The organism is Mucilaginibacter galii, assembly GCF_014635825.1.
GTDB lineage: Bacteria > Bacteroidota > Bacteroidia > Sphingobacteriales > Sphingobacteriaceae > Mucilaginibacter > Mucilaginibacter galii.
In genome coordinates this window covers 691,800-922,485 of the sequence record NZ_BMDO01000001.1, presented here as the reverse complement: position 1 = coordinate 922,485, position 230,686 = coordinate 691,800, and the positions used below count along the sequence as shown (strand labels likewise).

Sequence of the window (230,686 nt, the reverse complement as noted above, 5' to 3'; positions counted from 1 at the left end):
GCCGTTAATTGCTGTTAAACTTGCGACATGAATTTGGCCGGTACAACTCTGCAAGCCCAATGCGCCGGTCGGTTTATTTCACTTAAGCATTACATCAATTCATGAAAATCGGAATAGTATGTTATCCAACCTTTGGAGGTAGCGGCGTAGTGGCCACCGAACTGGGTAAAGCCCTGGCTGATCGCGGTCATCAGGTTCATTTTGTTACTTATAATCAGCCCGTGAGGCTCGATTTCTTTTCCGAAAACCTTTTTTACCACGAGGTAGCCGTTAGCAAATACCCATTGTTTGAATACCCGCCTTATGAACTAGCCTTGGCCAGCCGTTTGGTAGATGTGGTACGCTTTGAAAAACTGGATATACTGCACGTACATTATGCAATTCCACACGCTTCGGCCGCTTTTATGGCCAAGCAAATACTGGCTACTTATGGCATCCATATCCCGGTGATCACTACCCTGCACGGTACCGATATAACCCTGGTGGGTAACGATCGTACTTATAAACCGGTAGTTACTTTCTCTATCAATAAAAGTGATGGTGTAACTTCAGTATCCGAACATTTACGTAACGATACTTACCGACTGTTCGAGATTGAAAAGGACATTAAGGTAATTACCAACTTTATTGACCTTCGCCGCTTTAACCATACTCCTAAAGGACATTTTAAAAAAGCCATAGCGCCCGAGGGCGAAAAGATCTTAGTGCATACCTCTAACTTCCGTAAGGTGAAATGTACACCCGATGTAGTGCGCATATTTGCTAAGGTAAACGCCGTGTTACCTTCAAAGCTCCTGATGGTAGGCGATGGTGAAGACCGCCCCGAGTGCGAGCAATTGGCGCGCGATTTAGGCGTAAGTCAAAATGTGCGTTTCCTGGGTAAGCAGGATGCGGTGGAAGAGATTATGTCGGTATCCGATTTGTTTTTGATGCCTTCCAAATCAGAAAGTTTTGGTTTGGCAGCGCTGGAAGCTATGGCCTGCCGTGTGCCTGTCATCAGCAGTAATGCCGGTGGTTTGCCCGAATTAAATGTAGAAGGACTAACCGGTTACCTGCGCGATGTAGGCGATGTTGACGGTATGGCACAAGCTGCTTTAACTATTTTGCAGGATGAAGAACGCCTGAACCAGTTCAAAGAAAACGCACTTACCCACGCCCGCAAATTTGACCTGGCTAATATATTACCTGAGTACGAGAACTTTTACCTGGAAGTAATTAAGAATAGCATACCAGTTTAGCGTGTTGTTGTACTAAATACCTGCCGTAACAAACAGTATGGCAAGATTTATGTATTATAATTTCAACACACTCAAATACCTTATGAAAAAGATTCTTGAAATTATTTTAATGGCCGTGGTTATCGGTCTTTCCGTTACAGCGTGTTCAACTCAAAATGCAGCTACAGGCGTTCAAAATGTAGGTCGTGGTAAATTTACCGGCACCTGGACAGTAAGTAACGTAAGCTATGAGGGCCTGATAGAAAGTGCCGTATCCAATGTATTTGACGAAGCCCGCCCGTCGGCTTTTGTGGGCAGTACCTGGAAACTGACTAACAGTGGTAACGGTATGTATACTTTAAGCAGCGGCGTATCGCAAACCATTTTCTGGTCGGTAAATAACACCGGTGCTCAAGGGCAAATGTTCCAGTTCAAAAAGATATTTGAAGGCGATAAAGCTAAAAACGTACAGCAAGGCTACCAGTTACTGGTAAGCAACAACGATGGTAACAGCATGGTGTTAAAAACCCCGGTAGCTATTGGCAGCAGTACCGGTTACGTGGTTTATACCTTCAACAAACAATAAAAAAATTCAACATTTTATAGAAAGCGCCGGTAATTGTGATCAATACCAGCGCTTTTTTATGTAATTAAGTTTTTTATGATGTCTCCACTGCGCATTGTGGCCCTGATACTAATTGCTTTAACAGCTGTATATTTTGCTTATCGGCGTATAGAGTCCCGTCAAAAGCTCATACCCGTATCTGCTACGGTAAGTAATAGTGCAAAGGCGGTGGATGATCACCATACCTTAAGCATCAGAATACAGACCAATGAATACCGCCGCCCAATAAGACTCTCTTATGTGCTTTTCTCCTCAAAAATTGAGGAACGCATGCAAGTGAAAGAAGGGGAGCGTATCACCTTTTATATATCGCCAAAGGGTACTGTTGACCTTAACAACCATAACTTGCCCGATTATAAACACAGCATCCTCCGTATACCCGATATTAGAATTCAGGCTATTCGAGGTGGTGCAACTTGGAGAAGTTTTGACCCTGATTATGAGCTAAAAATAGACCTGGTTACTATATTGCTATATACGTTCTTTGCAGCGCTTCTTCCGTTAATGAAAAAAGACAACACTTCCGCAAACCGGCCCTTCACCATATGTTTCATTGCTTTTTTCGGGCTCATGATAGTTGTTTATCTTATGGAGCGGCTCTATTAGCGCTATAAAATATTAATTCAAACTTGGCTTAATAAGTTTCAATGCTGAAAGCCTCATGTAACCACTGGTTTCGTTTCCTGCCAAATTTCGGTAGTTTATATAAACCCATTCTTTGTTGTGTATATTCTCAAGGGTTATAATCACCTTGTCGCCTTTTACAAGATAGGTTTTTAGCTTGTTTCTTAAGGATGCACTCTTGTAGAAATAGGAGTGGTCACCTTTTACTTTGTAAACGCCGGGCAATGCTGTGGTAAGCAAAGCATAGGTGCCAGAAAAATCTTCGGGTAGGTTGCTCGTCATGCAATCATTAAATATAGCCCTAATTTTTATATTTATTAAGGTAATAGTTAAACCGCAACCGGCATCATCCGCAGATTTAACAGTACATACCTGGCCTGTTAAAGTTCCGGCACCGCTGAAATTTCCATTAGTGCCGGAGGTTGTACCCCACCAAGCAAATGCGGCAGCCTCAAGTTTGTTGCCTGTTTTGATAACAGCAATAGTACACGATGAACCGTTTTTATCAATTTTTTGATAAGTACCGCTTTGTGCAAAAGTGACACCAGCACACATCAGCAGGTATAAAATGCTAAAAAAGCACCTAATTGGGCTCATTCTTACTTTGCCGCTGTAAACTTCAAACAACTTGGACTGTCAAGTTCAATACGGTGATTAGTTTGGTTCAGCTTTCCGGTGGTGCGGTTAATTTTGTAAACAATAACGTTGTTACTCTTCATATTGGCCACCAGCAGAAAGTTGCCGGTAGGATCTATCGCAAAGTTACGCGGATGGTTACCGCCTGTGCCTTGCCTATCTACAAAGGTGAGTAAGCCTGTTTCCTGGTTAATGGCATAAATCACAATTTCGTTTGCAGTACCGCGGTTGGTAGCATACAAGAACAAGCCATCGGGCGATACGTGAATATCGGCGCCGCCGGGTTGCTGGGTAGAACCATCGGCCATCATGCTTACTTTTTGCAGCATCTTGGGCTTACCGCCGTTATATTCATAGGTATTAATGTTGGCCCCCATTTCGGTGATCACGTAAAGGTACTTATGATCGGCGCTAAAGTCGATGTGGCGCGGACCATCGCCCGGTGTAATGCTGACGAACGGCGGGGTAGAGGCTGTTAGCGGTTGTTCTTGCGACGATTTGTAACGATAGATGTTTAGCTTGTCGGTACCCAGGTCGGTATACAACAGATGCTTTTCATCGGGCGATAACACAGCGGTATGTACATGCGCCTTATCTTGGCGGGTTTTATCGGGACCTGTACCCTGATCCTGTATAATTTGTGATGCTTGTTTCAGGGAGCCATCGGCATTAAGCGGAAAAACATACAAACTGCCGCCCGCATAATTAGCTGCAAATACATGCTTTTGATCTTTATCTACCGAAATATAGCACGGCCCTGCGCCCGATGGTTGTTTATTGATCAATTGAATAGTGCCCACTACCGGCTCAAAGGAAAAAGCACTAACGCTGCCCTTACGGTCGTCGCCCACCTCGTTAACAGAATATACAAATTTGCCGTTCTTAGCTACACACAGGTATGACGGATTATCGACACCCGTGGTTCGGTTTAAGTAAGCCAGGCGGCCGCTTTCGGTATAAAAACGGTAAACGTATATACCATCGCTGCCATTGGTAGTATAAGTACCAATAAGCAAATCGTATGATTTAGGCACTTTAGTTTGCGCCAATAACAGCGTAGGAAGTATGGTTAACAGATACAGAAACTTTTTCATAGGTTATATGATATTTGAAGTTGGCAAGGTAGCAAAAAGGGTTTTAAATTTTGAATGGGAGTGTTTTTTGGGTAAGGATATTACTGTGAAACTTTGGTTTACTTAATTTTTAGTTGGGGCGGGGTGGGTTTGATATATATGGTTGGTGAACGCTTCATTAAGTCCCTCCCTACCTCACCAAGGGGGGAATTAGAAAGACGCATTAAAAGGTTCCCTCCTTGGGGAGGGGTGCGGTGGGACTGTGCGGTGGAAGGGAGGGGTTTGACGCGAATGGTTGGTGAACAGCTTCATTAAACCCCTCCCTGCCCTCCCGAGGGAGGGAATTGAAAGAATGTCTCAACACAGCGATGCTGCTATTCTTCAGCACAAACCGAAGTTCAAATTGTACTTACAAAATTAAACAGCATCAATCGAACAGGATTTCTCAATACTGTTCGAAATGACAACGTTTTTATAAAGAGCTAATCCTCTTACAATCATTTAGAATTGACAACCCTATGTGTAATGTTAATATTCAATTTTCCAACAAAATCCATACTTTTGCGGCTGATTTAAAAAGGATTAGACGATGAGTACTACCAAAGGACCTATATCTCAGTTTATTGAGAAAAACTATTTGCACTTCAACGCTGCCGCTTTAATGGATGCAGCTAAAGGATATGAAACCCACTTACTTGAGGGTGGTAAAATGATGGTAACACTGGCCGGTGCTATGAGTACTGCCGAACTGGGTATTTCGCTGGCCGAAATGATCCGCCAAGATAAAATTGCCATTATCAGTTGTACCGGTGCTAACCTTGAGGAAGATATCATGAACCTGGTGGCACACTCGCACTACAAGCGCGTGCCTAACTACCGCGATCTGAGTCCGCAGGACGAATGGGACTTGTTAGAGAACCATTACAACCGTGTTACCGATACTTGCATTCCTGAGGAAGAAGCTTTCCGCAGGTTGCAAAAACATATTCACCAGGTTTGGAAAGATGCCGAAGATGCTGGCGAGCGTTATTTTCCGCATGAGTATATGTACAAAATGCTGTTAAGCGGCGATTTGGAGCAGTACTATGAAATTGACCCTAAAAACTCCTGGATGCTGGCCGCGGCCGAAAAAAATCTGCCTATTGTAGTTCCGGGCTGGGAAGACAGCACCATGGGTAACATTTTTGCATCGTACGTAATCAAAGGACAGCTAAAAGCCAGTACCATGAAAAGCGGTATCGAATATATGACCTGGCTGGCTGGATGGTATCCTGAAAATTCTGGTGGTAAAGGCTTAGGCTTTTTCCAGATAGGTGGCGGTATTGCCGGCGATTTCCCTATTTGCGTAGTGCCTATGTTGTACCAGGATATGGAGATGGAAAACATACCGTTCTGGAGCTATTTCTGCCAGATCAGTGATTCTACCACTTCTTACGGTTCTTACTCCGGTGCGGTACCTAACGAAAAAATTACCTGGGGTAAACTGGATATTCACACGCCTAAGTTTATTGTAGAGAGCGATGCTACCATTGTAGTACCGTTAATATTTGCTTGGATATTAGGGCAATAACAACGCTGGTTTACAATCATAAATTCTATTTATAAAATAGAATTTAATTTTCAAAGCCTTACCAAATTCTTTATCATCAGGAGGGTTTAGGTAGGGCTTTTTAAGTTCAAAGAAAATGGCTTTCCGTACAGCAAAAGGCATACTTTTTAAATTTGTTTAGAACGATTATAAATTAGAAACAACTGTCACTAATTTGTCAGCCATAGCCTATAAAATTTTACTTTTGTGGACTGAAAATACGGGGATACCCACGTGTTTTTGGTTGAAAGAATATTACCAACACAAAATTTATTCAGCATAAATACGCTTTATGAGAAATATCTCATTACTTCTTAAACAGTTTTCAAGGTCGGTTTTACTGGTAGCGGGCATCACTGCTATGGGCTTTACGGCCCGTGCTCAGGGCGATGCGGCCAAGGGTGAAGCCTTGTATAAAGCCAAATGTACCTCGTGTCACAAATTAGATGTGCGCATGACGGGCCCGGCTTTGGGTCCTACCATTACTTCTGAAACTGATGATAAATGGTTAACCAAATGGATTCAGAACAACCAGGCCTTAATTGCCGCTAAAGATCCTAAGGCATTAAAAATATACAACGAGTACAACCAGGCGGGCATGAACGTGTTCACCGAGTTGAGCGATGGCGATGTAGCTAACATCATTACTTATGTTCGTGATGAATATAAGAAAATGCAAGCTGCTCCTGCTGCCGGCGCGGGTGTTGCCGGTGCCGCTGCTGCCGATAACAGCCCAAGCGAGAGCATGATTTTTGGTTTGTTAGGTGTTATTGTTGTAGCGATCATTGTTATATTGGTTTTAAGCCGCGCCATTGGTACATTGGAGCGTGTGTTGCTTAAACGTAAAGAACTGCCTGCTGATGAGCAGGAAGCTTTAGCTGCTGAAGAGGCAGATGCTGCACCTGTTGACCGTTTAGCAACAGTTAAAAAGTTAGCTAAAAACAAGAAACTGGTATTCTTCTTCATCCTGGCCGGTACTATTGCTTTTGCAAGCTGGAGCTGGGTAGGTATGTGGAACACAAATGTTCACCAGGGTTACCAGCCGGTACAGCCTATTAAATACTCGCATGAGTTGCACGCAGGTGTTATGAAAATTAACTGCCAGTATTGTCACTCAAGTGCTTACAAAGGAAAAAACGCAACCATACCATCATTAAACGTGTGTATGAACTGCCACAAGGTGGTTAAAACCGAATCTCCTGAGATCCACAAGATCTATGATGCATTGGGTTACGATCCGGGTACACAGAAATACGATACCACCAAGGCTCGTCCTATCCAGTGGGTTCGTATTCACAACCTGCCAGATTTTGCTTACTTCAACCACTCACAGCACGTTAAAATTGCGGGTATTGAGTGCCAAAAATGTCACGGTCCTATCCAAACCATGAAAGAGGTTTACCAATATTCACCACTTACCATGAAATGGTGTATCCAGTGCCACAAACGTACCGAAACCGGTTTCAAAGGCAATGCATACTACGATAAGATGACAGAAGTGCACGAGGCGTTGAAACGCGGAGAGAAAGTTACTGCAGCTGCCTTAGGTGGTTTAGAGTGCGGTAAATGTCACTATTAATAATTAAGAAACTTAGCAATTTACAGTTTATATAGCTTAAATGGAAAGCAATAAAAAATACTGGAAAGGTTTAGAAGAGCTGAACAAGACGCCAGAGTTTGTTGAATTAAACAAGCATGAGTTTGCTGAGCCTATTCCAATTGAGGAAGTGCTGAGCGGCACCGGCTTAATGGGTAAAACGCCACGTCGTAACTTCCTGAAAACAGTTGGTTTTGGTATTGGTGCGGTTACACTGGCAGCTTGTCAAAAAACGCCTGTTCACAAATCTATCCCCTACTTAATTAAACCCGAAGAAGTAACTCCTGGTGTAGCTAACTATTACGTGTCGAGCTACGACGGCCAGGCCATATTGGTTAAAACACGCGAAGGTCGTCCTATCAAAATTGAAGGTAACCCGGGCGATGTTTTAGGTCAGGGTGGTGTGAGCGCACAAGTACAGGCTTCGGTACTGGATTTATACGATACTAACCGCCTTAAAGGCCCTATGCAAGATGGTGGCGACACCGCATGGAGCTCTTTAGACAGCTTTGTGAAAGCAGAGTTAGCTGCCATTAAAGCAAGCGGTAAACAAATACGTTTGGTAACCGCCAGCATTAACAGCCCATCTACTTTAGGTGTGATTGCTGCTTTTGCTGCACAATACCCAACCGCTAAGCATATCAACTACGATGCGGTATCTTATACCGGTATCATTCAGGCTAATCAAAACAGCTTTGGTAAGGCAGTAGTGCCTCACTACCGTTTCGACCGTGCCGATCTGATCGTTGGCTTTGGTTGTGATTTCCTGGGTTCTTGGTTGTCAAGCGCTGAGTACACCCGCCAATACGCTTCAAAACGTAACGAGGAAGCTATTGAAAGCAAAAAAATGTCGCGCCACGTGCATTTTGAAAGCGGTATGAGCTTAACCGGTAGTAATGCCGACGTTCGTATCCCTGTCAAAATATCGCAGCAAGGTTTAGCCCTGGTTAACCTGTACAACGAAATTTCGGGTACTACTTTACCGGGTTCTAAAAAGTTAGGTAACAACGTTGCCGATAACGCCATTACTTTAGTTGCTAAAGAACTGTTAGCTGCCAAAGGCCGTGCCCTGGTAGTTTGCGGAAGCAACGATGTGGCTACACAAGTATTGGTAAATGCCATCAACTCTTTATTAGGCAGCTACGGTACTACTATTGATCTTGATAATCCATCAAACAAATACAAAGGTAACGATGCCGACATCATTGCCCTAGTAGAAGAAATGAAACGCGGCGATGTAGGTGCAGTAATGTTCCTGGATGCTAACCCGGTTTACGATTTCTATCAAAGCAGTGCCTTTGCCGATGCCTTGAAGAAAGTACGTTTAAAAGTATCTTTCAACCAGTATAATGATGAAACAGCTGCACAATGTAACATTGTAGCACCAAACCATAACTACCTCGAATCTTGGGGTGATGAAAATGTGCTGGAAGGTTATTACACCATTATTCAGCCAACCATTAACCCGGTTTACGATACCCGTAAAGCCGAGCAAAGCTTACTTATCTGGAGCGACAACGCTGTTAAAGATTACTACACCTTTGTACGCAATACCTGGAATACCAGCCTGCTTCCTAAAGGTGGTTTGGCCGGACAAGGCGGATGGGAAACTTTACTACAAAACGGGTTTATTAAAGTTGCCGATAAGCCAGCTACACCGGTTGCCTTTAACCGCGATATTAACGGTGTTGCTCAAACTATACTAAGCCAGGGTGCTAAACTTGCAGCCGGCGAAGGTAAATTAGAGTTACAGGTTTACGAAAATAATACTATTGGTAACGGTAAATATGCTAACAACCCTTGGTTACAGGAGTTACCGGAAGCTATTTCTAAAGTTACCTGGGATAACTTCGTAGCCATTTCTCCTAAAACAGCCGAAGATTTGAAGCTGGAAGAAGGTGATTTGATCAAGATTACGGCCAACAACTACAGCACTGAGTTACCTGTGTTATTACAACCAGGCCAGGCGCAAGGTACTATCTCTATTGCCGTAGGTTACGGCCGTACTAAAGCCGGTAAGGTAGGCGATATGGTAGGTAAAAATGCTTATCCTTTTGTTAGCTTAACCAATGGCTCTTTCCAGGGCAATGCAGTTGCATCTATTGAGAAATTAGGCGGCGACAAAATTATCCTGGCTCAAACACAAACACACCACTCTTACGAAGGCCGCGATGTTATACGCGAAACTACCTTGCAAGAATACCTGAAAAGGGGAGAAGATAAAGAATCAGAAAAGAAGGAAACTTACGATCTGTGGAACGATTACGACCGCCCTCAGTATGACTGGGTAATGGCAATCGACTTGAACGCTTGTACCGGTTGCGGTGCTTGTGTGGTGGCTTGTAACGCCGAAAACAATATCCCGGTAGTAGGTCGTGATGAGGTTCGCCGTCGCCGCGAGATGCACTGGATACGTATTGACCGTTATTACAGCTTTGACGAAAAAGGCAAAACAGTTACTGAAGAGAAAGAGATCAACAAGTTAGAAGATCTTGATCACGTATCGGTTACTTATCAGCCAATGCTTTGTCAGCATTGCGATCACGCACCTTGCGAAACTGTTTGTCCGGTATTGGCCACCACGCACTCAAGCGAAGGCTTAAACCAAATGACTTACAACCGTTGCGTAGGTACACGTTATTGCGCTAACAACTGCCCTTATAAAGTACGTCGTTTCAACTGGTTCAACTACTGGAACGATTCACGCTTTGAGAACTACATCCAAAACGATTACACTGAGCTGGTATTAAACCCAGATGTTACTACACGTTTCCGTGGGGTAATGGAAAAATGCTCAATGTGCGTACAACGTATACAAGCTGGTAAGTTAAACGCCAAATTGCAAAAACGTCCGTTGGTAGATGGTGATATTAAAGTTGCCTGTCAGCAAACCTGCCCTGCAAATGCTATCATCTTCGGTAACAAACTTGATCCTAACTCACAAGTTTCAAAAGCTTTGAAAAGCGAAAGAACATATTATGTGTTAGAAGAGTTGAACGTTAAACCAGGTATTGGTTACCAAACAAAAGTTAGAAACAGACTACCAACAGAGGCTTAAACATTATTACAGGAGATATTAATATACTATGGCATCTCACAGTGAATCAATAATCAGGGAACCGTTAATTACGGGCAAAGACATCACGTATGCAAAAATTACGAATGATGTTTTATTCCCTGTAGAAAATAAACCCAACATGGCTTGGTGGGTCGGCTTTACGCTGGCTTCGTTAGGCGCTGCACTTTGGGTATTCTCTATCAGCTGGACCTTTTGGTTTGGCGTAGGAGAGTGGGGATTAAACAAGACCGTAGGCTGGGCCTGGGACATCACCGGTTTCGTGTGGTGGGTAGGTATCGGTCACGCAGGAACACTGATTTCGGCGGTATTGCTGATCTTCCGTCAAAACTGGCGTAACTCCATTAACCGTTCGGCAGAGGCCATGACCATCTTTGCGGTTATCTGTGCGGCTACCTACATTTTCGGTCACATGGGCCGTCCTTGGTTAGCATACTGGACTTTACCTCTTCCTAACCAATATGGTTCGTTATGGGTAAACTGGAACTCGGCTCTGATGATGGACGTGTTTGCGATTTCTACTTACTTCTCGGTATCGTTAATATTCTGGTACACCGGTTTACTACCCGATATTGCAAGTATCCGCGACCGTGCTACAGGTTTACGTCGCCGTATTTACTCTGTACTATCTTTCGGATGGACAGGTTCGGTAAAAACATGGCAGCGTTTTGAGACCGTGTCATTAATCTTGGCTGGTATCTCAACTCCACTGGTACTTTCGGTACACACCATTGTATCTTTTGACTTTGCAACTTCATTGGAACCGGGATGGCACACCACCATCTTCCCTCCATACTTCGTTGCGGGTGCAATCTTCTCTGGTTTTGCCATGGTACAAACGTTATTATTGATTGCCCGTAAAGTTTTAGGATTAGAGAACTACATCACCATGTTCCACATCGAATCCATGAACAAGATTATCTTGTTAACAGGTTCTATCGTGGGTGTGGCTTATATTACTGAGTTCTTCATCGCCTGGTATTCAGGAGTAGAATATGAGCAATACGCATTCATTAACCGTGCAACCGGTCCGTACTGGTGGGCATACTGGAGCATGATGACTTGTAACGTTATTACGCCGCAGTTATTCTGGTTCAAAAAGATCCGTATCAATATTCCTTTCGCCTGGGTATTATCCATCATTGTGAACATTGGTATGTGGTTCGAGCGTTTCGTAATTATCGTTACTTCATTGCACCGCGATTATATCCCTTCAAGCTGGGTAATGTTTTATCCAACCTGGACAGATGTGGGCATCTTCGTAGGATCGATTGGCTTATTCTTTACCATGTTCCTGTTGTTTATCCGTGTGCTACCATCTGTGGCTATGGCCGAGGTAAAACTGCTGCTGAAAACATCGAGCGAGCAGGCTAAGAAGAAACTGATAGACGAAGGCCATTTAGACCCTACGCACGTTGACGACTATACAACAGCATTAGAAAAGTACGACAGTGTTGATTTAACTCAATACCAAAAAGCATAATCATGAGCAGCACTAAATTTATATTAGGATGTTTCGATGATCCGGATAACATGATGCACGGTATCGAAAACTTACAAAAAAACAGCATCCCTATTTACGATGTATACACGCCAATGCCTATCCATGGTATTGAGGCTAAATTAGGCGTTAAAGAATCTCGTTTAGGCTATGCAGCATTTTGTTTTGGCTGCCTGGGTGGTTCTGTAATCTTCAGTATATTATACTATACTTTAGTGCATGACTGGCCTATGAACGTTGGTGGTAAACCCCACTTTGCCATGCCAAACTTTGTACCGTTTACCTTTGAGTGGACTATCTTGTTTGCAGCTTTTGGTATGGTGTTCACATTTTACGCTGCTACGCACCTTTTTCCGGGCCGCGCACCACGCGTAATGGATTTAAGAGCAACCGACGACCGCTTTGTTATTGCGGTTGATGCTAAAGGCAACGTACCGCACGATGATATAACCCGTTTACTGCAAGAAGCCGGTGCTGTAGAAGTTAAGCACAACGAGAGAAAATATGTTAGCTATGAATAAGATTAAAATATTCGGTGCAACCATGATTGCGATAGCTGCTACAGTGGTAGTTTCGTCGTGCCATGATAAGAGAAGCACCGGCTGGCAATATGCTCCTAACATGTATGAGCACATTGCACCTGAGTACGATCAAAAGAATAATAACTTTAAAGATGGTAAAACGGCTCAATTGCCCCCTCCGGGTACTATACCGGTAGGTTTTACCCGCTTTGATTACCCTAACACCCGTGCCGGTTACGATCAGGCTGCGGTAGAGGTTAAAAATATGATTGCGCAAACCCAGCAAAACTATGCTGAGGGTAAAAAGCTTTATGAATCTTTTTGCTCGCCATGCCACGGTTTTACCGGGCAAGGAGATGGTACCGTTGTTCAACACGGTTACCCGGCACCGCCATCATACTCTAAGGGACAATCATCACGCGGTGGTGCCATGAAAGATCTAACTGACGGTAAAATATATCATACTATTACTTACGGCGTAAACTCTATGGGTTCGTATGCGTCGCAGCTGGCTCCTGAAGAGCGCTGGAAAGTAATTATGTACGTTCACCATTTGCAAACTTTATAATACATAGCTTAATGAGCACTCATCAACATAGTTTTAACGAACGTTTTGAATTTGCCGGAAAAGCTAAAACCTTAAGCCTTGTCGGTATTGTGATAGGCATCGTAGGTGTTTTAGCAGGATTTTTCGGTGGAGAAGAAGGCATTCAAAACACTTTTTCAAATCTGCTGCTATCAAGCTACTATTTCGTAGGCGTTTGCGTGGCAGGCGTATTTTTCCTGGCTTATCAGTACATGGCACAGTCGGGCTGGTCGGTAGCGTTTTTACGTATACCACAAGCTTTTGCTAAAACGCTGGTATTTGCAGCCATCACTTTATTAATAGTTGTTGCTGCCGGTTTACTGGTACATCATGAAGAAGTATTGGAAGGCCATAAAGTAAGTGCACCTTATTTATATGCGCACTGGGCAACTAAAGGCTTAACAGATCCTAAAAGTGAAATATACGACAAGATCATTACCGGTAAGTCTGCCTTCTTAAATTTACCATTTTTCTATGGTACGCTTATCGTATTGCTTGGTTTATATTCCTTGTTCGGTCGCTTACTGGTAAAATACTCAAACAGCGAGGATGTATTAGGCGGAATGTTAAATTACAACAAGAGCTTTAAAATATCTGCTATATTCCTGGTTATATTTGGTTTTACATTCCCTATATATTCATTTGGTGCAGTAATGTCATTAGAGGCACACTGGTTCTCTACCATGTTTGGCTGGTATAATTTAGCTGCGGTACACGTAAGTGGTTTAGCAGTTATAGCTTTAACTTTAATTATCCTTAAACAAAACGGATACTTTGAATGGGTTAATGAAAGCCATATGCAAGATTTGGGTAAACTGATCTTCGGTTTCTCTATCTTTTGGACCTATGTTTGGTTCGCTCAATTCTTCCTTACCTGGTATGCCAACATGCCTGAGGAGAGTGTGTACTTCTACAAACGCTGGGAGCCTGAGTATAAATGGTGGTTTTGGTTAAACATTATCCTGAACTTCCTGGCACCTTTATTACTGTTAATGAAGAACAACGACAAGCGTTCACTAAACAGAATGAAGTTTGCAGCTATCATCATCATCATTGGTCACTGGTTAGATTATTACCTGATGATTATGCCGGGTACTATCAAAAAAGAACACATGTTCAACCTGGTAGAGTTTGCACAAGATATGGCAATATTTGCGGGTTTTGCAGGTTTGTTCAGCTTCCTGATGCTAAGCACGTTAAGCAAGTTTGAGTCGCTGGTACCCAAAAAGCACCCATTATTGGAAGAAAGCCTTCATCATCACATATATTAATTGCTAACTTTGTAACTCATTATAGAATTCCAAACCATCTATACAAATGGCATTCAAGCACCTGATAAATTATAAAAAAATATTCTCGCTGATTGCGATGTTCCTGCTGCTGGGTACAAACCTGCTAATGGCACAAAGCACCAGCTCTAACACTACAGCTACAGATAGTGGCGACACTTCGGCTCAAACGGCTGGTATGTGGACTACTGTTGGTTACTATGTATTACTGTTTTTAGTAGTATGCTTTATTGTTGCTATTGTAGGCAAAATATTTAAAGTATACGACCTTACTTTACAGATGCAGGGTAAAAAAGGCATTAACTGGAATAATGCGATGGCTGTCGGCTTTATCATATTCCTTGTAGTTGGTGCGGTAGGTGTTTACTACTCATTTACGGTGCATGGCGCCATGACACTGGTGGGTGATGCTCAATCTGTGCACGGCAAAACGCTGGATACGATGTTTTGGGTAACCACAGTTATTACTTTTATCGTATTCGTTCTTACACAGGTGCTCTTATTTGGTTTTGCATTCAAATACAAAGGTTCTGATAAACGTAAGGCCTATTATTACCCACACAATAATACTATTGAGAAAATATGGACAGTGGCTCCGGCTATTGTTTTGACTATCCTGGTAGTGTTCGGTTTCTTAACCTGGAGAAAAATAACCAACACCGTAGATGCGAAAGGCGAGCCTGCATCGTTACAAGTAGATGTAACCGGCCACCAGTTTGCCTGGGAAATACGTTACCCTGGTAAAGATGGTAGGTTGGGTATGAAAAATTACAAGTTAATTAACGGTACCAATAAATTAGGTGTAAGCTACGATGATAAAAACAGCTTTGATGATTTACAAGCTGATACCCTGATGTTACCGGTAAACAAATCGGTACGTTTAAACATCATTGCACAAGACGTTATTCATAGTGTATATATGCCAAACTTCCGCGTTCAAATAAACGCAGTGCCCGGTTTGCCAACTTACTTTAAATTTACGCCTACTAAAACTACTGCCGAAATGCGCAGAGATTTAGACCAGGCCGATTTCAATTACCATTTGTATTGTAACAAAATATGCGGAGGAAGCCATTACAACATGCAGAAACTGGTTGTAGTTGTTACTGAAGCCGAATACCAGAAATGGTTATCACAGCAAAAACCTTACTTGACCGAGCAGTTAAAGAAAGAGCTTAAATTGGCCGATAACCCGCTTTACAAGCAAACCTTATTACAAAACAGATTAGCTTCAAATAATTTATAAGATAGCGATTATGTCAACATTAACAGTTCAAGATCATGCCGTAGTGCAGCATGGTCACGATCACGAACATCACCATACCGAAAACTTCTGGACTAAATACATATTTAGCCAGGATCATAAAATGATAGCTCGCCAGTTTTTAATAACTGGTATTATCATGGCAGTAATAGCCATGATGTTGTCTATCCTTTTCCGTATCCAGCTTGCCTATCCAGAAAAAGCTTTCCCTTTATTGGAAACTTTATTAGGCCGTTTTGCACCAGGCGGACGCTTAGACACTAACTTTTACCTGTCGTTAGTTACCATACATGGTACCATCATGGTATTCTTTGTGTTAACAGCCGGTTTGAGCGGTACTTTTAGTAATTTATTAATTCCGTATCAATTAGGTGCGCGTGATATGGCTTCGCCGTTCATGAATATGTTATCATATTGGTTGTTCTTTATTGCCAGTGTGATCATGATGGCCTCATTTTTTACCGAAAAAGGCCCTGCCGGACCAGGTTGGACTATTTATCCGCCATTATCTGCCTTGCCTAAAGCAATGCCGGGTTCGGGTTTGGGTATGACGTATTGGTTAATCAGCATGGTGTTGTTCGTAGCTTCTCAGTTAATGGGCGGTATCAACTACATCAGTACTATCTTAAACATGCGTACCAAGGGTATGGATCTTTGGAAAATGCCTTTAACCATATGGGCGTTCTTCTTAACTGCTATATTAGGTGTACTGGCATTCCCGGTTTTAGTTGCCGGTGTGGTGTTATTGATATTTGACCGCAGCTTTGGCACCAGTTTCTATCTTTCGGAAATTGTGGTTCAAGGTCAGCAAATGCCTTTTGAAGGCGGTAGTCCTATTTTGTTCCAGCATTTATTCTGGTTCTTGGGTCACCCTGAGGTGTACATTGTAATTATGCCAGCCTTGGGTATATCATCTGAGGTTATTGCTACTAACTCACGTAAGCCTATCTTCGGTTACCATGCCATGGTTTACTCGTTAATTGGTATCACTGTATTGTCGTTCATTGTATGGGGTCACCACATGTTTGTTACGGGTATGAACCCGTTCCTGGGCGGTGTGTTCATGATCACTACACTGATCATCGCAGTTCCATCAGCGGTAAAAACGTTTAACTACCTGGCTACGCTTTGGCGCGGTAATATCAGGTTCACGCCTGCTATGTTGTTCGCTATCGGTTTGGTATCGTTCTTCATCTCTGGTGGTTTAACCGGTATCTTTTTGGGTAACGCGGCATTAGATATCAACTTACACGATACTTACTTTGTTGTAGCTCACTTTCACCTGGTTATGGGTTCGGCAGCAATATTTGGTATGCTGGCCGGTGTTTATCATTGGTTCCCTAAAATGTTTGGCCGTATGATGGATGAGAAATTAGGTTACCTGCACTTTTGGTTAACTTTCATCGGTGCTTACCTCGTATTCTTCCCAATGCACTTTATGGGTTTAGGTGGTGTGCCACGTCGTTACTATTCGTTCACCGAGATCGAATCGTTTAAAGAGTGGTTAACCTTAAACACATTTATCACCTGGGCAGCCATTATGTCGGCCTTGGCGCAAGTAGCTTTCTTGTTCAACTTCTTCTACTCTATATTCTTTGGGAAAAAAGCTACGCAAAATCCATGGAACTCTACCACACTGGAGTGGACTACACCGGTTGAGCATATTCACGGTAACTGGCCGGGAGAGATCCCAACCGTATACCGTTGGCCATATGATTATAGCAAGCCAGGTCACGATGAGGATTTTATCCCTCAAACTGTGCCTTTCTCACAAACATTAAGTTCTAACTTACCACACGATTTTGAAGACAATCCGGTAAACTTAGAAAGTCATAAAGACTGGGTAAATATCCAGAGATCAAATGAGGAAGAAGTAAAGTAATACACCTTTCTGATCTGATTAATTTAGGGTATCTGTACCGGAAAGTATTTCCTAAACAGATACCCTTATTTTTTAAACTAATAAATGAATAACACGAACAAAGCAAGATTCAGGAAAACCAACCTTATTACTATTGTTTTGCTTTTTGTTTTAATACTGGCCGGTGGTGTAGTGCGTAGCTCGGGTTCGGGCATGGGTTGCCCCGATTGGCCTAAATGCTTCGGACGTTATATACCGCCTACCGATGCCAGTGAATTACCTGCCGATTATAAGCAGAGTTATGTAGCTAAGCGCGCTGCCAAGAACCAAAAATTTGCCAAAACCCTTGATGTGTTCGGCTACACAGATTTAGCCAGGCGCATCAGGCAAGACAAATCTATACTTACGCCCGAGGAGTTCAACGTAGCACGTACCTGGACCGAATATATCAACCGTTTGGTAGGTGTGGTAGCCGGTTTTGGATTACTGCTTTCAGCTTGGTTCTCCTTCAGCTATTGGGCCGAGAGTAAAGCGATTACTTTATTGAGCGTTTTTAACTTGTTATTAGTGGGCTTTCAGGGATGGCTGGGTTCTATTGTAGTTTCCACCAACCTGGTAGACTGGATAGTAACAGTGCACATGTTGTTAGCGTTGGTTATACTGGCTATTTGCATATATACCTATCACCTGGCTAAGGTTCAGAATAAACCGCTCATTGATACTAAACCCTTAATTAGGATCATAGCGATTGCAGCGGTTGCCTTAAGTGTGGTACAAATTACATTCGGTACCGAAGTACGCGAAAAAGTTGACGAGGTGGCCGATTACTTTCAGGGTGGTTACCGCGACCAGTGGGTAAAGAAAGCTGGCGAAGTATTTACCAATCACCGCGACACTGCAGTTATAGTAGTGGTGATTAATGTTATGCTGTATGCCTTATTGAGGCGCAATTTTAACCGGCACTCCTTGCAGCAGCAGTTAATGAGCTTTATCTTTTTAATGATCATGATGCAAATGGGGGTAGGGGTGGCCTTATCTTATTGGGCGTTGCCACCTGTGGCGCAGGCGGCACATATAGTGCTGGCGAGTTTAATTTTTGGTGCACAATTTTATTTACTGCTGAATTTCAGACGTTCGGCAAAGTACACGGAGGTGCGCAAATGAGTTTTGGAAAAGATTTAGTAAAACTGGTAAAGCTCAGGCTCACTTTTTTGGTGGTGTTCTCGGCGTCAATATCGTTCTTAATAGGCAGCCAAATTGTTACTGCTACCAATGTTAATGGTGTAATAAACTGGGTTAATTGGGCTAAGCTGATTGTTGGAGGTTTTCTCATTACAGGTGCTGCCAACGGTTTCAACGAGATCATCGAAAAAGATCTTGATCGTTTAATGACCCGTACTGCAGACAGGCCATTGCCGGCAGGCAGAATGACCAATGGGCAAGCCTTGGTGCTAAGCTTATTAATGGGCATGGGGGGTACTTACCTGTTAGGTAGTTTAAACCTGCTTACCGGCTTTTTATCGGTATTTGCCATTTTGCTGTATGCGTTCGTATACACGCCGTTGAAGCAAAAGTCGCCTATCTCGGTGTTTGTGGGTGCTATACCTGGAGCCTTACCACCACTTATTGGCTACGTGGCTGCTAACCCTACAATCGATCAGATCGCATTGATCTTGTTCGGGATCCAGTTTATCTGGCAGTTCCCGCATTTTTGGGCTATTGCCTGGGTGTTGGATGATGATTACAAGCTGGCAGGCTTCAGGCTGCTGCCTACAGGTAAACGCGATAGGGTAAGCGCTGTAATAACCTTTGTATTTACATTGGTACTGGTGCCTGTAAGTTTACTGCCCACTTTTTACAAGTTTGGCGGATACTACGTAGGTGGGGTATCATTGGTAATGAGTTTAATATTTTTGTATCAGGCTTTCGTACTGATGCGCACACTGGAAATTAAATCGGCCCGAAAATTAATGTTTGGCTCATTTTTATATTTACCGGTGGTACAGTTAATGTTTTTGTTTGATTTTTTAGGGAAGAAATGATGATGGCACGATTTGAACAAGATAAAAATAAATTAGACCTAACGCCCAAACGCTTTAACATGTGGATATTCCTGTTCACATCGTTCATGTTTTTTGCGGCACTTACCAGCGGCTTTATCGTATATATTGGCGGTAAAGGCCATGCTTTAAAAATGAACCTTCCTGTAGCCTTTATGTACAGCACGGGTATTATCATTGTAAGTAGCTTAACTATGTTTTTGGCCAGCAATGCAGCCAAGAAATTACAGTTTGCTAAGCAGCGCACGTTTTTGTGGGCAACCTTTATACTTGGATTAGGGTTTTTGGGTATGCAGGTGTATGCGTGGTACGTGCTGGCGTTCGAAATGAAGGCTTACTTTATTAACCCTAATGCCTCCATATCCTTTGTTTATGTATTTTCTTTGATGCACTTGCTGCACATTTTGGCCGGTTTGGTGTTATTGATAGTAAGCCTGGTGAGCACCTACCGGAAAACGCCACAGGTTATAAATTTGTTCCGGATGGAGATGACTTCTATTTTTTGGCATTTTGTCGATATTATATGGATTTATCTCTATGTTTTTTTACTTTTGAACCAGAATTAATCATCCTATACAATAAGTACAAATGAGTACAACAGCGGTTACATCACCTATAGATGAAGTAAAAACAACGCCATGGGCTGGCGGACGGTCGCCGTTTTCGGTGGAATACGGCAAAATGATGATGTGGTTTTTCCTGTTATCAGATGCGTTTACTTTTTCTTCATTATTAATTGCATATGGCGCATTGCGTTTCAGCGCTACAGCATGGCCAGCAGCCGATCATATTTTCCAATCAGTACCCTTAACTTCTATTGAGCACGGCGCTCCGTTGGTGTTCGTGGGTATCATGACGTTTATCCTCATTATGAGTTCGGTAACCATGGTACTGGGCGTTGAGGCCGGTCACCGTGGTGCTCGTAAAGAAGTAGCCTGGTGGATGATTGCCACAGTAATTGGTGGTTTTATGTTTTTAGGTTGCCAGGCGCTGGAGTGGAGCCACTTATTTCATGAAGGATTTGGCTGGGGTAAAATGCCTAAGGAAATTGGCGAATTTTTCCCAGACGGTACTAAGCCATCTGCCGTATACACACAGCAATTTGCTAACCTGTTCTTTACCATTACCGGTTTCCATGGTTTTCACGTATTTACAGGGGTTATTATTAATATCATCATCCTCGTTAATGTGTTATTAGGTACTTACGATCGCCGTGGTACTTATGGCATGGTTGAAAAAGTAGGCCTTTACTGGCACTTTGTAGACTTGGTTTGGGTATTCGTGTTTACCTTCTTTTACTTAGTATAATTATCACATTTAGCTGATTTAACAAGATCATGTCAGAAATAAAACATACAGAAATTCATGAAGAACATGCGGAGCATGACACCATGACCCGTAAAAAAATATGGAATGTGTTCTTCGTATTGCTGGGTATTACCGCTATAGAGTTTTTCATAGCATTGTACCTTGTTCCCAAAAACATAGTTCCTATTCATGTAGCTAATCCTATATACATTGTTTTAACGCTGGCTAAAGCATTTTACATTGTGGCTTACTTCATGCACTTAAAGTTTGAAAAAATAGGCATGGTATACTCCATATTGGTGCCTACACTGTTCATCATCGGTTTAATACTGGTACTTACCAACGAAAGCCACCACTGGGTTGATTTAAGGTAAACAAGCCTGATGAACAACCTGTCTCTTAAGGTAAAAAAAATAATAGTCCTGGTACTCATTTTAGCGGTACCGGGATTTTTATATTATTTACTAACCGTAAAAGGTAAAAACCGCTATAAGCCGCTGGCTATTTACGGGCCAAAACAAGTGGCTAAAACAGGTCACCGTTACCATGGTAAATACATTCCCGATACTATTTATCACAAAATAGGCAACTTTGAGCTTACCAACCAGTTAGGCAAGCCAGTAACGGTTAAAGATTTCGAATACAAGGTTTTTGTGGTTAATTTCTTTTACGCCAACTGCCCCGAGGTTTGTGCGGCTGTGAATAAGAATATAGAGCGCCTTGCCTGGGCTTACCGTAAAAACCGTATGGTTAAATTTGTAAGCATTACGGTTGATCCGCAGCGCGATAACCCGGCCGTATTGCTTAATTATGCTAAAACATATCGCTTACCCGCCGATAAGTGGATGTTTCTGACCGGCGATACCAGTGTTACCTATAACCTGGCCCGTAAAGGTTTCCTGGTTAATGCGGTTAAGGCAGGTGATGAATTTATATTTAGCAACCAGCTCATATTGATTGATGCCGAAAAGCGCATTCGCGGTAACTACAATGGTACCTCGTTACCAGATGTAGTGCGCTTAAACGATGAAATTAAAGTGCAGATTTCCGAAGAACTGCGCAAAATAAAAGCTCCTGATTGATCATGAACGTAACCGATAAATTTATATTTCGCTTTGTAGCCGGTATTTCCATATTCGTTTTTGTGGTGGTGGTTATCTTGGGTATGAAGATTTTGCCTAAGCCGGATGTATCGCCTTCACTGTTATACTTTTTACCAAAGCTAAATGCTTTCTTCAACGGAGCCTGTAGCATCTTGCTGATGGTTTCGCTATACTTTATACGCCACGGCCAGGTAACTGCTCACAAACGTACCAATATTGCAGCATTCACCCTATCGTCGTTGTTCCTGGTATCGTACATCCTGTTTCACTGGTTAAGCCCCGGAACGTACTACGGCGATTTAAACGGCGACCACATTGCCTCCGATTTAGAAAAAGCTGCGGTGGGCAATATAAGATACGTTTACTATGTTATATTAGTAACACACATTGTGCTGGCTGCAATTGTATTACCTTTAATACTATTAAGCTTTTACCGTGGCCTGCAAATGCAGGTAGAAAAACATAAGAAACTGGTAAGGTGGACTTTTCCTATTTGGTTTTATGTAACGGTGAGCGGTGTTGTGGTTTACTTAATGATATCGCCCTATTATAATTTTTAAGATTTAAATTAGGTACTTTTGTATATGATAAACAGCGTGAAACTATTACTCTGCACTTTGTGCCTTGGGCTGCTTGTTTTAAGCGCACAGCCTGCCGCAGCACAATGTGCCATGTGTTCGGCAACGGCCGAAGCGGGGGTTAAGGATGGTAACACCGAAGCCAACGGACTAAACAATGGTATTATGTACCTGCTTGCCGCACCATACATAGCTATAGCCGCGGTTGGTATTATATGGTATAAGCGTTTTCGCCGTAAAGATGTAGACATCAATATGGGGAAAGAAAAATTTCATTTAAACTAACATATATCCGGCCCCACATGCCGGATATTTTTGTATAAAACAGCTGCTTTATGCCTCAAACACCCAAAGCCTGGGCTATGCTACATGCCAAATGCCCTAAATGCCGCCGCGGTAACATGTTTAAAGGCAAAATGTACAGCATTGGTGGCAACACCATGCATGAAACCTGTCCGCGTTGCGGTTTGCACTTTGAAATAGAACCCGGTTACTTTTATGCCGCCATGTATGTAAGCTATGCGTTCAATGTGGCCCAGGCCGTTACCATTGCTATGGCCACTTATATACTTACGGGTAATATGGAGTCGCCATGGTTATACCTAGCGTTAATATTAGGCGGATGCTTCCTGCTGGCACCATTCAATTACCGGTATTCGCGCATTATATTGCTATATTGGCTTTCGCCCAAAATACATTACCAAGCTTATTTAGATACCAATGATCCATCCTGATACTCTAGCTTTTATAGCCGATTTAAAAGAGAACAACAGCCGCGAATGGTTTCAGGCCAACAAAGAGCGGTACGATAAAGCACACGAGGATGTGATTGCTTTTGCCGGTAAATTAATTGAAGCGTTGAGTAAAGAAGATGCCGGTGTGGATGACTCGCTCGACCCTAAAAAGTGTGTAATGCGTATTTACCGCGATATCCGGTTCAGTAAAGACAAAACGCCTTATAAAACCAATATGGCCATTGGAAGGCTTACCAAAAATAAAACGGTAGAAATTGGTTACTACCTGCAAATAGAACCGGGCAACAAATCGTTCATTGCCGGTGGTTACTGGATGCCGCAAGGCGAGCACATCAAAAGCATTCGCCAGGAAATTGATTACAATGCTGCCGACCTGACCTCCATTGTAGATACTGCCGATTTCAAAAAGACCTTCGGCGAGTTTCGTGAACAGGAGAAGCTTAAAACGCTGCCCAAAGGTTACGATGCCGATAACGAAAACATTGAACTGCTAAAGCTGAAGAGTTTTATAGCCTACCGCGATTTAAAAGACAAGGAGCTTACCGGCCCTAACGCCGTAAAGCTGGTAGCGCAGTTATGTGCTAAGATACATCCGTTGAATGTGTTTTTGAATAATGCTATCAATTAACTTCCATCTCTTAGTCTGAACTTGTCGAAGACTTAACCGAGCGGCGAATGCTTCGACAAGCTCAGCATGACAAGTGAGAAATAAAAAAAGAATCTGTCAGTCTGAGCTTGTCGAAGACTTCACCAAGCGGCGGATGCTTAGACTGACAGCTTAACTCAAGCAAACAATCAACTCCCATATCATGAAAATAAAATTTATTCTATTAGCACTCATCGGCGGATTAGCGCTGCATTCGTGCAAGGTAATGTCGCCCAAGGCTTACAAGGCGTTGGTAGCCGGGCGCGATTCATTGCAAACCCGCACCACAACCCTCGAAACCGAACTGGCCAGGTTACAAGGTGATACCGCCCGCCTGCACCGCGAAATAGCCGATCTGCAACACAACTACAACGCCCTGAATAGCAGCTACAACAGCAACTCTACTAAACTGACCCAACTATCGGGCGATTTGCAAAAACGTGAAGCCCGCCTGCGCGAGGTGGAAGATATTTTACGTAAGCGCGACGAAGCTACCAATGCCCTGCGCGATAAATTACAACAAGCCCTTTTAGGCTTTCAGCAAAGTGGGTTGTCGGTAGATATACGTAACGGTAAGGTATATGTATCGTTGACCGATAAGCTGTTGTTCCCGTCAGGAAGCATAGTGATTGATGAAAAAGGCAAGCAGGCCTTAAAGCAACTGGCTGTAGTGCTCAATAAAGAGGCCGACATTAATTTATCTATTGAGGGCCATACCGATAATCAACGTGTAGTAAACCTTGGCCAGATCAAAGATAATTGGGATTTGAGCGTATTGCGTGCCACCTCGGTAAGCCGCTATTTAACCGATGTAGAAAAAATAGCCCCGCAACGCATCACCGCCACAGGCAAAGGTGAGTTTCAACCCATTGATCCATCATCAACGCCAGAAGCCCGCGCCAAAAACCGCCGCATTGAAATTGTGTTGACGCCAAAATTGGATGAGTTGTACAATTTGATTAGCACGCCTGCGGCTAAGTAGAATTTTACAACGCCCGTCATTGCGAGGTACGAAGCAATCTCTGCGGAGGCTAACCAAGCGCGTTGGCCTATCGTTCAGCGATTGCTTCGTACCTCGCAATGACGAGATTAAGAGAACAGTTATGCCGAATTTATTTCGACATCCCAAAAGAACGGTAAAAAAGCTGTGATAGCCGGATACTTAACCTGTGAGGTGCCGACATAAATTCGGTATGACGGTTTATGATGTATTTGAACTTTACCCGTAAGAAAGTGTTATTGCATAAAAAGTAAACACTATGAAAATCTATGCCATCATTTCCGACGTTCACGGTAACTCGCTGGCTCTACGGGCGGTGCTTAACGATATCAGTTCCCGGCAGGTAGACCAGATCATCAACCTGGGCGATCACGTGTTTGGTGCCCTGGAACCCGAAGCAGCGGCTGCTTTGATACGACAAACGCCTATGCTTTGTATTAGTGGTAATACCGACAGGGAGATATTGGAAAGTCTGAATAAGCCATCGGAGAAAGAGAATATGGAAAGGGTAAAGTCCGACTTATCTGTAGAAACTATTACCTGGCTCCAAAGCCTGCCGCCAACCGCTGTTTGTGATGAGGTGTTTTTTGTAAGCCATGGTACGCCTGAAAGTGATAACGAATACCTTTTAGAACAGGTTACTGCCCAGGGTGTGTTTGTTTATAACGATGAAGATTTGGTAGCTAAAACACAGCATATTAAAGAGCCCGTTATTTTATGCGGACACTCGCATGTAAACAGGGTGGTGCACCTGTCAAACGGAAAGATTATTCTGAACCCCGGTAGTGTGGGTTTGCCTGCCTATTTAGGCAACGGTGAGCATCGCTTTGCTATGGAATCGATGACGCCGCATGCCAAGTATGCCATAGTTAAAGTGGATGGTGCGCACATCAACATAGAGCAAATACATTGTAGTTACAACTGGCAGCAGGCATCGGCAGCCGCCAAATGCAATGGCAGCGATAAATGGGCGGAATTTTTATTGCATGGAAGAATGCCTAAAGATTTGAGGGTGTAAATTTGCTTCCTATTAGATTGCCAGCAGTGCAATTATAAATTTTTTTAGCAAATTATGTCATTGCGAGCGTAGCGTGGCAATCTCCAGTGACAGGTGACTAAGCGCTCAAAGATTGCCACGTCGCTATCGCTCCTCGCAATGACAATGTTTATTTGTTATAAATACTTCAGTTGGAACTTTAGCTAATAGTAAAATATTTCCAGTTAAATACCTTCCACATACCGTTTAAAATTATCTAAAATAGATTGCCAGCCGGCTTGTTGCATATCTATCGGGTTCATGTTTTCGGGGTCGAAGGTTTCTGTGATGGTGGTTCGATCGGCATCGGCTGTAAAATCTACTTTCACCTGGCGGCCGTCGTCTAAAGCGTAAGTAATCAATTCGTTTTCGATAATAGCGTCGTAAACGCCTTTGAGGTCAAAGCCCATACTGCCGTCTTTCGCCTCCATACGCGAGAGGAACTTGCCGCCGGGGCGCAAATGGTTTTCTGCCCTTGGTGTATGCCAGGTGTCTGTAGCAACACACCATTGCGTAATATGCCGGGGCGAGGTCCAAATTTGCCAAACTTTGGCTACGGGTGCTTTTACCGTAGTTGACACGGTAATGGGGCTGAGGTTGGTTGCTTCCATATGAGTTTATAATTGAGGAGATAAAATTAGTTCCGGGCGTCGCTAACCATAGGTGTGTATTTATGCCAGTTGTCAAAAATAGCCCAAAGGTTTACCGCCAGCAATGTTAATGCTATGGGTAATCCTGACGGGGCATTAAATATATTCGTAAGCAAAATGCCGATCATAACCGGGAAAACAATGATGGCACCAAGCGCCCTGTATTTGGGAATGATAATGAGTATACCACCTATTACTTCAGTAGCGCCAACCAGCGGCATCAGCCAGCTAATTTCCATAAAGGCATGCATTACCTTCATCATGCTTGCGGGCATATCTTTAGGCATAGGCATATAGTTGAAAAACTTGTTGAGCCCGGCGTTGATGAACATCAAACCGAAAAGCAGGCATAGTACGAAGAGGATTTTCTTTTTCATGATTCAGGTTTTTTGAATAAAGTTAATCAATCCTCTAAATCTTTCATAACGATGTTAAAGTGTCTTTTTTAATTTTATATGAAGCAGACCGGCAGTACAAGTAGTTTTCAGGTAACCGCAATAGCTATGCAGCCGAAGTAAAAATAACGGGCACAAAAAAAGCCCCTTTCTATGGTTAGAAAGGGGCTCAGTATTTCGAATCTTAGAATGGACTGTTAAAGTCGGCAAAAGAAGGCAAGATCTCGTCCTTAGGTGATAGCATCACCTCGCGGGCATCTACGCCCCAGCCAATAGCCAGCGTAGGATCGTTCCAGATCACGCCAATTTCTGAAGCCTTATCATAAAAGTTAGTCACTTTGTAAGTGAATATGGTATTATCTTCAAGCGTTACAAAGCCATGCAAAAAGCCGGGTGGTACCCAAAATTGTAAATGGTTAGTTCCGCTTAACTCTACCGATACATGCTGACCGTAAGTAGGTGAATTTTTGCGGATGTCTACCGCAATATCTAACACGCTGCCTTGCAATACGCGCACCAGTTTACCTTGTGCAAACGGGTTGGCCTGGCCATGTAAACCCCGTAAAGCACCTTTTTGCGAAAACGATTGATTGTCTTGCACAAAATTAGCGTCGATGCCTATTTCTTTAAACTTGTTTTGATTGTAGCTCTCGTAAAAATAGCCCCTGTCATCCGGGAAAATACGGGGCTCTAAAATGAGCAGGCCTTCAATAGCCGTGGTGGTCACTTTCATATGTTAGTTTAGGGTTTTCATTATACTGTTAAACAGCACGTATCTGTTCTCAAATTGCTGGTGATGGCGGGTATGTAAGTGGTGCACATGCCTGTCTCTAAAAAGGTAATATTTTGTCATATCATCGGTAAGGTACTGTATGCAGTAAGTTACCCCCTCGTTAGGCGAATCTACAACTTCCAAAATTTTATGGCTGTTAAAGTAACCCGTGGCCATGGCCGCAGGTATATGTTCTTGTCGCATCCACTGCAGCCACTCGGCTTCGGCACTGGCTTCTACCACATAGGTTTCGTTGTATATGATCATGATTGCAAAAGTATAAATTATGAAGAGCTATCGGGCTTATCGCCGCGTAATAATCTGAAATGTTTACGGGCGTTGCCAATCCATACACTGCCCGGGTAATCGGTAATTACTTTCTGGAAATAGCCTTTGGCCGTTTCCTTATCATTCAATTGATCCTCATAGATGGTGCCCAGCATGTAAACGGCATCATCGGCCCAAAGGTCGGTTTGGTGATCGCTCACAATCTGTTTAAGCAGCGCAATGGCCGCCTGATGATTTTTCTGCTGAATGTATATACGGGCCTTCGCCATTAAGATATCATCCTGCAGGGAGTTACCCGGATACTTTTTATCGATGCTATCCAGCGTGACTAATGCTTTTTCAGGCTCCTCCATAAATATTTTTAAATCGGCCCGTGCATAAATTTTAAGGGCTTTGCCAGCAGTATCAGCAACCAGGTTATCGCCAATCAGCAAAGAAAGGTTGAGTGCATCATTAGCAATGAGTTGTGAGGTAGCGGCTTTTAAAACATTCAACTGGCCTTTGGCGTACTTAAAATCGCCGGTGTAATAGGCGAGCTTGGCATTGCGGTAGTTGGCATCCTGGGCTACGGGTGTACCGGCGTATGCTTTTTCTACCTGGCTGTAGGTAAGGGTGGCTTCCCAGGGTTGGCCATTCATGAGGTATACATCGCCTAAATCTAACTTACAACCGGCCAGCAGTTGCGGGCGCAGGTTGGGGAGGTTAACGGCATCTTCCAGCAGGCGTTGAGCGTCGTTAAGCTTATGCAATTTAAAAGCCTGCAGGTTAGCCAGCTTTTGCATGGCAAAAGCGGTGCTTGCCCTGCGGCCAAATTCATTGATCAGATCGGTGTAATCTTTCTCCAGACTCAACAGGTCGGCAGCTATGTATTTTCCCGAAGTAATTTTGAGGTTTTTTGTATTTACAAGCTCAATTTTTGTGGGAATATATAGTTCGTCGGTACGGGTATTTTTGGTGAGCAGGTACTCATAGCCACGTATGGCAGTATCGTAAGCTTCGTTGGCAACGAGGGTTTGGCAAAGATCAAAAATATCATTTCCCTTATTATCGGTTTGCCGGCGGTTAATGGCGAGGGCCTGGTTAAGCGCCTGGTCGTACTGCTTTTGCTGCAAATACTGCCAGGTAAGCAGGCTGGAGTATACTATTTGCTGCGGATCTTTTTGAATGAGCTTGAGCAGGGCTGTGCGCAACAGGTCGTAATCGGCCTCGTTTTCGTACACGGCCGACAGTGTACTCTCGGCCTGGTTAATATAAACCGGGTTGTTGGGCAAAAAGTTAAGATACTCATCGGTTAAGCCGCCTTTGTCGCGTTTAAAGCGGTAAAGGCTAATCAATTCCATAGAAAACAACTGGTCGTTATGCAGCAGCTTGCGGCCTTGTTTTAATATCTTAATAGCATAATCAGAGTTTTCGGCTTGGTAAAACTGGGTAGCCATTGAACTGATGGCTGCCGGGTTGGCTGGCAGTTTTTTAAGCAAATCATCGTATACGGCATTAGCTTTATCGGGGTGACCCTGCTCGGTGTAAATCTTACCTAAATTTATGGCGTATTGGCTCTCCTCCGGATGTTTACGCGCAATTTTTTTGGTGATGCTTTCCGCCTCTTCCAGTTTTTTAAGGCTGATCAAATTATCAACGTACAGCGAATAATAAGTTTCATTATCCATTTTGTATAAGCGCTGATAAATGTCGGAGGCTTTTTCAAGCTCGCCGGTTTGCGCATATTGGCGTGCCAGTTGCAAATCATTATCTTGCGCAGCTAAGCGCTCAACCTTGAAGGTTAAAACAATAATGAGCAAAAGCAGGTACTTCATAATCAAAAATAATAAATTGCAGCCGAAGCAAACGATATATTTACTAATAGTTTAGGTATGAAACTAACGGGTAAAATTGTAGTGACATTGTTTAGCACCCAAGTAAATTTATCTAATTTGACCTTATCAAAGCAGCAACAGGACTGACCACAGATGTTAAACCGTTTTAAGTTTTTACTTTTTATAACACTACTTACCTCAATTTTCTCTTGTGGTGAGCATGAGCATGGTCAGATTCCTATTCGCGAGTTTTTTAAAACACCTGAGAAAAGTTTCTTCAAAATCTCGCCCGATGGTAAGTATCTGTCTTACCTGAGGCCTTATAAAGATAAGCAAAACCTGTTTGTTCAGAGCCTGGCCGATGGTAAGGAGCGCATGGCTACTTCATTTACAGAGAATGCGGTACGCGATTACTTTTGGACTTACAATAACCAGTTGGTTTTTAACCAGGATGTTACCGATATGGACAGTGTGAAAATGTATGCCATAGATGTAAATAGCCTGAAAATACGCACTTTGCTTAATGCTCCGCCTAAAACACGCATAAGGCTGTTAAACCGTTTGAGGAAACAGCCCGATGTCATTACGCTGACCATGAACAAGCGCGACCTGTCTACCTTTGATGTGTACCGCTTAAACATACAAACCAATGCCCTGTCGCTCTACATTAGCAATCCGGGTAACATTACCGAGTGGTACCCCGATAATGATGGTAAGATACGCCTGGCCAAAGCATCAGATGGGGTAGACGAAAGCATTTTATACCGCATGAACGAGAATGCGCCGTTTAAGCCCATCATCAAAAATAATTTTAAAAACAAGGTAGACCCGGTGGCCATTGCCGGGGGCGGAAGTTCTTTTTATGCACTCTCCAACGTTGGGCGCGATAAAACAGCCCTCGTTCAAATAAATGCTGAAACCGGTAAGGAAGAAAAAGTGATCTATGCCGGTAGCAAAGCCGATATTTTAGAAGTAGGCTACTCACGCAATAAACAGCGGCTGGAGTACGCCGGCTGGGAAGATTCAAAACCGCATAAGCATTTCCTGAACGACAGCGCCAAGCAAATGTATACCGATTTGAAAAGTAAGCTAAAGGGCGGCGTGATCAAATTTGTAGAGCGCGATACGGCTGAAAGGAAATATATTATTGGTACCTACACCGATCGTAACCCCGGAACTTTTTACTTATACGAACCCTACAATAAAGGTAAGCTAACACAGCTAAGTAATCTCAATGGCCTAAAACCCGAAGAGCTTTGCGCTATGCAGCCTGTAGCCTTTAAAGCCAGCGATGGCATGTTGATTAACGGTTATTTGACGTTACCGCTGGGCGATAAAAAGGAGAATCTGCCGGTGGTAGTAATGCCGCATGATGGTCCCTGGGGGCGTAATTACTGGGGTTATAGTGCCGAGGTGCAGTTTTTAGCTAACCGTGGTTACGCCGTTTTTCAAATCAACTATCGTGGCTCAACCGGGTATGGTAAAGCGTTCCACGGTGCCGGTTTTAAGCAGGTGGGTGGCAAAATACAAAGTGATATCAGCGATGGTGTGCAGTGGCTTATCAGTCAAAAAATTGCTAATCCTAAAAAGGTAGCCCTTATGGGTGCGCGTTTCGGCGGCTTTTCGGCATTGTATGGTTTATCATTCCACCCGCAGCTTTATAATTGTGCCGTGGTGCAGTACGGGCTAATCAACTTCTTTACTTATTTAAAAGATGTGCCGCCGTTTTTTAAGCCGCGCCTGCAAATGACCTACGAAATGGTGGGTAATCCCGAAACGGACGCTAACCAGTTCAGGGCTATATCGCCGGTTTTTCACGCCGATAAAATTAAGGCACCTTTGCTGATTTTTCAGGGTGCCAAAGACCCGAGGGCCAACATTAGCGAGCTGAACCAGTTTGTGCGCGAGTTGCAAAAAAATAACGTGCAGGTGAAGTACGTGCTTAAAGACAACGAACGCAGTTTTTTTAAAAGTGAGCACAACCGTATGGAGATGTATGGTGAAATAGAGAAGTTTTTGAACACCAACATGAAAGTTAAGCCTTAACTTCTCATGAGTACCCAGGCGCACAAAAACGTATATCAAAAAAACTTTTCGCTTATTGCTGCTTTTCTGGTAATGATCTCAATAACCCTGGTGGTTGCACTGGTTATTGCGCAAAGGTTTACCGAGACATATGTTAAAAACGAGTTTGCATCGCGTAAGCTTGATGTGCTGGAGCAAACCCTGAAACCTTATAACGACTTTTTTCAAAACCGTATCCCTGAAATTACTTCTTATCAGGGTTTTCTTGATTCGGCTTCGGCAGCTAACTATGCCCGGTCTGTATTTACCGATTACCCTTTTGTTAAAAACATCCGCTACGATGAAATAGCCATTAGCAGCAAAAGCGAAGAGCGTACACCAGGCAATGCCATGAATATTTCGGTAAAGTCGGTTTACGAATACCAGCCGCAAAATAATGGAGGCGTAGTTGGCAGGAGGTTACCACGCAATGCCGATGAAGATGATTTTAGTCGCATAGCCAAAAAGCTGAACTACTATATCGTAGTGGCCGATACCTCGCGGGTGCCCAATCAAGAGGAGATTTACAGTACATTTTACGATGTAAAGCCCAGCAAGATCAGCTACCTTAATATTCCGAGGCGACAGGAAATTAAAGATTACCGTATGCTGCAAAAAGGCGGGCGTGCTTCAGCCTACTACAAGCAAAACATGATGACCTTTATGCTTGATGTATACACCATTAAGCTAAGAAATACCCACCCCGAGTTGTATGAGAACGTAAGCATACAACCCGTGGTATACGATCCCATTAGTGCCGACAATGGCGAGATGCGTACCGAAGTAGCTTTCCCCGGTGCATTCTCCGATTATAAGCTGTACTTTAAATCGGCCCCAAATCATTTGGATGATGAAATTAACCGCCGTTTTATGCCCATTGCGGGTATAGTGCTGCTTATTTATGTGTTTTTGGTGGTAATTGGGTTTTTGATCTACCGTAACCTGAATGTGAACCTTAAGCTGTTTAAGCTGCAATATGATTTCATTAACAACTTTACACACGAATTTAAGACACCTGTAAGCGTTATAAAAATTGCAGGGTCGAACCTGCGGGGTGATGGCGAACTGAGCGAACGTCAGCGGAAACACTACGGCAAGATACTGGATGAGGAGGCCGATAAGCTGAACGAACTGATGAATAAGCTGCTTTCATTTACGCAGATAGAGAACCGCTCTATTAAACTTAATAAAGAAGAGATCAATCTTGAAAATTTTGTGCAGAAATATATCAATACCTTTAGCATTAAGTACCCTGATTTTAAGCTGGATTACAAGGTAGAAGGTATTCATCACTTTTATACAGACCCGGTACTGCTAGGCAGTATTTTTCAGAATATGATAGAGAATGCTTATAAATATTCTAACCCGGGACAAAAGGAACTATTTATAGAAATTAGCTACGAAAAACGTAATATTGTTATCTCCTTTACCGATAAAGGGATAGGAATACCTAAAGACGAACTCAATAATATTTTTAAGAAGTTTTACCGCATAGAGAATCAGTATAACCAAAATGGAAGCGTAGGCCTGGGCTTGGCTTTTTGCAAGGAACTGGCTAACTTTATGAGCGGAGATTTACAGGTAAAGAGTAAAGTGAACGAGGGCTCGGAGTTTATTGTGACCTTGCCTTATGAAAATTAAACCATGAACACAGAAATTAAGATTGCACTGGTTGAAGATGATGAGAACTTACGTTTCTTAGTGGCCGAACGCCTCGCAACCGAAGGTTATAAAGTACTGGAAGCTGCCAATGGCAAAGACGCTGAAAAAATCATACTCGAAAACATACCCGACATTGTATTGCTGGACTGGATGCTTCCCGGACAGCAGGGTTCGGAAGTGTGTGCCAACGTACGCGAAAAGGGGTTTGATAAACTGGTGATCATGATGACGGCCAAGGCGCAGGATATTGATAAGATAGAGGCTTACAATTTTGGCGTTTCTGATTATATTACCAAGCCATTCAATATGGATGTGCTGGTGGCCATGATCGATAATAAGATCAAGTTTTCGCTCAACAGCGATAAATCTGAGATACACCGCTTTGCCGATATGGAACACCATCCTAACACGCACCTGCTGGTAAAAGCAGGTCGTAAGGTGGAACTTACCATTTTAGAGAACCGCATACTGCTTTACTTTCTCAAAAACAGGAACAAGGTAATTAACCGCGAAGAACTGATGATGGAAGTTTGGGGTTACAACGCCGATGTAAATACGCGCACGCTGGACATGCACATTGTGCGCCTGCGTAAAAAAATAGAGAATAACCCCGATTCGCCTCAATACCTGCAAACCGTACGCGGTGTAGGATATAAGTTTGCCTACGAATAGGGCTAACTCACCATTCTAAATATAAAAAGAAGTAATCTTTACACGATGGCCAACCTTATTGGCTTATCTATGTAAAGATTGCTTCTTTTTTTTGGCTAATAATTTAAATAGCTCTGTGGTCTTGCAATTATTCGATTAATCCGCGCTTGCGCAGCAACGGCTTAATATCGGGCTCGTGGCCGCGGAAGGCTTTGAACATTTTGCCATAGTCCTCAGTATTGCCGCGCGATAAGATCATATCGCGAAATCGCTGACCGTTTTGGCGCGATAGTCCGCCGTTTTCCTGGAACCAGCTGTAAGCATCGTTTTCCAACATAGAGGTCCAGCTGTAAGCATAGTAACCGGCAGCGTAGCCATTACTCCAGATGTGCAAGAAGTAGCTGGAACGGTAGCGTGGTGGCACTTGCGGTAAATCAAGCTTAGTTGTTTTCAGGGCCTGTGTCTCAAATTTATCAACGTCCTGTAATTCGCTACCGGCTGGCAAGGTATGCCATTGCATATCTAACTCGGCAGCGGCCAAAGCTTCGGTTAGCGCGTAGCCCTGGTTAAAGGTAGCCGCTTTTTTAATTTTATCTAATAAAGCTTGCGGCATAGGTTTGCCGGTTTGGTAGTGCAGGGCGTAATTGTTGAACACCTTAGGATCTGACGCCCAGTGTTCGTTAAATTGTGAGGGAAATTCCACATAATCGCGGGCTACGCTGGTGCCCGACAGGCTGACGTACTTCTGACTGGCAAACAAGCCGTGCAGCGCATGTCCAAACTCATGAAACATAGTAGTTACATCGTCGAAACTTATCAGTGCCGGCTGACCGGGAGCTGGCTTGGTGAAGTTACATACGTTGTAGATAACCGGCTTGGTACCCATCAGTGTAGATTGCTCTACCAAATTGCTCATCCAGGCACCGCCCGATTTATTGTCGCGTTTAAAGTAATCGCAATAAAACAAACCTACCTGGCTGCCATCTTTATCCATTACATCAAATACCCGTACATCGGCCTGGTAAACCGGCAGGTCTTTGCGCTCTTTAAAGGTTAAACCATACAACTGGTTAGCGGCATAGAATACGCCGTTTTGCAAAACTTTATCTAATACAAAATAGGGTTTTACCTGGCTTTCATCAAGGTCGTATTTGGCTTTGCGTACTTGCTCAGCGTAAAAGTCCCAATCCCAGGGTTGTAATTTAAAGCCGCCTTTTTGTGCGTCTATTACTTTTTGTATTTCGGCTGCTTCTTGTGTGGCTTTGTTAGTGGCGGCTGGCACCAGTTTGCCTAAAAACGTGGCTACTGCTTCGGGCCTTTGCGCCATTTGGTCTTGGAGTTTCCAAGCGGCGTAGTTTTTGAAACCTAACAAGCTGGCCTGTGCCGAGCGGATCTCTGCAATGCGCGCAATGGCCTTGCGGGTGTCGTTAGCATCTCCTTTTTCGGCCCGATTCCAAGAGGCTTCAAAGAACTTTTGGCGGGTAGCCCGGTTGGTGAGCGATTGCAGATCGGGCTGTTGTGTGGTGTTTTGCAAGGCAATTAACCACTTGCCTTTTTGCTTGGCGGCTTCGGCATTTTGCGCAGCAGCATCTAAAGTGCCCTGCGGTAAGCCGGCCAGATCTTCTTTTTTATCCACCACCAACGCCCCTTCTTTAGCAGCGGCCAATAGCTGGTTGGTAAATTTGGCCGATAGGGTGGCTTCCTCTTTGTTCAGGTCTTTCAACTTAGTTTTATCAGCTTCAGATAGTTTGGCACCCGCCAGCTGAAAGCGTTGGTAGTAATATTCTAATAACCGTAACGATTCCGTATCCAGCTTTAAACCTACGCGTTTGTTGTAAACTGTTTCTACCCGTTTAAATAATTTGGTGTTCAAATAAATGGCATCGTTATTAGCAGCCAGTTTAGGGGCTTCATCTTCCTGTACCTTTTGCAGGTCGGGGTTGGTATTGGCGCCGGTAAGCAAGTTAAACACATGGTTTACGCGGCTAAGCAATTGCCCACTTTTTTCAATAGCGATGATGGTATTGTCGAAAGTAGGCGCTTCGGCATTGTCGGCTATCTTGCCAATTTCGGCCAGTTGCTGCTTCATGCCTTCTTCCATAGCCGGCTTAAAGTCGCCATTTTTGATCTTGGTGAAATCGGGTGCCTGGAAGGGGAGCTTGCTGGCTTCGGCAAACGGGTTTGACGAAGAGAAGTCATTACTGCCCGAGTCGTTTGCCGACGATGGCTTATTATTATTACAGGCCGACATGGCTAATAGTATAATGATAGATGCGTAAGAGAGCCGTTTCATTTGATTGGATTAATATGTTAAATGAAATTTCAGATAGGGCAAAGGGTGGGGCAAGTTATTAAAAAACCAATCAAATAAAAAAGCCGCTTCTGTAGAGAAGCGGCTTAGATGCAATTCAAAAACAATCATGTCATTGCCAGGAGCGATAGCGACGTGGCAATCTCACGGCGACCGGTCTAAAGAGATTGCCACGCTATTGCTCGCAATGACATGATGGTTTTGAGGGTCGTTAGCTTAGTTGCCCGATTTTACACGGTTCTTTTCATCATCAGCACCGCTTTGGTGTCTTCTTGATTGAATTTTGCTGTTACCAAAGTTGTAAGTGAAAGTTAAGCGGGCTACACGGGTTTCATTTTTTTGGAATACATCAAAATTTAAGTTGCCCTGGCGCACAGTTAAGTTTTGCTTGCGGGTATTGAATACATCGCTTACCGAAAACTTCAGGTTAGCCTTTTTCTCGGCAAATGATTTGCTGATACCGGCATCAAAACTGTACTGGCTGCGGATGTGGAACAAACCGTAAGTTAACGGCGATTGGTAGTTAAAGGTGCCTTCGGCTTTTACCGTTTTGCTTAAAATAAAGGTGTTTATGGCGTTACCGCTGCCGGCAAACTGTCCGTTATCAAGGTTAAGCTTGGTAGTATTGGTTTTAAACCCCAGGTAAAAAGCGGTGAAGTTGTTGTTCACGCTCCACCATTTTGCAATGGTAAACGGCGCGTTAACGTTTAAGCTGTAATTGGTTTGCTGGGCAAGGTTATCGCGGGTAATCAACGTGTTTACACCAATTTGCTCAGGCAGTTCTACCATTACATCGGTAGTAAGGCTGTAACCTAAGGTGGCGTTATATTTTTTGTTGTATGTGTAAGATAGCTCGTAAGAGTTGGTATACTGTGGTTTAAGGTTGGGGTTGCCTTGCTGATAAGTATAGGCGTTTAAGATCTGCTGAAAACTATTCAGGTCATCATAGCTCGGACGATCGATGCGGCGGCTATAGTTTAAGCCCAAACTGTGTTTGTCAGATAACTCCTGGTTTACAAACACGCTTGGGAACCAGCTCAGGTAATGTCTTTCATTAATTAAAGTAACATTGTTTACATCTCTCGAATCACCTTTTGAGTTGGTTTGCTCGGCACGTAAACCGGCTTGTAACGATGTTTTTTTCCAGCTTTTGCTAAAGTTTACATAACCGGCGTTAATGTTTTCGGTGTATTTATACAGGTTGGTGCGGCCGGCATCGGTTACCCAGTTATTGTTAAGTATAGAGTCGGTACGTAAATCGTTATTGGTAGCCACGTAGCTAAATTTCATACCAGCTTCCAGTTTCACGGTTTTGCCCAGTGGGTTGGTGTAGTCGGCTTTAAATGTTCCAATGTTTATTTTGCTGGGCAGGCTGTTTCTCAACAACGAATTGGTGCGCAATGTAATACCATCGGCGTAAAAGTAGTTGTTGGCGTAGTTGTTACTCTGCTTATTGTAAAAATGGGAGTAATCGGCGTCCATACTCAATTCTTTGCCGGCAGTGTCTAATACTATGCGGTTGTTTATGTTGGCGGCTATATTGTTATAACGTTCTATGGTCCGGTTATTAGTGGTTGTAACCGCGCTGGTGTTAATTTTATCGGGGCTAATTAAGGTGTTGTTAAAAGAGTTAGCATCAAAGGCCGAATTGTAACCGGTTACCTGTACGCCCAGGGTGTTGGTTTTGCTCAAATCATAATCGGCACCTAATTTATAGTTGTGCGAATTACGGCTGCCCAGCATGTCGGTGTTTTCATCAAAATAAGTCAACTTCCCGTTGTTGGTAACAGCACGGTTCAAATTAATATCTTGTGGGCGTTTGTTGTTGGTGTAACTGTAGTTTCCAAAAACATTAAGGTTACCATCTTTGTGGTTCAGGTTTAAAGAAGTACTGGCTTTGTGGTTTTGACCGTAACCGCCGGTAGCTGCTAAACTGCCGTTAGTACCGGCTGATTTATTTTTCTTTAATTTAATGTTGATGATACCCGAGTTACCTGCAGCATCATACTTGGCCGATGGATTGGTAATGATCTCGATAGACTGGATAGTGTTACCATCGGTTGAGCGTAGCATATTAGCTAACTGGGCCGATGAAAGGTAGGTTAATTTACCATCTAACATTACGGTTACACCTTGTTTACCTTTCAGGCTAATGTTATCATCTTTATCAATAGTGACACCGGGGGCACGCTCTAAAATTTCCATAGCCGAATTGCCTGCAGCCAATACACTGTTTTCAACGTTCATTACGGTACGGTCAATTTTGCGCTCTATCAAGGGTTTGGTTGCAGTTATGTTAACGGCCTTTAAACTTGATGTAGCAGGTAACAACTGTAATACGGGTACTTTAACTGCGGTATTAGCTTCAACGGTAACCGGGCCGCTAAAGGTTTTATTGTAACCAATAATGGTGGCTTTGATAATGTAGATGCCGTTGTTAACACGCTCAATAGTATAAAGACCGGCTTCGTTGGTAAGGCTGCTTTTTACTATCGATGAGTCTTTTGCACGTAAAAGTGTAACGGTGGCATAATCGGCAGGTTTGCCTTGCTCGGTTATTACCGAACCTGTAATTTTTCCGGCAGGGGCGGGGGTAGTTTGTGCTTGTGCAACAACGCTGCCTGCCGCGAGGCCTAAAAGTAATAGTAATCTATATGTGATTGATTTCATGATGGTTAAGGTTTGGTAGGGTGTAAAATTTTAGCAATAGTTATCCAGTTAAAGATTTTTGGTCTCTTTTTAATTAATAGACTAATGGTTTTGTTGAATTTTTAGCCTGCCGTAATAGCCGGCTATGTATTGTTATTTGTTAGTAAGATGCAAAAGAGGGCGTGTAGGTTACAAATTATTTTAAATTTTTTCAAAAAAGCCTTGTTTTCAGCATCGTAGCTATCTTTTAACTGAGGTATAAATTTGTCATAATCCATAAGGAGTTTTGCATCAGTAGTTATTAAAGAATTTGGCACCCTGCCCAAACATCATGAACGGATTGAAGGGCAGGGTGCAAATTCTTATTGCTTTTTGCGGTATTTGCGAATAACTACCGGCTTGCGTTCAGGGGCAGGGGCTTCAGTACTATCAATATATATGGTATCGGGCGCTGTCTGCGTGTTTCTTTTGCCTTGTATCATAATTACCGTATCGGGTACATTATTGCCTTGAGTTGGTTGCTCTTGTGCTGCGATAACAGCGCTATCCAGTTTGCATTGTAAACCTTCTTTGGTCATTACAAAAGGAGAGTAGGTACGGTTGTTCCGGTTTTCGGGGTTAGGGCTGCAATCCCAAAGGTTCATCGAATTGTTGATGTAACGGTTTATCTTATCATTCACCATAATGGTGGCCTTCAACGGAATGCGCAAGGTTAATTTAACTTCTTCGCCATGCCACATTTTATGGTCTAACCGGCGCAGTTTATAATCGAATTTTAAAACAGAGTCTTGCTGTGCAAATATGTAACGCGTATTGCGGGCATTGCTCAAAGCTTCTTCATAATCGCTGCCGCGTGAGGTAAACTCTTCTATCAGTACCGGGTAGGGCACATCCGACTTCTCAATATTTAATCGCATGCTGTTAGGCTCCAGGTCGTCGTTGTCATCATCGTCGGTTAACACCATATTATTAAAGCGGGCCTTAACGTCCAGGCGGGTACTGTCTTCGTGCGTTAAATAGCGTGTTTCGTTCAACTCCAGGTAGTAAACCTGGTTGGCGGTAGGTTTTAGGTTAATGGTTTGCGTAAACCCTGCCGAATCGCGAAACTCTGCGGCTACACGGGAACCATGATAAAGCAACACACCCAATGAACTGATCCAAATAATTAATAGCGTGTAACCAGCCGAGCGGTTAATGGAGGTAGTGTTAAATACGGCCGATGATATCACTATCCCCAGCATAGTTAACGGAATAATTGCCAGCAGTGCAAATGCTACCCTAACCTGGTTAATATAAGTGTAATTAAAAAAGCTATCAGGCACGGAGAAATGGTTGCCGCCGAATACCATAGTTGCAAATAAGAAAACCACAATAGCAATGCTACCTCCTATGCAAGCCAGTATAATGGCTATACCCAGTAACTTGATCAGTATTTTACCTGCGCTGCCAAAAAAGGTAGTAAGGTGGTGAAAAAAGTCGCTGATGAAATCGCGGGTTTGGAAAGCCAGAGGACGGGCTTCATTACGCAGGTTGTTTAAGTGGCCGCCTACAGTGCTCATTTCGGCCTCGAAATTACGCTTAAAGCCCTGTAAATCTAAAGGCTCACCTTTCATGGCCATTTTGTCGGCACGGGTTAAGGCTTTGGGTACAATAATCCATAATATAATGTATACCATAGCGCCGGTACCGGCAAACAGGAAGCTTACGGCAAAGAAAAGCCTTACCCAAACTGCCTTAATGTCAAAGTAGTTAGCAATACCTGCACAAACGCCTCCAATCAGGTGATCTTCAGGGTCGCGGAACAAACGACGGTGGCTGTTGGCTCCGGCGCCCATGGTAAAATTAGGTTCGCTAAAGCCACCGGCAGTTTCTTGTTCAGCACTTTCAAAATCCTTAACCGAGCCCATTTGCTCAATCACGGCGGCTACGTCTTGGTCAATAATAGCCTGGCGGGCTTCGCGGGCTAATATCTCGGTAAACATTTCGGCAATACGGTTTTCTATGTCGGTAGTGATCTCCAGGCTATCGGCCGAATTAAAAAAGTGGCGTTTTACGTCGGTCATGTATTCCTTAAGCAGTTCGTAGGCCTGCTCTTCTATATGGAATACCGTTCCATTTATATTGATGATTATTGTTTTGTTCATGATGTTGATATGTTATGCGGTTGTTATTTTCTTCCTTCAATTGATGTTTGCACGGCAAAAAAGAGTTCCTGCCAGGTTTTGTCGAGGTGTTTGAGCACTTCCTGCCCTTCGGGCGAGAGCACATAATACTTTCGGGGCGGCCCGGAGGTAGACTCTACCCAGTTGTAACTGAGCAGGCCGTTATTTTTTAACCGGGTAAGCAAGGGGTACAAAGTACCCTCAACTACAAGGAGTTGTGCTTTTTTTAATTCGGCAATGATATCTGAAGCATATATCTCGCCTTTGGCAATAACACAGAGTATGCAATACTCGAGTATGCCTTTTCGCATTTGGGTTTGGGTATTCTCTACAAGCATAATACAAAGATATATGTTTTAAACTGTACTATGCAACACATAGTACTAAAATAATTTTCTGTACACTATTTTCAAATAAGGCAGTGCTTTTTTGAAAATTTTAACATTAAATTATCATTCACTTGCTTTTATAGAAACATAGTACTAATTTACCGTCCATTAACTGACTTATAAAAAACGAACATGAAGAAAATTCTATTGATGAATTTGTGCTTGCTGCTGCTTTGTATATCGCATGCATTCGCACAGGATCGTACCGTCGGGGGTACGGTTACGGGCCAGGATGATGGTCAACCATTACCAGGTGTTAGTGTGAAAGTAAGAGGCTCTAATACTGGTACACAAACCGGTCCCGATGGTAAATTTGTTATTAAGGTTCCTGCCGGAGCCACAAGCCTTGAAATAAGTTATATAGGCTTCGTTCCCCAAACAGTTGCAATTCCCTCAAGTAATGTAATCAACATCAGTCTTGCCGGCGATACTAAAGTATTAAGCGAGGTGGTAATTACAACTGCTCAAAACATTCCACGCAGCGAGCGTTCATTAGGCTATGCCGCCCAGGCACTGAAAGGTGGAGACCTGACGCTTACTAAGCAGCCTGATTTAAATACAGCTCTTGCGGGAAAAATTGCCGGTATTCAGGTTTCAGGAACATCGGGTGCCAATTTTGGTACTGGAGGGGTGCGTATCCGTGGAACTAACAGCATTGGCGGTGGCGCAGATCCATTGTATGTTGTTGATGGCGTTCCGGTTCCATCAACCAGTGTTAATACAGATGATGTTCAGGACTTAACGGTGCTGAAAGGCCCGGCTGCTACATCATTGTATGGTCAGCGTGGCGAAAATGGTGTTATCGTTATAACCTCAAAAAAAGGTACTAAAAAAGGATTTGGACTTGAGTTTAATCATAGTACTACTTTAGAGAATGTAGCCGCTTTACCTCGTTATCAAAATGAATATGGCGGTGGTTCAAGCCAAAACTGGAATAAGTTTACTTATAACCCGGCGGTTGATGCTCAGGGTTTAGCAGGATTGAACGGACAGCGTTATTATAATTATGCCGTAGATGAGAGCTGGGGTCCTAAATTTGATGGTCAGCCTTATATTCCATGGTATGCATTTAATAAATTTGATGCTGATTACGGTAAAACCAAACCTTATGTAGCACAACCAGATAACGTGCGCGACTTTTATGAAACAGGTGTTGAAGTTAATTCAAACTTTGCTTTCTCATCTGTTGGTGATAAGCATAACTTCCGTGCTTCATATACTAACATCAACCGTACAGGTGTTTCTCCTAACTCAAGAGCAGATCAAAATCGTATCAGCGTAATAGGTACTGTTAAGCCAACAGCTAAATTAACATTTACTTCAAGCATTAACTTTAATTCCATTAGTACGCGTAATGCTCCAACTGAAGAATACGGTAACCAAACTATAGGTTCTTTCAGTCAATGGTTTCACCGCGATTTAGAGCTGGATAAATTAAAAAATTATAAAAATCCGGATGGTACATTTACTACCTGGAATATTGTAGGACCACGTAACCAAAGTGCACAGTATTGGGATAACCCTTACACCGTTGCATATGAAAACACATCAAGTAATAATAGCAATCGCACGTTTGGCTTTTTACAAGGTAGCTATAGTATATTACCAGAGTTAAGCGTTGATGTTATTGCAAGAGGAAACTATTCTTCCAATTTAATTCAAAGCCGCACGGCATCAGGAACTTTAAATTTAGAACGATACGCTAACCGTCAGGTGCGCAACCGTGAAAACAACTACGTGATAGATATCATGTATAATAAACTGTTTGCTGAGAAGTACTCGTTAAAAGCAGGTGCATACGGCGAAATTAGGGTTAATCATAACGATGACTTAAACGGAAATACCAACGGTGGTTTTACCGTTCCGAACACTTATACCCTGGGTGCTTCTAAAGACAGGCCTACCATTACCAGTACAATTTATGATAAGCAGGTTAGAAGTGTTTATGGATTTGTGTCTGGTGGTTATAAAAATTTCCTGTTCTTGGATTTGAACTTACGTAACGACTGGTCATCGTCTTTACCTGCTAATGCTAACTCTTACTTATATGGAGGTGCATCTACATCATTCGTATTTACCGAACTAATGCCTAAGAACTCTATTCTTTCGTTTGGTAAGGTGTTTACTTCATTCGGTCGTGTGGGTTCTGATATTGATCCTTACAACATTAACTCAATTTACAATTCGGCAGGTATATATGGTACTTTTCCGGCGCTTACAGTTCCAAACACCATATACAATCAAGAATTGAAACCGGCACTTTCTGACTCTTATGAAGCAGGTATCGATTTGAGGTTTATTAAAGATCGGATTAGATTATCATTTAATTATTACAATCGTAAAACAACTAATCAAATCATTAACTTAACCTTACCATCAACAACAGGGTTTTCTACAGCTGTAATTAACGCTGGTGAAATTGATAACCATGGTTATGAGGTAAGTCTTGCTGGTACCCCAATAAGATCGAAGAGCGTGGTTTGGGATATTAATGCCAACTTGGGTATTAACAGAAACAAAATTGTTGAATTGTACCCAGGTATCAGCAACTTCCAGTTAGCTACTTTTGGTTATGTGGGTACGCCTTCAATTTCTGTAAACCGCGAAGTTAACAAGCCATTCGGAACTTTATTGGCACCTGTCATTAAAAAGGATGCCAATGGTAACAAACTCATCGATGATGATGGTTTCCCACTTTATTCATCAAGCCCTTCAGAGTATGAAAGCTTAGGTTCTTATATTCCTAAATATACCGGTGGGGTAACAACAACTGTTAGCTACAAAAACTTTACTGCCGGCATATCAGTTGATTTTCAACGCGGTGGTAAATTGTTCTCTGTAACTCAAGGAAACCTTTATGGCTCTGGTTTAGCTGAAGGAACAGTTGGTAATAATGATAAAGGTAATCCTATACGTACCCCGGTTTCAGCAGGTGGTGGTATTTTAATTCCCGGCGTGCGTGAATCTGACGGGCAGCCAAACACAACTTATATAGATCCTCAAGATTATTATGAAGGTTATATACCTTATGTATGGTCTGAATATACTTACAGTGCAAGTTATGTTAAACTGCGCGAAGCTTCTTTAGGGTACACTTTACCCGGCAACATAGCCCGCAAGATAAGTGCACAGTCTGTTAGCTTTACATTAGTTGCACGTAACCCTTGGTTAATTTATAGTGCCGTTCACGGTCTTGATCCTTCTCAGTCAAACTTTAGCTGGATGGAAGGCGGTCAATTGCCAGGTACAAGATCTCTTGGTTTAAATTTAAGAGTGACTTTCTAATACCTATTAAAAAACATCAAAATGAAAAAGCAATTAGTAAAATACCTATATATACTGTTAGCTACCGGAACGGTGATAGCCTCCAGTTGCAGTAAGGTAGATGATTTTGGAAACTTAAATACCAGTCCAAACTCACCTGCTGTTCCGCAAACCTCATTATTGTTAACTAACGCAGAACGTTACCTGGGCAATACATCTACAACGGCTTCGGCTGCGAGCGTTATAAATGCCAATGCACAGCGTTTGTTTGTACAATACATGTCCGAAACATTGTATACTTCAGAGTCACGTTATGCAACTACTACATATGATTATAGTGGTATATATAATAACCCACTTGAGGATTTACAAACAATTATAAAGCTAAACACTGATGCCGCTACTAAAAATGCCAGCTATGTAACAGTAGGTGGTCCGAACGAAAGTCAAATTGCAGCAGCACGCATTTTAAAAGCATTTTATTTTCTAAATATTACTGACAGGTGGGGTGATATTCCATACAGTGAAGCTTTACAAGGTTTAGCCAAGGTAACCCCTAAATTTGATACACAAGAGTCTGTATACACCTCTTTGTTTGCAGAGTTAAAAGCTGCGGCTGCGCAATTTGGTACCGGTAATCTGCCGGGCGATTTCTTGTTCAAAGGTTCGGTTACAACCTGGAAAAAGTTTGCCGCTACTATGCGCTTAAACATGGCACTGCGTTTATCAAAAGTAAATCCAACTTTGGGTAGAACAGAATTCAATGCTGCCCTGGCTGATGGTGTATTAACATCAAACGCTGATAATATTGTTTATAGTTTCCTTGGTGAAGCTGCTAATGCAAACAATATTTACAGTAACTATGAGGTTGACAAACGTTACGATTATGCTGTAAGTAAAACCGTGGTTGATCAACTTAACGCAATTGCAGATCCTCGCTTACCAGTATATGCAGATAAAACTTCGGCAGGTACTTACGTGGGTATGCCTTATGGCTTAACGCAATCGCAATCTTCTGCTTTTAGTATTGGTACTGTTGGAGTACCGGGAAATGTATCTCGAATCGGTCAGCAATTTAGATCACAATCTTCGCCGGTAACTATCTATACATACGCTATGGTACAGTTCGATAAAGCGGAAGCTTACAAATTAGGATGGATTACAGGTGCACCAGATGATACGCAGGCTGCAGCCAGTTATTTAGCCGGCATTAATGCCTCATTCGCTCAATATGGTGTTACCGCTCCGGCAACTTATTTTACGCAAGCTGGTGTTGCTTATAATTCAGCGACAGCTATACAGCAAATCATTACTCAAAAATGGATTGCAAATTATATGGGTTATGCTAATGAAACATGGGATGATTATAGAAGAACAGGTTATCCTGTTTTAACACCTTCTCCTGCGGCATTAAGCATTGATAAGCTCATACCTCGTCGTCAAAACTATTCTGTAACAGAAAGTCAATTGAACGGCGACAATTACAAGGCTGTTATTGCACGTCAGGGTCCTGACGTTACGAGCACCAGAATTTGGTGGGATAAATAATAGCAAATAGTTTTCTGAGAAAGGGGCGTCTAAAATTTAGATGCCCCTTTCTGTTTATTCTCCGTCCATCCCTTCAGGGTCATGCTCTTGCTTTAGCTGGTCTAAAGTGAGGTTGGTGGTGCCACCCATATTTTCTTCAATTTCTTGAATGTTGCCTTGAGTGGTAAGCGGTGGTTGATTGATGTGCTGTTCTTGAGTAGTGCTGTCATCAATGCTTTTGTCATTACTGTAACCGGTATCTTCGCGCTCGTTGGCAAAGCGCTCCTGCTCATCGGTGTTAAACTTGGCGGCATCTGCATTACCGGCATCCTGCATCTTATCATTATCGGTGTCTAAATAATCTTCCTGATCATTTAAACCGTTTTCGTTTATTTCGCTCATTTATACAAGTTTTTATAAACAACGCGTTTATAGTATAGTGGTTTTACTTTGGGGTTAAATAAGCGTTGCAACAGGCTCTTACCGCCTGAAAATAAATTAGAAACACGTTAAACTCTGAGCAAAAAGCTTAGTCAAATATCCAGATTTAACAAGAAAAGCAAGCCGGTTGGTAAGCTTATTTACTTTATAGATACATGAAAACATTCAGCAAATATTTAGTTTGTGTGGGCCTTAGTGCTTTAACAGTACTATCGCTCAACTTTTCTGCCGAAGCACAACGTGGTGGCAGAGGCGGCGGCGGTGGAGGTTCGCGCGGCGGCTTTGGAGGTGGTGGTTTCGGAGGCGGCTCTCGTGGCAGTTTCGGCGGCGGTGGCCGTTCGGGCGGTAGCTTCGGAGGCGGTTTTTCGCAAAGAGGTAATCCGGGCGGCGGTTTTTCGCAACGTGGAAACTCTGGTGGTGGCTTTTCACAGCGTCCGAGCATGGGGCAAAATCGTCAAAGCTATGGCGTGAGGCCTAATACCTCCGATAGATCAATAGGCGCACAACGCGGCGGATTTGGCCGTGGTCAAAGCTTTGGTTCGCCGAGAGGAAGCTTTGGTAGCCCGCGTGGTAATTACAGTTACCGTGGTGGTGTAAGCCCTCGCGGCAATTGGGGTCGCCCGGGTTACGGCAGTGGCTTTAACCGTGGTAACTACTTTAGCGGTCGCGGTTACTACCGTGGTGGTGTAAGGGGCTTTTATGGTCGTCCTTACGGTGGTTTCTATCACAACTATCGCGGCTATTACAATAGCTATTATTACCCGCGTATTGGTGTTAGCATAGGTGTATTGCCATTTGGTTATTATCCATTCTCTTGGGGTGGTGTGCCTTACTATTATAGTAATGGCTATTACTATCAGCAATATAACAACCAGTACACTGTGGTTGAGCCACCTGTAGGTGCCGAAATTAACCAACTGCCCAGCGACGCAGAAGAAATCACCATTGATGGTCAGCAATATTACGAGTCTAACGGCGTGTATTATCAACCCATTACCAAAGATGATGGACGTTTAGCTTACCGTGTGGCTGGTAAAGACGGTGAATTGAATACCGATAATGGCGGCCAGGTAAATAGTAGTACTGGTGCCGACTATCCTGAAATTGGTGATGTAATTGACGAATTACCTCAGGATACCCGTAAAGTGAAGATTAACGGCGAAAAGTTGTTTGTAACGCCCGATGGTGTGTACTTGCAAGAGCAACGTGACTCTGCTGGTAAAAAGATATACGTAGTTACCGGTACACCTGATGATAATGACCAGGATGATGCCAATTAATAAGTGATGATGATAGTTTTTTTAAAAGGGGTGCGGCCATAAACCGCACCTTTTTTTTGTTTTCGGATATTTCTATTAATTGTAAACATATCGCTATTAAAATGTATTGTATTTAAGTATAGCGAAAAATTGTTTCTTATGGAAAATTCAAAATATCAAGACCTGATTCAAAAGCTGCTTAATTGCGCTTTAGCTTGTGAAAACTGTGCTACTGCCTGCCTGCAGGAAGAAGATGTGGAAATGATGGTGCCCTGCATTAAGTTGGATCGCGATTGTGCCGATATTTGTTTGCAAGCCGCCCGATTGCTGCAACGAGAATCTGACATTGCCCTACAGTACCTCTTGTTATGTGAGGAGATATGCCGCAAATGTGGCCAGGAGTGTAGCAAACATGAGCACAGCCATTGTCAGCTATGTTCTGCTGCTTGCCTTGAATGTGCCGAAGCCTGCCACGCGCATCATGAAAGCATCAAACAAGATTGAGTTAAGAGTATCTATATTACCGGATTGCTAACATAGCCAAAACCTATATTGCATCTTATTAATTGATAAGGTTAGCTTTTATTACTCAAGCCTTATACAATTGTATAATAATAATAAGGATAATAGACCATAAAACATATGATTATGAACAACGAAGAAACTGTAGGCCAAAGCGGCTAAAATGGTCAGGAGGGTTCAAGAGTTTAACTACCCGCCAGGGGCACCCCATTACCGATAACCAAAACATCCGTACCGTTGGCAACCGCGGACCTGCAACCCTGAAAAATTTATCAATTATTAGAAAAAATATCTCACTTCGACCGTGAGCGCATCCCCGAGCGTGTAGTACATGCCCGTGGTGCAGGTGCGCACGGGGTTTTTGCGGCATATGGTACCGTAGTCGATGAGTCTATAGCCAAATATACCAGGGCAAAATTGTTCCAGGAAAAAGGAAAGCAAACACCTGTTTTTGTAAGGTTTTCTTCGGTAATTCATGGTGGTAACTCGCCCGAAACCTTGCGCGACCCGAGAGATTCTGCCGTTAAATTTTATACCGAAGATGGTAACTGGGATTTGGTGAGCGCTGGAGGATATTTGAAGAGTGGGAGCGTGAAGATCTGATCAATAACCTGATAGATAACCTTTCGGGTGCCGATCATCGCGTGCAAGACAAAATGGTTGAGAATTTTACCAAAGCCGATCCAGAATACGGTCAACGCTTGGCCGAAGATTTGAAAGCTGCTGCAGCCAAAAAGTTAACAGGTACCGGTACTGCTCATGCCAATGAAACCGTACACCAGGCCGAAGACGCTGCGCACGAGGCAAAACCATATTAAGTTGAATATATAACTGACTGATTAAAGTAGGCGTCTGTTGAGCAATCGGCAGGCGCTTTTTCTATTTTAACCGTTGATGGATTAACGAATTCTATTTAAGTTAGTTGTTGTTAAAAATTTACCGCCACATTATCAATGTATGAGAATTGTTAAATTGTTATTGCTTGTTGGGCTGTTCATTGCCGTTACATCGTTTAAGCCGCATGAAGAGCTTACCTGGACCGCCATAGGCGACTCTATCACTTACCTCAACGATCATCCCGACGAAACAGGCAACCGCATAACCAAAGGGTATCTAACTGATGTAACAGAAAAGCTGCCTTACATTAAATACACGAACCAGGGGCATAACGGCTGGACGGCTACACGCACAGCCAAAGACATAGAAAAGCTGGGCCTGCAAAAGTCGGATGTGTATACCATATTTTTAGGAACTAACGATTGGTGGCACAGCGGCAGTTTGGGTACAGTGAATGATTACCGCGACAATACTGGTTATGCTACTTTATATGGTGCCTTGCGTATTATTATCAATAAGGTGCGCAGCCTTAACCCCGACGCTCATATTGTATTAATTACGCCCATGCAGCGGGGCGATTTTGTTTATATCAACAACCCTAAAAACTATGCCTGGGGTTCTTACAAGCCCAAAGATGGAAAGACCTTGGAACAGTTTGCCAATGCCGTAAAAGAGATCGGTCAGCTAGAAAATATGCCGGTAATAGACTTATATCATAAAGGAAGCTTGTCGGCCAAAAATGCGGTAAACTTTAAACGCGTAAGAAATCCACGTACCAAACAATACGAGAACTATACCTATCCTGCATATACTGCCGTAGGTTTCCATCCCGAAACCGATGAGTACCCATACCCGCCCGAAGCCATTAAAATAACTTATGATGGTTTGCACCCCTCCGATAAAGGGCATAAGATCATAGCCGGCATGCTGGTTAAGGTAATGAAGAAGTTTTAAATATTGGATACAGCAGCTACGTAATCATAGCTAACGACTTATCTATCATTAATCATAGGCAAATTAAGACGGATATTAAACAAAAAAGCCAGACAGGCGTCTGGCTTTTGATCTATGTATTCAAGTTTATAATTTATCCGTTCGATAGGGCAGCGGCACCACTTACAATTTCGGTAAGCTCGGTGGTAATAGCTGCCTGTCGGGCTTGGTTATAAGACAGTTTTAAAGCCTTTAACAAGTCGCCGGCGTTCTCGGTAGCCTTATCCATTGCCGTCATACGTGCACCGTGTTCTGAGGCGTTAGAATCAAGTACAGCGCGGTATAGCTGTATCTTAATGTTCTTTGGTATCAGTTGCTGAACAATTCCTTGCTGTGATGGCTCCAGGATATAATCAACCTGCGACACTTTAGCGTTAGGATCGGGCTCTGCTTTAGGTACCGGCAACAATTGCTCGCTCACCAGTATTTGCATAGCTGCGTTGCGGAAATGGTTATATACCAGCTCAACACGGTCGTAATCGCCGTTCACAAAGCCCTGCATAACAGACTCTGTTACCTTAGATACATTGATGAAGTTCAGATCTGAGTAAACCTCGTTGTTATCACCTATTACGTTGTAACCGCGGCGCTGATAGTATTCCTGAGCCTTGCGGCCAATGGCTACTACAGAAACATTACCGGCCCTTAACTGCTCGCTGTATTTTTCTGCAATCAGGTTGTTCGCAGTTTTAATGGCGTTGGTATTAAAAGCACCAGCTAAACCACGGTTTGATGATACCACAACCACCAGTACGCGTACAGGCTCACGCTCTTGCAGGTAAGGCGATGCGCTATCCTCAATACTGGCCGATAGGTTGGCCAGCATGTCTTTTAGCTTGGTAGCATACGGACGCAGTTGAACAATAGCATTGGTTGCCCTCTTCAGCTTAGCTGCCGAAACCATTTTCATGGCCTTGGTGATCTGCTGTGTTGAGTTTACCGATGCAATACGGTTTCTTACTTCTTTTAAATTAGCCATTCTTTATGGGTATCAAGTATCGAGTATCAAGTAACAAGACTTTAAAATCTCCTTACTTGATACTTGATACTAACTACTTGCTACTTAAATTAATATTTTCCTGCCAGTTCTTTCGCTACTTTTTCCAGTACGCTGGTTAAGCTATCATCAAATTTGCCTGCTTTAAGGGCAGCCAAAACTTCCGGGTGACGCAGTTCCAGTTGGCTGGTGTATTCGCTTTCAAACTCTCTCACTTTGTTTACCGGTACGTTACGCATTAAGCCTTTGGTGCCTAAGTAAATAATAGCTACTTGTTTTTCTACAGTTACTGGTGAATATTGACCTTGTTTAAGGATCTCTACGTTACGGGCACCTTTATCTAACACGTTTTTTGTAGCAGCATCTAAATCAGAACCGAATTTAGAGAAAGCCTCTAACTCGCGGTATTGAGCCTGGTCTAACTTTAAAGTACCGGCTACTTTCTTCATAGATTTGATTTGCGCGTTACCACCCACACGTGATACCGAAATACCTACGTTAATGGCCGGACGCACACCTGCGTTAAACAAATTAGACTCCAGGAAGATCTGGCCATCAGTGATCGAAATAACGTTAGTAGGGATGTATGCAGATACGTCGCCCGCTTGAGTCTCGATGATAGGTAATGCAGTTAATGAACCACCACCTTTTACTAAATGACGGATAGACTCTGGTAGGTCGTTCATGTCTTTAGCAATCTCATCGTTAGCGTTGATCTTAGCGGCACGCTCTAATAAACGGCTGTGCAGGTAAAACACGTCACCCGGGTAAGCCTCACGGCCCGGTGGGCGACGCAGTAATAACGAAACCTCGCGGTAAGCAACAGCTTGTTTAGAAAGATCATCATACACGATCAAAGCCGGGCGGCCGGTATCGCGGAAGTACTCGCCAATGGCAGCGCCAGCAAATGGTGCAAAGAACTGCATTGGAGCAGGCTCGGCAGCACTGGCCGCAACTACGATAGAGTAAGGCATAGCGCCGTTCTCTTCAAGTGTACGCACGATGTTAGCTACGGTTGATGATTTTTGACCGCAGGCAACATATATACAAATTACAGGCTCACCTGCAGCATAAAATTCTTTTTGGTTGATAATGGTATCAATACAAACGGCAGTTTTACCAATTTGACGGTCACCAATTACCAGCTCACGCTGGCCACGACCAATAGGGATCATGGCATCAATAGCCTTAATACCGGTTTGTAACGGCTCGGTTACCGGCTGGCGGTAAATAACGCCTGGTGCTTTACGCTCCAAAGGCATATCATAAGTTTCGCCGGCAATAGGGCCTTTACCATCAATGGGCTGGCCAAGCGTGTTTACCACACGGCCCAACATACCTTCACCTACTTTAATAGACGCAATTTTGGTGGTACGTTTAATAGTATCGCCTTCTTTAACGCCGTCTGACTGGCCAAGCAATACCACACCTACATTATCTTCTTCAAGGTTAAGTACGATACCTTGCAGGCCGTTGTCAAATTCAACCAGCTCACCTGATTGTACTTTAGTTAAGCCGTAAACGCGTGCAATACCATCGCCCACCTGTAGCACGGTACCCACTTCTTCTAACTCAGATTCTGACTTAAAGCCCGACAACTGCTGACGCAAGATGGCCGATACTTCGTCTGGTCTAACCTCTACCATTTTTTAATTTTATTTTTAGTATAAGTGTCTAATAAATTATTGTATCACCTTTTGGGCGAAATCTTTCTTCAATTTTTGTAAGCTGTTAGCTACCGAAGTGTCTATCTGGCGGTCGCCTACGGTTAATACAAAACCACCGATCAATGAGGCATCAACCTTTTCGGTTAAAATAACCTCACCTTTGGTAATAGCGTTAACCTCGCTTATAATTTGTTGCCTGTTGGCATCAGATAAATGAGCTGCCGATACCACCCTGGCGTTAACGATGTTCTTTTTAATGTTGTACTGGCTAATAAACTCCGTAGCGGTAGGATACAGGATCTCGGCGCGGCTTTTATCAACCATGATCTTAAAAAAAGAATCGGTAACAGGGCTTACCTTGCCGGTAAATATAGCCTGCAATACCTTCAGCTTTTTATCGTGCGAAATAATAGGATTGCGTAATACAGCCTGTAACTGGGTATTCTCTTTCAATGTTTTCACAAAAAAGAGCATATCCAGCTTAATGGCTTCTAAAACATTTTGTTCCTCGGCTAAATCAATTAACGATTTAGCGTAACGTGATGCAACTGTTATTTCAGACATATTTAGTGAGTGGTGAGTAGTTGATTGCTGAGTGGTTGAAAAGTTAATTACTTAACTACTCACCAATCAACCACTCACTATCTTATTTAATTTTTACTTCCTTTAATAAATCAGCAACCAGCTCATCTTGTGCATGCTGATCGGCAAATTGCTTGCGTAATATCTTTTCAGCAATTTCTACTGATAGGGTGGCTACCTGGTTTTTTACATCAGCCATGGCTACGGCTTTAAGGCTGTTAATTTCTAAACGTGCATTCTCTATCATGCGGGCACCTTCAACGTTGGCCACAGATTTTGCTTCATTAACAATTTGATCTTTCAGATGACGGGCTTCACGTAATATTAAATCGCGTTCTGCACGGGCGTCTTTCAATAACTGCTCGTTTTCGTTAGTTAAACGGGCCATTTCTTCTTTAGCAGCCTCTGCTTTAAGCAATGCATCTTCAATAGAGCGTTCACGTTCAGTGATAGCGCTCATTATTGGATTCCATGCAAATTTTGCCAGTAAGAAAAGCAGTATTAAGAATGCTACCGCAGCCCAAACCACAAAGCCCAAATGATCGTTTAATAAACCTTCAAATAATTGTTCCATTTATAAATATTGTTAGCTAAACCAACACTTTCTTTAACTTAAATATCCTTCATTCAAGCCCTCTCCTTTGGGGAGGGTTAGGAGGGGTTTAAAAAACCTTACCTGCCGCCAACCGCTGCAAGTAAGGTTTTTAATTTTGGGTCAGGTAATTATTTACCTAACAGTGCAACTACCACACCGAACAGTGCAACACCTTCAATAAGGGCTGCAGCGATGATCATAGCAGTTTGAATTTTTGAAGAAGCTTCAGGCTGACGAGCAATACCTTCCATGGCTTTGCCACCTACCTGACCGATACCGATACCAGCACCGATAACCGCTAAACCTGCACCTAATGCAGCAATACTTCCAGTCATGTTTGTTGAATTTTAAAGTTAAATATAGTGTATAATTATTTACTAAGTTGATTAATGGTGATGCTCTTCAACCGCTGTACCTATAAACAGCGCAGTAAGCATGGTGAAAATGAATGCTTGCAAGAAAGCTACCAGCAGCTCCAAAACATCCATAAACAATACGAAGATGATAGATACCGGGGCAATCCATAAAGTTTTGAAAATGAATATCAAAGATATTAAACTCAATACGATAATGTGACCAGCCGAAATGTTAGCATACAAACGAATCATTAACGCGAACGGGCGTGAAATAACACCGATCAGTTCCACCGGGATCATAATAGGGTACAACCAGACTGGTACAGGTGGCATGAAAATGTGCTTCCAGTAGTATTTGTTAGCGCTAAAGTTAACCACGATCAATACAATGAATGCCATTACGAACGTTAGCAGGATATTACCCGTTACGTTAGCACCACCCGGAAAGATAGGGATCAAACCCATTAAGTTGTTGATCCATATAAAGAAAAATATGGTTAACAAAATTGGCATGTAACGCTGGTAGCGGTAACCAATGTTAGGGCGTGCAATTTCATCGCGCACAAACATAATAACCGGCTCAATTAACGATTGCAAACCTCTTGGTGCTTTGCCAACCGTTTTTTTGTAAGCAGCCGCTACAGAAAAGAAGATGATGAATAACAAGATACCGGCTATCCATAAGGCAACCACATTTTTTGTGATCGAAAAATCGTAAATATGGCTCGATGCTTCTTTGTCAACTGCACCCTCGGCATTCACTACCCTTATCTTATCTTCAATAAGTTTGTAGGTGTAGTATTTGCCCTGGTGAGCTTCGTGGCCATGATGAAATTCTGAGGCATAGAAAAACTCTGTTCCTTTGTCTGTAAAAAGAATTACCGGAAGCGGAATTGAGGTTTCGCCCCATAAGTGCCAGTAGTGAGAATCGGCAATGTGCTCTAAAATTGCGGTGGTAGGATTAAAAGCCTCCTGTTCTGCATTTTTAGCCTCTACGGGCGCTTTTTCTTCCTGTATAGCGAAAGTTTTACAAGTGGTTAGTGTAAATAAAACACCTAATATTACACGAAGGAAGATTTTTTTTGAATTCAAAATGTGCCTAAAATCCATTTATTGCGAGATTTTTACTTTTTATTTTGGACGCGCAAGTTACTCAACAAACTGTAAATTTCAAAGGCCGTATACAAGAAATATAAGTAAAAGTAGTTGAGTACAAAAACAACGTCGTTTACCTTGTATTTGTGCAAATAAATAAGAGCAATAGTCATGCATAAAAGTAGTTTTAGGGTGGTGGATCCTAAAAATACTTGTCCGCCCAGGGTGGCATTTTTCTGTTGCCCCCAAATTACGCCAAGGCAAATAAGGAAGGTGAGTGAGGAGAAAAATTGGTAAATAAGCCAAAAGCCTGGAATTAATAATTGGCTTTTTCCAAAAAAATTCAGCAGGGCCGGGGGCAAGGCAATGGCAATAACGGCTATGCCAAAAGCAATAAAAAACCTTTTCACTCTTTAACCGATTTAATAACCAGGTATAGTGCAATAAATACACCTGCTAATGAAAGCATTGCCGTTACCCAGGGCGTTTGGTGTGCGCTGCGCTTATCTATTTCATAACCCACAAAGCTCAAAACCCCTATAATAGCGATCATTTGGAAGGCTATACCGGTGTATTTTACGTAATCGTTGGTGGGTTTACTCATGCGGCAGGGGTGTTATAACGGTTGTGCAAATTTATGAAACGGGTTGCATAGTATTTAGTAAATTAGCCAGGCTTTTTTGTAACGCTATTTTTGATTTGAAGAACGCATTAAAATCTATTGGTCTTTTATCCTTCATTCTTTTGTTCGTGGCCGGTTGCTCGCTCGAAAAGGAGAGCACCGTAAACCGTGGATTGCAAAATTTGACCGCCCGTTACAATATCCTTTTTAATGCCAATGAACTGCTGCGCCAAAAACAGGAAAGTTATGCCTCCACCTTTATAGATGATTACGACCAGTTACTGAACGTTTACCAGGATAAGGCATCGCACCTGGCCGGGGGCGATAAGGAGCTGCAAGGCATTATTAGCCGGGCCAATACCATTATTAGCGTTAAAGAGCAAAGTCATTATATAGGAGATGCTTATTTGTTGTTGGGGAAAGCTGCCCACCTTAATGCCGATTACTACAATGCCGTTGAATATTTTAACTACGTAATCCGTACTTACCGCGATAAGCCCGAACTGGCACAGGAGGCACGCGCCTGGCAGATACGCTCTCTGGTTTATTTAGATGAACTGAAGCAGGCCAAAGGGGTGTTGGATACCGCCTTGATGAATATTACCCCAAAAGCTAAAATTACTGCGGGCTATGTGTACGCGGCAGGCATGCAGTATTATATAGCGGCACAAAACTATCCCGATGCTATCACCATGGCGCAGCAAGCTATTCCCCTGAGTAAGCAAAGCCAGCAGCGTTTACGGTGGACGTTTATCCTGGCGCAATTGCAGGAGCTTAGCCGTCAACCGGCTGACGCGTATATGAGCTATACCCGGGTTGTGAAAAGCAACGCCCCTTTTGTAATGGCTTTTAATGCCGAACTTAACCGCATACGTATTGAAGATACAGCCAACGGCAGGCACATGAGCCGGGCCGACAGGTTGCGCAGCCTGTTGCGTAACGAAAACAATGTCGAATTTACCGACCAGATCTATTATCAATTGGGCGAGCTGGCGCTGAGCGATAATCAAACTGATGAGGCTATCAAAAACTATAATCTCTCGGTAAAGAATAGCTTGCGAAACCAAAATCAAAAAGGCTTGAGTTACCTGCGCCTGGCCGATATTAATTTCAAAACACGCGGCGATTACGCCATTGCCAAACAATATTATGATAGTACACTGCTGAGTTTGTCGCCCAATTACCCCGGCTATCAGGTTATCCGTAAGAAAGCCGACAACCTGCAGTTACTGGCCGACCGCTTTCAGATTATTGCCCGCGAGGATACGCTGCAGGCTTTAGCAAAACTGGGCGAAGAGGAGCGTAACCGCCGTATTGAGCAAATGGTTAACAGTAAGGCGCAGCAGCAAGCAGTCGTGACAGCAAATGTTTCCGCATCTAATAGCAACCTGGTGGTCAATAACCAAATTGCCGATGCTAATAATCAAAATGGTTTTGCTAATAACATGCAAGGTCCGGCTGCCAATACCGATGCCAGCGGTTTTTATTTTGATAACACCGGGGCCATAAGCCAGGGTTTTACCGATTTTAAACGCCGCTGGGGTAACCGCCGGCTGGAGGATAACTGGCGCCGCAGTATTCGCAGCAACAGCGATATCACTACCAATACTTTAAACACTACGCAAAACGTTGACCCCAGCGTGTTGCCTAACGGCACCCAAAAAAGCACGGTCGATGTTGCCGCCACTGGGTATAAACAGGAATTATCGCAAAGTATACCCCTTACACCACAATTGCTGGAGCAGAGTAACCAGCGTATTTACACTGCCTACCTTGATCTGGCTACTTTTTACCGTGATGTGCTCAACGATAAGCCCGAGGCTATTTCTATTTACGCACAGTTGATCAGGCGCTTTCCAAAGGATGAAAACCTGGTAGCTAATTACTACAACTTATACCGTTTATATAGTGATGTTGATCAGGCTAAATCCGAAGAATATAAGAACCTCATCTTTACCCAGTTCCCTAATAGTACGTTTTCCAAGGTAATTAACGACCCCGATTATGCACGCCGCTTAGACGATAAGGATACCGAACTTAACGCTTTCTACAACCAAATTTACGACCTGTACACCCAGCGACAGTACCCGCAGGTCATAACCCGGGCAGATGAGCTGTTACAGCAATATCCTGATAGCCGCGTAGCACCTCAACTGGCCTACCTGCGTTCCATTGCATCGGGCCACCAGGAAAAAGTAACCCCATTCAGGAACGAGTTGCTGCAAATTACCGTGCGATACCCTAATGATGCCCTGATCACACCATTGGTACGCCAGCACCTGGCCTATATAGATGTTAACCAGGCCGAAATGGCCACACGCCGGTTTGCCATTATAGACAGCGACCCTAATGCTGCCGCCTTTATACCTGCACCCGTGGTTCAGTTGCCGGTTGTCAGTTCACAGTTGGCAGTGGCCAGCACGAAGCCTGTAGTTAAGAAGCCGGTAGAAGTTAAACAACCGGAGGCTAAACAGCAGCCTGTTGCAGTAACTACGCTACCCGCACCTTCTTCCCCGCAACTAAAAACCCCAATCCCCGTACCTCAACCCCCCTCTTTCTTTAACAATCGCGATAGTGCCAATTACTATTTTGCCATTAATGTGAGCAGCGGTAGCACTAATCTGGCATCGTCAAGGTTTGGCGTGGGGCAGTTTAACCGTACCAGTTATCAAGGTAGTCCTATCAAACATCAGCTTAAACCTGTAGGGGCCGATAACCAGCTCATTTACGTGGGACGCTTTAATAACAGAGAGGAAGCTAAGGAATATGCACGTAAAATTGTGCCTTTAATGCCGCAGATTATGAAGGTACCTGCCGATAAATACAGCTTTTTTATCATCACTCAAGAAAATCTGGATAAATTAGCCGACCGAAAACTATTAGATAGTTATATAGAGTACTATCAAAAAAACTTTTAACATGTCCGAAAAATTAACACAACACGATATACGCCGCTACAACTGGTTCATTTGGAAGATAGTGATAGGTGGGTTTTTTATTGGCGTAATCATAATAGCCCTCACCGCTTTTGGTGTATTTGGCCCCTTGCCCTCATTCCGAGATCTGGAAAATCCTAAAAGTAACCAGGCGTCGGATGTTCTTTCGTCTGATAAACAGATACTGGGAAAATACTTTGTACAGAACCGTTCGAATGTTACGTACAATCAAATATCGCCTAACGTTATCCACGCCCTTATCGCCACGGAGGATAATCGCTTTTATGCCCACTCAGGTATAGATTTTGGCCGCTCTTTTACTATATTATTTTATAACTTAATTGGTAAGCAACAAGGAGGGAGTACCATTACCCAGCAATTAGCGCTAAACCTTTTTTCTGAACGTTCGCACAATAAGTTTACGCGCTTGAGGCAAAAACTACAGGAATGGGTAATTGCCGTGCGCCTGGAGCGTAATTACACCAAGGAAGAGATATTGACTATGTACCTCAACACGGTCGATTTTGGTGCCTACAATACGTTCGGTATCAGTTCGGCGGCGGCCACTTACTTTAATACTACGCCGGCCGATTTAACGGCCGACCAGGCCGCTCTTTTAATAGGTATGGTGAACGGCCCGGGTTTATACTCGCCCATACGCCACCCCGATAATGCTATTAGCCGCCGCAACTTTGTATTGCGCCGCATGACCGAAGAAGGTTATTTAAGCGAAGGGCAATCGCAAGAAGCAAAAATGAAACCGCTTGGGCTTGACTTTCATCCTATTGATCATAAAGATGGTTTGGCTACCTATTTTCGTTCGGTATTGAAAAAAGAAGTACAGAAGGTATTGGTAGACCAGGATCTGCGTAAATCTGACGGTACCCCTTACGACCTTGACCGCGATGGGTTAAAGATATATACTACCCTTAACTACACCATGCAGCAGTATGCCGAGGAAGCGCAAAAAGAATACATGAAGCAGTTGCAGGTGCAGTTTAACCAGCACTGGCGCGGTCGCAGCTTATGGAAAGCCATCCCCGATTTTAAATTACTGTTAGATCAGGGTTTAAAACGGTCAGACAGGTACCGTGCCCTTAAAGCACAAAACAAAAGCGATGAGGAAATACGCGAAGATTTTAATACACCGGCCAGCATGAACCTATTTACCTGGCATGGTAATATTGATACCTTGATGAAGCCTATTGATTCCATTGTGTACTGCAAAATGCTATTGCGCAACGCCATGATGAGCATGGATCCTAAAACAGGCTACATTAAAGCCTGGGTAGGAGGCATTAACTTTGAACACTTTAAATATGATCAAGTAAAAACGGGTACACGGCAGGTAGGTTCTACCGCCAAGCCGTTTACTTATGCAGTGGCCATTGATAACGGCTTCTCGCCCTGTATGCAGATCAACAACGTGCCCGATACCATTTATGGTTATGGCAAGCCCTGGTGCCCCGGCTCAGCCCCTTCAGAAACAGTGCCGGGTTATATTACCCTGCGCAAGGCGATGGCCCGTTCGCAAAACTGGGTTACCGCACACGTAATGAAAGAGGTTAAACCTGAACCTGTAGCGCAACTCATCAAGAAAATGGGTATAACCAGCGATGTTCCGGCCTATCCAACCATTTGCCTGGGTACGTTTAACGCATCAGTATATGATATGACCGGTGCTTACAGCGTGTTTGCTAACGAAGGCTTATGGACAGAACCCACCTATTTACTCCGCATCGAAGACAAAAATGGTAACCTGCTATATGACCATAAAGCCCGCGTGGTGCAGGCCATGAATCCCGAAACCGCCTACGTAATGACTTACATGCTTAAAGGTGTAGTTGACGAGGGTACTGGCTGGCGCTTGCGCAGTAAGTATGGACTTAAAAACCCCATAGGTGGTAAAACTGGTACTACGCAAAATAATTCCGACGGTTGGTTTATAGGTGTTACTCCGCAACTGGTAACCGGCGTGTGGACAGGCTGCGAAGATCGCGCTATTCACTTTCGATCAACCAATTTAGGCGAGGGTGCCAATTCGGCATTGCCGGTTTTTGCGCTATATATGAAAAAGGTATATGCCGATAAAAATTTAGGTATACGCACCAATATTGATTTTGCCATGCCGCCAAGAGGCATCAATATTACGTTAGATTGCGGGGCCTATAACCAGCAGCAACAAGGTACCGCTGAGGTGGAGAATAAGTTAGGTTTTTAGTAGAAGAACCAAGATACAAGAACCAGGAGCCGAGATTTTAGGAACCCTCTGCCCGGTCAGGCGTCCACGCCTGACCGTAAATACCTGTGATCGTCTATGCTCACGCAGTATGTGCTATTAAGCCGCAATTGTACAGTTAGGTTTTACAAATGATACTGTAATATTCGGTGGTGCAACATTTTTGCGTAACCTATCGTTATCAACATAATATTTAAACAAAACCTTTGCAGTCGTTATTTATCAATCAATGTTACTATCTGTTTATACGCCCTTTTAGGGGGCCGGGGGCTTGAGTTTATGTTTGACTACCGCGAAGCATTAAAAAATATACCACATAAACCCGGTGTATACCAATATTGGGATGAAAGCAATACCCTTATCTATATAGGCAAAGCTAAAGACCTGCGTAATCGCGTGTCGTCTTACTTTGTAAAAGACCAGGGGCTTAATGCCAAAACACGCGTACTCGTTTCTAAAATACGCAATATAACTTTTACCATAGTTGATACCGAGGTTGATGCCTGGCTGCTGGAAAACAGCCTCATTAAAAAGCACAAGCCAAAGTACAACATCGATTTAAAAGACGATAAGACCTACCCTTGGATAGTGATCAAGAAAGAGAACTTTCCACGCATCTACTGGACACGTAACGTTATCCGCGATGGTTCCAAGTACCTGGGTCCATACCCATCGGTAAGTATGATGCATACTATTATAGGGGTTATCCGCGAAACCTATGCACTGCGTACTTGTAACCTGGCTTTAACGCCCGAAAACATTAACGCCGGGAAGTTTAAAGTTTGTTTAGAGTACCAGTTAGGCAACTGTAAAGGCCCTTGTCAAAACTATCAAACGCAAGAAGATTACGACCGTAGTATTATTGAGATTCAGGATATACTAAGCGGTAAAATAGGTAACGTGGTGAAGGGCCTTAAAACCGACATGGAACTGGCGGCTGTTAACCTTGATTTTGAACAGGCACATAAGCTTAAACGGAAGTACGACCTGCTGGAAAAATATCAGCACAAATCTACAGTAGTTAATACTTCCATTACAGATATTGATGTGTTCAGCATTGCATCCGAAGAAAAATATGCCTTTGTAAATTACCTCAAGGTAATGAATGGTACTATCACTCAAACGCAAACTCTGGAGCTGAAAAAGCGCCTGGATGAAAGTGATGAGGAACTGTTAACCCTAGCTATCTCTGAGTTCAGGACCCGGTATAACAGCCAGTCGAAAGAAATTATTGTGCCTTTTGACATTGAGCTGGACGATGAAAAGATAAGGTTCACCGTGCCCAAAATGGGGGAGAAGAAGAAGCTGCTCGATTTGTCGGAGAAGAACGTACACTTCTTTAAGCGCGATAAGATGGAGCAGTATGAAAAACTGAACCCTGATGTACGTACCGAAAGGTTATTAACGCAAATGATGAAAGACTTGCGTATGAACCAATTGCCCAAGCATATAGAGTGTTTTGATAACTCCAACTTTCAGGGTAAGTACCCGGTATCGGCTATTGTGGTATTTAGAGATGCTAAACCATCAAAAAGAGATTACCGCTACTTTAACGTAAAAACAGTAGAAGGCCCCAACGATTTTGCCACCATGGAAGAAGCCGTTTACCGTCGCTATCGCCGTATGCTGGATGAAGGTGGCACCTTGCCGCAACTGGTTATCATCGACGGTGGCAAGGGGCAATTATCTGCCGCACTAAAAAGTCTCAAACTCTTAGGTATCGAAAAGCAATTGACCGTAATAGGCATAGCCAAACGCCTGGAAGAACTATTTTACCCAGGCGACCAGTACCCCATGTACCTGGATAAGCGTTCGGAAACCCTGAAGATCATCCAACAACTGCGCGATGAAGCTCACCGTTTCGGCATTACCGCCCACCGTAAAAAGCGCGATAAAGGTACATTAGCCACTGAACTCGAACTTATTCCGGGCGTAGGGCGTTTATCTGCAGAGAAACTATTGAAGTACTTTAAATCTGTTAAAAAGATTCGCGAAGCCAAGTTGGAGGAGTTGCAGGAAGTATTAAACTTGAAACAATCGCAGGCTGTGCTGAACTATTTTAAGGAGGAAGCGGTTGATGGTGAAGAGTAAAAAGCTACTCTACGAAAAACTTATAAAAAACCGCTGTCATTTCGAGTGTTAACGAGAAATCCTGTTCGATATAGTCGTTAGCCGACCTAGCACTCTAAACAAGATCTCTCACTGCCGTTCGAGATGACAAGTTATGGTTAAAAGGCTCTTCAAGTAACAAGTTTATCACATAAGATAACATTGGGTTACTTTAGTGCCTTTCGGGTATCAATATAGAAATCATTTAAACTTTAACATTATGAAAATGAGTAACTTATTGGTGCTTCTGGCCGTGCTTTGCCTTTTTGGAGCCTGTAAAGGAAGTGGTAATTATGAAGCCGTGAATAACAAAGATATGAGCACGGCCGACACCGTGGCTACCGATACGACAGCGAGCAAACTTGTGAAAACGGCCGAAATGAATATCAAGGTGAAGGACGTTCCGGCGGTGAGCGAAAGCATTGTAAATCTCACCACAAAGTTTCATGGTATGGTAACGCACCATCAAATGCAGTCGGACGAGGTGCGTTCGCAAGATATGCCACTAAGCAGCGATTCGCTCGTTAGAGTATCAGTTATGCGCACCACGGCCGGCATCACGGTTAAAATCCCTTCAGATAGCCTGGAACAATATATGACCCGTGTAGAAAAGCTGGGCCTGCATGTGAACGTAAGGCGTATGGATATTGAAGATAAAACACTCGATTACCTTACGGCACAATTGAAACTGAACAGCAGAAATCAACTCATTAGTCAGCAAAAGGCAGGTAAAATCAAGATCAAGAATCCAGCCGATGTGCTTTGGCTTAAAGACGACATGATAGATGAGAAAATTAACAACAAAAGGATAAACGATGCCGCCAAAAACAGCGTTGTGGATATGAGCCTTTATCAAAGCGATACCATAGTTAAAGAACATATAGCTAACGATGATCCGGCGGCTTACCAGTTATCGTTCTTTAAGCGCTTACTTTTTGCGCTGTCTAACGGCTGGAATTTATTTGCTGCTTTTATTATTGGATTGGCTAATTTGTGGCTGTTCTTGCTGGCGGGTTGCGGAGTTTGGCTGCTTATCAGGTTGTATAAACGTAGGCAGGTACCTGCCATTAATACAATTTAAAATATCTGCAACCAAATGAAGATAATTAGCTAAACATTTTTATTTTTGCAGCAACATAATTGTCAAAACTATGAACTCGGTAGAAAAAGCTAATTCATTAAATATATACGTAATCATAACCATTGCTGTTATTGTAGGCATAGTAGGTGTGTTCTTCCGTTTCCTGGATGAAATATTCGGTCATGGTTTTATATTCACCAGCGTATCTAACATCATATTAGTAATTGGCATCCTGATCTCATTGAAAGGTGTTTTTACAATTTTGAAATCGTAAAGTAAATTTATTTTATATATCAAAAAGGCTTCCTGTTTTTCAGGAAGCCTTTTTTGTTGGCATAAGCTAAATATTATTTAGGATGATAGCCTGCCTCGTTCAAAATTTGTTGAGCATCCTGCATAGCTAAGAGTTGTTGTACAGTAGTATCAGGGTGCTTAATAATGTACTGCCTTACAATTTGCCACCCGGTCCAAACGGCCAGTTTAGGTGCCGATTCATTTTTTTCGCCCAATCCGGGAGTAAAAGGGGCCTCGTTCAGGTATTTTTGCAATTTTATATAATCCGTTTCATAAAGCAGGTTTTCCTCAATAAAATATCCCCAAATATTAGCCTCAAAGGCTTGGCACCATTGCATTTGCTGTGATGTATAGCCTATCTTAATACTGTCGGCTACATTGGGGAGTAAAAGATCCATGAGGTACATCATTTTACCCTCGTAAACCATTTTAGCCAGCAGCGATTTATCGCGGCCGCTCTCAGGAAACATATCCTCTCGTAAAATGCCTTCTACTACCCTCGGCGCAATGTTTTCGGGCGTAAAGCGGCGCGACAGGTAATGCGGAAAAGTGTTGATCAAGGCCGGATAGAACTTAGATTTGGCTCCCAAAAACATATCCAGCCCAATACCAAAATAACCATTGCCTAAAGTAGTTTGTGCTTGGAAACCTGAAAAGTAGGCATACACTTTAGGCAGATGCTTTTTAGGGAAATAGTATTTGATGCGCTTAAAAGCATCTGTTAATTCTTCTTCTTGCTTATCTAAATTGGGGTATACAGAATCTACTTCGTGCTTTAAATCTTGGTAGGGCTTGCCGGCAAAAACCTGGCGCAGGTTACTAAAATAGGTGGTATCGGTAACCGTACCGGCATTTAAGATGCGCTCAATATAATCGGTATAAAAAGGGCCATACTTACGTTGAAGCACAGTTGCTTGCGGTTGCATAGACTTTTTAGCCATTTGATTAAAGTCGTGGTCAAAGCGCTCAATATGCACCTGGAGGTCAATGTTGCTAACATCTACCTTATCCTTACCGCTATGACAGGCACAAAGTAGCGTGGCTGTAAATAAAAACGCGTAAAAATGTTTTAATTTGCTGTTGTAGAGTATCGTCATATTACTTTCAACAAAATTAGAGGTTTATGGTTGCATTTATACCGGCAACCGTCCAGCAAATGTATACTATGAAAATTGCACTGGCCCAGCTTAATTACCATATAGGTAATTTTGATTCCAACACCGAAAAGATTATAAACACCATACATGCAGCACGCGGCAAAGGTGCCGACCTGGTTGTATTTGCTGAACTATGTATAAGCGGGTACCCTGCCCGCGATTTCTTAGAGTTTAAAGAATTTATAGGCCTTTGTGAGCAGTCGGCTCAAACTATTGCCACGGCCTGCACAGGTATTGCCTGTATCATAGGTATACCCAAACACAACACCAACCGTAGCAAAGGTGGCAAAGACCTGCATAATTCGGCTTATTTTATAGCTGATGGCAAAGTGCAGCAGGTGGTTAACAAAGCGCTGTTGCCCAATTACGACGTATTTGACGAGTACCGATACTTTGAGCCCGAAACCGAATTTACGTGCGTAGAATACAAAGGTCATCGTATAGCCTTAACCATTTGCGAAGACCTTTGGAACGATATAGAGAACCCACTATACGTAACCCGCCCCATGGATAAGCTGATGGAGCAAAAGCCCGATGTAATGATCAATATTGCAGCCTCGCCTTTTGCTTACAACCATGATGAAGAGCGTATAGCCATCCTGAGCGATAATGCCAAACGCTATAACCTACCCCTGTTTTACGTAAACCACGTAGGTGCGCAAACCGAAATTATTTTCGATGGTGGTTCGTTAGTGTTTGATAATCAGGGGAAAGTAATAGATGAGTTGCCTTATTTTAAGGAAGTAATAACTTATTACGACTTGAGCGATGATAGCCAGGTTACGCCACAACAACCCGTAACCTTGATGCCGGAGCGCCAAAGCGATATTGAACAAATACACCAGGGATTGATACTTGGTATACGTGATTATTTTTATAAATCGGGCTTTAAACAGGCCATACTGGGGTTATCTGGTGGCATAGATTCTGCCGTAGTTTGTGCTTTGGCGGCCGAAGCCTTAGGTGCCGAGAATGTAATGGCTGTGCTATTGCCGTCTAAATATTCTACCGGCCACTCCATTACCGATGCCGAAGATTTAGTTGAAAACCTGGGCTGTATGAGCGAAACGGTTGAAATTAAGTCAATTACCGATGCTTTTGAAACTGCCCTGCACCCGCAGTTTGAGGGCTTGCCCTTCAATATTGCCGAAGAAAACCTGCAGGCACGCAGCCGTGCAGTAGTGTTAATGGCCATGTGTAATAAGTTTGGCTACATACTGTTAAATACTTCCAACAAAAGCGAGGCTGCGGTAGGTTATGGTACTTTATATGGCGATATGTGCGGCGGTATATCGGTATTGGGCGATGTTTATAAGACACAAGTCTATCAGTTAGCCAATTACATAAACCGCGATAAAGAAATTATCCCACAGAACTCCATTGTTAAACCACCATCGGCAGAGTTGCGTCCCGATCAGAAAGATAGCGACTCGCTGCCCGATTATAATACTTTAGACACTATTTTGGTAGAGTACATAGAACACCGGCTGTCGTCCGGAGAGATCATTCAGCAGGGGTATGATGAGGCTACCGTTCGCCGGGTAATTAAATTGGTAAACACGGCCGAGCATAAACGCTATCAAACGCCGCCTATTTTAAGGGTATCGCCCAAGGCATTTGGCATGGGCAGGAGGATGCCAATTGTGGGTAAATATCTTTCATAAAACTTTATATAAGTTCATTAATTCTTCAAAAAACTTCATTTTTCCTCAAATAAATAGGGTGGTAAGGCTAACGTGTTTTACCACCCTTGTTTGTTGTAAATGATGGGATGATTTCTGGTTTAGGATCGCAAATTTTCGGCAACACTACGGCGCTGAAAATCACGTTTAATAAGACATCAAAAAATTATAAAAAACGGTTAAACCTTTGGACCTAAATTTGTCTAACAATTACTATCAAAAAATACATCATGAAAAGATTACTGCATATAGGTATGCTGCTGGCGTTGATAACCACGCTGGGAGCCTGCTCTACCGGCTACCGGTACTATACCGCCGGCCACGATGAGCTCAATTTACAACAATATAAATCATTCGCCTTTGCGCCGCGCCAGATGCCACGCCGACCCGACGGTGCCATTGCTGATAAGAAAGCTTTGGGTGCACGGTTAAATTATGTGAACAACAACCGTTACTACAACAACCCCGAGGCTATGCAAAAAATTAAGGCAGCCACCGAGGCCAGTTTGCAGAGCAAAGGTTTGACACTGCAAGAAGGCAACGCCGATTTGCTGGTACGCTACTCAACCCTGGTTGACCGCGGTACCCGTACCACCTATTACACGCCCTACTATGGTGGCTTTTATGGCTGGGGCTTAGGCTACGGCTGGGGACGCTACCGGTTTAACCCATACTGGTATGGTGGCTGGGGCGGTGGTTACGGTTATGGTGGCTACCCATTGCAAGAGCACTTTAAAGAAGGTGTACTGGCTATTGAGTTAATTGATGCCCGTACCAAAGAACCGGTTTGGATTGGTTACGGCAGTGGCGAGTTAAGCCGCGACCCTAAAAAGGTAATTACCCAGTTGCCCAAAATTGTGGAAGACATATTTAAGCGTTTGCCGGTTGCGAAATCGTAATTGCGGTTAACTGTTTAGTGTTCTAGAAAAGACCTGCTCTTACAGCAGGTCTTTTTTGTTGCAGTTAGGTTTCGTAATTGCCGAGGCAACGCATTTTAAAAACGTAAATACTTGTATTAATTTATAATATAAAAAACTACCTTAGCCACATACTTGCACGGGGTGCTTTCTTAAAAACAGAAGGCTGAGATAATACCCGATAAACCTGATACGGATAATACCGGCGTAGGGATGCATGGGCTCAATGTTATTTCCAGCGCAGCTGTTTGATGATATAAAGGCCTTGTTTCTGTACCCGTGTTTACGGTAAGGAGCAAGGCTTTTTTATTTAACCGCTAAACAAATGGAGCTCGAAAAAAACAACAGCTTTGGCCTCATGACCAAAAGCCTCACCAACTGGCAGGGGCGTAAAGAATGGTTTTTTAACCGCGAACACACCGACACTTACGAGCAATGGTACGAAGGCCGCTACAAACGTGCTGAAGTATGGCAAAAAAAGGTAATGGGCCAGTTGCTGGGCAAAGACCCGCGGGTAAAAGAACTGCTTGAGTTTGGCTGCGGCACCACCCGCTTTACCCGCTGGTGGCACGAGATAGGCATCGATGCTACCGGCGGCGATCTGTCGCCTTTTATGCTGGGCCAGGCCGTACACCTTTTCAAAGGCGATCTGGTCAATGCCGATTCGCACTTTATGCCTTTTAAAGATCACACCTTTGATGCCGTGGCCTTCATAACCACCTTTGAGTACTACCGCGACCCGGTACAGGTAATACGCGAGGCCGCCCGGGTGGGCAAGCATGGTATTGCCTTTGGTATGATGAACCGCAACTCGCCCAAGGTATTGCGCAGGCGGGTACAGCAAATGTTCGGTAAAAATCCTTTTTATGTTACGGCTACGTTTTACACACCATCAATGCTGATCGAAAAAATTGATGAGGCCCTCAAAGGCCGGCAGTACAGTTTGGAGTGGACGTGTACCGGCCTGCCCGAGTGGTTTCCAGTACAGCAATGGAGTGTGCCCGTGGGCGATTTTTTTGGTTTGTATGTAAAACTGTTAGACTAAATTCCGCCTACTTATGTCTTTAGGAAAAATAAGTAACGGCGGTTTCGAAGAAATCATTCTTCCACGTTGCGGCCATCCGCACAGTGAAGTTAAAAGCGGACCGGCTTTTGGGGTGGATGTATCGTTGGTGGATATTGGCGGCGGCACAGGACTGGCACTTACCAGCGACCCTTTATCATTAATAACGGCGCTGGGCTTGCAGGAATCGGCCTGGTTATCGGTACACTTAATGGCCAACGATATGGGCACCACCGGTTTTGCACCCATGTATGCCCAAATGGTACTCAACCTGCCACCCACCTTAACCAAAGCTGATTTTACCACCTACTGGAATTATATTCATCAATACTGCAACGATATTGGCGTAGCCATTACAGGCGGACACACCGGGAGCATAGAAGGGCAAAACTCCACTATAGCAGGCGGCGGTACCATGTTGCTTACAGCACCACTGAACAATATTTTGTTAAGCCATAAAGCAAACGCAGGCGATGTTATTATCATCACCAAGGAATGTGCATTGTCTTCTTCGGCTATACTGGCTATGTGTTTCCCGGAAACGGTAAAGAATAAATTGGGTAAAGAAGTTTATAACCAGGCTTGTGCCTTGTTTTACCAAACCTCTTCTTTACCCGATGCCTTGATAGCTTCGGGTGCCCACGAACCACATCACGAAGTAACCGGCATGCACGATGTTACCGAGGGCGGTGTGTTAGGGGCAGTTTATGAAATGGCCATAGCATCGGGTAATGGCGTACTGGTGGATAATAAGCTATTACCCAAAGGCAATGCACAGGAAAGTATCTGCAAATTATTCGGCATTGATAGCCGCTTTTGCGTAGGCGCGGGGTCAATGGTGATGGCCGCTAAACCAGAAGCCGCACCAAACGTATTGCAGCGCTTACAACAAAATAATATTAAGGGTACTGTTATAGGTGAGTTTACATCCAAAGAGCAAGGCTATAAATTAATAGATGAAGACGTAGAAGTAGACCTGCCCTATTACAGTACCGACCCATATTGGGCAGCATTTTTTAACGCTTATAAAGAAGGATGGAAGTAATGGGAAAATCTCATTCAATAACAGGCGGAATTTACCTGGTGCTCGATCCGGGTATGGAACAGGAACTATTGCTCAACAAATTGTCGGCAGCGTTAGCCGCAGGCATCAATGTAGTGCAAATTTGGAACAACTGGTCTGCCGGTATTGATAAATTAAAGTGGGTAGAAGCCGTAGCAGGCTTATGTAATACTTACCATGTTCCGTTATTCATTAATGAGGAATGGCAATTGCTTACACAATGCCAGGGTTTGCAAGGAGTTCACTTCGATACTATCCCTACCAACTACAAAGAGATTCAGCAAACTGTGGGCAGGCCATTCCTGTCGGGCATTACCTGTTCTGGCAATTTGAAAACAGTGGAATGGGCATATCAGCATGGCTTCGATTATGTGTCATTCTGCGCCATGTTCCCTTCGCCATCGGCCGGTAGCTGCGATATTGTAATGCCCCAAACGGTTAAGCAGGCCCGGGGTATGACTAACATGCCCATCTTTGTATCGGGTGGTGTTACTCCCGAAAACATAGCACTGCTCAAAAAAGAGACGCCGTTTGATGGCGTGGCCGTTATATCGGGCATTTTAAGTGCCGGGCATCCGCAACAAAAAGTAAAAGAGTATCAACAAGCTTTAGCAGCTGTATAATAAATGCACACTGTTATCTCGAACGATAGTGAGAGATCCTGTTCAAATTGCAAGGCGAATAACAGGCACAGAGTAACAGGATTTCTCGTTATCAATCGAACTTACAGGGTGGTTTAAATTTTTAGACAGCTCCTTGCAAAACTTAAAAAGAATTAACATGAAACTAAAAACCATTGAAAAACTGTGCTGCCCTTTTGATAAGCACGACCTTAATTTGCAGGTACTGGCCAAGGATATAGAAGATAATATAATAGAAGGAATTTTAACCTGCAGCACCTGCCAGCGCAAGTACCCCATCATCTACGGCGTGCCCATTATGGCCCCCGACGAATACCGCCAAATACCTTTAGAACAGCCCGTGATAGAAAAATGGAAGCTAAAGTATGGCATTGCCGATACGAAGTTGCTGCCTTAATTGGGGATTTAAGTCAAGCAACAAAAACACGTCATTGCGAGGTACGAAGCAATCCCTGCGTAGACTAATGAGGCGATTACCTGCCGTACAGCGATTGCTTCGTACCTCGCAATGACGTATAGGTTATTACATGCTTATCTTCCCCTTTGTCCCAATTGTTTAATCATCTCCAGCGCGCTGGTCCATGTTAAATCAGGGTAGCGGTCGTTATCTAACGTATCTATCTGCACGCTAAACATGCTTTGAATGTACTGACTTTGTTGCCAGCGTGGAAACACTTCCTGCTCGCCTTCGGGGTGGGCGGCACGTTCGCGCTGGTTATGTGCGCTTAAATCTGCCAGGGTACCCATAGGTGCCAGTTTAAAAGGTTGTTGCAGTACTTCGGTAGCCGTTTCGGCAATGCCATTAGCGCTTAACTGGAAGCTGGCAATGTGCAAAATGCGCGGGGTAGAAGCATCTAACGCGGCTGCGGCAGTAAAGGCGGCGGTATCATCCATGGTAGTAAAATCCATTTTCAAATCGGGGTTTTCCCAATAGCCTGCGGTTTTATCTTTTAGGTTAAGCAGGGGCGTGCCATAAGCCAAAATCTCGGCAAAGGCACCGTTCATGATAGAGGTAGCGGCAATAAGAGCTTGGTCCAGCCGCTCTTTAAACTCCCGGCGCAGATCAAAGTTGCGGTTTTCGCCGGGTGCAATCTGGGTAAAATCTGTAGAGAAATCGGAGGGGATAAAGCGTGGTACCCCGGCAGCCACAGCGGCATTAAGCAATAAGGTCTGCGTGTCTACAATTACATCGTGCAATCCCTGTAGTACCGATACTACGCAGGCTACACCTTCACAAGCTTTAGTAAGTTCTTCCAGGTTGTTCATATCGGCTGTAACCACATCTACACGGCTCTGCTTTAGGTGTTCCACTTTACTTTCATCAGAATTATGGCGAACGAGTGCACGAACGTTGGCTCCCTGTTCTAATAACGCTTTCACAATGCGCCCACCCAAATTGCCTGTAGCTCCGGCTACTAAAATTGTTGTTTTCATAAGTATTTTGTTGTGTGTTTTTTTAAGAAAGTTGAATGAGTTTTTATCACTCTTGCCTACTTTTGTAAAAGTAAACAATGTTTATTAATTGGTAAACATTGTTTACTAATTGGTAAGCATTGTTTACTAATTAAAAGTTTTGTAAAGTAACCTATGGTAGATAAGATTGAGAGCTTGCAATACGACGATGAGAAGAACTGGGGAAGGCTGATCTATATTGCCAAAAAGCATTTGGATGTATGGTCGCACCAAACTATCAGGCCGTATAACGGACATCTGAAGCTTTCTTACATGCCCTTGATTTTTAATATCAGCCCCGAAGGCAATACCAATACCGAAATTTCCAAAAAAGCGTTGATAGCCAAGCAGGCCATGAGCCGAACGGTAAAAGAACTGGAACAGATGGGCATGATTACCTCGGCACCCATAAAGCAGGATAAGCGCAGCTACCGCATTAACCTAACCGAAGAAGGCAAGAATTACGTGCAGGACGCCAACCGCGAAATGATTAAGCTGGTAGAACAGTACAAGCAATTAGTTGGCGAAACTGATTTTAATACCACGCTGGAGGTGCTGAGTAAAATTATTCGTTTTCATGAAACGCTGGGGGTATGTGTAGGGCAGGAAGAAAATGATTAGCGTTAGTTAACTGAATGGGTATGTTAGCGCACGCCTGTGGCTTGTGCCGAATGACATATTGCTGTTGTTAAAGCTGTTTTATAAGGGCTTATATTCTCACGCCACAGGCGTGCGCGCATATGGCGGTCTATATGTTTAAACGCTCAATAATGTCCGAACGATTTGCTTCCAAAACCAAATCATTTAATTCTACATAATAATCCTTCAAAAGTTGAATATTATTAGACACGAGATCGCATCCTCTGTCATCATACATCAAAGTTATTGTTGCTTTAGTGAGGTTGACAATATATAATTCACCCCTAATAATTGGTGTTCTACCAAAGTCAGCATGTGAAATTCCAACAAATATTCCTTTGAAATTAATATTACAAGCTTTATCTTTTATTATAACCAGACAAGACCTGTCAGCAACTGTATCACCGTTCGCCTTATAAATTGGTGCTTTTGAACGTTTAAACTGGTAGGTAGCCGTTGCTTCATTAAAAAGCTTGAACAGATAGCTATACTTTCTAATTTTTCTTCGTTTATAAGTATAACGTTGTAGCATAATTAGTACTTCATCATTTTTGCTTGTTGTTATTTCATGTATCTTGTTCATCCTCCTAACTACCTCTGTAAAGTAAGCATCATCAGATGTATCAAGCATTTCATCTTGCAAGTCAAACCTGAGTGCTGGAAACCCTTTAAAGAAAAGTGGTTGTGTAAGCTTTAAGCTTTTAAATACATTATCAAGAAAGCTGTGCAGTTGCATTATGAGGCTCATTTGATAAAGATATGTTATTGCTATTATTATAGTAACCTTAGTTTTAACGCTCTTTGTTACGGCAAATTTTTAACTTATGGGTGCCATGTCGTAAGCTATCAGTTTACAATCAAGTTGAAAACTTGCTGTATTCTCACCACAAATTTAAAGATTGCAGCAGCAATAAACTACTATCCCTGCTCCGTTAACCCATTCAATACCTGCATGCTTCCCTTCAAATCCTCATACACTTTCTTAAACAACGGGAACATCTTTGCATAAACTTTATGACTTTCGGCATCAGGTTCAATAACCTGGGCATCGGGCAGGTGAGGCAACTGTGTGTCGGGAAACAATTCCTGCATGGCTATGTAAACAGCACCCATGGCCGAAGCATCTTCCGTTTGCTGCACCACCAGCTTTTTACCGGTAATATTGGCCAAAATTTGCACCCACGTTGCCGAACTAATAAACCCTCCGCTGATGCTGATTTGCTTAATGGGGGTTGATGCCTGCTCAAGGGTATTCACCACATCGGCAAGGGCAAAGCATATGCCTTCTAACCCCGCCCGTAAAAAGTGCTGCTGGCTGTGCTGCGGTTGTATGTTGAGGTAGGCACCGCTGCTGTTGGCATCCCAAATAGGGGCACGTTCGCCGTAAAGATAGGGAAGAAACAATAAACCTTCACTCCCGGCAGGTACGGTGTTTATGGCTTTAAACAAGTCCTTATAATCTTCGTCGGTAGGTTTGCTAATGTTCAGGAACTTTTTGAGCAGCCAATCTAAAGCTATGCCACCGTTGTTTACTGCACCGCCGCTTACGTAGGTGTTATGGTTAAGCAGGTAATTAAATATCATGGCGGGGTAGTTGTAAACAGGTTGAGCGCCGGTAATGCGTACAGCACCGCTGGTGCCAATGGTGAGTGCTGCGGTTCCTGCGCCGGTTACGTGGCTGCCCAGGTTAGCACAGCAACCATCGCTGGCACCAATTACAAAAGGCGTATTGCCGGGGATACCCAATAATTTCTCAGCATCAGGTATTAAGGCTTTTTGTGTGTAGTTGGTGTCTACCGGTTTAGAAAGTTTATCGGTGGTTATGCCCGCCAGTTGGCAGGCTTCATCGCTCCATTGTAGCTTTACAATATCAAAAAGACCTGTTGCCGAAGCTAAAGAATAATCAACTTCAAAAGCATTAAACAGTTTATACCACAGGTACTCTTTAATGGAGATGAATTTCGCTGCTTTATGAAACAGACCGGCATCATGCTCTTTCATCCAAAGCAGTTTGCACAAAGGCGTCATGGGATGAATAGGGGTGCCGGTTTGCCTGTAAATAGCTTCGCCCTGGGGGGAGGCACGTAATTGGGTGGCCAGTTTTTCGCTCCTTGTATCGGCCCAGGTAATCATGGGGTGCAGGGCAGTACCTTTATCATCAACCGCAATAAGGCTGTGCATAGCACTGCTGAAACTTACGGCCGCAGGCGGGCGTTTAATCTCGGCGGTTACATCTTTTACGCAGTCTACAAAGGCCTGCCATATGGCTTCGGGGTCTTGTTCGCTGTAGCCGGGTTGCGGTTCGTTAATGAGGTAGTGGTGCTGTGCCGAAGCAAGTACGGTACCTTTTAAACTCAAGCCCACTCCTTTAGTGCTTCCGGTACCAATATCTATCCCTAAAATGTATTCTTCTTGCATGATTGTAAACTTCGGCTCAAATATAAACCCTGCGGGCAACGATGTTATTGTGTGAATAAATCATTTTACAAGCACACTTGTTTTAATAAACTCAATGCCTGTAAATATATGGCATGAAAATAGCACAATCATTAAAAATAAATACATACCATGCGTGCCATCAGCTTTCCTAAAATAAACCTCAACAAAGCCAAAGACAATTTAAAGGCTGGCTTAACCCAGCTTTCTAAAGGCGGTTTTCAGAAGATCTTTAACCAGATAGATCAGATGGGTATCAAAAAAGGGGTGGATACTATGGGTATAGACAAGTTCATTACCCAGTGTGCATTGCTGGCCGCCGGATCGGGCGCTATAACAGGCATTGGCGGTATTTCAACCATGCTTATTGGCGTACCGCTGGATATGATTAACCTGATTACCCAGCAATTCAGGGTAACCATGGCGGTATCTTACCACAACACCGGTAAATACAAGCTCAGTTTCAGCGAGTTTTTCAAGATCGTGGCCAGTTCGCTTAAGGTGGACGCCGGTATAGCCATGAGCAAGAATATTATGGAGGAAGTGGTAGAAAAACTAATGATCAACATCGGCTCTAAAACCGCCGAACGCCTGGTGCCAGTAGTAGGAGCAGTGGTTGGCGGTGCGGCCAACTTTATGTTCATCAAACGAGTGGCCGGTAACTTGAAAAAGAACCCGTCGCCAGCCAATGTGATCAAGATTTAACAGGTAAAATGCCCCGACTTTTCAACGTGATGCTGCTGCTTTAATAAGCTGCGTCATGGTTTACCGTAATGTTGCGGGTAGTTACTTTCCCGGCAAATACTTCGGCCGGGTTCAGGTTGCCGGTGCCGTCACTTTCTGAGGCAAAATACTGGTTGCCTTCTTTCACAAAAACTGAATAATTGCCAACCGGCAGTTTAACCTGGTAATGGCCTGCACTATCGGTTTTTACTTTGGCTACTAATGGTGTGTTGATTTGGCTGTAAAGCGTGCCCTGGCCCTGTGCCTGCTTTACGGTGGTAGGTTTGTAAATGTAAACCTCGCATATGAGTGCTTTGGGCTTCGACCTTTGAGTACCTTTCATAGGCATTTGGTTGCCGCTCACTTTGTAAATGTGGCCTTCAATGCCTTGTTCTATAGTGGTTTGTGGGGGCATACGCATGGTGCATGAAAACATAAGGCCAGCCACGGCAACAACTATAAGATTGACCGGCTTGAGCAAAATATTAAGATTTAACATAATAATAGAGTATAACGTAATAGTGTAAAAATGATAGCTGCAAATGTTATCATATAATCGTTAAATTACGCAATATTTGCTGAGTGTGTTACAGCACTTCTATTATTATATGGTTAAAAGTTTATACAAATTTACGGTTGCCGCTCTTCTCCCTGTTTTTTTTGCAATGAACGCTGTGGCGCAAAAGCCACTGGTTACTGCTGAGAAAAAGGCCCAGCTCGACCAGCTATCTGCATCGCTCGAAAATACGTATAACGCCAACCTGAAAAAGGCTTTGGCGCTGGCGCCGCAAAACAATTGGGTAACCCGTAAAAAGTATAAAAACGGAACAGTGATCTCCTTGCAGCGCATCTCATCGCTGGGCTATCCTATTTACTATAAAAGCTATAACAATACTACCGCAGCGGCTACTACGCGTACCAATACCGTGCAGCCCGGCGGTGCACTGGGCTTAAACTTGTCGGGCTCGGGCGCTAACCTCGATGGTAAGCTGGCCATATGGGATGGTGGCTCCGTGTTAACCACGCACCAGGAGTTTACCGGTAAAACCATTACCCTGCACGATGCCGCTGCCATAGATGAGCACAGCACGCACGTGGCGGGTACCATGATAGCCAAAGGCCTTTATGCCCCGGCAAAAGGAATGGCCTTCAACGCCCGTACGCTGCAGTCTTACGATTTTGATAACGACGTGGCCGAAATTGCATCGGCAGCCTCGAACTTGCTGCTTTCTAACCACTCTTATGGGGTAGTGGCCGGTTGGAATTACGATTCGGACCTTAACCGCTGGGAGTGGTACGGAAACTCCGGCGCTACCGAGGATTATAAGTTTGGCTATTATGACAGCGATTCGAGAGTGGTAGACCAGGCCGCGGTGAATGCACCTTACTACCTTATTGTGTCAGCATCGGGCAATGCGCGTGGCTACTCTGGCCCTGCCGTAGGTTCGGAATACTTTGGGTACGATGCCAACGGCAAACTGGTAAGCAAAATACGCGATGCAAGTATTAGCAGCAATAACGGTTTTGATGTTATTCCCGGTTTTAGTAATGCTAAAAACGTACTCACGGTAGGCTCGGTAAACCAGTTGCCTTACGGCCCAATAACCCGCAGCGGCGTGGTGGCAAGCTATTTTAGTTCGCTTGGCCCTACCGATGATGGACGTATTAAGCCCGATATTTGCGGCGATGGTGATGCCGTATTATCTACCGGCAGCAGTAGCACTACCTCATACTTAACCCTTTCGGGCACTTCTATGGCTACGCCTAACGTAACCGGCTCGTTATACCTTTTGCAGGAATACTATGCGCAAAAGAACAGCGGCGCCTTTATGCGGTCGGCCACGCTGAAAGGCCTGGTATGCCAAACCGCTTTTGATGCCGGTAACGTAGGGCCCGATTATACTTTTGGATGGGGTGTGCTGGATGTGCAGAAAGCCGCGCAGGCCATTACTGATAAAGGCGGTAAAAGCCTCCTTAATGAAAGTACACTGGCGCAGGGGCAAACCCAGAACATCAATGTGGTGGCATCAGGCAACGGTACTTTGGTAGCCACCATAGCCTGGACTGACCCGCAAGCCACCGTAGCTGCCGCCGGCACCCTTAACGACCGTGCACCCAAATTGATTAACGACCTCGATATCCGCATCATAGACGGAACAACCACTTACAGCCCCTGGGTATTGAACTTTAATGCCCCCGATGCTGCCGCTACCCGCGGCGATAATATACGCGATAACGTAGAGCAGGTGTACCTCGATAACGCTATTCCCGGCCACACTTACACTATCAGGATCACCCATAAGGGTACTTTGACGGGCGGTACACAACCATATTCACTTATTGCAACAGGGGTAGGTGGTGCTGCTTATTGTACATCGGCACCCGCATCCAGCGCCGATTCCCGTATTAACAATGTAACGCTGTCTAACATCAACAACACACCTGCAGCTGGCTGTACTACCTACAGCGATTATACCAACCTTGTTGCCCAGTTAGAGCAGGGCAACACGCAGCCCATTAGCCTAACTCTTGGTACCTGCGGCGCCAACTTTAACAAAATGGCCAAGGTATTTATTGATTATAACGGCGATGGTACGTTCGACCCTGTTACCGAGCTTGCTACTACAACTGGTGTTATTGCCGCTACCGGGACTTTTACAGGGAATATCAATATTCCCGCCTCGGTTATCCCGGGTAATTATAGCCTAATGAGGGTGGTACTTGTAGAAACCAATTCGGCTGCCGCTGTAACCCCTTGCGGCACGTATGCCAAGGGAGAAACGCAGGATTACCGCGTACAGTTCACCAAAGCATCGCGCGATGTAGGGGCCATTGCCGTAACCAACAATGTGGCTAACGGTAACTGCGCCGGGGTATCAAACATTAGCGTAAGGCTCAAGAACTTTGGGTCGGCCTCTATCAGCAACATCCCGGTAACGGTAACTATTACACCCTCTAACGGCGGCGCGGCTACCACCCTTACCGAAACGTATACCGGTACGTTAACCGAGCAGGCTGAAGATGATTTTATTCTTAACGGCACTTTTACTTCTGTTGCCGGGGTTACTTACACGCTTACCGCAACCACCAATTTAACTAACGATCCTGTTACGGCTAACAACCAGGTTACTTCCTCGGTAGTTATTGGCTCTATACCGGTAGCTACCAATGTAACGGCAAGTTATTGCGACGACACCAAGCAGTATGCACTGGCCGGTGAAGGTGAGGGACAGCTATTTTGGTACACCACCCCAACCGGCGGGGTGCCTATAGCCACAGGTAAAAATACGTTTACCCAGGTAAAGCCGGTAAACAACACTTTTTATGCCGGGTTGAACGACTTTAGCGCCAATATTGGTCCGGCAGCTAAGAGTAATTTTAGCTCGGGTAGTTATGGGCAGTATAGCCAGGCAGTGAGGGTGAACACCAAGGCGCCTGTTATTATACAAAGCGCGCGGTTGTATGTGGGTAACCCCGGGCGGGTTAGATTTACGGTGACCGATTCGAACGGTGAAGAAGTGACTGTAACCACCCTTAACGTAACCGCCACCCGCAGCCCTGCCGCTACCGGAACGCAGAACGACGACCCTACCGATGCAGGAAGCGTTTATAACTTAAACCTGGTTTTGCCCCGTGCAGGCAATTACACCATCAGTACCGCCTATGCCAACGGTGCCACCCTTTACCGCAGCAACGGCGGCGTAACGGGTTATCCTTTTGGCAACGATGTGTTTAAGATTACCGGTAATAGTGCCACGCTGGCCAGTAACCCGTCAGACACTACAGCGTACCGTGGTTTCTATTACTTCTTTTACAATATGCGTGTAGTCAGCAGTGGTTGCGCTTCGGTAATACGTCAGCCTGCCACCGTGCTAAGCCCGGTAATTACGCAAAACGGCACCACTTTGCAATCTAATATACCCACCGGTAACCAATGGTATCTTAACGATGAAATTATTGCCGGGGCTACCGGGCAAACCTATGTGCCGCAAATAAGCGGTAATTACCAGTTAAGAAACACCATTATATCAGGGTGTACCTCTATATCGGCCGTATACACTTACATTAAGGAAAATGCCGTGGTGAATACCCCAAGCGATATTAAGATGTCGGTATTCCCGGTACCGGCCAATACCGAGCTGAATGTTACGCTTGTTGCACCGCAGGATGGTGATCTTACGCTATCGCTCATTAACACCATAGGTAAAACCGTGTACACCAAAACCAATGCCGTGAGGAAAGGAAATTACAGTACCTCCTTCGGCGTGTCTGATCAGTTTACCGGCACCTACATACTCCGGGCCGTAATAGGGCAAAAGGTTTACAGCACCAAGGTGATCATTACACATTAATGAGCACCCGTTGTCAACGATAAAGGGTCATGATATATCATGACCCTTTTTATTTTATGAGGTTGCCGCATAGCGGCTAAATGGATATTGCTATTTAAACGTGTACTTAATGCCCAAGCCGGGTGCAATGTCAAAAAATGGTCCGCGTGCCAGTTCTAGGCGGGGGTTAAGATCAACGCTTATGGCTATGGGGCTTTCGGGTATTACATATTCTAAACCTAAAACACCATCGGCACCCAATAAGATGGTGCTGCTGTTATAATATTCATCATCGCTGCCATAGCGTTTGTAAAAGCCACTACCCACTGCGCCTACGTGAGCACCAAAACCGTAGTAAAATTTAAGATCGGGCAGGTTAAAGGCCGTTTGATGTTTTTCGTAAAGGCCGGTTATCACCAGTCCGTGGTTACGCAGGCCCAGTACACCTTCTAAGGCGGTACCCTCGTTTAAAAAGTACTTACCCGAAATACCGTTCTCGTAACCCGAAAACTTTAAGCCCACTGCATAATTATAAGACTGTGCACTTGCCTTTTGCTGAAAGAGCAGTAGAAAAGCAGGGATGAAAAGGAGTAGAAGCGTTTTTTTCATGATCGAATGTTTGTGTAAATAACGGCAGATTTTACTTTTTCTGCCATTACCCGGTTGAAAAATGAATTTGATTTGCCTTATCAGGCTGATTGTCAACCTTAAAATTTAGCCTTTTGACTGCAGGCGGCTATGTTAGTTTAACAGGATTTCCTTTAATTTAGTGAAATATTAGAGGCTATGAATATTACACCGGGTTATAGAATTACCGTAAGCACTGCATTTTTGTTTACGATTTTTTCATTTATGCAACCGTTTTTAGCGGATGCGCAAAATGCGCCATCGTACCAGCGGGGCATGGTGGTTTGTGCCTACCCCGATGCGGCACAAGCCGGTTTAGCGGTATTGAAAAAAGGTGGCAATGCTGTTGATGCAGCCGTAGCGGTACAATTTGCACTGGCCGTAACGCTGCCGCAGGCGGGTAACATTGGCGGCGGCGGCTTCATGGTATACCGATCGGCAGAAGGGAAAACCAATACGCTCGATTTTAGGGAAAAGGCACCGGCTGCTGCCAGCGCCAATATGTACCTGGATACTAAAGGTAATGTGATCCCGAATAAAAGTTTGTACACTCACCAGGCTGCCGGTGTGCCGGGCTCGGTTGATGGAATGGTACAGGCACATCAAAAGTACGGTAAACTCAAATGGTCCGACCTGGTGCAGCCCGCTATTGACCTGGCCCGAAAAGGTTTTAAAATTACCGAACGACTGGCCAACGACCTCAACCGTAACCAGGCCGACTTTAGCCGCCTAAACACAGCCGGTATAAATTATTTTACGAAAGATACACCCTGGAAAGCGGGCGATATACTGATACAGCAAGACTTAGCTAGAACGCTTACCCTCATACGCGATAAAGGCCGTGCGGGTTTTTACGCCGGTGCGGTAGCTTTACAACTGATAACCGAAATGAAAGCAGGCAACGGCATGATTTCTCAAGCCGACCTTAACAACTATCACTCGGTTTGGCGTAAGGCCATTACCGGCAACTACAAACAATACAGGGTTATCACCATGCCGCCGCCATCAAGCGGGGGTATTGCGCTGGTGCAGTTGCTGCGTAGTGTAGAGCCATACCCGCTGAACCGCTGGGGCCATAACCAGGATTCGACCGTACAACTCATTACCGAGGCCGAGCGCCGCGTATACGCCGACCGCTCCAAATACCTGGGCGACCCCGATTATTTTAAAGTGCCGGTAGATAGCCTGCTGCAGCCCAACTACATTACCGGTCGTATGCAAACTTTTAACTGGAACACCGCCACACCAAGCAGCAGCATACAACCGGGTAGCTTTGCCGGTTACGAAAGCGACCAAACCACGCACTACTCTATTGTAGATGCACAGGGCAACGCCGTATCTATTACCACCACATTAAATGGATCGTTCGGGGCTAAGATCTTTGTAAAAGGTGCCGGCTTTTTGCTCAACAATGAAATGGACGATTTTAGTGCTAAACCCGGCGTACCCAACATGTACGGCTTAGTAGGTGGCAAGGCTAACAGCATCCAGCCGGGCAAGCGTATGCTCTCTTCCATGACGCCCACCATCGTAGAAAAAGACGGCAAGCTATTCATGGTGGTAGGCACCCCTGGTGGTTCTACCATTATAACCTCCGTGTTTCAAACCATCCTCAACGTTATCGAATTTAACCAGGACGCCCAGCAAGCCGTAACCAGCAAACGTTTCCACCACCAATGGCTACCCGATGAGGTGGATATTGAGAACGATGCGTTCTCTCCTGAGGTGTTAAGCCAGCTACAGCAAAAAGGTTATAAGATTGTAACCAAAGGAAATATTGGCCGGGTAGATGCTATTGTAGTAACGCCGCAGGGGTATACAGGCGGTGCTGACCCGAGAGGGGATGATACGAAGGCGGGGTGGTAGAAAGGTTACAACTGGCCACACCCTTAAAAGTTTTCGCAGGGTCTCTCGACAGAGGAACCTGAGTTACCCGGTGGTTGTAGTGTATGAATGCATTGCAGGGTCCTCTATCGAGAGACCCTGCACGGACATAGAGACTGGTCGGTTGTAGTGCATGAATGCATTGCAGGGTCCTCTATTGAGAGACCCTGCACGGACATAAAAAGTATTCCCTTCTCCACGAGTTTAGCTACGTGTAACTCGTAGTGCTGATGTAGAAAATTTACAAACTTGGGCAGAATAACCACAAGTTGAAGCTTGCAATAGCGAAAATGAACTTTATGAGTAGAGATTACAATTCACAACGAAAGAAGATTAGGGGTTGGAAACGTAGGGTGGAGCACCTTAACTGGTGGGGTGAGCAAATCAAGAAACCTTATACAAAATATTTTATTACTGAAAGTGGCAGTCATTCTTATGAGCGATATACGGTTTCACCATTTTACAGATTAATAAAGCGCCAGCCTCCATTGTGGTTTTATAAGCTTATCATCGCTAAATTAATAACAGCGTATGATAATTGGCAGCAAACATTTGATGACTTAGGCATACCTTATGACTTACAACTGTGGATTTACGACCCTGCTTTTATCCGGTCAGAAATTATTTGTTATAAAATGGAAGAAGCAAGTGAGCGCAAGCAGTTTAATTGGGAAGCATCCGAAAATAAGCCATTTCCATATAGCAAGTTAGCATCGAAATTTTATGACCTCGATGAATTTGAGTGGTTGCTTGCAGATGATGAGAATATTTGCTTTGAAGACGATTTTGAAGATGTAGATTTTACTGCGGAAGACTTGCTTGAAGAAGGGTATGTTAAGAAAGAGCAAAACAACGGTGGGATATATTATGCTAAACGTTTAGGTGATATATGGATTGGAAGGCGTAAATCTAAAAGTACAGATGCTACAAAATACGTATTACAAGAATACTATCCCGCTCCTTAAAGAATTTTCTCTTCGAACTTAGCATGCCATAACTTTCAGTAACTTATATATTGCGTTAAGGATAGCAGCGGATACCGGCCTTGTGGCTAAGGCCGGTGCAGTATGAGCGGATAGCCTGGCCGAAGGCAACGCTATAATGGTTATATTGCTTCACACCTCCTCCAACACCCAAAGCTCCCGGTGCTTTCCCTAAACCTCCAAACTTCCTCAACGCCTCTCCTCAATTTATATTACCTTTGGTAGGCATAAGCCGAAACTGTGAAAAATAACCACGAAACCATAGATTACCTCTTGAAAATTGTTTGGCAAAATATGGCCAACCGCTATAACCAGTTGGTGGCCGATTTTGGCATCACCCAGTCTATAGGTTACGTGCTTATTAATATTGATGAGAAGGAGGGTACTACGGTATCGCAGGTGGCGGCGCTGCTGGGGTTAAAATCTACCAGTTTATCGCGCATGCTGAGCCAGCTGGAAAAAATGGGGCTTATTTACCGCCAGTCTAACGAGGGCGATAAGCGCTCGGTAAAAGTATACCTCACCAATCTGGGTAAGGAGAAGCGGCAAATGGCCCGGGTTATTGTAAAGCAGTTCAACGCTTATTTGAACGAGCACATTAGCGACAAGGAAAAGCAGCAGCTAACCAAAGCACTGAAAAAAATTAATCAGCTTACGTTAGATTATAAGCCCGAATAATTCGTTTATAGGTAACGTTGAGCCGTTCTAAAGGCAAATTATGCCTTGTTGATTGGTTTTAAATGTTAAAATTTGTTAAGCTGCGTGTTTTGTTTTTTAAAAAAGTAAATTTGCCCCCTACTAACAAGGTGATGAACAGGTTATTATTATTGTGCTGGTGCCTGCTGCTTTTTACAGCCTGTAGTAAAGTAGACGACCCTGCGGTGGTAAACCCCGACCAGGCCGCCATTGATGATAAGCTACTGGCCGATTACGTGGCCGGTAACGGCCTTGCCGGTAAAGCGGTTAAGGTAAAAGTAGGCACACAAGACACGGTAGGTGTTTATTACGTGGTAGAAAAGCAAGGCACGGTGAATACGCTCTACAGCCTGTCGAGCAATATTACGGTGGCATATACCGGTAAGGTATTAACCACCGGCGAGGTTATAGCCGAAGTAGGTGCCACTGGTGTACACCCTGCATTTGTGCTGGGGCAAACCATTAAAGGCTGGCAGCTGGGCTTGTTAAATGGTAAAGTGAACAAGGGAGGCATTATCAGGATACTGATGGCGTCGCGCTATGCGTACGGGCCTTTTGCCCAGCCCCAATTAGGTAAAAATGGGTTGCCGCCAAATTCGGTGCTCGATTTTACGATACAAATATTTGATGTAACGAACTAATTTTAAATGAAACAATCTTATTTAGCGCTCTTTTTTTTAACAGTATTGGGTTTATGTTCTTGCCGTAAGGATGGCAATGATATAGGGATCAAGGAGTATGATCAAAACCAGATAGATGCCTATATTAAAGCCAATAACCTAACCGGAATGCAGCGCGATAAAGCCGGAAATGTAGATACTACCGGCATCTATTATCAAATATTTAATCAGGGCAAAGGTGAGGCGCTTGATTATGATAAACGCGTATCGTTAGTTTACACCGTTAAATCCTTAGATGGTAAATATGCCATTACAGATACATTTGTAAACCGTAATTATTACTATGTGGGTGCAGCAACGCCGAAAGGTTTAATGCTGGCTTTGCATAATCTGGCTAAGACCAAGGGTACGCAAGGCCGGTTTTTAATTCCTTCACATTTGGCTTATGGTTCGGCAGGTACAGGTGTTGGCAGTAGTCGCTTGCCCGGTAATGAAAGCCTTGACTTCACCGTAAGTGTATTGAACGATGCTGATATAGATAAATACGATGATGCAGCTATTCAAAAATACCTGACCGCTAATAACTTAACCGGTTACCAAAAGGTGGTATCCTCAAAGTTTCCGCAAAGTTCTTTATACCGTCAAATTACGCTGGTAGGTACAGGTACAGTACCTGCTATACAAACATCAACCGTTAATGTTCAATATACCGGAAAGTTATTCAACAACACCATATTTGATGAATTCAATGATCAGGAAACAGGCAATGTAGGAAAGCCATTAGGCTTGGAGAATGGTGTTATTCAAGGATGGAAAGACGGATTGATTGGTGTGGTTGCAGGCAGTAAAGTGTCGTTGATCATACCATCAAGATTAGCCTATGGTTTTTCTGCAAATGTTAATCCAACCACAGGTGCAACAGTTATACCTGCTACAAGTTGCCTGCGTTTTGATATGAATGTTTTAACGGTAACTAACTAACTACCGCGCCAGCGCCGTTTTATAAGCTTTTAGAGCGCGTTCTTTACCGGTTTTGTTATCAATAATGGGTTTTGGATATTGGCTGGTGCCATATTCTGGAACCCATTTTTTTACGTACTCCATTTTAAGATCAAACTTCTTCAACTGTGCCTCGGGGTTAAATATTCTGAAATATGGCATTACATCGGTGCCCGAGCCTGCCACCCACTGCCAGCTGCCTATGTTGGTAGATGCTTCATAGTCCAGTAGTTTACGGCCAAAGTAGTGTTCGCCCCAGCGCCAGTCGATGAGTAAGTGTTTCACCATAAAGCTGGCGGCCACCATGCGTACACGGTTATGCATAAAACCGGTGGCATTTAATTCGCGCATACCGGCATCAACCAGCGGATAGCCGGTTTTTCCTTCGCACCAGGCTTCAAACTCCGTTTCGTTGTTGCGCCACTCCATACGGTCGTATGCAGGGCGGTAGGCATGATTAGCGGTATCGGGAAAATGATCGAGCGCCATCATGTAAAACTCTCTCCATATGAGTTCGCCCAGCCAGGTTTGCTCACGTTCAAAAGAATTGCGGGCGGCATCGCGAATGCTTATGGTACCAAAGCGCAGGTGCAAGCCAATATGTGAAGTGCCTTTTTTAGCCGGAAAATTACGGTTTTGGGCATAATCATCAATAATATGCTCGTACTCTGTTTTAGGGAATTCAATTTCACTTTTAGTGAAGCCCATTTCCTTTAAACTTACTCCTTTGAGTGGCTTGGTGGTATATAAATTTTTAAAGTACTTTTCGGTAGGGTAAGCTTTAAGATAGAACTCGTTTACCTTTTTCATCCATTTCTTTTTATAGGGCGTAAAAACGGTGTAAGGCTTTTTATCGTCCTTAACTACTTCGTCGCGCTCAAATATGATCTGGTCTTTAAAGGTTTTAAAGTCTATGCCTTTGGCGTTCAGCATTTCGCCAATTTCACCGTCGCGCTGTTTAGCGTAGGGTTCATAATCGCGGTTGGTGTAAACAGCAGCTACATTGTATTCCTGCAAAATTTCTTTCCAGGCTTGTTCGGGCTTGTCGTATTTGATCAGCAGGCTGCTTTTGTGCTCCTGCAGTTCTTGGCTAAGTTTGTCAATAGTATTATAGATAAAAGTTACGCGGGCATCGTCTTTATCTTCCAAAATATCCAAAATGTCGCGGTCGAAGATGAACATGCACAATACAGGATTTGGACCTTTAAGGGCGTGGTATAAGCCGGCGTTATCATGCAGGCGTAAATCGCGGCGGAACCAAAACAGGGTAACAGGAGCTTTTCTATCCATATATATTGCTCAGGGCATCAGTAATGTTTTCAAACTTAAATTTATAACCGGCATCCTGCACTTTCAGGGCCGATACCCGGGTGCTTCCCAGTACAACCAAACTCATTTCGCCTAAAGCCAGTTTAAGTAAAAAGGCAGGTACATTAGGCGCCCACAACGGTTTGCGTAACTGGAGGGCTACCGCTTGCGTAAGTTGTTTATTGTTTACCGGGTTGGGGGCTACCATATTGTAAACATCGGCAGGTAAATGGCCTTCAATGGCTTGCAAGTACATGTCAACAGCATCTTGCCAGTGTATCCATGGAATAAACTGACGGCCATTGCCTATGGATGCACCTAAACCAAACTTAACGGGAAGCGATATTGGTGGCAGTGCTCCTCCTTTGGTAGACAGCACAACGCCGGTACGAAACTTAGTGATGCTTAAACCCAAAGCCTCACCTTCATCAACGGCTTTTTCCCATTCAATACAGCAGGTACCTAAAAAGTCGTTAAGAGGTTTACTATCTTCGGTCAGTAACTCATCGCCGCGATTGCTATAGTAGCCAGTGGCCGATGCAGAGATCACGTTCTTTACCTGGTGTGGCTGCTTTTGCAATACCTGGTAAATAAGCCTGATGGATTGCGTACGGGTATTTATTAAAAGTGCCTTACGCTTTTTGGTCCAGCGTTTTTCGGCAATACCAGCGCCTGCTAAATGAATAATAGTTTGTACGCCGTCAATACAATGCTCATCAATTTGCCCTTTGTCAACATCCCATATATAGGTTTTAACCTGTGGGTTTTTACCCGCACTGCGGCTCAGGTGACTTACCTGGTATCCTTTTTTAAGTAAGGCATCTGTAAGCGGTTTGCCTATTAAACCTGTTGCGCCGGTAATGAGTACGTGATGGTTGGGCATAATATGTAGAAGTTAGCAGCTCTGTAATATATAATCAGGCGCATTGTGTAAGCGCTTCCTTGAGTGTTTGAAGCTGAACGGGAATAATACGCCTGATGGTGTCATCGCGCGATACGAGGTCGAACTTTAGGTTTTCTACCAGTGTCTTGGCGTGCGAGTAACTGATAGGGGTAAGGTAGTTTAACCAGTAGGAAGATAGTGCTGCCGATACCTGTGGCACCGTCATTACCTTAACCTTGCGCTGCCTGCATACCTCGCCGTAAGTCAGCAGCATTTGTTTAAAAGTAACAATATCCGGCCCGGCAATATGAAACTCGCTGTTAAAGGTGTCCTCATTTAACAGGCAGCCTGCCAGGTAGTCAATTACATTACAGGTGGCAATAGGCTGCTCTTGTGCCTTGGCCCAGTTAGCGGCAATAATAATGGGCGATTTCTTGGTAAGCCCTTCCAGCAATTCTAAAGCAATACTTCCCTGCCCTACAATCATGGTCGATTTCAGGATGGTAATGGCTGCATCAGCTTCCCTCAAAATTTCTTCCACATGTAGCCTTGATAAGCCGGCTTCGCCCAAATGGTCATCAATCTCGCTTAATGAAATAATTTGCTTGCAAGTGGTTTGATCAATGGCCTGTACAAAGTTTTGGGCCGATAGCGCTTCCAACCCTGCAAAGCCCGACGTTTGCGGTAAGGCGTTAACCAGGTAATAGGCTGCATCTATATCGGCTGGCAACGCTTGGAGGCTACGGTTGCGCAGCAGATCGCCGGTGATGAGGGTTACCTGGTTGGCATACTCACTTTGCTTTGCAAATAATTTAGGATCGCGAACAAGGCATGCCACTTCATGACCTTTCGCAAGCAACGCCGGAATAAGCCTTGCCCCGATATAACCATTGGCACCTGTAAGCAGTATCTTCATATAAGTAAATGCAACAATGCAAAACGCAGGGGGTTTTAACTAAACAAAATAAGATGATTTTACGGCATAAAAAAAAGCTTAGCGCCATGGTGCTAAGCTTTTTTTTATGAAATTCGGTTATTCAATCATCACTAATGCACCAGCATCACATGCGGCTTGTAAGTATCGGTTTTTACCTGGGCTTTTAGCTCATGAAGAATGTTATACAACCCAAAATTAGTACGGTTAACGTAAATAAAGTGCTTTACACCCCGCGCTTGTTTAAACTCGGGCATTTTAGCTATTTGTTCGCCAAAGCCATATAATTCCTCAAAAAATGCAGTTTCACTAAAATCAAAAGTGCTGCTCATGTAAGGCTTGGCAAATAAGCCAATCATTTTATGATACATGCCATAATAAAACTCAATTTGCTGCGGACTATCGTTCGGCTGTATCATTTCCAGCTTGCGGAAAGCTTTGATGGTTTCTTCCTTATTTTCTAACAGGTTGGTAGAGGTAAGGGAGAAGAAGGGGTAATAAAAATCTTCGGGCATTTCTTTAATACAGCCAAAATCAATAACGCCTAACTGACCGTCGGGCAGTATCAAAAAGTTGCCCGGATGCGGGTCGGCATGTACGGCGCGCAACTCGTGTTGCTGGTAGTTATAGAAATCCCACAGGGCCTGGCCAATTTGGTTACGCAACTCCTGCGATGGATTGGTGAGCATAAACTCCTTTAAATGCATGCCTTCCAGCCAGCTCATGGTAATAATGCGTTTGCTGGATAACTCGGGATAATAAGTAGGGAATACAATGTTATCCAAATTTGCGCAGGCGTTAGAAAACTCTATGGAGCGGCGAACTTCCAGTTCGTAATCTGTTTCTTCTACCAGGCGTTCTTCTACCTCGCGCATGTACACGTTCAATTCCTTTTCGCTCATGCCCAATAGCCTGAAGGCAAAAGGTTTGATCAATTTTAAGTCGGATGATATAGAATCGCCAACGCCAGGATATTGTATTTTAACGGCTAATTTTTGTCCGTTAAGTTCCGCCTCGTGTACCTGGCCTATAGAGGCCGCGTTGGTAGAGCGGAGGTTAAATTTATCATAGATCTGCTCGGGCGATTTGCCAAAGTATTTTCTGAAAGTTTGTACAATAAGCGGACCCGATAGGGGCGGAGCGTTGTATTGCGATTGCGAAAACTGGTCTACATAAGCTTTGGGCAAAATATTCTTATCCATGCTCAGCATCTGCGCTACTTTAAGGGCACTGCCCTTCAGTTCGCTTAGCGATTCGTAGATGTCGGCCGCATTGTCCTCGTTCAGTTCGGTGCGGTCCATGGCAGGGTTAAACAGCTTTTTAGAGTAGTGCTTAATGTAATTACCACCTACTTTGAACCCCGTTTTTACAAACTTGGCCGACCGCTCTACCTTGCTGGTAGGAATACTGTTTTGCTCTCTCGCTTTATCTTCGCTCATGTTATTTCGTATCAAATAGGGCAGCCAGTTTATGTTCGGTTAGCCCCGTGTAATCGGCTATCACCATATCTACCGGATGTAGTTCTGCAGCTGTATGGGTGGTGGTTATGCCAACCACTTTCATGCCTGCTGCATTGGCTGCTTTAATGCCCGATAGTGAATCTTCAAACACTACACAGTGCTCAGGTTTAACCCCTAAATCTTCGGCTGCTTTTAAAAATATTTGCGGATGAGGTTTAGGTTTGCTCACATGCGGGCCATCAATAATGGCATCAAAATAGGGCCTGATGGGCACATGGCTCATAATATAATCTATGTTGATCACCGCTGCCGATGATGCCACGGCCAGTTTAATGCCTGCCTCTTTCAACTCGCTTAAAAAACGTTCCAAGCCATTTATAGGTTTGGCATAGGGTGCATACGCATCGCGGTAACGCTGCGATTTTTCATCAAAAACAGCCTGCATCTGCGTCTCGTCCATCTCGCTGAAATACTCACGCATAATGGGCAATCCGGGTACACCGCTTAAATGTTCGTTGAAAAAATCCCGTGTTATTTTGGTGTGCTTGTATTTTTCAAATATATCTGCCCAGGCTTTAAAGTGATATGGATTGTTATCAACTAAAGTGCCATCCATGTCAAAAATTGCAGCGTACATTCACCCCTCCCAATCCTCCCCAAAGGGGAGAGCTATTATGTTTTATATGTTATAATTTTGTTCGTTAGAAAGTTAAAGTCCTCTCCTTTGGGGAGGATTCGGAGAGGTTAAAACCCCATCCGTTCTTTCAAACCGCCATTCTTGGCTAAAAACTTGCCATAATCCAACAGGTTGTCAATAGGCGAGCGTTGAAAAAGATCGAAAGTTACGTTAACACCTTTTTCAATAGCCTCGTCGGTTTTTTCAAACCCGGCCGAGTTATCATTGATCCAGAATTTAAGCACGAAGCCAAACTGCATCCACAGGGCATCTTTGTACTTATTAGAGAAAAATTTGCGGTCGGTTAACTCACCGGTTTCCAGGCCGTCGCGCAAAATGTCGTCGGCAAAACTCTCAAACAGGTGCTTCATAGGTTCCAGCACACGCGGGTTAGATAGCGTGAGTGGCTGTTTTTTTAAGCTGTAAACCGCAAAACTGCGGTTGCCTTTCAGCAACTCAAAAAAGCTGTAGAAGAAAGACAAAGCCCTTTCGCGGGCCGAATACTGTGCCCAAATTTCCTGGCCCTTAGCCTCGGTAATGGTACGGCGGGCAAGTTCGGTCCATATGTTTTGCTCCACTGCCTCAAACGAACCAAAGAAACGGTAAAATTCCTCCTCGGTCATCTCGTTTTGCTTGGCAAACAAGTAAACCGATTTAGGTTCATGTCCTTCGGTCAACACATAATCTATATAAGCGCTTTGAATGCTCTCTGTAGTAGCCATAAATTTTTCCGTTGGTGATTTATATAAATGTACGGTTAAATAGGGTATTTAGTGTCAATAGCAAGCAAGTTTTGGGAGAGAGTCAGGAGTACAGAGTCAAGAATCCAGATTGGCTCCATCAAACGGTTAAGAGATTTCCTGTCTTGACTCCTGAATCTGTATTCTTGACTCTCCCCTTTATTTTATCGTCGACATCCCACCGTCCACCGAAATAATCTGTCCGGTCATCCAGCTGCTTTCGTCGGAGAGCAGGAATTTGGTGGCCGAGGCAATATCATCAGGTTGCCCGTAGCGGCCCAGCGGGTGGCGTTTGTTAGAGGCCTCGCGTTTATCATCAGTACTCAGCAGGCTTCCGGCAAGCGGGGTATCGGTAAGCGATGGTGCCACCGCATTTACGCGAATGTTTTGGGTAGAAAACTCGGCAGCCAGGGCCAGGGTTAAGCCGTTCACAGCACTTTTAGCGGCCGCTACACTGGTGTGAAAACTCAGGCCCACCTTAGTAGCTACGGTGCTGTACAATACTACCGATGCGGCACCCGAAGCACGCAGGGCTTTGTGCGCCTGTTGTATCACTGTTACAGCACCCAATACGTTAATACTGTAGTCGTTTAAAAAGTCATCTGCCGTAAGGCGTGTAAAGGGTTTGAGGTTAATGCTGCCCGCCGCGTAAACCAGTCCGTGTAATTGTTCGGGCAGTTGGGCAGCCAGGCTACTCAAATCACCCAGTACGTCCATTTCAATATGCTTCACGCCATCGGGCCATTCGGCCGATGAAGTACGCGACAGATTGATTATATTTGCTCCATCCTTTACCAGTTGCTTTACTAAAGCCAGGCCAATACCCGAGCTTCCGCCCACAATGAGGATGTTTTTTCCGTTAAAATTCATGTTTGAACGTTTAATGAATGAGATGCTCTAACATACGGAATATGAGTTTGTTTAGATTGATATGCCAGCACCGAAGAATATCCTGAAAAGCAATTTGCCGCAAAAAGTTTGCCTGGTTTGTAACCGGCCATTTACCTGGCGCAAGAAGTGGGAAAAGTGTTGGGATGATGTCAAATATTGCAGCGAGAAGTGCAGGAGAAGTAAATAATTACGATTTTTGTATATCTAGTTTAGATCAATTATAAAGAATGAGCGAAAGAACAATACTGGTTTGGTTTAGGAATGATTTACGTGTGCAAGACAATGAAATACTGTTGGAAGCCACGCGTAAAGCTGATAAAGTATTGCCGGTATATTGTTTTGATCCTCATTATTTCCCTACCGATGGCCGCATGAAAACCGGCAATTTCAGGGCCGAATTTTTATTGGAAAGCGTAGCCGACCTGCGCCAAAGCCTGCGCAATTTAGGCGGCGAATTACTTATTGCCCATGGCAACCCGGTAGAGGTACTGCCCCAATTAGCCCAGCAATATGGGGTAAACGAAGTATACCATCACCGCGAGGTGGCCTTTGAGGAAACCAATATTTCTGAAGAAGTAGAAGCTGCTTTGTGGAAGATGCAAATTAACCTTAAGCATTTTATCGGTCATACGCTTTACCATAAAGAAGATCTTCCTTTCCCTATCAAAGATATTCCCGACAGCTTTAACACTTTTAAAAAGAAGGTAGAACGCGATAGCAATGTACGCCCCTGCATTGCAACCCCCGAAAACATAATAACCCCCGATATAACCGATGCCGGCGAGCTGCCAACGTTAGAACAATTGGGTTTAACGCAGCCGGTGCATGATATGCGCGCAACTTATACCTTTAAAGGTGGCGAAACGGTAGCCTGGCAGCAGTTGAACCAGTTTTTTACGGGGCAGCGTTTAAATAGTACTGGAAAGAGCCGTAACCAGGCATCGTCTAAACTATCGCCATGGTTGGCATTGGGCTGTGTATCGCCCAGGCAGGTGTATTGGGAAGTGGTAAAACATGAGCAGGAAACCAATAACCACCCGCTCATGCTGGAGTTGTTATGGCGCGATTATTTCAGATTCATGTTCAAAAAATATAGCCGCAAGTTCTTCGACCCTGAAGGATTTAAAAATGCAGCGCCCGAGCTGGCCCAAAACCAGGATGAGCTTTTTGAGCAATGGAAAACCGGCCATACCGGCGTACCTTTTATTGATGCCAGTATGCACGAACTTGATGCTACCGGTTTCATGAATAACGCCAGCCGCCAAACCGTATCGTACTACCTGGTTAAAACCTTAAAGGTAGACTGGACCCGCGGCGCCCAATGGTTCGAAGAAAAACTTATCGATTACTCGCCCGCCAGCAACTGGGGCAACTGGGCCTACATAGCCGGCGTAGGCAACGACCCGCGCGAAAACCGCTATTTCAATCCCAAAACCCCCGCCGAACTCGACCCTAAAGGCGAGTATACAAAGCTGTGGTTGGCCGGGGAAAAGGTAGCTTAGTTTTGTTTGATTGGTTGATTAGTTTTCAACGCTACTGAATTTGAGTGTCATGCTGAACTTGTTTCAGTACCCCACCCGCTAATTTCCGCAATATCATGCTGAGCTTGTCGAAGCATTCGCCGGTTGGTAAGGTCTTCGACAGGCTCAGACGGACAATCAATCCCGCCCGTTGAGGCGTCCACGCCTGAACGAAATCCTAAGGTAAGCATCTACGCTTAAGTATCATACGCAAGCGTGGACGCTTGCCCCAGACAACATTCAGGCGCGGACGCCTGAATGGGCGAAGTTTCACAACCAATAACACTAAGCATTTAAAAACCTGCAACACTTGTAAAATGTTGTAAAGCCATGGCCAAAACCTTACGCTTAATCCTCGGCGATCAGCTCAACAGTAATCACAGTTGGTATCAACACAAAAACGATAACGTAACCTACATCATGCTCGAAGTAATGCAGGAGCAAGAGTACGTTAAACACCATGTGCAAAAAATACTGGCTTTTTTTGCCGCCATGCGCAATTTTGCTCACCAGCTAACCAAAAAAGGCCACCAGGTAATCTACCTCAAACTTAATGATGAGGACAATCAGCAGGATTTTGAACAGAATCTGAAACGCATTATCAAGAAAGAAGATTTTAGCCGTTTTGAATACCAACTGCCCGACGAATATCGGTTAGACGAGCAACTCAAGAGTATTTGCCATAGCTTAACTATCGACACCGGCGTGGCCGACACCGAACACTTCTTTACCGAACGGCTGGACGTGCAGAATTTTTTCGGCCATAAAAAGCGCTACCTCATGGAAAGCTTTTACCGCCACATGCGTAACAAGCTGCACATCTTGATGCAGGGCGACGACCCGCTGGGCAACCGCTGGAACTTTGATGCCGACAACCGTAAAAAGTACGATGGCAAGGTGCCGCTGGAAGATGCCATTACCTTTGATCATGATGTAACGGCCTTGAAAGAAATGGTAGACCGCATGGGCGTAAAGTATTTTGGTAATGTGGATGCTGAGCATTTCCCCTGGCCGTTATCGCGACAGGAAGCTTTGAAATCGCTGCAGTATTTTTGCCATAATCTGCTGCCGTACTTCGGTACTTACGAGGATGCCATGTTGCAGGAGCATATCAGTTTGTTTCACTCAAGGCTGTCGTTTGCGCAAAATGTAAAAATGATATCGCCGGTAGAGATCGTAACCAAGGTGCTGAGCCACTACGAGCAAAATAAAGACACTATCTCGCTGGCGCAGGTAGAAGGGTACATAAGGCAGGTAATAGGCTGGCGCGAATTTATGCGTGGCGTATACTGGGCGCAGATGCCCGATTTTGAAAGCTTAAATTTTCTGAACCATAAAACCGAAATACCGCACTGGTACTGGGATGGCAATACCAAAATGAACTGCCTGCACAAATGTATTGGTCAGTCTTTAGACCATGCCTGGGCGCACCATATACAGCGGTTAATGGTGATCGGTAATTTCTCCATGCTGGCTGGCATTAACCCCGATGATGTGGATGCCTGGTATTTGGGCGTGTACATTGATGCTATACAATGGGTAGAAATTACCAACACCCGCGGCATGAGCCAGTTTGCCGATGGCGGCATCATTGGTTCCAAACCATACGCATCCTCGGCGGCTTATATTAACAAGATGAGCGATTATTGTAAGCACTGTCATTACGATTATAAAAAGAAGGTTGGGGATAGGGCTTGCCCCTTCAATAGCCTGTACTGGAACTTTTTTGAACGTAACGCTGAAAAGCTGCTAAACAACCCGCGTATAGGTATGGCTTATGTAACGCTGAAAAAAATGAAACCTGAGGAGAAGGCGTTGCTGATGGAACAGGCAGAGAAGTATTTAGGGGATTTGAATGGGTTGTAGGGGTTCCTATTTAATGATGATGCAGTTAGATAATAAAGGTTTATGCGTTTAACTTTAATTAGTGCTAATAACAACCTTAGTCTCCTCTTGGCCGGAGAGGCCCATTACTTTATTCACGTGTGTTTATTGTTTAAAGGTGTTCATGAGATCGCTATCGCTAAGTTTTATCTTGATACAAAAAGTAACAAAAAATCAAGACAGAAAAAAGCTTCTCCGCACAAGGCCCGGGCTGACCCGCCTTTCTGTCATCCCCCGTGCTCTTACTTGCCGGGTAAGCCTTTTTCTCTGCAAGGTACTCTACGAGAGAACCTGTGGAGACGGAATTATCGTTATGTTTGTTTCTTTAGGGTATTTCGCAGATGTGGTTATTATTAAAACTAACTATGATGAAAATGAAAAACTTATTAATAGTGCTTCTTTTATGTTTTTGCACAAGTGCTACATTAGCGCAAAATGATAAATTATTTAAAACAACAACCATAACGCTTGATAAAGACGCTGCTTTTGATAAAGTGATTGACTACTTAACAACGAAAGATATTTTTATTCAATCGTTAGATAAGCAAGCCGGATTTATACAAGGTAAAGTATTTATAAAGAACGGGAGTTTATTGTCGACAAAAGCAGGCGAAAAAAGGACGATGAATTTCTTCTTAAAACAAGTAGGTAACCAAACTCAGGTTACCCTTAATATTTACATGGAGCAATATTATTTTGGCGGGAATAGCTCTTCCAGATCTTACTACTTTGAAGATAAAGGGATAATAACAGATGCTTCTGTTTATAGAGAAGTATTAAGCTCATTACAAAAAGCGATAGACCATTGATTTGTGTTTCTTGTCGGTTCAGTACCTTTCACAAGGTACCCTGCCCAAACGGGAAAAGTTTAATATACCGTTACATATATTTATACCAGTTTTCTAATAATACATCGTTTTCATATACTTCAATGTCATAATCACTTTGTCTTCGCAGGGTCTCTCGTAAAGGACCCTGCGATGCTGTGTATATGGGTGCAGTTTAAGTCGCTTTGTAATGCAGGGTACTCTACGAGAGACCCTGCGGAAACGGGAGTAGCCACTCGCGGCAATGAGCGAAAAGAAGGAGGTTAACCAGTATAGACGGCAGTTAAAACGCACAAAACTGCGTTAGGGGTAGCAGCAGATACCGGCCCGAGCCTAAGGCCTACAGGCGTATGAGCAGATAATCTGAACTACCTGATACTTAAGGCTTAATTTGAATGTTAGGCGTAGGATAGCTAACTAACGCCTTCCGGTGTTCAACACGATATTCCTTTAATGATTTTAAGAAACTGCTTGCTTTACTGCCATAACTGCGGTGGCTTACGCCAAATAGTAAAACTCCTTTATGGCCTTGTTTATCGGTATAAGCCTTGTACCGGTATGCATTCCACTCCACAATTTTAAGCGTTGGGCCGCTGCTTTCACTCATCACAAAGTCCAGAATATATTCGCTGCCGTTTGCGCTATTAATAAGGTGGTAGTTGCAAATATTGTCAGTTTTTTTACGCTCGTTAAGCATGTTTACCTGGGCCTTAACCACTTCTGCAACCGGCATATCGCGCTGAATAAAGTCGATAAGAATCATATCATTAAAGGTGTCGGCTTTATCTCCGTCTGGAATATATTCCTGTTTATAATATGTAGCGTTTGGGTGCGAACTCCAGGATAGTTTGTATATTTTTTTACTGAGTGTGATCTCCTTGCTTGTTCCAAAATAGTTGATTATCTCCTCTTTAAACTTGAACGCAAGACTTAAAATAAGTAAAAGTGGTACAATAACAATTTGCAGATTATTTTTATTCGGTTTAAGCATGTGTGGTTTTTTGCCACTAAGTTAATTATTGATTTTGATTAGCTCATATCATAAAATGGTTGAAAAAAATTAATTGCTGCAAGATCATACTGCATACATAGGTTACACAAAAAATGCTGCAAAGCCTTTCAGCTTGTGGTCGGTGTTATCACCGCACCACTCTAAAGGTGGTTGATGCATGTCGGGAATATACGTAAGGTAAGTGGTGCGGTGATAACACCTACCACAAGTTGCGCAATGTACTTATACATGCCGAGTCACAAGTAGGCACTTGCACCATAAACCCTCATTCTATTCACCCTATAAATACCTTAATACCACTTCCACCAACGTTAGGGATAGCAGCGGATACCGGCCTGTGCGGTAAAAGCCTGCAGGCGTATGAGCGTATAGCCCGGCCCGGAGGGAAACGGCCCAAATATCAAAACCGTTGTAATTTTAACACTAAGTGTTCATTTTACAATATCCTTTTAAGGTAATAAATATATAATTTACCAAACCAAAAGCAAATTAAACCGTAGAACTTACAGCTTATATTCTTAGTTTTGTACCGTTTTACAGATTGGTATTCAGATGGATCGTCTTACTTATGTTAATAGCGGAAACGCTGCCTATATAGATTCTTTGTACGAGGCTTACAAACAGGACCCCGAATCGGTAGATTACGGCTGGCAAAAGTTTTTTGAAGGCTTCGATTTCGGACAAGGATCAACACCTCAAACTGCTGCAACAGCAGCCGGTAGCGGTGCACCAGAGCATGTTTTAAAGGAAATAAACGTGCTGAATATGATAAACGGGTACCGTACACGCGGGCACTTGTTTACCCACACCAACCCCGTGCGCGAACGCCGCAAATACTTTCCGGGTAAAGAATTAGAGACTTTTGGGCTGAGCGAAGCCGATATGGACACCGTGTTTAATGCCGGTGTTGAATTAGGTTTAGGCCAGGCCAAACTGCGCGATATTCGCCAGGTGCTGGAAGATACTTATTGCCAAAGCATAGGTGCCGAGTATAAATACATGCGTAATCCTATCAAAACCAAATGGTTTGAGGAGCGTATGGAAAGTAAACGCAACCAGCCATCATTTAATAAAGAAGAAAAGAAACGTATTTTAAACAAGCTTAACCAGGCCGTTGGCTTTGAAAGCTTTTTGGGTACCAAGTTTTTGGGCCAAAAACGTTTCTCATTAGAAGGTGCGGAGGCACTTATCCCGGCGCTTGATTCGGTTATTGAAAAAGGTGCACAATTGGGCATCGAAGAATTTACCATTGGTATGGCTCACCGTGGCCGCTTAAACGTATTGGCCAATATTATGGGCAAGCCTTACAAAGAGATCTTCTCGGAGTTTGAAGGCAAGAACTATGATATGGAATCTTCGTTTGGTGGTGATGTGAAATATCACCTGGGCTTCTCTACCGATGTGGAAACTTCTAACGGCAAGCAAGTACACTTAAGCCTTTGCCCCAACCCATCGCACCTGGAAACTGTAGGCCCCGTAGTTGAGGGTATTACACGAGCCAAAATTGATGGTAAGTACAATGGCGATCATGATAAAATTGCACCTATCTTAATCCACGGCGATGCTTCGGTAGCCGGCCAGGGTATTATTTATGAGGTGCTGCAAATGGAAAAACTGGATGGTTACAAAACAGGTGGAACTGTTCACCTGGTGATTAACAATCAAATTGGTTTTACCACCAACTATAAAGATGCCCGTTCGAGCACTTACTGTACCGATATTGCCAAAACTGTATTATCGCCCGTGTTCCACGTAAATGGTGATGATGCCGAGGCATTGGTGTACGTAATTAACCTGGCTATGGAGTACCGCCAGGAGTTTAACGAGGATGTGTTTATTGATATTTTATGCTACCGCCGCTTTGGTCATAACGAAAGCGATGAGCCTAAATTTACACAGCCAACCCTTTACAAAGCTATTGAGGCGCACCCTAATCCGCGCGAGATATATTACCAGAAACTTTTAGCCGAAGGCAGCATTACCGCCGACGATGCAAAAGCGATGGAAAAAACCTTCAAAGACGAGCTGCAAAAGCAACTGGATGAAACCAAGGCTCAAGCCCGTGTTGAAACCGGTAATGCCATGTTTGCCGGCTCTTGGCAAGGTTTGCACCTGCCTACCAAAGCAGAAATTTATGCCGATGCCAATACCGCAGTTAGCGAAAGCGAACTACTTGAAATTGGCCAGAAGTTAACCAACCTGCCGGCCGACAAAACTTTCTTCAAGAAAATTGAAAAATTGTTTGACGACCGCCGCAAAATGGTGAACGAAACCAAAACGTTCGATTGGGCTATGGGCGAATTGATGGCTTACGGGTCTTTGTTGAAAGAAGGCCACCCGGTAAGGTTAAGCGGTGAGGATGTTAAACGTGGTACTTTCTCGCACCGTCATGCGGTGGTTACACTCCCCGATACGGATGAGGAATACACCCCGTTATCTACTTTAGATACCGAGGCTAAGTTTAGCGTATATAACTCTTTACTATCTGAATACGGCGTATTGGGTTTCGATTACGGTTATGCCTTAGCTAATCCTAATGCCCTAACCATTTGGGAAGCCCAGTTTGGCGATTTTGTGAACGGTGCCCAAATCATCGTTGACCAATACCTGGTAAGTGCCGAAACCAAGTGGCAGCGTGGTAATGGTTTGGTCATGTTATTACCTCACGGTTATGAAGGCCAGGGCCCTGAGCATTCATCGGCCCGTATAGAGCGTTTTATGGAGGCTTGTGCCGATAACAATATCCAGGTAGCTAACTGCTCTACACCGGCCAACTTTTTCCATATTTTACGCCGCCAACTGCACCGCGATTTCCGTAAGCCATTGGTGATCTTTTCGCCAAAAAGTTTACTGCGTCACCCTGCCTGCGTATCTAAATTAGAAGACTTTACCCAAGGTAAGTTCCAGGAACTGATTGACGACAGCTTTACTGCTGATGCTAAGAAGGTGAAACGCGTACTGTTCTGTAGCGGCAAGATCTATTACGAATTGCTTGAAAAACAGCAAACCGATAAACGTGCCGATGTGGCCATTGTACGTGTAGAGCAGCTTTACCCAACCCCGGTATTGGAAATGGAAGCCATTAAGGCCAAGTATACCAACGCTACCGATTTTATATGGGTACAGGAAGAGCCCGAAAACATGGGTGCATGGCCTTACATGCTGCGCAAGTTCCGCAAGAGCGGTTTACAGTTAGATGTAATTTCGCGTAAGGAAGGTGCCAGCACTGCTACCGGTTATGCTAAACAACATGCTTCACAGCAATTGTATATCATTTCCAAAGCTTTTGAAGCCCCGGTAAGCCAAAATCAAAAAGAAAAAGTAAAAGACACGGCTAAAAAAATGGCCGAAACTAATGCAGACTAATTAGGGTTGCGGGGATCAGGGTTTTTGGTTGCGGGGAAACTATCCTTGTATAACCAGAAACTTTTAACCCCGCACCTCGCAACTAATAACCCGCAACTTAATAAAAACATGAGTTTAGAGATCAAAGTTCCGCCGGTTGGCGAATCTATCACTGAGGTAACCTTATCGCGCTGGATCAAGAAAGACGGCGATGCGGTTGAAATGGATGAAGTAATTGCCGAATTGGAGTCGGACAAAGCCACTTTTGAGCTTACTGCCGAAAGTGCCGGAACTTTAAAAACTGTAGCTGCCGAAGGCGATACCCTGCCTATTGGTGGTGTTGTGGCCAGCATCGAAGCTGGTGGCGCTGCTACTGCACCTGCTGCCGATAAAAGCACAGCTGCCGCTGCCGACGAAAGTGCACCAGGCCAACGTGCCGCTAAACCAGAAGTTACCCAGTCAACAGACAATAGCCAACCCGCAACAGAAGCCAAAACCATTGAAATTAAAGTTCCACCGGTAGGAGAGTCTATTACCGAAGTAACCCTGTCGCGCTGGATCAAAAAAGACGGCGACCAGGTTGAAATGGACGAAGCTATTGCCGAACTGGAATCTGATAAAGCAACTTTTGAGTTAACTGCCGAAAGCGCAGGTACCTTAAAAACTATTGCCGCCGAAGGCGATACCTTAGCCATTGGTGCTGTGGTATGCTCTATTTCGGGTGGTGGTACAAGTGCGAAGAGCGGGGAAGCTTCAGGTGCGCCTGCTGCTGCTAATTCCGCTCCTCAATCTTCGAACCCCGCACCTTCTGCAAACGGTTACGCCGCTGGTACACCATCGCCTGCTGCCGGAAAGATCCTGGCCGAAAAGGGCATGAGTCCTGAAGCGGTAAGTGGTACCGGTGTTGGTGGTCGCATTACTAAAGAAGACGCTTTAGGTGCGCAGAAACCAGCTGCGCCTGCTTCGAAACCTGCAGCTTCCCCCGCACCTCAAACCTCGCAACCGGCAGCATCCGGCCCGCGTGCCGAGCGTAGGGAAAAAATGTCGAACCTGCGTAAAACCGTAGCTAAGCGTTTGGTGGCTGTTAAAAACGAAACTGCTATGCTTACTACCTTTAACGAGGTAGATATGCAGCCCATTATGGAACTGCGTGGCAAGTACAAAGATAAATTTAAAGAGAAACATGGTGTAGGCTTAGGCTTTATGTCATTCTTTACCAAGGCGGTTTGTATGGCCCTTTCTGAGTGGCCTGCCGTGGGTGCCCGTATAGATGGCGAAGAAGTGGTGTACAGCGATTTTGCCGACATCTCTATCGCCGTATCGGCCCCTAAAGGTTTGGTGGTTCCTATTATCCGTAATGCCGATGCCATGAGTCTGGCCGAAGTAGAAAAAGCCGTAGTTATGCTGGCCGGTAAAGCCCGCGAAAACAAGCTGACCATTGAAGATATGACCGGCGGTACTTTTACCATTACCAACGGCGGTATTTTTGGTTCTATGCTGAGTACCCCAATCATTAATGCGCCGCAATCGGCCATCTTGGGTATGCACAACATTATTGAGCGCCCGGTTGCCGTTAACGGACAAGTGGTTATTCGCCCTATGATGTACCTGGCCCTGTCATATGATCACCGTATTGTTGACGGCCGCGAATCGGTAAGCTTCCTGGTACGTGTTAAACAACTGCTGGAAGATCCTGCGAGATTGTTGTTAGGCGTTTAAGTTTAACTATATTGAAATATGAAAGCCCGGTTTTGCCGGGCTTTTTTTGTTGGAATAAGTTAAGAGTGTCAAAACAAGCATTGCATTTACTATTTTCGCATCCTAACAAATAAATCATGATTTTCGGTGAATATGTAAAATGTAAAGAATGTGCTCATTTATATCGCATTAGATTCAATATGGGAAACAGCTTTCCTCAAAAAGGCACTTTTAAGTGTCAGGATTGTGGTGCAAACCTTGAGTATGGGTTTGCGAAGGACCGCTCTAAAATAATGGTTGGTATAGAAACTACCGACGATAAAAAAGATGCTACGATTCAAAATATACACCCGGAGATAACTGTTGATCCGGCTCAAGCTTCGAACCCGTTCTATTTCCCCTCGTTGGATTACATGACCCAATTTAATATTGGTGGTCATGAACGTTTGGCTGAATTCCGGAAGGGACAAAAAAGTACGGCTGAATTTAAAAAGCTATTGGACGAACTGATGTTGCCTTTACGATACTTAAAAGAAAAAAGATGGGCGATGCTCGAAAATGATTTTGGCAAAAATCAAGCTAAGGTTCGTCGTGAAATCCTAAAAAAGGCGCTCGCTGTTGGTCGGAAATTTATCGAAGGAAAATGGGATTTGCTTTATAGGGACGCCTTATCTGAAGCAGAAAAGATAAAGAGGAAGCCCGCGTTTCCGCAGTTCAAAGCCTATTTATTGGGAAGGAGTGACGAGTTTCTAATCGAAAGAATGTATGCCGTTTTGGATGCCTATAACGATGCCTATCATGAACTGCTGCCGACTTTGCTAACCCAAAAATTTGATATGCAGCCCATAGGGGAATCAACTTCTGCTAACTGGAAGAAACTAGAGATGGTCTACGGCGGGTTATATGAAACTTTCGGTGATCTCTTAGTTGTACCTACAGGTATGAACAATTTATTAGCAAGGGAAGATCACGAGATTTTTCAATCATCACCGGCGTTTACATTTTCGAAGTATTTGGATAGTGATAAAGCAGGACGCTGCGATAACTTTGCGGGCAACGCGAAGCTGGCCGGCCTTTCAAGGTTTTATGATTCCGGCATACGAAACGCAACCTACCACAAAGCAAGTAAGGTAGAATCAGATGATCAGGAAATCACCTTGAAAACAGGCAAAGGTGGCCGTACTGAACGAACGCTTACTCTGGTGGAATATATCAGCCATTGTAATGAGCTGTTCGCCCATTGTATGATTTTGTTGAACCTGACTTATAAATTAACCCAATAACAAAGTAAAACATACGACGGCGTACCAATTTTTAGCCTGTGGTCGGTGTTATCCCCCAATGCTGGCGCACGCCTGTGGCATGTGCCTTATAAAGTAAATATAATTACTACAATGCTACTAATCATAAGCTACAGATTTTAGGTTGCCTGTTTTGCATATGTTTCAGTAACAGGTGGTCATATGGCAGCGCCAGCTGCTTGCACTAAGATGATCACCGCACCACTTCAAAATTTTCTTTAGCTTTGCCCTTCAGCTGTAGTTTGCAAACGCAGTTGTTATTCTAACCTCATTACAATGCCGGGCAAGCCTTTTAAGTTACTTCCTGCTATTAATTCTTCAACTGCCAAAACGCCGTTACAAGAGGCTCAATTAAAACTGTTTTACTTAATGCTGGGCGCTAATGTGCTGAAAGGGGCTATCTACCTTTTCGATGCCATCAGCAATCACCAGGGCGATGGCAGCGGGCGTGCTATCCGGTTAATGGTTACGTCTACTATCACCATCTTTATATTACGCCGCTTTCCTAAAATAATTTACTGGGGTATTCATTATGCGGTAGTGGGTACCATCTTGCATGTTTACTACCGGGTTTTCAATCAATCGGTTGGTGCCGATGTGGTGGCTATGCAGGCTATCTTCATGGTTATTATATCTGCATTTTACGGCTTGGGTAAAAAATGGGGTGCTGTATATACCGTTATTGCATTTGCTTCGGTTATACTGGTACATTACATACCCCAGCGCTTTACCGGCCTGCACGCCTTGCCCCAGCAGCTTAACGACGTTTACATTGCCATTAATTGTTTAGTAATACTCATGTCGCACGTATACTTTCATGCCGTGTTGTACGGTAATTTGAGAGAAAGCGAATTGCTGAATGAAAAACTGGCCGAACTGGCCGAAACTAAAACCAATTTTCTTTCTACCATGTCGCACGAGTTGCGCACGCCTTTAAACTCGGTTATTGGCATTGCCGGACTTCTTATTAGCGATAGCGCGAACGCCAGGCAAAAAGAGCAGTTAGATGTGCTTAAATTTTCGGCAGAGGGGTTGTTAACTTTAATAAACGATATACTGGACATCAATAAACTCGATTCGGGAAAGTTTGAGTTGGAGAACGCACCGTTTGATCTGGAGCATTTGCTCAACGGTATTGTGCAGGGTATGATGTTCAAGGTAGAAGAAAAGAAGCTTCACTTAGAACTCACCATAGATGATGCTATAAAGGGCAAAAGGTATTTAGGCGATTCGGCCCGCCTTAGCCAGGTTATTTATAATTTGATTGGTAACGCTGTAAAGTTTACAGAGAACGGTGAGGTAAATGTGCAAGCCAAAGTTTTAAACAGCGACCATGATAGTTCAACCATTCGTTTCGAGATTAAAGACTCGGGTATAGGCATCTCTGAAGCTCAGCAACTACTAATTTTTGAGCCATTTAAACAGGCAGCAGTAAGCACCAACCGGAAGTTTGGGGGTACGGGCTTGGGGCTTTCTATCGTAAAACAGTTGGTTGAAAGGTTTGGTAGCCATATCAAACTCATAAGCAAGCCGGGCGAGGGCTCTGTTTTCTACTTTGATCTGGTACTGCACGAAGATCTGAGTAAACTGCCCGACGAAGCAGTGGCTGTAAACAGGAGTAGCGAATTTGATTTGGCTAATTTGCGCGTGCTGCTTGCCGAAGATAATATGATGAATATCTTTTTCATGAAGCAGCTTTTTAAACGTTGGAACATTACGGCCGATATAGCAGAAAATGGCGAAGAAGTACTCGCACTTCTTGAAAGTAAAGACTACGACGTAATATTAATGGACATGCATATGCCGGTGTTGGATGGTATGGAAGCCGCGAAAAGAATAAGACAGCACACCAATCCGCTGAAAGCCAGTACCTATATTATCGCACTAACGGCCTCGGTGTCCGATCAAATTCAAACACGTATTAAAACTCACGGTATGAATGACTACCTGCCCAAACCGTTCCAGTTAGAAGACCTGCGCGATAGGTTGCAGGGTTTGATGCAAGGGGAGCAGTAAATTTTCATATTTTTTCTTGCCTAGTAAATGGGCCATTTTGGGCTTCTGAAGTTGAAATTTATCGCAAGTAGCTTGATTAACACTGATTTGTTTATTTTTTTAATTTTGAATAAACAATCTTAATTAAAAAAGACTGCGTATAAAGGCTAACATAGTATCTATGGGTAATGACAGATATTTTAAAGAGAAATAACGTCCGCGTAATTGGCGAAGGGGAGCAGGTGATGATGTTTGCGCATGGTTTTGGTTGCGATCAAAACGTATGGCGGCATCTCATTAAGGTCTATCAGTATAAGTATACCCTGGTTGTGTTCGATTTTGTGGGCTCGGGTAAGTCCGACTTAGCTGCTTACGATATTGAGCGTTACAGTTCGTTAGAAGGGTATGCAGCCGATGTGTTAGATATTATTGACGCGTTACAACTGCGCGAGGTGATATTTATAGGCCACTCGGTAAGTTGCATGAGCGGTTTGCGAGCCGCTATACTCAAGCCACAGTATTTTAGTAAGCTGGTATTTGTGGCACCTTCGCCCTGTTATCTTAACGATGGCGATTACGTTGGCGGCTTAAACCGGGAAGATCTTGATAGCTTATTCGAAATGATGGACGCCAATTATTTGGGCTGGTCGAGTTCTATGGCTCCCTTAATTATGGGTAATGCACACATGCCTGAGTTGGGCGAAGAACTTACCGCTAACTTTTGCGCCACCGACCCTGATATTGCCCGTAAGTTTGCCCGTGTAACCTTTTTTTCAGACAATCGGGCCGATCTGGCCAAACTCAGCGTACCCAGCTTAACACTGCAATGCCTGGACGATATTTTGGCGCCTGTTGAAGTTGGTTATTACCTAAACAAGCATACGCCTAACAACACCCTCGTTATTTTAGAAGCTACCGGCCATTGTCCGCATCTAAGTGCACATGTTCAAACAATAGAAGCCATTAATGGTTATTTGAGTAATTACTCAAAATCAGATGCAAGACTTCTATCCAATGATATCGTCGCCGAAGACGGACTTTGAAGCGTTTTATAATCAAGCCCCCTGCGGATTGTTTACCTTCAGGGCAGATGGTACCATTGTTCACCTCAATAAAACACTGCTAACCTGGTTGTGTGCCGATGCCGAAGACGTTATTTACCACGACTTTACCGATTTTTTAGATAAAGGAGGCAAGCTTTACTATCAGCTCTTTGTACAGCCTTTGCTGCGCATGAGGCATGATGTAAAAGAGATCAGCTTTCATATGTACACCGCCAAATGCGATTTTCATTGCCTGTTTAGTGCCACTGCATTTGAAAAAGATGGTGATGGAGAATTGCTTTATGCGGCTACTGTATACAAAGTAACCGACCGTAAAAAGTATGAAGATGAATTGCTGAAGAAAAAGCAGCAAGCCGATATAGAAAAGGAGATCAAGGAAGATACGCTGAAACAAGTGGCCTACGATCAATCGCATTTGGTAAGGGCACCGTTAGCTAATATTTTGGGTTTAACCGCCCTACTCGAAGGCATGGAGGTAAGCGACGAAGTAAGAGATATGATAGACCTGCTCCGCACCAGTGCCGTTAAACTCGATAGTGAAGTAATTAAACTTACTGATAAGCTTACTGCTTAGCTATAAAAAGTGCACAAGTGTTAAGTTATAGCTATCTGCTCCATTGCAGTAGGTATATACGACGGTAGATCGTCCATTAAATATTAAAAGACCAAAGCATATTCATCTTGCTTTGGTCTTTTTTATTGTATGTACAACTCATTGATAGTGAATAAATAGTACGTTATTTATTACATAATAATTAATGTGAATTTATTTGTTAATTAAATTTCTGCGTAGTAGATTTACGGTATAACCTTATCAACATGAAAAAAAACTACGCATTCTTTTTGCTTTGCCTGGTGTTTCTTTTTTCGAACTGTAAAAAAGACAATACCCTAACAAAAGAAATTATTACCCAAGCCAGTGTTGACATTACTTTAGACATGGCCATCAAAATGGCCGGTATGTTTAAAGTGCCGGCATCAATAATGGCCGTACCCCCCAATATTAAAGATAGTAACGGGCAAACCATTAAATTGGAGGCTGGTATAAACAAGCCTTCGGGTACCATGTCTGCCGCTATTAATTTTAAAAGTAAAACCGTAAGTGATGCTTACACCCTTAACAACGCCGAGGGGCAGCCATCGTTACATGTAATCAACTTTACGGGTGGCGGCTTCATCGTTATATCAACTACTAAAAAGGAGCACCCGGTGTTGGCATATTCAGATGCTGATAGCTTTCCTAAAGAAGTTACGATGCGTGCGCACCCGGTAAACAACTGGCTTTACAGCGAGCATGAAAAAATTAAAGCATTAACAAAAAGCACTTTTCATGCACTTGATAGTATGGCCATCCGTACCGAATGGATGAAGTACCGCAGCGTAACCACCCCGAGCGACCTGGTATCTGTAGCGCCGGGCAAGCAAACCAATGTATTGTATTGCGAAAATGGTTATTACGACCGCGTACTTCACGAGTGTGTTACCTGCCCCGAGGGTTATACTTACGATGGTACAGAATGCGTGCCGCCGCCGCCATGCAGTACGGAGTATACCGTTGGCCCGCTTTTGCAAACTAACTGGGGGCAGGGATGTGGCTATAACGATTACGCTCCAGGTAACGGTAACGCCGGTTATTGCTATCATGATCCTGCCGGTTGTGTTGCTGTAGCCATAGGCCAGATCATGAAGTACTGGAACTACGGCAACGTACCACTTCAATGGAACAAAATAGGAGTTAACGGAACACCTGGTTATCAAAGCTACAATTATAGCAATATGTATTATGGAGCCAGCAGTGAAACAGCACGGTTGCTCAGGGATATAGGTACCGCTGTAAATATGGATTATGATGAAAGCGGATCGGGCGCTAATCCTAACCATGAAACTTATTTTAAGCAGGCAGGCTTTAATGCTGAGGTACATGAAGGTGATTACTCGGCATACGATATGCTGGGCAGTATATCGTACGGCAGGCCGGTAATATTAACCGGGCGTACTTATTCTTTTTGGCCATGGGGTGGCGACGGGCACGAGTGGGTGGCCGATGGTTTGCATGCTATTCCTAATACTTGTTACCCAAGCTACTGGAGTGGCTATTACGTAACGGTACACCTGAACTGGGGCTGGGGGGGCTATTGCAACGGCTGGTATTCGCCGGGTTCGTGGATTCCGCGCGATCCTAATACCGGCGAAGAGCTTTACCGTTTCCTTCATGACCAAACCGAGGTCACCAATATACATCCTTAACGCATGATACTAAAAACTGTAACAGGCGTTTTGCTGGCGATGGTGTTATTTGGCTGCAATAAAGGTAGCGCCACTGCTACCGATTTGCCCGACTTCGTTATTTACCTGCAAATGCCATCAGTTACAGGCGAAACACTTTCTGTTTACTACACCGATCCATCTTCAGCGAACTTAGTTTCGCTGAAGATAAAATCGGTTGCCGGTCAGCAAGGCGATTACAGTGATGAAGTGCCCAGCGGGAATTTTGTGTCTAAATATCTTTTTGAGGTGTGTCAAAAAAAGGGGGTCCGCAATTTCATTGTCAGGTTTCATAGGAACGGTTTAACCGAAGATCATCAGTTGTTCATCAATTTTCAGTCCATCCCATCAGGTGGCTTTAATATACCCGATGCCAGCATAGATGGCAAAGCGTTAACTAAACTCCCCGATTCGGATTACAATACCAACGCGCATTACTCCACCGGATTTAAATACGAAAGATAGAATGTCCTCCCGGCCGGATGCAAGACCGAAGGTGAAAGATTTCTAAATATACCTGATCCGGATCGCAAAGAAATAGTCGTTGTATTTTGTTGATGCTCTTGATTCGTAGATCAGGACAGCACTTATGGTGAATTGAGGAATTGTGAAGTTTTATGGAGTTTTTTAATTAAAATTTGAGGTTAAATGCAGCTACAATTTCCGCCATTTTGTGGCATAATAAATAGCAAGTCCCAACGCAAAAACACCCAGGCAAACCAGCGTAGCCTTGGGGTTGGCCATAAAAATACTCAGGGTTACAAACCAATACGTCCCTATAAATAGTACAGGCACCAGCGGGAACCATTTGATAGTATATATACCCGTTCCATCCAGTTCTTTGGTGCGTTTGCGGAGAATGAATATGGCAATAGCAGCAGTGCTGAGGCCAATGCATTCAAAAAACATGGCATAATTAAGTACCTCGCCAAAGGAGTTAACCAAGAACAGGATGCCCAAAATGGTTAGTACGAAAAAGCTCATGCCAAACTCCTGTGCTTGGGTACGCGGGTTAACACGCTTGAATATTGCCGGCAGCATACCATCCTCGGCCATGGCGTAGTATACCCGGGGTACCGACATGATATTGACATTTACATAAGCCAAAACCGAAACGAACATAAGTACCGAGGTAACTTTTGAGCCCACTTCGCCAAATACTACCGAAGCCATTTTGGCCGCCAGCCCGGTATTCTGCTGTAAGCCGCCCATACCTAAAACATGATAATAAGCAAAGTTAACCGCCATGTAAACGGCTATGACAATGGCTATCCCTAAAAATATCCCCTTGGGAATGTTGCGCTTGGCATCTATAACATCGCCACCAAAGTTGATGGTTTGCTGGTAGCCCGTATACGTAAAGAATACCGCCACCAAACTCAACCCAAAAGAAGCAACAGGATTGCCCACCGGCATTACCGCATGGGTAATTACCGTGGTGCTATCACTCCTGAAAATGGCCAGGCATAACACCACTATCATCCCTACCTTAAAAATGGTAAGCAGGTTTTGGGTGCGGGCGCTGGTTTTGATGCCCAAAAAGTTGATCAGATAAACCACCAGCACCATGGCTATGGTCGATATTTTAGTTCCTGTGCTATTTTGCAAGCTATCAGGTAAAAGAATGGGGTTCAGGTATTCTGCACCAATAAGTGCCACTGCGGCTACCGATGCCGTAGTGGCAATAACGGCTCCCCAGTTAATCATGAAAGCAAACGCCGGATGATAGCAATAAGAAAACAATTTGTAGAAACCACCCGTATTAGGGTAGCGGGCGCCAATTTCGGCAAAAGTGAGTGCACCGCACAGGGTAACCAGGCCACCCACTACCCAGGCTGCAAAAAATAGTTGGGTGCTGCCGGTACGCAAAGCCACCTCGCCCGGCGATTTAAAAATGCCTGTGCCTATAATAAGGCTAATTACGATCATGGTAAGGTCGAAGCGGCTAAGCTTAGGTTTAATGCTCATTGCTTACCCTAAGTATTTAAAATAATATTATACATTTGTTTATCACTCACCATGATGCTTTTGTTAATATAGATATTTAAACGGTTTACTGCACTAACAGTAATGAATTTTATAAAGAAAATTAGCAAAATACTTTTATTAGCTGCCGGATGTTTGCTGCTTACGCAAAGTCCGTCTTTTGCGCAGCATCATAGAAAAGCGTTGAAGCCAAAACCTGCGTCTGCAATTGTAGTACTAAGTCCGCAGCTTACTTCCTTTTTGAAAGAGGCACGCGCGGCTGGCGTTGATTTTTCCATGCCTAAAAGTTTTAAAGAAATCCCGGCAATTAATAACGAAAACTTTTCTTTCGATTATGCCATGACCATGCCCGGTCAGGATTTTGAGGTTTGGTTGCAGGTGCACTCGCTGAAACAAAACTGGTTAAGTTACGACCAGGTAAAGGATATAACCGGTAAAACACTAGCCAACCCCGATTCTACCTACCTGCAGGTTGCACGTGCCCATGCTACGGCTATGAGCGATGACGACAAGTACTTTGCACGCCCCCTCCCGGCAAATGTATTGGAAATGTACAACGCCGATGCTGGTAAGACCTACTTGTTTAATCTGGCCGATTTGCCCGAGATCCGCCGCTATAAGTACGCCCTGCTTATTGCCATTCAAAAAGATCATACCGGTTATATAATGGCCGTATGCCTCACTAACGAAAAAGGTCCCGCTTTTTTTAAAAACATAAATCAGGCGCGCGATTGCATAAAATTCAGGTAGATTTGCAGATGTTCGATTGCCAAGAAAATTAGTATATTTGATTGGTGCTTTCAACGCATGTCATTGCCTTTATACCTCGCAATGACGTATTTTTCATAAAGAAACATGGCAGAAGTTAATTATAGTGAAGATAGTATACGGTCGCTCGATTGGAAAGAGCACATCCGCCTGCGGCCGGGTATGTATATTGGTAAACTGGGCGATGGTTCGGCGTACGATGACGGTATTTACGTATTGCTGAAAGAGATCGTCGATAACTCGATAGATGAGTTTGTAATGGGGGCCGGTCGCACCATTGATGTGAACATGAGCGATCACAAGGTATCTGTGCGCGATTATGGCCGTGGTATACCTTTGGGTAAGGTGATCGATTGCGTATCGAAGATCAATACCGGGGGTAAGTATGACAGCAAGGCATTCCAAAAATCAGTAGGTTTAAATGGTGTAGGTACCAAGGCTGTAAATGCTTTGTCTACTGCATTTACGGTACAATCTTACCGTGAGAACCGCACCAAACTGGCCGAATTTGCGAAAGGAGAATTGATACGCGACGAGCCTGAGAAAGAAACCACGCAACGTAACGGAACTGCGATTAACTTTTACCCCGACGAAACCATTTTTCGCAACTACCGTTTTATTCCGGAGTTTGTGCAAAATATGATCTGGAACTATGTGTTCCTCAACGCCGGCTTAACCATCAATTTTAACGGGCAAAAATTCTTTTCACAAAACGGCCTGCGCGACCTTTTGGAGCGTAATGCCGATGTGGCTAATATACGCTACCCCATTATCCACCTGAAAGGGGAGGATATAGAGATAGCCTTAACACACGGACAGCAATACGGCGAAGAGTATTATTCTTTTGTGAACGGGCAGCACACAACGCAGGGCGGTACACACCAGGCGGCTTTTCGTGAGGCGGTAGTGAAAACTATCCGCGAGTTTTATAAAAAGGAATTTGATGCAGCAGATATCCGTGCTTCAATCGTAGCCGCTATTGCTATTAAGGTGCAGGAGCCTGTTTTTGAATCGCAAACCAAAACCAAGCTGGGTTCGCAAAACATTGGTCCCGAAGGGCCAACCGTGCGTACCTTTATTAACGATTTTTTAAAGACCGAACTCGATAACTTTCTACATAAAAACCCGGCCACGGCCGATGCCCTGTTGAAACGCATACTGCAATCGGAGCGCGAGCGTAAAGATATTGCGGGTATTAAAAAACTTGCCAATGAGCGCGCTAAAAAAGCATCGCTCCACAACCGTAAGCTGCGCGATTGCAAACTGCATTTTGAAGACACGCACGAGCGCCGCCAGGATACTACCTTGTTTATTACCGAGGGAGATTCGGCCAGCGGATCGATCACCAAATCGCGCGATGTACTTACGCAGGCTGTGTTCAGCTTAAAGGGTAAGCCACTAAACTGCTTTGGATTGACCAAAAAAGTGGTTTACGAGAACGAGGAGTTTAACCTGCTGCAACATGCCTTGAACATTGAAGATGGTTTGGATGGCCTGCGCTACAATAACGTTGTAATAGCTACCGATGCCGATGTGGATGGTATGCACATTCGTTTATTGATCATGACTTTCTTTTTGCAGTTCTTCCCCGATGTGGTAAAGGCCGGGCACGTATCTATTTTGCAAACGCCGCTATTCAGGGTGCGTAATAAAAAAGAAACCATTTACTGTTACAGCGACGAGGAGCGCCGCAACGCTATAGCCAAACTGGGTAACAAGCCCGAAATAACCCGCTTTAAGGGTTTGGGTGAAATATCGCCCGATGAGTTTGGCCTGTTCATTGGTAAAGACATGCGCCTTGACCCGGTAATTTTGAAAGATGCCAACATTAAAGGTTTGCTGGAATATTTTATGGGTAAAAACACACCAACCCGCCAACAACATATTGTGAATAATTTGCGCGTAGAAAAGGATGATGAAACCATCAACCCGCTGGTTGCAGTCCCTGAAGCTTTGGTAGCTTAGATAGTTAAATTCATTGATCTGATGCGGGTACCCCCGCGTTATGCTAAAGCTTATGAATAAGCGATAGAAATCAGCCGTTGTAAGTAGAAATATTTAACAACGGCTGATTTGTTTAGAGAAGTTTTTAGAATACACATCACAAAATATAGCCCAAACAAAAATGCCATCCCGAACTCAATCGAAATGGCATTTATATTAAAGAGTTTGTGGGCTCCTATGCTGCAATTCTAATCTCTAATTACACTTGTACCAGATGCTTCAACTGTACAACCTCTTTTTCGTCAAGGTATCTCCAGCGGCCGCGGGGCAGGTCTTTTTTAGTTAAACCGGCGTAAATAGTACGGTCAAGCTTAACTACATCGTAACCTAAGTGCTCAAATATGCGGCGTACAATGCGGTTTTTGCCGCTGTGTATTTGTATGCCAATTTCGCGCTTGGTGCCACCTTGTACATAGCTCACCATATCTGGCTTAATTATACCATCTTCCAGTTCCAGGCCGTATTGTATTTTATTTAAATCGCCTTGGGTTAAGCTTTTATCCAACTCAACCTGGTAAAGTTTGGTTACGCTGTTACGCGGATGCGAAAGCTTATCGGCCAGGTCGCCATCGTTGGTCATTAATATTAAACCGGTGGTGTTACGGTCTAAACGGCCAACAGGGTAAATACGCTCTTTGCTGGCTTTTTCAACCAGGGCCATAATAGTACGGCGTTCCTGCGGATCGTCGGTGGTGGTAATATAATCTTTAGGCTTGTTCAGCAACACATAAACCATTTTCTCGCGTTTCAGTGTTTCGCCGTTGTAACGTATCACATCCTTGCTTGGGTCAACCTTGTGGCCTAACTCTGATATCACTTCGCCGTTTACCGAAACCACGCCTGCGGCAATTAACTCATCGGCCTTACGGCGCGAGCAAATACCGGCGTTAGCTATATAGCGGTTTAAACGGATGAGGTGATCATCAGCTTTCTCAACAGCCTTTTTATTACGTCCTCTTAAAACTCGGGTAGGGCGTTCGTCTTCAAACTCGCTACGGTCGCGTTTTGGCGCATTCTTTTCTTCTTCGGTACGGTTATCCCAGCTACGGCTGCTACCAACTGCCTTGTTATAAGGCTTGCGTTCGGCACCGCCTTCGGCCTGGTCTATATCACGGGGTTTGTGTGTTCTGCGTTTTTCACCGCCAAAGCTGTCATTTCTTTTAAAGGATTTATCGGCATTGGGGTTAGGTACATTATTAGTTTCGGGCGGGCGACGGTTACGTGGCTTATCTTCGGCACTGCGTGGCGAAAATTTAGCAAACGGTTTATCGGTACTCGCACCACGCGATCCGGCTGTACGGCCAAAAGGCTTATCGGCACTGGTACCGCGCGAATCTGAATTTTTCTTAAAAGGTCTATCGCCGCCGGTTGCATCAGGTTTGGTACCGCGCGAAGCGTAAGGCTTTTTATCGCCGGCTGCGCTGCTGCCAAAACTCTTCTTTTGCTTTTCATCCGCATTAAAACTACCGGTTGATCGTCTTGATGACGAGAACGGTTTTTTATCAGTACTGCTGTCGCTGCCAAAACGTTTTTTTGGAGCGCCGTCATCTGATTTTTTGAAACCTCCGGAAGATGCATTACGGGTGCGTGGAGAAGAGCTGTTGCGTGGCTGGTCGCCATTGCCGGCACGCCTGCCGGTTGAGTTGTTGGACTTGTCGTCGCGACTGTTCCCTTGTTTTTTGAACATTATATTTTGTGTTATACGCTTACAAAAGCAGAGGTCAAAAGTACGAAAAATTGCCGATTTAGAAAATTTTTTTCCACATCAAAAATGTACGCTTAGGGCGTTTAAACGCATTGTTTTTGATAGTTTTCAACACGTGTCAACACACTAAGATGGGCTAAGTGTTTGATTATGTGCAATGTTTTGTACCTTTGCACCACACACCTAAACCTGTATTGTTGAACTAAATAAATTTGAATGATTAAAAAACACCTATTTACGTGCTCCGTAATTTGTGTGCTGTTCATCATTTCAAAGCTCTTTGTCTTTAGTGTTCCCGACAAAAAGCCCTTGAAAAACAGTAGTGCTCTAATTGACTTTTTACTAACAAAAAAAGGTCCGAATCCGATCCTCAACTTTGCCGATGAAGTGGTTCCTGTATCTAATGCAAAAGTGAATACCCGCATCAGGAGATCCATCAGAAAGCATAGTTTCAATACCCAAACCGAAGAGTTACAGGCCAAGGCCAAAAAGTGGTTCCCTATCATCGAACCCATTCTAAAACTCTACGGTATTCCAGAAGATTTTAAATACATTCCGTTACTTGAGTCAGGTTTTGACAGTCATGTAAGGTCGCCGCGAGGTGCAGCAGGGGTATGGCAGTTTATGCCGGGTACCGCCCGCGAGTATGGCTTAAAAGTTGGAAAAGGAAAAGACGATCGCTTAAATGTGCGAAAATCTACCGTTGCCGCCTGCAAGTATATTAAAGAACTTTATGGTGAGTTTAACAGCTGGACACTGGCTGCGGCTGCGTACAACGCAGGTTCGCCCAGGGTGGCCAAAGCTATTAACCGCAAAAACAAAGGCAACTATTTTTACATGCACTTAAACCGCGAAACGGCTAAGTATGTGTACACGCTGGTAGCCATGAAAGAAGTGGTAGACAGGCCGGCCAAAAACGGTACAGCCCCTATGCTGGCCGAATTACAGCCGGCAGAAGTGTTGACTATCAACTAAGAAATTTAGTATTTACGGAGCAATTAAGGCCGGCTTGCATTGTGCAAGCCGGCCTTTTTCGTATATTTGCGCCTCTTTATGAGATAATTACAGGCAGCTAAAAACTTAGCCGCCGTTTACAAGTTTTAACTTGTTTGGGTACAAATTATATGAGTGAAAAAACAGTAGATCTGGGCGAGCAGCGCGATGTAGAAGTTTACGGGGCCCGGGTACATAATTTAAAAAATATAGATATTTCTTTCCCGCGTAACCAACTGGTGGTTATTACGGGTTTAAGTGGCAGCGGCAAGTCTTCTTTGGCTTTCGATACCATTTATGCCGAGGGGCAGCGCCGTTATATGGAAACGTTTTCGGCCTATTCGCGCCAGTTTATGGGCGGTATGGAGCGGCCCGACGTAGATAAGGTATCTGGCCTGAGCCCGGTAATTGCCATTGAGCAAAAAACTACCAGTAAAAACCCGCGGTCAACGGTTGGTACCATTACCGAGATCTACGATTTTATGCGTTTGCTGTTTGCCCGTGCGGGTGAGGCTTACTCGTACATAAGCGGCCAAAAAATGGAACGCATGAGCGAAGATCAGATCTTGCGTACCATCATGGAAAAGTTCGACGGTCAGCCGGTAAACATATTGGCTCCGGTGGTAAAGGGACGTAAAGGCCACTACCGCGAATTGTTTGAACAGATCCGCAAGCAGGGCTTTTTAAAGGTATATGTAGATGGCGCCATTGTAGATGTGGAACCTAAAATGCAGGTAGACCGCTATAAAATTCACGATATTGATATTGTGGTAGACCGCCTGGTGGTAAGCGAAAAAGATAGCAAGCGCTTATACACCTCTGTACAGTCGGCCCTTAAAACGGCTAAAGGCATTATTCGTATTGCCGATCAGGATAATAATGTATCCTACTTCAGTAAGTTTTTAATGGACCCGGTTTCGGGTATCTCATACGATGAGCCGCAGCCGAATACTTTCTCGTTCAATTCGCCTTATGGCGCTTGCGATAAGTGCGACGGCCTGGGTTACATTTTTGTGGTGGATGAAGAGTCGGTGATTCCCAATCCTAAGCTAAGTATTACTAACGGTGGTTTGGCCCCTATAGGCGAATACCGCGAAACATGGATATTCCAGGTGTTGAAAGCGCTGGCTAAAAAGTATGAATTCTCATTATCGGTGCCTATTGAGAAAATTCCGCGCGATAAGCTGGATATTATCTTGAATGGATCGCACGAGATCATCACCGTTGCCGTAGAGTACAATAAATGGAACGTGCAAAACTACCAGGTAACGTTCGACGGCTTGATAAAAATGCTGGAAGAACAGCAGGAGCGCAAAAGCGAAGGCGTAAGCGACGATATGGATGCTTATCGCGTACTAAAGACTTGCCCTGTTTGCGAAGGTGCCCGCCTGAAAAAAGAATCGCTGCATTTTAAGGTAGACGAAAAAAATATATTCGAACTGGCTACCATGGACATTAAAGCCCTGCAAACCTGGTTTGAAGGACTGGAAGACCGTTTAGGCGAACGCCAGAACGTGATTGCGAAGGAAATACTTAAAGAGATTCGTGCACGTATTGTTTTCCTGCTGGATGTAGGTTTGAGCTATTTAACCTTAGACCGTACCGCACGTACGCTATCTGGAGGTGAGGCGCAACGGATTCGTTTGGCTACGCAAATTGGCTCGCAGCTGATGAATGTGATGTATATTTTAGATGAGCCCAGCATTGGCTTGCACCAGCGCGATAACGACCGCCTCATCAAAGCTCTTAAAAACCTGCGCGATTTAGGCAATACCGTGTTAGTAGTAGAGCACGATAAAGATATGATACTGGAGGCCGACTATGTAATTGACATGGGCCCGGCAGCCGGTGTACACGGCGGTACTGTAGTGGCCGAGGGTACGCCTGCCGAATTAATGAAAGTTAATACCTTAACCACCTCTTACCTGAACGGTAGTCGCGAAATTGCAGTGCCTAAAGTACGTCGCAAGGGAAACGGTAAAAGCTTAACTCTGAAAAAAGCTACCGGCCATAACCTGAAAAAGGTATCGGTAGAGTTTCCTTTGGGCAAACTGATTGGTATTACCGGTGTATCGGGAAGTGGTAAATCCAGTTTAATTACCGAAACGCTATATCCTATCCTAAATCATCATTTCTTCAGGGCTAAGAAAACGCCGCTGCCTTATGATAAGATTGAAGGTTTAGAGAATATTGATAAGGTTATTGAGATAGACCAAACGCCTATTGGCCGTACGCCGCGTTCAAACCCGGCTACGTATACCGGGGTGTTTTCAGACATTCGTGCATTGTATGTGCAACTGCCCGAGTCGAAGATCAGGGGTTATAAACCCGGTCGTTTCTCTTTTAATGTAAAGGGAGGCCGCTGCGAAACCTGCCAGGGTGCCGGACAAAAAGTTATAGAAATGAACTTTTTGCCCGATGTACAGGTGCCTTGCGAAGAATGTGGCGGTAAACGCTACAACCGCGAAACCCTGGAAGTTCGCTACCGTGGTAAATCCATTAGCGATGTGCTGGATATGAGTATTGAAGATGCCACGGTGTTTTTCGAGAACATGCCGGCCATTTACCGTAAAGTAAAAACGCTGAACGATGTGGGCTTGGGATACATCACTTTGGGGCAGTCGTCGCTCACCTTATCGGGTGGTGAGGCGCAGCGCGTTAAACTCTCTACCGAATTATCTAAGAAAGATACGGGCAATACCTTCTACATTTTAGATGAGCCTACCACCGGTTTGCACTTTGAAGATATTAACGTACTGTTAGGCGTACTGCATCAACTGGTGGATAAAGGCAATACCGTTTTGGTGATAGAACACAACCTTGACGTAATTAAAGTAGTTGACCACGTGATCGACTTAGGCCCCGAAGGCGGCTCAGGCGGTGGGAATATCCTTTATAGAGGTACGCCTGAGGGTCTATGCAAGGTAAAAGAGAGTTTCACCGGGCAGTTTTTGGCTAAGGAAATGCATTTAGCTTAATAAATTAGAATTTACTAAATAAGCTGCCATTCTGAGCCCGTCGAAGACTTATCGATCGTACAAGTCTTCGACAAGCTCAGACTGACAGGGTGTAATAATCCTATTTGCGTCGCTACCGCTCGCAATAACATCACATCAACAAAAAAGCGGCTGTCTATTACTGACAGCCGCTTTTTTGTTGATGTGAAGAGAAACTATTTTTCGTCTTTACCAACTAATTTTTCTACCAGTTTAGAACCTTTTAATAAGGTTTTACCCAGTTTGGTAATGGCTTTGTTTTCTCCGCCTTCTGCTTTTTCGGCTGCTTTAACGGTTTCGTTACCTAACTTTTCTAACAGAGTATAAACTTTTTTGCCGTCTTTGTCTGCAATGGCTTCTTTCAATTTTTCCAGATCGTGTACAATGGTTTGGAAACCTTTATGGTCCGACAGAGTTTTGATCCAGCTAGTAATAGCTGTAGATGATCCTGTGGCCGATTCGTTCTTGATGCTGTTTTCTAACGCGTCAATAGTTTTTTCTAAATGCTGATCTTCTGATTTTGCTTCTGACATGGTAAATGTTTTTAAATGAGTTATTATAACTATCACTCAATCTATATGTTTATCTTTATAAGAAACTTATTATCAACAAACTGTGTGTAAGTAATTCAAACAGAAATCTTTTATAATTAATAGGAGATTGTTTTAATTGGTGCCGTCATTTTCTAACAACTAAACTGTTTAAAGAGCGGTTTAAATACCATGGATTTAATGCCTGCAAAAACAAACCCAGCTCAATTTGCCTTAGTTATTTATGTTACCCTTACTAACTGCAGCGCAAATTAGGCAAGTTGATGCTTACACCATTGCCAACGAACCTGTTTCTTCTATTGACTTAATGGAGCGGGCATCCAAAGCTTTTGTTAGCTGGTTTGTTAATCATTTTCCTGATAAGAGAAACACGATATCGGTTTATTGTGGCACTGGGAATAATGGCGGCGATGGTTTAGCCATTGCAAGTATATTATATGAGCATGGCTATGAATTTATCAATGTGAAAATTGTGCGGTTTTCAAATAAAGTATCGCCCGATTTTGCGGAGAACCTGCAGCGGTTACAGAGTTTGAACCTCACGACTGAAAGTATTGAACAAGGGCAAACTGCACCCCAAGAAACCAGCGATATTTTAATTGATGCCATATTAGGCAGTGGCTTAAATAAACCTTTAGCGGGAGATTATCTGGAACTGGTCAATCATCTTAACACCCTTGACAAAACCATAGTTGCTGTAGATGTGCCTACCGGTTTTTATACCGATGGTGAAGTAGATTCGGATGCCGCTGTTTTAAAGGCGGATCTGGTTATCACGTTTCAGCAACCAAAGATCAACTTTTTACTGCCTGAGTCGGCGCCTTTCATAAAATGTTGGGAAGCTGTAAATATAGGCTTGCATGAAGTTTTTATTGAATCGTTGCAATCGCCCTACCTATGGGTTGAAGAAAAAGATATTAAAGCTGTTTTAAAGCCCCGCAGCCGTTTTAGTCATAAAGGTACCTTTGGCCACGCGCTTATCATCGCTGGTCAGGCTAAAACAATGGGGGCGGCATTGCTGTGCTCATCGGCCTGTGTGTATGCCGGTGCCGGACTAACTACGGCTTGCATCCCCGAAAGCGGCTTAACCGCCCTAAACAGTTACCAAGCAGAAATAATGGCCGTTGTACGCAAAGCCTACGAAATGCCGGAGTTAAAACTCGACAGTTATAGCACCATAGCCATTGGCCCGGGTTTAGGCAAAGATGAAGATGCCCTGGCCTTATTGCAATATGTACTGGAAGAGTATAAGCAGCCCATTGTAGTTGATGCCGACGCACTGAACCTGCTGGCTGAGCATCCGCGCCTAATGGCAGATTTACCTGCCGGGAGCATACTTACCCCGCACATGAAAGAGTTTGATCGCTTGTTTGGCGAGCACAGCAATTGGTGGCAACGCCTGCAAACCTTACAGCAAAAGACGCAGGAACTCAATATTTATATTGTACTTAAAAATAGTTACACCATGGTAGGCTGCCCCGATGGTAAAGTGTATTTTAATTCTACCAGTAATGCGGCTATGGCAGTTGGCGGTATGGGCGATGTATTGACAGGGGTTATTACGGCTTTATTAGGGCAAAAATATACGCCTGAACAGGCTTGTGTGACAGGGGTTTACCTGCATGGCAAAGCAGGGGATGAGCTGGCTTTACCTAACCGTTTACAGGTAGTATTACCGGGACAGGTTGCGGCACGTATACCGGCAACTATAGCTAAGTTGCTATAAAAATAAAGGGGCGGAAGTATCAAGACTACCCCTTTACTATTAACTGACCTTATAAAGAACAAATAATACTAATTAAAAGTACCTATAAGACGTTGCGAGTTTCGAAATGTTACAAAAAATTTTAAATTTTTTAATCTATTCTAATGTCCCAATTAACCGATATGTTTTCTGAATGCTGGAGTAAGCTGGAGGCCACCGGTAGCAAAGATTCGCCGCTGCGTAACATGACGGTGTGTAACTATGCTGCCGATGATATTAACGCTTACACGGTTGTGTTAAGAGAAGCCAATGCCGAACGCAATACACTAATATTTTATACCGATCACCGTTCGCCCAAGGTTGAACAGTTGCAATTGAACGGAAAGGTTACGGTTGTGTTCTACAGTGATGAAGAGAAAATGCAATTGATTTTGAAAGGTAATGCTACAATTCATCATCAAGACGAAGTATCATACTGGTACTGGCGAAAAGACGGCTATAAAGGCCGGCGCTCCTATTTGGCCGAGCCTGCACCATCTACCCTAATTAATGAACCGGCCGATGGTTTAATTTATATTAAAGGTAAAAAGTTTGAAGAACACGACCCGACGGGGTACGAGAACTTTGCGGTGGTGGTTATCAAAACCAATTATCTCGAATACCTTCAACTAAATCGCGAAGGTAACCGAAGGGCGAAATTTATGTTAGAAGATGGTGGCGAGTTCCAAGGGGCGTGGTTAATACCTTAGCAGTATTGCTGCGGTATTACCATAAATTATTTGTCAGTCTTGTCGCAGACTTATACGCATTGTTAAGTCTTCGACAAGACTGACATCCTTATTATATATATTCGATTTTTAATCCCTTTCCTTAATCTGCTGCACAAAATCGCCTGTACGGGCAAACTCATAACCTTTGGTCAAACCCCAGGTGATGAAGTTACTCAGCCGCTTAATAAATGCTTCGCCCGTGTTACGGGTAACATAGCCGGGGAAACCGAAACGCTCGGGCTGTTTTAGGTCGGTAAATTCCCAGGGATGAAAATATAGATTCAGGTAACCATCTTTACGATGCGTAGAAGCACTCAGCATCTTGATGATGCCCATAGGTAAATTATGGAAGCTCAACCAAAACAACGGGAACCTGATAAGCGGCGAAACTGACGAGGGTAGCTGTAGCACATTCTGATCGTAAAACCAGGTACGCGGACGATGAAAATTGTTGTACCTGCCCGGTAACCAGGTAGGATTGATGGAAGAGTTGTAAACGTACCCTGCCTTTTCTATCTCGCGTTCATCAACCGGCATCATGCGGGCCATGCGGTAACCTTTAATTTCTACGCCGCCAATCTCTTCCAGTTTTTGTTTGGATTGCAGCAGATGCTCAGGCTTAAAATCAGAATGGTAATAACCGTGAGAAGCCAACTCGTGACCCTCGTTAATGATCTGCATTACGATTTCGGGTTTGTGCTGCGCGTAATTAGCAGTACAGTAAAACGTAGCTTTAATACCCTTTCGTTTCAGTATTTGCAATATGCTTAATGTACCTTGGGTGGATATGGAAAGCTGATCTTCAAATGAGATCGTTTTTCCGTATTCAAAGGGCATATCAAATTCTTCAATATCAAAGCTTAACAAGATCATGATTTACCCTTTGTAAGTTGGTGGAACGTATAATATAATTGGGGCGTTGTTTGGATTGCATAAACAGCTTGCCCAGGTACATACCTATAATGCCTAATACCATCAACTGTATGCCACCAAAAAATACGATGGTAGTTAGCAAAGATGCCCAGCCGGAAACGGCTTCGCCCGAAAAATAACTGTATAAAATATAAGGGATAAAGAGCAGCGCCGCCACAGAGAAAAACAAACCCAAACCGGTAGCCATATACAACGGACGAACACTAAACGCCGTAATACCCTGCACCGCAAAATTGATCATCTTTTTGAGGTTGTATTTGCTGCTGCCCGAAAAACGTGCATCGCACACATAATTAATGGAATATTGCTTAAAACCGAGCCATTTAATTAATCCACGGATGAAAAGCCCATTCTCAGTCAAACTTACCAAAACGTTAGCTACCTTACGGTCTATCAACCTGAAATCGGCAGTGCCTTTTTCCAACTTGGTTTCTGATAAGGAATTTAACACACCGTAGAACAAGTCAGACGATTTTGTCTTAAAAAAAGTAGCTTCGTCCTGGTATTCGCGGGTAGTATATACCACATCGTAACCCTCTTCCCATTTTTCTAAGAATTGCGGTATTAGTTCGGGGGGGTGCTGCATATCGCCGTCCATACTAATAATAGCATCGCCGTTGGCACTGTCATAACCTGCTTTTAAAGCATTTTGATGTCCAAAGTTGCGCGATAGTTCCAGGTAATACAGGTTAGCATCCAGGCTGCCTAAAGATTTTAGCCTGTCAAGCGTATGGTCTGAGCTGCCATCATCTACAAAAATTACTTCGTAGTCGTAAGGTACGGTTTTAAGCACCTGCACCAATCTGTTGGCCAGTACCTCAATATTCCCTTCCTCGTTATAAGACGGAACTACTACAGATATCTTTCTTCTCATTCTACAACTGTGTAAACAGCTTGCCGGTTAAAATGCCGGGTTAAACTTTCGTAAACAATTTTAAGCCATATGATAAAACACGGCAATGCTTTCAAAGCATAAGGCTTAATATAGGTGCGGTTAATGTATTTGGGAAACAAGTCGGACGGTGATAAACTGGTTACCAAAAGTGCAAATATAAGTAAGGCAATGTCTAATTTATTCACCGGCCTGTCAAGGTTCATAAACCATACAGCCACCCCTACAAAAGCAATAATGTAAGTAGGCGACTCGGAACCGGTACTAAAAATCACTGTAAATATTAGGGTTGATGCCAGGATCAATAACTGGTAAGGCATTTGCTTAAAGCTTTTAATGTTGAGGTACGATGCCACAAATAATATTAAGCCCGGTACCATAACTATTAAGTTAGACAATTGCGGGTAGTGGAAAACACGACGGATCATCCCCATTACGCTAATATCTTGCATGTGCGATGTAGTGTTCACTGCATTTTTTTCGGACAGGCTCATGTACCAGTCGTAATAGCTTTGAGCCACAAATGCAGGTGAGGAGAATACCATGGGCAGTATAAATAGTACAATTCCCCAAAAAAGTAGAGAAAGTATGAACTTGATCTTATGCTCCGAGAAAAAGAAAAAAGCCAAACCCACAATTCCATACAGTTTGATATACGTACCGGCTACAATTACCAATGCCGCCCAAAAGTCATGCTTGTTCCTGATAAAAACGTAGCTTAATATAATGCATGCCGCCATCATGGGGTTAAACTGGGCATTAAATGCAGCGGTCATTAATTCATGCGCGCAAATAAGCAGTACCGCATTGCGCTGCAGCGCGGTAAGTGGTAAAAGCAATATAGCCTGATACAGTACCCAGGCATTCACCATTACCCAAACTACGGCACCGGCACCATCGGGCAGTAAGGAAAAAGGGGCTATCACCAAGGAAAATAAAGGGCCGTAGTGATTGCTGTCTTCAAAATGCTGTGGCTGCGGTGCATACAAATTGAGCTTGTGCACCAGGTTAATGAACGTGTATTTATAAATGAGGTAATTATTAATGTGCTGATGCAATACCTGTTTCAGGATAGCAAAAAAGCTTAAGCCAAACCAAATAACGGTTACAAATATCCGGTTGGTAAAGAGCTTTAAATACTTAGACATTAATTGAGGGGCGTGTCATTTACTCGTTACAAATATAGGAAAACCTCTCCTAATCCTCTCCAAAGGAGAGGACTTAAAATACAGGGAGATAAGTATTACTCCCTCTCCTTTGGAGAGGGCCGGGGAGAGGTGTAAACAACAAAAGGCTTCATTGCTGAAACCTTTTGAAACCAACAGTGCGTAGAAATCTACTAAAAAACTACTACTGTATTATAACGCCGAGGCTAAACTGACCCCCGTTAGCTGATCGGCAAAGGCTACGAAAGCCTTACTCTCCAATATACGTTGCTGCTGGGCGATCAGATTTTGCAAATTGATTTTTCCGCAAACAAACTTAAATTTATCAGAATAATAGCGTTCATGGATGTGGATGAAGTTCAGATCTTCTACCAGTTGTTCATCCTCATACCGCAGGTAAACAGTTAGTTCAATATTGTTGGTAAAGGCCAAACCGCGTTGGGCATGCGCCTTTTTATATTCATAACCATAATCGTAACGCAGCGCGGCAATGTCAGACAATACGGCCGAACCGGTAGGGTGGCCGCCTGCACCTTTACCAAAAAAGAATTGCTGATCGGCGAAGGCCGCCTGTACGGTTACGCCGTTGTATTCGTATTCTACGTTGTACAAAAACTCCGTTTCGTTCACAAATTTAGGGAGTACAAATAAGGTAACATGCTGGTCGTCTAATTCTTTGGCTACCGGCACCAGTTTGATCTTTAAATTTTTCTCGCGAGCATACTGCATATCATGGGCCGATAGATTTTGGATGCCAATGTTCATCACCTCATCAGGCTGCACTACCAAACCATAAGCATGCGCTGAGGCAATAACCAGTTTGTATTTTGCATCATAGCCACCTACATCAGAAGTTGGATCAGTTTCGGCGAAGCCCAGATCTTGAGCTTGTTTAAGGGCGGTATCATAATCCAAACCCTCTAAGTTACCTTTTGAAAGAATGTAGTTGGAGGAACCGTTGAATATACCGCTGATGGAGTGCAGTAGTTCGTTATCATAATATTCTTCCAGGTTACGGATGATGGGGATACTACCGCAAACCGCACCTTCATAAAGCAACGAAGTGCCATGCTCATGCTGCAGGTCTATCAACTCCTGTAAGTGAAGGGCCAGCATTTTTTTACTGGCCGATACTACGTTTTTGCCGGTTGATAAAGCTCGCGATACAATTTCATAAGCGGCTTCCGTATCGTTAATTAATTCAACAACGGTATTAATTTCGGGGTCGTACAGTATCTCGTCCCGGTCGGTAGTAAAAAGGTCGGCGGGTAAGGTGCGTTGTTTACCCGGGTTCTTGATGGCGATTTTTTTAATTTCGATATTCAGGTTCTTGGTGCGGATGATGTCGTGCAGGCCTTGTCCAACCACACCAAAGCCAAATAAACCAATCGTTAGTTTTTTACTCATTAAGCTATCTTTTGTAATTCTATGATCTTTCCGCGTACGTCGGTTTTCAGGAAAGAGGATATGATTTTTGTTAAAGTTTCTGTTTCAATTAAAAAGCCATCGTGCGCATAAAACGAATCAAATTCAGAATACGCCGCTTTAGGGATATGCTGAAATAAATACTGCTGCTCTTCTATTGGGAATAGAATATCTGATTTGATACCGATAACTAAGGTTTGCGCCTGGATAGTACTCAGCGCTTTCTCCAACCCGCCGCGGTTACGGCCGGCATGGTGCGAATCCATTACCTTGGTTAAATACCAATAGCTGTAAGCATTAAAGCGGTTCACTAATTTATCGCCCTGGTAACTTTGGTAAGTAGAGGCGCGGTAGTTATCAGTAATATTGTCGTCGTCTTCGTGTTGTTTAATATTGTAAGCTTTATAGCCACGGTACGATAGTAAAGCCATGCTGCGTGCTGCTTTTAAACCGGCGCTGCCACCCTCGGGTGTGCCGTTGTTAAAAGTGCTGTCGGCTAAGAGGGCCAACCTTTGCGATTCGTTAAAGGCAATGCCCCAAGGCGAGTGTTTGGCATTGCTGGCAATTAAAATGAGCTGCTTTATACGTGCAGGCTCCATAATGCTCCACTCTAAGGCCTGTTGACCGCCGAGTGAACCACCTATTAAAATAAAAATATCTTTTAAACCTAACGCATTGGCTAATAGCTGGTGTGCTGAAACCATATCGCGCGTGGTATACGCCGGAAAGTCGAGATAATAAGGCTGACCGGTAGCCAGATTAATACTTAGCGGATTGGTGGTACCATATGCCGACCCCAATACATTGGCACACACAATAAAATGCTCGTCGGGGTTAAAAAAGTAACCCTCGCCCACTATGCCTTTCCACCAGTCAAAAACATCGGAATTGGCCGTTAAAGCATGGCATATCCAAACTACGTTGTCTTTAGCTGCATTGAGTCTTCCGTAGGTATGGTAACCAATTTCGAGCCCATCAAGCGTAGCGCCCGACTCGAGTTCAAAATTGCCCTGGTGCTTGTATATTTGTGTACTCATTCTAAAACTTTAAAAGCCTCCCCGTTATTTCAGGGGGAGACTTTCGTTATTAATCACTAAAAAAAAACTATATCGTTATGTTGTTCTCTTGTAAGGAAAACAGCATTTATACATTTAATTTAACTGCGCTAATTCGGCTTCCTGCTGCTGAATTTTAGCAAAGGCTTGTTCAAAATCGGCCTTAATATCATCTATATGCTCAATGCCCACGGCTACGCGCAAAAGGGTAGGGGTAACGCCGGCAGCCTTTTGTTCGGCATCAGATAATTGCTGATGCGTAGTTGCAGCAGGTTGAATAATCAACGTTTTGGCATCGCCCACGTTAGCCAGGTGACTTACCAGTTGTAAGCTGTTGATGAAGTTGCCTGCATTCTCTTTGCTGCCTTTTAGCTCGAAGGATAGTACCGCGCCAAAGCCGTTCTTTAAATACTTTTTAGCCAGCGTGTGGTAAGCCGATGAGGCCAGCCCCGGGTAATTTACACGTTCCACTTGTGGATGCTGCTCTAACCAGGTAGCCAGTTCGAGCGCATTATCTACGTGGCGCTGTACACGTAGTGACAAAGTTTCCAAGCCTTGTATCAATAGGAACGAATTGAACGGTGATTGCGAAGGGCCAAAATCGCGCAAACCTTCTACCCGCGCACGGATGATGAACTGGATGTTACCAAAGGGGCCATTAACGCCGAATACATCCGAGAATATTAAACCGTGGTAGCCTTCGGATGGCTCGCTAAACTGCGGGTACTTGCCGTTGCCCCAGTTATAATTACCGCCATCAACAATAACACCACCAATGCTGGTACCATGGCCGCCAATCCATTTGGTTGCGCTCTCTACTACCACATTGGCACCATGTTGTAGCGGGCGGAAAAGGTAGCCTCCCGCACCAAAGGTGTTATCTACAATTAAAGGCAAATCATATTTGCGGGTTAAAGCTGCAATCTGCTCGAAATCAGGAATATTAAAGCCGGGATTACCAATGGTTTCGAGGTAAATGGCTTTGGTGTTTTCGTTAATCAATGGCTCAAAGCTTTCGGCGCGATCATCGGCGGCAAAGCGTGCCTCAATACCCAGGCGTTTGAAGCCTACTTTAAATTGGTTGTAACTGCCGCCGTATAAAAAGGGCGAGGTTACAAAGTTATCGCCTACCTGTAAAATGTTGTTTAATGCAATAAACTGTGCTGCCTGTCCCGATGCGGTTGCCAGGGCTGCCACACCACCCTCTAAAGCTGCAATGCGTTTCTCGAACACATCGGTAGTAGGGTTCATAAGGCGGGTGTAGATGTTGCCAAACTCTTTTAGGGCAAACAAATTAGCGCCATGTTCGGCATTTTTAAATACGTATGAGGTGGTTTGGTATAACGGTACAGCACGCGAACCGGTTGTTGGATCAACTTCCTGACCTGCGTGTAACTGTAGAGTTTCAAATTTAAATGTTGGTGTAGACATGATTTTTCGGGATTGCAAAATGTTAAAGCTGTGTGTTAGTTGCGCTACGTGCGGAAGTGGCCTACGGACAGGGTATAGCAGTGCCTGAGCGTAAAACACGTTACTTAGATATTGCCTTGAAATTTAAAAGGGAATAACGAACGTGTTTGTGCCTTTAACAGCAGCACATACACATACAACCGGTAGAAAGGTTGCACAGTGATAACTTACCCGTTTGGGCAGCTAATAAATTTGCAGTCGAGATGTAGTTAAGTCGTATCATGGTATTTAACTTATATTCCCCGGCTGTAATGGCCAACCGGGACAGGAATTGGCACCTTCTCCGCCTATCGGAGGGTTGCCAGCGGGTCGTTGAGCCTGATCTCTCGCCGCTTCTTTATAAATCAAAACCTGTGGTGGGGTATTTGATTAATGGTTCTTAAACCGTTGATGCAAATGTAATGTGTTATAAAGCAAAATAGCAAGAACTATTTTATAATACTTGCTATTTTGCTGTTGATGAGTTTATTAAAGCGCTATTGCAGCCTTCTTCTTTTCAATTATCTTTAATGTTCTTGCTGTCAGTCTGAGCTTGTCAAAGACTTCTACGCTTTACTAAGTCTTCTACAAGCTCAGACTGACAAGTTTAAAGGAAGCAGTTGCGAATGTTACGACACCGTAAGCTCACCCCGTAAATCAGTTTCCATCCATTTAACCACTTCTTTGGGGTCTTCGTGCTGGCTTAGCAAGAACATGGTTTTGGTAATGGCGGCTTCAAAGGTCATATCGTAACCGTTGGCTACGCCAATGTCTTTAAGCAGCTTGCTGGTTTCGTAACGGCCCAGTTCAACGGTGCCTACTTTACATTGCGATATATCAACAATAACCTTACCGCTGTCAATAGCGCCTTTAAGCAGGTCTATAAACCAAGCATCAGTGGTGGTATTACCAGCCCCAAAAGTTTCCATTACGATGCCGCGTACATCGGAGTTCACAATGGTTTCTACTGTTTTAGCGCTAATGCCCGGGAACATTTTGAGTACGGCCACATCGCTCGCCAGCTCTTTATGAACAATGAGACCCTGCTCACCGGGTTGGCGTATATCATTAATGCTAAAGCGTAAATGTACGCCCGACTCGGCCAATACAGGATAATTAGGCGAGCGGAAGGCTTCAAATTTAGATGAATTGTATTTAAACGAACGGTTACCGCGGAAAAGCTTGTAATCAAAATAGATACATACTTCGGGCACGCGCACTTTATCGTTCTTTTTAGCCTTGGCCAGCTCAATGGCGGTCATTAAGTTTTCCTTGGCATCGGTACGGATGGCGCTGATAGGCAATTGCGAACCGGTAAATATAACCGGCTTGTCCAGGTTTTCGAGCATAAAGCTTAAAGCCGATGCCGAATAGGCCATCGTATCAGAACCATGCAGGATCACGAAGCCATCCACATCGTTATAATTTTTTTCGATCAATCCCGCAAGGCGACTCCATATAGCCGGGCTCATGTTGGATGAATCTATAATATCTTCGAACGAATGTACTTTGATGCGGCAATTCAAGCGTTCCAGTTCAGGAACGTTTTCCATAATTTGCTCAAAGTTTATAGGTACCAAAGTTTTAGTCTTTGGATCGCTCACCATACCTATTGTCCCACCGGTATAGATGATCAGTATCTGGCACATGTATAATTGGTTATGCTATAAAAATAATTATCCTTTACTTAATATTTGCTTATATCCCGAAAATTATTTTAGAGTTTTCGGTCGTAATGCGGGCAACTTCTTCTAAAGAGATCTGATGCAGGTCGGCCACTTTTTGGGCAACGTAGATCAGATAAGAGCTTTCGTTGGGTTTGCCACGGTAGGGTACGGGTGTAAGATACGGAGAATCTGTTTCCAAAACTATATGCTCTAAAGCTATTTGTTCTACCACTTTATCCAATCCGGCGTTCTTGTAAGTAACCACGCCACCTATGCCCAGCTTAAACCCTAACGCAATAATTTGCTGTGCCTGCTCCAGCGTTCCAGAGAAGCAGTGGAAGATGCCACGCAAATTTTCATCCTGTTCTTGCAACAGTATTTCGTATACCTCGTCAAAGGCATTGCGGCAATGAATGTTAATGGGCAGTTTAGCCGCTTTGGCCCAGCCAATTTGCAGCCTGAACGCTTCCTGCTGTGCGGCTATAAAGGTCTTGTCCCAGTACAGGTCTATCCCAATTTCGCCAATGGCATATACTTTGGTTTTTTGCAGGGCGGCGTATATAGTGTCTAATTCCTGCTTATAATTTTCCTTTACATCGCAGGGGTGCAGTCCCAACATAGGGAAACAGTTTTGCGGATAAGCGTTCACCATATCCATTACCTGTGCTATGCTGCCGGTATCTACATTAGGTAAAAACAACCTGCTGATACCATTGTCCAGGCATCGCTGCATCAATTCGACCCTTTTTACCGGGTCGGTTTCATAATATTGATGGGTATGCGTATCGGTTAGTACCATGCTGCGAAAGTAAAAAGCCCTGCGTGGTTAACGCAGGGCTTTCTGATAATATTATTTACGGGTGACTTTTTTCTTTGCCACTGCTTTTTTAGCAGCGGGCTTTTTGCTTGCCGGTTTTTTAGCGGCCACGGCTGGTTTTGCCGGTTTGTGCACGCCTTTAATTACCTTAACCAGTTCTACATCAAATACCAAGGGGCTGTAAGGTTTTATTTCTTCGCCGCCACCACGCTCGCCGTAAGCTAAAGCCGAAGGTATGATCAAAGTAGCTTTTGAACCTTCGTTCATCAGCAATAAGCCTTCGTCCCAACCACGAATTACTTCGCTGTTGCCCACTACAAATTTGATAGGCTCGTAGTTGCGGCCGGGCTGGTTTAAGCCGCCTGCTTTAGCTACCGACTCAATGCTGCTATCAAACAACTTGCCTTCCAGCGTACGACCGGCATAATTTACCAGCAAAGTATCGCCGGGCAAAGGTTTAGGGCCGGTTGCAGGCTGTACAATAACATATTTTAAGCCCGATGCTGTAGTAGCAGGCGATAATTTGTTATCGGCAATGTACTTGTTCATTGATGGAATTTCCAGGCCGCGCATTTTGGCAGCCAAGGTGGCCTGCTCGGCACGGGTTTTTTCCATAGCCACATTTCTTTCGGCCATGGCTTCTTCCAGGCTTTGTACTTTATCTACCTTAATGGTAAAATTTAAATAGCTGCCTTTAGGTAAAAACGGCGGACGGCTTTCCTCGTGACCTGCAAAAATAGAATCGGTAGGCACACGCACCAACGCGCTGTCGTTAACGCTCAATAAAGGAAAAACCTCCATCAGGTCGGCTACGTTTTTAGAGGGCTGTACCTGCACCATGGCCGGTTTACCCATTTGGTACGAGCTGCCTAACAAAGAGTCTTTATCAGTTTTTTGGGTGAATTGGAAGGTGATCACATCACCTTGTTTAACCTTGGTGCCATTGCCTTGCTTTATAATAGCGTACTGGCCACCTTTAGGCGTTTTAATAAAGTTAGTTTGCGCAAAAGACAGGCTGGCTGCCGTTGCCAAAACAAGAGAAAGAATTACTTTTTTCATGAATCAAAAAAAGGCCTTCTTATTGCTAAGAAGGCCATGGGTTGAAAATATTATCGTTGAGCTTGTGGCTGCTGCTGGCCCGGCATTTGCATTTGCGGTGCAGCAGGTTTTGGTGCGTTAGGGTTTGGATGAACAATGTCTACCAGTTCAACATCAAATACAATTGGGGCAAACGGTGGAACCGGGCCTAAGCCTTGCTCGCCGTATGCTAAGTTTGATGGAATAACCATGGTTACTTTAGAACCTTTGTTTAACAGTTGCAAACCTTCGTCCCAACCTGGTATAACAGCACCGGCACCTACCGCAATGCGGATAGGCTTGTAAGGGCGCATAGCATCGTAAGTTTTGTTCTTTTGAGCAACATCTTTAATGCTGGTATCAAACACTTTGCCGTTCACTAATTTACCGGTGTAATTTACCACCGCAGTATCGCCTTTGGCAATTTTAGGGCCCGAGCCTTGTTTAGTGATCTCGTACTGTAAGCCGGTAGCAGTTTTGGTAGCTTTAAGGTTGTTATCGGCAATATACTTAGAAATTTTAGCCGGCTCTAAGCCTTTAAGTTTGCCTGCTTCGCCTTTGAAGTAATCACTAACACGGCCCTGGAATACCTGGTCGGTTAATTTACCTTTAGGAATAATTTTTACCACTTTAACTTCGTAAACAATGTATTTACCTTTAAAGCCTTTTGGTTTATCGCCTGCTTTAAAAACAGAATCGGCGTTTACTTTAATGGTAGCGCTGTCGCCTTCGCTCAGTAAGTTAATACCGGCGTATACATCACCTTTGTATTGTGGTTTAGGCATTAAGGTTGGTACCGGTTTGCCTGTATCGTAAGAGTTGAATAATACTGAATCGGCATCGGTTTTAGCCACCAGGTTAACGCTGATGAAGTCGCCTTCTTTAACCGGGGCACCGTCTTTATCTTCATGTATGGTGTATAAAAGGCCACCTTCACCTTTTTTAAATCCACTGTTGCAACTGGCCAGGCCAATAGCTGCTACAGTTAAAAACATTAAGCTTTTTCTCATTTTTATTGAATTAATAGTGTTTTGTATTCGGGTAATATTTGTTTTAATTTTTCTACGGTTTGTTCGAGCGACAGATCAGATTGTCCGCCGGCTGCATTGCGGTGACCGCCGCCTTTAAAGTATTTTTTGCAAATTTCGTTGGCCGGAAACTCTCCTTTAGAACGTAACGATAGTTTTACCATATCCGTGCGTTCTACCACAAAGGCTGCCAGGCGTATGCCGGCTATTGATAAGGCAAAATTTACAATGCCTTCGGTATCGCCGGTGTTGGTATCATACTTTTTAAGTTCCTCGCGGGTAACGGCAATGATAGCGGTTTTAAACTCAGGCAAAATTTCCATTTTGTTGCTCAGGCAATGGCCCAAAAAACGTAAACGGTTTTCTGATGAGTTACTGTATATAAGTTCGTGAATGCGCCAGTTTACAGCACCGGCCTCTATGAGGTTTGCCACAATGCGGTGCACGGCAGCAGTAGTGTTAGGCAGGCGAAACGAAGCCGAATCGGTCATGATGCCGGTATACAAACAAGTGGCTACATCGGCATTGATCAAATCGGGGCGTTGCAGTTCTTCTACAATAAAGCTGTACACCAGTTGAGCAGCGGCACAGGCATTAATGTTCCAGTAGCGGTAATCGTCAAAATCTTCGGGCTCCAGGTGGTGGTCTATCATTACCTTAACAGCACTGCTCTGGCGTACCAGTTCGCCCATTTCGTTAATACGGGTTAGGTTGTTAAAGTCGAGGCAAAAAACGATCTCGGCCTGGGCTATTAGCTCCGCGGCTTTTTCGGTTTGCCCCGTATAGATCATTACTTCCTCGTTACCGGGCATCCAAGCTAAAAACTCCGGATAATCGGTAGGGGCAATAACCTGTACATGATGGCCTTGCTGTATTAAATAGTTATACAAGCCCAGCGATGAACCCATGGCATCACCATCGGGTTTATGGTGCGTGGTAATTACGATTTTGCAGGGCTGGTTTAAGAGCTGGCTAAGCGCGGCGGTATCTAACATCAACTAAAAAAAGAAGACGCAAATTTAAAATAATTAATGAAATACAAACCATGTAAATTATACAAAAAGCTTTAAGTTACAATAACAAAGCCTTACTTTTGCGCCAATTTTAAAGCAAAGATGGAAAATAACAAAACTTTCACCATGATCAAACCTGATGCTGTACGCAACGGTCACATCGGTGGTATATTAGATCAGATCCTTAAAGGCGGTTTCAAAATAAGCGCCATGAAGTACACTTATTTAACCCCTGAAAAAGCAGGTGAGTTTTATGAAGTGCATAAAGAGCGTCCTTTTTATAAAGATTTGGTTGGCTTTATGTCTTCGGGCCCTATCGTAGCTGCCATTTTAGAAAAAGACAATGCCGTAGCCGATTTCCGTACGCTGATTGGTGCTACCGATCCGTCTAAAGCCGAAGTTGGTACCATCCGTCAGTTATTTGCCGAATCAATTGAAGCAAACGCTGTACACGGTTCAGATTCTGACGAGAATGCCGCTATCGAAGGTAGCTTCTTCTTCTCGGCTTTCGAAAAGTTTTAAGTTGAGCATGAGCGTTTTAAGCGCTTTTAGGTTATATTAAAGGCTTAATTTAGTTAGCAGGCAATCAAAATTTTCTTGTTAGCTAAATTTAGCCTTTTTTTGTGCCTTTGTGGCACAATTTTTTCTGGTGGGGATTTAAAATTATTATATTAGTCGTATGAAAAACGCGTCAAAAGCTGCTATCTATTCTATTTTTGTTGTATTGTTTATTGTGGGATGTGTGGAGTTGGTAAAAGCACACCCCGAAGTACAGTTTGCGTTTTATATTCCTGCTGCTGCTTTGGTTATTTACGCGGTTATACGCGATAGCTTATTTACTAAGCCAACCAGCGTTCGTCACCACCTTAGAGGAAAATAATTTCCTCTATTAGTGTATCGCCAGCTTCGGTATTGATCTTCTCAATAATTTGAGAGCGCATCATCATTAACTCGTTTTTTACCACCGATGATTCGATGCGTAAAAACATCTTTTTATTGTTGATGAACAATTCGCTGGTGCGGTTAGCCACCGGTTTCCCTACAATGTCGGGCCATGCTGCAATAACCGCCGTTTCGTCAAACCGGCGCTTGATCTTATAAACGTTAAGCATCTGCTCAATCGCTTCTTTCATGGTTTTATCGTTGGCTTTACGCATATGTTTATGTTTTTAGGTATCGAGTAGTTAGTATCAGGTATTAAGACTCTTTTTATAAAGATTTTTGTCTCGCTACTTGATACTAACTACTTGCTACTATCCGGCTACTTCTCCCTGGTTTACTTTAAATAATTTCACTCCCACGCTTATACGGTCAAGTATTTGCGTTACGCGGTTGGCGCTGGCATCGGTAATAAATACCTGGCCAAACTCGTGCTGCGATACCAACTGCATTAATTTGGTAATGCGGTGCTCGTCTAATTTATCAAATATATCATCTAACAGCAATAAGGGTTTAAATCCTTTTTGCTGTTGTAAGTAATTATACTGTGCAAGTTTCAGCGCAATGAGGAAAGACTTTTGCTGCCCCTGCGATCCAAACTTTTTCAACGGCATATTATGAATGCTAAACTGCAGATCATCACGATGGATGCCGGCCGTGGTGCGTTCTAATATGCGGTCTTTTTCGGTGGTTTTAAGGAGGAGGGAGGCAAAGCTGTTATTGAGCAACTGCGACTCATATACCAGGGCCACTTGCTCGGCATCTTCCGTTAAAAATCGGTAGTACTGGTTAAATATGCCTGTAAAGCTTTCCATAAAAGCTTTACGCTTTTCAAATATACGCACGCCCGATGCCACCAGTTGTTCATCCAATATCTCCAACAGGCTTGGGTCGAAGCGGCCGGTATCAGCAATGGTTTTTAAAAAGGCGTTGCGGTTAGCTAATACCTTGTTGTAAACAATTAGCTCGTCGAGGTATTGATTGTCTGTTTGTGAAATTACGTTATCCACAAACTTGCGCCGCTCTTCGCTGCCCTCCATAATAATGCTCACATCATAAGGCGATACCATGACCAGGGGAAACAAACCTATATGATCGGCCAGGCGGGGATAGTCTTTCTTATTACGTTTGAAGATCTTTTTCTGGGTGCGTTTAACCGAGCAAGCCACCATTTCGGGCATTTCGTTACGCTCAAATATGCCATTGATCATGAAAAAATCGGTACCCTGCTTTATTTGCTGGCTATCAATGGCGTTAAAATAACTCTTACAAAGCGAGAGGTAGTGAATAGCATCAAGCAAGTTGGTTTTCCCGGCACCGTTATTACCCGTAAAGGCATTTACCCCTTCGCTAAATGTTAATTCGGCTTCGGTGTAGTTTTTAAAGTTGAGGATAGATAACTGCTGCAAGTACATAAAGTGGCTTCAAAGGTAGCAAAGCGCTGGTGTTTTTGACCGCTTAAATGGCTAAAAATTAATAGCGAATTATTTAATGTAAATCATATTGTTAAAAATTTTTTAAAAACGTAGTTTTGCAAACTTAATTTTAGCATAGAAATGTCAAAGACGGAAGTGAATGCCAATGTTGCAACTGAACCAAAAACTTTTGCACCAACAGGTGGCTTTGTAAAAGAAAATCAAAAAAGCCTTTTATTTATTGGTGCAGCTATTGTTGCATTAATTGTGGGATATATAGCTTACCAAAAATTGTACCTGGCCCAGCGCGAAACTGATGCTGCCAACCAAATGTACGTTGCTCAGGATGCCTGGAACAAAAAGGAATGGGATAAAGCTTTAAAAGGTGATGCCAGCTATCCGGGTTTTGAAAAAATAATAAACGACTATAGTAATACCAAAGCTGCTAACCTGGCTTACTACTACGCAGGTGTTGCTTACTTAAACAAAGGAGAATATGGTAAAGCCATTGAAAACCTGGGCAACTATCATGGCGATGATAACGTTGTAGCTGCCGAAGCGTTAGGTAGCATAGGTGATGCTTATGTAGAATTGAAAGATTACGAGAAAGCAGAAAGCTATTTCAAAAAAGCGGTAGATAAAGCAGGCAACAAATTCTTGTCTCCGTTCTATCTTAAAAAATTGGGTTTGGTTTACGAAGCCCGTAAAGACAATAAGAGCGCTGCCGAAAGCTATCAAAAAATAAAAACAGATTACCCAACCAGTGCCGAAGCTCAAAATATTGATGCTTACATAGCACGCGTTGAAGCACAGCAATAAGCTGTGTTTTTTATTTCAGGTTGATTTTTATACACTTCTGTAATTAAATATATTTAATGGCCACCCAGCTTAAAAACCTGTCCGATTTTTCTAATACCACCATTCCGTCTGGCGCTCCATACCGCTTTGGTATTGTTGTTGCCGAATGGAATGCGAAGATAACAGGTGCGCTATACGGTGGTGCTTACCAAAGCCTCATTGATAACGGCGTTTTAGCAGATAACATTTTTACTTATGCCGTACCCGGAAGTTTTGAACTAACCTCGGGAGCCGATATTTTACTGAAGAACAAAAACCTGGATGGCGTTATATGCCTGGGCTGTGTTATTCAGGGCGAAACCAGGCACTTTGATTTTATTTGCGCTGCTGTTGCCAATGGCGCAACAAATGTAGCTTTGAAATACGAAAAACCTGTTATATTTGGTGTATTAACAACTGATAATGAGCAACAAGCCATTGACCGTGCCGGTGGTAAGCATGGCAATAAAGGCGTTGAAGCTGCGGTTACGGCTATTAAAATGGCCGATATGGCTGCTCAGTTGAAAACTGATTAAACACACGCAGGTTCTCATATGAAAAAGATTATTTACATAGGTTTGGTAGCTGCTTTCTTAAGCACCTTTGCTTCATGCTCCAACAAATTATGCCCCGCCTATGGCTCTTACCCCCGCCGCGGACGCTAACACCGTAGTGTCATTTTGTAAATAGCCTATAACCTTTTCAGGCTTATAGCCGTATTTTTGGCCAAAATAATTTTAGTTTTTTATGACTTGGAAAGCGTTAGACACGGCAGATCAGTTAAATGATATTAAGCAACAGCCCGGCTACAGTGTAATTTTTAAACACAGTACCCGCTGTTCTATCAGTATGATGGCTAAGCGCCGTTTTGAGCTGGACTGGGATCAATTTCCTGAAACACTGCCGTTGTATTTCCTGGATCTGATCAAGTACCGCGAAATCTCTAACCAGATAGCCGAGCAGTTTCAGGTTCACCATGAATCGCCACAATTATTGTTAATTAAAGACGGTGAATGCATCCTCGACCAATCGCACGGCGGTATATCGGTAGAGGAAACATTGACGATGGTGCAGTAAGCTGCAGAAACAAGATACAAGCACCATGAGTCAGGATGTGGCTTTTGTGTATATGTGTCATTTGTAAAAAATCTTGTTTCTTGTCTCTTAGCTCTTGCATCTATACTAAATTCCCTAACTTTACATTATGATTGATTTGCCGGTAATTCCTGCCAACCAGGTGCAACGCAAGCCAGATTGGCTTAGGGTTAAGCTGCCTGTAGGTAAAGAGTATGCTCACGTACGCAGTTTAGTTGATACCCATAAGCTACACACCATTTGCGAAAGTGGTAATTGCCCTAACATGGGCGAGTGCTGGGGTGCCGGCACGGCAACTTTCATGATATTGGGTAATATTTGTACCCGCTCTTGTTCGTTTTGCGCTGTAGCTACCGGCAGGCCGCTGGCCGTTGATATGGATGAGCCTAACCGCGTGGCAACATCGGTTAAGTTAATGCAGGTAAAGCATTGCGTTATTACCTCGGTAGACCGCGATGATTTGAAAGATGGTGGTTCCATCATTTGGGCCGAAACCATTAATGCTATTCGCCGCGAAAGTCCGCAAACTACTTTAGAGACCTTACTGCCCGATTTTAGGGGTAACTGGGATAACCTGGCCCGTGTATTGGAAGTACGCCCCGAAGTGGTATCGCACAACTTGGAAACCGTACGACGCCTAACCCGCGAAGTACGTATACAAGCTAAATACGATCGTAGTTTAGAATGCCTGAGCCATATTGCTGCAGCAGGCTTACGTACCAAATCGGGCATTATGCTGGGTTTAGGCGAGCGGGAAGAAGATGTGCTGGAGGCCATGCAGGATCTGTATAACGTTGGTGTTAATATTTTAACCCTGGGTCAGTACTTACAGCCAACGCGCAGCCACCACCCGGTAATTGATTGGGTTACGCCCGAACAGTTTAATTATTATAAGGAAGTGGGTTTAAACATGGGCTTCAGGTATGTAGAAAGCGGACCATTGGTGCGATCTTCTTATCATGCCGAAAAACATCTGTTTGATATATAAGTTATTATCTATAATATTATATATTTACACCGTTTTGGCCAAGAAGCATAAACTTTCCCTATCCGAAGAAGAATTAGTACTCGCATTGCAGCGGCACGATAAAATTGGTGCCGAGGCACTGTATGATATGTATTCAGCGTCTTTATATGGCGTAATTCACCGTATAGTGATTGATGAAGCAACAGCCGAAGATGTTCTACAGGAAGTTTTTGTAAAGATCTGGCATTCTGCAGCCAGCTATAATACGAACAAAGGTCGCTTGTTTACCTGGATTGTAAACATTGCACGCAACCTGGCTATTGATAAAATAAGGTCGAAAGACTTTAAAAATCAGTTCAAAAACCAGGAACTTGAAAATAACGTAGGTTATATTGACAAGCATAACAGTACAGAGTATAAGCCTGAACTGATGGGTGTAAGAGAGTTGGTTGATAAGCTAAGACCCGAGCAAAAATCCATACTTGATCTTGTATATTTTAAAGGTTATACGCACACAGAAGCTGCGGATGAGTTAGGTATGCCGTTAGGCACTATCAAAACTCGTTTGCGAATGGCTATACAGCAATTACGTAAACATTTTAATTAGCGTGGAAGAGATAAGGGCATATATAGAATCGGGTGTTTTGGAACTTTATGTTCTGGGCGATATGAGCGCAGAAGAAAAGTTGCAGGTTGAGGCTATGGCCCAAAAACACCCCGCTATTCAGGCCGAGTTAAGTGAGATTGAGATCGCTATGGAAATGTACGCCGATGCACAATCGGTAGAACCATCGCCGCAACTGCGCGACAGGGTTTTAAATAGTCTTTTAACCAACCTGGGCGATGACCGCAACCTGCGCACCATACAGCCCAGGGCTACTGCAGGCGAACGTGTAGTTGCTATGCATCCACCTGCCACCACCAGTATATTTTATAAGTATGCCTTTGCGGCCAGTGTGCTTTTACTTTGCGTAAGCGGCCTTGCATTAAGTATCATGTATAAACGCCTGCAAAATTCTGAGCAGCAATTGGTAAGCTTACGATTAAATGAACAAAAGTTCACGCGCCAGGTAAGCTTTTTAAACGAAGAGATCGGTGTTTTTCGCGATCCATCTTTCCGTTTCATACAACTTAAAGGGATGCCTAAAACGCCATCATCGGCGTTAACCGTGGCCTGGAGTGCCAAGCGTAAAAAAGTAATGGTTGATTTAAGCAGCGCAAACCTGCCTGCCCCGGGTAAAGATCATCAGTACCAGCTTTGGGCCATTGCTAACGGCAAGCCTGTTGACCTGGGTGTGTTCGATAAAACCACTGCCGATTCTACCGATATGAAGCTCATGAAGTCTATTGATGCAGCGCAAGCCTTCGCAGTAACCATTGAGCCGCGTGGCGGAAGCGTAAACCCAACTACCGATCAAATGGTGGTGCTGGCAAGCTTATAATTTCTGTATAATTACTTCCAATCATTCAGCTTTACAATTGTGGTACGTTAAGTAATGTTAGCGTTCATTTATGTGTGCTTTTTGAAACAAATAAGGTAATTTAGCATTGCATTATTGAAAACTAATTCACCTGAAGCTATGGCCAATTTTAAGACATATTTGTTAGCGGCATCGGTTTTTTTTTGCTGCTGTAAACCTCCTGCATCAGGCGGAAAAGCGGTGCAGCAGCAATCACAGCAAAAAGATTCGGTATACACCTACAAAAGGTCTTCAAAAAACGGGATAGGTAAGTTTTATAAAGGGCGCGAAATTGCCCAGGTAATGGGCTTTAGCGGTGCAGGCTGGTTGGAGCGCGATACCCGTAATCAGGAAGAAAATGTAGAGCTGGCCGTTAAAAATTTGCCGGTTGATAAAAAAAGCGTAGTGGCCGATATTGGCGCCGGTACAGGTTTTTATACTTACCGCATTGCACCCAAGGTGAGCAAGGTAATTGCCATTGAACTGGAAGACGAAGCGTTAGATTACCTGAAAAAACGCAGCAAAGAACTTAAGCAAAATAACGTAGAGGTAGTTAAAGGTGCCGAAAAGGCCCCTAATTTGCCCGACAATAGCATTGACCTGGCTTTGATGGTAGACGTTTACCACGAACTCGAGTTTCCTCACGAATACTTACAGGCACTTTACAAAGCCCTTAAAACAGGCGGCAAAATAGTGATGTTAGAGTATAAAGGCGAAGACCCCGAAGTGCCTATTAAAGACCTGCATAAAACCACCCTGGTACAAATAAGCAAAGAACTTACCGCAAACGGTTTCAAGTTTGTAGAAGATAAAGAGGGTCTGCCCATGCAGCACTTTTTAATCTATCAAAAGCAGTAAGTTTCTGATACACCATTATACCATGGTTGCAGTAAATTTCTTAAATATCATCATGTCATTGCGAGGAGCGATAGCGACGTGGCAATCGCAAGGTTGCATTAACGCGGGCGATTGCCACGCTGACGCTCGCAATGACATAATGATGTTATAGCGATTGTGATATTGAAACGCAATACTTAACTATCAAACTTATCCAACAACTTCAATAGCGTTTCAAAATCTTTAGGATAAGGGGCATGTATAGTTACCTCTTTATCCTCGCTAACTTTAAAAGTAACCTCGTAAGCGTGCAGGGCAAAGCGCTTCATAATAGGCAGTTCTTCCTGGTCTTTACCTAAATGGTATTTGCGCTTTAATTGCGATAAGAATACCGGTTTCCCTTTATACATCTCATCGCCTGCGATAGAGGCGCGTTGCGTAGCCAGGTGAATACGGATCTGGTGCATGCGGCCAGTTACCGGGCGACACTCTACCAGGGTATAATGCTTAAAATACTTTAACGATTGAAACCAGGTTTCGGCACGCTTGCCTTCCTGGCGGCTTATGGATACGGTGCCTTTACCAGTGTTGAGGATAGGCAGATCTACCAATAACTCATCAAACACATGGGTGCCTTCAATAACCGCGTGATATACCTTTTTAACTTTACGGTGCTCAAACTGCATAGATACCATGCGGTAAGCCTCCGGGTTTTTAGCAATAATTAATGCACCAGAGGTTTCCTTATCTAACCGGTGACAAATTTGTGCATCGTCTGAGTAGGCTTTGGCCAGCCTCAGCATGTTAATTTCGCTGCTTCCCTCGCCGCGTTCATCAAGCGAGCTAATAAAAGCCGGCTTGTTAACCACTACCAGGTTATCATCTTCGTACAAAATAAGGTCGGTAAACTTCGGGATCTTCATAATAACTAATAGGGTGCAAAAGTACGGTAATTATACCAAAACCATGGTCACCGCAATGCCAATGATGCCGTATGGCAAATATCGGTGCAAACAATATCAGGTTTGGTAATGTTGAATCCTTAGTTATCAACTTAATAGCATCAAGCCATGAGCACAAAATCGGGACCGCTAAAAACTAAAGGTGAAACCTTGTTTGAAAAAGCAAAAGACGTAATAGGCGATCTTTGGGATAAAACCACCGATAAGGCCGAAGATTTGAAAGAGGCAGCCGAAGAAAAAATAGAAGAGCTAAAAGAAAAGATTTCGGCAAAAAAGGAAACGGCAAATAAGAAAGTGACTGCTGTTAAGCCTTTGGCAACCGGTAAATCTACACTTAGCAAAACGGCCGGAACAGGCACCAAAGCCAAGGCTAAAGCGGCTGATGCCAAAACAACCAAGAAGACTGTGAGTAAAACAACGGCGGCTAAAAAAGCTAAGCCTGCGGCAACTACCAAAAAAGCAGTTGCGGCCAAATAATTAAAGAAACTGTATAACAGTAGATGAGAATAAGGCGCTTAAACTTTAGAAGTTTAGCGCCTTATTTGTTTTTTATTGAGTGTATTCAAACTTATAACCTACCCCTTTAACGGTAGATACGTACATTTCGCCAAGCTTTTCGCGCAGTTTACGAATGTGCACATCAATAGTACGGTTGGTAACCACTACCGAGTCTTCCCAAATGTTTTTCAGGATTACCTCGCGGGTGTATACCTTGCCCGGTTTAGAAGCCAGCAGGTACAATAGTTCAAACTCTTTTTTGGCTAATACTACCTTTTTTTCGTTTTGGTAAACCAGGTAGCTTTCTCGGTCAATAACCAAATCGCCAACTTCCAGCTTATTATCTGATACCTCATCGGGGCCATTATTGCGGCGCAGTATAGCGTTTATACGGCTTACCAGTGCACGTGGCTTAATGGGTTTGGCTATATAGTCATCGGCACCTACGTTAAAACCGGCAATTTCAGAGTATTCTTCGCTGCGTGCAGTTAAAAATACCATAAAGGTATTTTTAAACTCGGGCATGGTACGCATAATGCGGCAGGCCTCAATGCCATCCATTTTGGGCATCATTATATCAAGCACAATAAGGTCGGGCAGTACTTTCTTGGCTTCGGCAACGGCCTCTTGCCCGTTACTTGCCAAATGAACCTGGTAACCTTCCTTTTTAAGATTATATTCGATAAGCTCTAAAATATCGGGTTCGTCGTCAACAATTAATATTTTTTGTTTTGCAGTTGTGCTCATCGGGTCGAATTTTGGTGTAAAGGTAACAGCATTACAAAAGCAAACAGTTAACGCACTGTTAATTAATTGTTAAGCGTTAATAATAACTTAAAGCTTATTAAAGGTTTTGTTTAAAAACTCTTCCAAATTTTTGCCTGTTATATTTTTTGCAACTATATTTCCTTGAGGATCAAGTATAAAGTTTGAAGGAATAGCTTCAATATGATACAGTCGGGCGGTGGCACCATCCCACTTTTTAAGATCAGATACCTGCTGCCAGGTTAAATTATCTTTAGCAACTGCAGCTTGCCAGTCGCCTTTATCTTCATCTAAAGATACACCTAAAATATTAAAGCCTTTATTTTTATACTGGTTATACAGGCGTACCACGTTGGGGTTTTCCTGGCGGCATGGGCCACACCACGATGCCCAAAAATCTATCATTACATATTTGCCTTTGTATTCGGCCAGGCTTACCGGCTTGCCCGCTATACTGTTTGCCGTAAACATAGGTGCAGCATGACCAACCGAAAGCGGCTTAACGGCCGTCATCTGGCGTTTAAACTGGCTTACTGCCGCGTTTTCTTTAAACTCATCCTTAATATCATCGGCGTAAGCCACCAACTGGGGTTCGTATTTATAAGGGTCTAATGACATGGCCGCATAAAATGCCGCCAGCGATTTTTTATTATCGCCAATAAACGTAAGTACTTGCTTGCTGTAATCTGCCATGTTTTGGTCAAACACAGGCTGGTAAACCTTCAATAACGAATCCTGGTTTTTAGTGGCCTGTGCCTTACCTTGAAATTCGGTAACGATCTTGGTGTTCTTTTCGCCAAATTGATTGCTGAAGGTATTGAACTCCTTGATTTTGTCAGACTCCTGCGAACCTTTCACCTGGTAGGCATGGGCTTGGTCGTTTAAATCGGTTTCAAACTGAATGTCGTCACCATTTTTTGCAATGAGGTCAAAAATAGTTTCGCCGGCACGCAGCTTAAACAGGTTGGCGTTGGCCGATTGATTTTTGAAACTGAATTTTCCGCCGCTGAGTTCGGTAGAGTCAATAACGCTCACCTGCGAAGTATCGGCACGCAGCAGGTATACTTTTTTAACGTTACCGGCATTCTTTATATTACCTTCCAGGGTAAAGGCTTCTTTGTTTTGGCAGGCGGTAACACCCATGGCAAAGGCCAGCAAACCGTAGATGGTGAGGTTCTTCTTCATATATTATTTACTTTGTAGTGCTTTAATTAAGAGTTGATTTGTTTTTTGCGGATCAATTTTGCCTTTCGATAGCTTCATGATCTCGCCCATGAACAAACCTAATACGCCTTTTTTGCCTTTTTGGTATTCAACCACCTTATCGGGATACTTATTTAAGGCCTGTTCTATAAAACCGTCCAGTTCGTTACTGTTATCGCTAATCAGCAAGTTCAATTCCTGGGCAATTTGCTCGGCCGTTTTATTGGCGTTTTGCAGCAGTGCCGGGAATATTTTATGAGCGGCCACCGTATTATTCACCTTACCGGCATCAACCAGCTGTATTAAACCGGCCAGTTGTTTGGGCGATAGGGGAAGGGTATCAATAGTTTGATGGTGCTCGTTGAGGTATGATTTTACGGTACCCATTAGCCAGTGTACTGCCGATTTATAATTAGAAGTTAAGCCAATTAACTGCTCAAAATACATCACCAGCTCATGATCGGCAGTAATCACCGAGGCATCATAAGCCGATAGGCCCAGTTGCTCAGTATATTTATGATACAACTCCTCGGGCAGGGCAGGCATGGTTTTACGGATGCCTTCGAGGTAATCATCGGTCAGCAATAAAGGCTGTAAATCGGGCTCTGGAAAATAGCGGTAATCGTTTGCCATTTCCTTGCTGCGCAACACCGAAGTTTCGCCCGTATCGGCATTAAAGTTCAGCGTGTTTTGGTCTATGTATCCACCGGCCTCAATAATACTTACTTGGCGAATAAACTCGTGCTCTATAGCACGCTGCACATTGCGGATGGAGTTCAAGTTTTTCACTTCGCAGCGGTTGCCCAGCATGGTGGCACCCTTTAACCGTACCGATATATTGGCATCGCAGCGCATACTGCCTTCTTCCATATTGCCATCGCAAATGCTAAGGTAACGCAGCAGCTTGCGCATTTCGGTTAAAAATAAACTTGCTTCTTCGGCGCTGTGCATATCGGGCTCCGAAACTATTTCGAGCAGCGGAACACCGGCACGGTTAAGGTCGATCAAAGAGTGGGTGTCGCTCTGGTCGTGCATGCTTTTGCCCGCGTCTTCTTCCATATGGATGTGGTGGATGGCAATGGGCTTGGTGCTGCCGTCGCTCAGCTTCACCATCACATGGCCGCCGGTAGTAATGGGCGACTGGTCCTGGCTTATTTGGTAGCCTTTGGGCAAATCGGCATAAAAGTAATTTTTACGGGCAAAGTTGTTGTACTTATTAATGCGGCCATGCGTGGCAAAACCTAATTTAACCGCATATTCAACCACTTTTTTATTCAAAAAAGGCAGCGTACCCGGGTGACCTAACGATACCATGCTTACATGCTCATTGGGCCCGGCGCCAAACTCGGCCGAATCGGCCGAGAAGGCTTTACTTACAGTAGATAACTGCGCGTGTACTTCGAGGCCTACTACCAGTTCATACTTTGCGCTTGCTTCGGTATTAATATCCATTATAATTACAAGATACAAGGTAGCTGTGTGCCTACCCTAACAAAGCAAATATAAATCTATTTGGCAGTTATCGGTACAAAGTTTGATTTTGGTGACGGGTAATCAGTCTTGTTCTTTAAAGCAATGAGCTGCCGGGTGCGCAACATTATTTGGGCGTTGCCTGCGGCCCGGGCTATTCGCTTCAAGTCCTCGTTACGCTACGCTGCACTGCGGGCTTTCCGCTGCTATCCCTAACGCAATTTAATTTGTTGTTCAACTGTTGAGCCATTTTAAAATAGTATGTGCTTTGTTACAAATGGACTGCTTATAAAATTAAAAATATCCCTTATTTTGAAGCGCTATGAAAATTGAAACCCTGGCTATCCATGCCGCCAACCATACCGATGCTGCCACCGATGCCGTAATACAGCCCATTGTATTATCTACCACCTTTGAGCGCAATACCGAGGGTAATTACCCCAAGGGCTATAGCTATAGCAGGGCAGGTAACCCCAACCGCCAGGCGCTCGAAAACGTGCTGTCCAAATTGGAGGGCGGAGCAGAAGCCGCTGCGTTTTCATCGGGCAATGCCGCGGGGATGACGGTGTTTCAATCTTTAAAACCGGGCACGCATATTATTGGCCCCGATGATATGTATCATGGCCTGCGTAACCAGTTAAAGCACTTGTTTGCCGGGATATTAGAGTTCGATTTTATTGATGTAAATAATGAAGAAGTTTTAAGATCTTACATTAAACCTAATACCGGCCTCATATGGCTCGAAACGCCGTCAAACCCTTCGTTGAAAATTACGGATATTAAAAATGTGGTAGCTATAGCAGCCGAACATGGCATTAAGGTAGTATGCGATAACACCTTTGCCAGTCCGCTGGGGCAGCAGCCTTTGGCCTTAGGTGCACACATGGTAATGCACTCCACCACCAAATACTTAGGCGGCCACAGTGATTTGACCGGTGGTGCGCTCATTACTGCTAACAAAGACGAATGGTGGGAAAAGATCATCCAGATACAGCAAATGGGTGGTGCCATACCCGCCCCTGCCGATTGCTACTGGCTGGTGCGGAGTATTAAAACCCTGCCTTACCGCATGCGCGGCCATGTAGAAAACGCCCAAAAACTGGCCGAATTTTTAGAGCAGCAGCCACATGTAGAACGTGTATTATACCCGGGGGTGCCTTCACACCCGCAGCACGAACTGGCTAAAACCCAAATGTTAAATTTTGGCGGGATGCTATCGTTCATGGTAAAAGGCGGTGCCGAAGCTGCCGAAAAGGTTTTAAATGCCACTCAGCTATTCACCAGTGCCACCAGCCTGGGCGGCGTAGAAAGCCTCATAGAACGCCGGGCCGCCATTGAAGGCCCCGATACTAAAACACCACAAAACTTATTGCGTGTTTCGGTAGGGTTAGAGCATATTGATGACCTGATAGCCGATATGCAGCAGGCGCTGGAACGTATATAAAAAAATATATGTCATTGCGAGCGTTAGCGTGGCAATCTCATACGCTCGGTAACCAAGCGTAATGCGATTGCCACGTCGCTATCGCTCCTCGCAATGACATAATCGTTTTTAGGACGCGGCAACGATTTTACTGCACCATCGCATAACACTGCTGCGCAATCTCCAACTCCTCATTAGTAGGAACTACCAGTATCTTAACCCTTGAATCAGCAGCACTGATCTCGTTGATTTCTTTAGAGCGTGTTTTGTTTTTCGCCTCATCTAACCGGATGCCTAAATAATCAAGCTCGGCGCAGGCCAGTTCGCGTACGCGGGCATCGTTTTCGCCTACTCCGGCAGTGAAGATGATGGCATCCAAGCCATTCAATACGGCAGTGTACGCGCCTATGTATTTTTTGATGCGGTAGGCGTAGAGGTCGTAGGCGAGGCGGGCATTCTCGTCGCCCTGTTCAATGGCGGCAGTAATATCGCGCATATCGCTTTGGCCGGTGAGGCCCAGCATGCCGCTTTGTTTGTTTAGCAGGTTGCTTACCTGGTTAATATCGTAGCCTAACTGGTTTACCAAGTAAAAGATCACCGTAGGATCAATATCTCCCGACCGGGTACCCATAATCAACCCGCTTAGCGGACCAAAGCCCATACTGGTATCAATAGATTGTCCGTTACTTACCGCCGCCATACTGCAGCCGTTACCCAGGTGAATACTGATGAATTTACTATCGGCCTTGCCTAAATAAGCCGCGGCCTGCTCGGTAACATATTTATGGCTGGTGCCGTGGAAACCGTAGCTTCGGATATTAAAATCGGTATAATACTGGTTAGGAATGGCAAAGCGGAAAGCCTTGGGCGGCAGGGTTTGATGAAAGGCCGTATCAAAAACGCCTATCTGCGTAGCATTGGTAAATATCTTTTCGGCTACCTCAATGCCCAAATAACTGGCGGGGTTATGCAAGGGCGCCAACTGGAAAGTTTGTTTAAGTTCCTCTTTTACCTTACCATCAATAACAGTGGTGGTGGTAAAACGCTCGCCGCCGTGTACAATGCGGTGGCCCACCACCTGTATATCGGCCGGGTTTTGAATTACGGCCAGTTCGCCTTCGGCCAGCAGGCGGTTCACTTCTTTAAGTCCAGCTTCATGGTCGGGCAGTTCTTCGGGGTTAAGCTTAATTACCTTCTCCTCCCCGTTGAGGTACACTTTATGGGTAATGCTCGGGTTATCCAACCCAATGCGTTCTACCAACCCACTGCATACCGGGTTTTGCGCCGGCATTTTAAATAACTGGTATTTGATAGAGCTGCTGCCCGAGTTAACTACGAAAATGTTTATTTGGTTCATGGTTGATAGTTCATGGTTCATGGTAGGAGGTTTGTAGATGATAGTTGATATTTCATGGTAGGAAAAAGGTAGTTAGTAGTTGATGGTTCTGTGGTACTTAGAACGAATTTTTAAGTGCGGTGATCATCTTGACAAGGGTTTCGTATTCGTTGTATAGCGTATTGAATTGTTCATCATTTGTAAAGCCCCTCTTTTTTGCAATAAATAAACAGCTGACTACTTCTATGGCTGAGCGTAGTGCATACGACAGAAAAACTTTAAACACTGCTTTGGTTTGGCCTGTTGAGCCTTCGGCAATGTTAAGTACAACAGAATCTGCGGCTCTTTTTATTTGTGAAGTAAGTACGTAGATTTCTTCTTTAGGAAAGCTTTTAGTCAATAAATTAATCCGATCGTCTAAATCCAGCGCTATCTGCCACACCTGTAAGCTTTCAAACCTAAATGCCATATACTTCTAAACTGCTATGAACTATGAACCATCAACTATAAACCAATGACTACCCCTCCTGCGCTTGTATGGCTGTAATAATTACCGTGTTAAAAATGTCATCCACCGTACAGCCCCTGCTTAAATCGTTTACCGGCTTGTTCAACCCCTGCAACATAGGGCCAATAGCAAGTGCCCCAGTTTCGCGTTGTACGGCTTTGTAGGTGTTGTTGCCGGTGTTCAGATCAGGAAAGATGAGTACGCTGGCCTGGCCTGCCACTTCCGAGCCGGGGAGTTTGCTTTTACCTACGATTGGGTCCACGGCGGCATCGTATTGGATGGGGCCTTCTACCTTGAGGTCGGGGCGTTTCTGTTTGACTATTTCGGTAGCGCGGCGTACTTTTTCTACATCTTCACCCTCGCCCGACGTACCCGAGGAGTACGACAGCATGGCAATACGTGGTTCGATGCCAAAACGCTGACTGCTTTCGGCCGAGGATATGGCAATTTCGGCCAGTTGCTCGGCGGTAGGATTGGGGTTTACGGCACAATCGCCAAAAACCGAAACGCGGTCGGGCAAACACATAAAGAATACCGACGATACTACCGAGATGCCCGGTTTGGTCTTTACAAATTGCAAAGCCGGACGAATAGTATGCTGCGTGGTATGCACCGCGCCCGATACCATGCCATCCGCATGGCCTTTATACACCATCATGGTGCCAAAGTATGATACATCGGTCATCATATCGGTAGCCATTTCCAGGTTTACATTCTTATTTTTTCGTAACTCGTATAGCGTGTTCACATAATCCTGGTAATTGTCGGATGCAGCCGGGTTAACGATGTTGATCTTGGTTAAATCGAGATTTAAGCCCAGGCGTTTAATATTGGCCATAATATCATCGGGGTTACCGAGGATGGTGAGGTTCACAATATCCTGGCTTATTAAACGGGCAGCAGCCTTTAAAATACGTTCATCGTTACCCTCGGGCAGTACGATGTGCTTTTTAACGCTTTTGGCACGGCTGGTTATCTGGTACTGGAACATGCGCGGGGTTATGCCGCCGCTATGTTTGTAAGTAATTATGCGTTCATCCAGCTTGGCTACATCCACGTGCTTGTTAAAAACATCAATGGCCAACTGTATCTTCTTGGTGTTATCGGCCGTTATTTTAGAACGAATGTTGCCCACTTCGGTGGTGGTTTGAAATGTTCCGGTTTTTACTGAGAGGATAGGCACCACGGTTTGCAAACCTTTAATAAGCCTGATGATGGGTTCTTCGGGTTCGGTATCGGCGGTTAAAATAATGCCTGCAATTTGCGGATAGCTCGTAGCCAGGTTAGCTTGCAGGGTAGCAATAATAATATCGCCCCGGTCGCCGGGGGTAATCACCAATACATTCTCTTTAATAAAATTAAGGAAGTTGGGGACCTGCATGGCGCCGGTAATAAAGTTATCTACCTGGTTGTTCAGCCGTTCTTCGCCAAACAGTAACTTGGCATCCAGGCTTTCGTAGATCTCTTTCATGGTAGGGGCTTGCAAGCCGCGGGTAGCCGGTATAACGGTAACTATGACCGATGGCGGCAGTTGCACGGCCAGTAGCTCAGTTACATCATCCACCTGTTCGGTGCTTACCTTGTTGGCCACCACGGCCAGTACCTGTATTTCGCGCGCTTCAAAGTTGCGTACTACGGTAATGGCAGCGTTGGCTACCTGTGCGGTGGTCTTGTTTTCGCCCGATACTACGACGATAACCGGTGCACCCAGGTTTTTGGCAATAGAGGCGTTTACCTCAAACTCAAAGGCGGTGCCCTCGCCCTGGTAATCGCTGCCCTCAATCACCGTAAAATCATATTTATCTTCCAGCTGTTTGTACTTGCGGATGATGGTGTCGATCATTTCGCCCTGGCTTTCGTTTTCAGATCGCTGCATGGCTTCTTCCCAGGTAAAGGCATGGGCATCGTCGTAAGTTACCGGAAGATCGAAGTAACTGAGCACGGTTTGTATATGATCGCTCTTGCCATCATCGGCACTGCGGTTAATAATGGGTTTGAAATAACCTATTTTTTGGGCCTTGCCCAGCAACATATTAATTAAGCCAAGCGATACAATAGATTTGCCGCTATAAGGCTCGGTACTGGTAATAAAAACAGTTTTGATCATGTGCAGGTAGAATTTTGATTACAGCAACAGCTTACCGACAAATATAAAGGCTAATAGTTCTGTTGCAAGTTGATTTGTTTGTGTTCATGCAGATGGCATATGACGCCACCTGTCATGTTGAGCTTGTCGAAACATTCGCCGCTTGGTTAAGTCTTCGACGGGCTCAGACTAACACGGCTGCTTGTCTTCTCATCACCATCTGTCATGCTGAGCTTGTCGAATCATTCGCCGCTTTGCTAAGTCTTCGACGTACTCAGACTGACAGCGGGTACTTATCTTCTTCATTAGAACCTGTCATGCTGAGCTTGTTGAAGCATTCGCCGCTTGGTTAAGTCTTCGACAAGCTCCTGACAGCGGGTGCTTATCTTCTTCATTAGAACCTGTCATGCTGAGCTTGTCGAAGCATTCGCCGTTTGGTTAAGTCTTCGACGGGCTCAGACTGACAGCGGGTGCTTGTCTTCTCGTCACAACCTTTCATGCTGAGCTTGTCGAAGCATTCGCCGTTTGGTTAGGTCTTCGACGGGCTCAGACTAACAAGTGGTGACTATCCTTAACATACACACAGTTCATGCTGAGCTCGTCGAAGCATTCGCCGCTTGGTTAGGTCTTCGACGGGCTCAGACTGACAAGTGGTGACTATCCTTAACATAAACACTTGTCATGCTGAGCTTGTCGAAGCATTCGCCGCTTGCAATTAACTACTACTTGGCTGTTCTTGATAGTTCAGGTAATAAATGCCATTCACCGTTAATCAAAGCTTCTTTTTTTGCTCTGCGCCAGCCTTTCACTTGTTTTTCAAAAGCTATTGCTTGATGAACATCTGGAAACCTTTCATGGTAAACTAATAGAAGCGGCCTTCTCGTGTAAGTATAACATTCGGGATTTAACCCGCTTTGATGTTCTTCAAAACGCCGTTCCATATTATTAGTAATATGAGTTATCCCGACATAGTAGGATATAAACGAAATACTGCTTCATGTTAATAAAATTCTTCTTAATTAGGTCTTCGACGTGCTCACACTGACACTGGGTGCTACTTTGCCTTTACCGCCTGTCATGCTGAGCTTGTCGAAGCATTCGCCGCCTGGAATTTTGCTGCCCGAAAGCGAATTAGCTTAGCCATATTGTCAATCCCCGCCGCCGCCGCAACCACTGCACCCCGAACCTGAACAGCCCGAACAGCCGCTGCTGCAACCATGCCCGCCATGTCCGTCACCACCGTGCCCGTGGCTCGAATCGGTACTGCAGCCGCCACCTCCTCCGCCGCAGCCTCCGTTATCACTCTGGTTGTTCGTGTGTTTATTATTATAAGCAATGTATCCTACCACTGCAAAGAATAATATAAACATAAACGGTGTTTTCAGTACATCCGCGTTGTCCATTATAAAGGGAAGACAAGCGATTGCCAATACGAAGAAAAGGGCAAACGCTATGATTTTAAGTGCGGTAATGACCCATCCCTTAACTAAAACGTACTTGCCCATGTTAACCCGCTGAAAATTAATGTCCGAAAACCGGGTTTCGTTATCGGGCCAAATATCTGCCGGTGGTTCGGTTACAAATATCTTGGTATAGAGTCTTAACGAGTCCGTGTAATAATCATCAAACTTCGAAGCTTCGTGTTCGCCGCCTTTGGTAGGGTTGTGATGAATTTCTTTTTGAAGAATGTTCTGACAAAGATCTACCCAGTAAGATTTGGTATAGGTAAGGTGCAGATGCCAGGCTTGGTCAACCGCATCTGAAGGGGTTACACCGTTTGGCGATAGCCAGCACAGGAAAATAAACTTTTTGTATTCTTCAATTACCCGGGCGGTGTATTCGGCCGTCCACCCGTTTTCGCGGGCCAGCCTGGCCGAAAACGTGAAGCTGCTTTGGTCATCATCCAAATTAAAGTTTTTGATCTTATGCCAAAGCGTTTGTTCTCCGGGTGTCATGATTAGTGCAGCTTAAGCGCTCAAGTTAGTTTTTAGCGACGGTTTTGAGGCGAAACACTTGAACTATGGTGTGATATGGTTTGTACCAAATGTAGGCATACAGCACCTAACAAGCAAATACGCATTTTACCACCTGTCATGCGGAAGTTATTGAAGCATTCGCCGCTTTGCTAAGTCTTCGACGGGCTCAGACTGACAAGTGGTAACTATCCTTAACATACCCGCATGTCATGCTGAGCTTGTCGAAGCATTCGCCGCTTGGTTAGGTCTTCGACGGGTTCAGCATGACATGATTAATAGTGCTTTTCATTTATAGTAAGGTGAAATGCAATCCCATCTTACTAACCATACACCCCTTAAGTTAATCTCCCTGTTAAAAGCATAAAGCCCCTATATTTGCAGCCCGACGAACTGAGGCCCGGGTGGTGTGGTTTGCCGCTGAATATTAGCTATGATGTTTATGAAACGCTTTTTTATAATTGCTGCTGTGCTGGTGGCATTTGGTTTAAATACTACTTATGCCCAAAAGCAGGCAGGCAATCTTGTTTATGTAGATCAAGAGGGTGCCATGCGCTGGACGGCCCGCAATCAAAAAGCTTTCTTTTTTGGGATGAACTATACCGTGCCGTTTGCCTTTGGTTACCGCTCTCATCAAAAGTTAAACATCAACCCCGAAAAAGCTATAGATAACGATGTTTACCATATGGCCCGCCTGGGGTTGGATGCCTTTAGGGTGCACGTGTGGGATACCGAAATAAGCGATGCCACCGGAAACCTGAAGAATAACGAACACCTGCGTTTGTTTGATTACCTGGTGGCACAGCTTAAAAAGCGGCACATTTATATCGTCATAACCCCTATTGCGTTTTGGGGCAACGGCTACCCCGAGCGCGATGAAAAAACGGGTAGCTTTTCGGATAAATATGGTAAAGATGGCGCACTTACCAAAGAAGAAGCTTTTAAGGCGCAGGAAAACTATTTGAAGCAATTTTTCAAACACGTAAACCCTTATACCGGCCTGGCATATAAAGACGATCCGCAGGTTATAGCTACCGAAATTAACAACGAGCCACACCATACCGGTTCGCAAACGCTGGCTACTACCTACATTAACCGGATGATCAAAGCCGTGAAAAGTACTGGGTGGAGCAAGCCCGTATTTTACAACATCAGCGAATCGCCCCGGTACGCGGGTGCTGTATCGGCTTCTGATGCTGACGGATTTAGCTTTCAATGGTACCCCACGGGGTTGGTAGCCGGGCATACCCAGCTGGGCAACCGCTTGCCTAATGTAGCTAAATACACTTTCCCCTATGATACTATTCCATCTTTTGCCAAGCGTGCCCGCATGGTGTATGAGTTTGATGCAGGCGATGTTTTGCAGTCGGTCATGTACCCCATGATGGCCAAAAGCTTTAGGGCGGCGGGTTTTCAGTGGGCTACGCAGTTTGCTTACGACCCTATGGCCACGGCCAATGTAAACACCGAGTATCAAACCCATTACCTTAACCTGGCCTACACGCCGGCCAAAGCCATTGGCCTAATGATAGCCGGACAGGTGTTTCACCAGGAAAACATAACCAATCTGAATGCCGCAGGCTACCCGGCCGATAGTGTTTTTGGGGCGTACAAGGTGAGTTACAAACAACAGCTAAGTCAGCTAAATTCAGATAAATATTACTACTACACCAATACCACTACCGATGTACCTGTTAACCCGACCAGGTTAATGCACGTAGCGGGGGTGGGAGCATCGCCCGTGGTAAACTATAAAGGCACCGGTGCTTATTTTTTAGACCGGTTAGCCGGCGGACAATGGCGTTTGGAAATTATGCCCGATGCCATGATCCTGAGCGATCCATTTGCCAAGGCATCGCCCCAAAAACAGGTGGCTGCGGTGGTATGGCAAGCCAACGCTATGCAAATAAACTTGCCCGGTTTAGGAAGCGATTTTGAAGTGACCGGCCTTAACAATGGGAATGACTACCGGAGTAAGGCCAGTAACCAAACCATAACGCTTAGTCCCGGAACTTATTTGTTAAAGAGAAAAGGCACAAAGAGTATAGAAGTAAACGTTAACAGTACCCTTGGCTTGCGAGAGTTTGTTGCGCCGGCGCCCGAAGATAAAGGCATCCAATTAATCCATACGCCACTTAACCACGTTGCAGCCAATATCCCTTTTACTATAGAGACAGTGATAGCCGGTGTGGGCGCTACCGATTCGGTTATGGTGCAAATGAACAACCTGAGCGGCGTTTACAGTATGGTAAAAATGCAGCGAAGCAGTGCTTTGGCTTACAGGGCAACGGTGCCCGCCACTTTGCTTACGCCGGGTTTGTTGCAATACCGCATTATGGTTTACGGTAAAAACAAAACCTATCATACTTTCCCGGGTAACCACGAGGGCGATCCGTTTGGGTGGGATTACGCTCACGACGACTACTGGCAAACCTACGTAAATACGCCCCGCGCCAATATTGAGCTGTTTTCGGCAACGGCCGACCGCCAGCAACTGAACGCTTACGTGCCAGACTGGCGCGCCACGCGTTTGGGCTATACCACCATGGGTAGCACATCGGCATTAGCGGCCACTTTAAGCAATAAAAGCGAAACGCAGCAAACCGTAGGTTTTGAAACTATTGTAGAAGATAAAATCAAATATCAATTGGAACCTGCATTGGCCTACAACGACATTACCTTTAATGCTACCGCTAAAGGGCAAGCCAAGGTCAAGGTTATACTGGTTGACCGCGATGGCTTTGCCTTTGCCGCCACCGTTGAAGTTAGTGCGACGAACAATACTTACACTATACCGCTAAATGCTTTTATGGCCGATGAACAATTGCTGCTCCCCAGGCCATACCCGGGCTTTTTGCCTTTATGGTTTAAGGCGCAGGGTAAGCACAATTTCAATTTGCGAGAGCTGTCTAAAGTGCAGTTAGTTGCCTGGCTCGATAAGAACGAAGAAGTAGCCGTAAGCAGCATTAGTTTACAGGCAGGCCAATAGCCATGTAATTTTTTGAGGTTTTATGAAGTTTTTTGGATAATTAGGTGGATTTTTAAGGAGATATGAATGCTAATTTGCCTTAAAAAGCAAGGGCGATGTTTGAATTTTGCAATCAATTGTTTGATATTCGCAAATAGCTGATGCAAGCGTTACACTAATTTTGATGAACAAAATTGATGGCCATGAGTAAACCCGAAACACTCGAAGATTTTTACCAGCATAAGTTCAACTATTTGCCTGCCAATTTGCAGGGGGATATTGGTCATTTCAATGTGTTTAAAACCGAGGATTGTTACCTGCCGGGAGCCAAGCCAATTACTTACAATCGCCGCGATTATTATAAAATAGCGCTGATACAAGGGCATAACCGTTACCATTACGCCGATAAGAGCATTGAAGTGGATGGTTGTACGCTTATCTTTTTTAATCCGCAGGTGCCCTACACGGTCGAAACCTTGTCTGACGTTCGTAAAGGGTATTTTTGCATCTTCTCTAAATCTTTCTTTACCGACAGGATTCGCGGCGGATTAAACGATTTGCCCATGTATATGCCCGGCGGCAGGCCTGCTTATATTCTAAATGAGCGTCAATACCAGCAGGTTAGCCAAATCTTTGACCGTATGCTGGAGGAAATAGCTTCAGATTATGCCTTTAAATATGACTTGTTGCGCAATTATGTAACCGAGGTTACGCATTTTGCCCTCAAAACACAGCCTACCGAAAACCTGTTTCAGCACCCGGATGCTAAATCGCGTATTACGGCCGTGTTTACCGAGTTGCTGGAGCGGCAGTTCCCTATTGAGTCGCCTTCGCAACGCTTCACTATGCGCTCTGCTAAAGACTTTGCCGAGCAACTGGCCGTGCATGTAAACCACCTCAACCGCGCCATTAAAGAAACCACCGGTAAAACCACCACCGATCTTATTGCCGCCCGCATAGTAGCCGAAGCCAAATCCCTCCTCCGCCACACCGACTGGAATGTGTCAGAAATTGGCTATTCCCTTGGCTTTGAAGAGCCTGCACATTTCAATAACTTCTTCAAAAAGCAAACCCAATTCACCCCTTCGAGGTTCAGGGTAGCTGCGTAAGTAGTAGCTGTTTCTCGTTTATTTGTGAATTTTCTTGTATCGACATCGGGCTGAGTGGCTTTGCCTTATGTTGTCGGTGTGATTGATGGCGGTGTTGTGCGTTTACCTTATTTATTGCTTACCTGAAATTACTTCATGGGCTGTTTGAATTTTGCAATTATTGAATTGAATTATGCAAACGGTGGCGCTTATGGCGCCGTATTTTTGTGTTATTAAAATACTTATTATGAAAGCAATTAAAGTATGGTTTGTAACAGGCACTTCTAAAGGATTTGGACTCAGCCTTGTAAAACAGTTATTAGCCCTGGGGCAACTGGTAGCCGCAACTTCAAGAAATATAGAAGAGCTTAAAGCAGCGGTTGGTGCCCATTCAGGCAATTTATTACCACTGCAGGTAAACCTCGATAATGAGGCAAGTGTAAGCGATGCATTGCAGGCCACGCATGAAATATTTGGCCGTATAGATGTAGTAGTTAACAACGCCGGTTACGGTATTGGAGGTAGTATTGAAGAACTTACCGATCAGGAAACACGTTCCAGTTTTGACATCAATGTGTTTGGTACGCTCAATGTTATACGCAAGGCCATGCCTTACCTCCGTATGCAACAATCGGGGCATATTATCAACCTTTCTTCTATAGCGGGTATTGCGCCGGCTACGGGTTGGGCTATTTACGCAGCCACAAAATTTTCCGTCATTGGCCTTTCTGAAGTGCTGGCTGAGGACGTGCGTTCTTTTGGTATTAAGGTTACGGTGGTAGCACCCGGAGCGTTCCGCACAAACTTTTTAAATGCAGAATCGGTGGTTATGACCAGTAATCCTATTGCAGAGTACCGCAAAGTGCGCGACAATCATGCCCGTTATTTGCAAATGGATGGTCAGCAGGCAGGCGACCCAGAAAAGGCAGCATCAGCTATGATCCAGCTGGCGTATGAAGAAAATCCACCGCTTTACCTGCTGCTGGGTAGCGATGCTTATGAGCGTGCTATGCGCAAACTCGACTATCTCGAAAATGAATTCAGACTTAGCGAGGAACTTTCTAAATCTATGGCCTATCATGGCTAATCTTTCTATAAATCAATATTTAATATTATGAAAACACAAGATAAAGTATGGTTCGTTACTGGTGCCTCTAAAGGTTTAGGTTTGAGCCTGGTTAAAAAGTTATTAGCGCAAGGTTTCAAAGTAGCTGCTACTTCCCGCAATGCAGATGATTTGCGCGCTGCTATAAATAATGTTGCTGACGTTTTTCTGCCATTAACCGTGAACCTCAAATCGGAAGATAGCGTGAGCGTAGCTATTAACGAAACAGTGAGCCGCTTTGGCCAAATAGATGTTGTGGTGAACAATGCGGGTTATGGCTTAATTGGAAGTTTGGAAGAACTGACCGATGCCGAAGCACGCGAAAACTTTGATATCAATGTGTTTGGGTCGCTGAATGTTATTCGCTATGCTATGCCTCATCTTAGAGCGCAAAAATCTGGTCATATTTATAACGTATCATCTATTGGTGGTTTTACTGGTAGCTACCCTGGCTTTGGTATCTATTGCGCAACTAAGTTTGCTGTGCATGGCTTTACCGAATCGTTAGCAGCCGAGGTTAAAGATTTTGGGATAACTGCTACCGTAGTGTCTCCAGGTTACTTCCGGACCGAATTTTTGAGCTCTGGCTCAGTAGGTAATCCTGAAAATGAGATCGCCGAATATGAGTCTGTTCGCCAGTCGCAGCAGTTTCATAACGAGCAAATGAACGGACAGCAACCGGGCGATCCTGATAAAGCCGCTGATGTATTGATCGAAGTAGCTTCGACCCCAAATCCTCCGGTGCATTTGTTTTTAGGCAGCGATGCTTATGGTATTGCCTACGACAAGATTGACGCCGTTAAAACCGATCTTGAAAACTGGAAGCACTTAACCACTTCTACTGATATAACAGCTTAAGGCGCTGTTATATCAGTCTCACTTATATCAAAACGTTCTCATGTTTACAGAAATTTATCTGCTCTCGAGCCTCATTCGCTTAGTTTTAGCGGTAGCAATAAGCTATTTCCTGGTTTATTATTGTAAAATTGATCAGGTTGTATAGTTAAACGCATCTGTTAAAATAGGTAGTTTGCAGTTCTCATTCTTATAGGTGTAACCTGCCAACTCAAACTTTGAAAATATTTGAGTGTTACCATAGCGGTTAACAAGTAAAATAATGATCATTAAAAAACAACATATAGCTTTAGGTATTGCCGGTGCAGTTGTAGCTGGCATTGCGTTAACATTTTCGTCCTGTGTATCTATACCCAAAGGTGCCAGGGCGGTAAAACCCTTTAATGTAGATAAATACATAGGCAAATGGTATGAAATTGCACGCATGGATTTCAAATTTGAAAAAAATCTGCAACAAGTTACGGCTACTTATGCGCTCAACGAAGACAACTCGATTAGGGTTGATAATAAAGGCTTCAACGTTAAAGACAAGCAGTGGAAAGAGAGCATAGGCAAGGCAAAAGCAGTTAATGATCTATCAGAAGGCAGATTGAAGGTGTCGTTTTTCGGGCCGTTCTACACAGGCTATAATGTTATTGCCATTGACGATGATTATAAATATGCGTTGATAGCCGGGAACAATCTAAAGTATTTATGGCTCTTATCAAGGGAGAAAACAATGCCCGAAGATGTCATGAAACGATATCTTGCTCAGGCAAAGGCATTGGGCTACGATGTAGATAAATTAGTTTGGACCAAGCAAGATTCGCAGTAAAACAGAGGTGAGTGCTAAAAATAAGATATGCTAAATTAAAAACGCCTTCATGATATCATGAAGGCATTTTAATTTAATATGGAAATAGGAGAGCCCAATTAACCTTCGTAGTTAGGGTCAAATTCTACAATCCATTCAATACCATACTTATCTCTGAACATTCCGGCGTATGTACCCCATGGACTGTCGCCAACAGGTCCTTCAACGTCTCCGCCTGCTGATAGTCCGTTGAATATTTTGTCTGCTTCTTCGCGGCTTTCTGCGCTCACCACTATTTTCGATCGGTTTTCGGTTTCGCTTACCTGCCCCATAAATTCGGGCACGTCATTGCCCAGTAACATATTATGTTTACCAAGCGGGAGGGCAATGGTCATTATTTTGTTTGCCTCCTTTTCGGGTACCTGAAATTCATCGCTTGCCAGGTCTTTAAAACGGACGATCTTTGCAAATTCGCCACCAAAAACCGATTTGTAAAAAGTAAATGCTTCTTCAGCGTTTCCGTTGAAATTGATCCAGGGATTAATTGTTCTCATGGTTTTTTATTTAAAATGTGATTGGTTAATTCCTTTCAATTGCCGTACCTATACGGTTAATAAATGGTTTTACGGGTTTGTCAATACCATAGTAAAATCTATTTTGAACGGGTCTTGTCACCCTGCTCTATCAACCCTTGTTTGCCAATAATCTAAGATATTAAATATCCTTATTATTTCAGGCTTGTTAAAACAAGCTTCTTTAAGGGCTTTAGCCCAGCTAAATATTCATCAAATCAATTAGCTATTCCTTTGGCAGAATAATTGTCGTTTTCTCTACGTTGACTATAGCAAACAAACCTCATGAAAAAAGCCCTACTATTCTTAGTTGCCTTAAGTATGCTCTTTGTACAAGCGTGCAAGAAAGAAAATGATCCGTCGAACGAACTGGAATTGGTTAAAAATAGATTAATTATTGGTGAGTGGACTCTTCAGTCCTATTCCTTTAAAGTATACGATGCAATTACCGGCGAACCGAAAAGTGCTCAAGACTACGATATATCTAAAATAAAGACTATAACCTTTAGGTCGGATGGTAAGTACTATACAAATATAGGTTCCTCTGGGGAATTTGAAATCGATCAAGCCGGCACCGTCATAATACTTAAAAGTGCCGCTGGTGTTGAAAATGTGGTGAATATTACGACGATTGACCAGAATAAACTTAACCTCTCTACAACAGAGGTTTCTGAAAATACTCGAATTGTTTTGATGCAATATTTTACAAGGTAGCTGCTATGTAGTGGCAGCTCGTAGTATCCGAACATAAAAGGACTCTTACATTTCGTAAAAGTCCTTTTATTATTAAAAGCGGAGAGGGAGGGATTTGTAACCTGAGTTCAAATCCGCTTTCCCGCATAATATTAGGTCATTTTGAAAAAGAGGTCTCTTTAAAGACCCGCTCAAATCAAATTGAATACTCTCAATCGGTATTCAAATATAAGTTATTTTAAGGAAAACAGGTATTACGTGCAAAAAACATTTTGGTTGACCCCGTCCAACCAATTTTGATTGACTTCCTAAATACTTGATTATAAAAGCCGCGAATGGTCAAAACGAAATTGGCAAAGAGTGGTCTGTTATGCCTGGTTTATCCAGTCTTATGAATTGATGCTAAAGAAACATGCCGGTTTTGCTGCTGAATAACAACAGCCCTGTTACAAATTAGTCAAGTATCCCGCGAAAGGGATGGAAATGGCAATAAGGAAGGAGATAACGACATCACTGGTGAAAAACCAAAAGACTTTTTCAGTAGCAGCTGAGTTTTTTAACTTTTCCTGTAATAGTGCAGCTTGTATTTCGTTAGCCGCCATTTCCTTTGCCATAACATTTACGTTCGGTAATTTCCTGCCGTCCTGAGACGTCACAGGGTATAAGGTGTAAGTTCTCGTAGCCGTTTGAAGGTATATCCAAGGCACGTTTATAATAGTTCTTTTGAATTGGTAATGTATGACATCGATCGGTTGATCGTCGATCATAACGCCATTGAACCAGCTAAGCTTTTTTCTGCTCCAATAAAAGTATAAGAAAGTTGCTAAAAAAATTATCGGCCCAGCCATTATCCCTTTAGGATTTTCACTAAAAAAGTTATTAACGGACTGTGCGTAGGATGCAAGTTTCGGGTGACCGCTGTAAGCTGCGATATGGCACAGGATCACGAGGCTGAACAACCAGAAAATCATACAAAGAAGTAAAAATGCTGCGCGAATGTTTCCGCATTTAAGATGAACACTGGGCTCACTTTCGCCTGGTATATAGGTGGATCGGTTGAAAGGCATGATCACTCAACAGATTCGCCCGTTCATGGTTTCAGATAAGTCGTTTGTTAGAACAATGCGTATGATAGAAAATAGCTCCGCCAACCATCGCAAAGTGATGCATCTTACATACATTACTGAGCAAAGAAGAACAAAATGGTGATCACTGTCAACTATAGAAATTTGCAAACCGGTAGGTTAATATTTTGTTTAGATGGTGGTTTAACTACTTACTGTGCCCGAATCGTTTACAGAAATATCCTTCAAAACACTCATGACCGTTTTCCTAGTGATAACCATCTGCTATTGCATGGGCTTGCTGTTATATGCCGGGATGTTGAGTCGGCAGCTTCGTCCGGTTACCATGAATAATATCCGAACGTTTTCTGCAGGGCCGTCCGGTTTGATCAAGACTTTTTATATTCAATCACGCCAGAATTATCACCTCCGCAGGCATTCGGACACAAGCCGTACTTACGTAGGCTTAACGCTATCCAAATATCTTTACCCAGCGAATGCTATTAACAAAGCTAGTACCGTTACTTTTTATGCACTGTATTCAGCGGATAAAATTTCGGTAACACATTTTGCCGCAACTGCGGGCAATATACCCGCCTCAGCCATCCGGTTGTATATCGATACCCTTAGTTACCTGATGCATGCTTATTATTTTTTATACTTCGGGATGTTTCTGGGATTCACCCTCATCAAAGATATTTACCAACGGATCAAGGGCAAAGCAGATATTGAGTCGGAAGTGTCCAACACCTACAACGCGTCAACAGTCGGAAAATGGCATGGTAGAATTTGGGTGCTGTTTCTTTTGTTTCTCTTAATTTAAATCTCGAAGCTCTATATAGTTCATAAAAACAACATACAACATGTCCATCCTGCTCATTCGTATCCTGTTTTTTTGTTGTGTTCCAATAGGGATATTCATTCTCGTCAAAGGGATCAAACTTATTCGGAAGGCATTTTATGGACCATTATTTTTAGAGCTATCTTACCTTCAGGGAACAGGGCATTTTACATTGACGGAGGAAGGTGATTACTCTGTTTGGCACAAAGCCCCGCTATTGAAAAGAGTTCCCATTGATCGATACCGCCCGCATATCTATAACGATCTGACCAATGAAGAAGTCAATTTAAGCCGTTCCTACAGCGGCATGCAGGCCAACAGTTTTGATGACGGACGCATAGAGCTATTTACATTTTCTGCCAGCCTAGGTAATTACACGTTACAATTGAAAGAAGGCTCAAGTATATCCGGCCTGCAAAAGGTGATCGCCAACATAATTCCGCAGTCAGACGGCGCTGACCTGTCCAAGCACTTTATACAGGTCAGAAAGACACAACCTGTACTGCTTACCTTTCTGGCTATTCCGATCATCATCTTGGGAGGCGGCGGTATCATCGGTGGCTTTGTATTGGGACTGCTGGCCGACCAGGTCTTCAAATAATTATCTTAGCCCCGCCACGTAACGAGCTTTGTAGACGCGTATAAGTCTTTCCAGCCTGACTTTACTAACGTTGAGATCGCTGATGTCAATATTGACCAGACCGCCGGGATGCTGGAAACTGAAAGTGTACAGGATGCCTCTTTTACCGCGGTCCGTTCTGGTGACCTTTTCATTAAAGATCACATCCCAGTTCAAAAAGCCGGTCTCTCGGGTAGTGAGCCCCTGGTTTTTCAGCACAATTTCCGGCTGCTTGTTCAACATCCGTTTGATGTTGATCAACAAGGCGTAAATTGCCACGATTGCGATCAGCTTTAAGCTAAGGTTCCCATTATGCTTTATCGCCAAATACTTTCAAATAGTTAACCTATATAATGCGGAGAGGGAGGGATTCGAACCCTCGATACACTTTTGGCGTATACACACTTTCCAGGCGTGCTCTTTCGACCACTCAGACACCTCTCCGAAAATGGATTGCAAATGTATAATAATCGGGGGGCTTACACAATAAAAAAGCGAAGCCTTATAAAAAGGCTTCGCCAGCAAAACTTCAACTAAATATAACCCTATGCTTTACCTGCAACCTTCAGGTAAACATAAGTATGACTACAGTTATCATAGTTGGTTTAACGGGTATGTAAAATAATAGGCCGTGAACCTCACTTGAATAATTTTAGCTATGTTTGCGCCCGTATGCCATTGATGGTAAAATGCACATTTAACAAACAGGTTGGTTAGTTTTCAATGCTGAGCCTTAACGAAATTAAAAAGCCCATTGCTGCCGAAATTGACGTTTTTGAAGAGAAGTTTAAAGCTTCGATGCAAAGCTCGGTTCCGCTGCTGGACAGAATAACGCATTACATTGTAAAGCGTAAGGGTAAGCAAATTAGGCCTATGTTTGTTTTTTTTGCTGCCAGTTTATGCGGGGGTATCAACGAATCTACTTACCGTGGCGCCGCCCTGGTAGAATTGGTGCACACGGCCTCGCTGGTGCATGATGATGTGGTAGATAATTCTTACCAGCGTCGTGGATTTTTCTCTATCAATGCTTTATGGAAAAATAAGATCGCTGTTTTGGTGGGCGATTTTTTGCTTACCAAGGGCATGCTGCTTTCTTTAGATCATAACGATTTTGATTTGCTTAAGATACTCTCTAATGCGGTAAAGCAAATGAGCGAAGGGGAGTTGCTGCAGGTAGAAAAAGCCCGCAAAACCAATACCGACGAAAAAATTTACTACGAAGTTATCCGCCAGAAAACGGCCTCTTTAATAGCATCGTGCTGCGCCTGCGGAGCTTCATCGGCCGGGGCTAATGCCGATGATATTGAGAAAATGCGCCTGTTTGGCGAAAAAATAGGCATCGCTTTCCAGATCAAAGATGATATGTTCGATTTTGGTACCGATGATGTGGGCAAACCCCTGGGCATCGATATTAAGGAAAAGAAGATTACCCTGCCTTTGATCTATTCGCTTAACAATACCACATCATCAGAGAAAAAGCGCATCATTAGCCTGGTGAAGAACCATAAAGACGATCCTGAGAAAATAGGGCAGATCATCAAATTTGTACAGCAAACCGGCGGCCTGGCCTATGCCGAAAGCCAGATGCAAAAATATCAGAACGAAGCTTTCGACATCCTCAACACATTTCCACCCGGAGAAGCCCGTACAGGCTTAGAGCAATTAGTGAGATACACGACGGAGCGGAAGAAGTAAGAGAGGGTCTGGGTTCAAGACTTGTGCCGTTCTTCTCTTGTCATGCTGAGCTTGTCGAAGCATTCGCCGCTTGGTTAGGTCTTCGATAGGCTTAGACTAACATTGTCAATTATTCATTAGAAATATTCAAGAGAGCAAAGTCAGGTGTAAAGACTTGTGCTACCCCTCTTGTCATGCTGAGCTTGTCGAAGCATTCGCCGCTTGGTTAGGTCTTCGACAAGTTCAGACTGACATTGTCAACTATTCCTTCGGCGCATTTTCTTCATTTCTGAAAGTGTCAATAGTCGTTATGTTAGCCAGCTTAACGGGCTTGCCCGAACGTGCCGATTCGTAAATGGCTTCCATGATCTTTTGGTCTTGCAGGCCTTCTTCGCCGGGGGTGTAAGGTTCCTTGTTTTCCATAATGCACTGGGCAAAGTGATCCATTTCCAGGGCAAATTGTTGTTTTTCGCCCACAATTACATTTTGCTTAATTTCTTGTTTGCCTTGCGCCTGCGAAGCTTCAATTTTTAAACCGTTGTAGTTAAAGGCCGGGTCCATGCCAAACCAGCCGCCGTTGTCGGCATAGCAACGGTAATGTTTAGAATCGTGAACGCTGTATGCCGTGGTATTATTGGCTACTGTGCCACTGGGAAAAAACATTTGGAACATCACCTTATCTTCCACCTCCTTAAAGCGAGGATCGGCGGCATCAGTGTGAATCATGGCCGACACCATGTTGGGTTCTTCGCCGGTGAGGAAGCGGTTGGTGTTAATGCAATATAAGCCAATATCGGGCAGCGAACCGCCGGCAGCCAAAGCTTTTTTGAGGCGCCATTGGTTAGGATCGCCAATGTTTTGCACATTTACTGAGTTAATCACCTTCACTTTGCCAAAATGATTCTCGCGGGTCCACTTCATCATGAGGCGGTTATGAGGTTCGTATTGAATACGGTAAGCGATCATCAATTTTTTGCCCGCTTTTTTACAAGCATCTATCATGTTTTGCGCCTCTTTGCTGGAGTTGGCCATGGGCTTTTCGCAAAGCACATGCTTGCCTGCTTTGGCGGCACGTATTACAAATTCTTCGTGCATGCTGTTGGGCAGCACAATGTACACGGCATCTATCTCGGGATTATTTTTGATCTGGTCAAAATTCTGGTAGTTGTAAATATTCTTTTCGGGGATGCCATGCTGGGCGGCTACCTTTTTTGCTTTGGCTGCATCGCCGCTTACCAGGGCTACGGGCTTGGCATATTTGCACGAACCAAAGGCCGGCATAATTTGTCCCATCGTTAACTCGCCTATACCTACAATGGCATAGCCTATGCGGTTATCGGGCGGGAGCATGGTAGCACCGTTTTCCTGTTGTCGTTCGCTGTTGGCATGCTGGCTGGGCACATCTACCTTAATTACATTAGCCATGGTTTCGCCGCTTCCCGGGCCCCGGCTCATGCTTTGCGCATCGGCGTCATCGGCGGTTAAGCCGCCTATAATGGTAGCTGCCACCAGTCCTTTACCGGCAGTTCCTAAAAAATTGCGACGGTTGTATGCCGGGTTGTTTTCTGATAGCGATTGCATAAGTTGATTGAGGTTTTTCATGCTATATTTCAGATGTTTACTATTAGTTACTAAAGTTTCTTTGAAGAAGTATTTAGTTGCTTTTTTGTTTGTAAAAAATCCTCATAACATCATCGCGTTAAAACTGCTTCATTAATAAAAAGTTATATAATTGCAGCTATGAGCTTTGCTCTTCGGCAACTGCATAAATTATAACTATGAGTATACAGGTTGAAGGCCTTACCAAGCATTACGGTGCGCAAAAGGCGGTAGATGGTATTAGCTTTACGGCCCAACCCGGCGTGCTGGGTTTTTTAGGGCCAAACGGTGCCGGAAAATCAACCACCATGAAAATGTTGACCGGTTTTATTCCGCAAACCGGGGGCAAGGCCAGCGTTTGTGGTTTTGATACCGTTACCCAAACATTGGAGGTAAGGCGCCGTATAGGTTACCTGCCCGAAAGTAACCCGCTATATACCGATATGTATGTAAAGGAGGCGTTGAACTTTGTGGCCGGCATCCACCAATTGCACAACCCCGCACAGCGTATTAACGAGGTTATTGAGCAAACCGGCTTAGGACCAGAGCAGCATAAAAAAATAGGACAGCTTTCTAAAGGGTACCGCCAGCGGGTAGGTTTGGCTCAGGCTATATTACACAACCCCGAGGTGCTCATTTTAGATGAGCCAACATCAGGCTTAGATCCTAATCAGTTGATCGGTATCCGGCAGTTGATACGCGATTTAGGCGCTGAAAAAACGGTGATATTATCTACCCATATTATGCAGGAAGTGGAGGCTACCTGCAACCGGGTCATCATTATTAACCGCGGCAATATTGTTGCAGATGACAGCCTGGGAGGATTGAAAGCTGCGCATGAGCATTTAGGTTTAGAAGAGATTTTTATTAAACTTACGAATACATAAAACACGAAAGGGGCGGTTAAATAACCACCCCTTTCGTGTTTTATGTTTAATACGTTAACCTTATTTGAAAGTAAAACGGAAGCCTAAGCCAAAGCGTGCAGCTTCGAAGCCCGAACCGTGGTTAAGCTGAGCCGATGGTCTCCAGTCGAAATTTAAAGCAATTGGTGCTCCTGCAATTTTGTAATCTAAGCCGGCCATAGGGCGTATTAAAACTGCTGTATACCCTTTAAACGGGCCGTTGCCATCTACAAAGGCAAACTGCGGACCTAAACCTAAGTACCATTTTAAGCCTGATGCACCTTCAATAGGCTGGTGATATTGATAATAACCACCCAACCATACCACATGGTCGCTAAATAACAGGTCGGCTTGCACGGCATCTTTTCCGGTAAAAAAGTGTTTGTAACTTGGACCAACCAGAGTTGAGCCATCGCCAAATTCAATACCTAAACCTACACTGTTTTTGTAAGACTGAGCAAACGTGTGGCTAGCAGTAAATACAACTGCAAGAACGGCTAAAAGAAAAATTTTTTTCATAGTAAATGGTTTTAGTTTGAAAATATCTTATTGCCTCAAACCTCAAAAATTTCAATTTGTTTGAGGTTTTTTTGAAAAAAGTCTGAGCTACTTCTGTGCTTAATCATCCATTGCGAAGGGATTCTTTTAAAGTTTTTATACCTAACTCAAACATTTACATTAAGTTAAATAAGCATTTCTATGCCGTTATAAATGGAGATTTTTGATGAGTTACGGCCCTAATAAATTTAAAAATTATGCTGTTGCGTAATTAGATAATTCCTTAATTTGATGGTCATCAACATTGGGCATACATTACATGAAAAGAATATTTTTACCACTTCTGTTAATACCCTTGATCGCTAATAGTGTGTATGCACAGGGTGGAAGTTCGCCCGCAAATTCAACAGCGCTAAGCATAGGGGCCGAGTTAAACATACCTCAGCGTAGCGGCTATACCATTGGTTACGGTGCATCGGCCAAATTTGAATTGCCATTTGCCAATACACTCAGCTTTACGGCAACGGCAGGCATACATCAATATCATTTAAAAACATTGTTTTCAGGTAAATCGGGAGGTAACGATACTTTTGTGCCGCTCAAAGCAGGTATCAAATATTATATAGATCCGCGCTTTTATGCCGAGGGTGAATTGGGTACGGTTATAGACCGTAACCGCGACAACGATCAAAACCGTTTCACCTATTCGTTAGGCACCGGCTTTCTGCTGCCGCTAAGAAACACATCCAACATGATAGATTTGGGCTTACGTTACGAAGAATGGTCTAAAAATGGGATACAACAATTTGGTATAAGGGTGGCTTACCGGTTTGGCTTGTAACTCTAAGCAACCTTTTAGGTTGTAAAGCATGGTTTTGTTGTGTTTAATTTAGGCTTGCGCTACGAAAGCCGTGTTGAAGATGGCGGTTCGTTAAGCCAGTTCGCTTTACATATAGCTTACAAGTTTAACCTGTCGTGTCTGCAATCTCAAATAAAGCGGCGTAGTTAAGCACCATGCGGCTTTTTTTATGGGTAATAGTTGGCATGGCTTACATACCTATAATTAACAAAAATTAAACAACTTTACGGTTTCAATCTTTTATCAACTATATGCTCCCTATCTTTCAAAAAGAAATCAGCTCTTACCTAAGCTCCCTGGTGGCGTATGTTACCATTGGTGTGTTTTTGCTGGTGCTGGGTTTGTTTTTGTGGGTATTCCCCGAGTCGAGCATTTTAGAGTACGGCTACGCCGGATTGGAGAGCCTGTTTAGCACAGCGCCTTACCTGTTCATGTTCCTTATTCCGGCCATTACCATGCGCTCCCTGGCCGAAGAACGTAAAGAAGGTACGCTGGAAATACTGGCTACCCGCCCGTTAACCGATTGGCAAATTGTGCTGGGGAAGTACCTGGCCTGCCTGATGCTGGTATTGTTTGCGCTGTTGCCTACGCTAATTTATGTATACTCGGTTTGGGTGTTAGGCAATCCGCAGGGTAATTTAGATACAGGCGCGGTCATTGGTTCATACATCGGGCTTTTCCTGTTAGGGGCAGCGTTTGTGGCTATCGGGTTGTTTGCCTCTTCTATAAGTAAGAATCAGATTATTTCTTTTACGGTAGCTGTTTTTCTAAGCTATTTCTTTTACAGTGGTTTTAATTCGTTAAGTCAGCTGCTGTCGCTGCAAAACAGTAATATTGAAAATGTAGGCATCGCCGCTCATTATGATGCCGTAGGCAGGGGCGTGCTGGCCACGGGCGACCTCGTTTATTTCATCCTGATCTCGGGGATATTTATAGGCCTTACCCTGCTGGTCATAGCCCGGCAAAGGCAAAAAGCTTTAAAGTATACGGCTATCCCGGCTTTGGCGGCGGTGTTGTTGGTTGTAGCTGTGTTATCACACTTTACTTATACCCGGTTCGATTTTACAGCCGAAAAGCGCTTCACCATATCAGAAGTAAGCCGAAACGTGATGAATGGTTTGCCGCAGCCGGTAACCGTTACGGTATACCTGCAAGGCAAAGACCTGCCCGGTGGTATGAAACGCTTGCAGCAAGGCACGCGGGATATGCTTAACGATTTGCAGGCATACAGCAACAGTAAACTTTCCTTTAATTTTACTAATCCGCTCGATGGATTGAACCCGCAGGAGCAGGAACAAACCATACAAGATATGCAGGCGCAGGGCATTGAGCCCACTAACCTGAGCGTAAAAACGGATAACGGCGTATCGCAAAAGATCATCTTTCCTGCCGCAATAGTTAAGTGCGGTGAGCATGTAATAGGAGTGAAGCTACTGCAAACCCGCATTGGGCTATCGCCTGATGAAGTGCTGAATAATTCTATCCAAAACCTGGAGTATGCTTTTACATCAGCCATTAAGAAAGCTACCGGCAATGGCAGGCCGCGGATAGGTTTTACCGACGGGCACAACGAGCTCAGTGATCTGCAATTGAACGATGCGCTCAAAAGCTTGGCCGACGGTTATGAGGTGGGGCGGGTTAACCTGCAAACCATGCCATACGCTAATCTGAAAAGCCTGAAGCTTTTAATCATCCCCAAACCCGAAAAGCCATTCACCGAAGTAGAAAAATTCAAAATCGATCAATACCTTATGCAAGGTGGACGAATACTTTGGGCCATTGATCAGGTAAGTGCCGAGTTGGATAGCCTGCGCGGCCACGGCGGCGAACAACTGGCCTTCAACAAGAAATTGAATTTAGACGATCAGCTTTTCCGTTACGGCGTGCGTATTAATTATGATTTGATTGCCGATATGAGCTGCTCGCAAATCCCTGTAAGTACAGGTAACATGGGCGGGCAGGCGCAGATACAGATGCTGCCCTGGTTGTTTTATCCGGTTTTTATGCCGCTGGGCAAGCACCCGGTTATTAAAAATCTCGAAGGTATTCGCAGCGAGTTTGCCAGTACTATTGATCTCTTGCCGGTAAAAGGCATCAAGCAAACCGTTCTGCTGGCATCATCGCCTTATAGTAAAAAGCTCACATCGCCACGTTTGCTTTCGCTGCAGGCTTTAGAGCAGGAGCCTAATCCAAAAGAGTTTCAGGGTGCGCCTCAAATAGTAGGGGCCTTGTTAGAAGGTACTTTTAGTTCCAACTTTCAAAACCGCCCGGTGCCCGAGGGGATAACCGAAAATATACCGGTGCTCAACACCAGTAAGCCAGCCAAAATGATCGTGTTGAGCGATGGCGACCTGCTTAAAAACCAGGTAAGCGCCGATGGTTCGCCTTTCCCGTTAGGTTATGACCGTTACACGCAACAAACCTACGGCAACAAAAATCTGCTCCTGAACATAGCCGATTATATGACCGATGATTCGGGCCTCATATCGCTCCGTAATAAGGAAATTAAGCTGCGTATGCTTAACCGGGCCCGCCTGCGCAACGAGAAAACTTACTGGCAGGCAGTGAATACCATAGCGCCTTTACTACTGGTGTTGATATTGGCTATTTTTCAACATTTGTACCGCAAAAGAAAGTATGCTCATTAAATTTCATACTTTTGGGTTGATTAAAACTTGACTATGAGATTCATTGTTTCGACATTAACTTTACTGAAGCAATTACAGGCAGTAAGTGGCGCTTTAAGCAGTAGCACCGTATTGCCTATACTGGAAAACTTTTTGTTTGAGATCAAAGACGGCACGCTCACCATATCGGCCACCGATCTGCAAACCAGCATGACCACCTCTTTATCTGTTGAAGCCAAAGAGAACGGCCGCATTGCTATTCCATCACGTATTTTACTGGATACCTTGAAATCGTTACCAGAGCAGCCTATTGCTTTTTCGGTAGACGATAAAACTTTTGCCATTGAGATAAGCGCCGGCGACGGTAAGTACAAGCTGAGCGGCGAGAACGGTGAAGATTTCCCGAAGATACCGGTGGTAGAAAATGCATCATCGGTTAACCTGCCGGCATCGGTATTGGCCGAGGCTATCAACAAAACCATATTTGCGGTAAGCAACGATGAATTGCGCCCGGCCATGACAGGGGTGTTTTGCCAGCTGAACAGCCAGTATTTAACCTTTGTATCTACCGATGCACATAAGCTGGTACGCTACCGCCGTTTAGATGCCAAGGCCGAAAGCAATACCTCGTTCATTTTGCCAAAAAAGGCGCTGAACCTGTTAAAATCAGCTTTGCCATCTGATGATGTAAATGTTTCGGTAGAGTATAACAACACCAGCGCGTTCTTCAAATTTGGTAACATTAACCTGGTTTGCCGTTTAATTGATGAGCGTTACCCCGATTATGAAGCCGTTATACCACAAAATAACCCTAACCGTATGACTATTGACCGTCAGTCGTTCTTAGGGACTTTGCAGCGTGTGGCCATATATGCTAACAAAACCACCCACCAGGTGCGTTTAAAAGTAAGCGGTAGCGAATTAAATATCTCTTCGGAAGATATAGATTTTGCGAACGAAGCTCACGAACGCCTGAGCTGTCAGTACGAAGGCGAAGACTTGGAAATTGGTTTCAATGCCCGTTTCCTTATCGAAATGCTGAAAAACCTGAGCAGCGAAGAAGTGGCCCTGCACATGAGCACACCTAACCGCGCAGGCTTATTATTGCCGCAAGGTGGCGATGAGAACGAGGATGTATTAATGCTGGTAATGCCGGTAATGTTAAACAGCTACGCATAAATAATAGCCAATTATAAATTCAAATGGAAAGTCCGGTTGCAAAACCGGACTTTTTAGTTGAGTGAACGTTATGCAGTAAGAAATGTCATTGCGAGCGATAGCGTGGCAATCTCTATGCACCCGGCAACAAAGCGTACAGGAATTGCCACGTCGCTATCGCTCCTCGCAATGAAATGGATGTATTTAAAAACAAATCACATAAAAACAAATCACAGATAACAAACTTTAGAAAAAGCAGTTATAAAACTGGTTATGAGTAAAAGCATCACTTACATAATTTCTTTAGCGGCTGTAATGCTGGCGCTGGCCTCTTGTGTTAAAAACGATCCTGATGTGGCTAAGCCTGGTAACGTAAACGTTAACGTGGTTAATGCCAGTGAGGAGGTGCTCAACTTTTACCTTAACGGCACTCGTCAAAACAGTGTGACCGGTATTTTTCCGTTAGGGGCTAATGGCTATACGGCTATACCAAGGGGTAACCAGCTTTTGGCATTCCGTAAGCAGTTTAACCGCACCCAGTTTACCGATGCCGATATTTTATTTACGCTGCCCGTTAAGTTAGATTCTGTAGCGTCCAAAGTGCGTTATTCCATTTTTGCAGGTGGGATAACCAGTAACGATGCATTCATGGTTTTAGATACTTTAGATAGCGACGCTAAAAATGCGAAGCTCCGTTTTGTTGTGGCTTCTCCGCAGTTTGCTGCCCTGCGTGTATATTTAAATGATACTTTGCGTTTTACCAGCAGTGCATTTAAGCAAGCCAGCACATTTAAACTTGTTGGCAACGGCCAAAAAGTGATCAAGATACGTTCAACTACGAGTGATGAGGTGCTTTACACCAGTACAATACCCATGCAGCAAGGCCTCATTTATACCTTATTTAGTGCGCAGTTAGTAGCCAATAACAAAGCAAATTTAAGGGCTGGTTTAGTGATCAATCAATAATACAGCAGTACTTCAATGAAAGTGAAGAAACATATATTTCATACCTTATTTGCCCTGAACATCATGGTGCTGGTTTTGCCGGGCCTGGTATCGTGCAGTAAAACCGATACCGCTACGCCAACCAGTTCCGACATACAGTTGCAGGTAATGAATTTAAGCCCCGACTCTTATCCCCTCGGCTTGTATCAAAATAACCTGCGTATAACCGGTACTAATTATAGCTTCGGCAATACGCCTTCTTACTTTTACCTTACGTCCACGGCTTATCCTTTACAATTGCGTGTGCAGCGGAGTGATACCGTTTTGGTTTTTAACAACGACTCTTTACAGTTTAAGAACAATACCCGTTACAGCTTATTTTTTATAGGCTTGTATTCTGAAAAGTTGCTTAAACCTCTGATTACGATAGATGATACGGCTTCTTTGCCACCCATTGGTAAAGGCGGTAAGCTGCGGTTCGTAAACGGATCGCCGCGAGCTAAAGGACTCGACATTTGGGCTAACGGCTCCCGCATTATCGAGAATACCGATGTTGGCAAAGTATCCAACTATGTTACTTTACCCACCGGCAATTACAGCTTCAGGGTTTATTCCACCGGTACCTCTACCAACAGTCTTACCAACCTTGACCGGGTTACCATACAAGACGGTCGCCTCTATACGATTTACACCCGCGGCATCATTGGCCGTACCGCTGCCGATACGGCCGCTTTTGGCTTAGTGGTAGTGCCTAATAACCCGCCTAAAATTAACAGGTAGAAAATTGTCCTATCGAAGGATGAATGCTTGGACAATCTCAGCATGACAGGTGAAGAATCACGAGGATAGCAAGCTGTGTCAGTCTGTCGAAGACCTAACCAAGCGGCGAATGCTTCGACAAGCTCAGCATGACAGGTTGAGTGGTGAGTGCTCTATAGGCGCTGCAACTGTGATTATAACTAAAGCATTCAGCGTTAAAATATTTAATAATTGCGCTTATAATAATATGATTACTTTTGCTCCAAATTTTGAGCATTGGAAATTATTAAAGAACTGATCGACTTTATATTGCACATTGATAAACATCTGGTGCAAATTACCAGCCAATACCAGGCCTGGACTTACCTCATTCTATTTGTGATCATCTTTGCCGAAACCGGCTTTGTGGTAACGCCTTTCCTGCCTGGCGATTCACTGCTATTTGCAGCCGGTGCGTTAATTGCCGGTGGTAACTCGGGTTTAGATATTTGGGTGCTGGCCATTATTCTCATCATTGCAGCATTTTTAGGCAATACCGTAAACTACATGCTGGGCAATTATTTGGGTTCGCGTGTGTTTAAGCCCGAAAACAAGGTGCTCAAGCTTGATTATTATTTAAAAACCAAAGCTTTTTTTGATAAGCATGGTGGTAAGGCGGTTATCTTCAGTCGCTTTATGCCTATTATACGTACCATAGCACCTTTTGTGGCGGGTGTGGGCCGTATGCCGTTTGGCCGTTACAGTCTTTACAACATTGTAGGGGGCTTTTCGTGGATCGTGGTATTTTTGTTTTTAGGCTATATGTTGGGTAATGTACCTTTCTTTAAACAGCACTTCTCGCTAATAGCGCTGGGTATTGTGGTGGTATCGTTAGTGCCTCCAATTTGGGCTGCATTAAGGAGCCGGTTTTCCCACACTGCTGCTTAAGGGCGGCTTGGGTAGGGGCTTGTTTACTACACCGAAGTTGGGTAGCTCTGCAACTTTTCCTAATTGATATAAAGCCGCCTCATGGGCGGTTTTTTGTTTTTGTGCTACTGCTGGGAGCGAGTCGAGAAGCTTGTTCAGGTCGGGCTGGCCGGCATCTACCCAGGCCGAATACCAATAGCTTCCCACATTTAATATAGCTACCCGCATGCGGCGTTGCACCATGCCTTTAAGTGCAGTGTGGTATGCGCGGCAGTAGGCGGCAGAGAAATCTTTTATCTTACGTTTGCCCCGCAAGGTGATCTCGTACTTTTGATCGGCAGGGAAGGTTTTGTCCAGTTGCCTTTGTATACGCAGCACCGAGTCGGCACTTTTAAAAGAGCTGCGGCATAAAATGAAGGCCTGCCATAGCGGATTTTCGAGGTAGCGCGCCTTACCGGCGTAGTAATTATAACCGTTGCCAAATTGCTCGGGCAGGCGGCTTTCCCACAACGCATGAATACCCTCCTGGTGGGTAAGCTGTCCGTCGTGGTTTTGGGTGGTATGCAACGGTACGCAGGCATCAGCTACATAATGGCCCAGGTAGGCCGAGTAATGCAGTATGGCGCTGGTATCATGGCTTTTGAAGGCATCAACCAGGTGATAGTAGTTGTACTGGATGGTCCAGGGCAGGGTGCCGTATTTGTAAAGCGTATCGGCCGTGTACTTGTCAACCGCATCGGCCCATTTTTGAGGTACGGTGTGGAAAGGGTCTTTGCCAAAATGGTCGGCATCAAAGTAATGCCTGGGTATCTCGGCCGAATCTACGTAACGCCTGCGGTCGGCACTGATGGCATGCTCGGTAAGGTATTCGAGATTGGCCCGGTAAAAAGTGCTCATGCCCTTAGGTAAGGTAAACACTGCCAGCCGGTTAACGCGGTAATGTGCATAAAAACCCCACGATGTGCAGAGTGTTAGGAGTATAACAGGCAGCAGTACGCGGGCATAATTTTTCACTGAATTTAATAAGTTGATTGCTAAATTATTAGGTGCTAAAATATTTCAAATTGCCCTATTAACGGGCAAGGTACAAAAAAACAAATACTACAACTTGCCGTTTTACGTTTTACAAAAGACTAAACAGGGCTTAAAAAGCCATTTTATTTCTATTAAAACACCTTCTATGAAAAAAGTAAATCTTACTTTAAAGCAAGCTTTTCGCTTTGCATTTGTTGGCCTGCTGGCTGTTTCTTTGTTCTCATCGTGCAAGAAAAATGATCCTTACGATTTTGAAGATACCATTGGCGCCGAGGTTAACCTCATTAATGCCAGTCCTGATGCCCCTGCGGCACAGCTATACGTAGAAGATATTTTAAGAACGCCCAGCAGTGTTACCTTTGGCCAGGCATCGGGCTATTACAAAACCTTTTTAGGCGATCAGGATGTGATCATTAAATCGGCCACGGGCGAAGCTACGCTGAGTTCTTCTCATGTGCAGTTTGATGCCTTTAATAGCTATACTTTTTTCCTGGTAGGCCAAAACAGCGGTTTAGGGATAATTACCGTTACCGATGATGTTACTGCTCCGGCAGCAGGCAAAGCCAAGGTTCGTTTTGTGAATGCTTCGCCTAACGCATCATCGGTTAGTTTAATTATTGGCGGTAATGTAATAGCTGCTAACCAAAACTTCAGAGCAGTGGGCTCATCCGTAGAAATTGCGGCCGGTACGTATGCTGTTGTGTTAAGTAATGTTGCCGGTGGTACCACCACTACCAATACTACGGCAGGTGTAAGCTTTCAAAGCGGTAAAATATATACGGTTTATGCCAAGGGACTTGTGGGCAGTACAGGCACCACAGCATTTACCGCGGGTATATATAACAATAAGTAGCAGCACGTTAGGTAAGCGGCAAGTAATTGAGGTTTGAATCAAAGTCTGAAATTTTTTTTAACGGATGCTTGTTAGTTTTATTTTTTTGGAATATATTTGCAGTCCGAAAAATAAAAAGATAATTAGCTAAAAATGGCAAATCATAAATCAGCAATAAAAAGAATCAGAGCTAACGCTACCAAGCGTTTACGTAACAGATATCAGGCTAAAACTACCAGAAATGCTATCAAGAAATTAAGAGGCTCTACTTCTAAAGCTGAAGCAGCTCCTTTGTTGACTACTGTAATTTCTATGATTGACCGTTTAGCTAAGAAAAACGTTATTCATAAAAACAAAGCTTCTAACAACAAGTCGAAACTGACTAAGTTTGTTAACAAGTTAGCATAAGCATATTCGTCTGTATAGATGATGAAAGGGTTGCATTACAATGCAGCCCTTTTTTGTTTTGTCCGCTTTTTTTAAATAGCTTAACGGCGTGGAAGCGTACGAAACCAAAATAAGCATTAAGGCCTGGGCGGAAGAAGACCGCCCGCGCGAAAAGTTGAACGCCCAGGGCCGCCGGGCGCTGAGCGATGCCGAACTCATAGCCATTCTGATAGGCTCGGGCAGCCGCAACGAATCGGCCGTGGAGCTGAGCAAGCGCATTTTGCATCATTATGAAAACGATTTGCAAAAGCTGGGCAAGGTATCGGTTAGTGAGCTATCGAAGTTTAAGGGGATAGGGGAGGCCAAGGCTATCTCTATCATCGCAGCACTTGAACTGGGCCACCGCCGCGGTGATACCGAAATTAAGGCACCCGAAATTGTGAATGGCAGCCGTAGCGTATACAATGTGCTAAAGCGCCATTTGGTAGACCTGAACCACGAAGAGTTTTGGATATTGCTGCTGAGCCGCAACTGCAAGATCATAGCCAAGGAACTCATTAGTAAAGGAGGACTATCGGGTACGGTGGCCGATCCGAAGATCATTTTCGGCATTGCCTTGCAGCACCAGGCGTCGTCCATCATCCTGGCGCATAATCATCCTTCGGGAAACCTGAAACCCAGCCAGCAGGATATAGACCTTACGAAAAAAATTCATGCCGCCGGTCGTATACTGGACATAGGCGTACTTGATCACCTGATCATCACCGACGGCGGCTTCTTCAGCTTTGCCGACGAGGAGCTGTTGTAAATGTGAAATTTTGGGGAGATATGCAGATGCGGAAATATGCAGATGGGAAAGTGTGCAAATGTGCAGATGAGGTGAAGTGCGGATTAATGAACTTTTTTGATGAAAGTATGCACTTATCCAAACAAATATGAGCGGGTAAAATTTGCCTTACTCGCACCTCGCACCTCGCACCTCGCACCTCGCACCTCGCACCTCGCACCTCGCACCTCGCACCTCGCACCTCGCACCTCGCACCTCGCACCTACGCCAGTGGCAGGCTAAAGAAAAAGGTAGAACCCTGGCCCATCTCGCTTTCTACCCAAATGTTACCGTTATGGCGTTGAATAATCTCGGCGCAAAGGTACAAACCTATGCCAAAGCCCGATATGGTTTGCGTGTGCTTGCTATCTACCCGGTAATAGCGCTCAAATAATTTTTCGATGTCCTGTGGCTTAATACCCATGCCTTCGTCCTTAACGCTCACGCGGGCCATTTCATCAACGATGATACAATTGACCTCTATACGTTTACCCCGCGGAGAATATTTGATGGCATTGCTTATAAGATTGGAGATCACCGAGCCTATCTTATCGCGGTCGGCAGCCACCAGGGCCGCATCACAAGGCAGCAATACCAGCTCGTGGCTTGCGGTGGTAAGTATAGTTTCGTCTACCATATCTTTCACCAGTTCATCCAGCCTGAACTGCTGAATATCCAGATGAATTTTGCCCGATTCAAGCCTTGATACGTTCAGGAAACCATTGATCATGGAGCTCATTTTCTTTACCTGGATACTTACCTTATCAAGCGCACCGGTAACAAAGTTGTCATCGTTCTTTTTGGCGCGGGCATGCAGCATTTGTATGTAAGCGCTCAAAGAAGTAAGCGGCGTTTTTAATTCGTGGCTCACCATGCCTATAAAATCGTTTTTACGCTGCTCGTCCTGCTTCTGCTCGGTAATATCAATCAATACACCCGAAAAGTAAGAACGGCCGTCTTTAGGGTTCTTATTCAATTTACCGGATGCCCTTACCCAACGAATTTTATGATCATTGTTTCCTAAAACCGGGTGTTCAACGTTGTAAGAATCATCATTGGCCAGGGCTTTTTCAACCTCTGCTTCAATATATTGGCGGTACTCCTCCGGAATTTGGTTCACCACATCGGCGTAACTCACTTCATCATTTGCATTAAAGCCAAACAATTCTTTTAACCGGGTAGATGGTATAAACTCGCGTGACACTACATCGAGGTACCAGGTGCCCATATTGGCAGCGTCTACCGAAAAGCGGAGCATCTCTTCAGCATTTTCAACCTTACGGCGCGATATGACCTGCTCGGTAACATCAGTAGCCACTACAATAATGCTCGACGTTTGATTAGCATCATCAAAAATAGGGTGGTAGGCAAAGTTGAAATAGAGTTCTTCTAATACGCCGTTACGTTCTAATTTGGCATGTACCTCATTGCCGTAATAGGTTTGTCCGCTGGTGTATACGCTGTCCAGTATATCCAAAAAGGGCTGACCTTTTAATTCAGGCAGTGCATCTTGCAGCGGCATACCTATAATGCTGCTATTTTTACCCCAAAGTTCGAGTATTTTATTATTGGCCGCTTCTATAACCAGTAACTGGCTGGTAAGTATACCAATAGCTACAGGGGCCTCGGCTATCATATAGCGTATGCGTGCCTCGCTGGTTGCCAGGCGGCCTACAATTTCCTGCAGGTTTTCTTTGGTGTGGGCCAGTTCCTCGTTTGTGGTTACCAGCTCTTCATTGGCCGATGCTACTTCTTCATTAATAGCGGTAAGTTCTTCGTTAAGGGCCTGCTGTTCGCTATAGCTTTGTTCGAGCAATAAGCGGTTGTTTACCTGGTTGGTAATATCTTCGGCGGCTACTATAATGCCGGTTACGTTACCTTCGGAGTCAAAAACAGGGTCGTAATAAAAACTTACATATTTGGTGACAGGCCCTTCGGGCGAGTCTAAATAAAAAACTTCTTCTTCCTGTCCATAACCTTTTCCGGTTTCAAAAATGCGCCTCAATAGTGCAGGGAAAGGCTGGCCTTCCAGTTCAGGCAAAACATCCATTAGGCGGCGGCCGGTAATGTCTTCAACGGTTCGTCCCCATAAATTGGCCAGTGGAGTATTGGCTATTTCAATAACCCAATCTTGCCCGCGTAATATCATGAGTGCATAGTGAGCCGTCATGACCAGGCTGCGCAAACTCAGCGCTACTTCTTCTATCTTTTTACGGGCGTTTACCTGCTCGGTAACATCGTGGGCAATAGAAATAATTGATACCGTTGTGCCACTTTCATCTTTTACAGGCTGATATACAAAGTTGTAATAGCCATTTGTAAGAATACCATTATGGTTAATTGTAGCTATTGACTCATTACCATAGTAAGTGTTGCCGTTTGTGAAAACCTGATCGAGTAACGGAAAAAAAGGTTGTCCAACCAATTCGGGTACAGCTTTAGAAAAGGTAAGACCAATAACATCTGAAGTTTTACCCCACATGTTGAGCATGTAATTATTGGCCGATTCTATAACAAGGCTGCGGCTGGTAAATACAGCTATAGCTACCGGTGCATCTTTAATAAGGTTACGGAAGCGGTTTTCGCTTTCCGCAAGTTTGCTGGTGCGGTTGGCCACGCGCTCTTCCAGTTCGGCATTAAGCATGGCAAGGCTCTGTTGCGATATGTGCAGTTCTTCGTTAGTAGAACTTAACTCTTCATTAGCCGATGCCAGCTCTTCGTTCAGCGCTTGCTCGCGCATGAGGGCATTATTAAGCTCATAACTGTAGCCGTTGTTCAGAATGGTGCCTGTGTGCAAGCCCACAGTATTTAAAAAGTGGCGATAATCGGCATCAAGCTTTTTACGCGGCGATACACCCATAACCAGGTAGCCACCTATGCGTGCTTCATCTGTGCTAACGGGTACAATTAGGGCTTCGGTGCAGGGTGTGCCCCACGTGCTCAGTGCAGGCTCGGCCAAATACTTATTAAGGTCTTCAATATAAATAGCATCGCTGCCATTCATACCCATCATGTAGGGCCAGTTAACGGCTGCTTCATTAGCCGGACTTAAGCCCGAACTTATGGTAAGCAATGCCTGGTGGGTATTTTCGTTATCGGTTGAAAATAATTGGTAAAACGGAATATCTTCGCGGCAGTGGTCAAGAATGCTCTGCACTTTATTAATAGCTTCCTGCAAGCCATGCGCGCGGTTAAGCTGCTGTAATAATTTAGTTAAAACCTGGTTACGGCGCTCGTTAATAACCCGGTAACTGGTTTCAATAACAGCGTTAAAAACACCGCCAATGCTGCCGTCTAAAGCTGTAATGGGCGATAAGGTGTAATCAAAATAACACTCTTCTACATAACCGTAGCGGTTCATGAGTAGGAGCGAGTCGGGCTGGCGAATAGATTGGCCTTTGTTTAATACATCATTAAACTGCTGCTCCAGGCCATCCCATATTTCGGGCCATACCACGGCGCCTGGTTTGCCCAGTGCCCACGGATGTTTGTTGCCGGGTATAGTGCTCCAGGCGTCGTTATAAATGAGTGTGAAATCAGATCCCCAGTAAATGGCAATAGGGAAGCCCGAATTAATGCTCAGGCTAACGGCCGACCTCAAACTGTCGGACCAGGTATCTGGTGTTCCTACTGAGGTTTCGGCCCAATTGGCCAACCGTATAAATTCGCCCATATGACCGCCGCCTTGCAAAAATTTAGGTGTGTTTGACACTATCTGGAATATTTAAAGAGTTTAAACAGCTAAATAGATTAATGTAAAATGAATAAACGCATTTCTGATAAAATAGTTGATGCAATTTTGGTTTTGCTATTGATCCCTGTAAGTAATATCAAAAGATGACTTATTACTTAACGGCGCAAATTGGCCCTAAAGTGTAATTGACGAATTCATTTTAAAACAGCTTTAGCTGTTTTTGTACGGGTGGTTTTGCTTCGCCAAATACCGTGCGGCCTCCGTAACGCCATGACTCATTGCGTTCGCGTTCAATCACCTTATCAAAATTAGCGTTCGGCGTAAACCCGTGTTCGGCGTTTTGGGCTATCTGGCTTAGCTTTTTAATAGCCTCTGCTTTATCGGTGTTGCCTAATTTTGAGCGGTTAATGGATTGATGCAGTACATTCAATGTTTCATCATATACTTTAACCGGAACCGGGAAGGGGTGACCGTCTTTACCGCCGTGGGCAAATGCAAAACGCGCGGGGTCTGTAAAACGGGATGGCGTACCATGGATAACCTCGCTTACCAGCGCTAAAGATTGCAGCGTACGAGGGCCGAGGCCTTGCAGCAGGAGTAGTTCCTCAAAATCGGCCGGTTGTTTTTCATGGGCCAGCCATAATAGGGCACCAAGGCGTTTTAAATCAACGTCTTTAGCGGTAACCTCGTGGTGGTTGGGCATCACTAGCTGACTTATTTCTTTCAGCATATGCTCGGGCTGCTCGGCGGCTATGGTCATGATGGCATTGCGCGAGGGATTGGCACGTGCATCGGCCATATTTAAGATGTGGCCGGTGTTTTGACCGCAAATGGCCGTATGTGGGTCATTTACGAAAGACTGCAGTGCTTCGGAATGCCAGTGATAGCGCCGGGCAGTTTTAGTAATAGGGTTCATGCCTTGCTGTATCACCGTCCATTGCCCCTGCGTGTTCAATATAAAGTTGTGGGTGTATAGCTGGAAGCCATCCTGCACGGCGGTGTTATCTACCTTGGCGCTCAACTTACTGCACCGCACCAGGTAATTACCATCGAGGCCGGTGGCTTCGCTCACTTTGATCAACTCATTTGGCGTTTGGGTAGAGTGTTTGCCTTTGCCGCCACAAATGTAGATGCCCAGCTCTTTAGCGTGCGGGTTAACTGCACGTTTTAAAGCCCCCATAACCGAAGTGGTAATACCCGACGAATGCCAGTCCATACCCATAACGGCACCCAGGCTTTGGAACCAGAAAGGATCGCTCAAGCGCTGTATTACCTGTCTGTTGCCATATTCCATTACCATGGTTTCTACCACGGCCAGCCCCAGTTTAGCCATACGTTCGGCCAGCCATGGCGGTACATAGCCATAATGTAAAGGAAGATCGGCATTGCCTGAGCGTTTCATGCTAACAAAGTTAGTAAATTGAATTTTATAATGAATGTTTAAACAACAATTTGATTTACTGAGGGTTAATTAAAATAAACAATACTAATGGATTTCAACTGGAAGGAAATTTTTATCAACGATTTGCATTGGAGTTTGGCCGCCGAAATCATGATCAGAACATTGATCATGTTTATTGTGATCCTGGGATTTCTCAGGCTTTCGGGCAAAAAGGGCGTAAGGCAGTTGTCACTTTTTGAAGTCGCAATTATTATTGGATTAGGTTCGGCCGCGGGAGACCCCATGTTTAACCAAGATAGTGCAATACTGCCTGCATTAATTGTGTTTGTGAGCATTTTATTATTTTACCGGTTTATTACCTGGTTGGCCAGTAAATTTGAGTGGTTTGAAAAAGTGCTCGAAGGCGAGCCGGTATATGTAATTACAGAGGGTGAGTTTGTAATTGATAACAATGAGCCGTCGTTTGCCAAGGATGAATTTTTTGCCGAAATGCGGCAAAAGAATTTAGAGCATGTGGGCCAGGTTAAAACTGCAATTTTGGAAACTAATGGACAGATCAGCTTTTTTTATTACCCGGATGAAGATGTGAAGGATGGGCTACCCATATTACCAAAGCTCTATCATAAAAAAACGAAGCAAGGTACACCAGGTAAAAATGCCTGCACTTTTTGTGCCCATGTAGTAGATTCTGTAAGCGAAAAAGGAAAGTGCCCGCGTTGCCATAACGAAGAATGGGTAGCAGCCATTTGTACTACAAGGCTTACCTAATCGCATTAACAAATATTGCCCGGTAACAGCGGCTAATACATTTTTATTTGGATGTGGTTTGGTAGCAGTGATAATGCAGTTATCCGAAATTAAAAAAATCCTATCTTTGAGCCACTATAGGATACAATGAAGATTTCATATAACTGGCTTAAGGAGTTTATCACTACTGATAAAACGCCCGAAGAGCTATCGCAAATATTAACCGGTATAGGCCTGGAGGTAGAAAGCCTCGAAAAAGTACAAGCCATACCCGGCGGACTGGAAGGCTTGGTCATAGGCTACGTAAAAGATGCCCAGCAGCATCCCAACGCCGACCGTTTACGCATAACCAAAGTAGACGTTGGCGGCCCCGAAGACCTGCAAATTGTTTGTGGCGCCCATAACGTTGCTGCCGGACAAAAAGTGGTAGTAGCTGTGGTAGGTACTACAGTTCACCCAACCGCAGGTGAGCCATTCAAGATCAATAAATCTAAGATCAGGGGAGAAGTTTCAGAAGGAATGATCTGCGCCGAAGATGAAATAGGCTTAGGTACCGATCATGCCGGCATTATGGAACTGGATGCTGACGCCACAATTGGTACTCCCGCTAAAGAATATTTCAAATTAAATGACGATTACCTGTTCGAGATTGGCTTAACCCCTAACCGGGCTGATGCCACCTCGCATCTAGGTACCGCGCGCGATATTGACGCTTTCCTGCAATCCAATGCATTTATAAAAAGTTTAAAATACATTGAAGATGATGATTCTGAAGTTACTTTAAAATCTTTTATCAATAAACCCGATGTTTCTGCTTTTAAAGTTGATAATCAGGATAGAACCATCCCAGTTACCATTGAGGCCCAGGCTGCTTGTCCACGTTATGTCAGCGTAACTATTACCGGTGTTAAGGTGCAGGAGTCGCCACAGTGGATCAAGGAACGTTTAGCTGTGATAGGCGTACGTTCTATTAATAATATTGTGGATATAACTAACTATGTATTGCACGAATTAGGTCAGCCACTGCACGCTTTTGATGCCGATGCTATAACAGGCAATCAGGTATTGGTTAAAACTTACCCTGAGGGCACGACCTTCGTTACACTTGATGATGCAGAACGCAAGCTATCGGCCGATGATCTGATGATTGGTAACGCCGAAGAGCCTATGTGTATAGCAGGTGTTTTTGGTGGTGCAAATTCGGGCGTTAAAGAAAGCACTACAGCGGTGTTTTTGGAAAGCGCATACTTTAACCCGGTATCGGTGCGTAAAACATCAAAACGTTTCGGCTTAAAAACCGATGCCTCGTTCCGCTTTGAGCGTGGGGTAGACCCTAACATTACAGTATTTGCTTTAAAGCGTGCTGCGCTTTTAATTCAGCAGGTAGCAGGCGGGGTTATCTCGTCCGAAATTTCTGATATATACCCGGCCCCGGTTGAGCCATTTGCGGTGGAAGTTACTTACCATAACATTGACCGGCTGATAGGTAAAGCTATTGGACAGGATACCATTAAGTCTATCATCCAGGCACTGGATATTACCATTGCTAATGAAACCGCCGAAGGTTTATCACTGCAAGTGCCGCCTTATCGGGTAGATGTAACCCGTGAGGTTGATGTTATTGAAGAGATTCTCCGTATATACGGTTATAACAACATTGAAATTCCTACTCAGATACGCGCTTCGCTGAATAACAGCATCAGGCCTGATAAAGATTCGGTACAGAATGCCATCGCCGACTTGCTATCGGCCAATGGTTTTAACGAAACCTTGTCTAACTCTTTAACCAGCTCTTCCTACGCCGATAGTTTGGATAACGCGGTAAAGCTGTTAAACCCATTGAGCAACGATTTGGATATTATGCGCCAAACGCTGCTATACTCGGGTTTAGAAGCTATTGCTTACAACCAGAACCGCCGCCAAACTGATTTGAAGTTTTACGAATTTGGTAAGACTTACTTTTTTGAAGACGGCAAATATGTAGAAACTCAAAAGATATCTGTCTTTGTAACCGGCGCTACACAAGCCGAGCAATGGAATCAGAAAAGTACACCAGTATCATTCTATCACCTCAAAGCGGTGGTTGATGGTTTGCTGGGCCGCTTGAGTATAACCGATTATACCATCGACGAAATTGTAGACCATGAGTTTACTTATGGACTGCAATACAATTTCCGTGGTGGTAAAACGCTGGTTAAATTTGGTTCGGTACTGCCAGGTGCATTGAAAAAAGCAGGGGTAGAGAAAGAAGTTTTCTACGCCGACTTCAACTTTGATGTACTGCTTAAAATTGTAAGAAACAACAAGATCATCAATAAGGAAATATCGAAGTTTCCATCCGTCCGCCGCGATTTGTCGATGCTGGTTGATACGGCGGTAACCTTTGGCCAGCTAAAGCAAATAGCCCAAAAAACCGAGCGTAAATTGCTGACCGAGGTAAACGTTTTCGACGTATACCAGGGCGATAAGCTGCCAGCCGGTAAAAAGTCGTACGCGTTAAGCTTCATCTTACAGGATGAAGAAAAAACGCTGACCGATAAGGCCATTGATGCCATTATGCAAAAATTAATCTATAATTTTAGCAAAGAAACCGGAGCGGAGATAAGGAAATAGTTATTAGTGTATTTAGTTATGGAGTATATTAAGTCTAACTTATTTACTTCAATAACGTAGTAACTCAATAACATAATAACTAATAATAAAACATGCCCTCAGTAACTGACCAGTTAAGTATTGTTGTAGAAAAAACGGAGCGCCTTATAGCGCTTTGTGGTGCCTTACAGGAAGAAAATGACCTGCTTAAGCTGGAAAACCAGTCGTTGAGCACGGTATTGAATGTAAGTAAAGATAAGAGCAAAGAGTTAGAAGAAAAGCTTCGTGTATTGAAACTGGCAAAATCATTTTCAGAAACAAATGAGAAAAGCCTTGACATCAAGCAAAAAATTAACGAATTTGTGCGGGAAATTGATAAGTGTATTGTGTTGCTTAAAAAGTAACACTGTAAAGTGAACAAGCTCAAATGGGAGAGATCTCCATAAAAATAAATATTGCCGACCGTGTTTACCCCTTAAAGGTAGAGATGGAAGAAGAGGAATTGATACGCCGGGCAGCTAAAATGATCAACGACCGCATAAAAGAATACCAGGAAAATTATGCGGTTAAAGATAAGCAAGACCTGTTATCAATGAGTGTGCTGCATTATGCAACCGCCTCATTAAAAGCAGAGCGCAAGGTAACGGTTGAGGATACCACCGTAGCCGAAAAAGCTTACCAGTTAGATCATATGCTAACCGATTTCTTTAACAAGCAATAACGTTCTTTATAAACTAATTATAGAGCAAATTAAATTTGACCGTGGTTAAATTTTAAGTTTCACTGGCAAACGCAGGTTTGTTGTCGGTTGGTTATCAGCAGGTAGTAGTTTTTACTTGCTGACCGGCTTAGGCAGCAGGCTTATGTACATGAATACTTGAATTTTAGTTGCGGTTTTTTATTATATATATACCAAATTATGAATGTATTAGAAGTAATCATCGGCCTGCTGGTCGGGGCCATTGTTGGCTTCGCTATTGGGCGTTACCTGCTTAATAAGCTATTTAAAGAGCGCGATGTGGCGGCTCAAAATAAAGCCAAAAAGATTTTAAAGGATGCGGAGAACAACGCCGAGATCCTTAAAAAGAATAAACAACTGGAAGCCAAAGAGCGCTTTTTACAACTGAAAGCCGAACACGAGCAGGAAGTAAATGCTAAAAACAACGCCATAAACCAGCGCGAAAATTCTATCAAGCAAAAAGAGCAATCATTAAATTCTAAATTAGAAACGGCTAACCGCAAAGAGAACGAGTTAGACAATACCCGTAAAAATTTAGAAAAACAAACCGAGATACTGCATAAAAAGCAGGAAGAGGTAGACCACCTGAAACAGCAACACGTACAGCAACTGGAAACTATTGCCGGTTTAACTGCTGAGGAAGCTAAAAACCAATTGGTTGATAACCTGCGCGAAGAAGCGCGTACCAAAGCCATGATGCAAATCAAGGATATTGTAGACGAGGCTAAGCTTACCGCTACCAAAGAGGCTAAAAAAGTGGTTATCCAAACCATTCAGCGTACCGCTACCGAGAGTGCTATTGAAAACACGGTATCTATCTTCAACATTGAGAATGATGAGATCAAGGGTCGTATCATTGGTCGCGAAGGTCGTAATATCCGTGCGCTGGAAGCAGCTACCGGTATTGAGATCATTGTAGACGATACTCCGGAGGCTATCATTCTTTCAGGCTTCGACCCGGTTCGCCGTGAAATTGCCCGTTTGGCTATGCACCGCTTGGTAACCGATGGTCGTATTCACCCTGCCCGTATTGAGGAGGTGGTTGCCAAAACCCGTAAGCAAATTGAAGAAGAAATTGTAGAAATAGGCGAACGTACCGTAATAGATTTAGGTATCCACGGTTTACACCCTGAGCTGATCCGTATGGTTGGCCGTATGCGCTACCGTTCATCTTACGGACAAAACTTATTGCAGCACTCTCGTGAGGTAGCCAATTTTTGCGCCACCATGGCGGCCGAATTAGGCTTAAACGTTAAGTTAGCCAAACGCGCCGGGTTACTGCACGATATTGGTAAAGTACCAGATGATAACCCGGAATTACCTCACGCAATTTTAGGTATGCAACTGGCCGAAAAATATAAAGAACACCCTGAAGTTTGCAACGCTATTGGTGCTCACCATGATGAGGTGGAAATGACTTCCATGATATCGCCTATCATCCAGGCTTGCGATGCTATTTCGGGAGCTCGTCCGGGTGCACGCCGCGAGGTGGTAGAAAGCTATATCAAACGTTTAAAAGAACTGGAAGAACTGGCTTTGTCTTATCCTGGCGTAGAGAAAACCTTTGCCATACAGGCCGGTCGTGAACTGCGTGTAGTGGTAGAAAGTGAAAAGATAAGCGATGCACAGTCTGAAGTATTGGCAGCCGATATCTCTAACCGTATTCAAACCGAAATGACCTATCCGGGCCAAATTAAGGTAACGGTTATCCGCGAAACACGTTCTGTTGCTTTTGCCAAGTAATCAGTATAAAAACATTTATAGCGAGCGACAAAGTCAAACTTTGTCGCTTTTTTTAATATCTACTACATGAAACCAACCGCACAACAGCGACCAGTTGATCTATATTTTGAAGAATATAATGCCGTTTATCAGCGCATGACGTTAAAGCCGGTAGCTTATGTATCTGTTATACTATTGCTGTTCGGCTTAATGGCGGTAGTATGGGCAATGCCATTCCCCCAACTTGCCTTTTTGGGTAAATACAAGGGTTACATCAATTGGGCATCGTTCCTTATTGCAGCCGGTATCTATTATTATCTGCGTTTATCGCCGCTCATGTCTTATCTGGTATTATTGCTGCTCCTGGCTTTCTCCTATGCTATAATTGCTTTAGAACAATGGCAAAAGCAAGGTGGTGCACCGCTGCTGGCCGTGGGGGCAGTTGCCTTATTGGTTGGTTTGCTTGGGCAGCTATTGGTTTTAAACCAGGCAGGTGCCGCCAAAACATGGCGCCTGGTAGGTTTAGCGCCCGGTTGGGCCGCAGTTAGCTTGTTTAAGTTGGTAAAGCTTAAATATTGAAACTGCCTATTATTAGGTATATAACTGCATTTACATGATAACGTACTGATTTACTTGGTGCTTAACACAGGCTTAACAATTACAACTCATATAGGTAATGTTTGCGTAATGTTGAGCTAATATTGAGATAATACTTTTGCTTGCATCAATCAAACGCAAGTGAAAAAATTAGCTACTTCCCTTTTTAGTTTAACATTGAGCCTTATACTCATCGCTTCTTACAGCGTGGTATTTGCTCAGGGTACAGGTAAGGTAACCGGTAAGGTTACCGATAAAAAAACAGGTGAGGCCTTAATTGGCGCCACCGTATTACTGCAAGGCATATCAAAAGGTGCAGCTACCAACGTAAACGGCGAATATGCCTTAACAGGTATACCGGCCGGCACTTACGAAATTTTAGTAAAGTATGTAGGTTATCAAAACAAGCTGATCTCCGAAGTACAGGTCACTAATAACGCTGCCACCTCGCTGAACATTATCTTAGATGAAGCCAACACCCAGCAGCTTCAGGCAGTTACTGTAAGAGCAACCTTTAAGCAGGAATCTACCAACTCGTTATATGCACAGCAAAAAAACAGCAGCCGTATATCAGATGGTATATCGGCCGATGCTATACGCCGCAGTCCCGACCGTAATACGGCCGAGGTGCTTAAACGCGTAAGCGGTGCGAGTATACAAGATAACAAGTTTGTAGTGGTAAGGGGATTAGGCGACAGGTACAACGTAACCACGCTGAACAACTCGGTAATGCCGAGCACCGAGCCAGACAGAAAAGCCTTTTCTTTCGATGTTATTCCATCAACCCTGGTTGATAATATTGTGATCAGCAAAACGGCAACCCCTGATTTGCCCGGTGATTTTGCCGGTGGTAACGTACAGGTGACTACTAAAGATTTTCCTGATACCAAGGTGGTTACCCTGCAGGTAGGTATTTCGGGCAATACACAAACCACGTTTAAAGATTTTAAACAAGGTAGTGTTCAAAAGCTCGACTTTTTAGGCGGTTTCTCAAATGGTTCAAGGCAACTGCCTGCTACATGGCAACGCCTTAACTATGTAGATTACCTGTCAGCAACGGCAGCACAGCAGGTGGCTGTTACCCAGCGTTTTCAAAACTCATTTGGCGCTAAACATCAGTTCAAAGGCTATCCGGGTCAAAACCTGCAATTAACCTTAGGCAATACCAAAATCTTCAAAAACGATTCGAAGTTAGGTTACGTGGCATCGCTTACTTACGCAAATAATATAGAGCGTTTAAAGCGCGACCGTAACGAGTTTAGTTTTAATGAGGATGCGCAGCCTACTTTCTATTATAACGACAACGTTTACAACTTTACCAATACCATTGGTGGTATATTTAACGTGTCTTACTCTCACAAGAACAGTAAGTACTCGTTAAAAAACACATATAACAATACGTTTACCAACAGTTACACAGAACGTACGGGTGCATTTGTTGAAGGTGGCCCTGTTACGCTTATTCAAGGCAGCCAAACCGCGCCAGAACGCGGAGGTATTATTAGCTCTGTGTTAGAAGGTCAGCACTTTTTACCGGCAAGCAAAATCAACATCGATTATAATGTTTCTTACGGTAACTCTTATCGTAAGCAGCCAGATCAGCGTGTGCTGGAAACTTTTAAACAGCCCGGCTCTAACTCATTTACGGTGAACCTTTCTAACTTTAACCAGGCGGCTATACAAAATGCGGGCAGGATATACACAGATTTGACCGAAGATATATACGGCGGCAAATTCAATGTGAGCATTCCTTACACCTTGTTTAAACAACCCAGTAAATTAAAAGCCGGATATTTAGGTTATTACCGTGATAGAGATTACACCGCTACCGTATTAGGTTATGCTATTGCCGGTGGAGCTAACGGCCGCAATATCCCATTGACCAACGGTATTACAGCCGATAATATTTTCAGCAACTCCAATCTTTCACAACAAGGAATTGCACTGTTTACCTTGCCGGGATATAATATTAGCTACAAAGGTACAGTAAGCCAAAATGCAGGTTATTTAATGACCGACAGTAAGCTAAGCGACGATTTAAGAGTAATATTAGGAGCGCGTGTAGAAAGATATGAGCAGAAGATTAATCAGCCGGGTTCTAAGTTACCTGAGCAAAAATATTTGAATACAGATATATTGCCATCGTTAAACTTAACCTACGCGTTAAGTAAAACGAGCAATTTACGTTTGGCCGGTTCTCAAACCGTTGCGCGTCCCGAACTTAGAGAGTTAGCTAATTTTCAGGCTTACAACTTTGTTTATGATTATAATATTACCGGTAACAGTAATCTTGAGCGTACCAAGATCACCAATGCCGATATCAGGTACGAATTGTTCCCTTCTGCCGGACAAATATTCTCGGTGTCGGCTTTCTACAAACACTTTGTAAACGCTATTGAGCAAACTAACCAGGGAAATCAAACCTTCAGCTATGCTAACGCGCCCAACGCTTACGATTTTGGAGCAGAGCTTGAATTTAGAAGAAAGCTGGATTTTATGGGTAGCCAGGCTTTATTAAAGAACATGACTTTTTACGCTAACGCTTCTTACATACGCTCTGAGGTAAACGTGCAGGATGGTGCGCCAACCAGGCCGTTGCAAGGTCAGTCACCTTACCTAATTAACGGTGGTTTCTTGTACGTAGCACCTAACAATGGCTTAAGCGTAAACTTATTGTACAATAAAATTGGTCCAAGGTTAAATTTCGTGGGCTTGTTAGGCGCACGTGATATCTACGAAAAATCGAGAGATGTGGTTGATTTTCAAATTGGCAAGCGTATGATGAAAAACCGTGGCGAATTAAAGCTTAACGTATCCGACATATTTGCTCAGCCGGTACGCCTGTATGTAAACTACGGCAATACCAAAAGGAGCTACGATCAAAGTACTGACAAAATATTCCAGGCTACCAAGCCAGGCCGTAACATTAGTTTACAATACGTTTACAACTTTTAAATTAAGATAACAAACACTTAACATAAGCACATAAGTCAGTTAACATAAGTGGGCGACCTTTACAAAAAAAATAGAAAATGAAAAAAATCAGCTCTTTGCTACTTGTAGGATTGTTATCCGTTAGCTTATTTTCATCATGCAGTGATGATAACGCAGACACGGAAACTCCAGTAGTAATACCCCCAACTACTCCTGTTCCGACCAGCACTACTTTAACAGGTGCTATTACTACAAGCGTTACCCTTACTAAAGATAAAACATGGACGCTTGATGGTTTTGTGTATGTGACCAACAACGCAACCATCACTATACAGCCAGGTACTAAAATTGTAAGCCGCAGAGCAAATGCAGGCGTACTGGTAATTACCCGCGGTTCGAAAATTGATGCCAAAGGTACTGCTACAGAGCCAATCGTATTTACATCGGCCGAAGCTTCGCCTGTGGCAGGTGATTTAGGTGGTGTTGTTGTGGGTGGTAATGCACCAGGCAACGGTAACCACGCTCAAATGGAAGGTGTTACAGATGCTAATTATAATAAATTTGGTGGTACTGTAGCTAATGATAACTCAGGCTTCTTACAATACATCCGCATTGAGTATGCCGGTAAAACAGCTAACCCTAACGATGAGGTTAACGGTTTAAGTATGTACGGTGTAGGTAGTGGTACTACTGTTGACCATATTGAGGTTATCCGCGGTTTAGATGATGCTTTTGAGTTTTTTGGCGGAACATTTAACGCTAAATATTTAATTGCCTACAACTGTGCCGATGATGATTTTGATTTTGATGACGGATACCGTGGTAACTTACAGTACCTGATCTCTATCAAAGACCCTGCATTTACCGATACTAAATCAGGTGGCGATTTCTCTAATAACCTGGAGTGGGATAACGTTAGTGCTTCATCAAAAGGATACACTACTACGCCCATTACCCACGCTCGTATATCAAACTTAACTGCTATTGGCCCTAACAACACTGCCAGCCCTGTATTGGCAAACTATGGCTTTGGTGCACGTTTCAGAAGAGGTGCTGAGTTTGAAATTACAAACTCTGTATTCTTGGGTAGCCAACAAGCCTCATTCTCTATCGAGTCTACCGAAACTGCTGCTGCTTATGTAGCAGGTACAAGCGTATTTAAAAACAACGTAATTCAGTCAGTAGCTGCAAGTCCGTTCAACATTGGTACCGATGTAACCAACGGTTTAACTGCTGCTCAAATGCAAACATTGGCAACCGGTTTGTCTATCTTAACCAATCCTGCTGATGCTAACATTACTGATGCATTCAATGTATCTTCTCCTAACCTGATGCCTAAAACTGGTTCATCATTATTAACCGGAGCCAGCTTTACAGGTAACTTTACCACCGCTAACGGTTTCGAAGTTACGCCAACCTTTAAGGGTGCTATGGGTACCACTAACTGGACTACCGGTTGGGCTGTATTCAACAAGTAATCATATTTCCTAAACCTTAAAATATTAAGAAGCTATCCATAAAAGATAGCTTCTTTTTTTTGTGTTAATTTCAAAACAAGTAAGGCCTGCAAATTGCAGGCCTTACTTGTTTTGAATGCTTTTATCAGGAGCTTTGTTAGACTTTTAAAGGATTGTTAAGCCCGGTGTATGTATCACTTTAATATTTTGAGGAAAAATCTAATTTTTTGAAGAATAACGTCAATTTTTCCTAATAATTTGCGGGACTTAGTTACATATTCCGGCCTATTTTCTCTAAAACGTCTTTGGGAACATTATGCAGATCAAGCACCAGGAAACCGTCCAGGCAATCGGCAAATTTGGGGTCAATGTTGAAGCAAATGATCTTCGCATTGAGCGAAATATACTGGCGTAAAAGTACCGGCACCTTAATATTGTGCGTTTCTATTTCCGAGATCAGGTTATCCAGCTTTTTAAAATTCTCCTCGCCGGCCATCAGTGCATCGGCATCAATGCTCGAAAAATCAACCTTGAATTGCTTGCGCGGTTTTACAAACTGCGCCATTTCGTGGTCAAAATGGTTACGGGTAATATAATCAACAATAAGTGATTTAGAGAACTTGGAGAAGGTGTTACTTATGCTTACCGGGCCTATCAGGTAACGGTAACGTGGATTATCAATCAAAAATTTTAGTATACCTTTCCATAACAAAAATAGCGGCAGGGCTTTTTGCTGGTATTCTTTACGTATCCACGAGCGGCCCAGTTCGAGGCTGCTTTGCAATACATCCGAAAACTGCGACCGCAGCTTAAATAGGGTAGAAATATAAAAACCTTTCTTGCCAAAGCTTTCAAATATTTCGTCGCCCATACCAATACGGTATGCACCTACGATCATGCTGGTTTTAACATCCCAAATAAACAGGTGATGGTAATAAATGTCGTATTCATCTAAGTCGGTAGCGTTGTTTGTACCCTCACCAATTTCGCGGAAGGTGATCTCGCGTAAACGTCCAATTTCACGTATCACATTGGGGATAAGTGCAGTAGGGGTTATGAATACTTCGTAGTTCTTCTCTGTCCAGACCTTGTAGTTTTCGCGTAGAGGAACCAGTTCGCGCTCCATTAACTCGCTGGCCGTGGGGGGTACTATTTCCTTAGGCTCCTTCTTAATTTTAAACAGATTGCGCGGATTAAACAAGCGTTTCTCATTTTCCAGGCCTGTGCCCAAGGCATAAGTTTTAGCCCTTAAAAAGTTAAGCAGTTGCGTAGCATTGTTATAATTAGGAATATCCTGCACCTGTATGGGCTTGCCAATGCGCAATTTTATGGTATGGCCTTGCTTGTTAAATAATTCTGAAGGTAGCTTGGCCGTGCGTAAAGCAGGGTGTATTAAACTTAATAGGTTGAATAACAGTCCGTTGTTGCCATGAAAATAGATAGGCACTACCGGCACTTTAGCTTTAGCAATAATTTTACCTACTACGGGGTGCCACATGCGGTCGGTAACTTGTTTGGTATTTATCTTATAGGTACTTACCTCACCCGCAGGGAAAATACCAATGGGTGTCCCATCGCGCAATAGTTCTAAGGTAGATTTGATACCGCTAATGCTTGACGAATGTTCAACGTTCTCAAACGGGTTTACAGCTATAAAGTAGTCACTTAAATTAGGGATCTTTTTGAGGAGAAAATTAGCCATCAGTTTGGCATCCGGCCTGGCCATGCATAGTATTTTAAGCAAAATCATACCTTCAATACCACCATACGGATGGTTTGCTATTGCAATAAAGGCACCATCGGCGGGCAGGTTCTTTAGTTCGCTTTGGTCAAAGTCTACAGTTACCCCGCAACCCTCTAAAATGGCATCTACAAACTCGGGGCCTTGTTTGGGCTGAGCCTGGGCAAACAAATCGTTCACCTGGTTTATTTTCATCAGTTCCATTAGCAAAGCGGCTAAACCGGGCATTTTCAGCCTGTCGAGTTTGGTAGCTTTGGCAAATTCATCTGTGGTTATAATCTTCATTGTATAGGTGTATCAGGGCAAATTTCCATAAAAATAGTTAATTTGACCTCCTGTTAGCTCTTCGCATTGAAATCGCCCGTTAAAAATTACCTAATTATAACCAAAACCGAATGGAACGGCTTAGTCGTACTGGTGCTCCTGATTGTAGGCGTATTGGCGGCACCTTATGCATATCGCTATTTTCATAAAGATAGTATTTTAAATTTAAAGGGATTTGACCAGGCTGTGGCTCAGCTTAAGAAAGCCGGAGTAACAGGAAAGCCGCCAGAAGATGAAGGACACCAAACCGGAAAGATAGTCCCAATTAAACTATTTGCTTTTGACCCTAACCATTTGCCTGTTGAAAAGTGGCAACAATTGGGCTTAACCCCTCGCCAAATTAAAGGGATAAAAAATTATGAGGCAAAAGGCGGCCGGTTTTATAGCAAGGCAGACGTTAAAAAGATGTATACTCTTAGTGAGGGTGATTATGAACGGCTGGCACCATACATCCAGTTACCTGAGGCTGATGCAAAAAGAGCAGACAAAGTTTTAAAAAAGGTTGAGCTAAACGCTGCCGATTCGGCAATGCTAACACAACTCAACGGCATAGGCCCTGCATTTGCACGGCGTATAGTTCAATATCGCAAACGCCTGGGCGGTTTTCATAGCAAGCGCCAGCTTCTTGAGGTTTTTGGCATGGATGATATGCGTTACGCCGATGTGCAAAAGCAATTTACTATTGATGTACGAAAAGTTAGAAAGATCAATATCAATAAAGCCGAGTTTGAAGACCTGAAAAATTTTCCCTACCTCAGCTTCAAGCAAATGAATGCCATAATCCAATACCGCAAGCAGCACGGCGATTATGAATCTTTCAATGAATTGAGCAATGTTGCCATACTGGATGAGAGCGTACTCAAAAAGATCAAACCTTATATGTCGGTCAAATAACGTCGCCATTGATTGTGTTTACCCATAGCGGTTGTAAGGTAAACAGCCGGAGTTGAAACAATTGCTGGTTTAAATCTTTATTGCATCAAAGTTCGTAAATCTCTTTAATGCAACGCAATATAGTCATAAACCGTAAAATATCTCCATGCAACAGGATATACGGGCTTATTGCACTCGTTTTGCTGGTGACTTTTATTGGCCGCGTATCTTTAAATTGTGTAAACGGCGGAGGTTCTGTAAAAACTCAGCAATTACTTGCCGAAGACAACCAGGATCAAAGCGACAAGCAACAGGATAGTAAAACCGAAGGCCAAAAGTTCACGGAATTTATTTGGCCCGGCGTTTTTGAAATGCCAGGCTTAACGGTTCATGCTCATGTAGTTGCCTATCCGGTGCCGTTGTTTCTGAGCGTTAAAGTGCCTTTAATTACGGTACTAACGCCCCCTCCAGATCGTATTTCTGCCTAATAAAGTCTTTTTTAATTACGGGATGCTGTTTCAGCCCCGGTTCTTCTTACGTATATCTTATTAATATGAAAACATTCAAAACTTTTATTCCTATGAAAGCAGCGGCTATTGGTGCTGTAGCTTTGTCTTTATTTGTCGCATCCTGTTCAAAAAGCAATGATGACTATACCCCTGGCGAGCAGTTTGTAATTGCCCCCAATGTAAATGTAGTTGCCTTAACGCAAGATAATAAACTGGTTGCCTTTAACGCCCAAACAGGTGCAGCGCTTACCCAGCAAGCTACTATTACTGGCATGCAGTCGGGCGAAAATATGCTGGCCATTGATTACAGGCCTGCTACCGGCGAGTTATACGGTGTTTCGAGCGGTAGCCGTGTTTATGTAATAAACCCAACTACTGGCGTTGCGCGTGCTATAAACGCCACACCATTTACCCCTGCGATTGATGGGACTACAGTAGGTATCGATTTTAATCCAACAGTTGATCGCATCAGGCTGGTAAGCAGCAATGGTCAAAACCTGCGTATCAATCCTGAAACAGGTGCCGTAACGGTTGATGCGGTTATCAATGGTGCTGTTGGTGCAAAAGTATCATCAGTAGCCTACACTGAAAATCGTGCTGGTGCTGCTACCACCATTTTGTACGACATTGATGCCGTAACTAAAAAGCTTTACAAGCAAGATCCACCTAACGATGGCAAACTGGTTGAAGTAGGTAATTTAGGCGTTGAGGCCACAGCTGTAGCCGATTTTGACATTGCTCCAGACAGCAAATCTGCACTGGCGCCTATTACCGTTGGTACCACACAAGGTATGTATGTAATTGACCTGGCTACCGGCAAAGCTTATCAGGCAGCTACTTTTAACAATAAAGTAATCAGTATGGCTATCACCACCGATCCGGTGGCTTATGGCGTAAGTGCGAATAATGAACTGTTGATCTTTAACCCGGGCGCTGCAAGCCCAACTCCTGTGGCTAAAGCTATCACTGGTCTTCAAGCCGGCGAAAGCATTTTAGGCATCGATTTCAGACCCGTGAACGGACAGCTTTATGGTTTGGGAAGCTCAAGCCGTTTATACACCATCAACGCAGCATCTGGTGCCGCAACGGCAGTAGGTACGGCAGCGTTTGCTACTGCATTGTCGGGTACTTCGTTCGGGTTTGATTTTAACCCAACAGTTGACCGCATTCGCGTGGTAAGTAACACCGGTCAAAACCTGCGCCTTAATCCTAATGATGGTACGATTGCCGGTGTTGATGGTCCGCTTACTACAGCAAGTCAGTTTGTTAACGGTGCCGCCTATACCAATAACTTTGCCGGTGCCACCACTACGGTACTGTATGATATTAATTCACAAACCGGTAAACTATACAGACAAGATCCACCTAACGACGGTACATTAACCGAAGTAGGTTCATTAGGTGTTACTATTGATGCCGCTAATGGTTTTGATATCAGCGCAAAGAGTAACACAGGCTATGCGGTGTTAACCGTTGGTACTACTACCCGTTTATATGCTATTAACCTTACTACAGGTTTTGCAACTGCGGGCAGCACGCTTACACAAAGCATGCGTGGCTTTGCATTAGGCTTAGGCTTTTAATATTTGAATTAAATAATAAAATATAAAGATCCTGAAGGCTTGTTCGTTACGAACAAGCCTTTTTTGTTGATGTCAGGTAGTAATTCTTGCCAAGTGTAAACATCAGCTTATCTATTGTACGATATTTTCTGCCGACTATACAGGTTGCGGCAGGATAGTACAGGTTTGTAAATGAAATATATTTGACCGTTATAAATTAGGCCCATTGGGAACGATTGCACAGATTTTTAGGCTCAAAAACTATGTTAATGCTCAAAAATATAAGTAGAATTGTGCATTGGCGTAACAACCTAACCAAATTATAAACCAGCTGATAGGGCGAAACGCTTATCGGTACTATAATCAGTTATGAGATTTATAAAACTAATGAGTAAAAAACTTTTTGGCTTTTTATTGCTGCTGTTGAGCATCCAATATGCTCAGGCGCAGCCATATTCGCAGCGCATGGCACAAACAGCGATGAAGGTTTGGCCTGATACTATGAAAGCCCACTGGACTTATGAGCAAGGTGTGGTTTGGAGAGGTATTGAAGATGTATGGCTGCAAACTGCCGACCGTAAATATTTCCAGTATATCAAAAATAGGGTAGATGTCCACCTTAATGACGATGGTACCATTAAGGGTTACAAAATAGAGGACCACAACATCGACAACATTTTATGTGGTCGTACGGTATTGTCGCTTTACCAGGTGCTGGGTACCGAAAAATATTACAAGACGGTAAAAATATTGCGCGAGCAACTAAGTAAACAGCCGCGGGTACCCGAAGGTGGTTTTTGGCATAAGAAACGCTATCCTAACCAAATGTGGCTGGATGGACTGTACATGGGCGAACCATTTTATGCGGAGTACGCTAATGCTTTTCACGAAGACACCGCTTTTAACGATATTGCCAAACAATTTATCCTGATGGAAAGAATGGCACGCGACTCTAAAACCGGGTTGCTGTACCATGCCTGGGATCAAAGCCATAAAGAACGCTGGTCTAACCCAAAAACAGGCCAGTCGCCCAATTTTTGGGGACGGGCTATGGGCTGGTACGGTATGGCGCTGGTTGATGTTTTAGATCAAATGCCGGCCAATCATCCTAAACGTGCCGAATTGTTGGTAATTCTTAACCGCTTTGCCACTGCTGTTGCTAAATACCAGGATAAACCGTCGGGCTTGTGGTACCAGGTATTGGATAAAGGTGCCTCAAAAGGCAACTACCTCGAAGCATCGGCTTCTTGCATGTTCGTATACACCTTGGCTAAAGGTGTTCGGCAGCATAACCTGCCCGACTACTTTTTAAAAATAGCTGATAGCGGTTATAAAGGCATCATTAACAAGTTTATCTCTACCGATGCGGACGGCAACATTAATTTGAACGGTACTGTAAGCGTAGCAGGCTTAGGCGGCGACCCATATCGCGACGGCAGCTACGAGTACTACCTGAAAGAAAAAGTAGTAACCAATGATGCTAAGGGTGTTGGTGCTTTCATCCAGGCCAGTGTAGAGATGGAAAGAAGAGCCGATTTAGCTAAGGGTAAAGACAAAGCCGTAATGCTGGACAGCTACTTTAACAGCGAGCGTAAGAAAGACATCACCGGTAAAATGGTGCCTACCCACTACAAATGGGAGCAGCGTGATAATAATGGGATATCCTTATTCGGCCATATATTCAACAATTATGGTTTAAACCTGGCTACTTTGTACCAGGCGCCTACTACAGCCAACCTTAAACCGGCTGCCGTATATGTAATTATAGATGCCGATATACCCAAAGAAAACCCTGATGCCAAATATGTAGAACCTGCCCATGTTACCGCTATAAGCGAGTGGGTAAAGCAAGGTGGTGTGTTGTTGGTACTACATAACGATACCGGCAATGCTGAATTTAAGCACATGAACACCCTCATGAGCAAATTTGGTATGCCATTTAAAGAAAACAGCATTAACCATGTACAAGGCAGTCAATTTGAGCAGGGTGCGGTTATGATACCTGCCGGTAACCCGGTATTTAAAACGGCTAAGAAGATCTATATTAAAGAGATCAGCACGTTTAACCTTACGGCACCTGCAAAACCGGTGTTAAATCATAAAGGAGAGGTGGCTGTAGCTATGGCCAAATATGGCAAAGGCACTGTGCTGGCCGTTGGCGATCCATGGTTTTACAATGAATATCTTGACGGCCGCAAACTACCTGCAGATTTCGACAATTTTAAAGCCGCTAATGATGTGGTAGCCTGGCTGGTACAGCAAATACCCGGCGCAACTTCAAAGAAGTAAAACTTCGTACACAGAAAGAACTATGATATTATCTAAAAATAATTTAAGCAATATTAATGCCCTCGGCCTGGTTATGCCGCCGGAGGGTGTATTTGAATTACCGGAAAAAGTACTGCAATTTGGAACCGGGGTACTGCTTCGCGGCCTGCCCGATTATTATATTGATAAAGCCAACCGCAGCGGTGTATTTAACGGCCGCGTAGTGGTGGTAAAATCTACCGATACAGGTTCGGCAACAGATTTTGATAAGCAGGATAGCCTGTACACGCTATCTATTAAAGGTATTGATAACGGCGCACAGGTAGAGGAGCATATCGTTTGTTCGGCCATCAGCCGGGTTCTTTCTGCCGGAAGCGATTGGGAAAAGATCATCAAAATTGCTCAAAGTCCCGATTTGAAAATTGTGATCTCTAACACGACAGAGGTTGGTATCCAACTGGTAGAAGATAGCATCAAAAATACGCCGCCGGTATCGTTCCCCGGAAAATTATTGGCCGTATTATATGAGCGTTACAAAACCTTTAACGGCAGTAAAGAGAGTGGGTTGGTTATTGTACCCACAGAGTTGATCGTCGATAACGGTAAAAAGCTGAAAGGTATTGTACTGGAACTGGCTGCAAAAGATGGTTTAGAAGCGGAATTTGTAGAATGGCTCAATAACGCCAACTACTTTTGCGATTCGCTGGTTGACCGTATTGTGCCCGGCAAGCCAAATGCTGAGCTTACAGCTCAATTAGAAAGCGAGTTTGGTTATCAGGACGATCTGCGCATTGTATCGGAGGTGTACTCGCTTTGGGCAATACAAGGCAATAATTATGTAAAGGAAGTATTATCCTTTGGTCAGGTAGATGAGGGCGTGGTTGTGGTACCCGATATTGAATCGTACCGCGAGATTAAATTACGTTTGCTAAACGGTACGCATACGCTTAGTTGTGGCATTGCTTTTCTGTCGGGTTTCCGCACCGTGAAAGATGCTATGGACGATGCCGGTTTTACCCATTTTATCAATCAGTTAATGTTGAAAGAAATTGCGCCTGCCATTCCTTATGATATTGATTACGAACATGCATCGGCGTTTGCAGGCAAGGTTTTAGACCGCTTCCGTAACCCGTCTATCGATCACCAGTGGATAAGCATCTCCGCGCAATACTCCTCTAAAATAAAGGGTAGGGTAATACCTTTGTTGCTCAATCATTATAAATCACACAGTGTAGTGCCCGAGCATATTGCCCTGGGCTTTGCTGCCTTCATCAGGTTTATGAAGTGTAAAAAGAGTGATGACGGAAAGTACATAGGTACTAATCATGGTATTGACTACGTAATTACTGACAGCCAGGCAGATATTTTTTCCGAAGCATGGCAAAAAGACGATTTACACGATGTGGCGTATACTTTGTTAAATAATACTATACTGTGGGATGCCGACCTGTGCAGCCTGCCTGGCTTTAAAGAAGCAGTATTGAAGCACTTGCAGCAGGTGGTTGCCGTTGGTACAAAACAAATATTAGCCAAAGAAATAGCTGCTGTATAAAGATAGATCAGAATGAGAAAGACCATTTTAAAAATTCATCCAAAAGATAATGTACTGGTAGCACTGGTTGATTTACCGGCAGGTGAATTAATTAGTCATGATACAGGTACAGTAACCACTATTGACCCCATACAAGCTAAGCATAAGTTAGCCATTAATGATATTGAGGTGGGCGACAGCATTTATATGTATGGCGTTTTAGTGGGTAAGGCACAAGCACGCATACCCGCTGGAGGCTTGTTAACTACCGCTAACGTAGTGCATGCGGCCAACAGCAACTTAACCGAAAGTAAGCAGACCTCGGGCTGGCAGCAGCCCGACGTAAGTGCTTGGCAAAACCGTACTTTTAAAGGTTACCACCGTGCCGATGGCAGCGTGGGTACTGCTAACTACTGGTTAGTAATACCTATGGTTTTTTGCGAGAACCGCAACATTGAGGTGTTACAAGAATCTCTTCTACGGCCTTTAGGTTATGGTCGTAAAAAGGTTTACGAAACCAAGGCGCAGCAACTCATTAATAAAGTAAAATCAGGCGGGAGCATTGAAGAAGTGCTCTACACCGAAATAGAAAGCGGTGATACCGCCGGATTAGAAAGCAAAGTGTTCCCTAATGTAGATGGTATTAAGTTTTTAAGCCACACCGGCGGTTGCGGTGGCATCCGTCAGGATGCTGAAACACTTTGCGGTTTGCTGGCAGGCTACATTACGCACCCTAACGTTGCCGGTGCAACCGTTTTAAGCTTGGGTTGCCAAAATGCACAGGTAAGTATATTACAGCGTGAAATTGAAAAACGTTCTCCTGGCTTTAGCAAGCCACTGTATATCTTAGATCAGCAAACTATTGGTAAAGAGTCTGATATGATCGAGCAGGCTTTGCGTCAAACCCTGGCCGGTTTAATTCAGGCTAACCAAGTGAGCCGCCAGCCGGCTCCTTTGAGTAAAATTACCATCGGTTTAGAATGCGGTGGTTCTGATGGTTTCTCGGGTATATCGGCTAACCCGGCTATTGGTTATACATCCGATTTGCTGGTGGCTTTGGGTGGTTCGGTTATTTTGGCCGAGTTTCCGGAGTTATGCGGTGTAGAGCAAAATTTGATTGACCGTTGTGTGGAAGAAGAAGACGCTAACCGCTTTGTACATTTGGTACGTACCTATGCCCAGCGTGCCGAAGAGGTAGGTTCAGGTTTTGACATGAACCCTTCGCCGGGTAATATTAAAGATGGATTGATTACCGATGCTATAAAATCGGCAGGTGCGGCTAAAAAAGGTGGCACTTCGCCTGTTGTTAATGTACTGGATTATCCTGAAAAGGTAACCAAGCCGGGTTTGAACTTGCTTTGTACGCCTGGTAACGATGTGGAATCTACCACAGCCGAAGTAGGATCTGGTGCTAATATTGTATTGTTCACTACAGGTTTGGGTACGCCAACGGGTAATCCTATTACTCCGGTAGTAAAAATTGCGACCAACACTAACCTATACAATAAAATGAGTGACATTATGGACCTGAATACAGGTACAATTATTGAAGGTGAAGAAACTATTGAAGAAGCCGGTTCCCGTATTTTGGACTATGTTATACAGGTTGCAAGCGGCGAAGTGGAAGTAAGCGCTGTTCGTCATGGCCAGGATGATTTTATTCCTTGGAAGAGGGGCGTTTCTTTGTAAAATACTAAAGTATAAAAGTCTATATTATATGAGACCGCAAGTATGTACTTGCGGTCTTTTTTTATTTAAGATTGTCAGCTTTTAATGCGTCACCAAACAATATGCTGACTTCTTGCTTGTAACTTTTCCGTTGAATTTAGCGTTAAAAGCGTTATATTTTTATCTATTTTTATTTTTGTAAATCGTTTAAAATCAACTAAATAATTAAAAATTTAGCGTTAATTTTTTAAATTTTTATTAAAGAAGTAGCAAGAGTGTTTTTTTGAACATTACTTTGTATCATCAATCAAACCAAGGGTTGATCATTATTAAACCGATTAAAATTTCGTAACCAAGCAAACAATAAGTGCATTAAGTGGACAGTTATTCTGAACCAGCTTAGCGGCTATTTTGTCGATTACGGATTTATTCAAAACCATGAAGAGAACTATACTTATTCTGCTACTTATTATTTCTGCTTGTCAAACACAGGCTGCGCAACTTTTACAGGTAGAGCCTGCTAACTGGTGGGTGGGCATGAAAAATACGCAGCTTCAGATCATGGTGCACGGTACTAATATTGGCAAATCTAAACTAACCTTAAATTTTCCGGGTGTAACCATTAAAGAAGTAGCGCATACCGATAATGCCAACTATCTTTTTATCTATCTCAACATTGCAGCACAAACCAAACCGGGACTGGTTAAGCTGCAATTTACAGATGGCACGCAAAAGACCACCTATAACTACCCGCTTAAAGCTCGTACTAAAGAAGGTGCCGCTGGTTTCAATAGTGCCGATGTATTATACCTTATCACACCAGACCGATTTGCCAACGGCGATCTAAAGAATGATGCGCTGGAAGATGTAAACATTGATCGCAACGACCCCAACGCACGGCATGGTGGCGATTTAGCCGGCATTGAACAGCATTTAGATTACATAAAAGATTTAGGCTTTACCACCGTTTGGTTAAACCCCGTACAGGAAAACAGGATGCCTGGTGGTTCATACCACGGGTATGCCATAACCAATTTTTACAACATTGACCCTCGCTTTGGTACCAATCAGCAATTTGCCGATTTAACCAAAACCATGCACAATAAAGGGTTAAAAGTTGTAATGGACATGATCTTTAACCATTGTGGCAGTTCGCACCCATGGATGAAGGATTTGCCGGCTAAAGACTGGATCAATAATAACAGCGGTACTTATGTACAAACCAATCATGCCAAGTATACCATTATGGACCCGCATGCGGCTAAAGCTGATAGGGATGTATTAACAGACGGTTGGTTCGTACCATCCATGCCCGATTTGAATCAGCGTAACCGCCACCTGGCAAATTATTTAATCCAAAATAGTATTTGGTGGATAGAGTACAGCCATGTCGACGGCATTCGTCAGGACACTTACCCATACCCCGATTATGCGTTTATGCAGCGCTGGTGCCGCGAGGTAGAAGCCGAGTATCCGAAATTCAACATCGTGGGCGAAAGCTGGTATGGTCGTTCATCAGCATCGGCCTGGTGGCAAAAAAACGATAAACTGAACCAGCATGATGCCGGCTTAAAATCGGTAATGGATTTCCCGTTGACCTTTATTAGCAATGACGCCTTTGGTTATAACAATAATAACGGGGGAGAGGGAAGCGCCATGTTTAAAATATATGAAGAGATAGCGCAAGACTTCATGTTTGCCGACATCAACAACGTCCTTACCTTTTTAGATAACCACGATTTGGATCGTTTTGTACGTAAAGATGACCCCGATTTGCGTCGTTACAAACAAGCCCTGGCATTCTTGCTAACCACTCGGGGTACGCCGCAAATATACTATGGTACTGAAGTTTTAATGGACGGCAAAAAAGAAAAAAGCGACGGTTACGTGCGCACCGACTTCCCCGGTGGCTGGGCTGGCGATAAAGAAAACCAGTTTGTGGCTTCCGGCCGTTCGGCTAAACAAAATGAGGCATTCAGCTATCTGCAAAAATTATTGCAATGGCGCAAAGCCAATCCTGCCATTACCAGCGGTAAACTGATGCACTACGTTCCTGATAACAGCGGCACGTATGTATATGCCCGTATTATCCCGGCCAAAACGGTATTGGTTGTACTTAACGGTACTAACGATAATAAAACGATAGACATGAGCCGGTTTAAAGAAGTGATTAAAACCCACACTCAGGGCCGTGACGTTATAACCGGTGCATTAGTGCCGGTAACCAAAAATCTTACCATTGCTGCCAAAGGGCAGTATGTTTTAGAATTAAACTAACCCCAAAACTTATGATAAAACTATACTAACCTTAACTACCCGGCCTAACCAACCTATCACCCACTTAACCATTAATAAACCTTTAGCTAAGCTTTTACAGTAAATTAAAAGTTGTATGAGAAAAACTTATTTTAAAAAGTATGTACTTGTTTGCTTAATGCTGGCATTATCGTGCGTAGCATTTGCACAAACAGGTACCATTACCGGTAAGGTACTGGATAACACTAACCAGCCTTTACCAGGTGTAACCGTGGGCCTCACAGGCAGTACCATGGGCGCCCCAACCGACGTAGATGGTAATTTCCGCATCAACAACGTTCCGGCCGGTAGCTACACTATTACCGCCCGCTATTTTGGCTTTACCACCAGCCAGCAAACCATTAGCGTTACAGCCGGCGCCAACACCGTTGCAAACTTTAACCTGCAGCCCGAATTAAAATCACTGAATGAAGTGGTAGTTATTGGTTACGGTACGCAAACCCGTAAAGAATTAACAGGTGCAATTTCAACGGTTACATCCAAAGATTTCCAAAAAGGTACTACCACCAGCCCTGCCGAATTAATACAAGGTAAGGTAGCTGGTGTGGCAGTGAGCACTAACAGTGGTCAGCCTGGTGCCGGTGCAACAATTCGTATACGCCAAGGCGCATCATTAAATGCCAGTAACGATCCGCTAATTGTGGTTGATGGTGTACCATTGAGCAACAACAGCATCTCTGGTGTGGCTAACCCATTGTCGTTAATTAATCCTGATGATATTGAGACCTTCACTGTACTAAAAGATGCTGCATCTACAGCTATTTACGGTTCAAGGGCATCAAACGGTGTAATCATTATCACCACTAAGAAAGGCGCAGCTGGTACTCCACAGGTTAATTTTTCATCTAAAAACTCTATTGCAACACTGCGTAATAAAGTTGATGTGTTAAGTGCTGATGAAGTGCGTGCTTATGTAAAAGCTTACGATGTGGCTACAGGTACCAACAAATCGGCATTGCTGGGTTCGGCTAATACCGACTGGCAAGATCAGATCTATCAAAACGCCTTAACTACTGATAATAATTTAAGTATTGGTGGTAGCACTAAAAATATGCCTTACCGTGTATCGGTAGGTTATTTGGATCAGCAGGGACTTTTAAGAACTGACCGCCTGCAACGTAGTACTGCGGCTATCCGTTTAAGTCCTAGGTTTTTCAATAACGATTTAAAGTTGGACATTAACCTGAATGGTAGCTACGGTCACAGCCGTTTTGCTAACCAGGGCGCTGTAGGTGCCGCTGTTTTCTTCGATCCTACACAGCAGGTGTATAGAGAAGGTTCGCCGTACAATGGATATTACGAATGGTATGGTGCCGATAAAGTGCTAAACCCTAATGCACCGCGTAACCCGGTTGCCTTATTAAACGATAACAAAAACATTGGTGATACTTACCGCACGTTTGGTAACGTATCTGCCGATTACCGTTTCCCTTTCCTTAAAGCCTTACGTGCTAATGTAAACTTAGGTTACGATTTGTCGAAAGGTGGAGGCAGCACTTATGTGCCTTTTACCGCAGCACAGTCATTTGGTACATTTGGTTTAAGTTCTCAATACCATCAAAAAAACTACAATTCGGTTGTTGAGGCATATCTAAACTACAACGAGACTTTTAAATCCATAAAAAGTAATATCAACGCTACAGCTGGTTATGGTTTTTATGATTTCAGAACCTCTAACCGTAATTTTGCTTCTTACAGCACTAATAGTACTGCTGCTATTATCAGCAATACTATTCCAAGCTTTCCTTTTGATATACCTCAATACAGGCTGCTTTCGTACTACGGTCGTTTAATTTATACTTTCGATACTAAGTATATATTAGCCGCTACCATACGTACCGATGGTTCATCTAAATTTACGCCTGATAATAGCTATAACTATGGTGTATTTCCAAGCGTTGCCTTTACCTGGAGAATGATTGATGAGGATTTTTTAAAGACCTCTAATGTTGTCTCTGATTTGAAACTGCGCTTGAGCTATGGTGTAACCGGTCAGCAGGATGGTATTCCTTATTATGGTTATATACCAACCTACTTCCAAAACAGCACAAACGCTTCCCAGTATCAATTTGGTAACACATTCTATAACACTTACAGCCCATCTGCTTATGATGCAAGTTTGAAATGGGAAACTACGCAAACCACTAACATTGGTTTTGATTTTGGTTTCTTTAACCAGCGTATTAGCGGTAGTGTTGATGCTTATTACAAAAATACCAAAGACTTGCTATCAGTAGTGTTTGTACCGGGTGGTAGTAATTTCAGTAACCAATTAAGTGCATCAAACGTTGGTAATATGATTAACCGCGGTATAGAATTCAATTTGAATGCTATTGCCGTAAAAACAAAAGATATTACCTGGAACTTGAATTATAACGTAGCTTATAATTATAATAGGATAACTAATTTATCGTTAACAGGTAACAACAGTTCGTCGCAAGTATTAACCGGTGGAATATCGGGTGGTACGGGTAACAACATACAGGTTAACCAGGTTGGTACTTCGCCACGTGCGTTCTATGTATATAAACAAGTATACGATTCAAAATCAGGTAAGCCGTTGCAAGGCATTTATGAGGATTTGAATAACGATGGTGTAATTAATGGTAATGACCTTTATACTTACAAAACGCCTTACCCTAAATTTATCATGGGCTTCAGTACCCAGTTCAGCTATAAAAAATGGACTGCGAGCACCGTATTGCGAGCACACTTAGGTAACTACATGTATAATAACCTGCAATCTAATGCTGCAACACAAAATACCATTATCAGCACCGCAGGCGATTTAATCAATAACGCCAATGCTAACTTGTTAGAAACAGGCTTTACCAATAGTCAGTATTTTTCTGATTATTACATACAAAATGCCTCTTTCTTACGTATGGACAATGCCGGTTTAGCTTACGATTTTGGTAAGATTTACCGTAACAAGATCAGGCTTAACTTAAGTGCTAACGTGCAAAATGTATTTGTAGTTACTAAGTACAAGGGTTTAGACCCTGAAATTATCTCGGGTATAGATAATAACTTCTATCCACGCCCGCGTACGTACACTTTAAGCTTGAACTTAGGTTTCTAATAATTATTTGATTAGAGAAGACATGAAAAAGAATTTGTTAAAATATATATGCATAGTGGCGCTGGCAAGTACCGGCTTAACCTCATGCAAAAAAGCATTGGAGCTTACACCTACCAATGCCACAACCGCAGAGCAAGTGTACAGTACGCCTGCTGGTTACAAACAATCACTTGCCAAGGTATATAGTGCTTACGCGCTAACTGGAAGCGGCGGTTCGGCCAGTTCAGATCTGGGTGGTATTGATGCCGGTACTTCAGATTTTTTACGTTTGTACTGGAGTGCACAGGAATGGACAACCGATGAGGCCGTTTGCGCCTGGAATGATACTGATGTGCCCGATTTTCATAACCTGAGCTGGGGTTCTAATAATAGTATTCTAAGAGGTTTATACTTCCGGTCACTGTATCAAATTACAGTAGCTAACGCTTTTATCCGCGAGTCATCTGATGATGCCATAGCCAGCCGTGGCATTACAGGTAACGACGCTACCAATATTAGAGCCTACCGAGCTGAAGCGCGCTTTTTGAGAGCTTATCAATATTGGATACTGATGGATTTGTTTGGTAACCCGCCATTTGTTGACGAAACAACACCTATTGGTAAATACCTGCCCGAGCGTATAACACGTGCCAAGCTATTTGCTTACATCGAATCAGAATTAAAGGCTATTGAAACTACGCTGGTAGCGCCAAAGCAAAATGAATATGGCCGCGCCGATCAGGCTGCCGACTGGGCCCTGCAAGCACGTTTATATTTAAATGCCGAAGTTTATCTGGGTACAGGTAATGGCCGTTACGCCGATGCTATTACTTATGCTAACAAGGTAATCAACTCTGGATACACACTGCAATCCAATTATGCCAAATTGTTCCTGGCCGATAATAATGTGGGTAATACCGAAACCATATTGTCTATTAACTATGATGGCATAAACTCACAAAATTACGGTGCAACCACCTATATCATTAATGCATCGCTCAATGCAGCTATGAACCCTACTTTGTATGGTGTGCCTAATGGTGGTTGGGGTGGTAACCGCAGTACCAGTAACCTGCCTTTAACTTTTGGCGATTACAGCGGTAATACAGATAAACGCGCCATGTTCTATGGTAATAATTTAGCCATTAACAACATTAATGATTTTACACAAGGCGTAGCTGTAGTTAAATTTAAGAACCTAAACTCAAACGGTACAACTCCTTACTCTATAGGTGGAAGTGCCACTAATACCTCATCAGGAGGTGTATATGCCTCAACCGATTTTCCGCTGTTTCGTTTAGCTGAGATGTATTTGATCTACGCTGAAGCTACATTGCGTGGTGGTACCGGCGGTAGTACGGCAACAGCTTTGACGGGTATCAATTTGCTGCGCACACGTGCATACGGTAACAATTCAGGTAACCTGAACAGCCTTAGCTTAACGGATGTTCTAAACGAAAGAACCCGTGAATTATACTGGGAAGGCTTCCGTCGTACCGATTTAATTCGTTACGGTTTATTTACTTCGGCCAGCTATTTATGGCCCTATAAAGGTGGTGTCCAAAACGGTAAAGGTGTAGAGTCTTACCGTAATTTGTTCCCTATCCCTAATACCGATCTTGTTAACAATCCTAACTTAGTTCAAAACCCAGGTTATTAATCAAAATAGCGCTGCCTTGTAAAGGCAGCGCCTTTAATAAAAATAGTTATGAAAAGAATTTTAACCACCGTAACAGCACTATGCAGTGTGTTGCTGCTCGTGCTTATCACCTCATGCAAAAAGGATGGAACCCAAACCACGGGTGCCGTTGGTAATTCGGGTACGCTTGCCGCATCAACTACTACACCTGCATTATCGCTGGCTAATGGTTCCAATACGGCTGTGATATTCAACGTATCGGCTGCCACCCCGGTAACCGGGTATCAGGCAACAGTTACCTACACGCTGCAGATAGGTAAAAAAGGAAGTAATTTTATTGTACCTCAAGAGGTTTCGGCTGCTGCTACAGGCGCCACTTTAACGCAAAACGCGCTAAACGATATTTTACACAACTTGAAATTGGTTGATGGCGTATCAACACAGGTAGAAGTTCGTTTAAAGTCGGCCATTGCTCCAAATGTTGATGCTGCTTATTCAAACGTAATTACGCTTACGGTAACGCCGTATTCTAAAACATCTTATCTGTATGTGCCCGGTGCTTACCAGGATTGGAAACCAGATGCAGTTGATGTTGGCGTACTTGCCTCGCCCACCAGTAATAATGTGTATGACGGTAAGATAACTTTCCCTGCCGGTAAGCTTGAATTTAAAATTACCCCTCAGGCTAACTGGAATGCTGCTTATGGCAATGCAGGCGGTGGTAAAATTAGCTTATCTGCCGGAGATAACTTATCGGTACCAAGTGCAGGCACGTATGTTATTCATGTAGATGTATCTGCACTAACCTATACTATTACAAAACAATAAAATATAAAAATACGCACTAAGCCGGTTAAACTCCGGCTTAGTGCGTTAAGAGAGAATGATATGATGAAGAATACCATCAAACTGTTAAGCGGTTTACTGGTTACTTTTGCCTGTGCTGGTTCTGCAATGGCTCAAAGCAGCGTTGTGAAAAGTGTGGGTAATGTAACCAATGTGCAGGTGAACGGTCAGCAGGTTAACCTTACTACAGCTAATGCGCATGTACAAGTAACGGTTTATAGTCCGTCGGTTATACGGGTGCGTATGGATAAGCAGCAACTGGGCAGAGACTTTTCTTACGCGGTGATAGCCCAACCCGAAAAAGTAAAAGCTACCATCACCCAAACCGGTGATAATGTTTCTATTGTAACCGATTCAGTAAAATTAGTGATCGGCAAAAAGCCTTTTCATACCACGTTTTATACGCTGGATAACAAGGTGATCAGCGAAGATGAAACCGGCCTGAACACGTCTTGGGTAAACGAATCGGTAACTACCTACAAGCACATGCAGCCGGGCGAGCATTTTGTTGGCTTAGGCGAAAAAACAGGTAACCTTGATCGTAAGGGCAACGGCTACACCAATTGGAACTCTGATACCTACGGTTACCGTACCGATCAGGATCCTATTTATTCCGACATCCCATTCTACATAGGCGTTCACCATGATGTGAACTACGGGATATTTATGGATAATACCTATCAGAGCGATTTTAACTTTGGCGCCAGCAATAATCGTTTTTCCTCGTTCAGTGCCCGTGGTGGCGAAATGAATTACTATTTCATCTACCATAAACAACTGGCCGATATTATTACCTCGTACACCGCCCTAACCGGACGCATGAAAATGCCACCGCTTTGGAGCCTGGGTTATCAGCAAAACCGTTATAGCTATTACCCCGATACCGAGGTAATGCGCATAGCGCAAACCCTTCGCGAAAAAAAGATCCCGGCGGATGGTATTACTTTGGACATTCACTACATGGATAAATACAAGGTGTTTACCTGGGATAAGCAGCGCTTTCCTGACCCCGCTAAAATGAATGCTAAGCTGAAAGACATGGGCTTTAAGCTTACCGTTATTGTTGACCCAGGAGTAAAGGCCGAAAAAGGGTATGGCGTTTATGAGCGTGGTTTAAAGGATGATATCTTCATCAAGTATGCCGACAGCACCAATTACACTGGTGAAGTTTGGCCGGGCTGGTGCCATTTCCCCGATTTTACAGCCGAAAAAGGCCGTAACTGGTGGCAGGCTGAGATCAAAAAATATGCAGACGACGGTATCAGCGGTATCTGGAACGACATGAACGAGATATCGACCTGGGGACAAAAAATGCCGGATAACGTTTTGTTTAATTACGACGGACAAACTGCATCGCACCTGCAAGGGCGCAATATTTACGGCCTCAATATGGCACGTGCCAGTTTTGAAGGTTTCCGCAAAGCGTTAAACAAGCGTCCCTTCATTTTAACACGTTCGGGCTATGCAGGTCTGCAGCGCTACACCGCCATTTGGACAGGCGATAACCGCGCTGAGGATGACCATATGCTAATGGGGGTTCGTTTGCTAACTAGCTTGGGCATGAGCGGAGTGCCCTTCACAGGTATGGATATTGGTGGTTTTACAGGTAACCCAACTGTGCCATTGTATACCCGTTGGATGCAGATAGGCGCTTTTACGCCTTACTTCCGTAACCATACAGGTGTAAATACCAAATCGGCCGAGCCATGGGCATTTGGTGAGGAAGCGCTGGAGATAGTGCGTAACTACATCAACCTACGTTACAAACTGATGCCATTCGTTTATTCATCGTTTTACGAGGCTACACAAAACGGACACCCGGTAGTACGCTCGTTGGCTATCAATTACACGCACGATGAGAAAGTATACAGCGCTAAATATCAAAACCAGTACGAATTTGGTAATGGTTTTATGGTTGCCCCGTTTGCCAGCACTGAAACCTATGGAACGGTATATTTTCCAAAAGGCCAATGGTATAATCTATATAACGATGAGCTGATTGCCGGTAACCAGGAAAAAATAATGCCGGTTACTATTCAAACATTACCTGTGTTTGTAAAAGAAAGCAGCATTATTCCAATGCAATCTCTTGTGCAATCAACCTCCGAAAAGCCTACCGATACACTGACTGTTCATATTTATAAAGGCAATCTTAACAACAGCTTCGTGTATTATGAAGATGATGGCGAAAGCTACAATTATGAAAATGGTTCTTTTTATAAAAGGACCATTACATACGATGCTGCCAGGAAGCAAATCACCTTTGCTAAAGCCGAGGGAAGTGTAGCTTCAAAATTTAAGCACATTAAAGTACAGTTCCACGGGTTTGGCAATGCAACGGTTAAGGTAAATAACAAATCAGTGAAAACTAACACCGAAGCAATGTCGTTCCTTAAAGCCATATCGTCATTCGACCCACAGGGAACAGTGAACAAGGCCGACGGCAACAATACGCAAAGTATTATGTTAGACAGTAATAGCAACGCTTTTACTATTAGCTACTAATTAAGCAGTTGGTAAATTATTCAAGCCCTTACAGTATTTGTAAGGGCTTTTTTGTTTGCCAAAGTATGCCGGAAAAGTAATGTTTTGGTAAAATGTAAGATATAGCCTGTGGTTTTTTATGTATCCAATAATACCCGTACTTTTACGCCCGTTATAACCATTGTATGAGGAGGTATTTAAGTGTTTTATTACTGTTGTTAATTTCTCTGGGTGCTTTTGCCGGTGATAACAACTGGTTAGAAAAACTTAAAACTGAAATAGACCGCAAAAATACTTACGATAAGACTAAAGAATATAAGCTGCGTCGTTTAAAAATGCAGCTTTCATCTGCACCTGCTCAAAATGCCGACCGCCAGTTTACTATTTGCAGTCAGATATACGAAGAGTATAAAGCCTACCAGTACGACTCTGCCTCCGTTTATGTGAATAGAATGCAGGTTTTAGGTAACAGGCTTAACGATAGATCAAAGCAGTATTACAGTAAAGTAAAAACCGCTTTTATTCTCCTCTCTTCGGGTATGTTTAAAGAGGCATTTGATAACGTTAAAGGCATTGATGCCCGTTACCTCGATGATAGTGCCCGCTTTGAATACTACTCGGTACTTACCCGTGCCAACTACGATGTTGCCACGTATGATAACGACCGTAATTTTTCGCCGCGTTATAATGCCGAAGCTAACAGGTACATAGATTCGGCCATTGCCATCAGCAAGCCAAACTCTTATAATAAACTATACTTAACCGGCTACAAAAATCTCAAAAATAAACAGTATGCCGCAGCCGAAGCTGTTTTCCTGAATCTGCTTAAAACTCACCAGCTCGATAAGCATGAGTTTGCCATCGTGGCATCTACGCTGAGCGATCTTTATATATCTACCGGTAGAAATTCTAAAAGTATTGATCTGCTGGCCCAGGCAGCCGTGGCCGATGTGCAATCATCTACCAAAGAAACCGTAGCCCTGTTTTGGCTTGCGCAGCAGTTGTACAAAAACGGCGATTCGAAAAATGCTTACGCTTTTATACAGCAGGCCATGGCCGATGCCGAGTTTTACGGTGCCCGCCAGCGCCAGTTCCAAATTAGCACAGTGCTGCCCATTGTAGCCGCTCAGGAACTTAATGATTCTGAAAAAGCACGTACCCGCTTTCTTATTTATCTCGTGGTTATCACCGTATTGGCTTCATTAATTGTGCTGTTCGCTATTATCCTGTTTAAGCAATTGAAAAAGGTACAAGCCAAAGAAAAGATCATTGAGGATAAGAACAGGGAACTGGAAAGCATTAACGAAAAATTATTAGAAGATGCCCGCATCAAGGAAGATTACATTGGCTACTTCTTTAATGCCATATCGGGCTACATTTTAAAGCTCGAGAAGTTAAAGCATTCTATTGATACCAAGCTTTCTATCAAGAAGTATGATGATATCCAGATCACTATCAATAAGATCAATATCAAGAAAGAACGTGAAGACCTCTTCTACACTTTCGATCATGTTTTTTTGAGAATATTTCCCAACTTTATTACGGCATTCAACGCTTTACTGCCCGAAAAGGAGCAGATATGGCCCAAGGAGCATGAGGTTTTAACTACTGACCTGCGCATTTTCGCCCTGATGCGTTTGGGTATCTCTGACCCGGAAGCTGTCGCCAATATTCTCGAATACTCTGAAAAAACCATTTACGTTTACAAAATGCGTATTAAAGCCAAAGCGCTTATCCACGGCGAAGAATTTGATCAGCGTATTATGGCTATCAAGGCGGTAGATACCCCAAAATAGTAAACACAGCTTCATATTGTACATTTTGTGGATGAGTAGCATACACTGATATTAGTTTAAGTTGTACATTTAGGCATCAACATTTACTTACCATGTACAAGATCGATGCGCACCAACACTTCTGGAAGTTTGACCCGGTTAGAGATAGCTGGATCAATGATGAAATGGATGTTATACGCCGCGACTTTTTACCACCCGATTTGTTGCACATTTTAATGCATAACCACATTGATGGTTGTGTAGCCGTGCAAGCCAGCCAAACCGAAAAAGAGAACCAGTTTTTGTTAGAACTGGCCAATCAGTATCCGTTTATTAAAGGGATAGTGGGCTGGGTAGACCTACAGGCTGATAACATTGAGGAGCGGCTGCAATACTACAGTACTCAAAGCAAAGTAAAAGGTTTCAGGCATGTGTTGCAGGGCGAGCCACAGCGCGATCTGATGCTACAAAAAGAATTTATGCATGGCATTGGTTTACTGGAAAAATATGGCTTCACTTACGATATCCTCATTTTCCCCGATCAATTGGCTTACACTGCCGAGCTTATTGCAAAGTTCCCTAATCAGCCTTTTGTGATAGACCACATAGCCAAGCCCGATATTAAAAACCGGAAGATAGACGAATGGGCAGCCGACGTACGCAAGGCAGCCCAATATAATAATGTGCATTGTAAAGTATCGGGCATGGTGACCGAAGCTAATTGGTACGGTTGGGAAGAAGAAGACTTTAAGCCTTACATGGATGTGATATTTGAAGCTTTTGGCGTAGGCCGGCTCATGTTTGGGTCAGACTGGCCGGTGTGCATGGTGGCCGGCGGCTATAACCGGGTAATAAAAATGGTAAGATATTACACCGAACAACTAAGCGAAATCGAAAAAGATGCTTTTTGGGGAGGCAATGCTGTTAAGTTTTATAAGTTGGATGTGTAAGTATGGGTTTTAATCCCACCCTGTCATGCCGATATTCATCGGCATGACGGAATAGCCCCTTACAACTAAAACTTTATTTATTACTACAGAGAAGCCCTCAACGTTAAATGAAAAGGGTTTTCTACGTGTTCACGTTGATTGGTGATAATCATTTGAGCCACTATTTCGCCCATTTTCTGAAAGTCGGTAGATATGGTAGTTAGCCCATTTAAAATGATCTTTTTCAGTGGCGTTTCATTGTAAGAAATTACGCCCACATCCTGACCTATCCTCAAGTCTGTTTGCAGCAGGCGTTCTATCAAAACCACCACGTCGTTTTCCATCAGGGTAACATATACTTCGCCGGTGTTAATGGGTTCGTTTTGTATGTCGTGCACCACCTTATAGTTAAAAGCATACTGCATACAAAAATCAATAAAGCCCTTTAATATTTCGGTAGAATGGTAAGTATGCTCTGGAAAGGTAATCTTGATAGTTTGGTACTTGCTCAAAGGTTCAAGTGCCAACTCGAGCGCATGAAAAATATCGAGCTCAAAGTTTTCGTAAACAGCGGCGTATTCGCCTTCTACACCTTTTACCAGTTTATCAAGCAAGATCAACTTGTCTTTAGGTAATTTGTTAATTACTTCATGCGCCGTTTCGCCACCATCTAAAAAGTGACCAATGATCACATAATGGGTATAATCATCGCTGGCATTTTCCAGCATTTTTTTGAATAAAGAAAAGTCGTTATTGTAAATGTAGATATCTATAGCCGCCTGGTTATCCAAACCGGCAACAATGGCATCGTATATGATCTTTTTGTGGGTGCTTAATTTGTTAAAGAGCAGGAATACCTTAAAGCGTTGCAGGGTTTCCACACTTTTAATATAATAGCCCTTGCCGGGTACCGAACCTAAAATACCTACCGACTTTAAATGCTTGTAGGCTTTCTCTGCCGTATCCCGCGAAATTTCAAAGTTATAATTCAGCTCGTTAATAGAAGGTAGGGTATCGTTACGGTTAAGGCGTCCATCGCGTACAGCTTTGGCAATAGAGTTAGCTAACTGTAAATATTTTGGCGTCGACGAATAGTAATCAATCTCAATATATTCTAAAAAGGAGAGTGGTTTCATGAAAATTAGTTAATCATAACTTCACTTAATCAGGCATAGATACCAGCAAAAAAAGCTGAAAAACCTACAGTGCAAAAAGCTTACCGAATTTAGGCGGTACCTGTAAATCAAACGCTTATAATCTTGGTCGGTAGTCTGCAACTAAAGTAGCCAAATTTACCGATATTAACATAAACCTGTAGGATATTACCCGAAAATGCTTTTTATGTTAATTTAACGAGTTAATAAAGTATTATTACAATTGTTTGTATCAGTGGTTAAAATTGACGAGTGCCATGTATATTTACCATGACAGTACATGATAGCTGTATTATGCAGCTTTTCTACTTTCGCTACAACCAATTATTAAAATTTTTAGAGAATGCAGGCAATTTTAGGCGTTATATTTCACTTTATAGGGGGCTTTGCATCGGGCAGCTTCTACATACCTTATAAAAAGGTTAAGGGCTGGGCGTGGGAAAGCTTTTGGATAGTGGGCGGGTTGTTTTCATGGCTTATTGTACCACCTTTAGCAGCCTGGTTAACCATTCCTAACTTTAGCGAAATTATAAAAAATACCAGCGGAAGCATTTTGCAGTTAACCTATGTTTTTGGTGTATTGTGGGGCATTGGTGGTTTAACTTACGGCTTGGGCGTACGTTATTTAGGCGTAGCATTAGGCAGTTCTGTTATACTGGGTTTGTGTTCTGTTTTTGGATCGCTAATCCCATCCATTTATTACGAATTTAATCCCGAACCTAATAAGGATACCATCTCTACGTTGATGAATACCCACTGGGGCCAAATGGTGCTGTTGGGTATTTTAGTATGTGTAATAGGCATTGTTATCTGCGGTAGGGCAGGAGTAATGAAAGAAAAGGAAATGACCGCATCGGGCGATGTTTCGGCAACCAATACCGAATACAAATTTGGTTTGGGTATTACGCTGGCTATTATCTCGGGTGTGTTAAGTGCTTGCTTCAATTTTGGTATAGAAGCCGGTCACAGCATGGCCGATACGGCAAACCATATCTGGATGGCGGCAAACCCTGGTCAGGGCAATTTCTTATATCAAAATAACGTAACGTATATTGTAATACTATGGGGTGGTTTCACTACCAATTTTATTTACTGTATGATATTGAACGCTAAGAATAAAACTTTTGGCAACTATACCGATAAGAAAACACCGCTGCTTGCCAACTACCTGTTCTCGGCTTTAGCCGGTACTACATGGTTTCTGCAGTTCTTTTTCTACGGTATGGGCGAAAGCCGTTTAGGTAACGGGCCAAGCTCGTGGATACTGCACATGGCCTTTATAATTCTCATAGCCAATATCTGGGGTTTGGTATTAAAAGAGTGGAAAGGCGTAAGCCGCAAAGCATTAATGACCGTAGTTGCCGGTATAGCAACTATCGTAATTTCTGTATTAATTGTAGGATACGGTAATAAGATTAAAGACAAAGAAAACGTACAAGTAACAAGTAATAGTAAAATTTAATATGTCTGTTAACACAACCGAATTTAAGCACGTAAGCTATTTATGGGATGACGCCAAAGCAGCCGAACTGGCCGGCGATGAGGTAGCCCTTTTAATATACCGATCTAACCTTTTAGGTGCCGATTTGCGCCTTACTAACTATGGTGGCGGTAACACTTCTTGCAAACTCATGCAAAAAGACCCATTAACAGGTCAGGAAGTGGAAGTAATGTGGATCAAAGGTTCGGGTGGTGATATTGGTACGCTTAAGAAAAGCGGCCTTGCTGCTCTGTACGTTGACCGCTTACGCAGCTTAAAAAACGTATATCGTGGTGTAGAGCATGAAGATGAAATGGTTGAACTGTTTAATCACAGCATTTTCGACCTGGCCTCTAAAGCACCATCTATTGATACCCCGCTACACGGCTTTTTGCCATTTGCACATATCGATCACTTGCACCCTGATGCAGCCATTGCTATTGCAGCGGCTAAAGACGGTAAACAAATTACTGAAGAGTTATTTGGCGGTACTATTGGTTGGGTAGAATGGAAAAAACCGGGTTTTGAATTAGGATTACAATTAAAAGCCTGTTTAGATGCTAACCCGGGCATCCGTGGTATCATGTTAGGCTCGCACGGCTTATTTACCTGGGGCGATACTGCTTACGAAAGCTATATCAACACCTTAGAGGTAATTGAAAAATGTGCTGAATACTTAGAGCAAAACTACGGCAAAAAAGGCCCTGTTTTTGGCGGACAAAAAATCCAAAGCTTAGACGAAGCCGGCCGTAAAAAACAAGCCGTTGCCTTAGCACCTATACTGCGTGGTTTTTGCTCAAGCGAGCGTAACATGATCGGTCATTTTACTGATGATGTACGTGTATTAGAATATATAAACTCTAACGATTTAGAGCGTTTGGCACCAATGGGCACCAGCTGCCCCGATCACTTCCTGCGCACCAAGATCAGTCCGCTGGTGTTGGAGTTAGCACCTGATACTGATTTGAGCGATGTTGAAGGTTTAAAAGCACAACTGGCTCCTGCATTTGAGGCTTACCGCCAAATGTATACCGACTATTACAATACCTGCAAACACGATAATAGCCCGGCCATCCGCGATACCAATCCGGTAATTATTTTATACCCGGGTGTAGGTATGTTCAGTTTCTCTAAAGACAAGCAAACGGCCCGTGTAGCTGCCGAGTTTTATACCAACGCTATTAACGTAATGAAAGGTGCCGAGGCTATCTCTGAGTACACTTCGTTACCACGCCAGGAGGCTTTTGATATTGAGTACTGGTTGTTAGAAGAAGCCAAATTACAGCGTATGCCTAAACCTAAAGCTTTAAGCGGTCGTATTGCCTTAATTACCGGTAGTGCCGGTGGTATTGGTAAAGCTATCGCTAAAAAGTTTGTAGAAGAAGGTGCCGTTGTTATTTTGAACGACATGAACGCTGAGCGTTTAGAAGCTACCGGCGAAGAATTTAAAGGCCTGTATGGTAAAGATTCATACGCTACTGCTGTTATGGATGTAACCAGCGCTGAGCAAATTCAAGGTGCAATGGATGTGGCTGCTTTAAACTTTGGCGGTGTAGATTTAATTGTGAATAACGCAGGTTTATCTATCTCTAAAACTATTGGCGACCATACCGAAAAAGACTGGGACTTGTTATATGATGTATTGGTGAAAGGCCAGTTCTTTGTAACCCAGGCTGCTGTTGCTGTTATGAAAAAACAAGCCATTGGTGGCGATGTAATTAACATTGTAAGCAAAAACGCTTTGGTAAGCGGCCCTAACAATGCAGGTTACGGTAGTGCCAAAGCTGCCCAATTACATTTAAGCCGCTTAAATGCTGCGGAGCTTGGCCCCGATAAGATCCGTGTGAATGTGGTAAACCCTGATGCCGTGATCAGCGATAGTAATATTTGGGCTGGCGGCTGGGCCGAAGGCCGTGCTAAAGCTTACGGTATTACCGTGGCCGAACTGCCTGCCTACTACGCAAAACGCACTTTACTGAACGAGATTATTTTGCCGATTGATATTGCCAACGCCTGCTTCGCCTTAACCGGTGGCTTATTAGGTAAATCTACAGGTAACGTTATTAACGTTGACGGTGGTGTTGCTGCCGGTTTTGTGAGATAAAAGCCCCCTCTAAATCTTCCCCGGGAGGGGAGACTTTTAAAACACAACATGATAACTTGCCTTTCAAAAGCCCTCCCTCCCGGGGAGGGTTTGGGAGGGGCTACCAATTATAAATTATGTTAATAGAAAAAAGTAGAATTGATGAAGCCAATCATCAGTTAAGCAATAAACACCAGCGCCAGTTTGATTATGTGGCTGCCGACGTTAAAAATTTGGATGAAGTGATCCAAAAGATACAGGCTTTCAATATCGCTATTCCAAGCTGGGCTTTAGGTACAGGTGGTACACGTTTCGGCCGTTTTTCGGGCGGTGGCGAGCCCCGTACTTTAGAAGAAAAAATTGAGGATGTAGGTGCTATCCACGCGCTAAACAAATCAAGTAATTCTATTTCCCTACACATTCCGTGGGATATCCCATCAAATGCAGACGCTATAAAAGCAGTAGCCGCACATCACGGTTTACGTTTTGATGCTGTAAACTCTAACACTTTTCAGGATCAAAAAGACCAAAGCTTAAGCTACAAATTCGGTTCGTTGCATCACTCAGATAAAGCAGTGCGCAAGCAAGCGGTTGAACACAATATCGAAGTTATAAAATACGGTGTTGAGTTAGGTTCAAATGCATTGTCTGTTTGGCTGGCCGATGGTTCAAGCTTTCCGGGTCAGTTAAACTTCCGTAACGCTTTCCAAAATACTTTAGAGAGCTTACAGGAAATTTATGCTGCTTTACCTCAAGACTGGAAAGTTTGGGTAGAGTACAAACCTTACGAGCCATACTTCTATTCAACCACCATTGGCGATTGGGGACAATCGTTATTGTTAGCCAATAAATTAGGCCCTAAAGCTTCTACTCTGGTAGATTTAGGTCATCACTTGCCTAACACCAACATTGAGCAAATTGTATCATTATTGCTGATGGAAGGCAAATTAGCCGGTTTCCACTTCAACGATTCTAAATACGGTGATGATGATTTAACTGTAGGCAGCATTAACCCTTACCAATTATTCCTCATTTTTAATGAACTGGTGGAAGGTATGGATGCCCGCGGCATGGCTCATGCAACCAGTATTGGTTGGATGATCGACGCATCGCACAACGTGAAAGACCCGATTGAAGATCTATTACAATCGGTAGAAGCCATCAAAATTGCTTACGCTCAGGCTTTATTAGTCGATACCGCTGCTCTGAAACAAGCTCAAGAATCAAATGATGCTGTTGCCGCACAGGAGATTTTGCAGGCTGCTTATCGTACCGACGTTCGCCCGCTGATAGCAGAGGCACGTTTAAGAGAAGGTGGCGCATTAAATCCGCTGGGTGTTTACCGCAGCTTGGATGTACGTAGTAATTTAATTAAAGAACGTGGCCAGAACACCGTAGCCACAGGATTATAGCATGACCAAAACACCCGTAATAGCCGTATTTGATGTAGGTAAAACCAACAAGAAGCTTTTTTTGCTGGATGAGGACTATAACATCGTTTACGAAAAGTCGGCCAGGTTTATTGAAACGTTAGATGAAGATGGCGATGCCTGCGAAAACCTGGAAAGTTTGCAGTTGTCCATTTTTGATTCATTGCATGAAATATACCGTCTTAACGAGTTTGAGATCAAAGCCATTAACTTTTCATCGTACGGGGCAAGCTTAGTATACATTAATGAGCAGGGGCAGCCATTGGCGCCCCTGTATAATTACCTCAAAGCATACCCCGAAGAAATAAGCGAGCAATTTTACCAGTTATACGGCGCTCCTGATAAGATAGCCGCCGAAACGGCATCGCCGGTATTAGGTAACCTTAACTCGGGCATGCAATTGTACCGCATTAAATATCAAAGGCCCGAACTGTTTGAGCAGGTTAAATATGCCTTGCACTTACCCCAGTATTTAAGTTCGCTGGTATCGGGCGCGGCTTATTCTGATATTACCAGCATTGGCTGCCATACCCAGCTTTGGGATTTTACCCAGCAAGAATATCATTCGTGGGTTAAGGCAGAGCATTTGCGTAAAAAGCTGGCACCCATATTTCCTTCTAACCAGGCTTTGGCCATGATCATTGAAGGTAAAAGCTGTGCCGTGGGTATCGGCTTGCACGATAGCTCGGCAGCGTTGATCCCTTATCTTGTAAGTTTCACGGAGCCGTTTGTACTGCTGTCTACCGGTACTTGGTGCATTAGCCTTAATCCGTTCAATGATCAGCCGCTAACGCCCCAAGAGTTGAGTCAGGATTGTTTGGCTTACCTGCAATACCAGGGCAAGCCTGTAAAAGCATCGCGCGTTTTCTCCGGAAACGAGCATGAGCAGGAGGTTAAACGGATAGCTGCCTGGTTTAAGCAAAATGCGGTTAAATACCGTACCATGCCTTACCTGCCCGAGGTTATTGCCAAGCTGAAAGCCGAGCAGCCGCAAGCTACCGCTGTAAAAGATGGTACCGGCCTCATTACTTCAGGATTTTCTAAAAGAGATCTTGCTTCATTTGCTACCGATACCGAGGCCTACCATCAATTGATGCTTGATCTGGCTTCGTTGCAATACCAATCTACACAGTTAGTTTTAGACGGTACCAGCGTAAAAGACATTTATGTAGACGGCGGCTTTGGTAAGAACGAAATTTTTATGAATTTGCTGGCCGATCTGTTCCCTGACGTTAAAGTGTGGGCAGCTTCTGTTGCACAGGCCACGGCCGTGGGTACAGCATTGGCTATTCATAAATCTTGGAATAATAAAGCTTTACCTAACAACCTTATCCAACTTAAACGTTATAATACAGCATCGAATACCGTACATATATGACTGTAGGACTATTTATACCGTGTTATGTTGACCAGTTTTACCCCGGCGCAGCCATAGCAACTTTACAGTTGCTGGAAAAACTGGGAGTAACTGTTGTATACCCACCTAATCAAACCTGCTGTGGCCAGCCAATGGCAAATTCAGGTTTTGAGCATTTAACAGGTGGCTGTAACCGTCTTTTTATCGATAATTTTTCAGGCTTCGATTACATCGTGTCGCCATCAGGCAGTTGCGTGCTGCACATAAGGGAACACCTGCACGATGATAAACAACCCGAGTTAGCTAAAACCATAGCCCACCAGGTATGGGAGCTTACCTCGTTTTTAACCGACGTGCTGAAGGTGGAAAGCCTGCCTGCCCGCTTTCCGCATAAAGTAGGGGTACACCAAAGCTGCCATGGGCAACGAGGACTGCATTTAAGTTCCATGACCGAGTTGGTAGCGCCTAACTTTTCTAAACCGGGCTCGTTGTTAAACATGGTGAAAGACCTAGAATTGGTGGAACTCGACCGCAAGGATGAGTGCTGCGGTTTTGGTGGTACATTTTGCGTGGCCGAAGAAGCCGTATCGGCCAAAATGGGTAAAGACCGCGTGGCCGATCATCTTAAACATGGTGCTGAGTACATTACCGGTGCCGATATGAGCTGCCTCATGCACATGGAAGGAATATTAAAACGGCAGGGCAGTAAAGTAAAAGTGCTGCACATTGCAGAGATATTGAATAGTGAAGGATAAAGTGAGTCCATAGTCTATGGTCGATAGTCCGTAGATAGAAGGGGTTGCTGAGTTTTGGAAATTAAAATGTACTATGGTCAATTGACTATGGACTTAAGACCAAAGACTAATGACTACAGAAACTAAAGATCACGCCGAACTGGCCGAAATATTTAATAAAGACGAAGACCGGGTAGACTGGCATGATGAAACCCTGTGGTGGATACGTGCCAAACGCGATAAAAGCGTGCACCAACTGCCCGAATGGGAGGCTCTGCGCGAAGCCGCCTCAGGTATTAAGCACAATGTGCTGAGCAACCTGAACGCTTACCTGCAGGAGTTTGAATCTGCCGCTAAGGCTAACGGCATTATAGTACACTGGGCGGCCGATGCCAAAGAACATAATGAGATTGTACATGGCCTGCTTGCCGAAAATAAGGTAACGCAGATGGTGAAGAGCAAAAGCATGCTCACCGAGGAATGCCACCTGAATGATTACTTGGCCACTCATGGCATTGAGGTGATCGACTCCGACTTAGGCGAGCGCATTGTGCAGTTAGCCGGCGAAGCCCCAAGCCATATCGTACTTCCCTGTATCCATAAAAAGAAAGAAGAAATAGGCGACCTATTCCACATGTATTTGGGTACGCCCTCTAACATGTCAGACCCGCAGTTTTTAACCGAAACGGCACGTGGCAGCTTGCGTGAAACATTCCTGACCCGTAAAGTTGCATTAACCGGCGTTAACTTTGCCATAGCTGAAACCGGCGAAT

The 230,686-nt window shown here is 43.8% G+C and carries 196 protein-coding genes, 1 tRNA gene, 2 pseudogenes and 2 riboswitches (1 of these 201 running past the window's edge); of the genes and pseudogenes, 129 read left to right on the top strand and 70 right to left on the bottom strand.

All coding sequences use genetic code 11. From position 1 onward, the window contains the following. Positions 1–101: 101 nt before the first annotated feature. From bshA to IEV61_RS03960, 3 genes are all read left to right on the top strand, one after another. Positions 102–1,238, top strand: coding sequence for an N-acetyl-alpha-D-glucosaminyl L-malate synthase BshA (bshA, locus tag IEV61_RS03970; RefSeq protein WP_188413953.1), 1,137 nt, complete (start codon positions 102–104; stop codon positions 1,236–1,238). Positions 1,239–1,320: 82 nt separating this feature from the next. After that, positions 1,321–1,803: a hypothetical protein gene (locus tag IEV61_RS03965; protein WP_229747028.1), complete on the top strand. Its 483-nt coding sequence runs from the start codon at positions 1,321–1,323 to the stop codon at positions 1,801–1,803. 75 nt (positions 1,804–1,878) lie between these two features. Next, positions 1,879–2,448, top strand: coding sequence for a hypothetical protein (locus IEV61_RS03960; protein ID WP_188413951.1), 570 nt, complete (start codon positions 1,879–1,881; stop codon positions 2,446–2,448). A 12-nt stretch (positions 2,449–2,460) separates the two neighbouring features. On the opposite strand, the gene IEV61_RS03955 is transcribed toward IEV61_RS03960, so the two are convergent. Continuing rightward, on the bottom strand, positions 2,461–3,063 hold the full coding sequence (locus IEV61_RS03955; RefSeq protein WP_188413949.1) for a hypothetical protein: 603 nt from the start codon (positions 3,061–3,063) through the stop codon (positions 2,461–2,463). 2 nt (positions 3,064–3,065) lie between these two features. Then, positions 3,066–4,196, bottom strand: coding sequence for a lactonase family protein (locus tag IEV61_RS03950; protein ID WP_188413947.1), 1,131 nt, complete (start codon positions 4,194–4,196; stop codon positions 3,066–3,068). 568 nt (positions 4,197–4,764) lie between these two features. Here IEV61_RS03950 and IEV61_RS03945 point away from each other — a divergent pair. From IEV61_RS03945 to IEV61_RS03845, 21 genes are all read left to right on the top strand, one after another. After that, complete coding sequence (locus IEV61_RS03945) at positions 4,765–5,745, top strand: deoxyhypusine synthase family protein (protein ID WP_188413945.1); 981 nt, start codon at positions 4,765–4,767, stop codon at positions 5,743–5,745. 310 nt (positions 5,746–6,055) lie between these two features. After that, entirely contained in the window at positions 6,056–7,342 is a 1,287-nt protein-coding gene (locus IEV61_RS03940) for a c-type cytochrome (RefSeq protein ID WP_188413943.1), read from the top strand. 40 nt (positions 7,343–7,382) lie between these two features. Then, positions 7,383–10,418, top strand: a complete 3,036-nt coding sequence (locus IEV61_RS03935; protein ID WP_188413941.1) for a TAT-variant-translocated molybdopterin oxidoreductase — start codon at positions 7,383–7,385, stop codon at positions 10,416–10,418. Positions 10,419–10,446: 28 nt separating this feature from the next. Then, on the top strand, positions 10,447–11,919 hold the full coding sequence (gene nrfD, locus IEV61_RS03930) for an NrfD/PsrC family molybdoenzyme membrane anchor subunit (protein ID WP_188413939.1): 1,473 nt from the start codon (positions 10,447–10,449) through the stop codon (positions 11,917–11,919). A gap of 2 nt (positions 11,920–11,921) precedes the next feature. Continuing rightward, the gene (locus tag IEV61_RS03925) at positions 11,922–12,458 is read left to right on the top strand and encodes a DUF3341 domain-containing protein (protein WP_188413937.1); all 537 of its coding nucleotides are present in this window, start codon (positions 11,922–11,924) and stop codon (positions 12,456–12,458) included. Beyond that, entirely contained in the window at positions 12,451–13,026 is a 576-nt protein-coding gene (locus IEV61_RS03920; protein WP_308472315.1) for a c-type cytochrome, read from the top strand. Before IEV61_RS03925 ends, IEV61_RS03920 begins: the two co-directional genes overlap by 8 nt. A gap of 11 nt (positions 13,027–13,037) precedes the next feature. Beyond that, entirely contained in the window at positions 13,038–14,315 is a 1,278-nt protein-coding gene (locus IEV61_RS03915) for a quinol:cytochrome C oxidoreductase (RefSeq protein WP_188413932.1), read from the top strand. A 46-nt stretch (positions 14,316–14,361) separates the two neighbouring features. Further along, entirely contained in the window at positions 14,362–15,579 is a 1,218-nt protein-coding gene (locus IEV61_RS03910; protein ID WP_188413930.1) for a cytochrome c oxidase subunit II, read from the top strand. A 10-nt stretch (positions 15,580–15,589) separates the two neighbouring features. Beyond that, positions 15,590–17,479: a cytochrome c oxidase subunit I gene (locus IEV61_RS03905; protein ID WP_188413928.1), complete on the top strand. Its 1,890-nt coding sequence runs from the start codon at positions 15,590–15,592 to the stop codon at positions 17,477–17,479. 84 nt (positions 17,480–17,563) lie between these two features. Next, the gene (locus IEV61_RS03900; protein WP_188413927.1) at positions 17,564–18,622 is read left to right on the top strand and encodes a COX15/CtaA family protein; all 1,059 of its coding nucleotides are present in this window, start codon (positions 17,564–17,566) and stop codon (positions 18,620–18,622) included. Next, positions 18,619–19,500: a heme o synthase gene (cyoE, locus tag IEV61_RS03895; protein ID WP_188413925.1), complete on the top strand. Its 882-nt coding sequence runs from the start codon at positions 18,619–18,621 to the stop codon at positions 19,498–19,500. The genes IEV61_RS03900 and cyoE overlap by 4 nt, the downstream gene beginning before the upstream one ends. Then, entirely contained in the window at positions 19,497–20,084 is a 588-nt protein-coding gene (locus IEV61_RS03890; RefSeq protein ID WP_229747027.1) for a cytochrome c oxidase subunit 3, read from the top strand. Before cyoE ends, IEV61_RS03890 begins: the two co-directional genes overlap by 4 nt. Positions 20,085–20,106: 22 nt before the next feature. Further along, positions 20,107–20,826, top strand: a complete 720-nt coding sequence (locus IEV61_RS03885; RefSeq protein WP_188413924.1) for a cytochrome c oxidase subunit 3 — start codon at positions 20,107–20,109, stop codon at positions 20,824–20,826. Between the two features lie 29 nt (positions 20,827–20,855). Next, positions 20,856–21,200, top strand: coding sequence for a cytochrome C oxidase subunit IV family protein (locus IEV61_RS03880; protein WP_188413923.1), 345 nt, complete (start codon positions 20,856–20,858; stop codon positions 21,198–21,200). A gap of 9 nt (positions 21,201–21,209) precedes the next feature. Continuing rightward, positions 21,210–21,908: an SCO family protein gene (locus tag IEV61_RS03875; protein WP_188413922.1), complete on the top strand. Its 699-nt coding sequence runs from the start codon at positions 21,210–21,212 to the stop codon at positions 21,906–21,908. Positions 21,909–21,910: 2 nt separating this feature from the next. Beyond that, complete coding sequence (locus IEV61_RS03870; RefSeq protein WP_188413920.1) at positions 21,911–22,489, top strand: DUF420 domain-containing protein; 579 nt, start codon at positions 21,911–21,913, stop codon at positions 22,487–22,489. 36 nt (positions 22,490–22,525) lie between these two features. Beyond that, on the top strand, positions 22,526–22,792 hold the full coding sequence (locus tag IEV61_RS03865; RefSeq protein ID WP_229747026.1) for a CAMCR motif-containing small membrane protein: 267 nt from the start codon (positions 22,526–22,528) through the stop codon (positions 22,790–22,792). A 50-nt stretch (positions 22,793–22,842) separates the two neighbouring features. After that, the gene (locus IEV61_RS03860; RefSeq protein ID WP_188413916.1) at positions 22,843–23,241 is read left to right on the top strand and encodes a DUF983 domain-containing protein; all 399 of its coding nucleotides are present in this window, start codon (positions 22,843–22,845) and stop codon (positions 23,239–23,241) included. Beyond that, a complete protein-coding gene (locus IEV61_RS03855) occupies positions 23,228–23,890 on the top strand; it encodes a DUF2461 domain-containing protein (protein WP_188413914.1) in 663 nt (220 codons plus the stop codon). The genes IEV61_RS03860 and IEV61_RS03855 overlap by 14 nt, the downstream gene beginning before the upstream one ends. 181 nt (positions 23,891–24,071) lie before the next feature. Further along, on the top strand, positions 24,072–24,890 hold the full coding sequence (locus IEV61_RS03850) for an OmpA/MotB family protein (protein ID WP_188413912.1): 819 nt from the start codon (positions 24,072–24,074) through the stop codon (positions 24,888–24,890). A gap of 277 nt (positions 24,891–25,167) precedes the next feature. Then, entirely contained in the window at positions 25,168–25,926 is a 759-nt protein-coding gene (locus tag IEV61_RS03845) for a metallophosphoesterase family protein (RefSeq protein WP_188413910.1), read from the top strand. Positions 25,927–26,129: 203 nt separating this feature from the next. On the opposite strand, the gene IEV61_RS03840 is transcribed toward IEV61_RS03845, so the two are convergent. From IEV61_RS03840 to IEV61_RS03820, 5 genes are all read right to left on the bottom strand, one after another. Continuing rightward, positions 26,130–26,555, bottom strand: a complete 426-nt coding sequence (locus IEV61_RS03840; protein ID WP_188413908.1) for an SRPBCC family protein — start codon at positions 26,553–26,555, stop codon at positions 26,130–26,132. Positions 26,556–26,581: 26 nt separating this feature from the next. Continuing rightward, on the bottom strand, positions 26,582–26,971 hold the full coding sequence (locus IEV61_RS03835) for a DoxX family protein (RefSeq protein ID WP_188413907.1): 390 nt from the start codon (positions 26,969–26,971) through the stop codon (positions 26,582–26,584). A gap of 202 nt (positions 26,972–27,173) precedes the next feature. Then, on the bottom strand, positions 27,174–27,722 hold the full coding sequence (rfbC, locus tag IEV61_RS03830) for a dTDP-4-dehydrorhamnose 3,5-epimerase (RefSeq protein ID WP_188413906.1): 549 nt from the start codon (positions 27,720–27,722) through the stop codon (positions 27,174–27,176). A 3-nt stretch (positions 27,723–27,725) separates the two neighbouring features. After that, positions 27,726–28,028 (bottom strand): DUF4286 family protein, encoded by a 303-nt coding sequence (locus IEV61_RS03825; RefSeq protein ID WP_188413905.1) that lies wholly within the window; start codon positions 28,026–28,028, stop codon positions 27,726–27,728. Positions 28,029–28,045: 17 nt separating this feature from the next. Further along, on the bottom strand, positions 28,046–29,863 hold the full coding sequence (locus IEV61_RS03820) for a tetratricopeptide repeat protein (RefSeq protein ID WP_188413904.1): 1,818 nt from the start codon (positions 29,861–29,863) through the stop codon (positions 28,046–28,048). Positions 29,864–30,016: 153 nt separating this feature from the next. On the opposite strand from IEV61_RS03820, the gene IEV61_RS03815 reads away from it, so the two are divergent. From IEV61_RS03815 to IEV61_RS03805, 3 genes are read left to right on the top strand one after another with little or no spacing between them, the layout of a single operon-like run. Further along, on the top strand, positions 30,017–31,909 hold the full coding sequence (locus tag IEV61_RS03815; protein WP_188413903.1) for an alpha/beta hydrolase family protein: 1,893 nt from the start codon (positions 30,017–30,019) through the stop codon (positions 31,907–31,909). Positions 31,910–31,915: 6 nt separating this feature from the next. Continuing rightward, positions 31,916–33,568 carry a sensor histidine kinase gene (locus tag IEV61_RS03810; RefSeq protein ID WP_188413902.1) on the top strand — a complete coding sequence of 551 codons (1,653 nt, stop codon included), beginning with the start codon at positions 31,916–31,918 and terminating at the stop codon, positions 33,566–33,568. Positions 33,569–33,571: 3 nt separating this feature from the next. After that, positions 33,572–34,261 (top strand): response regulator transcription factor, encoded by a 690-nt coding sequence (locus tag IEV61_RS03805; RefSeq protein ID WP_188413900.1) that lies wholly within the window; start codon positions 33,572–33,574, stop codon positions 34,259–34,261. Between the two features lie 127 nt (positions 34,262–34,388). Here IEV61_RS03805 and dcp read toward each other — a convergent pair whose 3' ends face one another. The 4 genes from dcp to IEV61_RS03785 form a co-directional block, all read right to left on the bottom strand. Further along, entirely contained in the window at positions 34,389–36,533 is a 2,145-nt protein-coding gene (dcp, locus tag IEV61_RS03800) for a peptidyl-dipeptidase Dcp (protein WP_188413898.1), read from the bottom strand. Between the two features lie 234 nt (positions 36,534–36,767). Next, the gene (locus tag IEV61_RS03795) at positions 36,768–39,221 is read right to left on the bottom strand and encodes an outer membrane beta-barrel family protein (RefSeq protein WP_188413896.1); all 2,454 of its coding nucleotides are present in this window, start codon (positions 39,219–39,221) and stop codon (positions 36,768–36,770) included. Between the two features lie 341 nt (positions 39,222–39,562). Then, positions 39,563–41,344: a PspC domain-containing protein gene (locus tag IEV61_RS03790; RefSeq protein ID WP_188413894.1), complete on the bottom strand. Its 1,782-nt coding sequence runs from the start codon at positions 41,342–41,344 to the stop codon at positions 39,563–39,565. Between the two features lie 23 nt (positions 41,345–41,367). Then, a complete protein-coding gene (locus tag IEV61_RS03785) occupies positions 41,368–41,700 on the bottom strand; it encodes a PadR family transcriptional regulator (RefSeq protein WP_188413892.1) in 333 nt (110 codons plus the stop codon). Between the two features lie 183 nt (positions 41,701–41,883). Here IEV61_RS03785 and IEV61_RS03780 point away from each other — a divergent pair, with 183 nt between their 5' ends. Then, on the top strand, positions 41,884–45,036 hold the full coding sequence (locus IEV61_RS03780; protein ID WP_188413890.1) for a SusC/RagA family TonB-linked outer membrane protein: 3,153 nt from the start codon (positions 41,884–41,886) through the stop codon (positions 45,034–45,036). A 21-nt stretch (positions 45,037–45,057) separates the two neighbouring features. Continuing rightward, complete coding sequence (locus IEV61_RS03775; protein ID WP_188413888.1) at positions 45,058–46,563, top strand: SusD/RagB family nutrient-binding outer membrane lipoprotein; 1,506 nt, start codon at positions 45,058–45,060, stop codon at positions 46,561–46,563. A 54-nt stretch (positions 46,564–46,617) separates the two neighbouring features. Here the strand turns inward: IEV61_RS03775 and IEV61_RS03770 are convergent, their stop codons facing one another. Then, entirely contained in the window at positions 46,618–46,944 is a 327-nt protein-coding gene (locus IEV61_RS03770; protein WP_188413886.1) for a hypothetical protein, read from the bottom strand. 194 nt (positions 46,945–47,138) lie between these two features. On the opposite strand from IEV61_RS03770, the gene IEV61_RS03765 reads away from it, so the two are divergent. From IEV61_RS03765 to IEV61_RS03745, 6 genes and pseudogenes are all read left to right on the top strand, one after another. Further along, the gene (locus IEV61_RS03765; protein WP_229747025.1) at positions 47,139–48,263 is read left to right on the top strand and encodes a DUF6515 family protein; all 1,125 of its coding nucleotides are present in this window, start codon (positions 47,139–47,141) and stop codon (positions 48,261–48,263) included. A gap of 138 nt (positions 48,264–48,401) precedes the next feature. Next, the gene (locus IEV61_RS03760; RefSeq protein ID WP_188413885.1) at positions 48,402–48,746 is read left to right on the top strand and encodes a four-helix bundle copper-binding protein; all 345 of its coding nucleotides are present in this window, start codon (positions 48,402–48,404) and stop codon (positions 48,744–48,746) included. A gap of 200 nt (positions 48,747–48,946) precedes the next feature. Next, positions 48,947–49,325: pseudogene (locus IEV61_RS03755) on the top strand (catalase); the annotation flags it as partial. Further along, a pseudogene (locus tag IEV61_RS20760) lies at positions 49,313–49,420 on the top strand (hypothetical protein); the annotation flags it as partial. The pseudogenes IEV61_RS03755 and IEV61_RS20760, both read left to right, overlap by 13 nt. Further along, positions 49,421–49,582: a hypothetical protein gene (locus IEV61_RS20560; protein WP_229747024.1), complete on the top strand. Its 162-nt coding sequence runs from the start codon at positions 49,421–49,423 to the stop codon at positions 49,580–49,582. It begins immediately after the preceding pseudogene. A 139-nt stretch (positions 49,583–49,721) separates the two neighbouring features. After that, the gene (locus IEV61_RS03745) at positions 49,722–50,555 is read left to right on the top strand and encodes an SGNH/GDSL hydrolase family protein (RefSeq protein WP_188413883.1); all 834 of its coding nucleotides are present in this window, start codon (positions 49,722–49,724) and stop codon (positions 50,553–50,555) included. A gap of 133 nt (positions 50,556–50,688) precedes the next feature. Here the strand turns inward: IEV61_RS03745 and atpG are convergent, their stop codons facing one another. The 8 genes from atpG to IEV61_RS03705 all read right to left on the bottom strand — a co-directional run bounded on the left by atpG (position 50,689) and on the right by IEV61_RS03705 (position 56,490). Continuing rightward, positions 50,689–51,573 (bottom strand): ATP synthase F1 subunit gamma, encoded by an 885-nt coding sequence (gene atpG / locus IEV61_RS03740; protein ID WP_188413881.1) that lies wholly within the window; start codon positions 51,571–51,573, stop codon positions 50,689–50,691. Positions 51,574–51,662: 89 nt separating this feature from the next. Then, the gene (gene atpA, locus IEV61_RS03735) at positions 51,663–53,237 is read right to left on the bottom strand and encodes a F0F1 ATP synthase subunit alpha (protein WP_188413879.1); all 1,575 of its coding nucleotides are present in this window, start codon (positions 53,235–53,237) and stop codon (positions 51,663–51,665) included. Positions 53,238–53,273: 36 nt separating this feature from the next. Further along, positions 53,274–53,822, bottom strand: coding sequence for an ATP synthase F1 subunit delta (gene atpH, locus IEV61_RS03730; RefSeq protein WP_188413878.1), 549 nt, complete (start codon positions 53,820–53,822; stop codon positions 53,274–53,276). 82 nt (positions 53,823–53,904) lie between these two features. Further along, positions 53,905–54,414 (bottom strand): F0F1 ATP synthase subunit B, encoded by a 510-nt coding sequence (gene atpF, locus IEV61_RS03725; protein WP_188413875.1) that lies wholly within the window; start codon positions 54,412–54,414, stop codon positions 53,905–53,907. A gap of 149 nt (positions 54,415–54,563) precedes the next feature. Continuing rightward, entirely contained in the window at positions 54,564–54,770 is a 207-nt protein-coding gene (gene atpE, locus IEV61_RS03720; protein WP_157540113.1) for an ATP synthase F0 subunit C, read from the bottom strand. 51 nt (positions 54,771–54,821) lie between these two features. Beyond that, positions 54,822–55,901, bottom strand: a complete 1,080-nt coding sequence (gene atpB, locus IEV61_RS03715) for a F0F1 ATP synthase subunit A (RefSeq protein ID WP_188413873.1) — start codon at positions 55,899–55,901, stop codon at positions 54,822–54,824. Between the two features lie 14 nt (positions 55,902–55,915). Then, positions 55,916–56,296 carry a hypothetical protein gene (locus IEV61_RS03710; protein ID WP_188413871.1) on the bottom strand — a complete coding sequence of 127 codons (381 nt, stop codon included), beginning with the start codon at positions 56,294–56,296 and terminating at the stop codon, positions 55,916–55,918. Beyond that, the gene (locus IEV61_RS03705; protein WP_188413869.1) at positions 56,293–56,490 is read right to left on the bottom strand and encodes an AtpZ/AtpI family protein; all 198 of its coding nucleotides are present in this window, start codon (positions 56,488–56,490) and stop codon (positions 56,293–56,295) included. Before IEV61_RS03705 ends, IEV61_RS03710 begins: the two co-directional genes overlap by 4 nt. Before the next feature lie 95 nt (positions 56,491–56,585). Between IEV61_RS03705 and porW the strand changes: the two genes are divergently transcribed. From porW to IEV61_RS03680, 5 genes are all read left to right on the top strand, one after another. Next, the gene (gene porW, locus IEV61_RS03700) at positions 56,586–59,426 is read left to right on the top strand and encodes a type IX secretion system periplasmic lipoprotein PorW/SprE (protein WP_188413867.1); all 2,841 of its coding nucleotides are present in this window, start codon (positions 56,586–56,588) and stop codon (positions 59,424–59,426) included. A gap of 1 nt (position 59,427) precedes the next feature. After that, positions 59,428–61,665: a penicillin-binding protein 1A gene (locus tag IEV61_RS03695; RefSeq protein WP_188413865.1), complete on the top strand. Its 2,238-nt coding sequence runs from the start codon at positions 59,428–59,430 to the stop codon at positions 61,663–61,665. Positions 61,666–61,962: 297 nt separating this feature from the next. Then, entirely contained in the window at positions 61,963–63,774 is a 1,812-nt protein-coding gene (gene uvrC, locus IEV61_RS03690) for an excinuclease ABC subunit UvrC (RefSeq protein WP_188413863.1), read from the top strand. A 244-nt stretch (positions 63,775–64,018) separates the two neighbouring features. Then, positions 64,019–64,873: a DUF4349 domain-containing protein gene (locus IEV61_RS03685; RefSeq protein ID WP_188413861.1), complete on the top strand. Its 855-nt coding sequence runs from the start codon at positions 64,019–64,021 to the stop codon at positions 64,871–64,873. Positions 64,874–64,943: 70 nt separating this feature from the next. Next, a complete protein-coding gene (locus tag IEV61_RS03680) occupies positions 64,944–65,147 on the top strand; it encodes a hypothetical protein (protein WP_188413859.1) in 204 nt (67 codons plus the stop codon). 73 nt (positions 65,148–65,220) lie between these two features. Here the strand turns inward: IEV61_RS03680 and gldB are convergent, their stop codons facing one another. Then, entirely contained in the window at positions 65,221–66,264 is a 1,044-nt protein-coding gene (gene gldB / locus IEV61_RS03675) for a gliding motility lipoprotein GldB (RefSeq protein ID WP_188413857.1), read from the bottom strand. Between the two features lie 68 nt (positions 66,265–66,332). On the opposite strand from gldB, the gene IEV61_RS03670 reads away from it, so the two are divergent. The 6 genes from IEV61_RS03670 (at position 66,333) to IEV61_RS03645 (ending at position 72,087) form a co-directional block, all read left to right on the top strand. Further along, the gene (locus IEV61_RS03670) at positions 66,333–67,988 is read left to right on the top strand and encodes an NAD+ synthase (protein WP_188413855.1); all 1,656 of its coding nucleotides are present in this window, start codon (positions 66,333–66,335) and stop codon (positions 67,986–67,988) included. 248 nt (positions 67,989–68,236) lie between these two features. Then, positions 68,237–68,905 carry a DUF4136 domain-containing protein gene (locus IEV61_RS03665; RefSeq protein WP_188413853.1) on the top strand — a complete coding sequence of 223 codons (669 nt, stop codon included), beginning with the start codon at positions 68,237–68,239 and terminating at the stop codon, positions 68,903–68,905. Between the two features lie 148 nt (positions 68,906–69,053). Continuing rightward, positions 69,054–69,154, top strand: a riboswitch (TPP riboswitch). Between the two features lie 94 nt (positions 69,155–69,248). Continuing rightward, a complete protein-coding gene (locus IEV61_RS03660; RefSeq protein ID WP_188413851.1) occupies positions 69,249–69,968 on the top strand; it encodes a class I SAM-dependent methyltransferase in 720 nt (239 codons plus the stop codon). Between the two features lie 13 nt (positions 69,969–69,981). Then, a complete protein-coding gene (locus tag IEV61_RS03655) occupies positions 69,982–71,031 on the top strand; it encodes an AIR synthase-related protein (protein ID WP_188413849.1) in 1,050 nt (349 codons plus the stop codon). After that, positions 71,031–71,672 carry a thiamine phosphate synthase gene (locus tag IEV61_RS03650; protein ID WP_188413847.1) on the top strand — a complete coding sequence of 214 codons (642 nt, stop codon included), beginning with the start codon at positions 71,031–71,033 and terminating at the stop codon, positions 71,670–71,672. Before IEV61_RS03655 ends, IEV61_RS03650 begins: the two co-directional genes overlap by 1 nt. A 157-nt stretch (positions 71,673–71,829) precedes the next feature. Then, the gene (locus IEV61_RS03645) at positions 71,830–72,087 is read left to right on the top strand and encodes a Trm112 family protein (protein ID WP_188413845.1); all 258 of its coding nucleotides are present in this window, start codon (positions 71,830–71,832) and stop codon (positions 72,085–72,087) included. A 134-nt stretch (positions 72,088–72,221) separates the two neighbouring features. On the opposite strand, the gene IEV61_RS03640 is transcribed toward IEV61_RS03645, so the two are convergent. Continuing rightward, complete coding sequence (locus tag IEV61_RS03640) at positions 72,222–73,124, bottom strand: NmrA family NAD(P)-binding protein (protein WP_188413843.1); 903 nt, start codon at positions 73,122–73,124, stop codon at positions 72,222–72,224. 153 nt (positions 73,125–73,277) lie between these two features. Here IEV61_RS03640 and IEV61_RS03635 point away from each other — a divergent pair, with 153 nt between their 5' ends. Then, the gene (locus tag IEV61_RS03635) at positions 73,278–73,763 is read left to right on the top strand and encodes a MarR family winged helix-turn-helix transcriptional regulator (RefSeq protein ID WP_188413841.1); all 486 of its coding nucleotides are present in this window, start codon (positions 73,278–73,280) and stop codon (positions 73,761–73,763) included. A gap of 127 nt (positions 73,764–73,890) precedes the next feature. Here IEV61_RS03635 and IEV61_RS03630 read toward each other — a convergent pair whose 3' ends face one another. Further along, the gene (locus IEV61_RS03630) at positions 73,891–74,517 is read right to left on the bottom strand and encodes a DUF3885 domain-containing protein (RefSeq protein ID WP_188413839.1); all 627 of its coding nucleotides are present in this window, start codon (positions 74,515–74,517) and stop codon (positions 73,891–73,893) included. A 182-nt stretch (positions 74,518–74,699) separates the two neighbouring features. Continuing rightward, positions 74,700–76,199 (bottom strand): gluconokinase, encoded by a 1,500-nt coding sequence (locus IEV61_RS03625; RefSeq protein WP_188413837.1) that lies wholly within the window; start codon positions 76,197–76,199, stop codon positions 74,700–74,702. Positions 76,200–76,349: 150 nt separating this feature from the next. On the opposite strand from IEV61_RS03625, the gene IEV61_RS03620 reads away from it, so the two are divergent. Beyond that, positions 76,350–76,922: a hypothetical protein gene (locus tag IEV61_RS03620; protein WP_188413834.1), complete on the top strand. Its 573-nt coding sequence runs from the start codon at positions 76,350–76,352 to the stop codon at positions 76,920–76,922. A 40-nt stretch (positions 76,923–76,962) separates the two neighbouring features. On the opposite strand, the gene IEV61_RS03615 is transcribed toward IEV61_RS03620, so the two are convergent. Beyond that, the gene (locus IEV61_RS03615) at positions 76,963–77,439 is read right to left on the bottom strand and encodes a carboxypeptidase regulatory-like domain-containing protein (protein ID WP_188413832.1); all 477 of its coding nucleotides are present in this window, start codon (positions 77,437–77,439) and stop codon (positions 76,963–76,965) included. A gap of 166 nt (positions 77,440–77,605) precedes the next feature. On the opposite strand from IEV61_RS03615, the gene IEV61_RS03610 reads away from it, so the two are divergent. After that, a complete protein-coding gene (locus IEV61_RS03610) occupies positions 77,606–81,292 on the top strand; it encodes a S8 family serine peptidase (RefSeq protein WP_188413830.1) in 3,687 nt (1,228 codons plus the stop codon). A gap of 90 nt (positions 81,293–81,382) precedes the next feature. On the opposite strand, the gene IEV61_RS03605 is transcribed toward IEV61_RS03610, so the two are convergent. Then, positions 81,383–81,880: a hypothetical protein gene (locus IEV61_RS03605; protein ID WP_188413828.1), complete on the bottom strand. Its 498-nt coding sequence runs from the start codon at positions 81,878–81,880 to the stop codon at positions 81,383–81,385. A gap of 243 nt (positions 81,881–82,123) precedes the next feature. Here IEV61_RS03605 and ggt point away from each other — a divergent pair, with 243 nt between their 5' ends. The 5 genes from ggt to IEV61_RS03580 all read left to right on the top strand — a co-directional run bounded on the left by ggt (position 82,124) and on the right by IEV61_RS03580 (position 87,062). Then, entirely contained in the window at positions 82,124–83,764 is a 1,641-nt protein-coding gene (gene ggt, locus IEV61_RS03600; protein WP_229747023.1) for a gamma-glutamyltransferase, read from the top strand. A 317-nt stretch (positions 83,765–84,081) separates the two neighbouring features. Further along, positions 84,082–84,747, top strand: a complete 666-nt coding sequence (locus tag IEV61_RS03595; RefSeq protein WP_188413824.1) for a hypothetical protein — start codon at positions 84,082–84,084, stop codon at positions 84,745–84,747. A gap of 312 nt (positions 84,748–85,059) precedes the next feature. Continuing rightward, positions 85,060–85,443, top strand: a complete 384-nt coding sequence (locus IEV61_RS03590; RefSeq protein WP_188414431.1) for a MarR family winged helix-turn-helix transcriptional regulator — start codon at positions 85,060–85,062, stop codon at positions 85,441–85,443. A 131-nt stretch (positions 85,444–85,574) separates the two neighbouring features. Further along, positions 85,575–86,102: an FKBP-type peptidyl-prolyl cis-trans isomerase gene (locus IEV61_RS03585; protein ID WP_188413822.1), complete on the top strand. Its 528-nt coding sequence runs from the start codon at positions 85,575–85,577 to the stop codon at positions 86,100–86,102. Between the two features lie 6 nt (positions 86,103–86,108). Next, a complete protein-coding gene (locus tag IEV61_RS03580; RefSeq protein WP_188413820.1) occupies positions 86,109–87,062 on the top strand; it encodes an FKBP-type peptidyl-prolyl cis-trans isomerase in 954 nt (317 codons plus the stop codon). On the opposite strand, the gene IEV61_RS03575 is transcribed toward IEV61_RS03580, so the two are convergent. The 7 genes from IEV61_RS03575 to IEV61_RS03545 all read right to left on the bottom strand — a co-directional run bounded on the left by IEV61_RS03575 (position 87,063) and on the right by IEV61_RS03545 (position 93,951). After that, positions 87,063–88,370: a cryptochrome/photolyase family protein gene (locus IEV61_RS03575; RefSeq protein ID WP_188413818.1), complete on the bottom strand. Its 1,308-nt coding sequence runs from the start codon at positions 88,368–88,370 to the stop codon at positions 87,063–87,065. Beyond that, positions 88,363–89,271, bottom strand: coding sequence for a TIGR01777 family oxidoreductase (locus tag IEV61_RS03570; RefSeq protein WP_188413816.1), 909 nt, complete (start codon positions 89,269–89,271; stop codon positions 88,363–88,365). The genes IEV61_RS03575 and IEV61_RS03570 overlap by 8 nt, the downstream gene beginning before the upstream one ends. Before the next feature lie 34 nt (positions 89,272–89,305). Beyond that, on the bottom strand, positions 89,306–90,187 hold the full coding sequence (locus IEV61_RS03565) for an NAD(P)H-binding protein (protein ID WP_188413814.1): 882 nt from the start codon (positions 90,185–90,187) through the stop codon (positions 89,306–89,308). Positions 90,188–90,318: 131 nt separating this feature from the next. Further along, positions 90,319–91,644, bottom strand: coding sequence for an ABC1 kinase family protein (locus IEV61_RS03560; protein ID WP_188413812.1), 1,326 nt, complete (start codon positions 91,642–91,644; stop codon positions 90,319–90,321). Position 91,645: 1 nt separating this feature from the next. Beyond that, the gene (locus IEV61_RS03555; RefSeq protein WP_262890584.1) at positions 91,646–92,302 is read right to left on the bottom strand and encodes an HAD family hydrolase; all 657 of its coding nucleotides are present in this window, start codon (positions 92,300–92,302) and stop codon (positions 91,646–91,648) included. A gap of 107 nt (positions 92,303–92,409) precedes the next feature. Then, positions 92,410–93,063 carry a TetR family transcriptional regulator C-terminal domain-containing protein gene (locus IEV61_RS03550; protein ID WP_188413808.1) on the bottom strand — a complete coding sequence of 218 codons (654 nt, stop codon included), beginning with the start codon at positions 93,061–93,063 and terminating at the stop codon, positions 92,410–92,412. A 177-nt stretch (positions 93,064–93,240) separates the two neighbouring features. Then, a complete protein-coding gene (locus IEV61_RS03545; protein WP_188413806.1) occupies positions 93,241–93,951 on the bottom strand; it encodes an SDR family NAD(P)-dependent oxidoreductase in 711 nt (236 codons plus the stop codon). Positions 93,952–94,012: 61 nt separating this feature from the next. On the opposite strand from IEV61_RS03545, the gene IEV61_RS20665 reads away from it, so the two are divergent. From IEV61_RS20665 to IEV61_RS03525, 4 genes are all read left to right on the top strand, one after another. Next, positions 94,013–94,159 (top strand): DUF2256 domain-containing protein, encoded by a 147-nt coding sequence (locus IEV61_RS20665; protein WP_188413804.1) that lies wholly within the window; start codon positions 94,013–94,015, stop codon positions 94,157–94,159. A 40-nt stretch (positions 94,160–94,199) separates the two neighbouring features. Then, positions 94,200–95,474, top strand: a complete 1,275-nt coding sequence (locus tag IEV61_RS03535; protein ID WP_188413802.1) for a DASH family cryptochrome — start codon at positions 94,200–94,202, stop codon at positions 95,472–95,474. A 348-nt stretch (positions 95,475–95,822) separates the two neighbouring features. Continuing rightward, entirely contained in the window at positions 95,823–97,358 is a 1,536-nt protein-coding gene (locus tag IEV61_RS03530) for a cryptochrome/photolyase family protein (RefSeq protein WP_188413800.1), read from the top strand. Between the two features lie 392 nt (positions 97,359–97,750). Beyond that, positions 97,751–98,185 (top strand): hypothetical protein, encoded by a 435-nt coding sequence (locus IEV61_RS03525; RefSeq protein ID WP_188413798.1) that lies wholly within the window; start codon positions 97,751–97,753, stop codon positions 98,183–98,185. Positions 98,186–98,582: 397 nt separating this feature from the next. Here IEV61_RS03525 and IEV61_RS03520 read toward each other — a convergent pair whose 3' ends face one another. Beyond that, positions 98,583–99,194 carry an HI_0983 family protein gene (locus tag IEV61_RS03520; protein ID WP_188413796.1) on the bottom strand — a complete coding sequence of 204 codons (612 nt, stop codon included), beginning with the start codon at positions 99,192–99,194 and terminating at the stop codon, positions 98,583–98,585. A gap of 573 nt (positions 99,195–99,767) precedes the next feature. On the opposite strand from IEV61_RS03520, the gene IEV61_RS03515 reads away from it, so the two are divergent. The 8 genes from IEV61_RS03515 to IEV61_RS03480 all read left to right on the top strand — a co-directional run bounded on the left by IEV61_RS03515 (position 99,768) and on the right by IEV61_RS03480 (position 111,348). After that, positions 99,768–102,581 (top strand): 2-oxoglutarate dehydrogenase E1 component, encoded by a 2,814-nt coding sequence (locus tag IEV61_RS03515; RefSeq protein WP_188413794.1) that lies wholly within the window; start codon positions 99,768–99,770, stop codon positions 102,579–102,581. Between the two features lie 108 nt (positions 102,582–102,689). Further along, on the top strand, positions 102,690–104,279 hold the full coding sequence (gene odhB / locus IEV61_RS03510) for a 2-oxoglutarate dehydrogenase complex dihydrolipoyllysine-residue succinyltransferase (protein ID WP_188413792.1): 1,590 nt from the start codon (positions 102,690–102,692) through the stop codon (positions 104,277–104,279). A 116-nt stretch (positions 104,280–104,395) separates the two neighbouring features. Continuing rightward, positions 104,396–105,541: a hypothetical protein gene (locus IEV61_RS03505; RefSeq protein WP_229747022.1), complete on the top strand. Its 1,146-nt coding sequence runs from the start codon at positions 104,396–104,398 to the stop codon at positions 105,539–105,541. 294 nt (positions 105,542–105,835) lie between these two features. Then, positions 105,836–107,575 carry an ATP-binding protein gene (locus IEV61_RS03500; protein WP_188413788.1) on the top strand — a complete coding sequence of 580 codons (1,740 nt, stop codon included), beginning with the start codon at positions 105,836–105,838 and terminating at the stop codon, positions 107,573–107,575. 167 nt (positions 107,576–107,742) lie between these two features. Beyond that, positions 107,743–108,597, top strand: coding sequence for an alpha/beta fold hydrolase (locus tag IEV61_RS03495; protein WP_188413786.1), 855 nt, complete (start codon positions 107,743–107,745; stop codon positions 108,595–108,597). Then, a complete protein-coding gene (locus IEV61_RS03490; protein ID WP_188413784.1) occupies positions 108,551–109,192 on the top strand; it encodes a PAS domain-containing protein in 642 nt (213 codons plus the stop codon). Before IEV61_RS03495 ends, IEV61_RS03490 begins: the two co-directional genes overlap by 47 nt. A gap of 245 nt (positions 109,193–109,437) precedes the next feature. Then, positions 109,438–110,865, top strand: coding sequence for a C10 family peptidase (locus tag IEV61_RS03485; protein WP_188413783.1), 1,428 nt, complete (start codon positions 109,438–109,440; stop codon positions 110,863–110,865). A gap of 3 nt (positions 110,866–110,868) precedes the next feature. After that, positions 110,869–111,348, top strand: a complete 480-nt coding sequence (locus tag IEV61_RS03480) for a hypothetical protein (RefSeq protein ID WP_188413782.1) — start codon at positions 110,869–110,871, stop codon at positions 111,346–111,348. A gap of 189 nt (positions 111,349–111,537) precedes the next feature. On the opposite strand, the gene IEV61_RS03475 is transcribed toward IEV61_RS03480, so the two are convergent. Next, complete coding sequence (locus tag IEV61_RS03475) at positions 111,538–112,851, bottom strand: APC family permease (protein ID WP_188413781.1); 1,314 nt, start codon at positions 112,849–112,851, stop codon at positions 111,538–111,540. 102 nt (positions 112,852–112,953) lie between these two features. On the opposite strand from IEV61_RS03475, the gene IEV61_RS03470 reads away from it, so the two are divergent. Beyond that, on the top strand, positions 112,954–113,619 hold the full coding sequence (locus IEV61_RS03470) for a hypothetical protein (protein ID WP_188413780.1): 666 nt from the start codon (positions 112,954–112,956) through the stop codon (positions 113,617–113,619). Positions 113,620–113,724: 105 nt separating this feature from the next. After that, the gene (locus IEV61_RS03465; RefSeq protein WP_188413779.1) at positions 113,725–115,602 is read left to right on the top strand and encodes a DNA topoisomerase IV subunit B; all 1,878 of its coding nucleotides are present in this window, start codon (positions 113,725–113,727) and stop codon (positions 115,600–115,602) included. A 238-nt stretch (positions 115,603–115,840) separates the two neighbouring features. On the opposite strand, the gene IEV61_RS03460 is transcribed toward IEV61_RS03465, so the two are convergent. Next, on the bottom strand, positions 115,841–117,328 hold the full coding sequence (locus tag IEV61_RS03460) for a pseudouridine synthase (protein ID WP_188413777.1): 1,488 nt from the start codon (positions 117,326–117,328) through the stop codon (positions 115,841–115,843). A 327-nt stretch (positions 117,329–117,655) separates the two neighbouring features. Between IEV61_RS03460 and IEV61_RS03455 the strand changes: the two genes are divergently transcribed. Beyond that, a complete protein-coding gene (locus tag IEV61_RS03455; RefSeq protein ID WP_229747021.1) occupies positions 117,656–118,321 on the top strand; it encodes a lytic transglycosylase domain-containing protein in 666 nt (221 codons plus the stop codon). A 149-nt stretch (positions 118,322–118,470) separates the two neighbouring features. Further along, complete coding sequence (gene uvrA, locus IEV61_RS03450; RefSeq protein WP_188413773.1) at positions 118,471–121,317, top strand: excinuclease ABC subunit UvrA; 2,847 nt, start codon at positions 118,471–118,473, stop codon at positions 121,315–121,317. A 194-nt stretch (positions 121,318–121,511) separates the two neighbouring features. Here uvrA and IEV61_RS03445 read toward each other — a convergent pair whose 3' ends face one another. Then, a complete protein-coding gene (locus IEV61_RS03445) occupies positions 121,512–121,868 on the bottom strand; it encodes a hypothetical protein (protein ID WP_188413771.1) in 357 nt (118 codons plus the stop codon). 241 nt (positions 121,869–122,109) lie between these two features. Here IEV61_RS03445 and IEV61_RS03440 point away from each other — a divergent pair, with 241 nt between their 5' ends. Together IEV61_RS03440 and IEV61_RS03435 are read left to right on the top strand one after the other, a co-directional pair. Next, complete coding sequence (locus tag IEV61_RS03440) at positions 122,110–123,612, top strand: NAD(P)H-hydrate dehydratase (RefSeq protein WP_188413770.1); 1,503 nt, start codon at positions 122,110–122,112, stop codon at positions 123,610–123,612. 143 nt (positions 123,613–123,755) lie between these two features. Further along, the gene (locus tag IEV61_RS03435) at positions 123,756–124,340 is read left to right on the top strand and encodes a PNPOx family protein (protein ID WP_188413769.1); all 585 of its coding nucleotides are present in this window, start codon (positions 123,756–123,758) and stop codon (positions 124,338–124,340) included. Positions 124,341–124,448: 108 nt separating this feature from the next. Here the strand turns inward: IEV61_RS03435 and IEV61_RS03430 are convergent, their stop codons facing one another. The 11 genes from IEV61_RS03430 to IEV61_RS03380 all read right to left on the bottom strand — a co-directional run bounded on the left by IEV61_RS03430 (position 124,449) and on the right by IEV61_RS03380 (position 136,865). Next, the gene (locus IEV61_RS03430; protein ID WP_188413767.1) at positions 124,449–125,234 is read right to left on the bottom strand and encodes a polysaccharide deacetylase family protein; all 786 of its coding nucleotides are present in this window, start codon (positions 125,232–125,234) and stop codon (positions 124,449–124,451) included. Further along, positions 125,215–126,168 (bottom strand): glycosyltransferase family 2 protein, encoded by a 954-nt coding sequence (locus IEV61_RS03425; protein ID WP_188413765.1) that lies wholly within the window; start codon positions 126,166–126,168, stop codon positions 125,215–125,217. Before IEV61_RS03425 ends, IEV61_RS03430 begins: the two co-directional genes overlap by 20 nt. Beyond that, entirely contained in the window at positions 126,165–127,334 is a 1,170-nt protein-coding gene (locus IEV61_RS03420) for a glycosyltransferase family 87 protein (RefSeq protein ID WP_188413764.1), read from the bottom strand. The genes IEV61_RS03425 and IEV61_RS03420 overlap by 4 nt, the downstream gene beginning before the upstream one ends. A gap of 210 nt (positions 127,335–127,544) precedes the next feature. Continuing rightward, complete coding sequence (locus tag IEV61_RS03415; RefSeq protein ID WP_188413762.1) at positions 127,545–128,759, bottom strand: homoserine dehydrogenase; 1,215 nt, start codon at positions 128,757–128,759, stop codon at positions 127,545–127,547. Continuing rightward, positions 128,759–129,814, bottom strand: a complete 1,056-nt coding sequence (locus IEV61_RS03410; protein WP_188413760.1) for a homoserine O-acetyltransferase family protein — start codon at positions 129,812–129,814, stop codon at positions 128,759–128,761. The genes IEV61_RS03415 and IEV61_RS03410 overlap by 1 nt, the downstream gene beginning before the upstream one ends. 114 nt (positions 129,815–129,928) lie before the next feature. After that, a complete protein-coding gene (locus tag IEV61_RS03405) occupies positions 129,929–131,263 on the bottom strand; it encodes an O-acetylhomoserine aminocarboxypropyltransferase/cysteine synthase family protein (RefSeq protein ID WP_188413758.1) in 1,335 nt (444 codons plus the stop codon). Between the two features lie 269 nt (positions 131,264–131,532). Next, a riboswitch (SAM riboswitch) is annotated at positions 131,533–131,648 on the bottom strand. A 262-nt stretch (positions 131,649–131,910) separates the two neighbouring features. Continuing rightward, positions 131,911–132,930, bottom strand: coding sequence for an asparaginase (locus IEV61_RS03400; RefSeq protein WP_188413756.1), 1,020 nt, complete (start codon positions 132,928–132,930; stop codon positions 131,911–131,913). A gap of 49 nt (positions 132,931–132,979) precedes the next feature. Beyond that, the gene (locus IEV61_RS03395; protein ID WP_188413754.1) at positions 132,980–133,747 is read right to left on the bottom strand and encodes a TatD family hydrolase; all 768 of its coding nucleotides are present in this window, start codon (positions 133,745–133,747) and stop codon (positions 132,980–132,982) included. A 51-nt stretch (positions 133,748–133,798) separates the two neighbouring features. Next, positions 133,799–134,824, bottom strand: a complete 1,026-nt coding sequence (locus IEV61_RS03390; protein ID WP_188413753.1) for an FKBP-type peptidyl-prolyl cis-trans isomerase — start codon at positions 134,822–134,824, stop codon at positions 133,799–133,801. A gap of 50 nt (positions 134,825–134,874) precedes the next feature. Then, positions 134,875–135,852, bottom strand: coding sequence for an FKBP-type peptidyl-prolyl cis-trans isomerase (locus IEV61_RS03385; protein WP_188413751.1), 978 nt, complete (start codon positions 135,850–135,852; stop codon positions 134,875–134,877). Positions 135,853–135,854: 2 nt separating this feature from the next. Beyond that, a complete protein-coding gene (locus IEV61_RS03380; RefSeq protein WP_188413749.1) occupies positions 135,855–136,865 on the bottom strand; it encodes a DHH family phosphoesterase in 1,011 nt (336 codons plus the stop codon). Positions 136,866–136,985: 120 nt separating this feature from the next. Here IEV61_RS03380 and IEV61_RS03375 point away from each other — a divergent pair, with 120 nt between their 5' ends. Further along, positions 136,986–137,405 carry a nucleoside-diphosphate kinase gene (locus IEV61_RS03375; RefSeq protein WP_188413747.1) on the top strand — a complete coding sequence of 140 codons (420 nt, stop codon included), beginning with the start codon at positions 136,986–136,988 and terminating at the stop codon, positions 137,403–137,405. A gap of 157 nt (positions 137,406–137,562) precedes the next feature. Continuing rightward, entirely contained in the window at positions 137,563–137,763 is a 201-nt protein-coding gene (locus IEV61_RS03370; protein ID WP_188413746.1) for a hypothetical protein, read from the top strand. On the opposite strand, the gene IEV61_RS03365 is transcribed toward IEV61_RS03370, so the two are convergent. Together IEV61_RS03365 and recF are read right to left on the bottom strand one after the other, a co-directional pair. Continuing rightward, positions 137,750–138,040, bottom strand: a complete 291-nt coding sequence (locus tag IEV61_RS03365) for a DciA family protein (RefSeq protein ID WP_188413745.1) — start codon at positions 138,038–138,040, stop codon at positions 137,750–137,752. The genes IEV61_RS03370 and IEV61_RS03365 overlap by 14 nt on opposite strands. 96 nt (positions 138,041–138,136) lie before the next feature. Then, positions 138,137–139,237 carry a DNA replication/repair protein RecF gene (recF, locus tag IEV61_RS03360; protein ID WP_188413744.1) on the bottom strand — a complete coding sequence of 367 codons (1,101 nt, stop codon included), beginning with the start codon at positions 139,235–139,237 and terminating at the stop codon, positions 138,137–138,139. 141 nt (positions 139,238–139,378) lie between these two features. On the opposite strand from recF, the gene IEV61_RS03355 reads away from it, so the two are divergent. From IEV61_RS03355 to IEV61_RS03325, 7 genes are all read left to right on the top strand, one after another. After that, on the top strand, positions 139,379–140,056 hold the full coding sequence (locus IEV61_RS03355) for a tetratricopeptide repeat protein (RefSeq protein ID WP_188413743.1): 678 nt from the start codon (positions 139,379–139,381) through the stop codon (positions 140,054–140,056). Positions 140,057–140,112: 56 nt separating this feature from the next. Continuing rightward, positions 140,113–140,610 (top strand): 6,7-dimethyl-8-ribityllumazine synthase, encoded by a 498-nt coding sequence (ribH, locus tag IEV61_RS03350; protein ID WP_188413742.1) that lies wholly within the window; start codon positions 140,113–140,115, stop codon positions 140,608–140,610. A 211-nt stretch (positions 140,611–140,821) separates the two neighbouring features. Beyond that, positions 140,822–141,151, top strand: coding sequence for a bacillithiol system redox-active protein YtxJ (ytxJ, locus tag IEV61_RS03345; RefSeq protein WP_188413740.1), 330 nt, complete (start codon positions 140,822–140,824; stop codon positions 141,149–141,151). 127 nt (positions 141,152–141,278) lie between these two features. After that, positions 141,279–142,157: a lipoyl synthase gene (lipA, locus tag IEV61_RS03340; protein WP_188413738.1), complete on the top strand. Its 879-nt coding sequence runs from the start codon at positions 141,279–141,281 to the stop codon at positions 142,155–142,157. 34 nt (positions 142,158–142,191) lie between these two features. Further along, positions 142,192–142,743 carry an RNA polymerase sigma factor gene (locus IEV61_RS03335; protein WP_229747020.1) on the top strand — a complete coding sequence of 184 codons (552 nt, stop codon included), beginning with the start codon at positions 142,192–142,194 and terminating at the stop codon, positions 142,741–142,743. A 1-nt stretch (position 142,744) separates the two neighbouring features. Further along, positions 142,745–143,578, top strand: coding sequence for an anti-sigma factor (locus tag IEV61_RS03330; RefSeq protein WP_188413734.1), 834 nt, complete (start codon positions 142,745–142,747; stop codon positions 143,576–143,578). Positions 143,579–143,692: 114 nt separating this feature from the next. Beyond that, entirely contained in the window at positions 143,693–144,454 is a 762-nt protein-coding gene (locus tag IEV61_RS03325) for a class I SAM-dependent methyltransferase (RefSeq protein ID WP_229747019.1), read from the top strand. A 176-nt stretch (positions 144,455–144,630) separates the two neighbouring features. On the opposite strand, the gene IEV61_RS03320 is transcribed toward IEV61_RS03325, so the two are convergent. Then, the gene (locus tag IEV61_RS03320) at positions 144,631–145,356 is read right to left on the bottom strand and encodes an RluA family pseudouridine synthase (protein WP_188413732.1); all 726 of its coding nucleotides are present in this window, start codon (positions 145,354–145,356) and stop codon (positions 144,631–144,633) included. A 147-nt stretch (positions 145,357–145,503) separates the two neighbouring features. Here IEV61_RS03320 and IEV61_RS03315 point away from each other — a divergent pair, with 147 nt between their 5' ends. After that, positions 145,504–145,872, top strand: a complete 369-nt coding sequence (locus IEV61_RS03315) for a hypothetical protein (protein ID WP_188413730.1) — start codon at positions 145,504–145,506, stop codon at positions 145,870–145,872. A gap of 72 nt (positions 145,873–145,944) precedes the next feature. Here IEV61_RS03315 and IEV61_RS03310 read toward each other — a convergent pair whose 3' ends face one another. The 3 genes from IEV61_RS03310 to gatB all read right to left on the bottom strand — a co-directional run bounded on the left by IEV61_RS03310 (position 145,945) and on the right by gatB (position 149,313). Beyond that, entirely contained in the window at positions 145,945–146,640 is a 696-nt protein-coding gene (locus tag IEV61_RS03310; protein ID WP_188413728.1) for a response regulator transcription factor, read from the bottom strand. Positions 146,641–146,727: 87 nt separating this feature from the next. After that, the gene (locus IEV61_RS03305; protein WP_188413726.1) at positions 146,728–147,843 is read right to left on the bottom strand and encodes a TlpA disulfide reductase family protein; all 1,116 of its coding nucleotides are present in this window, start codon (positions 147,841–147,843) and stop codon (positions 146,728–146,730) included. Positions 147,844–147,846: 3 nt separating this feature from the next. Then, on the bottom strand, positions 147,847–149,313 hold the full coding sequence (gene gatB, locus IEV61_RS03300; protein ID WP_188413724.1) for an Asp-tRNA(Asn)/Glu-tRNA(Gln) amidotransferase subunit GatB: 1,467 nt from the start codon (positions 149,311–149,313) through the stop codon (positions 147,847–147,849). A gap of 340 nt (positions 149,314–149,653) precedes the next feature. On the opposite strand from gatB, the gene IEV61_RS03295 reads away from it, so the two are divergent. Then, positions 149,654–150,775 (top strand): trans-sulfuration enzyme family protein, encoded by a 1,122-nt coding sequence (locus IEV61_RS03295; RefSeq protein WP_188413722.1) that lies wholly within the window; start codon positions 149,654–149,656, stop codon positions 150,773–150,775. Positions 150,776–150,902: 127 nt separating this feature from the next. On the opposite strand, the gene IEV61_RS03290 is transcribed toward IEV61_RS03295, so the two are convergent. The 5 genes from IEV61_RS03290 to IEV61_RS03270 form a co-directional block, all read right to left on the bottom strand. After that, entirely contained in the window at positions 150,903–152,111 is a 1,209-nt protein-coding gene (locus IEV61_RS03290) for an acetate/propionate family kinase (RefSeq protein ID WP_229747018.1), read from the bottom strand. A 97-nt stretch (positions 152,112–152,208) separates the two neighbouring features. After that, positions 152,209–152,559 carry a four helix bundle protein gene (locus IEV61_RS03285; protein ID WP_188413720.1) on the bottom strand — a complete coding sequence of 117 codons (351 nt, stop codon included), beginning with the start codon at positions 152,557–152,559 and terminating at the stop codon, positions 152,209–152,211. A 49-nt stretch (positions 152,560–152,608) separates the two neighbouring features. Beyond that, the gene (pta, locus tag IEV61_RS03280; protein ID WP_188413718.1) at positions 152,609–154,705 is read right to left on the bottom strand and encodes a phosphate acetyltransferase; all 2,097 of its coding nucleotides are present in this window, start codon (positions 154,703–154,705) and stop codon (positions 152,609–152,611) included. A gap of 701 nt (positions 154,706–155,406) precedes the next feature. Beyond that, positions 155,407–155,625, bottom strand: a complete 219-nt coding sequence (locus IEV61_RS03275) for a GIY-YIG nuclease family protein (RefSeq protein ID WP_229747017.1) — start codon at positions 155,623–155,625, stop codon at positions 155,407–155,409. 207 nt (positions 155,626–155,832) lie between these two features. Continuing rightward, positions 155,833–156,639, bottom strand: coding sequence for a glycine-rich domain-containing protein (locus tag IEV61_RS03270; RefSeq protein ID WP_188413716.1), 807 nt, complete (start codon positions 156,637–156,639; stop codon positions 155,833–155,835). A gap of 460 nt (positions 156,640–157,099) precedes the next feature. On the opposite strand from IEV61_RS03270, the gene IEV61_RS03265 reads away from it, so the two are divergent. The 5 genes from IEV61_RS03265 to IEV61_RS03245 all read left to right on the top strand — a co-directional run bounded on the left by IEV61_RS03265 (position 157,100) and on the right by IEV61_RS03245 (position 163,487). Continuing rightward, a complete protein-coding gene (locus tag IEV61_RS03265) occupies positions 157,100–159,646 on the top strand; it encodes a cellulase family glycosylhydrolase (protein ID WP_229747016.1) in 2,547 nt (848 codons plus the stop codon). Positions 159,647–159,828: 182 nt separating this feature from the next. Continuing rightward, positions 159,829–160,734, top strand: coding sequence for a helix-turn-helix domain-containing protein (locus IEV61_RS03260; RefSeq protein WP_188413712.1), 906 nt, complete (start codon positions 159,829–159,831; stop codon positions 160,732–160,734). Positions 160,735–160,960: 226 nt separating this feature from the next. After that, positions 160,961–161,800 (top strand): SDR family NAD(P)-dependent oxidoreductase, encoded by an 840-nt coding sequence (locus tag IEV61_RS03255; protein ID WP_188413711.1) that lies wholly within the window; start codon positions 160,961–160,963, stop codon positions 161,798–161,800. Positions 161,801–161,827: 27 nt separating this feature from the next. Beyond that, on the top strand, positions 161,828–162,676 hold the full coding sequence (locus tag IEV61_RS03250) for an SDR family oxidoreductase (RefSeq protein WP_188413710.1): 849 nt from the start codon (positions 161,828–161,830) through the stop codon (positions 162,674–162,676). Between the two features lie 259 nt (positions 162,677–162,935). Further along, complete coding sequence (locus IEV61_RS03245) at positions 162,936–163,487, top strand: lipocalin family protein (RefSeq protein ID WP_188413708.1); 552 nt, start codon at positions 162,936–162,938, stop codon at positions 163,485–163,487. Between the two features lie 98 nt (positions 163,488–163,585). Here IEV61_RS03245 and IEV61_RS03240 read toward each other — a convergent pair whose 3' ends face one another. Further along, positions 163,586–164,020: a VOC family protein gene (locus IEV61_RS03240; RefSeq protein WP_188413706.1), complete on the bottom strand. Its 435-nt coding sequence runs from the start codon at positions 164,018–164,020 to the stop codon at positions 163,586–163,588. 303 nt (positions 164,021–164,323) lie between these two features. Here IEV61_RS03240 and IEV61_RS03235 point away from each other — a divergent pair, with 303 nt between their 5' ends. Then, positions 164,324–164,752: a lipocalin family protein gene (locus IEV61_RS03235; RefSeq protein WP_188413704.1), complete on the top strand. Its 429-nt coding sequence runs from the start codon at positions 164,324–164,326 to the stop codon at positions 164,750–164,752. Positions 164,753–165,177: 425 nt separating this feature from the next. Here IEV61_RS03235 and IEV61_RS03230 read toward each other — a convergent pair whose 3' ends face one another. Then, a complete protein-coding gene (locus IEV61_RS03230) occupies positions 165,178–165,702 on the bottom strand; it encodes a hypothetical protein (protein ID WP_188413702.1) in 525 nt (174 codons plus the stop codon). A gap of 385 nt (positions 165,703–166,087) precedes the next feature. Between IEV61_RS03230 and IEV61_RS03225 the strand changes: the two genes are divergently transcribed. After that, entirely contained in the window at positions 166,088–166,618 is a 531-nt protein-coding gene (locus IEV61_RS03225) for a hypothetical protein (RefSeq protein WP_229747015.1), read from the top strand. 40 nt (positions 166,619–166,658) lie between these two features. Continuing rightward, the gene (locus IEV61_RS03220) at positions 166,659–167,237 is read left to right on the top strand and encodes a hypothetical protein (protein ID WP_188413698.1); all 579 of its coding nucleotides are present in this window, start codon (positions 166,659–166,661) and stop codon (positions 167,235–167,237) included. Here the strand turns inward: IEV61_RS03220 and IEV61_RS03215 are convergent, their stop codons facing one another. Together IEV61_RS03215 and IEV61_RS03210 are read right to left on the bottom strand one after the other, a co-directional pair. Continuing rightward, positions 167,238–167,534 carry a hypothetical protein gene (locus IEV61_RS03215; protein WP_188413696.1) on the bottom strand — a complete coding sequence of 99 codons (297 nt, stop codon included), beginning with the start codon at positions 167,532–167,534 and terminating at the stop codon, positions 167,238–167,240. 77 nt (positions 167,535–167,611) lie between these two features. Then, positions 167,612–167,699, bottom strand: a tRNA-Ser gene (locus IEV61_RS03210). Between the two features lie 279 nt (positions 167,700–167,978). On the opposite strand from IEV61_RS03210, the gene IEV61_RS03205 reads away from it, so the two are divergent. After that, entirely contained in the window at positions 167,979–168,950 is a 972-nt protein-coding gene (locus tag IEV61_RS03205) for a polyprenyl synthetase family protein (RefSeq protein WP_188413694.1), read from the top strand. A 240-nt stretch (positions 168,951–169,190) separates the two neighbouring features. Here IEV61_RS03205 and IEV61_RS03200 read toward each other — a convergent pair whose 3' ends face one another. Then, positions 169,191–170,531, bottom strand: coding sequence for a Gfo/Idh/MocA family protein (locus IEV61_RS03200; RefSeq protein WP_188413692.1), 1,341 nt, complete (start codon positions 170,529–170,531; stop codon positions 169,191–169,193). Positions 170,532–170,707: 176 nt separating this feature from the next. Here IEV61_RS03200 and IEV61_RS03195 point away from each other — a divergent pair, with 176 nt between their 5' ends. After that, positions 170,708–171,415 carry an ATP-binding cassette domain-containing protein gene (locus IEV61_RS03195; protein WP_188413690.1) on the top strand — a complete coding sequence of 236 codons (708 nt, stop codon included), beginning with the start codon at positions 170,708–170,710 and terminating at the stop codon, positions 171,413–171,415. A gap of 60 nt (positions 171,416–171,475) precedes the next feature. Here IEV61_RS03195 and IEV61_RS03190 read toward each other — a convergent pair whose 3' ends face one another. Continuing rightward, positions 171,476–171,952 carry a hypothetical protein gene (locus tag IEV61_RS03190; RefSeq protein WP_188413688.1) on the bottom strand — a complete coding sequence of 159 codons (477 nt, stop codon included), beginning with the start codon at positions 171,950–171,952 and terminating at the stop codon, positions 171,476–171,478. Between the two features lie 298 nt (positions 171,953–172,250). Here IEV61_RS03190 and IEV61_RS03185 point away from each other — a divergent pair, with 298 nt between their 5' ends. From IEV61_RS03185 to IEV61_RS03160, 6 genes are all read left to right on the top strand, one after another. Further along, positions 172,251–172,772 (top strand): hypothetical protein, encoded by a 522-nt coding sequence (locus IEV61_RS03185; protein WP_188413686.1) that lies wholly within the window; start codon positions 172,251–172,253, stop codon positions 172,770–172,772. Between the two features lie 269 nt (positions 172,773–173,041). Next, positions 173,042–175,438: a gliding motility-associated ABC transporter substrate-binding protein GldG gene (gldG, locus tag IEV61_RS03180; RefSeq protein WP_188413684.1), complete on the top strand. Its 2,397-nt coding sequence runs from the start codon at positions 173,042–173,044 to the stop codon at positions 175,436–175,438. Positions 175,439–175,471: 33 nt separating this feature from the next. Beyond that, a complete protein-coding gene (gene dnaN, locus IEV61_RS03175) occupies positions 175,472–176,596 on the top strand; it encodes a DNA polymerase III subunit beta (protein ID WP_188413682.1) in 1,125 nt (374 codons plus the stop codon). Positions 176,597–176,848: 252 nt separating this feature from the next. Continuing rightward, a complete protein-coding gene (locus IEV61_RS03170; RefSeq protein WP_188413681.1) occupies positions 176,849–177,541 on the top strand; it encodes a DUF4397 domain-containing protein in 693 nt (230 codons plus the stop codon). Between the two features lie 15 nt (positions 177,542–177,556). Further along, a complete protein-coding gene (locus IEV61_RS03165; protein ID WP_188413680.1) occupies positions 177,557–178,300 on the top strand; it encodes a DUF4397 domain-containing protein in 744 nt (247 codons plus the stop codon). Between the two features lie 255 nt (positions 178,301–178,555). After that, positions 178,556–179,206: a DedA family protein gene (locus IEV61_RS03160; RefSeq protein ID WP_188413679.1), complete on the top strand. Its 651-nt coding sequence runs from the start codon at positions 178,556–178,558 to the stop codon at positions 179,204–179,206. Here the strand turns inward: IEV61_RS03160 and IEV61_RS03155 are convergent. Then, positions 179,174–180,199, bottom strand: coding sequence for a zinc dependent phospholipase C family protein (locus IEV61_RS03155; protein WP_188413678.1), 1,026 nt, complete (start codon positions 180,197–180,199; stop codon positions 179,174–179,176). The genes IEV61_RS03160 and IEV61_RS03155 overlap by 33 nt on opposite strands. A 166-nt stretch (positions 180,200–180,365) precedes the next feature. Here IEV61_RS03155 and IEV61_RS03150 point away from each other — a divergent pair, with 166 nt between their 5' ends. The 3 genes from IEV61_RS03150 to radC all read left to right on the top strand — a co-directional run bounded on the left by IEV61_RS03150 (position 180,366) and on the right by radC (position 182,247). After that, a complete protein-coding gene (locus IEV61_RS03150; protein WP_188413676.1) occupies positions 180,366–181,073 on the top strand; it encodes a DUF4397 domain-containing protein in 708 nt (235 codons plus the stop codon). A 132-nt stretch (positions 181,074–181,205) separates the two neighbouring features. Further along, positions 181,206–181,460, top strand: coding sequence for a 30S ribosomal protein S20 (gene rpsT, locus IEV61_RS03145; protein WP_188413674.1), 255 nt, complete (start codon positions 181,206–181,208; stop codon positions 181,458–181,460). Positions 181,461–181,548: 88 nt separating this feature from the next. After that, entirely contained in the window at positions 181,549–182,247 is a 699-nt protein-coding gene (gene radC / locus IEV61_RS03140) for a RadC family protein (protein ID WP_188413672.1), read from the top strand. Between the two features lie 241 nt (positions 182,248–182,488). Here radC and IEV61_RS03135 read toward each other — a convergent pair whose 3' ends face one another. Together IEV61_RS03135 and IEV61_RS03130 are read right to left on the bottom strand one after the other, a co-directional pair. Next, positions 182,489–185,977 (bottom strand): PAS domain-containing protein, encoded by a 3,489-nt coding sequence (locus IEV61_RS03135; RefSeq protein WP_188413670.1) that lies wholly within the window; start codon positions 185,975–185,977, stop codon positions 182,489–182,491. A gap of 181 nt (positions 185,978–186,158) precedes the next feature. Then, positions 186,159–187,361, bottom strand: a complete 1,203-nt coding sequence (locus tag IEV61_RS03130; protein ID WP_188413668.1) for a DUF763 domain-containing protein — start codon at positions 187,359–187,361, stop codon at positions 186,159–186,161. Positions 187,362–187,448: 87 nt separating this feature from the next. Here IEV61_RS03130 and IEV61_RS03125 point away from each other — a divergent pair, with 87 nt between their 5' ends. From IEV61_RS03125 to IEV61_RS03090, 8 genes are all read left to right on the top strand, one after another. Further along, positions 187,449–188,129, top strand: coding sequence for a DUF421 domain-containing protein (locus tag IEV61_RS03125; protein WP_188413666.1), 681 nt, complete (start codon positions 187,449–187,451; stop codon positions 188,127–188,129). A 126-nt stretch (positions 188,130–188,255) separates the two neighbouring features. Then, positions 188,256–190,721 carry a phenylalanine--tRNA ligase subunit beta gene (pheT, locus tag IEV61_RS03120; protein WP_188413665.1) on the top strand — a complete coding sequence of 822 codons (2,466 nt, stop codon included), beginning with the start codon at positions 188,256–188,258 and terminating at the stop codon, positions 190,719–190,721. A gap of 92 nt (positions 190,722–190,813) precedes the next feature. Next, positions 190,814–191,104 carry a hypothetical protein gene (locus IEV61_RS03115; protein WP_188413664.1) on the top strand — a complete coding sequence of 97 codons (291 nt, stop codon included), beginning with the start codon at positions 190,814–190,816 and terminating at the stop codon, positions 191,102–191,104. Positions 191,105–191,127: 23 nt separating this feature from the next. Then, entirely contained in the window at positions 191,128–191,421 is a 294-nt protein-coding gene (locus IEV61_RS03110) for a cell division protein ZapA (protein WP_188413663.1), read from the top strand. A 198-nt stretch (positions 191,422–191,619) separates the two neighbouring features. Then, the gene (gene rny / locus IEV61_RS03105; RefSeq protein ID WP_188413662.1) at positions 191,620–193,182 is read left to right on the top strand and encodes a ribonuclease Y; all 1,563 of its coding nucleotides are present in this window, start codon (positions 191,620–191,622) and stop codon (positions 193,180–193,182) included. 66 nt (positions 193,183–193,248) lie between these two features. Next, a complete protein-coding gene (locus IEV61_RS03100) occupies positions 193,249–193,740 on the top strand; it encodes a DUF962 domain-containing protein (protein WP_188413661.1) in 492 nt (163 codons plus the stop codon). Positions 193,741–193,935: 195 nt separating this feature from the next. Next, a complete protein-coding gene (locus IEV61_RS03095) occupies positions 193,936–196,713 on the top strand; it encodes a TonB-dependent receptor (protein WP_188413660.1) in 2,778 nt (925 codons plus the stop codon). A 77-nt stretch (positions 196,714–196,790) separates the two neighbouring features. Further along, positions 196,791–198,170: a beta-helix domain-containing protein gene (locus tag IEV61_RS03090; RefSeq protein ID WP_188413658.1), complete on the top strand. Its 1,380-nt coding sequence runs from the start codon at positions 196,791–196,793 to the stop codon at positions 198,168–198,170. 250 nt (positions 198,171–198,420) lie between these two features. On the opposite strand, the gene IEV61_RS03085 is transcribed toward IEV61_RS03090, so the two are convergent. Then, positions 198,421–200,175 carry a bifunctional lysophospholipid acyltransferase family protein/GNAT family N-acetyltransferase gene (locus tag IEV61_RS03085; protein WP_188413656.1) on the bottom strand — a complete coding sequence of 585 codons (1,755 nt, stop codon included), beginning with the start codon at positions 200,173–200,175 and terminating at the stop codon, positions 198,421–198,423. Between the two features lie 66 nt (positions 200,176–200,241). On the opposite strand from IEV61_RS03085, the gene IEV61_RS03080 reads away from it, so the two are divergent. The 13 genes from IEV61_RS03080 to IEV61_RS03020 all read left to right on the top strand — a co-directional run bounded on the left by IEV61_RS03080 (position 200,242) and on the right by IEV61_RS03020 (position 221,696). After that, complete coding sequence (locus IEV61_RS03080) at positions 200,242–201,108, top strand: ComEA family DNA-binding protein (RefSeq protein WP_188413654.1); 867 nt, start codon at positions 200,242–200,244, stop codon at positions 201,106–201,108. A 107-nt stretch (positions 201,109–201,215) separates the two neighbouring features. Beyond that, positions 201,216–201,575, top strand: a complete 360-nt coding sequence (locus tag IEV61_RS03075; RefSeq protein WP_188413652.1) for a hypothetical protein — start codon at positions 201,216–201,218, stop codon at positions 201,573–201,575. A gap of 65 nt (positions 201,576–201,640) precedes the next feature. Beyond that, positions 201,641–203,179, top strand: coding sequence for a DUF4394 domain-containing protein (locus IEV61_RS03070; protein ID WP_229747014.1), 1,539 nt, complete (start codon positions 201,641–201,643; stop codon positions 203,177–203,179). A gap of 366 nt (positions 203,180–203,545) precedes the next feature. Continuing rightward, the gene (locus IEV61_RS03065) at positions 203,546–205,447 is read left to right on the top strand and encodes a glycoside hydrolase family 88/105 protein (protein ID WP_188413651.1); all 1,902 of its coding nucleotides are present in this window, start codon (positions 203,546–203,548) and stop codon (positions 205,445–205,447) included. 22 nt (positions 205,448–205,469) lie between these two features. After that, on the top strand, positions 205,470–206,978 hold the full coding sequence (locus IEV61_RS03060) for a tagaturonate reductase (protein ID WP_188413649.1): 1,509 nt from the start codon (positions 205,470–205,472) through the stop codon (positions 206,976–206,978). 12 nt (positions 206,979–206,990) lie between these two features. Then, complete coding sequence (locus IEV61_RS03055) at positions 206,991–208,646, top strand: UxaA family hydrolase (protein ID WP_188413647.1); 1,656 nt, start codon at positions 206,991–206,993, stop codon at positions 208,644–208,646. Between the two features lie 417 nt (positions 208,647–209,063). After that, the gene (locus tag IEV61_RS03050; protein WP_188413646.1) at positions 209,064–210,902 is read left to right on the top strand and encodes a glycoside hydrolase family 13 protein; all 1,839 of its coding nucleotides are present in this window, start codon (positions 209,064–209,066) and stop codon (positions 210,900–210,902) included. 115 nt (positions 210,903–211,017) lie between these two features. Then, positions 211,018–214,023 (top strand): SusC/RagA family TonB-linked outer membrane protein, encoded by a 3,006-nt coding sequence (locus IEV61_RS03045; protein WP_188413645.1) that lies wholly within the window; start codon positions 211,018–211,020, stop codon positions 214,021–214,023. Between the two features lie 22 nt (positions 214,024–214,045). Continuing rightward, positions 214,046–215,662: a RagB/SusD family nutrient uptake outer membrane protein gene (locus IEV61_RS03040; RefSeq protein ID WP_188413644.1), complete on the top strand. Its 1,617-nt coding sequence runs from the start codon at positions 214,046–214,048 to the stop codon at positions 215,660–215,662. A 48-nt stretch (positions 215,663–215,710) separates the two neighbouring features. Next, a complete protein-coding gene (locus tag IEV61_RS03035; RefSeq protein ID WP_188413643.1) occupies positions 215,711–216,469 on the top strand; it encodes a SusE domain-containing protein in 759 nt (252 codons plus the stop codon). A 60-nt stretch (positions 216,470–216,529) separates the two neighbouring features. Beyond that, positions 216,530–218,992: a glycoside hydrolase family 31 protein gene (locus IEV61_RS03030; protein ID WP_229747013.1), complete on the top strand. Its 2,463-nt coding sequence runs from the start codon at positions 216,530–216,532 to the stop codon at positions 218,990–218,992. A 164-nt stretch (positions 218,993–219,156) separates the two neighbouring features. Beyond that, positions 219,157–220,767 (top strand): SusR family glycan utilization regulator, encoded by a 1,611-nt coding sequence (susR, locus tag IEV61_RS03025; RefSeq protein WP_188413641.1) that lies wholly within the window; start codon positions 219,157–219,159, stop codon positions 220,765–220,767. A 92-nt stretch (positions 220,768–220,859) separates the two neighbouring features. After that, positions 220,860–221,696 carry an amidohydrolase family protein gene (locus tag IEV61_RS03020; protein WP_188413639.1) on the top strand — a complete coding sequence of 279 codons (837 nt, stop codon included), beginning with the start codon at positions 220,860–220,862 and terminating at the stop codon, positions 221,694–221,696. Positions 221,697–221,779: 83 nt separating this feature from the next. Here IEV61_RS03020 and IEV61_RS03015 read toward each other — a convergent pair whose 3' ends face one another. Next, positions 221,780–222,811, bottom strand: a complete 1,032-nt coding sequence (locus IEV61_RS03015; protein ID WP_188413637.1) for a GntR family transcriptional regulator — start codon at positions 222,809–222,811, stop codon at positions 221,780–221,782. Positions 222,812–223,172: 361 nt separating this feature from the next. Between IEV61_RS03015 and rhaT the strand changes: the two genes are divergently transcribed. The 6 genes from rhaT to IEV61_RS02985 form a co-directional block, all read left to right on the top strand. Further along, positions 223,173–224,291 carry an L-rhamnose/proton symporter RhaT gene (gene rhaT, locus IEV61_RS03010; protein ID WP_188413635.1) on the top strand — a complete coding sequence of 373 codons (1,119 nt, stop codon included), beginning with the start codon at positions 223,173–223,175 and terminating at the stop codon, positions 224,289–224,291. A gap of 1 nt (position 224,292) precedes the next feature. Next, on the top strand, positions 224,293–226,413 hold the full coding sequence (locus IEV61_RS03005; RefSeq protein WP_188413634.1) for a bifunctional aldolase/short-chain dehydrogenase: 2,121 nt from the start codon (positions 224,293–224,295) through the stop codon (positions 226,411–226,413). A 116-nt stretch (positions 226,414–226,529) separates the two neighbouring features. Then, a complete protein-coding gene (locus IEV61_RS03000; RefSeq protein ID WP_188413632.1) occupies positions 226,530–227,804 on the top strand; it encodes a sugar isomerase in 1,275 nt (424 codons plus the stop codon). Position 227,805: 1 nt separating this feature from the next. Beyond that, positions 227,806–229,200 carry an FGGY-family carbohydrate kinase gene (locus IEV61_RS02995; RefSeq protein ID WP_188413631.1) on the top strand — a complete coding sequence of 465 codons (1,395 nt, stop codon included), beginning with the start codon at positions 227,806–227,808 and terminating at the stop codon, positions 229,198–229,200. Then, positions 229,197–229,934, top strand: coding sequence for a (Fe-S)-binding protein (locus IEV61_RS02990; protein ID WP_188413629.1), 738 nt, complete (start codon positions 229,197–229,199; stop codon positions 229,932–229,934). The genes IEV61_RS02995 and IEV61_RS02990 overlap by 4 nt, the downstream gene beginning before the upstream one ends. A gap of 109 nt (positions 229,935–230,043) precedes the next feature. After that, positions 230,044–230,686, top strand: partial view of a lactate utilization protein B gene (locus tag IEV61_RS02985; protein ID WP_188413627.1) — the start only. The gene runs 734 nt beyond the window's last position; 643 of the gene's 1,377 nt are visible here — the first part of the coding sequence; its start codon is at positions 230,044–230,046; the stop codon falls past the right edge of the window.

What these genes read in the sequence shown, in the direction of transcription:
- IEV61_RS03670 (WP_188413855.1), top strand. Translation starts at nt 66,333, where the DNA reads ATGAAAATTGCACTGGCCCAGCTTAATTACCATATAGGTAATTTTGAT.
- recF (WP_188413744.1), bottom strand. Translation starts at nt 139,237, where the DNA reads ATGTACTTGCAGCAGTTATCTATCCTCAACTTTAAAAACTACACCGAA.
- IEV61_RS03705 (WP_188413869.1), bottom strand. Translation starts at nt 56,490, where the DNA reads ATGAGTAAACCCACCAACGATTACGTAAAATACACCGGTATAGCCTTC.
- IEV61_RS03785 (WP_188413892.1), bottom strand. Translation starts at nt 41,700, where the DNA reads ATGCTTGTAGAGAATACCCAAACCCAAATGCGAAAAGGCATACTCGAG.
- IEV61_RS03115 (WP_188413664.1), top strand. Translation starts at nt 190,814, where the DNA reads ATGCCCTCAGTAACTGACCAGTTAAGTATTGTTGTAGAAAAAACGGAG.
- IEV61_RS03020 (WP_188413639.1), top strand. Translation starts at nt 220,860, where the DNA reads ATGTACAAGATCGATGCGCACCAACACTTCTGGAAGTTTGACCCGGTT.
- atpG (WP_188413881.1), bottom strand. Translation starts at nt 51,573, where the DNA reads ATGGCTAATTTAAAAGAAGTAAGAAACCGTATTGCATCGGTAAACTCA.
- pta (WP_188413718.1), bottom strand. Translation starts at nt 154,705, where the DNA reads ATGATCAAAACTGTTTTTATTACCAGTACCGAGCCTTATAGCGGCAAA.
- IEV61_RS03765 (WP_229747025.1), top strand. Translation starts at nt 47,139, where the DNA reads ATGAAAACATTCAGCAAATATTTAGTTTGTGTGGGCCTTAGTGCTTTA.
- IEV61_RS03505 (WP_229747022.1), top strand. Translation starts at nt 104,396, where the DNA reads ATGATTTTCGGTGAATATGTAAAATGTAAAGAATGTGCTCATTTATAT.
- IEV61_RS03525 (WP_188413798.1), top strand. Translation starts at nt 97,751, where the DNA reads ATGAAAAACTTATTAATAGTGCTTCTTTTATGTTTTTGCACAAGTGCT.
- IEV61_RS03780 (WP_188413890.1), top strand. Translation starts at nt 41,884, where the DNA reads ATGAAGAAAATTCTATTGATGAATTTGTGCTTGCTGCTGCTTTGTATA.
- IEV61_RS03915 (WP_188413932.1), top strand. Translation starts at nt 13,038, where the DNA reads ATGAGCACTCATCAACATAGTTTTAACGAACGTTTTGAATTTGCCGGA.
- rny (WP_188413662.1), top strand. Translation starts at nt 191,620, where the DNA reads ATGAATGTATTAGAAGTAATCATCGGCCTGCTGGTCGGGGCCATTGTT.
- atpB (WP_188413873.1), bottom strand. Translation starts at nt 55,901, where the DNA reads ATGGATTTTAGGCACATTTTGAATTCAAAAAAAATCTTCCTTCGTGTA.
- IEV61_RS03295 (WP_188413722.1), top strand. Translation starts at nt 149,654, where the DNA reads ATGAAAATTGAAACCCTGGCTATCCATGCCGCCAACCATACCGATGCT.
- IEV61_RS03065 (WP_188413651.1), top strand. Translation starts at nt 203,546, where the DNA reads ATGAGTAAAAAACTTTTTGGCTTTTTATTGCTGCTGTTGAGCATCCAA.
- bshA (WP_188413953.1), top strand. Translation starts at nt 102, where the DNA reads ATGAAAATCGGAATAGTATGTTATCCAACCTTTGGAGGTAGCGGCGTA.
- IEV61_RS03275 (WP_229747017.1), bottom strand. Translation starts at nt 155,625, where the DNA reads ATGGAACGGCGTTTTGAAGAACATCAAAGCGGGTTAAATCCCGAATGT.
- IEV61_RS03410 (WP_188413760.1), bottom strand. Translation starts at nt 129,814, where the DNA reads ATGAGTACACAAATATACAAGCACCAGGGCAATTTTGAACTCGAGTCG.
- IEV61_RS03650 (WP_188413847.1), top strand. Translation starts at nt 71,031, where the DNA reads ATGGGAAAATCTCATTCAATAACAGGCGGAATTTACCTGGTGCTCGAT.
- IEV61_RS03500 (WP_188413788.1), top strand. Translation starts at nt 105,836, where the DNA reads ATGCCGGGCAAGCCTTTTAAGTTACTTCCTGCTATTAATTCTTCAACT.
- IEV61_RS03460 (WP_188413777.1), bottom strand. Translation starts at nt 117,328, where the DNA reads ATGTTCAAAAAACAAGGGAACAGTCGCGACGACAAGTCCAACAACTCA.
- IEV61_RS03305 (WP_188413726.1), bottom strand. Translation starts at nt 147,843, where the DNA reads ATGAAGAAGAACCTCACCATCTACGGTTTGCTGGCCTTTGCCATGGGT.
- IEV61_RS03875 (WP_188413922.1), top strand. Translation starts at nt 21,210, where the DNA reads ATGAACAACCTGTCTCTTAAGGTAAAAAAAATAATAGTCCTGGTACTC.
- IEV61_RS03005 (WP_188413634.1), top strand. Translation starts at nt 224,293, where the DNA reads ATGTCTGTTAACACAACCGAATTTAAGCACGTAAGCTATTTATGGGAT.
- IEV61_RS03860 (WP_188413916.1), top strand. Translation starts at nt 22,843, where the DNA reads ATGCCTCAAACACCCAAAGCCTGGGCTATGCTACATGCCAAATGCCCT.
- IEV61_RS03380 (WP_188413749.1), bottom strand. Translation starts at nt 136,865, where the DNA reads ATGTTAGATACCGCCGCGCTTAGCCAGCTCTTAAACCAGCCCTGCAAA.
- IEV61_RS03835 (WP_188413907.1), bottom strand. Translation starts at nt 26,971, where the DNA reads ATGAAAAAGAAAATCCTCTTCGTACTATGCCTGCTTTTCGGTTTGATG.
- IEV61_RS03055 (WP_188413647.1), top strand. Translation starts at nt 206,991, where the DNA reads ATGAGAAAGACCATTTTAAAAATTCATCCAAAAGATAATGTACTGGTA.
- gldB (WP_188413857.1), bottom strand. Translation starts at nt 66,264, where the DNA reads ATGACGATACTCTACAACAGCAAATTAAAACATTTTTACGCGTTTTTA.
- IEV61_RS03125 (WP_188413666.1), top strand. Translation starts at nt 187,449, where the DNA reads ATGGATTTCAACTGGAAGGAAATTTTTATCAACGATTTGCATTGGAGT.
- IEV61_RS03900 (WP_188413927.1), top strand. Translation starts at nt 17,564, where the DNA reads ATGAATAACACGAACAAAGCAAGATTCAGGAAAACCAACCTTATTACT.
- IEV61_RS03625 (WP_188413837.1), bottom strand. Translation starts at nt 76,199, where the DNA reads ATGCAAGAAGAATACATTTTAGGGATAGATATTGGTACCGGAAGCACT.
- IEV61_RS03165 (WP_188413680.1), top strand. Translation starts at nt 177,557, where the DNA reads ATGAAAGTGAAGAAACATATATTTCATACCTTATTTGCCCTGAACATC.
- IEV61_RS03905 (WP_188413928.1), top strand. Translation starts at nt 15,590, where the DNA reads ATGTCAACATTAACAGTTCAAGATCATGCCGTAGTGCAGCATGGTCAC.
- IEV61_RS03480 (WP_188413782.1), top strand. Translation starts at nt 110,869, where the DNA reads ATGATACTAAAAACTGTAACAGGCGTTTTGCTGGCGATGGTGTTATTT.
- IEV61_RS03965 (WP_229747028.1), top strand. Translation starts at nt 1,321, where the DNA reads ATGAAAAAGATTCTTGAAATTATTTTAATGGCCGTGGTTATCGGTCTT.
- IEV61_RS03090 (WP_188413658.1), top strand. Translation starts at nt 196,791, where the DNA reads ATGAAAAAAATCAGCTCTTTGCTACTTGTAGGATTGTTATCCGTTAGC.
- IEV61_RS03260 (WP_188413712.1), top strand. Translation starts at nt 159,829, where the DNA reads ATGAGTAAACCCGAAACACTCGAAGATTTTTACCAGCATAAGTTCAAC.
- IEV61_RS03925 (WP_188413937.1), top strand. Translation starts at nt 11,922, where the DNA reads ATGAGCAGCACTAAATTTATATTAGGATGTTTCGATGATCCGGATAAC.
- IEV61_RS03630 (WP_188413839.1), bottom strand. Translation starts at nt 74,517, where the DNA reads ATGCAACTGCACAGCTTTCTTGATAATGTATTTAAAAGCTTAAAGCTT.
- IEV61_RS03100 (WP_188413661.1), top strand. Translation starts at nt 193,249, where the DNA reads ATGAAACCAACCGCACAACAGCGACCAGTTGATCTATATTTTGAAGAA.
- IEV61_RS03355 (WP_188413743.1), top strand. Translation starts at nt 139,379, where the DNA reads ATGTCAAAGACGGAAGTGAATGCCAATGTTGCAACTGAACCAAAAACT.
- IEV61_RS03285 (WP_188413720.1), bottom strand. Translation starts at nt 152,559, where the DNA reads ATGGCATTTAGGTTTGAAAGCTTACAGGTGTGGCAGATAGCGCTGGAT.
- IEV61_RS03665 (WP_188413853.1), top strand. Translation starts at nt 68,237, where the DNA reads ATGAAAAGATTACTGCATATAGGTATGCTGCTGGCGTTGATAACCACG.
- IEV61_RS03955 (WP_188413949.1), bottom strand. Translation starts at nt 3,063, where the DNA reads ATGAGCCCAATTAGGTGCTTTTTTAGCATTTTATACCTGCTGATGTGT.
- IEV61_RS03745 (WP_188413883.1), top strand. Translation starts at nt 49,722, where the DNA reads ATGAGAATTGTTAAATTGTTATTGCTTGTTGGGCTGTTCATTGCCGTT.
- IEV61_RS03170 (WP_188413681.1), top strand. Translation starts at nt 176,849, where the DNA reads ATGAGTAAAAGCATCACTTACATAATTTCTTTAGCGGCTGTAATGCTG.
- gatB (WP_188413724.1), bottom strand. Translation starts at nt 149,313, where the DNA reads ATGGATATTAATACCGAAGCAAGCGCAAAGTATGAACTGGTAGTAGGC.
- IEV61_RS03245 (WP_188413708.1), top strand. Translation starts at nt 162,936, where the DNA reads ATGATCATTAAAAAACAACATATAGCTTTAGGTATTGCCGGTGCAGTT.
- IEV61_RS03235 (WP_188413704.1), top strand. Translation starts at nt 164,324, where the DNA reads ATGAAAAAAGCCCTACTATTCTTAGTTGCCTTAAGTATGCTCTTTGTA.
- IEV61_RS03150 (WP_188413676.1), top strand. Translation starts at nt 180,366, where the DNA reads ATGAAAAAAGTAAATCTTACTTTAAAGCAAGCTTTTCGCTTTGCATTT.
- dnaN (WP_188413682.1), top strand. Translation starts at nt 175,472, where the DNA reads ATGAGATTCATTGTTTCGACATTAACTTTACTGAAGCAATTACAGGCA.
- IEV61_RS03110 (WP_188413663.1), top strand. Translation starts at nt 191,128, where the DNA reads ATGGGAGAGATCTCCATAAAAATAAATATTGCCGACCGTGTTTACCCC.
- lipA (WP_188413738.1), top strand. Translation starts at nt 141,279, where the DNA reads ATGATTGATTTGCCGGTAATTCCTGCCAACCAGGTGCAACGCAAGCCA.
- IEV61_RS03400 (WP_188413756.1), bottom strand. Translation starts at nt 132,930, where the DNA reads ATGTGCCAGATACTGATCATCTATACCGGTGGGACAATAGGTATGGTG.
- IEV61_RS03205 (WP_188413694.1), top strand. Translation starts at nt 167,979, where the DNA reads ATGCTGAGCCTTAACGAAATTAAAAAGCCCATTGCTGCCGAAATTGAC.
- IEV61_RS03265 (WP_229747016.1), top strand. Translation starts at nt 157,100, where the DNA reads ATGAAACGCTTTTTTATAATTGCTGCTGTGCTGGTGGCATTTGGTTTA.
- IEV61_RS03880 (WP_188413923.1), top strand. Translation starts at nt 20,856, where the DNA reads ATGTCAGAAATAAAACATACAGAAATTCATGAAGAACATGCGGAGCAT.
- atpA (WP_188413879.1), bottom strand. Translation starts at nt 53,237, where the DNA reads ATGGTAGAGGTTAGACCAGACGAAGTATCGGCCATCTTGCGTCAGCAG.
- IEV61_RS20560 (WP_229747024.1), top strand. Translation starts at nt 49,421, where the DNA reads ATGGTTGAGAATTTTACCAAAGCCGATCCAGAATACGGTCAACGCTTG.
- IEV61_RS03620 (WP_188413834.1), top strand. Translation starts at nt 76,350, where the DNA reads ATGCGTGCCATCAGCTTTCCTAAAATAAACCTCAACAAAGCCAAAGAC.
- IEV61_RS03070 (WP_229747014.1), top strand. Translation starts at nt 201,641, where the DNA reads ATGAAAACATTCAAAACTTTTATTCCTATGAAAGCAGCGGCTATTGGT.
- IEV61_RS03495 (WP_188413786.1), top strand. Translation starts at nt 107,743, where the DNA reads ATGACAGATATTTTAAAGAGAAATAACGTCCGCGTAATTGGCGAAGGG.
- IEV61_RS03635 (WP_188413841.1), top strand. Translation starts at nt 73,278, where the DNA reads ATGGTAGATAAGATTGAGAGCTTGCAATACGACGATGAGAAGAACTGG.
- IEV61_RS20665 (WP_188413804.1), top strand. Translation starts at nt 94,013, where the DNA reads ATGCCAGCACCGAAGAATATCCTGAAAAGCAATTTGCCGCAAAAAGTT.
- IEV61_RS03575 (WP_188413818.1), bottom strand. Translation starts at nt 88,370, where the DNA reads ATGGATAGAAAAGCTCCTGTTACCCTGTTTTGGTTCCGCCGCGATTTA.
- atpH (WP_188413878.1), bottom strand. Translation starts at nt 53,822, where the DNA reads ATGTCTGAAATAACAGTTGCATCACGTTACGCTAAATCGTTAATTGAT.
- IEV61_RS03130 (WP_188413668.1), bottom strand. Translation starts at nt 187,361, where the DNA reads ATGAAACGCTCAGGCAATGCCGATCTTCCTTTACATTATGGCTATGTA.
- IEV61_RS03815 (WP_188413903.1), top strand. Translation starts at nt 30,017, where the DNA reads ATGTTAAACCGTTTTAAGTTTTTACTTTTTATAACACTACTTACCTCA.
- IEV61_RS03440 (WP_188413770.1), top strand. Translation starts at nt 122,110, where the DNA reads ATGTTACCCTTACTAACTGCAGCGCAAATTAGGCAAGTTGATGCTTAC.
- IEV61_RS03395 (WP_188413754.1), bottom strand. Translation starts at nt 133,747, where the DNA reads ATGGTACTAACCGATACGCATACCCATCAATATTATGAAACCGACCCG.
- odhB (WP_188413792.1), top strand. Translation starts at nt 102,690, where the DNA reads ATGAGTTTAGAGATCAAAGTTCCGCCGGTTGGCGAATCTATCACTGAG.
- uvrC (WP_188413863.1), top strand. Translation starts at nt 61,963, where the DNA reads ATGTTTGACTACCGCGAAGCATTAAAAAATATACCACATAAACCCGGT.
- IEV61_RS03855 (WP_188413914.1), top strand. Translation starts at nt 23,228, where the DNA reads ATGATCCATCCTGATACTCTAGCTTTTATAGCCGATTTAAAAGAGAAC.
- IEV61_RS03420 (WP_188413764.1), bottom strand. Translation starts at nt 127,334, where the DNA reads ATGTCTAAGTATTTAAAGCTCTTTACCAACCGGATATTTGTAACCGTT.
- IEV61_RS03470 (WP_188413780.1), top strand. Translation starts at nt 112,954, where the DNA reads ATGAATTTTATAAAGAAAATTAGCAAAATACTTTTATTAGCTGCCGGA.
- IEV61_RS03820 (WP_188413904.1), bottom strand. Translation starts at nt 29,863, where the DNA reads ATGAAGTACCTGCTTTTGCTCATTATTGTTTTAACCTTCAAGGTTGAG.
- IEV61_RS03040 (WP_188413644.1), top strand. Translation starts at nt 214,046, where the DNA reads ATGAAAAAGAATTTGTTAAAATATATATGCATAGTGGCGCTGGCAAGT.
- IEV61_RS03885 (WP_188413924.1), top strand. Translation starts at nt 20,107, where the DNA reads ATGAGTACAACAGCGGTTACATCACCTATAGATGAAGTAAAAACAACG.
- IEV61_RS03190 (WP_188413688.1), bottom strand. Translation starts at nt 171,952, where the DNA reads ATGAAAAAAATTTTTCTTTTAGCCGTTCTTGCAGTTGTATTTACTGCT.
- IEV61_RS03645 (WP_188413845.1), top strand. Translation starts at nt 71,830, where the DNA reads ATGAAACTAAAAACCATTGAAAAACTGTGCTGCCCTTTTGATAAGCAC.
- IEV61_RS03530 (WP_188413800.1), top strand. Translation starts at nt 95,823, where the DNA reads ATGGCCAAAACCTTACGCTTAATCCTCGGCGATCAGCTCAACAGTAAT.
- atpE (WP_157540113.1), bottom strand. Translation starts at nt 54,770, where the DNA reads ATGACTGGAAGTATTGCTGCATTAGGTGCAGGTTTAGCGGTTATCGGT.
- IEV61_RS03225 (WP_229747015.1), top strand. Translation starts at nt 166,088, where the DNA reads ATGGGCTTGCTGTTATATGCCGGGATGTTGAGTCGGCAGCTTCGTCCG.
- IEV61_RS03085 (WP_188413656.1), bottom strand. Translation starts at nt 200,175, where the DNA reads ATGAAGATTATAACCACAGATGAATTTGCCAAAGCTACCAAACTCGAC.
- IEV61_RS02990 (WP_188413629.1), top strand. Translation starts at nt 229,197, where the DNA reads ATGACTGTAGGACTATTTATACCGTGTTATGTTGACCAGTTTTACCCC.
- atpF (WP_188413875.1), bottom strand. Translation starts at nt 54,414, where the DNA reads ATGGAACAATTATTTGAAGGTTTATTAAACGATCATTTGGGCTTTGTG.
- IEV61_RS03075 (WP_188413652.1), top strand. Translation starts at nt 201,216, where the DNA reads ATGCAACGCAATATAGTCATAAACCGTAAAATATCTCCATGCAACAGG.
- IEV61_RS03840 (WP_188413908.1), bottom strand. Translation starts at nt 26,555, where the DNA reads ATGGAAGCAACCAACCTCAGCCCCATTACCGTGTCAACTACGGTAAAA.
- IEV61_RS03490 (WP_188413784.1), top strand. Translation starts at nt 108,551, where the DNA reads ATGCAAGACTTCTATCCAATGATATCGTCGCCGAAGACGGACTTTGAA.
- rhaT (WP_188413635.1), top strand. Translation starts at nt 223,173, where the DNA reads ATGCAGGCAATTTTAGGCGTTATATTTCACTTTATAGGGGGCTTTGCA.
- IEV61_RS03545 (WP_188413806.1), bottom strand. Translation starts at nt 93,951, where the DNA reads ATGAATTTTAACGGAAAAAACATCCTCATTGTGGGCGGAAGCTCGGGT.
- IEV61_RS03250 (WP_188413710.1), top strand. Translation starts at nt 161,828, where the DNA reads ATGAAAACACAAGATAAAGTATGGTTCGTTACTGGTGCCTCTAAAGGT.
- IEV61_RS03805 (WP_188413900.1), top strand. Translation starts at nt 33,572, where the DNA reads ATGAACACAGAAATTAAGATTGCACTGGTTGAAGATGATGAGAACTTA.
- IEV61_RS03825 (WP_188413905.1), bottom strand. Translation starts at nt 28,028, where the DNA reads ATGATCATATACAACGAAACCTATGTGGTAGAAGCCAGTGCCGAAGCC.
- IEV61_RS03940 (WP_188413943.1), top strand. Translation starts at nt 6,056, where the DNA reads ATGAGAAATATCTCATTACTTCTTAAACAGTTTTCAAGGTCGGTTTTA.
- IEV61_RS03950 (WP_188413947.1), bottom strand. Translation starts at nt 4,196, where the DNA reads ATGAAAAAGTTTCTGTATCTGTTAACCATACTTCCTACGCTGTTATTG.
- IEV61_RS03555 (WP_262890584.1), bottom strand. Translation starts at nt 92,302, where the DNA reads ATGTACGCTGCAATTTTTGACATGGATGGCACTTTAGTTGATAACAAT.
- IEV61_RS03580 (WP_188413820.1), top strand. Translation starts at nt 86,109, where the DNA reads ATGAAACAATCTTATTTAGCGCTCTTTTTTTTAACAGTATTGGGTTTA.
- IEV61_RS03465 (WP_188413779.1), top strand. Translation starts at nt 113,725, where the DNA reads ATGGCAGAAGTTAATTATAGTGAAGATAGTATACGGTCGCTCGATTGG.
- IEV61_RS03850 (WP_188413912.1), top strand. Translation starts at nt 24,072, where the DNA reads ATGAAAATAAAATTTATTCTATTAGCACTCATCGGCGGATTAGCGCTG.
- IEV61_RS03890 (WP_229747027.1), top strand. Translation starts at nt 19,497, where the DNA reads ATGATGATGGCACGATTTGAACAAGATAAAAATAAATTAGACCTAACG.
- IEV61_RS03810 (WP_188413902.1), top strand. Translation starts at nt 31,916, where the DNA reads ATGAGTACCCAGGCGCACAAAAACGTATATCAAAAAAACTTTTCGCTT.
- IEV61_RS03845 (WP_188413910.1), top strand. Translation starts at nt 25,168, where the DNA reads ATGAAAATCTATGCCATCATTTCCGACGTTCACGGTAACTCGCTGGCT.
- IEV61_RS03315 (WP_188413730.1), top strand. Translation starts at nt 145,504, where the DNA reads ATGAGCACAAAATCGGGACCGCTAAAAACTAAAGGTGAAACCTTGTTT.
- rfbC (WP_188413906.1), bottom strand. Translation starts at nt 27,722, where the DNA reads ATGAAAGTGACCACCACGGCTATTGAAGGCCTGCTCATTTTAGAGCCC.
- IEV61_RS03935 (WP_188413941.1), top strand. Translation starts at nt 7,383, where the DNA reads ATGGAAAGCAATAAAAAATACTGGAAAGGTTTAGAAGAGCTGAACAAG.
- rpsT (WP_188413674.1), top strand. Translation starts at nt 181,206, where the DNA reads ATGGCAAATCATAAATCAGCAATAAAAAGAATCAGAGCTAACGCTACC.
- IEV61_RS03945 (WP_188413945.1), top strand. Translation starts at nt 4,765, where the DNA reads ATGAGTACTACCAAAGGACCTATATCTCAGTTTATTGAGAAAAACTAT.
- IEV61_RS03775 (WP_188413888.1), top strand. Translation starts at nt 45,058, where the DNA reads ATGAAAAAGCAATTAGTAAAATACCTATATATACTGTTAGCTACCGGA.
- IEV61_RS03870 (WP_188413920.1), top strand. Translation starts at nt 21,911, where the DNA reads ATGAACGTAACCGATAAATTTATATTTCGCTTTGTAGCCGGTATTTCC.
- nrfD (WP_188413939.1), top strand. Translation starts at nt 10,447, where the DNA reads ATGGCATCTCACAGTGAATCAATAATCAGGGAACCGTTAATTACGGGC.
- IEV61_RS03415 (WP_188413762.1), bottom strand. Translation starts at nt 128,759, where the DNA reads ATGAGTAAAAAACTAACGATTGGTTTATTTGGCTTTGGTGTGGTTGGA.
- IEV61_RS03435 (WP_188413769.1), top strand. Translation starts at nt 123,756, where the DNA reads ATGTCCCAATTAACCGATATGTTTTCTGAATGCTGGAGTAAGCTGGAG.
- ytxJ (WP_188413740.1), top strand. Translation starts at nt 140,822, where the DNA reads ATGACTTGGAAAGCGTTAGACACGGCAGATCAGTTAAATGATATTAAG.
- ggt (WP_229747023.1), top strand. Translation starts at nt 82,124, where the DNA reads ATGCAACCGTTTTTAGCGGATGCGCAAAATGCGCCATCGTACCAGCGG.
- IEV61_RS03920 (WP_308472315.1), top strand. Translation starts at nt 12,451, where the DNA reads ATGAATAAGATTAAAATATTCGGTGCAACCATGATTGCGATAGCTGCT.
- susR (WP_188413641.1), top strand. Translation starts at nt 219,157, where the DNA reads ATGAGGAGGTATTTAAGTGTTTTATTACTGTTGTTAATTTCTCTGGGT.
- IEV61_RS03515 (WP_188413794.1), top strand. Translation starts at nt 99,768, where the DNA reads ATGGATCGTCTTACTTATGTTAATAGCGGAAACGCTGCCTATATAGAT.
- IEV61_RS03385 (WP_188413751.1), bottom strand. Translation starts at nt 135,852, where the DNA reads ATGAGAAAAAGCTTAATGTTTTTAACTGTAGCAGCTATTGGCCTGGCC.
- IEV61_RS03425 (WP_188413765.1), bottom strand. Translation starts at nt 126,168, where the DNA reads ATGAGAAGAAAGATATCTGTAGTAGTTCCGTCTTATAACGAGGAAGGG.
- IEV61_RS03370 (WP_188413746.1), top strand. Translation starts at nt 137,563, where the DNA reads ATGAAAAACGCGTCAAAAGCTGCTATCTATTCTATTTTTGTTGTATTG.
- IEV61_RS03605 (WP_188413828.1), bottom strand. Translation starts at nt 81,880, where the DNA reads ATGAAAAAAACGCTTCTACTCCTTTTCATCCCTGCTTTTCTACTGCTC.
- IEV61_RS03310 (WP_188413728.1), bottom strand. Translation starts at nt 146,640, where the DNA reads ATGAGCACAACTGCAAAACAAAAAATATTAATTGTTGACGACGAACCC.
- IEV61_RS03240 (WP_188413706.1), bottom strand. Translation starts at nt 164,020, where the DNA reads ATGAGAACAATTAATCCCTGGATCAATTTCAACGGAAACGCTGAAGAA.
- IEV61_RS03595 (WP_188413824.1), top strand. Translation starts at nt 84,082, where the DNA reads ATGAGTAGAGATTACAATTCACAACGAAAGAAGATTAGGGGTTGGAAA.
- IEV61_RS03390 (WP_188413753.1), bottom strand. Translation starts at nt 134,824, where the DNA reads ATGAAAAAAGTAATTCTTTCTCTTGTTTTGGCAACGGCAGCCAGCCTG.
- IEV61_RS03585 (WP_188413822.1), top strand. Translation starts at nt 85,575, where the DNA reads ATGAACAGGTTATTATTATTGTGCTGGTGCCTGCTGCTTTTTACAGCC.
- IEV61_RS03660 (WP_188413851.1), top strand. Translation starts at nt 69,249, where the DNA reads ATGGAGCTCGAAAAAAACAACAGCTTTGGCCTCATGACCAAAAGCCTC.
- cyoE (WP_188413925.1), top strand. Translation starts at nt 18,619, where the DNA reads ATGAGTTTTGGAAAAGATTTAGTAAAACTGGTAAAGCTCAGGCTCACT.
- IEV61_RS03255 (WP_188413711.1), top strand. Translation starts at nt 160,961, where the DNA reads ATGAAAGCAATTAAAGTATGGTTTGTAACAGGCACTTCTAAAGGATTT.
- IEV61_RS03015 (WP_188413637.1), bottom strand. Translation starts at nt 222,811, where the DNA reads ATGAAACCACTCTCCTTTTTAGAATATATTGAGATTGATTACTATTCG.
- IEV61_RS03770 (WP_188413886.1), bottom strand. Translation starts at nt 46,944, where the DNA reads ATGAGCGAAATAAACGAAAACGGTTTAAATGATCAGGAAGATTATTTA.
- IEV61_RS03565 (WP_188413814.1), bottom strand. Translation starts at nt 90,187, where the DNA reads ATGAAGATACTGCTTACAGGTGCCAATGGTTATATCGGGGCAAGGCTT.
- IEV61_RS03760 (WP_188413885.1), top strand. Translation starts at nt 48,402, where the DNA reads ATGGAAAATTCAAAATATCAAGACCTGATTCAAAAGCTGCTTAATTGC.
- IEV61_RS03520 (WP_188413796.1), bottom strand. Translation starts at nt 99,194, where the DNA reads ATGCTTAAACCGAATAAAAATAATCTGCAAATTGTTATTGTACCACTT.
- IEV61_RS03960 (WP_188413951.1), top strand. Translation starts at nt 1,879, where the DNA reads ATGATGTCTCCACTGCGCATTGTGGCCCTGATACTAATTGCTTTAACA.
- IEV61_RS03185 (WP_188413686.1), top strand. Translation starts at nt 172,251, where the DNA reads ATGAAAAGAATATTTTTACCACTTCTGTTAATACCCTTGATCGCTAAT.
- IEV61_RS03270 (WP_188413716.1), bottom strand. Translation starts at nt 156,639, where the DNA reads ATGACACCCGGAGAACAAACGCTTTGGCATAAGATCAAAAACTTTAAT.
- IEV61_RS03230 (WP_188413702.1), bottom strand. Translation starts at nt 165,702, where the DNA reads ATGATTTTCTGGTTGTTCAGCCTCGTGATCCTGTGCCATATCGCAGCT.
- IEV61_RS03590 (WP_188414431.1), top strand. Translation starts at nt 85,060, where the DNA reads ATGGCCAACCGCTATAACCAGTTGGTGGCCGATTTTGGCATCACCCAG.
- dcp (WP_188413898.1), bottom strand. Translation starts at nt 36,533, where the DNA reads ATGAAACGGCTCTCTTACGCATCTATCATTATACTATTAGCCATGTCG.
- IEV61_RS03060 (WP_188413649.1), top strand. Translation starts at nt 205,470, where the DNA reads ATGATATTATCTAAAAATAATTTAAGCAATATTAATGCCCTCGGCCTG.
- uvrA (WP_188413773.1), top strand. Translation starts at nt 118,471, where the DNA reads ATGAGTGAAAAAACAGTAGATCTGGGCGAGCAGCGCGATGTAGAAGTT.
- IEV61_RS03790 (WP_188413894.1), bottom strand. Translation starts at nt 41,344, where the DNA reads ATGAACAAAACAATAATCATCAATATAAATGGAACGGTATTCCATATA.
- IEV61_RS03000 (WP_188413632.1), top strand. Translation starts at nt 226,530, where the DNA reads ATGTTAATAGAAAAAAGTAGAATTGATGAAGCCAATCATCAGTTAAGC.
- IEV61_RS03570 (WP_188413816.1), bottom strand. Translation starts at nt 89,271, where the DNA reads ATGCCCAACCATCACGTACTCATTACCGGCGCAACAGGTTTAATAGGC.
- IEV61_RS03655 (WP_188413849.1), top strand. Translation starts at nt 69,982, where the DNA reads ATGTCTTTAGGAAAAATAAGTAACGGCGGTTTCGAAGAAATCATTCTT.
- IEV61_RS03035 (WP_188413643.1), top strand. Translation starts at nt 215,711, where the DNA reads ATGAAAAGAATTTTAACCACCGTAACAGCACTATGCAGTGTGTTGCTG.
- IEV61_RS03535 (WP_188413802.1), top strand. Translation starts at nt 94,200, where the DNA reads ATGAGCGAAAGAACAATACTGGTTTGGTTTAGGAATGATTTACGTGTG.
- IEV61_RS03615 (WP_188413832.1), bottom strand. Translation starts at nt 77,439, where the DNA reads ATGTTAAATCTTAATATTTTGCTCAAGCCGGTCAATCTTATAGTTGTT.
- IEV61_RS03550 (WP_188413808.1), bottom strand. Translation starts at nt 93,063, where the DNA reads ATGGCTACTACAGAGAGCATTCAAAGCGCTTATATAGATTATGTGTTG.
- IEV61_RS03200 (WP_188413692.1), bottom strand. Translation starts at nt 170,531, where the DNA reads ATGAAAAACCTCAATCAACTTATGCAATCGCTATCAGAAAACAACCCG.
- gldG (WP_188413684.1), top strand. Translation starts at nt 173,042, where the DNA reads ATGCTCCCTATCTTTCAAAAAGAAATCAGCTCTTACCTAAGCTCCCTG.
- IEV61_RS03375 (WP_188413747.1), top strand. Translation starts at nt 136,986, where the DNA reads ATGGAAAATAACAAAACTTTCACCATGATCAAACCTGATGCTGTACGC.
- IEV61_RS03405 (WP_188413758.1), bottom strand. Translation starts at nt 131,263, where the DNA reads ATGTCTACACCAACATTTAAATTTGAAACTCTACAGTTACACGCAGGT.
- IEV61_RS03365 (WP_188413745.1), bottom strand. Translation starts at nt 138,040, where the DNA reads ATGCGTAAAGCCAACGATAAAACCATGAAAGAAGCGATTGAGCAGATG.
- IEV61_RS03290 (WP_229747018.1), bottom strand. Translation starts at nt 152,111, where the DNA reads ATGAACCAAATAAACATTTTCGTAGTTAACTCGGGCAGCAGCTCTATC.
- IEV61_RS03680 (WP_188413859.1), top strand. Translation starts at nt 64,944, where the DNA reads ATGAACTCGGTAGAAAAAGCTAATTCATTAAATATATACGTAATCATA.
- IEV61_RS03045 (WP_188413645.1), top strand. Translation starts at nt 211,018, where the DNA reads ATGAGAAAAACTTATTTTAAAAAGTATGTACTTGTTTGCTTAATGCTG.
- IEV61_RS03475 (WP_188413781.1), bottom strand. Translation starts at nt 112,851, where the DNA reads ATGAGCATTAAACCTAAGCTTAGCCGCTTCGACCTTACCATGATCGTA.
- IEV61_RS03560 (WP_188413812.1), bottom strand. Translation starts at nt 91,644, where the DNA reads ATGAGCGAAGATAAAGCGAGAGAGCAAAACAGTATTCCTACCAGCAAG.
- IEV61_RS03685 (WP_188413861.1), top strand. Translation starts at nt 64,019, where the DNA reads ATGAGTAACTTATTGGTGCTTCTGGCCGTGCTTTGCCTTTTTGGAGCC.
- IEV61_RS03795 (WP_188413896.1), bottom strand. Translation starts at nt 39,221, where the DNA reads ATGAAATCAATCACATATAGATTACTATTACTTTTAGGCCTCGCGGCA.
- IEV61_RS03050 (WP_188413646.1), top strand. Translation starts at nt 209,064, where the DNA reads ATGAAGAGAACTATACTTATTCTGCTACTTATTATTTCTGCTTGTCAA.
- IEV61_RS03445 (WP_188413771.1), bottom strand. Translation starts at nt 121,868, where the DNA reads ATGTCAGAAGCAAAATCAGAAGATCAGCATTTAGAAAAAACTATTGAC.
- pheT (WP_188413665.1), top strand. Translation starts at nt 188,256, where the DNA reads ATGAAGATTTCATATAACTGGCTTAAGGAGTTTATCACTACTGATAAA.
- ribH (WP_188413742.1), top strand. Translation starts at nt 140,113, where the DNA reads ATGGCCACCCAGCTTAAAAACCTGTCCGATTTTTCTAATACCACCATT.
- IEV61_RS03030 (WP_229747013.1), top strand. Translation starts at nt 216,530, where the DNA reads ATGATGAAGAATACCATCAAACTGTTAAGCGGTTTACTGGTTACTTTT.
- IEV61_RS02995 (WP_188413631.1), top strand. Translation starts at nt 227,806, where the DNA reads ATGACCAAAACACCCGTAATAGCCGTATTTGATGTAGGTAAAACCAAC.
- IEV61_RS03910 (WP_188413930.1), top strand. Translation starts at nt 14,362, where the DNA reads ATGGCATTCAAGCACCTGATAAATTATAAAAAAATATTCTCGCTGATT.
- IEV61_RS03320 (WP_188413732.1), bottom strand. Translation starts at nt 145,356, where the DNA reads ATGAAGATCCCGAAGTTTACCGACCTTATTTTGTACGAAGATGATAAC.
- IEV61_RS03640 (WP_188413843.1), bottom strand. Translation starts at nt 73,124, where the DNA reads ATGAAAACAACAATTTTAGTAGCCGGAGCTACAGGCAATTTGGGTGGG.
- IEV61_RS03195 (WP_188413690.1), top strand. Translation starts at nt 170,708, where the DNA reads ATGAGTATACAGGTTGAAGGCCTTACCAAGCATTACGGTGCGCAAAAG.
- IEV61_RS03430 (WP_188413767.1), bottom strand. Translation starts at nt 125,234, where the DNA reads ATGATCTTGTTAAGCTTTGATATTGAAGAATTTGATATGCCCTTTGAA.
- IEV61_RS03695 (WP_188413865.1), top strand. Translation starts at nt 59,428, where the DNA reads ATGTCCGAAAAATTAACACAACACGATATACGCCGCTACAACTGGTTC.
- IEV61_RS03485 (WP_188413783.1), top strand. Translation starts at nt 109,438, where the DNA reads ATGAAAAAAAACTACGCATTCTTTTTGCTTTGCCTGGTGTTTCTTTTT.
- IEV61_RS03220 (WP_188413698.1), top strand. Translation starts at nt 166,659, where the DNA reads ATGTCCATCCTGCTCATTCGTATCCTGTTTTTTTGTTGTGTTCCAATA.
- IEV61_RS03610 (WP_188413830.1), top strand. Translation starts at nt 77,606, where the DNA reads ATGAACGCTGTGGCGCAAAAGCCACTGGTTACTGCTGAGAAAAAGGCC.